This is a genomic window from Pseudonocardia ailaonensis, assembly GCF_039531635.1.
Lineage (GTDB): Bacteria > Actinomycetota > Actinomycetes > Mycobacteriales > Pseudonocardiaceae > Pseudonocardia > Pseudonocardia ailaonensis.
The window spans coordinates 114,953-345,638 of record NZ_BAAAQK010000009.1 but is presented as its reverse complement, the minus strand read 5'-3'; the positions used below and the strand labels follow the sequence as shown (position 1 = coordinate 345,638).

Sequence of the window (230,686 nt, the reverse complement as noted above, 5' to 3'; positions counted from 1 at the left end):
GCGGCCGAGAGACCTGGCTCGACGACGCCGCAGCAACCCCCCGACCTCGGGTGCGGGTGCTCACGCCGGGAACGATGGAGGAGCGATGCCGGGCGGTTTCCTGGGGGCGCGGCGGCGGCACGTCGACCTGCTGCGCACGGCGAGCGCGGCCTGTCGGGGCTGATCCTCGCCCTCACCACCCGTGGCCGTGACGGCCCCGGGCGTCCCCGCCCACCCGCGCCGCGACCGGCCGTGCCCCGAGCCCGGCCGCACCGTGTCGATCTGTGTCGGTCCAAGCCGGCCCGTCCTGATCCCCATGGGATCCGCACCGATCGAGCGCCCGCGGGTACCTCACCGAAGGAACCTCATGATCCCCGGATTCCGCCGTGCGCTGCTGCCGGCGTTGTTCACCACCGCCGCGCTCGCGCTCGCGGCCTGCGGCTCCTCGGCCGCACCCGCGGCCGACCCCGCCGGCACCCCGCAGGCCGGCGGCACCCTGCGGTTCGCCGTGTCGAGCGACCAGGGCTGCGTCGACCCGCAACAGGTCGGCAGCAACGACACCATCTACTCGCTGCGCCAGATCGTCGACTCCCTGACCGACCAGGACCCGAAGACCGGTGAGCTCAAGCCCTGGCTCGCCACCTCCTGGCAGAGCGCCCCGGAAGCGAAGAGCTACACCTTCACCCTCCGCCCCGGCGTGACGTTCTCCGACGGCACCCCGCTGGACGCGAACGCGGTGAAGGCCAACTTCGACCGGGTCCCGCAGATCGGAGCCCGCGGAACGCTGCCGAAGGGCTACCTCGCCGGCTACGCGGGAACCACGGTGCAGAGCCCGACGCAGTTCACGGTCTCGTTCCAGCAGCCCAACGTGCAGTTCCTGCAGGGCACCTCGACCCACAGCCTCGGCATCCTGTCGCTTGCGACCGTCGCGAAGTCGGACGACGACCGCTGCGCCTCGGTGATCGGCTCCGGGCCGTTCACGATCCAGAACTACGTCAAGAACGCGTCCCTGACCCTCGCCAAGCGCAAGGGCTACGACTGGGGATCCACGCTGTTCGCCCACCCCGGCGAGGCCTACCTCGACACCCTCGACTTCCGGGTGGTTCCCGAGTCGGGCGTGCGGGCAGGATCACTGCAGGCCGGCGAGGTCGACGCGATCGGCAACATCGGCCAGCAGGACGAGGCACCGCTGACCGGTGCGGGGGACCAGCTGCTCGCCCGGCCCAACCCGGGGATCGCCTTCGGTATCGCGTTCAACCAGAGCAAGCCGATCGTCTCCGATCCCGCTGTGCGGCAGGCGCTGTCGCTGTCGATCAACCGGCAGGAGATCGTCAAGGCCGTCTACACCTCGCAGACCAAGGTGGCGACGAGCATCCTGGCCTCGACCACACCCGCGTGGGCGGACCAGTCGTCCCTGGTCGCGTTCGACCTGGCCAAGGCGAAGTCCACACTGGACGCTGCAGGGTGGGCGCCCGGTCCGGACGGTATCCGGGCGAAGGACGTACAGCGCCTCACCGTCCCGCTGGGCTTCGCCAACAACGCGGGCAGCAACAAGCCGACGCTGGAGCTGATCCAGCAGCAGGCCAAGGCCGCCGGCATCGACGTCCAGGTCCAGGAGCTGCAGATCGCCCAGACGCCGCAGATCCAGGCCTCCGGTGACTTCAGCGCGCTGTGGGGCAACCTGACCCGCGCCGATCCCGACATCCTGCGCAGCTCGTACTCGGTCGCCGGCTCGAACTATTACCGGATCCCGCAGAGCCCGCTCGAGCCGCTCCTGGTGGCGCAGGCGGCCGAACCGGACACAGCGAAGCGGGCGCAGATCGTCGCGCAGGCCCAGCAGGTGTTGCTGCAGCAAGGTTTCTACGTGCCGGTCGTGGAGCTGACGACGGTGCTCGGCGTGGCCCCGAGCGTCCACGGCGTCACCTTCGACGCCTCCTCGCGCATCCAGCTCCACGACGCCTGGAAGTCGTCCTGATCGTCGGAACCGAAACAGCGGGTGACGCGTCCGCCACTGTTCACCCAGTCCCGCCGAACGCCTCGACCAGCAGGTCCGTACAGGAGCCTCCGGCGGGGAGCAGGAGTCGGACCGGGACGGTCAGGGGTGGGTCGGCGGGCCGGAGGGTGACCGAGCAGGTGGTGGCCTGCCAGGTGGTGCCGTGGATGGCGGTCCAGGCGGTGCCGCCGGCGCCGATCTCGAGGGCGGCATCGGCGACGGACGCGACGTCGCGCCCCCGGTGCGGGACCACGCCCGCGGCCGCCGTGTGGGCCAGGACGGCATCGTGCAGGACGGGGTCGCTGCGACGGGCGGGCAGGCGCAGACGCAGACCCTCGAGGGCTGCCGGCGGGATCGCGTCGAGCCGCGCAGCGGGATGGGCCGTGGGGACGACCAGTGAGATCGGGTCGTACCCCACGACGACCCCGTCGGGCCCGGCGCCGCGCACCAGGGCGGCGTCCAGGGCGCCGGAGGCGACCGCCGCGGCGTGTGCCCGCGCGTCCCCCTCGACCAGCACGAGCTCGCTCGGCGGCGCGATCGCCCGCAGCGCTGTCACGCCGTCCGCCAGCCGGCGCTCCAGCCCGGGGGTGCTCCCGATCCGCAGGGTGCGGCCGAGACCCCGCCCGAACGCCTCGGCCACGTCCCGGATCCGGTCGATCCCCGACAGCGCCGCCCGAACCTCGGCGAGCAGCCTGCGCCCCGCCGGGGTGAGTGCGACGCGGTGCGGCGACCGGTCAAGGAGCCGCAGCCCCAGCTCGCGTTCCAGCCGTCCGAGGTGCTGGCTCACCGCGGGCTGGACGAGCCCGAGCCTGGCGGCGGCCCGGCCGAAATGCAGCTCCTCGGCGACGGCCACGAACGAGCGCAGCTCCCGCAGCTCCACCCGACCTCCCACGATCATGCCTCGTGATCGCCCACAGCGTAGCCCGCTCTTGCCCGGGACCGGCGGCGCGCGATCGGCTGAGCGACATGAGGATCGGTGTGTCGGTACACGGCGGAGCCTCCCTGCCGAGGGTGCTGGAGGAGATCGAGGACGCGGCGGCGGCCGGGTTCGCGGGAGTGTGGCTGGGGGAGCTCACGCTCTGGGATCCGCTGACGGTGTTCGCGGCACTCGGTGAGCGCGCTCCGGGTGTCGAGCTCGGGACGGCGGTGATGGCGGTGCCCCCGCGCCATCCGCTGGCACTCGCCGCCCAGGTGCTCACCACCCAGGCCGCGACCGGCGGGCGGCTGTCTCTGGGGCTCGGGATGAGCCACCGGTTCGTCGTCGAGGAAGGGTACGGGCTGCCCTTCGACCGGCCGGTGCGGCGCGTCCGGGAGTTCCTCGACGTGCTCGACCCGGTCCTCGACGGCAGGGAGGCGCAGGTGCGGGGCGAGACGGTGGTCGGTGTCGGCGGGGTGGGTGCGCCCGGGGCGTCCCGGCCGCCCGTCCTGCTGGCCGCGCACGGCCCACGGATGCTCGCCCTCGCCGGGGAGCGGGCCGACGGGGTGATCACCTTGTGGACCCGGCCGGGGTTCCTCGCCGAGTACGTGGTTCCGGCGGTGACCGCGGCGGGGCGTGCGCCGCGGATCCTGGTGGGCGTCAACGCCTGTGTGACGGCGGACCCGGACGCCGCGCGTCGCGACGTCGCCGAGCGGTTGGCGGTGGCGTCGGGCCTGCCGAGCTACCGCGAGACGCTGGACCGCCAGGGAGCGACCGGGATCGAGGACACGATCCTGGCCGGCGACGAGGCGGTGGTCGCTGCCGAGGTCCGTCGGTTCGCCGAGGCCGGGGCCACCGATCTGGTGCTGTTCCCCTCCGGTCCGGAGGCCGACCGCGCCCGCACGCTCGAGGTGTTCGGGGACCTCGCCCGCGCGGGCGGCTGACCACGCGCTGTCCGGACGTTTCGCTCGTGCGGCCCAACGCCGTCCCGAGGATCGGAACCTGAGCGTTCATGTTCTTGACACCCGTTCGGGCCGCCGGGTTCAGTGGGGGAGTCCATCCGGAGCGGCTGAGAGACCCGGCTCGTCGACGCCGCAGCAACCCTGGTCAGCAGGGTGCTCCCGCCGGGACCGATGGGAGACGTCTGTGTCCAGCCCGACTCCGCTCGCGGGCGCGCTGTGGTGCGCCGGTTCGTGGTCGAAGCGGCGGCACGTGGACTTCTGCCGGACCGGGGCGTCGCTCTGTCGGTGACGGGTCAGTCCCCACCGTTCGTCCCGACACCCCGGAGCTCACGATGACCGTTCCCGTGCACCCCGCCCTGTCCCGCGACGGTCGCCTCACCGACATCGGCGATCGCCTGATCGAGTCCCTGGAAGCCCTCGTCGACCGGCACCGCTCGTCGCGGGCCGCGGCGGGGGAGGCGATCCCCAGCGAGCTGATCGCGGCCGAGGTCGCCCAGCACCTCGCCGTGGCCCGTTCGGCGTTGCAGCGCACCCCGCGCCTGGGCTGAGCTTCCCCGTCTTGCGCAGACCTGCGCTGAATCCCGAGACGACGACCCTGGAGCCGCCGTGTCCCCGCCGAGCCCCGACGCCCCGACCCCCGCACCAGGCGGTGGGACGGTCTGGCTGACCGGCCTGCCCAGTGCCGGCAAGTCCACGATCGCCCACGCCGCCGCGCCGGTGCTGCGGGAGCGGGGGCGCGCGTCGAGGTCCTCGACGGGGACGCGGTGCGGCCGCACCTGGCCGCGGCGCGCGGCTACTCGCGGGAGGACCGGGCGATCAATATCCGGCGGATCGGCTGGGTGGCGGAGCTGTTGGCGCGCAACGGCGTCGTGGTGCTGGTGTCGGCCATCGCCCCGTTCCGGGACGTCCGTGACGAGGTGCGGGCGGCGCACAACGCGGGCGGGAAGTCCTATGTGGAGGTCTTCGTGAGCACACCGGTCGCGGTGGCGTCCGAGCGGGACGTCAAGGGCCTCTACGCCCGCCAGCGCGCGGGGGAGATCAGCGGACTCACCGGGGTCGACGACCCCTACGAGGAGCCGCTGCGGCCGGACCTGGTCCTGCCCGCCCACGAGCAGCCGGTCGCCGCGTCGGTCGCCCTGCTCGTCGACCATCTGGAGGGGGCCGGCCTCGCCGGCTCCGCACGGAAGGAACACGTGTGACCACACCTTTGCTGCCGATCCCGCGCTGGACGGACGCGGCCGTCGCGATCGAGGCGCCCGGAGTCGGCGCCGGCAACTGGGTCGGCGCCCCCAGTGTCGTGCTGCACGAGGGGACGTACCACCTGGCCTACCGGCTGCGTGCGCCGCTCGGGCACGGGCGCGGCCTCGCCACGGTCCTGGCGCGATCGACGGACGGCGTGCACTTCACCGAGGTCGCCCGCGTGACCAAGGACCGGTTCGGCGCGGAGTCCTTGGAGCGTCCAGCGCTGGTCGTCACGCCGGAGGGCCGGTGGCGGCTCTACGTCTCGTGCGCCACGCCCGGCTCGAAGCACTGGTGGGTCGACGTGCTGGAGGCGGACTCGGTCGAGGACCTGGCCAGGGCTCCGGGCCGTACGGTGCTGCCCGGCGACGCGCGGCACGCGGTGAAGGACCCGGTCGTGGTGCGCGACAGCGTCGGCTGGCACCTCTGGGCGTCGGTGCACCCGCTCGACGTGCCCGGCCACGAGGACCGCATGACCACCGAGTACTACCGCAGCGCGGACGGTCTGACCTGGGAGCACGGTGGCACCGCCCTGATGCCGCGGGCCGGGCGCTGGGACTCCCGCGGGGTGCGGGTCAGCGCGGTCTTCCGCATCGACGGCCGTTGGGCCGCGACGTACGACGGCCGGGCGAGCGCCGCGGAGAACTGGGAGGAGCGGACGGGCCTGGCCTACGGCGGCGCCGACCCGGCGGATGCCTTCACGGCGCAGGGCCCCGCGCCCGTCGCACAGTCGCCCTTCGCCGGGCACGGGCTGCGCTACCTCGGCGTCGTCGGGCAGCCCGGGGGCGGGTACCGGCTCTACTACGAGGGGACCAGGGAGGACGGGGCGCACGAGCTGCGCACCGAGCTCCTGCTACCTCCCGTACGCACGACCGGGCGGCGCGCAGCCGCTGCCTCGTAGTGCCCGCAGACGGCGTAGTGCCCGCAGACGGCGTAGTGCCCGCAGACGGCGTAGTGCCCGCAGACAGCCGAGTGCCCGGAGACGGCCGAGCGCCCGCGAAGGGCCGGATGCCGGACTTCCTGCTGCTGGGGGCACCGAAATGCGGCACCTCGGCCCTGCACCACGCCCTCGCCGGGCATCCGGGGCTGTTCTTGTCCGAGCCCAAGGAACCGAAGTTCTTCCTCACCGACGGGCCGCCACAGGACAGCGGCGGCGGCCCGGGGGACGTCCCGACGTGGGGCGAGCACGTGTGGCGGCGGGCGGACTACGAGGCGCTCTTCGCCGCTGCCGACCCGGGCGCGCTCTGCGGCGAGTCGACCGTCTTCTATCTCTACGACCTCGAGGCCCAGCGGCGCATCCGGAGCGTGGTCCCACGGGCGCGCCTGATCGCGGTCCTTCGCGACCCCGTCGAGCGGGCACATTCGAACTGGGCACACCTGCGCGCCGCCGGTCTCGAGCCGGAAGCGGACTTCCTGCGTGCCCTGGACCGGGAGCCGGAACGGATCGCCGCCGGGTGGGCCCACTTCTGGCACTACGCCGCCCAGGGCCGCTACGGCGAACAGCTCGAGCATCTGTTCACGCTGTTCCCACGCGAGCAGATCCTGCTGCTGCGCTACCGCGAACTGCGCGACGAGCCCGTCCGTACCGCCGACCGGGTCTGCCGGTTCCTGGGAGTCGGGACCGGCCTGGTCACGGGCGTGCCGCGACGCAACGTGCGCCCGGACGTCACCGGTCGCTCAGGCGGGCCGAGCCCGGAGGAACGTGCTGCCGCGCTGCCCCGCTTCGCCGACGACGTGCCGCGGGTGGCCGCGGCCACCGGCTGGGACCTGGCGGACTGGATTCGATGAGCGGCCGCGACGATGGGTGAGCTGCTCCGGAGGTGGCGGGAGCATCTGCGCCGGATCCGCGCGGAGGAGGCGGCCGACGAGATCGCCGAGCTCGCCCTCGTCCGGCACGTCGAGGCGGCACTGGGACGGGCTGCCGCGCTGGCCGCCGCGCAGATCGCGGCCGCGACATGACGGGCGCGCCGCGCACTGTCCTGGTGATCTGCCTGGCCACCGGCTTCACCACCCTGATCGACCAGGCCATCCTCACCGTCGCGGTCCCCGCTCTGCGTTCGGACCTGGGCGCCTCGCCGAGTGAGATCCAGTGGATCCTCGCGATCTACTCGCTCGCCTTCGGACTCGCGCTCGTCCCGGCCGGCCGGCTCGGGGACGCGGTCGGCCGGGGGCGGCTCCTCGTCGGCGGGCTCGTGCTGTTCAGCGGGGCCGCCGTGCTCGGCGCGCTGGCCACCAGTCCCTGGGCCCTGGTGCTGGCCAGGCTGCTGCAGGGCATCGGGGCGGGCACGGCGAACCCGCAGGTCATCGGACTGATCCAGGATCAGTTCACGGGTGTGGCCAGGAACCGTGCCCTCGGTGCCTATGCGGCGGTGGCGTCCCTGTCGGGTGTGGTCGCTCCGGTGGTGGGAGGCCTGCTGCTCGCTGTCGCGGGCCCGGAGCGGGGCTGGCGCCTGGTCATGGCGGTGAACATCCCGTTCGGCCTGGTGACGGTCCTGCTGGCGGTCAGGCGCCTGACGATGCGCGGTGACCGTCGCGGACACCGCGTCGATCTCGATCTCGCCGGCATCGCGCTGCTCTCGCTCGTCACGATCGCGGTACTGCTGCCCGTGGTGGGGGCGGGCACGCCCGTCGTCTGGATCGTCGTGGGTATCGGGTCGCTCGGCGCTCTGGTGGTGTGGGAGCGTCGGCTGGGCCGCCGGGGTGGGACCCCGCTGGTCCTGCCCGCACTGGTCCGCTCGCGCGGGTTCGTGCTCGGCACGTTCGTCGCGATGTGTTGGTTCGGGTCGACGCTGGGCAGCAGCGTGGCGATCACGTTGTCGCTGCAGGCGTGGCTGGGACTCTCACCACTCGCCGCCGGCGCGTGCATGGTGCCGTCCGCCGTCGCGATGGGGTTGGCGTCTGCTCTGGGCTGGCGGGCAGTGGGGCGCTGGGGCCGGATGTCGGTGACGGCCGCGCTGGGTGCGCTCGCCGTGGTGCTGGCGGGGTCGGTGGCGGCCGTCCTGGTCCTGCCGGCCGGGGTGATGCCCGCCGTCCTCGCGGGCTCCCAACTGCTCGCCGGTGCGGCGGGCGGGCTGATCACCGCGCCGAACCAGGGCCTGACTCTCGCACTCGCCCCCTCCGGTGCCCATGGCCTCGCCGCCGGGTTCTTCCAGGTGTCCCAACGGATCTCGTCCACGATCTGCATCGCCGCCTGTACCGGGGCGGTGATCGCCGGCTCCGGAGCCGCAGCGGGCGGGCACCGCGCCGGGCTCGTCCTCGCGCTGGGCCTCGCCCTGGCGCTCGTGGTCGTCGCGCTCGTCGCGTCGGCCCTCGACCGGCGGCCGCTGGCCGCCCCGACGGAGGTTGTATGACCACCCTGTCCCTGGCCGTCGAACTCGACGGCGACGGCGCCCATCCCGCCGCCTGGCGGCACTCCGGGCGCCCGCCCGGTGCGGTGCTCGGCGCCGCGGCCCTTCGTCGAGCGGTGCACGGCGCCGAGCGCGCAGGGTTCACGCTCGCCACGTTCGCGGACACCCCCGTTCCGCCCAGCAGCGGGCTCGACGCCGCCGGCCGGATCGAGGCCGGCACCAGGGCCGCGTTCGTCGCCACCACCACGTCGCGGATCGGCTTGGCCCCGACGTTGCACGTCGCGACCACCGAGCCCTTCCACCTCGCCACCCAGCTCGCCGCGCTCGATCACGCGTCGAAGGGGCGGGCGGCCTGGGTGGTCGGCGTGGCGAACGACCCCGCCTCCGCGGCGACGGTCGGTGCGGCCCCGCTGGCTGCCGACGCGCTGCGCCGCGAGGTGGCGGACGTGATCGACACGGCCCGCGCGCTCTGGGACTCCTGGGAGGACGAGGCCGTGATCCGCGACGTCGCCACCGGCCGCTACCTCGACCCGGACCGGGTGCACCACGTCGACGCCGCCGGGGCCCGGTTCACGGTGAAGGGCCCGCTGATCACCCCGCGCCCGCCGCAGGGGCAGGTCGTGGTGCTGGCGCCCGCCGAGCTGGGGGGCGACGTGGATGTCGCGCTCGCCGGCGGTTCCGTCGACGAGATCGCCGCCCGGGCAGGGCAGGCACCGCGGGTCTTCGCGGAGGTCGAGGTCGTACTGGACGCCGATCGCCCGGCCGCCGCCCGGCTCGACGGCCTCGACGCCGACACCGGCTGGGAACCCACCGGGCACCTCCGCCATGTCGGGTCCGCAGAGTCGCTCGTCGACCTGGTGCGCCGGCTCTCCGGCGTGGTGGACGGGATCCGCTTCCACCCGGCCGTCCTCGCCGTCGACCTGCTGATCCTCGCTGACCGGGTGCTCCCCGCGCTCGCCGACCTGCGCCGCCCGCCGGGGGAGACCCTGCGCGCATCGCTGGGTCTGCCCCGGCCCGCCAACCGTTTCGCCGTCGCAGGAGGACAGTCGTGACCGGACCCCGTATCCACCTCGGTGTGTTCCTGACGGGCGTCGGCCCACAGCTCATCTGGGCGGACGAGCGCACCGCCCCGCACATGGCGATCGACACGTTCGTCGACGTGGCCCAGCTCCTCGAGCGCGGCCTGTTCGACGCCTTCTTCCTCGGCGAGGGCCTGCGCGTGCGGGAGAACCGCGGCCGGGTCTTCGATCTCGACGTCGCGGGCCGCCCGGATGCGATCACCCAGCTGTCCGCGCTGGCCGGCGCCACCGAGCGGATCGGGCTGGTCGCCACCCAGAACACCACCTACAACTACCCCGCGGACCTCGCCCGCCGGCTCGCGAGCCTCGACCTGCTCTCCGACGGCCGCGCCGGCTGGAACGTCGTGACCACCGACAACGCCTGGACCGGCGAGAACTTCCGCAACGGCGGCTGGCTGGCCCACGAGCGGCGCTACGAGCGGGCGGGACAGTTCGTCGACGCCGCGAAGGCGCTGTGGGCGGGCTGGGAGCCCGACTGGGAGGCCGCCGGTGAGGACGGGGCCAAGAGCTGGGCGAGGCCGGGCGCCATCGGCGCGGTCGAGTGGCACACGGACCTGGTCGAGCTCACCGCCACACCGACCGTGCCCGCGTCGCGCCAGGGACGACCGGTGCTGTTCCAGGCCGGGGACTCCGAGGGTGGCCGTGACCTCGCCGCCCGCCACGCCGACGTCGTCTTCTCCGCGCACACCGAGTTCGACGCGGCCGCCGCCTACGCCACGGACCTGCGCAGACGTCTCGCCCACTACGGCCGCGACGCGGACTCGCTGCGGATCCTGCCCGGCGCCGAGGTCATCCTCGGGGCCACCCCGGCAGAGGCCGAGGAGAAGGAACGCTGGGTGCGCGACCATCAGGTCAACGGCCCGCGGGCTCTCGCCTTCTTCGAGCAGTACTGGGGCCGCGACCTCTCCGCGTACGACCCGGATGGCCCGCTGCCGGACATCGAGCCGACGGAGGCGGAGCTCGATCCCTCCCGCGGCACCATCGCGATCGACCAGCGCAGCGGCAAGCTCGCCCAGATCGCCCGCTGGCGGGAGCGGGCCGAGGCGGAGAACCTCTCGATCCGGCAGCTCGCCCTCGCCGTCCGGCCGGGGCATCGGGCGTTCGTCGGCACCCCGGGCCAGGTCGCGGACGAGTGGGCGCGTTACGTCCGGGCCCGGGTCGTCGACGGCTTCAACCTGCTGCCGTACCTGGTCCCGGACTCGCTGACCGACGTCGTGGAACAGCTGGTGCCGGAGCTGCAGGAGCGTGGGGTGTACCGCACGGAGTACGAGGGCACCACCCTGCGCGAGCACCTGGAGCTGCCCCCGGTGTGGCCTGGGACGACCTGATGGCAGCGGTCCACGACTCCTGAGGTGGTGCGGGCGACGGTGACGCCGGGCGCCTGCGGCCTGCCAAACGCGCATGCCGTGGTGCTGGCTCTGCGCAGCATGCCTCGACATTCTCGCGACCCCTCCGGGGCTGACCGCGATGGAACAGGCTGCGACGCGATCCAACCCACTCTCACCAGGCGACCTCACGCTGGTCAGCCCGCGAGCCACGCGTGTCCGCCGACGCCCCCTTTGGTGATCGCCGACGCCGTCGGCGACAAGCCACGGAGGGCGTCGGCCATGACACCACCCATGACATGAAATCCCATCGACTCCTGCTTCTGAAGGGGCTGGAGGGGGACCTAACGGGAATGTTGTCGCAGGTGGGAGGTCTGTGAGGGTGATTGTGCGCGGTTTACACCCGAGCGGTCGCAGGTTCGAACCCTGCCGCGCCCACCGTCCCGAACAGGTAGAACACCCGAGTAAGCCTCACGGAGGTCTTGTCGTGGGATCAAACGTGGTGTGAATGCCCTGCTCACGTGCGTGCTCGAGCTCCACACCGCCCGCACCGCGGCGCTGAACCGCTACTACGACGAACCCGACCTTTGGCATACCCACACCTACTGCCCTGCCGAGCTCACCGAGAGCCAACGGGCGCTCATTGCGGCGACGACCGAGCCCGGTGCGCGGCCGAGGAGCAGATGCGGGACATCGTCGAGGTACGCCTGCGCGACTCAGCTCCGGCTTCCGTTGCGGTGCAACTCGATGTCGTTGTCTGCCGAACACGAGTCCGAGTCGATCCTGGTCGTAGCGGCGCACCTGGACCAGATGCAGGAGCTCCCGCGCGGTCTTCGCCGTGCGGTCGCGCACGTGCTGCGGGCTGCGGCACGGGAGATCCAGGCCGGCCGGCCACTCCCGATCGATGTCGTCCGCGCGGTGCGCGAGGTCCTCCTCGAGGTCGAGCAGCTCACAACCGGCCGGGCCGGCGAGCTGGAGGACGCGTAGGCGCGGCTCCGGAGCGGGTATACCAGCTGGCGAGGTCGGATCCGGACGCCGTGGGCGTTCGGGATGCGGCTCCCTCGAGGTCCCCCGTCAACAAAGGCACTTCGAGCGGGCGATCTGTCTGCGGATGCTTGCCGTCGGCGTTTGGAGCCGGCTGTGTCGCCGAGGGTCTATTGGCCAAGCCGCCCTGACCTTTCGTATGTGACCCGTCCTTCATTCTTTCACTCGGCTGCTGACAACACCACCTCGCCTTGCAGAGCCGATATTTACCGGTACCGCCATGTGGCGGATCGGTTCGAGCGCCTAAGGGACGCTGCGCGCGCCTGTTCGATCACCCTCATAGACGATTTTTCGGGCACTCCGGATGCTGTTGAGTTCTCACAGTCGGAACTGCTTCGAATCGTCCTGGCATCGCCGAGAGGCCGTGCGCGCAAAGGAATTGCAGGGGGTTGTCAATGTCGAACAGCGAGAAATCTGACTCGAATGGCTTCTGGGGGCGAGGACTCCGTCTACTGCTCTGCGCAGTCTTCGCGGTGGTCGCCCTCGCTGCGACGGCGCCGATGGCGAGTGCTGCGCCGGGCAGCGTTAGCCCGTCTGCTGCCGAGCAGAAACGCAACATCGACGAGTCGCTGAAGGTCATCATCTCGTCGAACCCCGGCGCGACTCGAGTCGACTCGAACACGGTGGAGCTCGCCAACGGCGTCGTCGTGAACATGGCATTCGATGAGCAGAAGGCGGCTGCACGCAAAGCGGGCAACACAGCCAAGACTCTGGCCGGCCCCGGTTGCTCGTACGGTTATCTGTGCATCTGGGACGACCCTGGATACCGCCTGTCGTTCTACTACTGTGGGTTCGTGAACATCGGCTCGCAGTACGGCTGGAGTGACCGACTCAGGGAAATCGAGAACAACCAGACCTCCGGAACTTGGTCCTACTTCTACAACTGGACCGGCAGTGCCTGGTCGTTCGTTTTCAGCGACAAGGCTTACGACTACACCGGGTACATCTCGAGCGGTAGCTCGCTGTCGGCGGCGAGGACCACCGACGCCATCACGGTCTGCTGATCGCCTGAACGACGACGGTGCGGCCCTGTGGCAGTTGCTCCGTGCCCCGGGGCCGCACCTCGCGCTCAGAGCTGTCCCTCGAACAGGACGTTCCCGACGTGGCCCCGAACGACGGCCGTGAGTTCGTCGAGGTGGGTCGTCGACGGAGGTAGGAGGGCTGCGAAGGTGCGGTTGCGGACGTGTGCGGCTACTCGGGAGCCGTCGGGGAGCACGAGGTCGACGCTGTCCGCCTCCGGCGGAAGTGTCCCCGCAACCAGAGGCTGCCCGTCCAGCGTGGGAGCTACTGGGAGCAGGTGCGGTCGGGAGTCGGCGGAAAGGGTGCCGAGACCAGTCAGGACCTGGGCGCGCTGCTCCTGGCTCAGGCAGCCGCTCACATCGTCCCCGGAGACGGTGAGGGTGAGTGCGTCGGCGCCCGAGCGTAGGGAAGCTCCCTCACTCGTCCCCGGTGGCAGGGCTTGGGTAGTGAACCCCTGGGACTGTCCTGCGCACGACTGCAGGGTCGCCGGGAGGCTCGGACCGGAGGGAACGGGCGCCGAGCTGAACGCGGCCGCTGGAGGCAGAGGTAGACGGTCGTCACCCGCGCCTGTGGTGACCGAGGCGACGGGAACGGGGGAGCGGAGAACGAACAAGCCACCGCTGCGATACGCGGGGCCGCTGAACGTGTCCCGCCCGGGTCCGGTGACCGTCAGAACCAGTGGGCCGTCGCCAGTCGCTGCTCCGGCAACAGTGCCATCCGCCGTGACCAGCAGGAGCGAGGCATCGGGGCTGGTATCGGCTGTGACCTTGGCCGGGCGCGACACCGTCGTCGAGGTCGGGGCGATCTCGCAGAGGACCGCCTCCTCGGACCCAAGCAGGAAGCCGGCCACTCGTGTGCTGCCCTCGTCGGATCGCAGGACGAGCGTCCAACGGTCGGCGCCGGGGATGTCGGGTCCGCTGCCCAAGGCGTCGTGGCAGCGCTCCGCGTCGGCCGAACCGTTTGGCAGCTGCGCCGCCGAGGACGCCGCGGCGCCGGCGGCCGGGCTGTCCTCGGAGCTGCTGGAGAGGAACCAAGCGGTGCCACCGGCCAGCGTGACGACCGCTGCTGCGGCCGCGATCATCGGTGTCCACCGCGCGCGGCGGCGCGGCGGCCGCATCTGGGCCTCGACGCGGTCCCAGATCCTGGCGCGGACGTCGTCGGGTAAGGGCCGCTCCGGTGGAAGGTTGAGATCGTTCATCGCGTCTTCTCCTGGCGTGCGCGCAAGGTGGTGAGCGCGTCCCGAAGTCGGGCGCGCCCGCGGGACAGATTCGAACGGATGGTGGCCTCACTGATTCCGAGCGCAGCGGCCGCGTCGGCTGTCGACAGCTCCGCGACCAGGCACAGCTCGACGGCCCGGCGCTGTGCCTCGGGTAGGGCGGCCAACGCCCTGCGGAGATCACCGCCCTCGGAGCGGTCACTGAGCCGGACCACGACTGCTTCCGCGGGGTCGTCGATCGGTGTCGGCGGTGGTATCCGCCGAAGTAGCTTGTCGCGGCGGCGGAGCCCGCGCATCTCGTCGCGTGCCAGGTTGCTCACGACGGCGAGTAGCCAGGGCAGTGCGCTGTCGTTCACCAGTGCCACCGCGCCGCGCCTACGCCACGCAAGCAGGAACGTCGCCGCGCTGAGGTCCTCGGCCTGATCCCAGCTCCCGCAGAGCCGGTAGGCCTGGTTCCAGACTCTCTGGGCGTGTCTGTGGAACATCTCGGCGAACGCGTCCTGGTCACCGTCAGCCGACAGATTCCATAGATCCCGATCCGACATGCTCCCGGTCGCCGCCGACACCTCGACAGCCTCGTTCGACCCACAGCCCCTCGCCGTCACCACCGCATCGTCCTCACAACGATCATGTGGCCGGCAGAGGCCCAGGCGTTGCAGCGTGACCACGGCGACAAGCGCTGATGAACGCTGGTCTCACCGCAGACCACGTATCGAGGCCTGCCTGGTGCAGGGCTTGAGCAAGCACGATCGGCCGGGCTGGCCGGCGTCGCGCAACCGCATGATCTGCCTGCACGACGCGCGACAGACCGCGGCAAACCCCGCGCAGCCGCTCTGAGGTGCACGTTCCTCAGCGCCTTCCGAGCTGGGGCGACGATGTGGCGCACTCGGCGCGGCGTGGATGATCTTGATCCCAGATGTGCTCCACGCGATCCACGAGCAGCTGCGCACCGGCCTCGTCGCCTGCGGTCTGTGCCAGTGAGTCTGCTGCTCGTCATCTAAGCTGGCGGGCGCACTCCGAGGCTGCGTGGGATCACTCGTGGTGCGAAGCTGCGGTGGCTGGAGGTGCTTGACCGCACCAGCGGGGGCGGCAGCGTGACAGTCGTTGCAGGTAGGGGCTGTGGTCGACGCCAACGACGAGTTGCACACCCGAGCGGTCGCAGGTTCGAACCCTGCCGCGTCCACCCTGTCCGGCCTGTGCATCTGCGGGTCCGTGTGGAGCCGGATACGACGTCGTCACCGACCTCCAACGGTGGGACATCTAGCTGTGGTCGTCCCGGTTCGCGACGGCCTCCCGGCCCAGCGTCGCGACGACGGTGTCCTCCTGGGGGAAGTGCACCCGGGCGGCGAGGACGTCCCGCAGGTGCCGTTCGAGGGGGTTGGTGCCGCTGAGCCCGGGGTTGCCGATCAGTGCCACTGCCTTCTCGACGGCGCCGATGGCCGCGCGGGTGGCCAGGGTCTTCGCCGACCAGGCGGTGTCGCGGGGGATCTCGCGGCCCGCGTCGGCCTGGGCCGCGAGGGCGGAGAGCAGCTCGCGAGCGCCGGTGAGGGCCACTGTGATCTCGCCGATCGCGTCCTGGATGCGGGGGAGCTCGGCGAGGGGGTGGCCGAGGTTGGTCGGGACCCGCTCCCGCACGAACCGCACGAGCCAGGTGCGGGCGGCCTCGGCCACGCCCAGGTAGATCGAGGGGATGCCGGTGCCGGGGCCGGGGTGTGCCTTCGGCCGGTCGTCGGCGGGGGCGAGCCCGGACACGGCGCTCCCGGCGACGGGGGTGCCGGTGAACACGACGTCGTCGCTGCGGGTGGCGCGCATCCCGAGCGAGGACCAGGTCGGCCGGATCTCGATGCCCGGCGCGGACGCGTCGACCGCGAACGTCCCGACGCGCGGCCGTGGCTCGTCGGTGGTGGCGAGCACGAGCATCCAGCGCAGGTGGGGCGCACCCGTCGAGTAGATCTTGTGCCCGGTCAGCCGCCACCCGTCGCCCTCGCGCACGGCGGTGGTCGCCGGGCGGCCGCCGCGGGACGGGGTGCCGAGTGCGGGCTCGACCTGCAGCGCGTTGAGCAGGGTCGGGCGCTCGCGGGACTCGGCGAGGATCCGGCCGTAGAACGCCGGGTCGAGGCGGGGAGCGCGGGCCTCCTGCTGGTGCAGCGCCAGGGTCATCGCGACGACGAGGGCGACGGCCGGATCGGCGCGGCCGAGGCGCCGCAGGAGCTCGTGCACGCCGTGGTGCCCGAGCCCGGGGCCGCCGTGCGTGCGGGAGACGGTGGCGGTGAGCAGGCCGGCCCCGTGCACGAGGGCGAGCGAGCGCGGGTCGATCTCGGCCCGCGCGTCGTTGCCCGCGGCCAGGTCCGCGAGCTCGGCGACGACGGCGTCGCACCGCTCCAGGAGATCCGTGCGGTCGAGCGCCGGTGCGCTCACGAGGCGTTCACCAGGCCGTCCCGCCGGGCTGCGTCCCCGGGCACGGCCGCGATCAGGGCCCGGGTGCGGGCGTGCTGCGGCCGGGCGAAGAGGGCTCCGGCCGGGCCGGACTCGATGACCCGGCCCCCGTCCATGACGACGACGTCGTCGCTCACCTGCCGGACGACGGCGAGATCGTGCGAGATGAAGACCATCGTGAGCCCGAGCTCCGTCTGCAGCCGCACGAGTAGCTCCAGGATCTGCGCCTGCACCGACACGTCCAGGGCGGACACCGCCTCGTCGAGCACCACGAGGTCCGGCGAGGTCGCCAGGGCGCGGGCGATGGCGACCCGTTGGAGCTGGCCGCCGGAGAGCTGGGCCGGTAGCCGGTCCAGGAACTCGTCCGGGAGCCCGACCTGGCCGAGCAGCTCCGCGCCCCGCTCCCGCCGGGAGACCTTGTCGCCGATGTCGAAGGCGCGCAACGGCTCGGCGAGGGTGCGGGCGATGGTGAACCGGGGATCCAGCGAGGTGTACGGGTTCTGGTAGACGACCTGGACGCGGCGGCGCAGCAGGCGCAGCGGCTCCCCGGCGAGGGCGGTGACGTCCTCGCCGTCGAGCCGGACCCGCCCGCTGTCCGCCGGCAGGAGCCGGGCGAGCAGGCGGGCCAGTGTGGACTTGCCCGACCCGGACTCGCCGACGACGCCGAGGGTGCGGCCGCGGTGCAGCCGCACGGACACGTCGTCGACGGCCTGCAGCCGGGTTCCCCGGGAGGCGAAGGCCTTGGACAGTCCGTCGGCCTCCAGCAGCGGCTCCCCGGTGGCCGGCGCCGGATCTCCGCCGAGGCGGCCCTGGTCGACCCGCGGCACCGCCGCGACCAGCCGCGTCGTGTAGTCCGAGGCGGGCGTGCGCAGCAGCCGGCCCGGCGCGCCGGACTCGGCGATCGCGCCCTGCTCGAGGACGACGATCCGGTCCGAGCGGTCCGCGGCCACCCCGAGGTCGTGGGTGATCAGCAGGACGGCGATGCCCAGCTCGGCGCGGAGCACGTCGATGTGGTCGAGGATCGTCTTCTGCACGGTGACGTCCAGGGCGCTGGTCGGCTCGTCGGCCACCAGCAGGTCGGGATGGTGCGCGAGCCCGGCCGCGATCAGCACGCGCTGCCGCATGCCGCCGGACAGCTCGTGGGGGTACTGGCGGGCGCGCCGCGCCGGTTCGGGCAGCCGGACCCGCTCGAGGAGCTCCTCCACCCGCTCACGCAGGGCGTCGCCGCGCGCCTGCGGATCGTGGAGCCGCACGGCGTCCCCGATCTGGTCGCCGATCCGTCGGGTCGGGTTGAGGCCCGCCGTGGGGTCCTGGGGGACGAACCCGATCCGCTTGCCGCGCACCGCCCGCCAGGCCCTCGGGGACAGCCCGGTGAGGTCCTGCCCGTCCAGGTCGATCCGCCCGCCCACCCGCGCCGACGCCGGGAGCAGGCCGAGGACGGCCCGCGCGCAGCTGGACTTGCCGGAGCCGGACTCGCCCACCAGCGAGACGAGCTCGCCCCGACCGACCGTGAAGTCGATGCCGCGCACCGCCTCGACCTCGCCGCCGCGGCGCCCGCGGTAGGCGATGCTCAGTCCCTCGACTCGCAGCAGGGAGGTCATTCGCGGGTTCCTTCCAGGTGCCGGGCGAGGCGGTTGGCCGCCAGGACCACGAGCGCGACCGTGAGGCCGGGGAACGTCGTCAGCCACCAGGCGGTGCCGAGGTAGTCCCGGCCGTCGGACACCAGGGCGCCCCACTCCGGGGCGGGTGGCTGGGCACCGAAGCCGAGGAACGACAGGGACGAGATCGACAGGATGGCCGACCCGAACTCCAAGGCGGACAAGGCCAGCACCGGCCCGGACGCGTTGGGCAGGACGTGCGCGGCCAGCACGTAGAACCGCCGCGAGCCGACGGAGTGCGCGGCCTCGACGAAGGTCTGGGCGCGGACCCTGAGCGTCTCGGCCCGCATGACGCGCGCGAACGCCGCCACGCTCGACACCCCGACCGCGATCGCGACCTGCAGCGTGCCGAAGCCCAGCGCGGTGACCACGGCGAGGGAGAGCAGCAGGCCGGGGATGGCCAGCATGACGTCGACGACCCGCATGACGACCGCGTCGAGCCGGCCGCCGACGAACCCCGCGACCAGCCCGAGCAGGCCGCCCGCGGCGAGCCCGACCAGGACCGCGAGCAGCGTCGCCCGCAGGGTCAGCGACGCGCCGTGCACCACCCGGGAGAAGGTGTCCCGGCCCAGGTGGTCCGTGCCGAACAGGTGCGCGGCGCTCGGGCCCTGCAACCGGTCCGCCGGCACGCCGGTGATCGGGTCCTGGTGGGCGAACAGGCCGGGCACGAACGCCCAGGAGATGACGACGACGAGCACGACGAGCGCCAGGACGAGCCCCGGCCTGCGCACCACGTCGAGCGCGCCGGTGCGCAGCCGGGAGCCCGCGTACCCCGGACCGGTGAGGACGGCGGTCACGGGCGCACCACCTCGGGCTCTGCGGCGGTGACATCGGCGGCGACCTCGATCGGCGCCGCTGCGGGCGGGGTGTCGCCCTCCCGGATCATCACCCGCGGATCCAGCAGCGGGTACACCAGGTCGACGGCGATGCTGATCACCACGAAGATCGCCGCGGCCAGCAGCACCACGCCCATCACGACCGGGATGTCCTGCGCCGCAACGGCCTGGAACGTCATGTTGCCGATGCCGTCCCGGGCGAACACCGCCTCCACGACCACCGAGCCCGCGAGCAGGTTGCCCACGATCACCCCGATCATCGTCAGCAGGGGCAGCGAGGCGTTGCGCAGCGCGCTGACCAGCACGATCCGCGCCTCCGACGCGCCGTGCGACCGGATGACCTCGGTGTAGGGCTCGCGCAGGGTGGAGAGCAGGCTCTTGGAGAGCACCTGCGCGATGTAGGCCGAGGTCGGGATCGCCAGCGTCACGGCCGGCAGCAGCAGCGCGCCGACGCTGTGCTGGTCGAACACGTCCACCCAGCCGAGCTGGAACGACACCACCTGGGTGAGCAGCAGGCCCGTCCAGAAGGTGGGCACGGACACCGCGACCGACGGCACGCCGAGCAGGGTCTGGCGCACCGACGGCCGGCGGGTGAAGGCCGCCGGGATCGCCAGGAGCAGGCCGCCGACCAGGGCGAGGCCGAACGCCACCCCGCCCAGGACCGCGGTGTGGCCCAGGGCCGCGGCCAGCATGCTGGTCACCTCGTCGCTGCGCTGGATCGAGGTCCCGAGATCCCCGGTCAGCGCCCGGCCCAGCGAGGTCACGTACTGCACGATCACCGGCTTGTCGAAGCCGTACTGGGCCTCGAGCGCCGCGACGGCCGCCGGGTCCGGGTTCGCGAACTCCGTGCCGCTGCCGGCGAGCATGATCCGCACGGGATCGCTCGGCAGCAGGTAGAGCACCACGAAGGCGATCGTGTACGCCGCCCAGAGGACCCCGACGCCCTGCAGGAGCCGGCGGAGGACGTACCCGGTGAGCCCCCGGTCCCGGCGGGACCTCACGCGCCCGACCAGGCGTCGTAGAAGTAGAGCTGCACGCCCGGGGCGAAGGCGACGTCGTGCAGCTTCGGCGACACGGCGTGGGCGACCTGCTGCTCGGTGAAGACGATCACCACGTGGTTGTCCAGGATGTAGCGCACGGCCTGGTCGACGGCTGTCTTCCGGGCGTTGGTGTCCGCGGCGGCGTCCGCGGAAGCCAGGTAGGTGTCGAGCTCGGAGGGCTTGAGGTGCAACGGGTTGCTGCCGCTCGAACGGAAGTGCATGTTGAGCGCCGCCGCGTCCGCCCGGGTGAAGCCGTAGGGGATGAAGTCGTAGTCACCGGTGCCCAGGGCGCCGAGCATCTCCGCCCTCGACACGATCTTGATCTGCAGGTCGACGCCGATGGCGCGCAGCTGCTGGGCCCGCAGCTCGTCCTGCGTGGGGGCGCCGGCCTGGCCGTTGACGACGGTGAGGGTCAGCTTCTTGCCGTCCTTGACCCGGATGCCGTCCGGGCCGGGGACCCAGCCTGCCTCGTCGAGGAGCTGCGCCGCCCGGGCCGGGTCGTGGCGCAGGGCGTCGGAGTGGTCCTGGTACAGCGGGGTCGTCGACGACAGGATGCTGGTCGCGAGGTTGTAGCTCGGCAGCAGGAGGGTGTCCTTGACCTGCTGGTTGTCGATGCCGAGCTGCACGGCCTCGCGCACCCGGACGTCCGACAGGTTCGGCGAGGAGTTGTTGGTCAGGTACTCCGAGACCGTGCCCGGGTTGTTCGAGACGAGCAGCTGGTAGCCGGCCTTGTCGATGGCGGGCTGGTCCTGGACGGGGATGTTGTTGATCGCGTCGAGCGAGCCGGAGCGCAGCCCGCCGGTGCGCTGGCCGGCCTCGGTGACCACCCGGAAGGTGATCTTGTCGAGGTAGGCGTCGCCGGTGTGGCGGGTGTTGGGCGACGGCCAGGCGTAGCCGGTGCGCTTGCTCAGCACGACCTGCTGGGCCGGGGTGAACTGGTCGAGCGTGAAGGGGCCGGAGCCGTAGAGGTCGCGGCCGAGGCAGCGCTGCGCCGGGTCGGTCCGGTAGGTGGCCGGGGCGAGCACGCCCATGTTCACCGTGGACAGCGCCTGCAGGAAGCTCGCGTTCGGCTGGCCGAAGGTCACCGTCGCGGTGTTCGCGCCGGTGACCGTGGTGCCCTGGTAGGTCGCGATGTAGGTGGAGGCGTTCACGGCCTTGCCGCCGAGGGCCTGGATGCCGTCGAGGAAGGTCTTGAACGCGGCGGCGTCGAACTTCTCGCCGTTGGAGAAGGTGACGTCCGAGCGGAACGTGAAGCGGAACTCGGTGGCGTTCGGGTTCACCTCCCACGCGGCGGCGAGCCAGGGCTTGATCTCGCCGGTCTTCGGGTCGGCGTCGACCACGGAGTCCGCGAACTGGCGGCCGATGTCGCGCGAGGCGGTCAGGTCGGTCTGGTTCGGGTCGACGCAGATCGGGTCCTGGCTGATGCCGAAGGTGATGGCGCCGCCGGCCCGGGGAGTACCCGCCGCCCCGCCGGCGGCGGGAGCGGCCGCACCCGAGGAACAGGCGGCGACGCCGAGGGTGACGGCGACGGCGGCCAGGGCGAGACGGGACGCCGCACGGAAGCGGTGCAGGGACACGGAGGTGCCTTTCTCAGGGGGTGGTGACGTGCCGGGCCGGTCGGCCGAGGACGTTCTCGCGCAGGGTCGTGCCGGCGTACTCCGTCTGGAAGAGGCCACGGCGGGCCAGCTCGGGGACCAGGCGGTCGGTCAGCAGGCGGTAGCCCTGGAAGTGCTGGGGGGACATGACGAAGCCGTCGGCGCTGCCGGCCTCGACGCGGGCCTCGATCTCGTCGGCGATCTCCGTGGCGGACCCGACCGGGGCCCAGTGCCCGGAGCCGGTGGCGTTGAACTCCAGGACGAGATCGCGCAGCGTGCGGTCGCCGCGCAGGGCCTTCGCGCGGTAGAGCTCGAAACGGGACCGCCTGCCCTGCACCGTCTCCGGGTCCGGGATGCGGTCCGCGGGGATGAGCGAGTCGGGATCGAGCCCGCTCAGGTCGGCCTCGCCGAAACCGGCCTTGGCGAAGTTGCGGACCTGTGCCGCGAAGTCCGTGGTGGCCTCGAGCTCGGCGAGCCGGCCTGCGACGTCGCGGGCCTGCTCGGACGACTCGCCGATGATCGCGTACATGCCGGGCAGGACCTTCACCGCGTCCGGGTCCCGGCCCGCGTCCGACACGTGGTCCTTGAAGCGGCGGTAGAAGTCGAGGCCCTCGTCGGGGTCGGGGTGCGCCGCGAAGATCGCGTCCGCGTAGCGGGCACCGAGGGCGAACCCGTCGGCGGACGACCCGGCCTGGAACAGGAACGGCCGGGTCTGCGGGGAGCGGTCGATGTTCAGCGGGCCGCGGATCGTGAAGTGCTCGGTGGCGACGTCCGTCTGCCGGACCGAACCGCGGCGGATCCGGGTCCCGGCCTCGCGGTCGGTGATCCGGGCGTCGGCGTCCCAGCTCTCCCACAGGGCGATCGCGGCGTCGAGGTAGTCGCGGGCGCGGGCGTACCGCTGCGCGTGCGGCACCGGGGACCGCCCGAAGTTCTCCTCGCCCCAGGCCGAGGTGACGACGTTCCACCCGGCCCGGCCGCCGGTCAGGTGGTCGATCGACGCCAGCTGGCGGGCCAGGTTGAAGGGCTCGGTCCAGGTGGTGGAGATCGTGGGCACGATCCCGATGTGCCGGGTGCGGGCGGCGAGCGCGGTGAGGAACGAGATCGGCTCGAAGCCGCCGCCGGGGGACTGGGCGTTGCTGGTCAGGCCGTCGGACATGAACAGCGTGTGGATCTTCGCGGCCTCCGCGCGCTGCGCGATGTCGGTGAAGAGGTCGAGATCGTAGAGCCGCTCGGCGTGGCTGTCCGGCAGCCGCCAGGCGGCGGAGTTCACACCGGTGCCGAGGATCTGCAGGGCGAGGGTGATTCCCATGGCGGGCCTCAGGTCCCGACCGGGACCGGGACGGCGGCATCGGGCACGGCAGCGGCGGGCGGGCTGGTGACGGCCTGCGGCGCGCGCCGGGCCAGCTCCTCGCGCAGCGGCGGCAGGAGGTACCTGCCGTAGTCCACGACGTCGTTCAGGTTGTCGTAGCCGCGGATCGAGACGATCGAGGCGCCGAGGTCGACGTAGTCGAGGATCGCGGCGACCACGGTCTCCGGGGTGCCGACCAGGGCGGTGGAGGCACCGGCCGCGTTGGTGGCCGCGGCCACCGGTGTCCACAGTGCCCGGTCGTGCAGCTCGCCCGCCGCGGCGGCGGCCAGCAGCCGCTGCGATCCGGCGTTCTCGGGCGGTGGCGGGGCGGGGTCCCCGGCCCGCTGGGCGCGCAGCGCACCGAGGATCGTGTGCGCCTTCTCCCAGGCCTGCTCCTCGGTGGGGGCGATGATCGGCCGGAAGGTGACCCAGATCCGGGGTGGGGCGGCCCGGCCCGCGGCGGTCGCGGCGGCGGTGATCGTGTCGATCTGCTCGGTGGTCTGGGCGAGCGGCTCGCCCCAGAGGCCGTAGATGTCCGCGAGCGCGCCGCCGATCCGGTGGGCCTGCACGGACGAGCCGCCGAACGAGATCGGCACCGTGCCGTGCACCGGCTTCAGCCCCGCGACGAAGTCCTCGAAGCGGTAGAAGCGGCCCTCGTGGCTCCACGGCTCGGCCTCGGTCCAGGCACGGCGCAGGATGCCGATGAACTCGGCGGTGCGCTCGTAGCGCTCGTCCTTGGTCAGGAAGTCGCCCTGGCGGGCCTGCTCGGCGGTGTTCCCGCCGCTGATCAGGTGGACCCGGGCGCGCCCCCGGCTGAGCTGGTCCAGGGTCGCGAGCGCCTGGGCGGCGGCGGTGGGGTGCAACAGGTTCGGCCGCAGCGCGACGATCAGGCCGATCCTCTCGGTGAGCTGGCTGAGCGCGTCGGCCACGCCGAGGGCGCTGAACCCGGCCGAACCGTAGGGCACCAGGGTGTGGTCGAACCCGGCCTCCTCCAGGGCGTCGGCGTAGCGGCGCAGGAAGTCCGGCTCGATGTCGTTGCCGGGGCGCGGGTACAGGTCCGAGGCGTCGCGCACGTGGACCTGGCTGACGAACTCGACGGGAGCGGGGCGGGTGGGGCCGGTCACGGCAGGGCCTTTCCGGGGTTGAGGATCGCGTGCGGGTCGAAGGCCGACCGGACGCGGTGGTGCAGCTCGAGCACGTCCGGGCCCAGCTCGTCGGCGAGCCAGCGGCGCTTGAGCGTGCCGACGCCGTGCTCGCCGGTGAGGGTGCCGCCGAGCCGCAGGGCGGTGGTGAAGACCTCGCCCGCCGCCGCCCACACCTCGTCGTCGAGCTCCCGGCCGTGGGGCAGGACGAGGATCGGATGCAGGTTGCCGTCGCCGGCGTGGGCCATCGTGGCGATCTCGATGCCGCTGCGCGCGGAGATCCCGGAGATCGCGGTGACGGCCTCGGCCATCCGGGACCGCGGCACGGCGACGTCCTCGATCAGGACCCGGCCGCGTCGCTCCAGCGCCGGCAGCGCGCCACGGCGGACCGCGAGCAGCCGTTCGGCCTCGGCGGGGTCGGCGGCCACGCGGACCTCGCCGAACCCGGCCAGGATCTCGTGCGCCCGGGCCATCTCGATCGCGGCGCCGGCGCCGTCGGTCTGCACGAGAAGGAAGGCGCCGCCCGGACCCCGGGGATCGATCGCGGAGAGGCAGGCGCCGTCGAGCAGCTCGAGCACCGCGGGCTGGATCCGCGCGGCGGTCAGGGCCGCGGCGGCCGCGGCCGCGGTGTCGACGTCCGGCAGGTACAGCGCCGCCGTCGCCACCTCGTCCGGTGCCGGGCGCAGCCGCAGGGTCGCCGCCACGATCACACCGAGGGTGCCCTCCGAGCCGACGAACAGGCTCGTCAGGTCGTAGCCGGCGACGCCCTTGACGGTGCGCCGCCCGGTCCGCACGATCCGGCCGTCCGCGAGGACCACCTCCAGGCCCAGCACCGAGTCCCGGGTCACGCCGTACTTCGCGCAGCGCAGGCCGCCGGCGTTCGTCGCGATGTTGCCGCCGATCGTGGAGATCGCGACGCTCGCGGGATCGGGGGCGTAGCGCAGCCCGTGCTCGCCGGCGGCGCGGTCGAGATCGGCGGTGATCACCCCCGCCTCGACGACGGCGACCTGGTCCGCCACCGAGATCTCGCGGATGCGGTCGAGGCGGGACAGGTCCAGCACGATCGTGCCGTCGCCGGCGGTGGCGCCGCCCGAGAGCCCGGTGCCGGCACCCCGGGTGACGACCGGGATCCGCTCGGCGTGGGCGTGGCGCAGGGTGTCGACGACGTCGTCGACGGACTCGGCGATCACGACCGCGCGTGGCCGACCACCCGGGTCCACCCCCGAGCGGTCGAGACGGCGGGCGTCGAGGACCGCGGGATCCTCGGTCCAGCCGCGCGGGAGGACGAGCGTCACGGCGTGCCCCCGGTGGCGGCCGGTCGGTCCGGGTCCGACGACCAGGCCGACCAGGAGCCGGCGAACAGCGCGGCCGGGATGCCGGCGACGGCCAGCGCCGCGATCTGGTGCGCGGCGGTCACACCGGACCCGCAGTAGACGCCGACCTCCGGTGCATCCTGGGCGCCCAGCGCGGCGAAGCGGGACCGCAGGGCGGCGGCGGACCGGAACCGGCCGTCGGCGTCGAGGTTCTCGCCGGTCGGAGCGCTGACCGCGCCGGGGACGTGCCCGGCGCGGGGGTCGACCGGCTCGACCTCGCCGCGGTAGCGCTCGCCGGCGCGGGCGTCGAGCAGCAGGCCCTTGACCGCGAGGTCGGCGGCGCCGTCGGCGTCGAGCACCGGGAGGGCTCCGCTCGTGAGCTCCACGTCGCCGGCCGGTGGGGCGGGGACCGGACCGGACTCGAGCGCACCGCCGGAGGCGGTCCAGGCGGCCAGGCCACCGTCGAGCAGCCGGACATCGGCGTGCCCGGCCCAGCGCAGCAGCCACCAGGCCCGGGCGGCGGCGAGACCACCGGAGGCGTCGTACGCCACGACCGGGCGGCCCGTGGTCAGGCCCCAGCGGCGGGCCGCGGCCTGCAGGTCCGCCGGCTCCGGGAGCGGGTGCCGCCCCGCCGTCGGATCGGTGTGGGCGCCCGCGAGCTCGGTGTCGAGGTCCACGTAGACCGCGCCCGGCAGGTGGCCCTCCGCGTGGTGCGCGCGGCCGTGCGGGTCGCCGAGCGCCCACCGGACGTCCAGCAGCAGGGGCGGACGGGGACCGGCGAGCTCGTCCGCCAGGGCGGCGGCCCCGACCAGCACCGCGGCCGACGGCAGGGTCGCGTGCAGGTCCTCGGCGGGCAGCGAGCCCGCCGCGGCGCCCTCGCGGACGGCCCGGTGGACCCGGGCGGTGACGGCGTCGTTGTGCGGGGTCGGGACGCCGTGCAGCCGACCCAGGAGCGAGATCTCGCCGTTGAGGAAGTCCGTCTCCACCGCGCCGCCGCGCTGCACGCTCTGCCAGGTGGACATGCCCGTGGCGGTGCGGCCGGGCAGCTCCTGACGGCGGAAGGTGCTCAGGTCCAGGCCGGTGTCCGACGTCGGGCTCACCGGCTCGACGCCCGCCGCGGCGTAGACGTCGAGCGCCTCGTCCCGCAGGAGCCGCACCGCCCGCTCCCGGTCGGGGCTCGCGGGGTACAGCGCGTCGAGGGCGTTCCCGATGATCATGAGGAGCTTGCCGGCCTTGCGGCGCGGGATGTCATCGACGACGGCGGTGAGGTGGCGCGCGGCGTTCAGGTCGGCGGCGATCGCGTCGAGCCGCTCGTCCCGGCCCTCGGGGAACCGGCCGATCGTGACCACGCCGACGGTCGGAGCCGCCGGGGACAGGACCTCGCCGGGAGTCAGGTACCCGGCGGGGGAGAGGATCACCGCGCCGTACACGGTCGCGAAGCGGCGCACCGCGATCCGCTCGCTGTCGAGCCCGTTCTGCAGGGTGACGACGGGCAGAACCTCGGCGGCGCTGTCCGGGCCGCCGGCCACGGGCTGCCAGGCCCACTCGGCCAGCGTCGGGTCCGTGTCCTGCGATTTCGAGGCCAGCACCAGGACGTCGCCGGGGCGCAGGTCGACCTCGTCCGGCCCGCCGGCCACGGCGACGTCGACGAGCCGTTCGCCCTCGGGGCGGACCTGGCGCAGCGGACCCGCCCGCAGCGCGTCGAGCTGGGCGCCACGAGCCACCAAGACGGTCTCGATGCCGGCGGTGTGGAGCTCGGCCGCGAGGGTGGCGCCGATCGCTCCGGCCCCGATGACGATGTACCGGGTGCTCATCGGGTGGCCACCAGCTGCGCGATCGCGGGGACGCCGAGGCGCAGCCGCTCGAGGAACAGGACGGTCAGCGCGGCGGCGGTGCGGTGCGTCTGGTCGTTCAGGGCGTCGTGCCGGCCCCCGATGATGCTGTGGAGCTCGACGCGGGGGAGGGTCCCGAACCAGATCCGGACGTCGGCGAGCGGGCTGATCTCGTCGTCGTCGCCGTGCAGACCCAGCACCGGCACCGGGATCAGGCCCTGGGCGCGGGCCACCCACGCGGGGTCGACGGGATCGGCGAGCGCTCCGCGGCGCACCGCGGCGTCGGCCGCGAGCCGGCCCTGGTGGGTGGGGCACCCGGTGCGGGCGGTCAGCTCGGACTCCCAGTCCGCGGGCACCGACCCGGAACCGAGGGTCAGCCCCGCGAGGACCAGCCCGTCCACCCGGTCGCCCAGCTCACCGGAGGCGACGAGCCCGGCTGCGAAGAGCGCCCCGGTGTCCGAGCCCACGAGCACCCGGGGAGCCGGGCCCGCGGTGCCGGCCTGTCCGGACGGCTCCTCGTCGAGGACCTCCCGCAGCTCGGCGAGGGCACGCGCGGTGTCGACGGTCGGGTCCGACACCGCCCGGACGCGGTAGCCGTCGGCGGCGATCCGCGTGCCGAAGCGCTGGTAGACCCCGGCGTGCTCACCCCGTCCCGGGACGACGATCAGGGTGCCCCGGGGCGCGATGCCCTCGGGCTCTGACCAGGAGGACGCGACGGGGACGGTTCCCGCGACAGTCACGCGAGATCACACCTCTCGGAAGGGCGCACGCTCCCGGGGTGGTCGGGGATGCCGGACCGCCGGGCCGCGCGCAGGGCGAGGCATGCGCCCGCTGGGCACATGCCCGACACAGGACATGCAGCTACTGCCAGGCGGCTCGCGCCGGGCGTTCAGAGGCCGCGACAGCTCGCGGAGTTGACCGTGCCGTGGTCGATCGTGCGGCGCTGCGTCAGCAGGGCTCCGGTCTCCGTGAGGGAGACGCACGGTGACGCCGCCTCACCCGGACGGAGTCCGGGGAGCACGTTATGCGGCGTTCGGGGCACGGCACCCACTCAAGCCGATGACGGCTCGTGTGTCCAACGACGAATAGAGATCACAATCGATAAGCACACGTGATCGGCGGTGCTAGCGTCTCCCGCATGACCGGGGTCCTCGACATCGTCGCGCTGCGCAGCCTCGTCGCGATCGCCGACCACGGGGGCTTCCATCGTGCGGCGACCGTCCTGCAGCTCTCGCAGTCCGCGGTCAGCCAGCACGTCCGGCGGCTGGAGAAGGTCGTCGGGTTTCCGCTGGTCCGGCGCGACGGGCGGGTGAGCCGGTTCACGTCCGAGGGCACCCTCCTGCTCGAGGACGCCCGCCGGGTGCTGGCCGCGCACGACCATGCCCTGGACCGGATCGGCGCGGGCCGCCCGCGACCGGCGCTGGTCCTGGGGTCGACCGAGCACGCGGCCGACGAGCTGCTGCCCCGCGTCACCCGGGCCCTGGGCGAGGTGACCGCCGGCTCGATGGTGCGCTATCGCTTCGACCGCAGCAGCATGCTCAACGAGGCCGTGGACCGCGGCGACCTCGACCTCGCCATGTACATCGGGGAGCGCCAGGGCTCGGACTCCCACCTCGTCGGCGCCCTCCCGCTGCGCTGGCTCGCCGCGCCGGGATGGACGCCCGCCGCGCCGGGCGACACCATCCCGCTCGTCGTGATCGACCAGCCCTGCACCATCCGCCGCCGCGCCCTGCAATCCCTCGCCGACTCCGGCTACCGCAGCACGGTCGTCGGCGAGGCCGCCTACCTCGCCGGCGTGCTCAACGCGGCCCGCGCGGGGTTGGGCGTGGCGCTGATCGCCGGGGACGGCACACCCGACGGGCTGGTCCCCCGGACCGACCTCCCCGCCGTCCAGCCCGAGAACCTCTATCTCCGTGGCCGTGCCGGCCTCGACGCGCGGTTGGTCGAGGCGGCCAAGGATGCGCTGGCCGAATCGCTGGTCGAGGCGAGGACATGACACCACTCGTGACACGAGATCCCGTTCGAACGTGCTCCCGGCGGGGCTACCGGCGGCCAACGAGTGCACGGAGGAGGTGCCCGCTCGATTCGTCGACGAGGCGAATCACGAGGGAGCGCGTACCTGGCGGCTGGTCGTCCTGTTCGGACACCTACTGGGCGGCGTAGCCACCGTCGACGAGGTGGTAGCTACCAGTGATGAACGACGCGGCATCCGATGCGAGGAAGGCGACGAGGTGGGCAACCTCCTCGGGGTCACCGAGCCGACCAAGGGGGTGTCGGCCGGCGATCGCTCTCCGCCCGGCCTCATCGAGGCTCGCCTCGAGCTGAGGCGTGAGCACGAACCCGGGGCCCACCGCTGTCACGCGGACTCCCTGCTCGGCGTACTCGAGTGCTGCGCTCCTCGTGAGGCCGACCAGTCCGTGCTTCGCGGAGACGTAGGCCGATGAACCGGAAATCGCGACAGAGCTGAGTACCGAGGCCATGTTGACGATGGCCCCGCCACCGTGCGCAGCAATTGCGGGAATCTGTGCACGCATTCCGTAGAACACGCCGGAGAGGTCGACATCGATCACCGAGCGCCAGCTCTCCAGCGGGTACTTGTCGAGGGCTGCCATGGCCCCACCGATGCCGGCGTTGTTGACGGCGATCCGCAACGGACCGAGCGCTTCGGCGGCGGCAACGATCGCCGTTGCTGCATCGGGCTCGGAGACGTCACCACCCATCGCTTCGCCTCGGCCGCCGCTCGCGCGGATCTCGTCGACCACCTGTGCCGCATGGTCTTCGCGGATGTCCTGGACGAGAACATGTGCGCCGTTGGCCGCGAGAACATGTGCCACGGATCGGCCGATGCCCGAACCGCCACCCGTCACGATCGCGGACCTGGCCGCCACGTCGTATGTTGCCATCTCGGTGTCCCTGCATGATCGAAGTAACTGACGGTGCCGACCGTGATCGGTGTGGTTCCGGCTAGAAGGACGTTGCGATGAGTGGCAACCCCGCGACGCCGTGACGTGTGATCGTGAGGCGGGAAATCTCCCACCTTTCCGTGGACCACGTCAGCTCGAACACGTACTCACCGCGGTAGAGGAGTGGGTCCCGGTGGTGTTCTGCTGTGAATGTGAAGAGGCCGAGGACGAAGGACTTGACGACCGCGGCCTCGTCGGAGCAGGTGGTCACCCGGATGTTGGTCACCCAGTGGTTGGAGTCCTCCCACTCCGAGAATCGTTCGCCGTATGCGGCGGCGATCTGGTCTCGGCCGCTCGACACTCCCCAGACCTGGTCCAGCACACCGTCGACCGTGTACAGCTCGGCCTGCCGGACCGGATCCAGGTCGTGGATGGTCGCGGCATAGGTGGCGGGCATCTCCGCGGCGAGACACCGTTTCCAGACGAGTTCCATGACTTCTCCTGATCTGTTCGAGCGGCGAGCGGGCGTGATCGAGGCCGGCAGGTCGCCGCAGCGCGTCGTCAACGAAGGGTGGAGCCGATGCCGCGCGCCACGATGTCGATGTCCTCGGCAGCCGTCCCACCGCTGACGCCGACCGCCCCGACGACGATCCCGCCGTGGGAGAGGACGTCGCCGCCGCCCAGGAACAGGAGATTGGGTTCGGTCGCGGCGATCATCGCGCCTCGAGCCGGCTCGACGCGGTCGGCCATCGCGGCGGTCGAGGTACCGAAGTTCAGAGCCGTCCACGCCTTCGAACGCGCCAGTGCGAAGGCCGAGGCGTACGCACCGTCCATCCGCATGGAGGCGGCGTGGGAGAACGTGCTGTCGAGCACGACGACGGCGATCGTGACGCCTCTGATCGCAGCGTGGTCGACGCACTCCTGGCAGACCCGGTTGGCAAAGGTCAGGAAGTCCACGGTCGGCGTGCCTTTCGTCGTGCATGGGTGCTGGGGCGGCCGGCCGAGCGATCGCTCGGCTCGGGTCCCCCACGTCGACGCCCGGGCGGGCACCACGTGGGGGACTGCCCTAGGAAGCCGGAGTCGGCAGCGCAGTGGTGAAGCCCGTGTACCCCTGCCTGGCGACGTCGTCGCAGTGCTGGCGGTAGACCCCCACGCCGGCGAGATAGGCCATGAAGACCCGGGGCTTGCCCGGCACGTTCGACCCCATGTACCAGGAGTCGGCGGTGGGGAAGAGGGTTCCGTTCGCGACCTCTTCCACATGGCGGACCCAGTCGTCCTGCGCTGCTTCCGAGGCCTCGATCGCGAGTGCCCCCTGTTCTCGCGTCCAGCGCACGCAGTCCGTGACCCAGTCGACGTGCTGCTCGATGGACACCATCATGTTCGACATCACGGACGGGCTGCCCGGCCCGGTGATCGTGAACATGTTCGGGAAGCCCGACACCGCGACTCCGAGGTACGCCCTCGGACCCTCGTTCCACTTCTCCGCCAGACGGGCTCCTGCCCGGCCCCGGATGTCGACCCTCGCGAGCGCCCCGGTCATCGCGTCGAAGCCGGTGGCGAAGACGATGGCGTCGACCGCGTACTCCGCGTCGGAGGTGCGCACGCCGTCCCGGGTGATCTCGACGATCGGTGTCCTGCGGATGTCGACGAGCCGGACGTTGTCCTTGTTGAAGGTCTCGTAGTAGCCCGTGTCGAGGCAGGGACGCTTCGTTCCGTAGGGAAAGCTCCGGGGGGACAGGAGCTCGGCGACCTCGGGATCCTTGACCGTCTCGCGGATCTTGGACCGCACGAACTCGGACGCGGTGTCGTTCGCGTCCCGGTTCGTCAGGGTGTCGGTGTAGGAGGCGAGAACGGCGACGAGGTTGCCCTCCGCCCAGGCCGCCTCGTAGCGCTCGGCTCGTTCCTCGTCCGAGACCTCGAGCGCCGACTTGGTCGGCAGGGCGATGGGGACCCCGAACCCGGATTCGCGCTGCGCCTGGCGAAAGGTCGTGTAGGAGGCCTTCTGCTCGACCACCTCGTCCTCGGTGAGCGGCCTGTTGCCGGCGGGCATGGAGAAGCAGGCGGTTCGCTGGAAGACGACGGTGTCGGAGGCCTGCGCCGCCATGATCGGGATGGATTGGATGCCCGAGGACCCGGTCCCGATCACGGCGATCCGCTTGCCGGTGAAGTCGACGCCCCCCTCGGGCCAGTGGGCGGTGTGGTAGGTCGGTCCCCGGAAGTTCTCGACGCCCGGAACCTCGGGACCCTTCGAGATGGACAGGCACCCGGTGGCGAACACGAGATACCGGCAGTCCACGGTCTCGCCGGCGTCGGTGGTCACCGTCCATCGATGCCGCTCGTCGCTCCAGACCGCGCTCTCCACCCTGGTGTCGAACGTGATGTCCCGGAGGAGGTCGAACCGCTCGGCGACGTGCTGTGCGTAGCGCTGGATCTCGGGCTGGGTCGGGTACTTCTCCGACCACGTCCAGTCCTGCTCGAGATCCTTGGAGAACGAGTAGGAGTAGGCGTAGCTCTCGACGTCGCACCGAGCGCCCGGGTAGCGGTTCCACCACCAGGTGCCGCCGACGCCGGATCCGGCCTCGAGGACGCGGGTCGAGAGTCCCAGCTCTCGGAACCGGTAGAGCTGGTAGAGGCCTGAGAAACCGGCGCCGACGACGACAGCGTCAACGGACGGGGAACCACTCATGACGACGTCTCCTGGTTCGGGCTGAGCGATCACTGGTGTCGAGCGGCAGAGCCGGACAGGACGCGGTCGACCTCGCCGACGACGTAGTCGAGGCCCTCCTGCTGTCCGGGGAGTACGTTGACCATCGAGAAGAACCCGTGCATCTGACCGAGGAACCGGCGGGACTCCACATGGACGCCGGCAGCGCGGAGCCGGTCGGCGTAGGCCTCGCCCTCCTGCCGGAGGGGATCGTGCTCGGCTGTCACGACGACGGCCGGCGGCAGACCGGTGAGATCCTCGGCGCGCAGGGGCGAAGCGTTCGTGCGGGTACGCAGTGCGGGGTCCGGCACGTAGTGATCCCAGAACCAGATCATCGCGTCCCTGCTGAGCATCAGCTGGTTGTCGGGATCTACGTAGGTGGCGGTGTTCGTGTCGCAGTCCGTGACCGGATAGACGAGGACCTGGAGGTCGATCCTCGGTCCGCCCTCGGCCGTGGCTCGCTGGGCGACCACCGCGGCCAGGTTCCCGCCGGCCGAGTCACCGGCGACGACGAGAGGGCCGTCGGCGAGGTTCTGCTCGGCCACCCACCGGAGAGCGGCCCAGGAGTCGTCCGCCGCGGCGGGGTAGCGATGCTCGGGAGCCAGCCGGTAGTCCACGAGGACGACGGTGCACCGCGTCCGGACGGCCAACAGCCGGCCGAGATGATCGAACTCGTCCGGTGAGCCGATGACCCACCCTCCACCGTGGAAGTAGACGATGACCCCGCGCGGCGCGTCGACCGACAAGATGCGGACCCCGAACTCGCCGCCGTCGGCGGTCGGGAGTCGCTCGTCGCTGCTGTTCAGCACCTGCGGACCCGGTCCGTACATCGCCTCCAGCTGCGCTCCGAGGCCTCGAGCCTCGGTGGGCGTCATCCGGTCGATCGGCTTGCCACCTTGCTCCGCGACTACGGACAGAAACTGGGACGTTGCGTCGTCCAATGCCATCGGTGGCTCCTTGATCGGCGTAGGGAAGGGACAGATTTCATGGTCGAGTGGCCGGGCGGCCGATTGCCGCCTGCAGCTGCATCCGCCGGAACTGCGAGTCGTCGTCCTCGCCGCGCCTCCCACCGACGAGGCTGCCCAGGACACAGCCCAGGAAGCCCAAGGGGATCGACACGAGAGTCGGGAACGCCAGGGGGAAGGGAGCGCCCGGTCCCTGCACCTGGGGACCGAGGATCACCAGGAGGACCGCGCTTCCGAGGCCGAGGCCGATCCCCCACAGCATTCCGGCACTGGTGAAACGCCTCCAGAACAGCAGGCACAGCAGCACGGGGACGTTCGCGCTCGCGGCCACGACGACGGCGATCGCGCCGAGCACGGCGACGTTCGTGTTGTGGGCTGCGAGCGAGATGACGATCGCGACGACCGAGATGACGAGCGAGGCGACGCGACCGGCCCATACCTGCTCGCGGTCCGACGCCCTCGACTTTCGAAGGATGACGCCGTACAGGTCGTGGGCGAGTGCCCCGGAACCGGTGATCACGAGGCCGGCCACCACCGCCAGGATGGTGGCGAACGCGACTGCGGCGATGATGGCGAACAGCAACGGTCCGCCGACGGCCTCGGCAACCTGGAGCGTCGTGAGGTTTCCGGCCTTGTCGGCCGCCGTGATGGCGTCCCGACCCAGCAGGGCGACTGCGCCGTAGCCGATGAACGGCGTCGCGATGAAGGCGAACCCGGCCAGTACCAGCGCCCAGTTCATGGAGCGCCGGGCCTCGACGCCGCTCGGCACCGTCAGGAACCGCACCAGGACGTGGGGCAGGGCCGCGGTACCGAGCCCGACCCCGAGAGCCACGGAGAGCAGGTCGAGCCCACTCGTCGCCCCGCCCGGCACGACGAAGAGATCGACGGGGCTCGCCGCCGAGGCAGCGCGCATCAGCTCGAGGACGTCGAAGTCGAAGCGTGCCAGTACGAGCACGACGAGCACTCCGACACACACGATCAGCAGGGCTGCCTTGACGATCTGGATCCAGCTGGTGGCAACCATCCCACCGAGGCTGATGTAGATCGTCATGAGGACGCCGACGACCGCCACCGCGACGCCGTAGTTGACACCGAGCAGGTAGCTGATGAGCACGCCGGCGGCCACCAGCTGCGCGATCATGTAGAACACCGTCACCAGGAGAGCGTTGACGGCCATCGCGGTTCGAACGGCACGACCGCCGAACCTGCTGGCCACGACATCGGCCATGGTGAACCGGCCGAGATTGCGCAGCGGCTCCGCGAACAGCGCGAGCAGGATGACGAGGGCGACGAACGGGCCCGCCACGTAGAAGAAGGCGGACACTCCCTTGAGCGCGAACATGCCGACGGTGCCCAGGATCGCACCGGTCGACACGAAGTCACCGACGATCGCGAAGCCGTTCTGCCAGCCGGTGAGCTGGCCGCCGGCGACGTAGTGCTCGCGGGCGCTGGTGTTGCGGCGCGCCGCCCAGAGCGTGATCCCGATCGTCAGCGCGACCACCAACGCGAACACCGTGTAGGTGAGGACGCTCCTCATGAGGACTCTCCCGTCCGGGCGATGATCTCCGCGGTGCGGGCGTCCCACCGGACGGCGTGGCGGTGGTACAGCCACGCGCAGAGTCCGACCGCGGGGAAGCTGAGCAGAATGAGCAGGAAGAGCCAGTTCAGCGGGCCGGCCACCGGTGCGTCGAGAACCGAGGTGAACCCGGCGAGTGCGGTGATGACCAGGAACCCGCCGAAACTCAGGAGGCAGACGGGTACGGCGAACCGAAGACGCGCCCTGGCCAGTGCGGCTGCGTGACTCTCGAGTTCGGGGGACGCCTCGACGCCCCGTGCCGTGGTGCCGGACGCACCGTGTGCATCGTCCATGATGCGCAACTCCAGATGAGGCATCCGGTCCTCGGAGGAGGACCGGCACGGATCCTTCCGGGCGGCCTGCCCGGGTCGGATGATCGGTGAGCGAAGGACACGGGCTCCGTGCCGGGCTCAGGGCTCCGCTCGGGCGGATCGTCCCGCGGCGTAGGCCTTCTCGAGGCTGAGGACATCGGCGCCCGGGCTCTCGAGAAGGGGGCGTGCGCTGAGATCGAGAACGGACACGGTGGAGTCGTCGAGGAGAACGGCCTCGCCGTCGGCGCTGCAACCCTCACTCATCAGCCACGCGACCGTCCGGGGGATGTAGGCCGGAACCGACTCCTCGCTCTGACCGGCGCCGGGCAGCAGAGCCTTCATCCTGGTCACCGTGCTCACCCCGCCCGGTGCGACGGCGTTGACACGAATTCCGAGGGGACGGCCCTCTACGGCGAGTGCCCTGGTCAGGAAGAGCACGGCACCCTTGGCCGCCAGGTAGTGCGGGTAGCGCACGGGTGAACTCTCGTAGGCCAGCATGGAGGTCGACACCGTCGTGACGATCGAGCCGCGGCCCTGGTCGCGGAAATGGGGCCACGCAGCGCGGACGATGTTCAGGGTGCCGTCGAAGTGGACGCGCAGCATCGCGGCCCAGTCGGAGTCGTCCGTCTCGGCGAACGTCTTGTTCGTCACGATGCCGGCGTTGCAGAGGATCCCGTCGATGCGGCCCTCGGCGTCGAGGATCCTGCCGACGAGGTCTGCGGCCTCTGCCGCCTCGGCAACGTCCGAGGCGTCGGCAGTGGCTCGACCGCCTCGAGCCCGAATCGCCTCGACGGCCTCGTCGGCCACTCCGGTGCTCCGACCGTCACCGTCGAGCGACGTGCCGAGGTCGTTGACGACGACGGTCGCTCCCGACCGCGCGAGGTACTCGGCGCAGGCGCGTCCACGACCTCGGCCGCCCCCGGTGACGAGGACGACCTTGCCGTCGAGGTCCGGCAGGTCCACCGACGATCCGGCTTCGGCGTTCACGCCACTGCCTCGGTGGGCTGACGGACCCACAGGCCCTCGAGTCCGCGGAGCATGTAGTTCGGCCTCCACCGAAGATCCTGGTCGGCGAGCTCGAGCTTCGGGAATCGGGTGCGGAGCGCCTGGAAGGCCGTCTGAAGCTCGAGACGGGTGAGGGACGCGCCGAGGCAGTAGTGCGCACCTGCCCCGAACCCGAGGTGGTTCGACGCCTTTCGCGTGATGTCGAGGCGGTCCGGGTCGTCGAAGACCCGCTCGTCACGGTTCGCGGAGGCGTAGATGATCATGACCGTGTCCGTGTGCTCGACCCGCACCCCTTCCAGCTCGCCGTCGAAGCCCGCACGCTTCTGGAGCATCTGGACCGAAGGAGTGAAGCGGAGAAGCTCCTCGATGCACTGGGGGAGAAGACTGTCGTCGGCGACCAGCGCGTCCCACTCGCTGCGCCAGTCCCCGAGCAGCTCGAGGAGGCCGTTCGCCAGCTGGTTCGTCGTGGTCTCGTGGCCCGCGAAGACGAACTGCGTGGCCGTCGCGGCGAGGTCCTCGTAGGTGAAGGGGAACTCGCTCGACTCGTGGGCGGCCCGCATCCGGGCCATCAGCGGGCTGTTGCGTTCCTGATCGGCGCTCTCCAGCGACCTCACGATGTAGGCGCGCAGGGCGAAGAGGCTCCGGTGCGCGTCGTAGAGGGACTCGGTGGTCCGCCAGTCCGAGCCGAAGAACGCGGCGATGTCCTCGGCACACTGCCGGATCAGCGACTTGTCCGCCTCGATATTGAGGAGCTCGCAGATCACGATCAACGGCAGCTGGTACGCGAGCGACGGGATCACGTCGAAGCCGGCGTCGCCGTCGACCTCGTCGAGCAGCTCCGCGACGATCACGCGCACACGCTCCGTCAGGTCGCTGACGGCCTTCGGTGTCAGTGCGGTGACGGCGATCCGGCGCAGATCGCGGTGGCGCTGCCCGTTCGTCGCGCCGACGCGCAGATCGTAGAACGAGCAGAACTCGGTGAGCAGGCGAACCCGTTCCTCGTCGGCGCCCGAGGTGGCCTCGATGAAGCGCTTGCCGTCGAGTGAGGTGAAGCCCTGCAAGGTCGTGGGCAGGGTGAGCACCCGCTTGGCCGAGTCGAACCGCGAAACCAGGACGACGTCCTTGTGACGGACGGCGGGGCCGAGGTCCCGCAGATCGCGATAGAGCGGGTACGGGTCGGCGACGGCATCGGGGTCGCCGCGAAGAAGGGCGTCGATACGCTCGGAGGTCGACGTTCCAGGCGTCATTGCCTCTCTCTCCTCGTGATGGGGCGTTGTCGCCTGCCAGACCTCGAGGGGTCCGACCGAGTCAGCTGGCGAATCCGGTATCCAGGATACTACTCGGCGACGGGGTGGGATGCCATCACTTGGGGGCGGCGAAGTCGGTCGACCGGCTGAGCTCCTCCCATCTCTCGTCCTCCTCGATCTGGCTCTGCCACGCCGCTCGTCCGGCCTCGTAGGCGTCGCTGCCTGCGAGGAGGCGCCTCGGTGGGTCGTCGAGGCCGGCGACGGTCAGGACCAGGCGCGCGACCTTGGCGGGATCGCCGTTGGCCGTCGTGTCCGCGTCGGCGAGGAGGTCGGACCACATCCCGACGGTGGGCCGGTACGGCTCGCTGATCGGAGGTGTCGCCATGGACGCGCCGGACAGATCGGTCCGCATGCCACCCGGCTCGATGGTGGTGACCTTGATGCCCAGCGGCTCCACCTCTGCCGCGAGTGCCGTCGAGAAGCCGCCCACCGCCCACTTGGCCGACTGGTAGGCGGTGAGCCCGGCGCTGCCGATGCGCCCGGCGATGGACGAGATCTGGATGATGTGGCCGGCGCCCTGCTTGCGCATGATCGGCACGGCAGCCTTGGTGACGTACACCGTGCCGAGGAAGTTCGTGTCGACCTGTCGCCGGAAGGCGTCGAGATCGGTGTCCTCGAGCGCGACGAGGTCGCCCTGGCCGGCGTTGTTGACGAGCACGTCCAGTCTCCCGAACACCTCGGTCGCCGAGGCGACGGCGACCGTCGCTGCCGCCGGATCCCGGACGTCGAGCCGTTCGACGTGAACCCGGTCGGGGTGTCGCCGGGCGATCTCGGCGAGGGTGTCCGGGTCGCGGGCCGTGGCGACGACGCTGTGTCCGTCGGCGAGCGCCTGCTGGACCAGGTGCCGACCGAGGCCGCGGGACGAACCGGTGACGAGGAAGACCTTGGTCACGACGTGCTCCTTGCCGTACTTAACGCACTCTGGATGCGTTATGGAACGTAGGTCAGCTCCGTCCCTTGAGTCAAGGGGCGTGCGTTACCGTCGTGATGTGTCTGTCACGCAACGTGCGCGGTCGGCGTCCGACAAGGCGCGACGCAGAGCCGACCTGCTTGCCGCCGCGCGGGGGATCGCCCTCGAGCGCAGCGTCAACGCCGTCACCCTCGCTGCGGTGACCGCCGCCGTCGGCCTGCACCCTTCGGCTGTCCGTCGCTACTTCGACTCGCGCGAAGAGATGTTGCTCGAGCTCGCGCGGGACGGCTGGGTGGACTGGCGGGCGAACCTGGCGCGGATCCTCGCGGGGCGCCGTGGGATGCCGGCGGACGACGTGGCCGAGGCGCTGTCCTCGTCGCTCTCCGAGCTTCCGCTCTTCTGCGATCTGTTGACGCATGTCGTCCTCAGTCTGGAGGGCGCGGTGCGCCTCGAGCGTGCCCGCGAGTACAAGGCGGTCGCGGCGGAGGCCTACGACGCGATGATCGATGCACTCGTCGCGTCCGCCTCGGGGGTCGATCGGCATGCCGCCCATGTGGCGATGAAGGCGGCCATGAGCAGTGGCGCGTTCCTCTTCCAGTTGGCCCGCCCCAAGGACACGCTGCGCGAGCTCTACGAGATGGAGCCGGGCCTCGCGCGGGACACGCTCGACCTCCGGGCCCAGCTGAACGAGGTTCTCGCGGCCGTCCTCCGTGGACTGGTCGAGAGCTGAGCCCGTACCCGAGAGGGCGGGTGTCCGGTCGCCGACGCGACCGTGGGCGGTGTCCGCGGGGCAAGAGCCTGTTGACACTCTGGGATGCAGTAGCCAGGATACCAAAGCGATTCGGCCGGACCGAAGCACGACGGCCGGCTGACGCGGTCGATGTCCGGTGATCGTTCGGAGGCAACAATGAAGTCGCGCGGTGCACTGCTGTGGAAGCCCGGCACCATGTCCGGTTGGTCGGTCGAAGACATCGAGGTGGGCTCCCCGAAATCGGGTGAGGCGATGGTCAAGCTGGCTGCGTCGGGGATCTGTCACAGCGACGACCACCTCGACACCGGTGACCTGCCGCTGTACTTCGAGGGTCCGATCATGGGTGGACACGAAGGTGCCGGCGTCGTCGTCGAGGTCGGTGAAGGCGTCACCGACCTCGAGGTCGGTGACCACATCATCCTGTCGTTCCTCCCGTCCTGCGGACGGTGCGCATACTGCGTCACCGGGCGCACCAGCCTCTGCGTCCTGAGCGCCGGATGCATGAGCGGCATGGCTCCCGACGGAACCAAGCGGGTGTTCGCCGGTGATGTCGGCGTCGGCTGCAACTCCTACCTCGGCACCTTCAGCCAGTACGTCACCGTGCCGACTGCGTCGATCGTCAAGGTCGACAAGGATCTCCCACTGGACAAGGCGTGCCTCATCGGCTGTGGCGTCTCGACGGGCTGGGGGTCCGCGGTCTACGCGGCGGACACCAAGCCGGGCGACACCGTCGTGGTCGTCGGTACCGGTGGTGTCGGCATGAGCGCCGTCCAAGGGGCTCGGATGGCGGGAGCGCGGCACATCATCGCGCTCGACACGGTCGAGTTCAAGCGTCAGGAGGCGCCCAAGTTCGGGGCGACCCACGTTGCCGGATCCTTCGAGGAGGCCCAGCGTATCCTCGACAACCTGCGTCCGGGTGACGTCGGTGCGGACCGGGTGATCGTGACGTGCAGTGTGGGTTACGGATCCCTGCTGAACCCTTCCCTCGACCTGACCCGCAAGGGCGGGACGTGCGTGTTCACGAACATGGCCCCGCTCGAGCAGCGAGACGTCGAGCTCGACCTGTTCAGCCTCTCGATGATGGGCAAGCGCCTGCAGGGCACGCTCTACGGCAACACCAACGCCCGTGTCGACATCCCGCGACTGGCGAACGCCTACATGGACGGCGTCCTGAAGCTCGACGAGATGATCACCCGGACCTACGGTCTCGACGAGATCAACACCGCGTTCAAGGACATGCGGGAGGGTCGGAACCTCCGCGGCGTGATCATGTACGACGGCTGACCGCCGCCGGAGATCGATCGACACAGCAGCCACCAAGATCGAGGGAGATCCGTTGACACTGCTGAGCACCGATCCGCACCACACCTCGGTGCGGTCCTACGACACGCTCTTCATCGGTGGCCGATGGGAGAAGCCCAGCACCGATCGCCGGATCGAGATCATCTCGCCGACCCTCGAAGAGGTGCTCGGCAGTGTTCCCGAGGCCGGTGTCGAGGACATCGACAAGGCCGTCGCCGCCGCGCGGCACGCGTTCGACCACGGGCCCTGGCCCAGGATGGCGCCTGCCGAGCGCGCGGGTTACCTCACCCGCATCAGTGAGGAGCTCACCAAGCGGGTGCCCGAGATGGCGGCGACGTTCACGGCGGAGCTCGGAGCCCCTTCGGCGCTGAGCACCGCCTTCAACGTCTGGGGCACCGTGGCCTGGAACGACGCCGCGACCCTCCATGAGCGCTTCGCCTGGGAGGAGGAGCGAGCCTGGGAGGGCGGAAGCGCTCGGGTCCGCAACGTTCCCGTGGGGGTCGTCGCCACGATCATCCCGTGGAACGGGCCGGTGGCCGCTGCGTCGCTCAAGCTCGCTCCTCCGTTGGCGGCCGGCTGCACGGTCGTGCTGAAGCTCGCGCCCGAGGGCCCCGGCAGTGCTCTCCTGCTCGCCGAGGCGATCGAGGCGGCCGGGCTCCCGGAGGGTGTCATCTCCATCGTCCCGGGTGGTCGCGAGGTAGGGGACCACCTCGTACGGCACCCCGGCATCGACCGGGTGGCGTTCACCGGGAGTACGGATGCGGGCAAGAAGGTCATGGCGGCGTGTGCCGACCGGATCACCCGCGTCGGGCTCGAGCTCGGGGGGAAGTCGGCGGGGATCATCCTGGACGACATGCCGCTCGACGACGCGCTGGCCACCATCATCGGAGGCGGGGTGGGACACTCGGGCCAGGTCTGCGCCGCGATCACCCGCGTACTGGTCTCGAGGGACCGTCTCGCCGAGTTCGAGGAGAAGGCCGCATCCCAGCTGTCCGCGATGACGGTGGGTGACCCGTTCGATCCCGCCACGGTGCTCGGTCCGCTCGCCGCGGAGCGGCAGCGCGATCGGGTGGAGGGTTACCTGCGACGAGGGCGCGACGAGGGCGCGCGGGTGGTGACCGGTGGCGGTCGACCTGCCCATCTCGATCGCGGCTGGTTCATCGAACCGACACTGTTCTCCGAGGTCGACAACACGATGGCGATCGCCCGAGAGGAGATCTTCGGACCGGTCCTCGTCGTGATTCCGTTCCGTGACGAGGACGAGGCGGTCGCCATCGCGAACGACTCGGACTACGGCCTGTCCGGTGCGGTCTACTCACAGGACGTGGACGCGGCGTTTCGTGTCGCCGGCCGGCTGCGGACCGGACAGGTCTCGATCAACTCGACCGCGCAATGCGTCGTGCAACCGTTCGGCGGATTCAAGCGGTCGGGCCTCGGTCGCGAAGGCGGTCTCGAGGGCTTCCACGAGTTCTTCGAGTCGCAGGTCATCCTAGGTCCCTGACGCGCGGCCGCGGCCTCCCGCCACCGGCGGGAGGCCGGCAGCCGCCGGTCGTGGGTGTCCGGCTCACTGCACGGCGCGGCCGACTGCGCCGCGCCGGATCTTCGCCTTTCCCCGGGGTTTCGGTCTGCAGCCATGCTGTCGTGGCTGGTCGGGGGGTGACCGAGAAGAACCCATTCACACTCACAGCGCCAATGGAGGTGCACTGTGTTCCATGCCCGAACGCATCGGCAAACGGTCGCGGCGCTGGTCGGCGGTCTCGCCATGGCCCTCGCTCTCACGGCGTGCGGAGGCTCCGGCGCCACGACCGGCTCCAGCGGCCCGACCGGAGACACGGCCGCTCTCGCGACCACGGCGAAAGCCGCCGCCGACAAGCTGCTCACCCGGCCCACCGAGCTCAAGCTCGGCCAGAAGATCTCCAAGCCCATTCCCACCGACAAGAAGCTCGTCACGGTGAACTGCGGGTTCGAGGCGTGCACGATTCTCGACGGCCTGACGGGTGACGCGGCGAAGTCCCTCGGGTGGGCCGTCGAGGAGATCCAGACCGACGGATCGGCGCAGCAGATCAGCAACGCGTGGCAGCAGGCGATCCGCGGAGGCGCGAGCGCCATCGTTCAAGCAGGTGCCGTCCGATCGCAGATCGAGCCGTACATCAAGCAGGCCCAGCAGGCCGGCATCCAGGTGATCCTGACCGCCACCGACGAAGCGGCCGGCAACGGCGTCCTCGCCGTGCTGCAGGACAAGCAGCAGAGCGCGGTCCAGGGCACGTACGCGGGAATCTGGGTCGCGAACGATGCGCTGCAGACGAACCAGCCCAGTGCGGACACCGTCTACGTCAACATCCCCGACTTCACGATCCTGCCCCCGATCGAGGCCGCCTACAAGCAGTCCCTGCTCCAGTACTGCCCGGGCTGCAAGGTGGACGAGCTGAACATCGGGATCAGCACGATCCAGCAGGCGCCCGATCTCGTCGTCTCGTACCTGCGCAGCCATCCGTCGGTGAAGTACGTCGTGTTCTCCGCCCGGAACATCTTCGACGCGGTGCCACCGGCGATGAAGGCGGCCGGACTGACGTCGGTCAAGACCGCCGACTCGGGAGCACCCGGCTCGACATCGCTCAACCAGCTGCGTTCGGGACTGACGTCGATGAACGTCGCCTACCCCGTGTACAACCTCGCGTACGCCACCGTCGACGTCCTGGCCCGGCACTTCGCCGGGGTGTCCGACAGCGAGCCGCCGGCTCCGTACGAGATCCCCGGCTGGGCGCTGACGAAGGACAACGCGCCGTCGGACAACGTGTTCCCCATCGTCGCGAACACGGTCGCCCAGTACAAGGCTCTCTGGGGAAAGTGAGGCCGCCCCGCGGGGCGCCGCGAAGGCGCCCCGCGGGATCGACCCGACGAGAACCCCACGTGATTTTCGAAGGAGAGAGCGGATGTCCGGATCTCGTGTGCTCGCGGTGAGCGGGCTCTCCAAGACCTTTCCGGGTGGCCGCGTGCTGCACGACGTCGCGCTCGACCTACGAGCAGGCGAGGTCCACGCGCTCGTGGGCCACAACGGCTCCGGGAAATCCACGTTGATCAAGATCCTCTCCGGCTACCACGACTGCGACCCGGGTGGCCGGGCGTGGTTGGGCGACGACGAGGTCCCGCTCCAGGCGCTGGGCCGACCGGATGAGTCGGGCCGGGCCCCGGTGGCCTTCGTCCACCAGGACACGAGCCTGATCCTCGAACTGAGCGCCATCGAGAACTTCGCCCTGCATCGTGGGTTCGGGAGGAGCAGCAGTCTCGCCGCGGCGTCCGACAAGCGCATCCGCGCCGAGACCGCTGCCGTGCTCGCCGAGCTCGCGCCGTCCGTCGATCCCGAGCTACCCGTCTCGAGGTCGGCGCCGGTGGACCGGACGATGATCGCGATCGCCATCGCGGTCGAGAGCCTCCCCCCGGAGGGGGGCGTCCTCGTCCTCGACGAACCGACCGCCTCCCTTCCGCACTCGGACGTCGTCAAGCTCCAGGCACTCATCAGGCAGCTGACGGCCAAGGGCCGCGCCATCCTGTACGTCTCCCATCGGCTCGAGGAGATCATCGAGCTGGGGGATCGTGTCACGGTCCTCCGCAACGGGGTGCGTGTGATCACGGACGACATCGCAGGTATGGGAAAGGCCGACCTCGTCCGGCACATGCTCGGTGACGAGGCGAAGCTGGCCGGCCGGCGTGCTCCGTCCGGCGAGATCGGGCGGTCGAGCAGCCCGCCGGCACTGGAGGTCAGGCAGCTGACCGGCAGCATTGCCTCGGAGGTGTCCTTCAGGCTGGGCCGGGGCGAGGTGCTCGGCGTCTGCGGGCTGCCGGGGTCGGGGGCCTCGGAGGTCTGCGCCCTGCTGACCGGGAACCGAGCCGGAGCACGGAGTGGATCGGTCAAGGTGTCCGGGGGAGCCTGGGTCCCGGCGACCTCCCGCCGGCTGGGGGAGTCGATCGCACTCGTGCCGGCAGACCGGGTGCACAAGTCGGCCATCGGGCCCATGACGATCCGGGAGAACCTGACCATCTCGAGCCTGAGGAGGTTCGGCAGGCTGCTGCTCCGTCGAAAGGCCGAGCGTCGGTTCACCGATCGGTGGCTGAACGTCCTCGGAGTGGTCGGACCCAAGGGCGACAACAGCATCCAGACCCTCAGTGGTGGCAACCAGCAGAAGGTGATGATCGGCCGGGTCCTCGGGAGGGACACCGACGTGCTGGTCGTGTCGGAGCCGACCGCCGGGGTCGACGTCGGTGCGAAGGCGGCGATCTACACGCTGCTCGACGAGCATGTGAGCCAGGGGCTGAGCGTCATCGTCGAGTCTTCCGACACCGATGATCTCGTGTCCCTGTGCGACCGGGTGTTGATCTTCCGTCGCGGGGTGGTCGCCGCCGAGCTCTCCGCGGACGAGATCAGCGAACAGAGGCTGATCAATGAGATGTGAGCACGCAGGCCCCGTGGGGCCCGCGAGCCGGGTCGCGTGCGACGCCGAGCCAACCGAGAGAGCAGTCCATGGATGACGAAGTGCTACTGCGCAAGAGCCCCGATCGCGACGGCGTCGACACGGGCGACGCCCCGCCGCCGGACACGGGCGTCCCGGAACCACCGCGGGCCCGGGGCTCCGTGAGCCGAGTCCTGAGCGTGACCAGGTACGGCGGGATCTACGTCCTGGTCGTCATGGTCGCCGTCTTCTCCCTGGTGTCTCCGGCGACCTTCCCGCAGGGGGCGACCTTCTGGCAGGTCCTGAACTCCAACGCGGTCCCGGCCCTCGCGGCGCTGACGCTCGTCGTCCCGCTGGCCGCGGGCGTGTTCGACATCTCGATCGCGAACACGATGAGCCTCAGCGGTGTGGTCTGCGCCTTCCTGCTGGTCCACGCCCACTGGAGCCCCCTCGCCGCCATCCTGGTCGCGCTGGGCAGCGCGCTCCTCATCGGCGTGGTGAACGCGCTGATCGTGGTGGTCGGGAAGGTCGAGTCGCTGGTCGGGACCCTGGCGTCGGGTTTCGTCGTGCAGGCCGTCGTCCTGTGGTGCACGAGCAGCCAGACGATCACCGGGCAGGAGCTCACGGGTTCCTTCCAGAACATCGTGTTCGACCAGCCGATCGGCCAGATGACGCTGCCCGTGCTCTACGCGCTCGCGGTCGGCCTCGTCATCTGGTATGTGCTGAGCATGACCCCGCTGGGCCGGCGGATCTATGCGACGGGCTTCAACCGGGAGGCCGCGCGGCTGGCAGGGGTCAAGACCGCCCGGATCCAGGCGTCGGCGCTCGTCGCGTCGGCGTTCCTGGCAGGACTGACCGGCATCGTGATCACGGCCCAGCTCGGGGCGGGCTCGCCGACCGGGGGGAACAGCTACCTCCTCCCGGCCTTCGCCGGTGTGTTCGTCGGTGCCACGCAGATCCGACCGGGACGCTTCAACGCGTGGGGGACGGTCCTGGCGGTGATCCTCTTGGGGACGCTGACGATCGGGCTCGCCCTCGCGACCGTCCCGCAGTGGGCCCAGCAGCTCGCCACCGGCCTCGTGCTGATCGCCGCGCTGGTGATCGCCGGGAAGGAACGGCGATCGGCTGGTCGCGGGGACAAGACCAAGCGCCTCCGGGCACACCGTGGTCGTGCCGCACCCCACAGGGTCGGCTGATCCCGAACGGACTCGGCGATAACGGCTCGGCCCCCGGCACCTGCGGTGCCGGGGGCCGAATCGTCTGTCTCAGAGCCCTGAGATGATCTTCGTCTCGAGGTGCTCGCCGATGCCCTCCGGACCGCCTTCACGCCCGAGGCCCGACTGCTTGAACCCGCCGGCGGGCTGAGTCAGGCACAGGCCCCAGCCGTTCACGGTGATCTGACCGGTGCGGACGGACCGGGCGACTCGCTCGGCCAGGACGGTGTCCGACGCGAAGACGGCGCCCGACAGTCCGTAGTCGGAGTCGTTCGCGATCGAGATCGCCTCCTCGACGGTGTCGAAGGGCTGGATGCAGAGCACCGGCCCGAACACCTCCTCACGGGCGATGCGCATGGCGCCCGTGACGTCGGTGAACAGGGTCGGCTCGTAGTACCAGCCGCGATCCAGGTGCGCCGGCCTCCGCCCACCGCAGGCGAGTCGTGCGCCTTCCGCCTGCCCGATCCGCACATAGCCCTCGACCCGGTCGCGCTGACGTTCCGCGGCGAGGGGCCCCAGGTCGGTGCCCTCGGCGAACGGGTCGCCGACCGTGAGGCCGTCGAGCATTCCCACCACGGCGTCGGCGATCTCGGCCTGCCGCCGCCGGGGCACGACGAGCCGGGTGAGAGCGGCACAGACCTGCCCGGTGTGCCCGATCCCGGCCTGGACGAGGGTGCTGAGGAAGTCGTCCAGGGCGAGGTCGTCGAGCACGATCCCGGCGGACTTCCCACCGAGCTCCAGGGTGACGCGGGCGACCCGGTCGGCGCACAGCGCCATCACCCGCTTGCCGGCGGCGGTGCTCCCGGTGAACGAGATCTTGTCGACCCCGGCATGCCGCACCAGGTGTTCACCGACCTCGCGTCCCGCCGGCAGGACGCTGACGACGCCCGGCGGAAGGTCGGCAGCCTCCAGGGCTTCGGCCAGCAGCATCATGCTGACCGGGCCCTCCGGCGCCGGCTTGACGATCACCGGGCAGCCGGCGGCGAGCGCGGGCGCCATCTTCAACGAGGCGGTCGTCACGGGGCCGTTCCAGGGCAGGATGATCCCGACGACGCCGACGGGCTCCCGGACCAGCCGCACGGTGGCGTCTCCGACGAGGCGCTCCTCCTCGAAGGCGAACGTCTCCAGCAGGCGGATGTTGTCGTCCCACAGGTTCAGCGCGCTCTCGTGGAAGGCTCGGCTGACGCCCAGCGGTGCACCGATCTCGGCGCTGAACGCGACACACATGTCGTCCAGGCGCTCGGCGATCGCCTCCCGCACCCGGCGCAGGGCGGAGATCCGCTCGGCGGCGGTGGTCCGGGGCCAGGGGCCCCGGTCGAAGGCCTCTCGCGCAGCGCTGACCGCGGCGTCGACGTCGGCCTCGGTCGCCTCCGGCACCCGGGCGAGCTCCAGCCCGGTCCCCGCGGCGATCGAGCCGATGACGCGCGTCGTGGCCGGGGGTACCCATGCCCCACCGATGAAGAGGCGGTCGAAGCTGCGCAGCGGGGGATAGGTCGGTACGGACGTGGTGGTGGTCATGGCCGGTCGTCCTCCGTCGTGGGGGTGGTGGTGATCGGCTCGCCCGGGACGTCGCCCAGGAGGTCGGCCGCTCTCTCGCCGATCATGAATGCGGTCAGGTTGGTGAGGCCGGTGGTGATCACCGGCATGATCGAGGCGTCGGCGACCCAGACCCCGTCCAGCCCGTGGACGCGCAGGCGCTGGTCCACGACGGCGCCGTCGTCCGGCGACGGCCCCATCCGGCAGGTTCCGGCTGCGTGGTATCCGGTGGACACGTTGGCGCGCAGCCAGTCGCGGAGGAGATCGTCGTCGGCGACGATCTCGGCCGCGGGGAACAGGACCTCCTCGACGTGCCGGGCCACCGGCTCGCTGGTGGCCACGGCGTGCCCGAGCCTGACGATCTCCATCAGCCGACTCATGTCGTCGGGTTCCGCCAGGAAGTTGAGGTGGATCTCCGGCCGGACGTCGGGATCGGCCGAGGTCACCGTGATCCATCCGGTCGACCGGGGCTTGGCCACCAGCCCACAGACGGACATCGCCTTGCTCTCACCGAGGTCGAGGTCGAGCAGCAGCGCACTCGGCTCGAACACCGGCGGGAAGAGCATGATGTCGTCCTTCTCGCCGACGGCCGCGGACGCGGTCTTGAGCGCGACCAGTGCCCCGTAGCGCCGGTCGGGAGCGTCGGACTTCAGCACGCTCACGACGAATGCCAGGGGATGGTCCTGCAGGTTCCGGCCGACGCCGTCGAGGACACAGACCGGATCGATGCCGAGCCTGGTCAGGGCCTCGGCAGGCCCGACGCCGGAGAGGGTCAGGATGTGCGGGGTGTTGATCGCACCCGCGGCGAGCACGACCCGGTCGGTGGGGATGACCTCAGTCCCGCCGGCCGTGGTGACCTCGACACCGCTCACCCGGCGCCCGTCGAACAGGAGACGCCGCACCGTGACACCGCTTCGGATGGTGAGGTTGGGGCGCTTGCGTGCCTCGTGGATGTAGGTGAAGAGGCCGTTGGCCTGTACCTCTCCGGCCTGGTTGCGGGGCAGCGATCCGACCCCCGTCGAGTCCGGGGCGTTGTGGTCGGGGCAGGCGGGGTAGCCGCGCGCGAGCAGCGACTCCTCCACCGCGACGACCGCTGTGGGCCACCGGGCCCGGTCGACCCGGGTGATGGCCACCGGGCCCACGGCGCTGTGGTGCGGGTCCGTCCCGAACTCCTCGTCCGCCTCGAGCCTGGCGTAGTAGGGGAGGACCGAGTCGTAGTCCCAGCGGTCGTTGCCGAGAGCGACCCATTTCGCGAAGTCCTCGCGAGTTCCCCGATGCGCGATCGAGGCGTTGACGTTCGACGAGCCACCGACGACCCGGCCTCGGGGATAGCCGAGCGTCCTCCTGCTCGTGGCGGGTTCCACGAAGTAGGCCTCGAGACCCCAGTCGTGGTCCTCGGCCAGGTCGTAGGGATTCCGGATGGACGGCGGCGCGGAGTCCCGGTCCGGGTAGTCGGGTCCCGCCTCGAGCAGGAGGACCTCGTGCTCGTCGTCCTCGCTCAGCCGGGCGGCCAGGGCGCTGCCGCTGCTGCCGCTGCCGATGATGACGGTGTTCAGGCCCACGTCGGGTCTCCTCGGTCACGAGCGGAGGTGCTCAGGGTGTGTCGTCGTCGGAATCCGGGTCGAGGAACACGGGCCGGAACAGGTCGGTCCGCGTCGAGGCGATGGCGGACGGGCCGTCGAAGGCCATGCGCCCGCCGTTCATGACGAATGCGTGGTCGGAGTAGCCGAGCGCCAGCGGTGCGTTCTGCTCGACCACGAGCAGCCCGACGCCTCGGTCGCGGAGCTCGAGAAGGGCCGCGACGAGCCGGTCGACCACGGCCGTGCTCAGGCCCAGCGAGAGCTCGTCGATCAGCAGGTATCGCGGGTCGAGCTGGATGCTGCGGGCAAGGGCCACCATCTGCTGTTCTCCGCCGCTCATCGTCCCGGCGCGCTGTCCCAGCCGTCGGCCCAGCTCGGGGAACAGCTCGAGCGGGTCCGGGGTGTCCGGGTGCCGCGTCCGCGGTCGGGTCAGCCTGAGCGTCTCGGCCACGGTCAGCTCCGCCATGAGCCCACGGCCCGACGGGACGAGCACCAGGCCACGGCGCGCGAGCTCGCTCGCCGGGCGGCGGCTCACGTCGGCCCCGTCCAGGGTGACGCTGCCCGCGCTGGGCGGACGGATCCCGACGATCGCGTTCAGGACCGACGACTTGCCGGCGCCGTTGGTCCCGACGAGCACGGACAGGGTCGCGGGCTCGATCCGGATGTCGATGCCGTGGACGGCCTCGAACTTGCCGTATGTCACGCGAATGCCGCGAGCGTCCACGCCGGCCGGCGCGGCCGCCACTTCGCCCGAGGGCTCCGAAGGGCGTTCGGTGACCTCGGGACGGGGAGTGGCGGACGAGTGGCCCGTGGCTGCGTGCGTGCGCCGCTGCAGCAGGTCCCGGAAGCCGTCGTCGCCTCGGCGAAAATCGTCGGCGACAGCGCCCTCCGCCATGACGATGACCCGGTCCGCGGCGATCGACACGAGCGAGGCGTCGTGTTCGACGATGAGATAGCCGACCTCGGGTGCGGCGTCGGCACTGGCGCGAAGGCGTCTCGCGAGCTGGTCGACCTCCGCTCGCGCCAGCCCGGCCGCGGGCTCGTCCAGCAACACCCAGCTCGGAGAGGCGACCGCGACCGCCGCGAGCTGGACGACCTTGGCCATGCCGAGCGACAGCTCGCCGATCTCGGTCTCGAGCCAGCGGGTCAGGCCGAACCGGCCGGCGACGTCGTCGATCGCGGCGTTCGACGCCCGGTCGTGCCGCCGACGGCGTCCGACTCGGAGGAGAGCCTCGGCGAGGCTGTAGCGACGGGTGCGGAAGGTCGCCACCCGCAGCGTCTCCCGGACGGTGAGCTCGGGGAACAGCTCGCCGTCCTGGAAGCCCCGCAACATCCCGAGCTCGGCCCGTTGCCAGGCCGACGCCGCGGTGATGTCCCGGCCGTCGAGCACGATCGTCCCGGCGGTCGGGCCGACCGTGCCGGACAGCATGTCGAGGAACGTGGTCTTCCCCGCGCCGTTCGCGCCGACGAGGGCGGTCACCTCGCCCGGACGGAGCGTGGCCGCGACGTCGTTCAGTGCGGTGACCCCGGAGTAGCGCTTGGTCAGTGCCTCACAGGTCAGTAGCCCCTTCATCGTGAACCCCCGCCGGCCAGGTCGACGTGATCGGCGCCTCGGCGCCGGCCCGCGATCGCAGACATCGCGCGCAGGCCACGCAGCACCACGTCCTGGAGGACGGGGGCGAGCCCACGGGGTGCGAACCACGCCGCGAGGAGCAGGACGAGCCCGATGACGATGTCGTTGTAGTTGGTCGTGGGGAGGACCTGTTGGTAGACGACGATCAGTGCGGCGCCGACGCTCGCGCCGAGCGGATGACCGCGGCCGCCGATGACGACCATCGCGAGCATCTGCACGGAGAGGCCGAACGTGAACTGGTCGGGCGACAGGTACCCGCCGACGATCGCGAAGAGCAGGCCGCCGACACCGGCGAAGAGCCCGGAGAGCGCGAATGCCCTCAGCCGCACCCTGACGGGGTCGACGGCGAGCGATGTCGCCATGCGGGCGTTCTGCCCCACGGCGCGCCAGCTGATGCCGACGACCGAGCCGCGGAGGAGCTGGTAGGTCAGGATCGCCAGCGCGAGTAGTCCCAGACAGATCAGGAGGAGGTGCTCGGGGTCGGCGAGGTCGAGCCCGAGGAGGGAGCCCGCGACGACGGCTCGACCGGCGGTGCCGCCGAAATAGGGCACGCTGCCGAGGACCAGCTCGACCGCCAGCACGAGTACCAGCGTGTAGACGGCGAGGGCGAACCCGGAGACGCGCAGTGCCGGTAGCCCGATCACCAGACCGGCCAACAGACCCGCTCCGCCGGCGGCCACGAACGCCAGGAACGCATGGTCCGCGACGAGCTCCTGCCCGGCGTAGGCCCCGACCGCCATCGCTGCGGCGGGGGCGACGGAGATCTGGCGCAACCAGCCCACCACGAAGTCGAGTCCGGTCGCCACGATCGCGTAGACCGCGAAGGTCGCGATCACCGTGGCCAGGTACGGCTGGCTCCGGGCTCCGAGGGCACAGACGAGCATCACGACGGCGACGACGGCGACGTAGCCCGTGCCGCGGATCGTCCCTCGATGTCGAATGGTCATCAGGCGTATCTCTCGGATCGGGCGATCATGAGACCGCGCGGGACGACGAACAGCATGACGACGAGGACCGCGAGCGCCACGACGTCGCGCCCGCTGAAGGTGAAGTAGCGGTCCAGGAAGGCGTTCACGATCCCGTACACGGCCGCGGCGACGGCGATCGCGCCGAAATGCTCGAAACCCGCGAGTGCGGCGATCGCGAACGTGGAGATGAGGACGACATCGATGCTGCCGGCCGCGACGTAGGCGGTCTGGAAGTAGAGCACGGCCGCCACGAAGGCGAGCCCCGTGCCGACGAACCACGACAGCAGCTGGAGCCGCCGCGTCCGGATCCCGGCGAGCTCGGCCGCGTCCCGGTTCGCCACCGTCGCCCGGAGCTGGATCCCCACCGTGGTGAAGCGTGCAGCCGCCCACAGGGCCGCGCCCACCGCGAGCACGGTGGCGAGCGAGCCGAGGTAGCTGAACGGGACGGTCTCGTCACCGACCCGGACACCGCCCGCCCCGAAGAGCTCGGGTAGCCGGTAGGGCTCCCGAGGGCCCCAGACGCCCACGGTGACGGCGCGGATGGCCAGGTAGACGCCGAAGCTCGCGATCACCGGTGCGAGCGCCCCTCGCGCGCTCCGCGACATCGCCAGGACGATGTAGCCGAAACCGACGCCGAGCAGACCGGTGATGACGAACCCGACCAGCAGACCGGCGGGGCCACTGAGGTGGTCCAGGACGTGCCACTGGATGTAGGCGTACACGCCGACCGCGCCCATCTCCCCGTGGGCGAAGTTCACCATGCGGGTGCCGCGGTGCACGACGGCGATGCCGAGAGCCATCATCCCGTAGATGCTGCCGATACAGATCCCGATGATCAGCGCAGTCACGAGCGACCTCCTTCCGAGATGTCGAGCGGACCGGCTCAGCTGACCGGGAGCGTGTCGCCGGCGAGCGTCACCTTGCCGCCGTCGACCCTCGTCAGGAGGAGTTTCCGGATGCCCAGGTGGTCGTCCGCGCTGAAGGCGACCGGCCCGGCCAGGGTGTCCGCGGTGCCGTCGGCCAGCCGCGCCGTCACGGTCGCGGCGTCGACCTTGTCGCCCGAGGCGCGCAGGGCCGAGAGCATGACCTCGGCCGCGGTGTAGCCGACCGCCGTGAACGAGCTCGAGGGATCGGCCTTGGTTCGCGATCTGATGTTCTCGGAGTAGCTCGCCCACTGTGCAGAGCTGCCGCTCAGGTCGACGCTCACCACACCGAACGCGCCCTGGGCGGCAGAGCCGGCGAGGGTGGCGAAACTCGACTCGCTGCTCGCCCCACCGGCGTAGAAGGGCGCCGTGAGGCCGACGTTGGCGGCGTTCTTGGTCATCGTGGCGAGATCGGTCACGATCGACTGCACGACGACGGCATCCGCACCCGTGGCCTTCACCTGCGACAGCACACCGGAGTAGTCGGCGGACCCTCCGGCCACCCGGATGACGGTCGTCGGCGCGAGCCCCGCCGCGGTCAGGGACTGTTGTGCTCCGGCGATGGTCTCGTCGCCGACCGGGCCGTCGGTGGCGAGCACCGCCACCCGCCTGGCGCCCTTCGACTCGACGGCATACCTCGTCATCGCCTGGTAGATCGCACGGGTGCCGGGCAACAGCGGGAAGAGATACGGGTTGACCGGCCGGTACCAGGTCTCCGAGTACGCCAGCGGCCCGACCATCGGCACCTTCAGCTGGGCCGCCTGCGGGACCAGCGACGCCGCGGCGTTGGTTCCGTAGGGCCCGATGATGCCGACCACGTCGTCCTGTTGGGCGAGCTTCTTGGCGCCTGCGATCGTCCGGGGGACCTCGAACCCGTCGTCGACCTTGTCCAGGACGACCTTGCGCCCGTTGATCCCGCCCTTGTCGTTGGCGGCCCCGATGGCGGCCTCGATCCCGGCGAGGTACTGGGCGGCGGTGGCCGCGGACGGCCCGGTCAGCGGGAGGACCGTTCCCACGCGGATGTCGCCTTGCGCGGTCGAGCTCCCGGAACCCCCACCGCCGCAGGCGGTGAGGGCGAGAGCCGCCGTGGCGGCGAGAACGAGAGTGCTGCGTAGACCGACCCGGCCGAGGAGCGGCGCGTTCCGTGTCATGTTGCCTCCTTTGGAAACCGAACGGAAACGATGTGCACCTCGGACCACACGTCAGCGGGAGATCCGGCGTTCGAGGTGACCTATCAGGGGCGAGAAGGGGTCGGCCCTTCTCAGGACGTGAGCATGTTGGTCTCGCCGCCGTCGACCACGAGGGTCTGAGCGGTGATCCACCGTGCTTCGTCGCTGACGAGGAAGAGGATCGCGTGGGCGACGTCCCAGGCGGTTCCTTCGCGGCGGAGCATGTTTCGGTCGCGTCGTCGCGCCCGTTGCTCCGCCCGCACCGTGTCGTCCTCGATCCGGCGCTCGACGAAGGGTGTCCACACCGCACCCGGGACGACGGCGTTCACCCGGACGCCGGCGGGACCGTGCTGGGCCGCCATCGTGATGGTCATGCCGAGGAGAGCGGCCTTGGACGTCGCGTACTGCAGACGCTCGACCCCGCGGATGGCCGCGGCGGAGGAGACGTTGACGATCGCCCCACCGGCCGACATGCGGGGGATGACGTGGCGCGGGAACAGCAGGTAGGGCCGGATGTTCGTGCGCATCGTCGCGTCCCACTCGGCAAGATCCACATCCACGGCCGAGGCGGCCTGCTCGCCGATGACGCCCACGTTGTTGACGAGCACGTCGATCTGCCCCGTCGGTCCGGCGGCGCGTTCCACCGCCGCACGGCACCCGAGGTCGTCGGTGGCGTCGGCGCCGACGGCGGCGGCGCCGCCACCCGACGCCCGGATCATCGCGACGGTCTCCTCGGCCGCGCTCGGGTCGCGGTCCACCACGGTGACGAAGGCTCCCTCCCTGGCGAGCAGGAGGGACGTGGCGCGTCCGTTGCCGATTCCGGGAGCGCTCGACCCGCCTCCGACGACGATGGCGTACCGACCCGCCAGCCTGTCGTGTCCGGGCCGGGTACTCGGATCAGTCATCGGGGGTCTCCCAGAGCGCGCGGCCGTAGGCCTCCCAGCCCGCGGTGCCCTCGACGAGCACGACGGCGGTCAGGGCGGTGCGGAGTGTCTCCACCGGCATCCCCAGGCTGCGGGCGCGGGCCAGGTGTCGTTGTCCACCGGGAACGAAGCCCGCTCGCGCCGAGACGAGCGCCAGGAAGAGCTCACGCAGCGCCGGGTCGCCCGTGGCGTCGGCGAAGAGGCTCTGGCGGGTGTCGAGATAGAGCTCCCCGAGAGCCGGTAGTCGCTTCACCAGGTCCCCGATGGCTTCCGGAACGGTGTCCTGGGTAGCGGCGAAGTGCTGGGACAGCCGCTCGTCCAATGGTCGTGTGTCGGCCTCGTCGGCGGGAGTCACGTGCACCTCCGAGAGCGCGGTCCGGCCGGCGATGGACCATCTCGATACGCCGAACGCCAGTACCGTCGCCTCGACGAGATCGTCGACGACCTGGGTCGAGACGCCGTACTCGGCAACGCGAGCCAACGCGGCCGAGGCCTGGCCGGGACGGCCGGCCACGATCGCGATCATCGCGTCGATCAGTGCGTCCAGGGGCGCCGGAAGTTGCGCGGCGAGGTCTGCCAGGCGATCCGGCCACCGCTCCGCGGTCGTCATCCTCTCCTCGGGCACGGGATGCTCATTTCTCCGGCGACGACGACGGGCGGTGCAGGACGACGGGGAAGGCGGAGAACCGGCGCGTCATCGTGTTCGGCCGGTAGACGGGAGGGTCGTCCGGGTCCACATGCGGGTCGAATCGAAGGACTTCGCGCAGCAGGCGGGTCAGGACCCCTGCCGGGAGATCGTCCCGCGACACGGACCCGTTCCCGGCGCCGACCGCCACCTGTCGTCCGAGACAGGTGTGGGCCCCGTCGCCGAAGGCCAGCCCGTAGGGCGGGGTCCGCGGTGGAAGCGTTCGGAAGGGGTCGTAGAGGTGGGCCGTCGGGCCGTAGACCGACTCGTCCCTCCCCGAGGCGTTGAGGTCGAGCAGGAGCTGTTCGCCCTTGGCGACCGTACGGCCGGTCGACAGCTCGATGTCGTCGAGCGCCATACGCATCAGCGCAGGCACGGTGGGATGCAGCCGCAGTGCCTCGCTCACCGCCCGCTGCAGGAATCCCAGATCTGCAGCTAGGCCCCGATGCTCGGGGTTCCCCTTGAAGTACTCCATCAGGTCCAGCAGCACGTGCGGTGCGAGATGGGAGGTGGTGTTGGCGGCCGCGTTGACGTAGAAGACGGCCTCCCGGCGAAGCTGGTCGGTGTCCATGTCGGGGAAGGTGCGAAGCAGCAGGGTCAGCAGGTCGTTCGTCGAGCCGGCTTCGTTCGTGGCGATCAGCCGGCGTCGACGTGCGAGGGCCGGCTGGAAGTACCGGACGTCGAACCGATCCCGGGCGGTCAGCGCTTCCTCGACCACTTCCGCGGCACCGGAGACCAGCCACTCGGCCGCGGCGGCGTCGCCGAACCGCTCCGCCATGACCCGAAGCTCGTCGATGTCCGCCGCGGAATCGGGGAGGTCAAGGCCGATGATCTTCGCAGTCACCTGCAGGAGAGCGCTGCGCATGACATCCATGATGTCGATCTTCGAGTCGCCGCCGTCCAGGGCCTCGAGGAGGTGGCGTCGAAGCGCCGGCACCGTGATCTCCAGCTCGTACTCCATCAGCTGGGAGCGCGAGAACATCACGACCTCGGCCCGGCGACGGGTCAGATGCTCCTCGGTGGGGAGCGACATCAACGAGCCGTCGAGGAGCGGTTTGCTGAACCGGCCGAACATCGAAGGCCAGAAACCGGAGGTGCGCATGACCTCCTGGACCTCGTGGTAGCGGCTGATCACCGTCATGTCGCCGTGATCGCCGATCGTCTGCCGGGCCGGCGGCCCGGTGCGTCCGTCCGACGTGTGTGCGCGCGTCTCGGTCATCGGTCGCCGCCCTCCACCTCGACCGAGATCGCGAGCTCCGGGCAGCTCGCCATCGCCGCCCTGGAGCCTTCGACCAGGTCCGGGGTGTTCTCGTCGCCGACGACGACCGCCTTGCCGGACGGATCCAGATCGAACACATCCGGGGCTATGCCCGCGCAGACCCCATGTCCCTGGCAGCGCTCTGTGTCGACGTCGACCTTCATTGCTCGTCCTCACGTAGCCCGTATCCGGTATCCCGGAGCCTAGAGGGTGGTCGGCTTCGAGGCAATGATGCAGCTAGATGCGGTGATCTGGCTGCTCGCGGCTCCGGGGTGCAGGGCCGGTGCGGCGCAAGGGTGGCAGGGCCTGACCGGTATCGCTACAGTATCCAGAATACGAGAGGCGTCTTCCAGGAGCCGACGTTCTCGGTCCACAGTGCGCAGAGGGCATCGCTGAGGTGTTGCCTCCACGCTTTCGGTGCGAGGTGCCGGCCTCGGAGCGCGCTTCTGTCCGTCTCGATACCCGCGAGGAACTCTGTTGTCGAACTCGGATCAGACCTGGAATGAGATCGTCGACTTCTCGAGGTCGCATGGTCTGCTTGCGATGCGCCTGTATCTCATCCATTCCGTGCCGCAGAACGGATTGCTGCCCGTCCTCGAGGCAAGGGCAGATCATGTTCTGTACCAACATGCGCTGGAAAGTCGCGGAATTCTCTTCGGTGCCGGTCCGCTCGCTGACGAGGCGGAGGAGTCCTGGGACGGCGAGGGTCTGTTCATCTATCGCGCAGCGGGGCTCGACGCAGCTGTTTCGACAGCCGCGGCCGACCCGATGCACCTCAGCGGAGCGAGGACGTTCCGAGTCAGGCCGTGGCTGCTCAATGAGGGATCGCTCAGTCTTCGAGTCGTCTATTCGAGCGGCCGCTCGGACATATCCTGAGCGCGATCTCGACCGCCGCGGGCCGTGACGGGAGTCACCTCACCTGTCGTCCCGGTCACTGCCCTTGAGACCGAACGGGCCGTCCGGTATCCTGGATACCGTGTTCAACGCTGCACGCCGGGCCATCGGCGACCTGATCGATGAGTCGCCGGACGACGAGCTGCACGTCGTGTGTCCGATGTTCCCCGGCCAACCTGATGACTTCCTCGCGTTGCTGGTGGAGGAGACCGGGAAGAGCAGGACGAGGCTGGTCCTCTACTGCGCCGATCTGAGTGGGAGGTACGAGTTCCTCCCGGAGCGGACTACACACGTCTCGCTCGTCACCATCGGTGGTCGCGTACCTCGCAGGCTTGCGCCGATCACGGACCACCTGACCGCGACGCTCGCCGAGGTGGCCCGGACCTTCGGGCGCGGGGAACGGCGCGTCGACGCCTTCGTCGCGCTCGTGGCTCCGCCCGACGACGACGGGTTCTGCTCGCTCGGTCCGGTCGTCAGCTACTCGCCGGCGGCAGCGGCGTCGGCGCGGCGCCGAATCATCATCACCAATCCGGAGATGCCGAGGTTCTCCGGTCATCGGGGCCTGCATCAGGATTCGTGCACGGTGCTCGAGGGGCCGGCCCGTCCATTGGGGGTCCTGCCGCCGAGGCCTCCGTCCGAAGCCGAGCTCCGAATCGGCAAGAGCGTCGCCGGTCTCATCTCGGACGGCGCCGTCCTGCAGCTCGGCATCGGCGGGATCCCCGAGAGCCTCATCGGGAACCTCATCGGGCAGCATTCGGGCCTGCGGCTTCATTCCGGGGCGATCCCGGAAGCAGCGATGGCGGCTTTTGACGCAGGCGTGTTCGACGACTCTCCCCGTCGGACGACGTCGCTGCTCGGGACCGCCGAGCTCTACGCCTACGCGGCGAGGCCCGAGAACGGAATCGAGATTCTTCCGGTCACCGAGACGCACGCCCCCGAGGTGCTCGCCGGCCTGGGGACCTTCTTCGCCGTCAACTCGTGCTTCGAGGTCGACCTCTTCGGACAGGTCAACGCCGAGTTCGCGGCGGGGGAGCGACGCGCTTCGGCGGGCGGGCAGGCGGACTTCGGGCACTGGGCCCATCTCTCGGCGGGGGCGAACATCATGGCTCTTCGCTCGGTCGACGGTTCGGGGGTGTCACGGATCGTCGCCCAACTCCCCGCTCCCCACGTCGTCACGACCAACCGCAGCGATCTCGACGCCGTGGTGACGGAGTTCGGCGTCGCCTGGCTCCGGGGGAGGACGGCGGGGGAGCGGGCCGAGGCGCTGGTCGATGTGGCGCACCCCGACCATCGGGACGAACTTCGAACGGCGTGGAGGAACTCGTGACAGACGCGAAGCTGGCCGGCAAGACGGCGATCGTGACCGGAGCGGCCAACGGGATGGGTCGTGCGGTGGCACTCGCCTACGCGGCTCAGGGGGCGAACGTGTTCGCCGTCGACATCGACGAGGACGCCCTGTCCGACCTCCCCCGGTCGGCGGCGTTCGCGACCTTCGTCGCCGCCGTCGACTCCGAGGCCGAGGTCCGAGGTGCCGTCGACAGCTGCGTGTCGCAGTTCGGCGGTATCGATGTCGTCTACAACAATGCCGGTGTCTACCTGCGCGGACGCGGCGACACGGTGACGCACGAACTGGAACTCGATGTCTGGAACCGGGTCATGAGCGTCAATCTCACGAGCGCGTTCCTCGTGTCCAAGTACGCCCTCCCGCACATGATGGGCGCCGGCGGCTCGATCATCAACATCGCCTCCGTCGGTGGGATGGTGGCGAGCGACTGCCATGCGTACTCGGCATCGAAAGGTGCGCTCATGGCTCTCACGAGGAGCCAGGCCAACAGCTACGGGCGCTACGGGATTCGTGTGAACGCCATCGCGCCGGGCGTCGTCGACACCGGGATGGCCGCACCGGTCACCGGGGACGCGGCGGTCGCCGATCGCTACCGGGCGTCCACGCCCCTGGGACGGTTCGCACGGACCGACGACATCGTCGGCCTCGCGATCTTCCTCGCCTCGGACGACTCCGCCTACATGACCGGGACCTCCCTCCCGGTGGACGGCGGGCTCGTCATCCGTCCGTGACCGCTCGAGCCGACAGACGGAAACCCAGCTTCACCGGCCCGTACCAGGGGTCGGTCACCCAACCGAAGGAGAACAGTGACCAGCACGAGTAGCCGGTACGCCTACGAGGTCAAGACCGAGACAGCCGGGCTCGACGAGAGCAGCCTCGAGGAGGCCCGGTCCCTGATCGGCGTCCCGCTGCGCCGTGACCACTTCCGCTGGAACGACACGGTCGCCCTCGACAGCATCCGCCAGTTCACCAAGGGCATCAGCGACGAGAACCCGCTGTATCTCGACCGCGACTACGCGGCGAAGACGAGGTTCGGTGGCATCACCGCCCCGCCCACCTACCTCTACTCGATCGACCGGGGGCACGTCGCGCCGCGCCTGCGCAGTGTCCAGTGGATCTACGCCGGCACCGACTGGGAGTGGTACAAGCCGCTCCACGAGGGTCTGCAGGTCACGTCGGAGGCTCAGCTCGTCGACGCGAACTGGGTCGAGGGCAAGATGGCCCGGTCCATGATCCTCCAGGAGGGCGAGGTGCTCTACCGCGACACGAGCGGTGAGCTCCTCGCGAAGGCGCGGACCAAGATCTTCCGGATCCCCCGGTCCAAGGCCAGTGGCGGTCTCTCGTACAAGACCCGCGAGCCGCACAAGTACTCGCCCGAGGACATGGAGGCGATCGAGCAGGCGATCGACGCCGAGATCGTCCGCGGGGCAGACACCCTCTACTGGGACGATGTCGTGCCCGGTGAGAAGCTCCAGCCCCTGGTCAAGGGCCCGTTCAACATGTCGGACATGATCATGTTCTACTGCGGCAGCGGTTGCTTCTACCTCGCCCACGAGATGGCGTTCCGCCACCGCCGGAAGCACCCCGCCGATGCCTACTCCGACCCGAAGACCGGGACCAAGGACCACCCGGCCCGTGGTCACACCGAGGAGTACATGGCCTCGGAGGTGGGGATGCCCGGCCGTTACGACAGCGGTCTGCAGCGGGTGTGCTGGCTCGGTCAGGTCGTGACGAACTGGATGAGCGACGACGGCGACCTGATCGAGCTCAAGACCCGGCTGCGCCGTCCCAACGTCTTCGGGGACACGCAGTGGTGCTCGGGCACCGTGACCGGCAAGCGTGAGACCTCGCAGGGGGCCCTCGTCGACGTCGAGCTGCAGGCGGTCAACCAGGTCGGCACCGTGACGACCGAAGGCACTGCGGTCGTGCGACTGCCGAAGCGAACCGCTCCCTGACCCGAGGTCGCGTCCACGACCCCGACCCGATGGAATGGATGCCATGTCACTGAAGGTCATGCCCGTGTACACGGGGCGGCTCGTCAACTCCGAACGGTCGATCCAGCAGTACCTGACCGGCTACGGGGAGAAGATCGACGTCCACTCCTACATCTGGATGATCGTGGGAGGCGAGGCGCCGATAGCCGTCGACCTCGGCGTCGGGAGCAGCGCGGTCGTGGACCGGCATCACGGTCGTCGGCTCGAGCAGGACCTGGCGCCGCGAGAAGCGCTGGAGGCGGCGGGCATCGACCCGGGCGAGGTCCGGCTGGTGATCCAGACGCACCTGCACTGGGACCACTGCCTCGGCGCCGAGCTGAACCTCTTCCCCAACGCCGAGGTCGCGGTCCAGGTGGACGAGATCAGGTACGCGAGCATGCCGATGGCCCCGCACGAGATCATGTACAACGCCAAGGTGATCAACGACGTCGCCGGTCGTGCTCGGGCTCGTGACGGCATCCGCCTCGTCGGTGGTGATTGGACGGCCGCCGAGGGGGTTCGGGTCCTGCACACGCCGGGGCACACCCCGGGGCTGCAGATCCCGGTCGTCGAGACGGCCGTCGGCACCGTTGCCATCGGTTCCGACAACGTGCCGCTGCAGTCCTCGATGAGGGGGGCGACGCCGGCCGACTGGATCCCGCCGGCCATCCATGGCGACCTGGAGCAGACCTACCGATCGATGGCCCGGCTCGCCGATCTGGCCGAGGTGATTCTCCCGTCCCACGACAGCGGCCCGATGGAGCACGGTCCGTACGGGTGATCCCTCGACCTGTGCCCGACCGCGGGGAGCGTTTCCCGCGGCTCGGGCGGGTCGGGGGCAGTGGGGCCGTTCAGGTGCGGCGGCCGCGCTCGGTCATCATCGCCGAGGCGCCCGCGAGGACGTGCTCGTAGACGAGGACGCCCGCTGCTGCCGCGTCCTGGTCCCTGAGCGCCTGAATGATCTTCCTGTGATCGTTCGCGGCGCGGGCCGGCCACTCCTCGATGACCTCGAAGGCCGAGTGGGGGATGGACGGGCTCAGCAACTGGAGGAGGGCGATGAGGCGAGGACTCTGTGCGGACACGTTGATGAGCCGGTGAAAGGACCAGTTGAGCTTCGAGGCCGCATCGAGGCGGCGTTCGGAGACTGCCGTGTCGATGTCATCCTGAATCGCGACGAGCTGGCCGAGCTGTTCCTCGGTCCGGCGCACCGCCGCCCGGGATGCGGCAAAGCGTGACAGTGCCGCGTTGAGCTCGTATCCGTCCTGGATCTCGTTCTCGTTGATGGCCTGGACGATGGCTGTGCCATTTCGAGAAGGCTTGACGATTCCTTCGTTGGCCAGCTGGTTGATCGCATCTCGGACCGGCATGCGGCTGACGCCGAGCCGCTCGGCCCATTCGCTCTGAACGACCTTGGTGTCGGCCGGAAGATCGCCGGTCAGGATCTTGTCGCGCAGGATTCCGGCAACCTGGTCCCGCAGGCTCCGCCGCTCCACGCGTGGAGCGCTGCTTTCTTCGTCGGTCAGGGCCATCAGTTGCAAACCTTCGGGAGTCGCCGGTGCAGATCCGTTGTCTGCGCCGCCGAGTGTAGACCAGCCGGGATGCGGTATTCGAGAGCCATTGACCCGTGTCAGGGGTGCGGCTACAGTATCCCGTATACATGGAGGTGTCATGGGTAAGGTGTCGTTGCTCGAGGGGCTTCGGGTGCTCGAGGTCGGGGCCGGGATCGCGGTGCCGTTCGCGGGGCGCAATCTCCGGCTGATGGGTGCCGAGGTCTGTCGTGTCCCGGTCCTGGACGAGCAGGCGGAGGATCGCCTCCCCGCGGCGCTGCGCGGCTGGTTGGACGACGGCAAGCGGAAGGGAGCCGGTCGTCCGGACGCCTCGGGGTTCGATCTCGTGATCGCCGACGGCCGCGCGGTCGACGCCGTCGGACCGGTGGACGGGGCCCTGGTGAGCGTGCTCGACATGCCTCCTCTGGCGTCGCTGCCGGACGGGTTGGCGGACTCGGCTGTCCTCTCGGCGATCGCCGGGGCGACATGGGCGATGGGGGAGGTCGGGCGTCCACCGCTCTCGATGCCTGCTCACACCGCCGCCTTCCTCGCCGGGGTCGTCTTCGCCGGGAACAGCCTGGGGCTCCTCCTCCGGGGTGAGAGCGGGCGCCATCACAGTTCGGGACTCCTGTCCATCGCCTCGTTCGTCGACCAGAACTCGACGAGCTATCTGCATTCCGGTATCGGCTGGCGGCGCGAGGGCCGGAGGGCGGCGGGAAGCGCCGGCATCTACCCGTACGGAATCTACGACTGTGCCGACGGCCAGGTCGCGCTCATCGCGCGATCGAAGCGCGACTGGCACGGCATCGCCGCTGCCCTGGGCGCGGGCGATGTGAGCCGGCGCTATCCGGACCCGTTCGAGATCGCGCAGTCACTGGCGGACGTCGTCGACGCGGAGCTGCGGCCGATCATTCAGCGCCTCAGCCGGGCAGAGATCCTCGAGACGGCCGAGCGCGACGGAGTGCTGGCGGTCCCGGTCGCGGATCTCGACGACGTGGAGTCCTACAACAACCTGGTCGATGAGCGGGAGTTCTGGGACTTCGGTGCCGAGTCGCGCTTCCCCGGCCTTCCGTTCCTGGTGAGTGCCTGATGAAGACGATGAACGATCTGCGGGTCCTCGACCTCGGCTGGGTGTGGGCAGGGCCGCTCGTCGGGGCAGCGATGGCGGCCTTGGGCGCCGAGGTGGTGAAGGTCGAGTCCGCCACCCGGCTCGACCCGTACCGGCTCCGCGGCGTGGAGCGCGAGGAGCACTGGGGGGAGAACAAGCGCGAGGCGTCGCCGTCCTTCCACAAGCTGAACCGGGGGAAGAAGAGCCTCGCTCTCAACCTCAAGCACCCTGACGCCCGCGGCGTTCTGTTGGCCCTCGTCGAGCAGGCCGACCTGCTCATCGAGAACTACAGCGCCGGAACGCTGGACCGCCTCGGAATCGGGTGGGAGGTGCTCCGGGGGGCCAATCCGTCCCTCGTCGCCCTCTCCCTGTCGGCAGGAGGTCAGCGGGGTCGGTGGAAGGACCTGCGTGCCTACGCACTCGTCACCACGGCGATGGCGGGCTACGAGTCCCTCGTCCGCTACCCGGACGAGCCCGCGCTCGGCGGCGCCACCTTCGGCATCGCCGATCCGAACATCTCGAGCTACGGAGTGATGGCGGCTCTCGCAGGGCTCTGGCGGGCACAGCGAACCGGGCAGGGTGCGTACATCGATCTCTCCGGCATCGAGAGCGTCGTGGGCGTCCTCGGAGCGGCCCTCCTCGAGGAGTCCGCGTCGGGCCCGGCCGAGGTGGTCCTCCAGGTCGGTGGGGACGACGAATGGGTCGTCTGTGTGCTCGGCGCCGGCCAGGAGGACGCCCTCGCCGCCGCCGTCGGCCACGTCCCGCTGGGTGAGAGCCGGGGCGCCGATCGTGGCGCCCTGGTCGAGTCGGTGCGAGCGTGGGCGAAGGACCGGCCTCGGGACGCGGTCGTCGTGGCGCTGGCCGACGCCGGCGTGACGGTCGCTCCCGTGCTGCGGGTCGACCGGGAACACGGGGCAGGTGGCGGGTCGCTGTCACGGAAGAAGGTGGTCCACCCCATCACGGGGGAGTCGAGTTTCCTGCCCTCGCCCTGGGGAGAGATCGGAGGTGGGCACCCGGCACCCCTGTTCGGGGGCGATACTCCGGCGGTGCTCCGCGACTGGCTCGACATGGACGACGGCGAGATCCGTAGGCTGGCCGACGCAGGGATCCTCGCGTGACGATGTCCCTCGAGCGCGCAGCGCTGGATGCGGCCGAGCGCGCGGGGCGGACGGCCGCGGACGCGCCTGCCGGAGTCACCCGAGCCGTACTGGACGCGTTCAGTGTCGCCGTGCCGGGCTCGGCGAGCCGGGTCGTGGGGCAGCTGACCGAGGCCCTCGAGGTGTCCGGCGCCGGTCCGTCGCCTGTGTGGTTCTCCGGAGGGGCCGCGCTTGCCGGCGACGCCGCGCTGCTCAACGGCGCTGCGATCCACGTCAACGACTTCGACGACACCCACGACGCCGCGATCGTGCACTGCATGTCGGTGATCCTTCCGGCCGCCTACGCCGGTTGGCGCGACGGGCGAACCGACACGCTCCTGTCCGCGGTGGCGGCCGGAACCGAGCTGGCCTGCAACCTTGCACTCGCCCGGCCCCATTACAGCGGCTGGCACTACACCACCCTGCTGGGAGCCATGGGAGCGGCGCTCGCCCATGCGACGGCGGCCGGCGCGCCGGACGAGGTCGTCGCCGATGCGGTCGGCAACGCCTACGTGCACCTCGGCGGCAACAAGCAGGTGGTTCTCGACGCGTCCGTCGCGAAGCGCCTGATGCCCGGGACGTCGGCGCGGGCGGGGGTACTGGCCTCGAGGCTCGCCCACGCCGGGATCGGTGGTGTCCGCGGATGGCTCGGGGGCGAGTACGGGCTTCTCACCCACTACTACGGGAGCGACCGCAACAAGGCGGAGGTGCACGGCGGTGAGCGCCCGCGGATCGACGAGCTCTCGCTGAAGCCCTATCCCGCCTGCCGGTTCACCCACGGCGCGATCGAGGCGGCACTGCTGCTGCGCGAGCGGCTCGGGGCCGAGACGGCGGCCGGGCTGGAGCGCGTCCGCGTGCGGTACCCGGCGACGGATCGCTTCGGGATCGTGGTGCGGCCCTTCGAATCACGGGGGGCGGCGGAGATGGACGCGCAGTTCAGCACGGCTTTCCTCGTCGCGTCCGCCCTCGTCCACGGCCGCATCGACTTCGAGAGCTACGGGCCGGGTCTGATCGACGACCCCACGGTCGTCGACCTGGCGGGTCGCGTCGACGTCGTCCAGGACGTCGAGGTCGACGACAGCGCGGCACTCGGGCCGATCGAGGTCGAGGGCTCAGGGGCGTCGATCACCGTGGAGACGGTGCTCGGGGCCGTCGGGCGGCCGCTCGGCGCCGAGCTGGCCCGGGCCAAGTTCGAGACCTGTCGGTCGCGGGCGGTGGCGCTCGGAACTGCGGCAGAACGGCTGCCCACCTACGACGAACTGGCCGACGCGCTGGAAACCGCGGACGGCACCACCCTCCGGAACCTGGTGGCGGGCAGGCCCCGCGTCGGAACGAACTCGTGAAGGACCATGCTGTGCTCGCCTCTTCGGTCACGTCGCTCCTCTCTCCCGCCTCGGTCGTCATCGTCGGGGCGTCGACATCGGGGGACAAGCCCGGAACCCGCCTTGTCAGAGCGCTCGCCGGCCGGTTCGCCGGTCCCCTCTACGGAGTGAACCCCCGCCGACTCGACGTCCCGGGTGTCGAGTGGGCCGCGACCATCGAGGACCTGCCGGTCGTGCCCGAACTCGCCTGTGTGGCGGTCGCCGCCGACGAGGCGGTCCGCGCGGTCGAGGCCCTCGGCAAACTCGGTACGCGCGCGGCAGTCGTGTACTCGTCCGGATTCTCCGAGGCGGGTGAGGAGGGAACGGCTCGTGAGCGGACCCTTCGCGAGGTGGCCGACCGGTACGGGATGGCGATCTGCGGACCCAACACCGCAGGCCTCCTCAACATCGGCAACGGTCTCGTCGGGACGTTCACCCACGCCCTGGAGACAGGCGAGCCGTCCCCGGGCAACGTGGCCGTCGTGACCCAGAGCGGGGCCGTCGGCGGCATGATCCTCAGCCACCTGGTCGAACGCCGGGTGGGCATCAGGTACTGGCTCTCGGTCGGCAACGGTGCCGTCCTCGACGTGGCGGACTATCTCGACGCGCTGGCTGAGGACCCGGACACGCACGTCATCGGCATGTTCGTGGAAGGCATCCGGGACGGACGGGGCTTCCTGCGGGCGGCCGACCGGTGCCGGGCCGCGGGCAAGCGGCTGATCCTCTTCAAGGCCGGCCGGACCGAGGACGGGGCCCGGTCGGCCGCCAGCCACACCGGACAGCTCGCCGGCAGCTCCGAGGTGTACGACGGAGTGCTGCGCCAACACGGGGTGACGGTCTGCCGTACCGTCCGGGACCTCCTCGACGCGCTCACCCTGGCCGCCACGGGAGCGGCGATGGGGGAGGGGCGGGCGCTCGTCCTCTCCGTGTCCGGAGCGGGATGCACCGTCCTCGCCGACGAGGTGTCCGGTTCCCGGCTGACCCTGGCGTCGCTCGCGCAGAGCACCACGTCTGCCATCTCCGAGCAGCTCCCGGGGTTCAGCCAGACCGGCAACCCGGTGGACCTGACCGGATCGGTCCTCATGGACCTGTCGCGCCTCGACGCGGTGATCCGGGCAGGGGAGAGCGACGAGGGCGTGGACCTGATCGTGATCACCTTCGCCACGAACAACACGACGGAGATCGCCGACGCCGTCGCCGCAGCATGGCGCCGGACGAAGCCGCTGCTGGTCGTGCTCCCGGTGGCGCCGACACTTGCACAGCCCATGCGAGAGGCACTGAGAGCCGGCGGAGTCCCCGTGTTCGAGGACATGGCGGACGCGGTGCGGGCCGCCGACGCCCTCTTCGCGACCCGGCGGAACGAGTCGCGGGATGCCGACGTCGCCCGCACGAGGACGGGAGCGGTCGAGAACGGTCGATGGGCCGGGGGGCAGGAAGCCCTGGCGCAGCTCGGATCGGCCGGGCTGCCGACCGTCGTCAGCGAGCGGTTCGCCTCGGCGGCCGGGGCCGGCGAGTTCGCGCTCGCCCGACCGGGCAACTACGTGGTCAAGGTCGACCACCCGGCGATCCTGCACAAGTCCGACATCGGGGGCGTCCGCGTGGGCGTGGCCTCCGCCGACGTCACGACCGTCTGCCTCCAGATCAGGGACTCGGCCCGAGCCGTCGTTGCGGACTTCGACGACGAGGGAGGATTCGTCGTCCAGGAGATCGCGGAGTCCGGTGCCGAGGTTCTCGTCGGAGTCACACAGGATCCCACGTTCGGCTCAGTGCTGACGGTGGGCGTGGGCGGCACACTCACCGAGCTCATGGGCGACGTCGCCTTCGCCGCGATGCCGGCGACGTCCGCCGACATCAGAGACATGATCGACTCGACCCGGCTCGGCGCCTACCTGAGCGACTACCGGGGCGGCTCTCGTGATCGAGACGCAGTCGAGTCGCTCATCGCAGACTTCCAGCGCTATGCCCTCGCGGAGAGCATCGACGAGGCGGAGCTGAACCCCGTGATCGTCAGAGCTGCCGGCGCCGGGTGCGTGGTCGTCGACGCAAGGATGCTCCTGCCCGAGTCGGAGCCGATCCAGCCCGCCCTCTCTGTCCGATAACCACAAACCTGTTGTCACACTTCGGTGAAGGGACACTGATGTCCACAACGGATCTGTCGCTGCGCGCACTCCTCGCCTACCAGACGCCGAACCGCTATGCCCAGACGTTGCACGACCGCGACCCCGAGAAGGTGGCCGAGCTCTTCACCCCGGACGCCTACCTGCACCAGGTGTGGGGTCCGGTCACGGGCAGGGCGGACATCGCGCGCAACTACCGGGACCGCTTCGCCGACTGGACGGACGCGACCCACTGGGTCGCCAACTCCGTCCTGACCTCGGTGTCCGAGGAAGAGGCCAAGGTCCGTGCCTTCGTGGTGGGACTCTTCTTCTTCGTGCCGGACAGCTCGAACGGCACGACTCTCTACCGCGGCGAGTACGACTTCACGCTCAGCTGGGTCGAGTCGGACTGGCAGATCAGCACGCTTTTCGTCAGCCGACACGGCCTGAACGGGATCGATCTCCAGGAGTCGGGGTACGCGCCGCCTCCGACGGACGGGCGCTGACGATCATCCGGTCAGGCTCCGTCGAATCGACGAGGCGAGGGCTCCGGGTGGACGGCCTCCGACACCGCCGCCGCCCCCGCTGATCAGGTCGTCGTCGGTGCCCTGGATCTCCCGCATCCGGTCGATCGTCGCGGCACCGACGAGGTGGTGCTCCCCGGACAGGCCACCGTTCGCCAGCGCGCCGTAAATCGTCGCGCGACCCCGCGCCGTGGCGTGGCCGTTCACCGCCGGGAACTCCGCTGCTCGCCATGCCGCGCTGTTCTCGTCGTCGCCCGCAGGGAGGTTGCCGATCGCGGCGAGCGCGGGGTGCAACCCGCCGCCGACGACCCGGGTCTCGGGGGCGACCACAGGCCGGCCGGTACCTGTCCCACGGACGAGTACCGGTCGACGTCGGCGCAGCGGCCCTGCTCGTGGTCCGGCACGCCGATCAGCACGTCCGCGCCGAGCGGCCCGGCGATCTCCGCGCGCAGGAACGCGCCGACGCTCCTCCCCGAGACCCGGCCGGCGAGGGTGATTCCGAAAAGAAATCGGGTATCGTGCAATTCACGCCACGCCGCTTTCGAGGGTCAGGAGTCCGATGGAGGTCCCGATCGCCGATGTCATGGCCGTGCACCAGATGTACGGACGGCAGAGCCATTCGATCGACTCCGGCCACGCCGCCGACTGGGCCGCCACTTTCACGGCCGACGGTGAGTTCCATTCGCCGAGCTATCCGGCCGCGTGCGGTACGGCCGAGCTCGTCGCATTCGCCGAGCGCTTCCATGCCGGTTCCGCGGCCGGGGAGGTGCTGCGCCACGTCGTCAGCACCGTCGACGTGGCGGCCGGGGAGGGGCCGGACGCCCTCAACGCGCTGGCCTACCTCCAGATCATCGGCACCCCTCCCGGTGCCGCGTCCCGGTTGCACCGCATCACCACGCTCGACGACGAGCTGGTCCGCACCCCCGCAGGCTGGCGGATCCGCCGCCGGACCGTCCTCCGGGACGCCTGAACCGGCCCGGGCGGTGCGGGCCTCGCGTACCTCCTTCAGACCTGCTCAGCCACGAAGACCGGGATGCGCCGCTGCGTCCGGTCCTGGTACTCCGCGTACTCGGGATAGGCGGCAACGGCGCGATCCCACCACTCGTCGCGCTCGGTCCCCTCGACGAGGCGGACCGTGAAGTCACGGGGCACCGGCCCGTCCTGGAGCACGATCGCCGGATGGTCGCGCAGGCTGTGGTACCACTCGGGATGCTTCGAGGCCCCGCCGTACGACGCGACCAGCGCGTAGCGTCCGTCCGCCTCGACCCGCATCAGCGCGATCTTGCGGACCTTCCCGGACCTGCGGCCCCGGTACGTCACCACGATGACGGGGAGCCCGGTGTCGCGCAGCGTGTGGCCGGCGGCGCCGGCGGACCGCTCGTAGGTCTCGACCTGATCCCGGACCCACGCCCGCGGGGTGGGCGCGTACTCGCCCTCGATCGGCATCGGTGCCGGTCCCGCTCAGTGCTGCTGGCGGAACTGGTGCAGGCCACCGTCGACGGGCAGCTCCACCCCCGTCACGAAGGACGCCCGCCGGGAACACAGCCACACGGCCACCTCGGCGACCTCCTCCGGCGTGCCGCTGCGGCCCATGGGGTGGTTCGAGACGCGCTGCGCGCCGTGTCCGGTGCTCGCGTGCGACTGCAGCATCGGCGTCATGATCGGGCCCGGCAGGATCGCGTTGATCCTGATCCCTGCCTTGACGTACTCGCCGGCGGCGGCTCGGCTCACCGCGAGGATCCCGCGCTTGCTCGTGCTGTAGGCGGCCATGTCCGGGATGGGGCTCGCCGCGGCCCCGGAGGACACGTTGACGATCGCCCCGCCCGCCTCGGAGGTCATGTACCGGACCTGGGAGCGCATGCAACGGAAGATCCCGTTGAGGTTGATGTCGATGACCCGGTTCCAGTCCTCGTCGGAGTACTCGCCGATCGGCACGTACGGGCCGTTGACGCCGACGCAGTTCACCGCGGCGGTGAGTGGCCCGAAGCGCTCCTGGGTGGCCGCGGCGAAGGCGTCGATCTCCGCGGCCGAGCCGACGTCCGTCGCCATGGCGAAACTCGCCACCCCGAGCTCGCCGACCAGCGTGGCGGTCTCGGCCGCGGACGCCTCGTTGATGTCCGCGACGGCGACGGCGGTGGCCCCCTCGGCGGCGAACAGCAACGCGGTGGCCCGCCCGATCCCCGACCCCCCACCGGTCACGACCGCGACGTGGCCCTTCGCCAATGGCTCGCTCATTGTCTGTAGTGCTCCGAATCGTTCGTCGACCGGGGACGGTCGGTTCAGGCGTGCTCGGACGTGAATTCCAGGATGCGTTCCCAGGCATCCTGACAGAATTCCGACCACTCGACGAAGGAGCGGTCGAAGAAGGAATGCGGGGCATTCTCGTAGACGTGCATCCGGTGGTCGACCCCGGCATCGGACAGGCGCTGACGGAATGCCCGGAAGTCCGCGACCGGCGTCAGCTCGTCCGCGCCGGCGACGAGCATCAGCAGCGGGCGGTGCAGCCTGTCCTCGACGTCCGTCAGGTGCCGGAGCGTGCCGTAGAAGCCGATGCAGCCGGCGAGGTCGATGTCGCCGGCGGCCAGGCGCCACGAGTGGCTGCCGCCGAAGCAGAACCCGACCGTGAACACCGGGCCCCCGTTCAGCGCGTGCAGGTGGTCGGCCGCCGCCCGCACGTCGGCCGCCACGTGCTCGGGCCGCACCTCGGCGACGGCACTCCGCCAGTCGAAGTCGTCCCCCCGGTCGCCCGTGCCGTGCGACCGGCCGAAGTAGTCGATCGCGGCCGTGGTGAAGCCGGCCTCGGCGAAGCGGACGGCCAGCTGCCGGTAGTAGCGGTGCAGGCCGCGCACGTCGGGCAGCAGGACGACGTTGCGGTTGCGGGGATCCTGCGGGATCGCCCGGTAGGCCGCGACGGTGTTGCCGTCGCCGGCGGCGAGGGTCAGCCGGCCGTGGGAGGCGACGGCGCCGACGGTCGGTGGCGGGGGCGGTCGGCTGTCGTCGTCGTGACACATGGTGTGGTCCCTGCCTGCGGGTCTCGGTCGGAGGTGGCGTCGAGGAGGCGGTGGTGGCCGGCGGTCAGCCTCGGGGGACCAGATCGTCGCCGTCGAGGAGCGCGAGAACCTGCCGGCGAAGGATCTTGCCGGTGTCGGTGCGCGGGAGCTCGGGCCAGACCAGCACCTGATCCGGTGTCTTGGAACCGCGCAGCCGGGCCCGGACGAAGTCCCGGACCTCCTGCGGGTCCACCGTCCGGCCCGCCTTGGCCACGACCGCCGCGACGAGCCGCTGGCCCCACTCCGGGTCCGGCACCCCGACGACGACGGCGTCGTCCACGTCGTCGCGGGCGAGGATGGTCTGTTCGATCTCGGCCGGGGCGATGTTCTCGCCGCCCCGGATGATGGTGTCGTCCGTGCGCCCGCCGACGAACAGGTAGCCGTCCGCGTCCAGGTGGCCCTCGTCGCGGGTGTCGAAGAACCCGTCGGGGTCGAGGACGGAGCCCAGGCCCGCGTACTCGCCGGACACCTGCTCACCCCGCACCCAGATGCGCCCCGGGACGCCGGCCGCCACGGCCGCCCCGGTGTCGTCGCGGATCGTCACCTCGACGCCGGGGACCGGCAGCCCGGCGGAGCCGAGCCGGGCGCGCACGGCCGGATCGTCGTCGGCGACCGCGGCGCGGTGCTCCGCGGGGCCGAGCACGGAGATCGTCGAGCTGGTCTCGGTGAGCCCGTAGGCGTTGACGAAGTCGACGTGCGGCCACGCCGCGAGCGCCTCCTCGATGACGCGTACGGGCATGCCGGCCCCGCCGTAGGCCAGCGAGCGCAGCCCGGGCAGCGACCGGTCACCCTCCGCGGCGACGATGCGGGCGAGCATCGTCGGGACGACCAGCGCGTGGGTGATCCCCTCGGCCCGGACCAGCGCCAGCCACTCGGTGCCGGTGAACTGCTCCAGTACGACCGCCCGCCGGCCCGCGTACAGGTTGCTGATCGCGTTCGCGACCGCGGCGATGTGGTAGGGCGGCACGCTCACGAGCGACGCCTCGTCCGGGCCGGCCGAGGCGAACTCGACCGTGCCCAGGACGTAGCTGGCCAGGTTGTGGTGGCGCAGCACCACGCCCTTCGGCTCGGACGTCGTCCCGCTCGTGTAGATGACCACGGCCGGGCGGTCCTCGTCCGGGGCGCCCTCGGGCCGGCTGCCCCCGCCGTCCCGCATGCTCGCGGCGAGCCACTCCGCGCTGGTGCGGACCGGCATCCCGATCCGCTCGAACAGCGGCGCGAACCGCGGGCCCGCGATGGCGATCGCGCGGGGGTGCCCGGCCAGCAGTGCCTCGAGCTGGTCGTCGCCGAGGCGGTAGTTCAGCGGGACCAGCGGGACCCCGGCACGGGCCGCGGCGAACAGGGCCGCCGGGAAGCAGGGCCCGTTGACGTCGAGATAGACCAGCTCCTCCGCGCCGGCCCGGTGGACGAGCGCCGCGCCGCCGGTGGCGAGGCCGTCGAGCTGCGCGACGGTGTAGCCGTCCCGGCGGCGCCCGAGGATCGGCCGGTCGCCGAACCCGGACAGTGCCATCTCGAGCAGGAGTGAGAGGTTCACCGGTTCTCCCCGGCTCCGGCGCCGCTGTTGCCGGCGCTCACGTGTGGTTCCCGGCGGGGCCGTCTCATCGGGCCGCCGCGAGTGCGGACGCGTCGCGGTGGCCCTGCGCGATGCGGGGCGCGTCGACGGCGAGGTCCATCCCGCCGAGGCCGTAGAACCCGATGCGGTCGAGCAGGCCGCCGTAGCGCGCCTCGGTCCTCCGGATCGCCTCGGACCAGGTGGGGGCCACGATGGCGAACTCCTCGAGCACGTCGTCGGTGATGCAGCCGACCATGCCGTCGATGTCGCCGGCCCGCACGAACGGCTTGAGCCGATCGGTCAGGTCGCCCCAGCCGTGCATCTCGAAGATCGGGCGGTACGAGCCGGTCGATCCGTAGAAGGCGAGCTGCGAGCGCACCGCCCGGTCCATCCTCTCGTCCCCGCCGACCACCGCGAACACCGACGAGGTGAGCGAGACGGACCCACGGGACCGCCCGGCCCGCTCCAGTCCCTCGTGCAGGGCGGGCAGGGCTCGCTCGGTCAGGTACGCCCGGGTGCTGAACGAGTGGACGTGCACCCCGTCCGCGAGCTCACCGGCGAGGCGGTACATGTACGGGCCGACCGCGGCGATGAAGATCGGGATGTCGGGATGCTCGATCGGGCCCGGCGAGTGCATCGGCGTGAGCAGGTCCAGGTCGTGGAAGCGGCCGTGGAAGTCCAGCGGGTGCTCCCCCTGGAACGCCCCCCAGATGTGGCGCAGGAGCAGGACGAGCTCGCGCATCCGCGGGCCCGGCCTGTCGACCGGGGTCCCGAACCGCCGCGCGTTGTGGGCGGCGACGGTGGTGCCCAACCCCAGCATGAAGCGGCCGCCGGACATGCGCTGCAGGTCCCAGGCCGTCGTCGCCGTCACCATCGGGGACCGGGTGAACGCCGTGGCGATACCGGTGCCCAGCCGCAGTGTGGTCGTCGCCGCGGCGGCGACCGCGAGCGGCAGGTACGCGTCGTGCGGCGTCTCCGTGGTCCACGCGGCGGAGAAGCCCTCCGCCTCCAGGACCGGTGCCTCGCGGGCGACCGTCGCGGCGTCGAGCCGGAACATGCTGTCGAGGTCGAAACTCACCATCGGGGTCCTCGTTCTCGGGCGGCGGGTGGTCAGCTCGCCGGGTCCGCGTACCAGCCGAACTGGCCCGCCAGGCGCGCCACGTCCTTGTCGGGGTAGCGCTCGGTCCAGCCGGCCCGGCTGACCTCCGGCACCCCGACCTTGAGCTTCAGCTCCGCGCGGACCTCGGCGAGCTTGAGCCCGGCCACCAGGACGTCGAAGATCGGGACGACCGGGTCCTCGAGGTGGGTGAGCCCGCCGTAGCTCGCGAAGGTGCTCAGGCCCGCGCTGCCGACGAGGATGCTCTCCGCGCCGATCTCGACCAGCTCCCGGGCGCACTCCGCGATCTCCTTGGCGACGGTGGCGGGCTCGGTGAAGCCCTGGGTGAAGACCTGCATCGTCGGGGTGCGGAGCTGGCGCAGCCCCACGTAGCGGGAGCCGAGGCCGATGTCGTTCATGAACTGGTCCATGAAGCCGGCCCACGGGTTGTCGGCGACGGTCACGATGCCGATCCGCCGGCCGTAGCCCATCGCGAGCCCGGCCGCGGCCTCCATCGGGCCGACGACCGGGATGTCCAGCAGGCTGCGCGCCTCGCCCACCCCGGTGTCGCCCGAGCACGCGACCATGACCGCGTCGGCGCCGTCGGCCTGCAGCTGCAGGAACTCGTTGATCACGTCGACCTTGTTGAGCAGCGTGGGGAAGGCGAGCGCGGTGTCGGTGGCACGCCGCATGTGCCGGACGTACCGGTGCATCAGCTCGGTGTCGTCCCGCTTGGCGGCACCGAAGGTCTGGTTGATCAGCTCCGTGTACGGCTCGGAACCCTTCTCGACGGTGACGTGGACGATGCCGATCTTCATGGAGCCTCCAGGCGGGCAGCGTCGTCGGAACGGCGGATGGTCGGACGGCGCGCAGGTCGTGACGGCCCGACGCTAGCAGATCTACCAATTGGTTGGTGAAACTTGGGATGGTGCGCCGGAGAAGGCCAGGTGCAGGCGTCCGGTCCGGGGTCGGGGCGGATCGCTCCACCCGTGGTCGAACCCATTGCGCGGCTGCCCGAGCCGTCGTTGGGCGACCCTGGACATCTGCCAACCATTTGGTGTAATTTCGGTGATCCGAGCGGTCAACGGCGACGCATCCCCTCGCTGCGGTCGACCGCCTGTCCACGGTCCCGTGCCGCCACCGCTCCCGCCGCGCATGTCAGGAAGGCCGGAAGAGTGACTCTCCTACCTGGTGACGAAGAGTTCAACGATGCCCTGTCGCGCTACGAGACCGAGAGGGAGCGCCGCACCTCCCGCGTGCGCTCCCGTCCCCTCGACCTGAACGCCCACGAGGAGCTCCGACCCGTCCTCGCGGATCCGCTCGCGACACACGGGTCGCGCGAGCCCCGGGTGATCCAGACGGGTGTCCTGGTCGTCGGCACCGGCTTCAGTGCGATGTTGCTGGCGATGGAGCTGATCGATCGCGGTGTCGACGACTTCCTGCTGGTCGACACGGCCACCGACTTCGGCGGCACCTGGTACTGGAACCGGTACCCGGGCGCGCAGTGCGACGTCCAGAGCTACATCTACCTGCCGCGCCTGGAGCAGACGGGGTACGTGCCGACCGAGGCCTACGCCCACCAGCCGGAGATCCACGCCTACGTGCAGCGCCTCGCCCGCGACCACGACCTCTACCGGCGGGCTCTGTTCGAGACCCGGGTCACCTCGCTGACCTGGGAGGAGGCGCAACCGGGCTGGGTGACACGCACGAACCGCGGGGACGTGATCCGGTCGCGGTACGCCTACGTGGCCACCGGTCCGCTGTCGCAGCCGAAGCTGCCGGAGATCGAGGGCATCGACACGTTCGGCGGCCGGATGCTCCACACCAGCCGGTGGGACTACGAGCTCACGGGCGGGGGGCCCGGGGGAGACCTCGACGGGCTCGCCGGCAAGAAGGTCGGCATCATCGGCACCGGCGCGACGTCCGTCCAGGTGGTGCCGCACCTGGCCCGGTCGGCGGGGCATCTCTACGTCTTCCAGCGGACCCCGTCGACGATCGCGCCGCGGGACAACCATCCGACGGACGAGAGCTGGGCCGCGGGCCTCGAGCCCGGCTGGCAGCAGCGCATGATCGAGAACTTCACCGACGTGACGTCGGGGATCGAGCGCGACTGCCAGATCCTCGACGGCTGGACGATCAGCTCGCTCGCGATCCTGCGCTCGGCGCAGCTCGACGAGGTGATGCGGCTGGACCACGACTACGCGTCGGGCGTCCGTGCTCGGGTCGACGAGGTCGTGTCGGACCCGGCCACCGCGGAGTCGCTCAAGGGCTGGTACCCCTACTTCTGCAAGCGGCCGTGCTTCCACGACGAGTACCTGGACGCGTTCAACCGGCCCAACGTGACCCTGGTGGACACCCGGGGCCAGGGTGTGTCGGGCGCGGACGAGTCGGGCCTGACCGCGCTGGGCGAGCACTACGACCTCGACGTCCTGGTCCTCGCGACCGGTTTCGAGGTCGGCGCCCCCTCGGAGTTCGAGCGCCGCGTCGGGATCAGCATCCTCGGCCGGGGCGGGCTGAGCCTGAGCGAGCACTGGTCGAAGGGCATGAAGTCGCTCTTCGGGCTGTACACCACGGAGTTCCCGGGGCTCGCGTTCGCGCCGGCCATCCAGGCACAGGCGTCGCTGCCGCCGAACATCCCGCACGCCCTCGCCGAGGCCGCCAAGCACGTCGCCGGTGTGATCGCGAAGGCCGAGCGCGACGGTGCGGGGACCTTCGAGGTGTCCGGCGACGCGCAGGCCGGCTGGGTCGAGGAGATCGTGTCGCGCAGCCCCGCCCGGCAGCGGGGCTCGCGCGGCAGCCTCGAGTACCAGGAGAAGTGCGTCCCCAGCTATCTCAACAACGAGGGCCGGCTCGCGGAGAAGCGCTGGGAGGACGCGAACTTCGGCGCTCCGCCGAAGGAGTACTTCGCGCGTCTGCACGACGACGCCGAGACCCAGCACAAGACATTCCAGTTCGGGCGCGAGGGGTAGCAATGTTGGTCGACACCCAGGAACAGGCGGATCTGCGTGCCGCCGTGCGAACGCTCGCACGGTCGTACGGTCACGAGTACTACCTCGAGGCCTCGCGTTCCGGTCGCAAGATGGACGAGCTGTGGCACGACCTCGGGAAGTACGGCTTCCTCGGGGTGCACCTGCCGGTCGAGTACGGCGGTGGCGGCGCCGGGATCACCGAGCTGGCGATCGTGTGCGAGGAGCTCGCCGCGGCCGGGACGCCGTCGCTGCTCATCATCGTGTCCGCCGCCATCTGCTCCGAGCTCATCGGCCGGTACGGGACGGCGGAGCAGAAGTCGGCCTGGGTCCCGAGGCTGGCGGCCGGCGAGGCCAAGATGGCCTTCTCGATCACCGAGCCGGACGCGGGCCTCAACACCCTCGCGATGACCACCACGGCGGTCCGCGACGGCGACGACTACGTGGTCAACGGGCGCAAGTACTACGCCTCGGGCGTGGACGAGGCCGACGCGGTGGTGGTCGTGGTCCGCACGGGCGCCGACGAGCACACCGGCCGGGCACGGCTGTCGCTGCTCCTCGTCGATCCGGACGCGCCGGGGCTCGAGCGCCAGCAGATCCCCACCGAGGTGGTCTCCACCGAGAAACAGTTCTCGCTGTTCTTCGACAACGTGCGCGTGCCCGCCGACCGGCTCCTCGGGACCGAGGGGGAGGGGCTGACCCAGGTGTTCAACGGGCTGAACCCCGAACGGATCCTGGCGGCCGCCCTGGAGAACGGCATCGCGACCTACGCGTTGGACAAGGCCAGCCGCTACGCGGTGGAGCGCAAGGTGTGGGGGGTGCCCATCGGTCAGCACCAGGGGATCGCGCACCCGCTGGCGAAGGCGAAGATCGAGGTGGAGCTCGCCCGGCTGATGACCAGCCAGGCGGCGGCGCTGCACGACGCCGGGCTCGACGCGGGCGCGGCCGCCAACATGGCGAAGTACGCGGCGGCCGAGGCGGCCCTCGGCGCGCTCGACCAGGCCATGCAGACCCACGGCGGCAACGGCCTGGCGACCGAGTACGGGCTCGCGACGCTGTGGGGCATCACGCGGCTGCAGCGCACCGCGCCGGTGAGCCGCGAGATGATCTTCAACTACGTGGCGCAGCGGATGCTCTCGCTCCCGAGGTCGTACTGAGATGGCGCTGACGGACCCGGAGATGGCGAGCGTCGACGAGACCGGCGAGGTCGTCCTCGTCACCGGGGCCGCGGGCGGTCTGGGGGAGGCCATCTCCGCGGCCTTCGTCGCGCGCGGGGCCCGGGTGGTCGTGTCCGACCTGGACGGCGAGGCCGCCGAACGTGTCGCGGTCTCGCTGCGCGAGCAGGGCGGCCGGGCGGAGTCCGTGCAGCTCGACGCGTCCTCGCGCACGGACGTGGAGTCCACCGTGGACAAGGTCGTCGCGGGCGAGGGCCGGCTCGACGTCGTCGTCTCCCTGGCGGGCGTCGTCCGCAACGACTTCACGACCGCCATCAGCGACGAGGACTTCCGGCTGGTGATGGCCACCCATGTCGACGGCACGCTCAACGCGATGCGGGCGGCCCTGCCGCACATGAAGGAACGCGGGTACGGCCGCCTGGTCAACATGAGCTCGGTCGCGGTCCGCGGCTCGCTCGGCGGCGGTAGCTATGCGGCCGCGAAGGGGGCGATCGAGGGCCTCACGCGGTCGGCGGCGATGGAGAGCGCCCGGTACGGCGTCACGGTCAACTGCGTCGCACCGGGGCTGGTCGACGCGGGCATGTTCCGCGCCATCCCCGAGGAGTTCCAGGAGAAGTTCGCCGGACGGGTCCCGATGAGACGGGTCGCCCGGCCGGACGAGATCGCCGCCGTCGTCGCGTTCTTCGCCTCCCGGGAGGCGAGCTACGTGACCGGCCAGTCGCTCTACGTCTGCGGAGGGTCCTCCCTTGGCTTCTAGGTGCCGCTTCGAGGTCGAGGACTCCATCGCGACCATCGTCATCGACAATCCCCCCGTCAACGCGCTGCATCCCGAGCTGTCGGACGAGATCGCCGAGATCCTGGCGGGCTTCGCCCGTGACGGCGGGATCCGGGTCGTGGTGCTGACCGGCACCGGCCGGCACTTCGTCAGCGGCGCCGACCTGCACTACGTCCGGACGATCGGCCGGCACGAGGCCGAGGCCTACGCGCTGCGCATCCAGGCCATGCAGGACTGCATCCGGACCCTGCACCAGCCCGTGATCGCCGCGATCAACGGCACGGTGCTGGGCGGGGGGCTCGAGCTCGCGATGGCCTGCGACCTGCGCATCGCCGAGGAGCAGGCCCGGTTCGGCCAGCCGGAGGTCACGCTGGGGCTGATCCCGGGGGCCGGCGGGACGCAGAACCTGCCGCGGCTGATCCCGCCGGGCCGCGCCAAGCGCATGCTGTTCACGGGGGAGCGGATCGCGGCCGACGAGGCGCTGCGCCTGGGCCTGGTCGACGAGGTCGTCGGGACGGGCGAGGCGCGCGAGGCGGCCACCGCGCTCGCCCGGAGGATCGCGGCCAATGCGCCGCTGGCCGTCGCCGCCGTCAAACGCGCCGTCGACCTCGGCACCCAGCCGAACCTGGTCGAGGGCCACCGGATCGAGGCCACGCTGTTCGGGCCGCTGGTGGAGACCGCGGACCTGGCGGAGGGGATCGAGGCGTTCTTCGCCAAACGCCCCCCGCAGTTCATGGGAAAGTGACACACCCGGCCGGCCGTCGCGCGCCGGCCGTCGACGAATCAGGTGCGGGTCCCGCTCGCGCACGAATCGATCAGAGGGAAGGCCGATGGCGCCGAACGCAGTCAAGGACGACAGGTCGCAGGCGGAGCTGGAGCTGGAGGCGCGCGTCCGCCGCACCGTCGACCTGCAGATCAAGCGGGGCGAGCAGCTCGGGATCCAGGTGGCGGTGTACCGGCACGGCCGGCAGATCGTCAGCGTCGCCGCCGGCGACGCCGGCTTCCGGGACGCGCCGCAGCCGATCCGCGAGGACTCCGTGTTCTCCAGCTTCTCGGTGACCAAGGGCGTCGGCGCCGCGGCGGTGCACATGCTGGCGGACCGCGGCGAGCTCGACGTGAACGACCCGGTGGCGAAGTACTGGCCCGGCTTCGCGAAGAACGGCAAGGGCGCCATCACGATCGCGGAGGCACTGAGCCACCAGGGTGGCCTTTACCGCATGCCGCGCCCGTTGACCACGGAGTTCTTCGCGGACTGGGACGCCGGGATCCGGTGGATCGAGGACCTGGAACCCGCCTGGACCCCGGGCACGAGGAGCGGCATGCACGCCCTGTCGTGGAGCTGGGTCTGCGGCGGGATCGTGGACCATGTGGTGGGCAAGCGGATCGACCGTTTCGTCCGGGAGGACATCGCCGAGCCTCTCGGCATCGCCGACGAGTTCCTGTTCGGCATCGGCGACCGCGCCGAGGGCCGGCTCACCCGGCTCCGGTCGGTCAAGGCGGAGGGCGCCGTCGCCGGGGGTGTGGCGGCCAAGCCCTTCCCGCCGGACCACCCGATCTTCGACGCGATGCCGCCGGACAGCGACGTCAACTTCAACGACGACCGGATCCGCCGCGCGGTCGCGCCGGGCGCGAACGGCCATTTCTCCGCCCGCGCGCTCGCCCGCTTCTACGGCGCGCTCGCGCACACCGGCGAGGTCGACGGGGCCCGGCTGCTGAGCGAGGCCTATCTGCCGCGGCTGCTCGAGGTGCAGGTCGAGGGCATCGACGCGGTGACCGAGGTGCCGCTGCGCAAGGGCGTCGGGTTCCTGCTGGGCGGGGTCGTCGAACAGGTCTACGGGCCGATCGGCCCGAACCACGAGTCGTTCGGGCACACCGGGAACGGCGGTGCGGTCGCGTTCGGGGACGCGTCGCGCGGGATCGGCGTCGCCCTCACCCTCAACCTGCTCAAGAGCGTGCCCAACCAGCTCAACCCGGCGATGGACATCTGCGAGCAGATCCGAGCCGGGGTCGACGCGCTGTGACGGAGTCCGGGGAGCCCGGGGGAACGGCCGGGGTCCTGGCCGGCGTCCGCGTCGTCGAGCTGGCGATGTGGGCGATGGGCCCGAGCGCGGGGGCCGTCCTCGCCGACTGGGGCGCCGCGGTCGTCAAGATCGAGCACCCCGAGACCGGCGACCCCATGCGGGGGCTCAACACCTTCCTCCCCAACGGCCGCAACTACATGTTCGAGCAGGTGTCGCGCGGGAAGCAGAGCCTGGCGATCGACCTGCGGTCGCCCGACGGCCTCGAGGCCGTCCAGCGGCTGATCACCGCGTGCGACGTGGTGCTCACGACCATGCGGCCGGCCTCGCTGGAGGCCATGGGGCTGGACGAGAAGAGCGTGCGCAAGCTGAACCCGTCCGTCGTGTTCGCCTCCGGCACGGGATACGGCTCGGTGGGCCCGGAGGCCGGCCGCGGCGGTTTCGACCTGAGCTCGTTCTGGTCCCGTTCCGGCATCTCGGCCACGCAGACGCCGCCGGGCCAGGCCTTCGCCAACCCGATGCCGTCGCGGGCGTTCGGCGACGTGCTGACCGGCATCTCGGCGGCCGGCGCGATCGCCGCGGCCCTGTACTCCCGGCAGCGGACCGGGGAGGGGGTCAAGGTCGAGTTCTCGCTGTTCGGCACCGCTGTGTGGGCGATGTCGGGTGCCATCCTCGACGCCGTGCGCGATCCGTCGGCGGCGGAGCAGCCGCCTCCCGCGGAGGCGAGCCGGGCCACCGCGAGCCCGGTGACGACGAGCTACCGCACCTCCGACGACCGCTACGTCGTGCTCGTGCTCCTGCCCGCGGACCCGCACTGGCCCAGCCTCTGCGAGGCGGTCGGGCGCCCGGACATGATCACGGACCCGCGCTACGCCACGAACGCGGAACGCGTGCGGCACAAGGAGGAGTGCATCGCCGAGCTCGAGGCGGTGTTCGCTCGGCGCACCGCGGCGGAGTGGAGCGAGCGGCTGAGCGCGATGACGGGCGTCTGGGACATCGTGCAGCGGCCGGCGGACCTGCTGCGGGACGCGCAGGTCGCGGCGGAGGGCTTCGTCGAGTCCCTCGACGACGGGGAGATGACGCTCGTGCGCAGCCCGGTCACGTTCGACGAGCGGCGGCCGCCCCTGCGCCGCGCCCCGCAGATCGGCGAGCACAGCGACGAGGTGCTCGCGTCCGTCGGCTACACCGACGAGGAGATCCTGGACCTGCGCATCAGCGGGGCCCTGCTGTGATCCCGCGCCGGCCCCCGCTGCTCGACGAGCTGAACGAGGCCTTCTGGACCGGCGGGGCGGCGGGGGAGCTCCGCATCCTGCGGTGCGGCGCCTGCGGCTTCTACCTGCACCCCCCGTATCCACAGTGTCCGGTGTGCGGCTCCAAGCAGGTCGCGCCCAGCGCGGTCTCCGGCCTCGGGAAGGTCCACTCCTACACCGAGAACGTGCACGCGTGGGTCGAGGGGGCGACGCCGTACACCATCGCGCTCGTCGACCTGCCCGAACAGGAAGGGCTGCGGGTGCTGAGCAACCTCCGGGCGCCGGATCCGTCGGACATCACGATCGGGGCTCCCGTCCGGGTCTACTTCGAGCAGCTGACCGACGAGGTCTGGCTGCCCCTGTTCGAGGTGGAGACATGAGCAGCATGAGCAGCTTCGAGCACGACACCGTCATCTCGGGCATCGGGCAGACACCGATCGGTCGCCGGCTCAGCAACGCGAGCCTGAACCTCACGCTCGACGCCTGCCGCGCCGCGGTGGCCGACGCCGGCCTCGAGCTGTCCGACATCGACGGCCTGTTCACCTGGCCGGGCGCGGTCAACTCGCCGATGCCCGGCTTCTCGGGGCCCGCCTCGGAGGTCGTGCAGGACGCGCTTCGGTTGCGCCTCAACGTCCGCCAGTCGGTGTACGAGGGTGGTGCCCAGCTGACGGCACTGATCAACGCGTGCCTGATGGTGGCGGCGGGTCTGTGCCGGCACGCGCTGGTCTACCGGACGACCACGGAGTCGTCCGCCCAGGGCGGCGGGCGCAGGCGCGGCACCAACGACGGGGGCGGGGACGACGCCGCCGCGGGCAACTTCGGCTGGTTGGCCCCGTTCGGCGTCATGTCGATCGTCAACAGCGCCGCGCTGATGGCCATGCGCCACTTCGAGACCCGCGGGACGAGCCGCGAGACGCTCGCCGCGGTCGCGACGACCCAGCGCCGACACGCCGCCATGAACCCGGAGGCGGTGCTGCGCTCGGCGATGACCCTGGACGACTACCTGGGCGCGAGGATGATCTCGACCCCGCTCGGGCTGTTCGACTGCGACCTCCCCGTCGACGGGGCGACCGCCTTCGTCGTGTCCCACCGCGACTACGCGCCGGACGTGCCCGGCGGAGCAGTGTTCGTCGAGGCGAGCGGCACCGCCTCGCGCGAGCGGCAGTCCTGGGAGCACATCGACGACGTCGCGGACATGTCGGCGAACGGTGCGGCCGCGCAGCTGTGGAGCCGCACGTCGCTGCGGCCCGAGGACGTCGACGTCGCGATGCTCTACGACGGCTTCTCGATCTTCGTCCCGATGTGGCTGGAGGCGTTCGGCTTCTGCAAGGTCGGCGGGGCGGCCGAGTTCATCGGGGACGGCAGCCCGCTGAGCCACGGGGGCCGGCTCCCGACCAACACCCACGGCGGGCAGCTGAGCGCCGGCCGGACCCACGGCTTCGGCCACATCCGCGAAGCCGTCGTCCAGCTGCGGGGCAGTGGGGGAGAGCGGCAGGTGCGGTCGCGGCCGCGCGTCGCGCTCGTCGCGAACGGCGGCGGGACCCGGGCGGCGTGCCTGCTGCTCCGCGCCGCGGACCATGAATGAACGTTCGTGTAGCGTGACCGGGGTGTCGAGCCCGGTGCCCGGACCGGGCACGCCGTCCACCCGGGAGGGACCGTGACAGGACTGGCCGGCAAGGTGGCCTTCATCAGCGGCATCGGCAGGGGACAGGGCCGTGGCCACGCCCTCCGCCTCGCGGAGGCCGGCGTCGCGATCATCGGCGTCGACATCGACCGTCCCGTGGCCACGGTGCCCTACGCGCTGTCCTCCGAGGACGACGTCGCGCAGACCGTGAAGGCCGTGGAGGCGGTGGGCGGCCGGATCCTCGCCCGCGCCGCCGACGTGCGCGACCTCGCGGCCCTCCGGCGCGTCGCCGACGAGGGGGTCTCCCTGTTCGGTCGCCTCGACATCGTCGTCGCCAACGCCGGCATCGCCGGCGCCGCGCCGACGCTGGAGATGGACGAGCAGACCTGGCAGGACATGATCGACGTCAACCTCACGGGGGTGTGGAAGACGGTGCGCGCCACCGTGCCCCACATCGTCGAGGGGGGCCGCGGCGGCTCGGTCGTCCTCACGAGCTCGCTGGCGGCCCTGCGCCCGCACGAGAACACCGCGCACTACAGCGCGGCGAAGGCCGGACTCGTCGGGCTGATGCGGGTGCTCGCCAAGGAGCTTGCGCCGGACGGGATCCGGGTCAACACGATCCACCCGACGACGGTCGCGACGGAGATGACGCTCAACGACACGGTCTACCGGCTGTTCCGGCCCGACCTGGAGAACCCCGGACGGGCCGACTTCGAGGAGGTCGCCCGGTCGATGAACCGCATGCAGGTGGCCGCCATCGAGGTCGAGGACGTGACGAACGTGCTCATGATGCTCGTCTCCGACACCGGGCGGTACATCACCGGGTCGACGCAGCTCCTCGACGCGGGCGGGGCGCTCTGAGGGCCGTTCCCCGGTGCCGGAGCACGGGCGCGGCCGTCACACGCAGAACCCGGCGTCGACCCGGTGCCGGGTGCCCGTGACGTACCGACCGTCGTCCGACACCAGGAAGAGGATCATCCGCGTGACGTCCACGGCCTCGACGAGCCTGACCGGCAGCTTGTTACGCGCGTTCTGCCCCACCTTCGGCACGGACGCCATGTACGGGCCGAAGAAGTCGTTCTCGACCATGGGGGTGGCGGCCCCCGACGGATGGACGGTGTTGACGCGGATCGAGTACTCGGCGAGCTCGATGGCGTAGCTCTCCATCAGCCCCACCACCCCGAACTTGGCGGCGACGTAGCCGTCGAACCCGCCGAACTCGGCGACGCCGGCGTCGAACGCCTCGCGCAACGCCCCCTGGTCCCGGACGTCGGCCTCGGTGAGCAGGCAGTGCCGCCCGGCCTTCTCGATCAGCCGGGCGGTCTCCTGCAGGTCCTCGGGCGTCGACATCGGGTAGGAGACCGTGTCGAGCTGGCGGCACAGGTCGACACCGATGATGTCGGCGCCCTCCTCCGCCAGCCCCACCGCGTGCGAACGGCCCTGCCCTCGGGCCACCCCGGTGATGAAGGCGACCTTGCCGTCGAGCTTGCCCATGCGCGGTGACTCCTCGGCTACTTGTCGAGCAACGGAGCGATGTCGGTGGGCTGGTTCGCCGCCAGGACCGGCGTCCCGCCGTTGTAGGCGTAGAAGAACCGGAAGCCGCTGGAGACCCGCGGCAGGATCTTGATCACCGAGGCGCTCGGCGTCCAGGGATGGATGATCCCGCCGAAGTCGAGGTCCTTGGCCTTGTTGAGGGCGTCGTAGATGCCCTTCGCATCGGTCGCCTTCGCGTCGCCGGCGACCTTGGCGATGGCGTACACGGCGAGCCAGGCGTTGACCGCCGGATCGCGGATGAAGCTCGTCGCCGCCGGCACGTCGGTGTTCCCGGCCGCCCGCTCGGCCGCCAGGTCCGACAGCAGCAGCTGCATGCCGGGGATCGTGGAGGCCTGGGAGACCGGCGGGTAGATCCCGCTGATGTAGACCTGCTTGGCCGTCGGGCCGAGGGACTCCAGGAACGACGGGCTGATCGCGGACCCGCTCACGACGAACTTGTTCTGGTACCCGAGCTGGACCATGCTCTTCATGATCGAACCGATGGCGCCCTCGCCGCCGTTCATCAGCACCACGTCCGGCTTGCCGCTCACCGTGGTCGAGGCGGCGGCCGACAGGTCGCCGGTGTTCGGGGTCCGCACCACGGAGGTGACGGTGCCGCCCGCGGCCTTCACGATGTCCTGGGCCACCGGCACGCTCGACGACGCCGACGGCTGGTCGCTGAACACCATGCCGACGTTCTTGCCCAGGCCGGCCGCGTACTGGGCCTGGCCGGCCGAGTCGATGATCGTCGACCCCTGGAAGAGGAAGCTGTACTTGTCGGTGCCCGCCGTGCCGGCGTCGAAGTTGCCCACCGACGGGATGCCGGCGGCTCCGAGGGCGCCGAGGACGTTGGCCTGTCCCGGGACGTTGAAGTCGCCGGCGGTGGCGACGACGCCGTCGGAGACGAACTGGCGGGCGCAGGCGGTGGCCTGGTTGGCGTCGAACTTGTCGTTGCAGTACATGATCTCGAGGGGGTGGCCGTCGACGCCGCCCTTGGCATTGATCGAGCGGGCGGCGGCCTGGGCTGCGGCCGGGACGTCGGGGTAGCTGATGACGGCCTTGTTCGGGGCCATCACGCCGATCTTGAGCGGGGTGCCGGTCGCGCCGCCGGCGGCGGCCCCGCCGGAGCCGGACGGGCTCGAGCAGGAGGCGGTGACCAGCACCGTCGCGGTCAGGGCGGCGACGGCGAGCGCGCGGCGCGCGGGACGGGATCTCATCGTGCTTCTCTCTGTTGATCGGTCGGGGGTGGGTGGTGCGTTCAGAGCCCGAGCGCGCGGCCGACGATCTCACGCATGATCTCGTTCGTGCCGCCGTAGATCCGCTGCACGCGGGCGTCCCGCCAGCGGGTGGCGATCTCGTACTCGGTCATGTAGCCGTAGCCGCCGTGCAGCTGCAGGCACGCGTCGACGACCTTCCACTCGAGCTCGGTCGCCCAGAACTTCGCGCCGGCGGCCTCGGCCGCGGCCAGCGAGCCCGCCGCGTGCCGGTCGATGCAGGAGTCCAGGTAGACCTGGCCCACACGCAGCTCCGTCGCCAGCTCGGCCAGAGTGAACCGGTTGGCCTGGAACGATCCCACCGGCCGGCCGAAGGCGCGGCGCTCCCGCACGTAGTCCAGCGTGATCTCCAGCGACCGCCGGGCGTTCGCCACCGCGGTGACGGCCATGGCGAGCCGCTCCTGAGCGAGGTTGCCCATCATGGCGTGCAGGCCGCGGCCCGCCTCGCCGAGCAGGTTCGAGAGCGGCACCTCGACGGACTCGAACACCAGCTCGGCGGTGTCCTGCGCCAGTCGGCCCAGCTTGTCGAGCTTGCGTCCGCGGGAGAAACCGGGCATCGGGCGCTCCACGACGAACAGCCCGAGCCCGGTCACCCCGGGCTCGTCGACCTGCGCGGCGACGACGACCAGGTCGGCCTGGATCCCGCTGGTGATGAACGTCTTGGCGCCGTCGAGGACGTAGTGCTCGCCGTCGCGCCGCGCCGTCGTGCGGATGCCGCGCAGGTCGGACCCGGCCTCGGGCTCGGACATCGCGATCGCGACCACCTGCTCGCCGCTGGTGATCCCGGGCAGCCACCGGGCCTTCTGCTCGTCGTTCGTCAGCTCGGTGAAGTAGGGGCCGACGATGTCGTTGGTCAGGGTGAAGGCGTCGGTGCCGATCCCGAGCAGCGCCACCTCCTCGTCGATCACCGCGTTGAACCGGAAGTCGTCGACGCCGACGCCGCCGTGCTCGACCGGCGCGGCGAAGGCCACGAACCCCTGAGCGGCCGCCAGCCGCCAGAAGTCTCGGTCGATGACGCCTGCCTCGAGCCACGTGTCGCGCCGGGGCAACGCCTCGCGGGTGAGGAAGGTGCGGAACGCGGAGCGGAACGCCTCGTGCTCGTCGGTGAACACGGTCCGCGGGGGGAGCGCGAGGGTCATGTCACAGCCGCTGGATCAGCGTGGCGGTGCCCAGCCCGCCGCCGCAGCACATCGTGACGAGGCCGAACTCCTTGTCCTCGTCCTCGAGTTCGTGCAGCAGGGTGGTGAGCAGCCGCGCGCCCGTCGAGCCGAGCGGGTGGCCCAGGGCCATGGCGCCGCCGCGCGGGTTGATGCGCTCCGGCTCCACGCCGAAGTCGTCCGCCCAGGCCTTGACGACGGGCGCGAACGCCTCGTTGATCTCGATGAAGTCGATGTCGCTGATCTTCATGCCGGTGCGGTCCAGGATCCGGCGGGTGGCGGGGATCGGGCCCTCCAGCATCTTGACCGGATCGCAGCCGACCGACGTGTGGTCGACGATCCGCGCCCGGGGGCGCAGGCCCAGCTGCTGTGCCTTCTCGGCGGAGGAGAGCAGGACCGCGGCCGCGCCGTCGGAGACCTGGGAGGACAGACCCGCGGTGATCACGCCGTCCTCCTTGAACACCGGGCGGAGCGCGGCCAGCGCCTCCATCGAGGTGTCCGGGCGGATGCCCTGGTCCTTCTCCACCACGCCCTGGGGCGTCTGCACGGGAACGATCTCGCGTTCGAACAGGCCCGAGTCGCTCGCTCGCGCGGCGTTGCGATGGGAGCGGACCGCGATCTCCTCGAGGGAGTCGCGGGACATGCCACGCTCCGCGGCGATCAGCTCGGCGCCGATCGCCTGACCCCGGACGTCGTGCTGGGCGTAGAACTTCGGTGTCCAGGGGTTGCCGTGGTCGGCGAAGACCTGGTCGCTGGCACCGAACCCGTTGAGCCCCATGTGCTCCACCCCCGACCCGATCACCACGTCGTGGATCCCGGACGCGATGAGCGCGGTACCGAACCCGACGGCCTGCTGACCCGAGCCGCACTGGATGTCGAGGGTGGTCGCGGACGCCTCGATCGGCAGCCCCTCCTGCAGCCAGGCGTTGCGGGCGATGTCGAAGCTCTGCGTCCCGAACTGCTGGACACACCCGGCGAGCACCATGTCGACCGCGGCCGGGTCGAGCCCGGCCTGTTCCAGCACTCCGACGTAGGTCAGGCCGAGCAGGTCGGCGGGATGGAGGTCGCGGTAGACCCCCTTCTGCCGGTGGCCGCGTCCGACGGGCGTCCGGACCGCGCCGAGGACGACGACGTCGCGGGTGGGCTGAGACATGACTGCTCCCTGTGTGCGTGTGACGTGGCTGATGGGGGCGGAGCCGGCCCTAGACGCCGTACCCGCCGTCGACGTCGAGGCTCTGTCCGGAGATGTAGCTGGCGCGGTCCGAGCCGAGGAAGACGACGGCGTCGGCGACCTCGGTCGCCCGGCCGAAGCGCTGCAAGGGGATCCGCTGCACGACCTTCTTCCGCGCGGCGTCGTCGAAGTCGCCGCGTTCGGTGAGCGCGGTCGCCAGGCCGTCGGCGAGGATCCCCGGGCCCACGCAGTTCGCGCGGACGCCGAACCGGCCCTCCTCGGCGGCCAGGGCCCGGACCACGCCCTCGACGCCGGCCTTCGGAGCCGAGGACAGCCCGTCGCGCGGGGGGTAGGACCGGACCGCGAACGTCGTGACGGCGGTGAGCGAGCCGCGCCGTTCCCGCAGATGGGGCAGGGCCAGGGTGGCCACGGTGAAGAAGCCGATGAGCTCCTGGTCGACGTGGCGGGCGAACACCTCCGGCTCCACGGTGCCGAGGTAGCGCTGCGGGGGATACGGTCCCGCGGCGTGGACGAGCGCGTCGACGCCGCCGAGGGTCTCGCTCACCGAGTTCACGAAGGCCGCGACGTCGTCGCGGGCGGCGAGGTCGACGGACTCGAGCAGGCACCGCCGCCCGATGGCGAGCACCTCGTCGCGCACCTTCTCCGCGGCAACCCGGTTCGAGCGATACGTGAAGGCGACGTCGTAGCCGATCCGGGCGAAACCGGTGCACACCTCGGCCCCGATCGCTCCCGATCCGCCGGTCACGAGGGCGACGCGCGCCTTGTCGGCGCTCCGGTCGCCGGTCACGGACTTCCGGCCCCTCGCCCGCACCGGCCGGCGGACGCGGAGGCGTGCCTCGACTCGTCGAGCGCACCTGCTGCACGGGTGAGCAAACCATCCTCCTGTGCTCCGGGGCCGCGTCGAGACGTTCCGCGCGACCGCCGCGAAATATTTAACCGAACGGTTGGCAGAAGTCAACCGTGGACCGAGCTGTCGGGCGACGCCGGGTGGCGGTGTCGTGGCGCCGGGTGCGGTCTCTTGACAGCATCCGGCGCAGCCGGGGGAGAATGCGTGTCCCAGGACTTCGACCTGCGGCGTCGTGCGGCAGACGATGGTGTCTGCATGGTCGTTCTGCGACGTCGGGAACGGCTCCGGCGGAGCGCGGGCCGCGTGCGTCTTGTCCTCGGGCGACAGGTGATTTAGGCTCAAAATCAACCGATCGATTGGTTGTTCAAGTGACCTCTGTGCCGATGTCCGACCTCCGCATCGCCGACGTGCTGGCCCGTGCGGTCCGTGAGGCCCCCGACCGGGCCGCGGTCGTGTTCCCGGACGAGTCGGTGACCTACCGGGAGCTCGCGGACCGTGTCGAGTCGATGGCGCGGGGCCTGATCGCGACCGGCGTGCGGCCCGGCAGCTCGGTGGCGACGTTCATGCCGAACTCCGTCGACCATCTCGTGGCCATCTTCGCGGCCACCGGCCTCGGCGCCCTGTGCGTGCCGCTCAACACCCGGTTCCGGCGGCGTGAGCTGTCCTACGTGCTGCGCGACTGCGGCGCGACGGTGGTCCTCACGACCCTCCTCGGCGCGGAGTTCAGCGACCTCCCCGCCCGGCTCGGCGAGGTGGTCGGGGAGGGCGACGCCCGAGCGGCGGCGTTCCCCGACCTGGGCCACGTCGTGATGGTCGGGCCTGGAACCAGGCCGGGGATCGTCGATGCCGAGCGGTTCGCCGAGCTCGCCGACACCGTCCCGGCCGAACGGGCCCGCGAGCTCGCCGCGGGGGTGACCCCGGACGACCGGGCGATCATGATCTACACCTCGGGTACCACGGCCAGCCCCAAGGGCGTTCCGCTGCGGGGTCGCCAGCTGACCGGCATCGGGTGCCAGATCGCCGGCCGGCTCGGCGCGCGCAGCGGCGACCGGCTCTGGGACGCGCTCCCGATGTTCCACTCCTCCGCGTTGCTGCCGCTGCTGGCGACCTTCAGCGTCGCCGGCACCTTCGTGTCGTCGGCGACCCCGGAGCCCGGCGTCTCCATGGAGCTGATCCGCCGGGAGCGGGCCACCCTCCTCTGGCCGGCCTTCACCCACATCTGGCAGGCGATCCTCGCCGATCCCGGGTTCGCCCCGGAGCACTTCCGCGTCGTGCGTGCGGTGCTGTGCATCGGGCCGGGGGACACCCTGCGCCATCTCGAGGCCAAGCTGCCGAACGCACCCCTGCTGTCCTGCTACGGGATCACCGAGGGCTCGGGGATCCCGGTCATGGTGGCGGTCACGGACGACGCGCACGTGCGTCTGGACACCGGTGGGCTGCCGTTCGACGGTGTCGAGGCGAAGGTGGTCGACACCTCGACCGGCGAGCCGGCCGCACCGGGGGTGGTCGGGGAGCTCGCGCTGCGCGGGGCGAACGTCTTCGACGGCTACTGGAACGACCCCGAGGGGACGGCGAAGGTTCTCGACGCCGACGGCTGGTTCTCCACCGGGGACCTCGCCGTCGGCGACGGCGAGGGTCGCGTCTCCTACCAGGGCCGGCTCAAGGACATGCTCAAGGTCGGCGGCGAGAACGTCGCGGCCCTCGAGATCGAGGCGCTGATCTCGACCCATCCGGCGGTGAAGACCGTCGCGGTCGTGGGTGCCCCGGACGACCGGCTGATGGAGGTGCCCGCGGCCTTCGTCGAGCTCAAACCCGGTGCGAGCGCCTCCGCGGAGGAGCTGCGGACGTTCTGCGTCGGTCAGCTCGCCAGCTTCAAGGTCCCCCGCTACGTACGGCTGGTCACCGAGTGGCCGATGTCCGCCACCAAGATCCGCAAGATCGACCTCGTCCGGCAGCTCGCGCTCGAGACCGGCGGGGACCAGGCCTGAACCGGCGGCACGCCGGTCTCCCGACACGACGTCACGCCGACGTCGTTCCGACAGGACGAGGAACCAGAAGTGAGCACTGACGCCGAGCAGAAGCCCGACGCCGACCGTCCCCCGCCCGCCGCCGGCCGCACCGTGATCGGATGCGTGGGGGCCGGCCAGATGGGTGCCGGCATCGCGGCCACGGCGGTGGTCAGTGGCCTCGGCGCCGTGCTGCGCGACGTCTCCGCAGCGAATCTGGAGACCGCCCGCGGGCGTGCGGTCCGGGCGGGCGGCCGAGCCGGCCTGGAGCCCGACGAGGTGCTCGCCCACTGGAGTGCGACGGCGGGCTGGGAGGGGTTCGAGGCCGCCGACGTGGTCATCGAGGCCGTCTTCGAGGAGCCGGGGCTCAAGCGCGAGACGCTCCGGGCCGTCAGCGAGGTCGTGGGCGCCGGGACCGTGATCGCCACGAACACCTCGGCGATCCCGATCGCGTCCCTGGCCGGCGCGGTCACCGACGACACCCGCTTCCTCGGGACGCATTTCTTCTCGCCGGTGGAGCGGATGCCGCTCGTGGAGCTGGTGCCGCACACCGGGACCGCGCCGCGGACCGTGGCGCGGGCCGCCGAGCTGGCCCGGACATTGGGCAAGACCCCGATCGTGGTGGCGGACGTGCCGGGCTTCTTCACCTCCCGCGTCTACGCGCGCTGGCTGATCGAGGCCACCCGGCTGCTCCTCGACGGCGTCGACCCGGCCCAGGTGGAGGAGGAGGCCGCCGAGATCGGGTTCCCCGTCGGCCCGCTCCGGGCGCACGACGAGGTCACCGTCGACCTGGTCGTCAGGGCGAGCCTGACCCAGGTCGGCCGCCCCGTCCTCGCCGGCCGGATCGACGTCGACGCCGTCGAGCGCGCCCTGCGGACGCTCATCGCGGCCGGGGTCGAGGGGCGCCGGCAGGGGGAGGGGTTCTACGCCTACGCCGACGGGCGGCGGACCGGGCCGAACCCGCGGATCCCGGAGCTGCTCGGGCTGACCCCCCGGCGGGTCATGTCGGGCGAGGCCGGCGAGCGGCTGCTGCTGGCGTTCGTCAGCGAGTCCCTTCTCTGCTGGGACGACGGGACGCTCTGCCATCCCGACGACGGCGACACCGCGTCCGTGCTGGGCATCGGCTTCCCCCCGGGTCTGGCCGGCCCGTTCCGGTACGCCGACGACATCGGCGCGGCGGCACTGGTCGAGCGGCTCGAGCGGCTCGGTTCGCCCGCGTTCCCGGTCGCCCGGTCGTTGCGCGCGCTCGTCGCCGACGGCGGGACCTATGCCGGGCAGCGCCGCCGCCCGACGCCGGGGGCGGTCCTGTGAGGACGGCTGTCGTCACGGGTGGGAGCAAGGGGATCGGCCTCGCCACCGCCCGCGCGCTCGTCGCCTCGGGCCACCGGACGATCATCACCGGACGCAGCGCGGCGAGCCTGGGGTCGGCACAGGAGGCGCTGGGGGGCGCGGGCCTCGTCGCGACGCTGCAGCTCGACGCCCGCGACCACGCCGCCGCTCGCGAGGCGCTCGCGGCCGCCGCGCCCGACGTCCTGGTCGCAAACGTCGGCGCGGGCTTCTCGGGCACGGCGCAGGACACCGGCCTGGCCGACTGGCAGTCCATCATGGATACCAACGTCACCACGGCGTTCACCGCGGTCAGCGCCGTCCTGGGCGGGATGCTGGACCGGGGATGGGGTCGGATCGTCACCGTGGGGTCGCTCGCCAGCCACCGGGGTCTGCGCTACGCGGCCGCCTACACGGCGTCGAAGCACGCATTGCTCGGCCTGACCCGCGCCGTCGCCGCCGACATCGAGGGCTCGGGCGTCACGGCCAACCTGGTGGCCCCGGCCTTCGTGCGCACCGACATGACGACGGAGAACGTCGACCGGATGGTCGCCGGTGGGCGGCGGACCGCGGCGGAGGCCGAGGAGCAGCTGGGTCGGGTGTCGACGTTGGGGCGCCTGCTCGAGCCCGAGGAGGTCGCCGTCGCCGTCCTCGACCTGGTCCGGGGCGACGCCAACGGAGAGCTGAGGATCCTCGGCGATCTCGCCCGGGTCTGACCCTTTGTCGGGCTCGTCGCACCGCTTCATTTCGTGATAACATCCGTTATTCAACCGACTGATTGATTGAAGATGAGTCGGAAGTCGTCCCTCGACGGGAGTGGCAGCGCGAGTGATGGAGCCTGACATGGTCGAGCCGGCCGGCCGGACGCTCCCGGATCACGTCGATCCGAGGCACGTGGTGCATTTCGACCCCGTGACGAGTGCCGAGATCACGGCGTTCCCACCGGCGGCGTTCGACGCCCTGCGGCGGCCGCACCCGGTGTTCTACAGCCCCCTGTACGGCGGCTTCTGGGTGATGACCCGCTACGAGGACATCGCCGAGGCGTTCAAGGACGATGCGCACTTCGGGCAGTGGAGCGCGGGGATCCCGCCCGTTCCCTATGCGCATGCGCAGATCCCGTTGGGTCTGGACCGCCCGGAGCACACGCCGTGGCGTCGCCTGCTGATGCCGTTCTTCACTCCCGGTCGCGCCAAGCTCCTCGAACCCGTGCTGCGCGTGGTGGCAAGGGACAAGGTCGCCTCCTTCGTCGAGCGCGGCGAGTGCGAGATCTACGCGGACTACGCGATTCCGCTGGCCGCGGCGGCCTTCGGTATCCAGATGGGGATGTCCGCCGACCTCTTTCCCGCGCTCAAGAGCCTCGCGCACGACGTCGCGTACGGTTCCGCGAAGGTTGCCAACGAGCGGGGTGTCGCGGAGGCGAGCGCATTCCGGCGGGCGGCGACGGACAAACTGGACGCCATTCTCTCCGACATCGTCCCGCAGCGACGCCGCAATCCCGGGAACGACCTCGTCAGCGCGCTGATCGAGGCGCGGCTGGAGGTGGCCGAAGGGGAATCCCGGCCACTGACGGACGCGGAGATCACCGGGGCCTGTGAGCTCCTGTTCCGGGCCGGCACCGACTCGACCGCCTCGATGATCTCCTACTGCTTCCTGCACCTCGCCGCGAATCCCGAGCAGCGGGCGCAGATCCTGGCGGGTCCGCACGAACAGCTCAGGGCCGTGAACGAGCTGATGCGGTACAACAGTTTCCACCTGGTTCCCCGGGTGGTGCGAAGCGACGTCCGGGTCGGCGAGGTCACCATGAAGAAGGACGATCTGGTCATCCTCGCCACGGGCGCGGCCGGCCGGGACCCCGAGGAGTTCGACGGTGCGGGCTCCGTCGACCTGCACCGGGCCCGCAACCAGCACCTGGCCTTCGGCGCGGGTGTGCACCGATGCCTCGGTGCACACCAGGCCCGGGTGGAGATCGTCGTCGCGGTGGAGGAGTTCCACCGACTGATCCCCGGGTACGGGCTCGACGTCGAGACGCCGATCTCCTATGTCGCGGCGACCTCGAAGGCGCGGCCGAACGCGGTGCCACTCGTCCTCGCGCACAGCTCCGTTGCGGCCGCGGGCTGACGAGCGGCCCGGTGCTCCCACCGCGGGCGGGCGGGTCGCAAACGATACACTATTCCCGGGTAAGGGCCCGATGATCGGCCCCGTGATTGACCAGCTGTTCGTTGTATTCGCGCCGTCAGGACGCATCGGGTCGAGGAGTGACACGTGACGAGAAGCGCACCGGCGGGAGGCGATTCGGGCCGGCGGGGTGCCATCAAGGTGCTGAGTGGTTCCGGTTCGTCGTCCACCAGGAAACGCAGCGCCAAGGGGCAACGCCGGGCCGAGCAGATCCTGGAGATCGCCCAGGGCATATTCCATGTCAAGGGCTTCTCGGCGACGTCGATGGACGACATCGCCAATGAGGTCGGCATCCTCAAGGGCAGCCTCTACTACTACATGGACACCAAGGAGGATCTCCTCTACCGGATCGCTCTCGCGGTGCACCAGGTCGTGGACGTCACCCTGGCGGAGGCGGCTGCGCGCACGGACCTCAGCCCGCTGGACCGCATCGTCGACTACGTCGAGAACCAGATCCTCTACAACACCTCGCACGTCACGCAGATGGCGGTCTACCACCACGAGTGGCGTCGGCTGACGGGCGATCACTATCGCGCCATCGCGCTGCGCCGCTCGCAGAACGAGGCCGTGGTGAAGTCGCTGTTCGAGGAGGCCCGGGCGATCGGCGAGGTGGACCCGGACCTCAACGTCTACCTGGCCATGGCCAACGTCTTCGCCGTCACCATCTGGCCCTACACCTGGTACCACGCCGACGGCCCGATCGAGCCCGAGGACCTCGCGCGCTTCTGCACGAACCTGCTGCGTCACGGGTTCGCCCTGCAGAGGCCGACGGACGGCTGACCTTCTCCCTGGGCTCCCGGACACCACCTGCGGCGACAGTGGTGTCCGGGAGCCTTGCCGTCTCCTCACCCGACCGGACAGACTCGCCTGTGGTCGCGGGTTCGCATCGGTGCGCCGGAGGCCTTGATTCAACCGACTATTTGATTGATACTGGCTCGCATGAGCGAGACCGTTGACGTCCTCGTACTGGGCACGGGGGCCGCCGGCCTGACGGCGGCGCTCGCCGCAGCCGCATCCGGCATGAGCGTGCGGGTGCTGGAGAAGTCGGACCGGGTCGGAGGAACCACGGCGATCTCCGGCGGCATGGTCTGGATCCCGAACCACAAGATCGAGTTCGACGGTCCGGCGCTGAACCGCGAGGATGCGCTGACCTACATGCACTCGCTCTCGCTGGGCTACATGGACGACGGCCTGGTGGAGGCCTTCGTCGACGCGGGCCCCGAGGTCATCGACTTCGTGGAGGAGCACACCGATCTGCGCTTCTACGTCGCCGAGGGCTTCCCGGACTACAACCCGGAGCATCCCGGCGGCCGGCCCGGCGGCGGCCGTTCGCTGAACACCGAGCCCTTCCCGTTCGACTCCCTCGGCGAGTGGAGCGAGCGGGTGCTGGCCTTCCCCGCAGGGCCCGTGGCGGTCGGTTTCGACGCCGAGACGCAGGTCAAGCTGGGTCAGCGGCCGTCGGTGCTGGGTCCCGAGCACGATCACCGGGTCATGGGTGCGGGGCTCGTCGGCGGGTTGCTCAAGGGATTGCTGGATCTCGGTGTCGAGCCGGAGCTGAACTCGCGGGCCCGATCGGTCGTGCTCGTGGACGGCCGCGTCGCCGGGGTGACGGTGACCGATCCGGCCGGGGACGAGGTCGAGGTACTGGCCCGGCGCGGGGTCATCATCGCCACGGGTGGCTTCGACTGGGACAAGGACCTGGTGCGCGCGTTCCTGCGCGGGCCGGTCGTCGGCTCCGTGGCCCCGCCGCTCAACGAGGGCGACGGGCTGAAGATGAGCATGCAGGCCGGCGCCCAGCTCGCCACGATGCAGGACGCGTGGTGGACCGCCGTCGTCAGCATGCCGGACGACGAGTTCCTCGGGCGCGAGCGCTTCCGCAGCGTCCGGCAGGAACGGACCCGGCCGGGGTGCATCATGGTCAACGCGGCGGGCCGGCGGTTCGTCAACGAGGCCACGGACTACCACTCGCTGGTCGGGGCCTTCCACCATCTCGACCCGAACACGTTCCGCTACCCGAACCTCACGGCGTGGATGGTCTTCGACGCCCGCCACTTCCGGGCCTACGGTTTCATGGGCGAGCTGATCGAGAACGATCCGACGTGGTTCGTCTCGTCCCCGACCCCGGAGGGTCTCGGCGCGGCCCTCGGCGTTCCCGCCGGGGTGCTGGCCGCGACCATCGACCGCTGGAACGAGCAGGTCGACGCGGGCCGGGACACGGACTTCCTCCGCGGCGACAGCGCGTACGACACCTGGTGGGGCGACGCGTCGCGCACCGGGATCGAACAGACACTGGGCCGGATCGACGAGGCACCGTTCTACGCGGTCCCGGTGGGCCCCGGCCTCCTCGGTACGAAGGGCGGTCCGCGGATCGATCCCCACGGCCGCGTGATCGGGCTCGACGGCACCCCTGTCCCCGGCCTGTTCGCCGCGGGGAACGCGGCCGGGAGCCCGTCCGGCATCGCCTACGCCGGGGCCGGCGCGACCATCGGGCCGGCCATGGTCTTCGGCTACCGCGCCGCGATGGCGCTGAGCGAACAGCCCCCCGCGGGCTGACCTCGCCGCACCGCACTTCTCCGGCCCCGGTTCCCCGGGCCGGAACGGGACCGAGAAGGAGGACGTCGTGGGACTGAAGCCCGGCGATCGGCTTCGAGCGCAGAACTCCAGCTGCGAGGTGATCGTGGTCAAGGGATCCGACGACGACTCGGCGCTGCTGTGCAGCGGGATCCCGATGCAGGCGGGTGAACCCCCGGCGGGCGCCGCCCAGCTGGCCGAGGGTGACGCCATCGCCCTGGGCAAGCGCTACTCGGCCGACGCCACGGGCGTCGAGGTCCTCTGCACGAAACCCGGCATCGGCTCGCTCACCCACGGTGGGAGCGCGCTGACGCCGAAGGCCGCACGCACCCTCCCGTCGTCGGACTGACCTCCGCGGCACCGCCGCGCCTCGGGCGCGGCGCTCGAACAGCTTTCACACGCACCGCAGTTCGCCGATCGACACGGCTCGATACGCGAGCGACATGCACGGGCGCATGGATCGTACGAATGGACGGTACAGTTGAACGAATATCTGCAGCTCGCGGTACTCGGCCTCGGCACCGGCGCGTTGTACTCGCTGCTCTCCTCGGGAATCCTGCTCATCTACCGGGCGTCGGGGGTGCTCAACTTCGCGCAGGGCGCGATCGCCATGGTCGGCGCCTACGTGTTCTACGAGCTCCACGTCGAGAACGGGATGAACTTCGCGCTGGCGGCGCTCATCAGCGTGGTGCTCTGCGGGCTCCTCGGCGGCGTCCTCTACCAGGTGGTGATGCGGCCCCTGCGACGCGCGGCGCCGATCACCCGGGTGATCGCGACGCTGGGTCTGCTGACGGTGCTCGTCGCCGGGGCCACGCTGTTGTACGCCGGCGCGGTGCTCGACGTGCCGAGCAGCCTGCCGACGCAGACGTTCGAGGTGTTCGGGCTCAACGTCCCGCAGGACCGGCTGTGGCTGCTGCTGATCGCCGCGGTGATCACCGTCGCCACGCACCTGGCCTCCAAGCACACCCGGTTCGGGCTCGTCACGCGCGGCGTGGCCGAGAACGAGACCTCCATCGCCGCCCTCGGTGAGTCGCCCGACAAGATCGCGACGATCAACTGGATGATCGGCGCCGCGCTGGCCGGTCTCGCGGGCACGCTCATCGCCCCGATCGTGGGGCTCACCGTGGACAGCCTGATCTGGCTCGTCGTCCCGGCCCTGGCCGCCGCTCTCTTCGGCCGGCTGGACTCCTTCCCGCTCGCCTTCCTCGGCGCGATCATCCTGGGTGTCGGCCAGGCCCTGCTCTCGAAGCAGCAGGCCTTCATCCCGGGCCTCACCGACCTGGTGCCGCTGGCGCTGATCCTGATCGCCATGGTCGTCTGGGGTCAGGCGACGCAGACCCGGGGCGTGATACTCGAGAAGCTGCCGTCTGTCGGGAGCGCGCGCAACCACACGCCGGTCCTTCTCGGCACCCTCGTCGTCATGATCGTCCTGGCCGCGGTCCTGCCCGAGAACTGGGCGATCGCGCTCGGCATCTCGGCGATGGCCGCCGTCGTCCTCCTGTCCGTGCTCGTCGTGACCGGCTACGGCGGGCAGGTGTCCCTCGCGCAGATGGCCATCGCCGGGGTCGGGGCACTCGTCGCCGGCCGGTTGGTGTCCAATCTCGAGGTCCCGTTCCCGCTGGCGATGCTCGTCGGTGTGGTCGCCGGGGCGCTGCTGGGGGGGATCTTCGGCCTTCCGTCGCTGCGGATGCGGGGGCCGAGCCTCGCGATCGTGACTCTCGCGCTGGGTGTCGCGGTGAACTCGGCGGTCTTCAAGAACAGCATGCTCTCCGGTCTGGAGAACGGCTTCCCCCTGAAGCCGCAGAGCTTCTTCGGGCTCACGATCGATCCGATCCTCAGCCCGCGGACCTACACCGTGTTCGTCGTGTGCTGGGTGATCCTGCTGCTCTGGCTGGTCGGCAACCTGCGGAAGAGCCCTGCCGGGCGCCGGATGCTCGCCGTCCGCGAGAACGAACGGGCCGCGGCGGCGCTCGGGATCAGCGTCAGTGCGGTCAAGCTCTACACCTTCGTCGTCGGATCGGTCATCGCGGCGATCGGCGGCGTCCTGTTCGCGTTCGCCACGACGAACGTCCAGGTCAGTACCGGATACGATCCCGTCTCCTCGGTCGCGATCCTGACCTTCGGCATCGTGGGCGGCGTCGGGGCCCTGCCCGGGCCCTTCCTCGGCGCCCAGCTCTACCCCGGCGGTCTGCCCGGCGGTGTCATCGCCGAGGCGATCGGCGGTTCGGAGGCACAGGGGTGGCTCGTGCTCATCGGCGGCATCGTCATGGTCTTCGTCCTCGTGACGCATCCGGAAGGCATCGCCGACCAGATGGCCAAGCCGTTCAAGGCACTGCGGCGCAACAGGTCCGGCGCCGAGGACGCGGAGGCCGGGGCCGCGGCGGCCGGTGAGGGCACCGAGAGGGCCGTCGTGGTCGAGGCGCAGACGGCCATGTCGGAGGGCGGACCGGAGCTGCTGCGGGTGTCGGACGTGCACGTCTCCTTCGGAGCGGTCCGCGCGGTCGCCGGGGCGAACCTGGAGGTCCGGCGCGGTGAGGTCCTCGGCCTGATCGGGCCCAACGGGTCCGGCAAGACGACGCTGACGGACGCCATCTCCGGCTTCAACAACGCCCGCGGGTCCATCTACCTCGACGACGAGGACATCAGCACGTACTCGCCGACCAGGCGGGCGCGGGCCGGGCTGGCGCGCTCCTTCCAGTCCCTCGACCTGTTCGACGAGATCACCGTGGAGGAGAACCTGCGGGCCGCCTCCGACACGTCGCGGTGGACCGCCTACTTCGGGGCCTGGCTGCCGCAGCGTTGGCGCCCCCTCTCGCCGGTCGCCGCCCGCGCGGTGCGGGAGCTCGACCTCGAGGAGGTGCTGGCCGAGAGCCCGAAGAACCTGTCCTACGGCCAGCGCCGGCTCACGGCGATCGCACGCACCCTCGCCTCCGGACCCTCCTTCGTCCTGCTGGACGAGCCGGCCGCGGGGCTGAGCGCACTGGAGACCGCCCACGTCAGCCAGCTCATCACCCGGATGGCGAAGGAGTGGAACGTGGGGGTGCTCGTCGTCGAGCACGACATGAGCCTCGTCATGGCCAGCTGCGACCGCATCGCGGTGCTGAACTTCGGCAAGGTGATCGCCCAGGGCAGCCCGATCGAGGTGCGGGCCAACGCCGAGGTCCGGGCCGCGTACCTCGGCGACGACTTCGCCATCGACGAGCTCGAGGCGGACCTGCTGCTGCAGGCCGAGACCGAGTCCTGAGCCCGTCCCGTGACCCCGACGAACGACGTTCGCCACCGCGCCGAACAAGTACCTTCCGTAGACGTCCCGCGCGGCGCCCGTGCGCCGGACGGCACGACGACCGATCGCGAGGAATCATGAGCTCCTGCGTACTCGAAGCGCGGGACGTGTCCGCCGGCTACGGAGCGGTACCGGTGATCACGTCCCTGAACCTCAAGGTCATGCCCGGCCAGATCGTCGCGCTCGTGGGGCCGAACGGTGCCGGGAAGTCGACGACCGTGCGGACCCTGGCAGGCGTGCTCAAACCGTCGACCGGCACGATCCACCTGGACGGGCGGGAGACGCGCGAGCCCCTGCACCGGCGGGCGCGCCGGGGGCTGGCGTACATGTCCGAGGAGCGTTCGGTCTTCATGAAGATGACCGTCGCGGAGAACCTCCGGATCGCGCGGGCGGACCCCGCTGCGGCCTTCGCGCTCTTCCCGGAGCTCGGCGAGATCAGGAACCGGTCCGTCGGGCTCTGCTCCGGCGGCGAGCAGCAGATGGTCGCGCTGGCCAGGGTCCTGGTGCGCCGGCAGTCCGTCATGCTCGTCGACGAGCTGTCGCTGGGCCTGGCCCCGCTGGTCGTCGACCGCCTGCTCGGCGCGGTGCGCAAGGCCGCCGACGGCGGTATCGGGGTCCTGCTGGTGGAGCAGCACATCCACAAGGCCGTGGCCGTCGCGGACCACGTGTACGTGCTCAAGCGTGGCTCGGTGGTGATGGACGGGCCCGCTGTCGACATGCGGGGCCGGATCGAGGAGATCGAGTCCGTCTACCTCAGCTGACGAGGACGGACCGAGACGAGGAGAGACGTATGGGCAAGCTCGACGGGAAGGTCGCCTTCATCACCGGCGCGGCCCGGGGGATGGGGCGTGCGGCCGCGGTGCGACTGGCCGAGGACGGCGCCGACATCGTCGCGGTCGACATCTGCGGGCAGATCGCGTCGGTGCCCTACCCACTGGCCACGGTCGACGATCTCAAGGAGACGGAGCGGCTCGTCGAGGCCCTGGGCCGGCGGATCGTCGCCCGGGCGGCGGACGTGCGGGACCGCGAGGGCCTGCAGGCCGCGTTCGACGAGGGCCGGGCCGAGCTCGGCCCGGTCGGGATCGTGATCGCGAACGCGGGTATCGCGCCGATGGCGGTCGAGGAGCACCCGGCCGCGTGGCAGGACAGCCTCGACGTCAACCTCACCGGCGTGTTCCACACCGTCGACGTGGCGGTGCCGTCGATGGTCGAGGCGGGCCACGGGGGCTCCATCGCCCTGGTCAGCTCGACCGGCGGCCTCGTCGGCGTCAACGGACCGGACCCGGGCGGGTTGAGCTACGGGGCGGCGAAGCACGCGGTGGTGGGCCTGATGCGCTCGTACGCGAACTTCCTCGCCCGGCACAGCATCCGCGTGAACACGGTCAACCCGACCGGGACGCGCACCACGATGGCGGTCAACGACGCGATGGCCGCGTTCTTCGCCAGGAGCGCCTCCTTCTCGGGGGAGAAGGCCAGGGCGTTGCCGGTGGACATGATCGAGCCGGAGGACGTCGCCAACGCCCTGGCGTGGCTGGTGTCCGACGATGCAAGGTACGTGACGGGTGTGGCGCTGCCGGTCGACGCCGGCTTCGTCAACAAGAAGTAGCACCGGACCGGTCGGGGTGCGTGCCATGACGATCGAGAGCGCAGGGAGGGAGTGCGGCACCGTGCGGGTTCCCTCCTACGCCGAGCTGCTGGCCAGGACCGACGCTCCGGCGGGATCGTCCTGGTACGTGTTCGGGCCGGACGACGAGCTGGGGACCGTCAACTTCGCCACCCCGGAGCGCGTGGCCGCGGCGGCCCGCGGCATCCGCAGGGGGGCGACGTTCAACCTCGACCTGCCCCTCGACATGTTCGCCGGGCAGGAGATGGGTGGCAGGTGCGCCCCCGAACAGGAGATCATCCGCCTCGGGCGCGACTACTGGGACGACCGGCTCGACCGGTTCTTCCCGCAGGGCACCACCCAGGTCGACGGGCTGCGGCATTGTCAGCACCGGGTGCACGGCCTGTACAACGGGTTTCCGGCCGCGGAGAACGTCCCGGGAAATCCGCGGATCGGCGTCGGGAAATGGGCCGAGCGAGCGGTCGCCGGGCGTGGCGTTCTGGTGGATCTGGCGTATCATTATGAAATGGTCGGCGAGCCGCTCGACGTGGGTGTCGGAACGGCCATACCGATCGAGGACGTCGTCGCGGCGGCCGACCGGCAGGGAGTGGACTTCCGCCCGGGTGACGTCCTGATGCTCCGCACCGGGTGGCTCCGGGGCTACCGGGAGGGGCGCGCGGTGCTCCGCGGGGCGCAGCCGGGTCTGCTCCAGTCGCACGAGACGCTGTCCTGGTTGTGGGACAACCAGATCGCCGCGGTCGTGGCGGACAACCCGGGGGTGGAGGTCATGCCTCCCGATCCGTCGTCGCCCTTCGCCGCGGAGTTCGGCGAGCCGCGGGACGCCAGGGAGGCCGTCCAGGCCGGGATGATGCATCCCCACCTCATCGCGCTGCTGGGCTTCCTGGTCGGGGAGCTGTGGGACCTGGAGGCGCTGGCGGCGGACTGTCGCGAGGACGGGATCTGGGAATCGTTCGTCACCATCAAGCCATTGCACCTCACCGGGGGGCTCGGTTCTCCGGCGAATGCCATGGCAATCAAATAAGAAGCGCGAGCCGTGCCGAACCGGACGCGGGCGAAACGCCGGAACTGACGTGGACGTCGGCCGTGGCCGAGGAAGGATCGCATTATGCCGCTCCAGCCGGAGATGAAGCTGATCTCGGTGGACGACCATCTCGTCGAGCACCCGATGGTCTGGCAGGACCGCCTGCCCGAGGCCTACAAGGAGGCCGGTCCGAAGATCGTCGAGACCGAGACGGGCCAGCAGCTGTGGCAGTACGAGGACCGGCGTTCGAGCAACATCGGCCTCAACGCCGTTGCCGGCAAGGACCCGAGTGAGTACGGTATCGACCCGCTCCGCTACGACGAGATGATCCCCGGCTGCTACCAGCCGGGGGAGCGGCTGAAGGACATGGACATCGACGGGGTGTACAGCGGGCTGTGCTTCCCGACGTTCCCGCGGTTCGCCGGGACGACGTTCAACGAGGGCAAGGACCGCAAGCTCTCCCTGCTGTGCGTGCAGGCCTACAACGACTTCATGCTCGACGAGTGGTCCGCGACCGCTCCGGACCGGCTGCCGGCGCTGTGCATCCTCCCGTTCTGGGACGTCGAGGCCGCGGCGGCGGAGGTGCGCCGGGTCGCGGGCAAGGGCGCCAAGGCGATCACCTTCCCGGAGAACCCGGTGCCGCTGGGCCTTCCCTCGTTCCACACGGACCACTGGGAGCCCGTGTGGAACGCGATCGAGGAGACCGACCTCCCCGTCTGCCTGCATTTCGGCACCTCGCGCGACATTCCGATCACGGCGCCGGACGCGCCGGAGGCGGCCTGGATCAGCCTCATGGGCACGAACTCCATGAAGGCGATGTCGGACCTCTGCTTCTCGCCCGTCTTCCACCGGCACCCGGGCCTGAAGGTGTCGCTGTCCGAGGGCGGCGTCGGGTGGATCCCGTACCTGCTCGAGCGGATGGACGCCACCTGGGAGCGGCACCGCTTCTACCAGAAGGTCAACCAGGAGGTGCGGCCCTCGGAGCTGTTCCGGCGCAACATCTGGGGCTGCTTCATCAGCGACGACATCGGCATCATCCTGCGGCACGAGATCGGCCTGGACCGGCTCACCTGGGAGTGCGACTACCCGCACTCGGACTCCAACTGGCCGAACAGCCGCAAGCTGCTGGAGGCCTCGTTCCTCGACGTCCCCGACCACGAGGTGCGGACCATTGTGGAGACCAACGCGGCGAAGCTCTTCAAGCTGGCGGTCTGACTCCGGTGCCCTACCGCACACCGGAGGATCTCGGCGTCCCCGTGCACGACCCGGTCGCCGACGAGCAGGACCTGCTCACCATCCCGGAGGCCGCGGCGCGCCTGCACGACGAGCTGGTCGAGGCCCGCGAGCGGCTCGCCGCGGCGCAGTCCTCGCCGGACCCGGTCTCCGTCGAGCGGGTGGACGCCCTGCGGGGGCGGGTCGAGGCGCTGGAGACGGGGTTGGAGCGCTACGACCGACTGCGCAGGGCGCGCGCCGTCCGCAGGTGAGGGCCGCCGCCGCGGGGCTCTTCCCGGATCCGGTCGTGCCGGTGCGGCGGTGGCCCGACCTCTTGACACTGCGATCGTCCTCACAATATTCTACCAACCATGTGGTCGAAAGATTCCGGCCGAGAACTCTGAAGGCAGCGGGCGCCGACACCCGGCACCGGCTGGTCCGTCCGATCCGGATCGGGAACACCTGACGAAGGTCGACGGACGAACGGCACGTCGAACGCGGGTCGGTGGACCTCCTCCACGGGAACCGGCCGGTGCGACGATCATCGCGACGGATCGATCCAGCCGCACCTCGCCGATCCCGGCCCGGTCGTGGCTGCTCGGGGAAGCCCGGGTCTCCTCCTCATCCTCCGACCGCCCGGCGTCGCCGTCGACGCCGGACGTCCGATCCGGAACCGGCCTGGCCGGCCCCGACATCCGTTCCGGCGCCGGGCAGGTCCGCAGCAGTGACGTTCGGTCAACGACGACAGGCGAGGAACGAGGGTCGACAGTGCACGACTTGGTCATTCGAAACGGTGAGGTCGTCGACGGCAGCGGGCGGGATCGCTACCACGCCGACATCGGCATCAGCGGTGGACGGATCACCGAGATCGGCCGGATCGCCCGCGGCGGGGCACGCGCGGAGCTCGACGCCGAGGGGCAGGTCGTCACCCCCGGGTTCATCGACGGGCACACCCATATGGACGCCCAGCTGTTCTGGGACCCGCTGGGTACCTGTTCCTGCTGGCACGGCGTCACCACGGTCGTCATGGGCAACTGCGGTTTCACCCTCGCGCCGGCACCGATCGAGCAGCGTTCCTACGTGCTGCGGAACCTCGAACGGTCCGAGGACATCCCCGCCGAGGTCATGGCCGCCGGGATCCCGGACTGGGGTTGGACGACCTTCCGGGAGTACCTCGACGTCCTGGACGGTCTCCCGAAGGGCATCAACTACCTCTCGCAGATCGGGCACTCCGCCCTGCGCACGTACGCGATGGGGGAGCGGGCCTTCACCGAGGCCGCCGGCGAGGACGACCTGCGGGCCATGGAGAGCGAGCTCGCGGACGCGCTGGCGGCGGGCGCGACCGGGCTGACGACGTCGCGATCGCCGAACCACCTGACGCCGGACGGCAAACCCGTCGCCTCGCGGATGGCGACCTGGGCGGAGGTCCAGCGGCTGGTCGGGACGCTCGGCAGCGCGGGGCACGGCATGTTCCAGCTCGCCCTGGAACCCGAGACCCGTTCCCCCGATCCCGACCTGCGGCGGGAGGCGAACCGGCGGCTGGCCGCGCTCGCGGTGGAGTCGGGCGTGCCGATGACGTTCGGGCTGTTCCCGGGGCCGGGCTGGCAGGACGTCATGGCGACGATCGAGGGCGCCACCGCGGCGGGTGGGCGGATGTTCGCCCAGACGCACTCCCGCGGGGCGTCGCACATCCTCACCTTCCGGTCCCGGCTGCACTTCGACGTGCTCCCGGAATGGGCACCGATCCGGGCGCTGCCGCTGGAGGAGCAGCGCAAGGCCTTCGAGGACCCGGAGACCCTGCGGCGCCTGGTCGCCGCGACGGAGGGCGAGGGCTACAACACCGCGGGCGGGCGGCCGACCTCGCCCGACTACGACCTGATGCACGTCGTGACCGAGCAGCTGCCGAACCCGACGGTGGCCGACATGGCGGCGGCGCAGGGGCTCCACCCGGTCGAGCTGATGGTGAAGCTCGCGCTCGAGACGAACTTCGAACAGCTCTTCGCCCAGTTCGTCAAGGAGGTGCGGCCCGCCAGCGAGGCGGAGCACCTGGAGCTGCTCCGGCACCCGAACACCGTGATGACGTTCTCGGACTCCGGTGCGCACGTCAGCCAGATGATGGACTCGTCGATCCACACTCATCTGCTCGCGTACTGGGTGCGGACCCGGGCCGCGTTCACTCTCGAGGAGGGTGTGCGGATGGTGTCGCACGTGCCGGCGCAGGCCTGGAACGTGCGGGACCGCGGGCTGCTCCGCGAGGGCTACATCGCCGATGTCAACGTCTTCGACCCGCAGCGCATCGCTCCCGACGTGCCGCTCCTCGTCGCGGACCTGCCGGCCGGCGGGAAGCGCCTGAAGCAGAAGTCGACCGGCATCTCGGCGACCGTCGTGGCAGGCGAGGTGTTCCTGCGCGACGGCGAGCACACCGGTGCCCTCCCCGGCCGGCTGCTGCGCTCCTCGCGGGGCGGCGTCTGCTGACGGAACCCGCACGGACCAGACCCTGCCAGCGCGAACGCACGATCGGTCGTAAGGAGCTCCCATGAAGGTCAACGACATCCGGGACGTGTTCAAGCCCGACGACGAGAACCACGAGCGGCGCGACCACGAGCGGCGGGCGGCCACGTTCCTGCCCGAGCCCGAGCTCCGTGAGCGCACGTACACGATCATCTCGGTCGACGACCACCTCATCGAGCCGATGGACATCTTCGACGGCCGGGTCGCGCAGAAGTTCGCCGAGGAGGTGCCGCGGGTCGTCGAGGACGGCAACGGCGGGCAGGCCTGGCTGTTCCAGGGCGAGATGCAGCACCGGCTCGGGATCTCGGCCGTGGCCGGGCGGCCGCTGGAGGAGTGCGCCTACGACCCGGATCGCTTCGAGTACATGCGGCCCGGCACCTACGACCCGGACGCCCGCATCCACGACATGGACCTCGACGGCATCTACGCCTCCGTCTGCTTCCCGTCCGGGCTCGTGGGCTTCGGCGGGCAGCACCTGCAGGTCGGCGTCGAACCGGAGCTCGCCAAGGCGCTGATGCTGGCGGTCAACGACTGGCATCTCGAAGCGTGGTCCGCCCGGCATCCGGACCGGCTGATCCCGATCCAGATCCCCTACCTGCTGGACGTCGAGTTCGCGGCCGCGGAGGTCCGGCGCAATGCCGAGCGGGGCTTCAAGGCCCTGACGTTCCCCGAGGCCCCGCACAAGCTCGGCCTGCCCTCCCTCCACACCGGACACTGGGACCCGCTCTTCGCGGCCTGCGACGAGACGGGCACGACCGTCTGTCTCCACGTCGGTTCGTCGTCCGACGCGCCCACCACCGCGCCCGACGCACCGATCGACACGACATCGGTGCTGTTCTTCGGGCAGGCCATGTTCACCGCGGTGGACTGGCTCTACTCGAAGATCGCGGTCCGCAACCCGGGGCTGAAGATCTGCTTCTCCGAGGGCGGCATCGCCTGGGTGCCCGGGGTCATCGACCGGCTCAACCACATCGAGCCCTACCAGCGGATCTTCGGCACGTGGAAGGGCCTCGACATGTCGCCCGCCGAGCTGTTCCACCGCAACTTCTGGTTCTGCGCGCTCGACGACCCGAGCACGATGGTGCTGCGGCACACCATCGGCGTGGACCGCATCATGGTCGAGGCGGACTATCCGCACCTCGACTCGAGCTGGCCGAACACCCAGGACAAGTTCGAACGGCATTTCCGCGGCCTGCCTGCCGACGAGGTCGACGCCATGACGTGGGGCAACGCGTCGGAGCTCTTCCGCCACGCGGTGCCGGCGTCCGTGCGCGCGGCCGTCGCCGCGGCGACGGTCCAGTCCTAGCCGGCCGTTGGCCGGGCGCCCCACACGCGTAGGAGAAGGGTCCATCGACATGCTCACTCATCTGATCGAAGGCGCGACGATCGTCGACGGCTCGGGCGCCGAGCCGGTGGTCGGCGACATCGGCATCCGGGACGGGCGGATCGTCGCGGTCGGCACGGTCGACGAGGAGGCCGAGGTTCGCATCGACGCCGGCGGGCTCATGGCCGCGCCGGGCTTCGTCGACCCGCACACGCACTACGACGCGCAGCTGTTCTGGGATCCCTACCTGACACCGTCGAGCCAGCACGGCGTGACCACAGTGATCGCCGGGAACTGCGGCTTCACGCTCGCCCCCGTCAAGGCCGACGACACCGACTACATCCGCCGGCTCATGGCGGGGGTGGAGGGGATGCCGCTGGCGGCGCTCGAGGCGGGGCTGCCGTGGACCTGGGAGTCGTTCTCGGAGTACCTCGAGCAGGTGGACCGGATCGGCCTGGTCGCCAATGCCGGGTTCATGGTCGGGCACACGGCCCTGCGGCGCTACGTCATGGGCACCGAGGCCGGTGGCCCGGCCGGCCCGGAGCACCGCGCGCGGATGGCCGCGCTGCTGCGCGAGTGCCTGGACGCCGGTGGGCTGGGCCTGTCCACGTCCCGGTCCTCGACCCATTCGGACGGTGACGGTGCGCCGGTCCCGTCGCGCAACGCGGATCCGGACGAGCTCCTGGAGCTGTGCCGGGTCCTGCGCCCCTACGACGGGACGATGCTCGAGGCCGTCGTCGAGGGTTGCCTCAGCTCCTTCGACGACTCCGAGATCGAGCTCTTCGCGGCGATGAGCACGGCCGCGGACAAGCCGCTGAACTGGAACAGCCTGCACGTCGACGGTGCGCGGTACGGCGAGACGCTGCGGCAGCTGGAGGCGTCGGACCACGCCGCGACGCTCGGCGGCCGGGTCGTCGCGGTCATGATGCCGACGATGCAGCCGATGAACGTCAACTTCCGGACGCACTGCGGACTGCACCTGCTCCCGGAGTGGCCGCAGACCATGAAGCTGCCCGTTCCCGAGCGAATGGTGGCGCTGCGCGATCCGGCCGTGCGGGCTCGCATGCTCCACAACGCCCACCACCGCGACGTCGGCGTGCTGTCGATGTTCACGGACTTCGCGAACTACACCATCGGCGACGTCTACTCCGAGGCCAACCGGCCGCTGCGGGGCAGGCGGATCGCCGACATCGCCGCCGAGCGTGGCCAGGAGGTCTTCGACACCCTGCTGGACATCGTCCTGGAGGACGAGCTCCGGACGATCCTGTGGCCGGAGCCCGCCTCCAACGACGACGAGAGCTGGGGCCGGCGCCGGGACCTGCTGACCGACGAGCGGGTGCTGCTCGGTGGCTCCGACGCCGGGGCCCACCTGGACCGCATGTGCGGTGCCGGCTACCCCACGGCGTTCCTCGGGGACTGCCTGCGCGGGCGCCGGCTGGTGCCGGTCGAGACCGCGGTCCACCTGATCACACAGGTGCCTGCCGCGCTGTTCGGCCTGCGGGACCGCGGCCTGATCGCGGCCGGCGGGGCCGCCGACCTGGTCCTGTTCGACCCCGCCACGGTCGGCTCGGGCGCCCCGACCATGGTCCAGGACCTGCCGGCCGACAGCGCCCGCCTGACGGCGGAGGCCGAAGGGGTGCACGCGGTCTTCGTGAACGGGGTCCGGACCGTCCGGGACGGCGCGCTCACCGGCGACCGCCCCGGGAAGGTGCTCCGCTCCGGTCGCGACACCACGCGGAGTGCCGCCACGGCCCAGTGAGGTTTCCTGCTCCACCTGCCATGAATCCCCGAGAGGACACGATGAGAATCGCAGCTCGTGCACAAAGAAGTGTCGTGGTTGCCGTCATTGCCGTTGCCGGACTGCTGGTCGCGGGCTGCTCGTCGGGGCAGGCCGCCACGGCGGGCGGGGCAGGGGTCAGCGGCGAGCCGGTCAAGATCGGCGTCATCGCCCCCGTCAACGCCTCGATCAGCTATCCGGACGTGCCGGCCGCGGCCAAGGCCGCCGCACGCTCGCTGAACGCCAAGGGCGGCATCAACGGGCGCCCGATCGAGATCGTCTACTGCAACGACAGGTTCGAGGCCAACCAGGCGGCGGCCTGTGCCCGCCAGCTCGTGGGGGAGGGCGTCGTCGCGACCGCCGGCAACTTCACCGCGGTCGGCCAGGCCAACGTGCTGGGCGTCTTCGGCGCGGCCGACATCGCCTCGGTCGGGGTCTTCGACGCCGGACCGGCCGGCACGGACGCGCACAGCTTCGTGTTCCAGGGCTCGGTCCCGCTCAACAACGCGGGTCAGGCGAAGTACGCCGCCCAGTCCGCCAAGCGGGTCGCGCTCGTGTTCAGCGAGCAGCAGTCGGCCACACCCGGGATCGCGCTGAGCCAGCGCATCATCGAGAGCGCGGGGGGCACGATCACCTCGATCGTCCGGACCCCGAACACCGGTGACCTGTCGCCGCAGGCGTCGGCGACGGTGGCGGGCAACCCGGACGCGGTCATCCTCAACGGTGCCCAGGCGGCCATCGGGATCGTCATGAAGAACATGGTCCAGCTGGGCTTCAAGGGCAAGTTCTTCGTCGGCGGCACGGCGATCGACGAGCCCTTCATGAAGACGCTGGGTCCGATCGCCGCCCAGGTGAACGTGTCGGCCGCATACCCGCCGGCTTCCCAGGCCGCCTCCATCCCGGGCCTGAAGCTGATGCTCGACGACATGGCGGCCGAGAAGGCCGCGGGGGACGCCGACGCACCGACCACGACGAACTTCGTCCGTGACCCGGCGATGACGGCCTGGCTGGCGGTCTACGCGATCGCGAAGGTCGCCAACGACAGCAAGGCCACGGACGCCAAGGGGATCTTCGCCGCCCTCAACTCGGCCAAGGACCTCGACTTCGGCGGCGCCATGGCCCCCTGGACGCCGAGCAAGTCGGTCGTCTCCCAACTGCCGCGCAACTCCAACCCGAACCGCTACTTCTTCGAGTGGGGCAACGGAGCCCCGACCCTGGAACCGGGTCAGCCGACCGAGGTCGGGACGCTGCTCGGCAAGTACCTCACGTAGCCGCCACCACCGAGAGGACGAACCATGACCCAGGCTCCCGAGCGCACGGCCCACGACGTCGACGAGGTCCTGAACGGGATCAAGATCATCGACTGCGACGCCCACTTCACCGAGCCGCACGACCTCTGGCTCTCCCGCACGCCGAAGTCCCGCCACTCCGAGATCCCGGTGATCAAGACCATCGACGGCGAGTCGCACTGGTACCTGGGCGACGAGCTCTGGGCGACGATGGGCGGCAACGTCATCGGCCACGGGAACGAGCGGGCGTACGGCCGGTACATCCTGCAGCCCTTCGACCGGGTGTCCTCGGCGGCGTGGTCGGTACCGGACCGGGTCGCGCTGCTCGACGAGCTGGGGATCCATGCCCAGATCTGCTACCCCAACGCGCTCGGCTTCTCGTCGAACCACATCTTCGCCATCGACGACATCGCGCAGCGCCTGTTCATCCTCCAGACCTACAACGACTTCCTGGCCGACATCCAGGAGGAGTCCGGCGGTCGGCTGCTGCCGCAGGCAGTGTTGCCGGTGTGGGACATGGACGCCACGGTCGCGGAGATGACCCGGCTCGCCGATCGGGGGATCACCGGCTACACGCTGTCCGACAAGCCGGAGATGCTCGGCCTGCCCGAGCTGCCGGACAAGTACTTCGTGCCCATGTTCGAGCTGGCGAACGACACGAAGGCCGTCATCAACTTCCACATCGGGTCCGGCAAGACCAAGGCGGAGCGCGAGGAGGCGAGGGCGACCCTGCTCTCGCCCGAGGGGGGTCCGGGCGCCGGGGCGGAGGCCAAGCCGGCGTCGGACGGGGTCGGCACGGGGTCGGCCTGGAAGAGCCTGTCGTCGAAGCAGCGGCACGTGGTCACGGCGGCGCTCGCCGAGATGAGCAACGTGCGGGCCGTGTGCAACCTCGTGGTCAGCGGCTTCTTCGACCGGTACCCGGACCTGAAGATCGTGTCCGCGGAGAGCGGGATCGGGTGGGTGCCCTTCATCCTGGAGGCGCTCGAGCACAACTTCAACGAGATGCTCGTCGACGAGTCCGGCCGGGACCTGCAGCGGCGGCCCACCGAGTACTTCCGGGACCACCTCTTCGTCACGTTCTGGTTCGAGTCCTCGGCGCCGCGATACCTGGTAGACAGCATCGGTGTGAACAACATCCTGGTCGAGACGGACATCCCGCACCCGTCGTGCCTGTATCCCGGAGTCCGCGAGCACTTCGCGAACGTGCTCGGGGACCAGAGCTTCGAGGTCCGCAAGCGCATCCTGCAGGACAACGCCGCCGAGCTCTACACGATCGACCTGGGGTCGTCGTGAGCACGGCGCACCCGGCCGACGCGCGGGCGGTGGTGGACTTCGACCACCACTCGCCGGCCTTCAACGCGGACCCGCACAGGGCGTGGCAGGAGCTGCGGGAGAAGTGCCCCGTCGCCTGGTCGGAGAACCACGGCGGCTTCTGGGTCGTCTCGGACTACGAGGGCAACCACGAGGTCCTGAAGAACACGGACGTCTTCACCACCGAGCGGTCGCCCGACGACCCGCACTACATGGCGGTGGCGATCCCCGGCCAGCCGAACCGGGAGACGATCCTCTACCCCATCGAGCTCGACCCGCCGAACCACGGTCCGGTGCGCCGGCTGCTGAACGAGCAGCTCTCGCCCGCGCAGTCGCGCCGGATGCTGCCGTCCATCGAGCGGGCGACGACGGAGACCATCGACGAGGTGATCGAGGCCGGCGCGTGCGACCTGCTGGAGGACATCGCCGGTCCGGTCCCCGCGCAGGTGACCCTGGACTGGCTCGGCTACCCGCAGGACCGGATCCGCAGGGCGGCCGAGCTGTTCCACTGGCTCTTCGGCTACCCGCCGTCGTCGGACGAGTGGAAACAGGCCGTCGCGAGCACGGAGGTCGAGGAGACACTCCAGGAGGTGTGCGCCGCACGCCGGACGGAGCCCCGCGACGACTACATCAGCTGGCTGCTCGCCCAGGAGATCGACGGCAGGCCGGTCGAGGAGGAGGTGATCGTCGGTCTGTGCTTCGTCCTGGTGGGCGGCGGCGTGGACACGACGACGTCGCTGACCGCGAGCGCGCTCGTGCACCTCGACCGCGACCGGGAGCTGCGACAGCGGCTCATCGACGACCCGGCCCTGCTGGTCCCCGCGACGGAGGAGTTCCTGCGGGTCTACCCGCCGCTGTCCTCGACGGCCCGGACCGTCCGGCAGGACACCGAGCTGCGGGGCTGCCCGGTGCGCACCGGGGACCGGGTGCTGGTCAGCCGGTACGGGGCCAACTACGACGAGAAGGCCTTCCCGAACCCCGAAGAGTTCGTCATCGACCGCTTCCCGAACAAGCACGTGTCGTTCGGCCTGGGGCCGCACCGCTGCGTGGGCGCGCACCTCGCCCGGTTGATCTTCCAGGAGACCATGAGGCAGATCCTGCGGCGGATGCCCGACTACTCGATCGACGAGTCCCGGCTCGTGCACTACGCGGACCGGGGCTTCGCCGACGGATGGCTCTCCCTGCCGGCGGTGTACACCCCCGGCCCCCGCGAGGGGAGCCCGTCATCAAGGTCCTAGTCAGCGCCGCGCTCTGCCAGGGACACACCCTGTGTCACCTGCAGGACCCGGACCTGTTCACGCTCGACGACAACGGCTACTCCGACGTCGGGGTACGCCAGGTCCCGCCCGGGAGCGAGCACCGGGCGCGCCGCGGCGCGGACGTCTGTCCCGAACGCGCCGTCACCCTCGACGAGAACGACGAAGGGAACCCGTGGTGAAGGCACAGGCGGCGGTCCTCTGGGAGGCCGGCCGGCCGTGGAGCGTCGAGGAGATCGACCTCGCCGCGCCCGGCCCGCACGACGTCCTGGTCCGCAACGAGGCGAGCGGGCTGTGTCACTCGGACCACCACATCCAGGCAGGGGACAGCCCCGCCGCGCTGCCCATCATCGGCGGCCACGAGGGCGCGGGCGTGGTCGAGGAGGTCGGCTCGGCGGTCACCGACTTCGCGCCCGGCGCCCACGTCGTCTACTCCTTCATCCCCTCGTGCGGCCGGTGCCGCTGGTGCTCGACCGGGCACCAGAACCTCTGCGACCTCGGCGCCTTCCTGATGCAGGGCGCGATGGGAGAGGGTCCCCGGGCGCAGACCCGCGGGCAGGGTCTCGGCGCGCTCTCGCTGATCGGAACCTTCGCGAACTACTCGCTGGCCAACGAGGCCTCGCTGGTGAAGGTGCCCGAGAGCCTGCCTTTCGCCCAGGCCGCGCTGCTGGGCTGCGGCGTCCCGACCGGCTGGGGCTCGGCGGTCCACGTCGGACAGGTCAAGCCCGGCGACGCGGTGGTGGTCGTCGGGGCCGGCGGGATCGGGATGAACGCGGTGCAGGGGGCCCGGCTGGCCGGGGCCGAGCACGTCGTCGTGGTCGACACGGCCTCGACCAAGCGGGACGCGGCGCCACTGTTCGGGGCGACCCACACCGCGGCGTCGATGGAGGAGGCCGTCTCCCTGCTCTCCGACCTCACCCGGGGGGTGATGGCGGACGTCGGCATCCTCACGGTCGGCAAGGTCGAGGGCGCGATGATCGCCCCGTTCCTGGAGCTGGTCTCCAAGAACGGCGTCGGCGTGCTCACCGGCGTCGGCCACGGGTCGGACGTCGCGCTCGACCTCAAGGTGTTCACGCTGTGGCAGAAACAGCTGCGCGGCAACATCTACGGCGGGTGCAACCCCTGGGCCGACATCCCCCGGCTGATCCGGCTGTACGAGTCGGGGCTCCTCAAGCTCGACGAGCTCGTCTCGGCGGTCTACCCGCTGGAGGAGATCAACCAGGGCTACGCGGACATGCTCGACGGCAAGAACATCCGCGGCGTCGTCGAGCACCGGCACTGACGGCACGGGGACGGCGATGACGACGACCCTGCCGGGCGAGCCGGTGACCCGCAGCTATCGCACGGTCAACCCGGCGACCGGCAAGGCGCTGCGGGACTTCCCGGCGCTCGACGACGGCGAGGCCGAGGACCTGCTCGCCCGCGCGCACGCGGCGTTCCTCGGGTGGCGGGACACCCCCGTCGCCGAGCGCGTGCGGCGGTTCCTGCACCTGGCCGAGCTGCTCGAGAGCACCGGCGACGAGCTCGCCGCGCTCGTCACGACGGAGATGGGCAAGCCGCTCGCCCAGTCGCAGGGCGAGGTCCGGGGCGCCGTCGCCATGGTCCGGTACTACACCGAGCACGGCGAGGAGCTGCTGGCCGACGAGGAGAGCGCGCCGGCCGGGTTCGGGCCTGCGGTGACCCGCCGCGAGCCGGTCGGGGTGGTGCTCGGCATCGAGCCCTGGAACGGCCCGGTCTACCAGGCCATGCGGGTGGCGGCACCCAACCTGATGCTCGGGAACACCGTGCTGCTCAAACCCGCCGAGCTCGCTGCCGGGTCGACCTCCTTCCTCGACCACCTCTTCGAGGAGGCGGGGTTCCCGCCCGGCGCGTTCCGAACGGCGCTGGTGACCCGATCCCAGGTCGGCACCTATATCGCGGACCCCCGGATCCGCGCCGTCACCCTCACCGGTTCGGACCGGGCGGGGTCGGCCGTCGGCGAGCAGGCCGGCCGGCACGTCAAGCCGGTGGTCCTGGAGCTCGGCGGTTCGGACGCCTTCGTCGTCCTCGACTCCGCCGACGTGCCGCGCGCCGCGTCCACCGCAGCGGCGTGCCGGCTCTACCTCGGCGGGCAGGTGTGCGCCTCGCCCAAACGCCTCATCGTCACGGACGCCGTGGCCGAGGAGTTCGTCGCGCTGTTCGTCGCGCAGTTCGCGCGGTACACCCTCGGGGACCCGTTCGACCCGGCGACGACCGTAGGCCCGTTGTCCAGCCAGGACGCCGTGGACCTCCTGCAGGGCCAGCTGCAGGACGCGATCGACAAGGGCGCCACCGTGCTGCTGGCGGGTGGCCGCGTCGAGGGTGCCGGCGCGTTCTTCGCGCCCGCGGTGCTCACCGACATCACCCCGGCGATGCGGCTGTTCGGCGAGGAGGCGTTCGGGCCCGTCGCGATGATCTACCGGGTGCCCGACGCCGCGGCCGCGGTCGAGCTGGCCAACGCGTCGCCGTACGGCCTCGGGGGGACCGTCTTCGGCGAGGACCTCGGCGAGGCCCGCGCGGTCGCGGCGCGGCTGGACACCGGCATGGTCGGGGTCAACGGCTTCCTGGGCGCCCCGGTCGAGATCCCCTTCGGCGGCACCAAGCGGTCCGGGGTGGGCCGCGAGCTCGGGCGCTCGGGCATGGACCCGTTCGCCAACATCAAGACCTACGGCTTCGCCCAGGACCACGTTCCGACGAGGAGAGATGACGCATGACGGCAGAGACGCGGAGCTGGGCCGGTCGGACGGCCGTGATCACCGGGGGTGCGCGGGGGATCGGGCTCGCGGTCGCGCGCCGCCTCAGCGAGGCCGGCGGGGCGGTGGTGATCGTCGACGTCGATCCCGACGTCGTCGCCAAGGCCACCGCGGACGTGCCCGCGCTGGTCGGGATCACCGGCGACGTGCGCGACCCGGAACGGATGGCGGGGATCGCCGAGGAGGTCCGCGGACGGTTCGGCGGGGTCGATCTGCTGCATGCCAACGCCGGTGTCACCCCGCGCGAGCCCGGTGAACGGCTGTGGGAGATCCCGGACGAGTCCTGGCAGTGGGTGTTCGGGGTCAACCTGTTCGGTGTGATCAACACGCTGCGGGCCTTCGTGCCGCTGGTGCTGGAGCGGGCCTCGTCCCAGGTGCTGGTCACGGCGTCCTACGCGGCGTACTTCGCGGCGCCGATCTCCCCGGAGTACTTCACCAGCAAGCCCGCGGTCGCGAGCCTGGCCGAGGCGCTCGACGCCCAGTTCCGCCGCGAGGGTCTGGACGTGGGGGTCACGACGCTGGTGCCGTCGCTCGTGACCACCGACCTCGGCCGGTGGCGCGAGGACAGGTGGTCGCCGGAGACGCTGCTCGGCAGCCTGCCCAACCCGCGGATGAGCCCCGAGGGCGTCGCCGACCAGGTGATCGAGGCCCTCGACCGGCGCCAGCGCTACGTCTTCACCCATCCCGAGTCCTTCGAGCTGGCGCGCAGCCGGTTCGCGGCCCTCGAGGAGGCGGTCGCGGAGGACCTGGCCCGGTTCGGTTCGTCGGAGTCGCGGGGGGCGAGCTAGGTGGGAACCGGGACGGCGACGGAGTACCGGCACTACATCGGCGGCGAGTGGGTCCGGCCCGAGGGCACCTACGCGGTCGTCAACCCCGCCACGGAGGCCGTCGTCGGTGAGGCACCGGACGCCACCGTCGACGAGGTCCAGGCAGCGGTCGCGGCGGCGCGGGCGGCGTTCGACGGGTGGTCGCAGACGTCCAAACGCGAGCGGTCGGCCCTGCTGCGGGCGGCGGCGGACCGGTGGCTGGAGAAGCACGACGAGCTGGTCCCGGTGATCCAGGCCGAGACCGGGACGGTGAGCGCGCTGGCCTCGGCGCTGCAGGTCCGCATGGCCGCCGCGCGCCTGCACGAGTACGCCGACCTCGCCCTCCTCGACTGGGACGATCCGCTGCCGCCGACCCCCGGTGCCCGGCCCGGCCACCGGGGCGGCGAGCTCCTGGGGGCGATCGCCGTCCGCCAGCCGGTGGGGGTGTGCGCGTGCATCACCCCCTACAACGTCCCGGTGCCCGGGGTCGCCGGCAAGGTGGGGCCGGCGCTGGCGATGGGCAACACGGTCGTCGTCAAGCCCGCGCCGCAGGACCCGCTCGGGACGATCGAGCTCGCCCGGGTCTTCGACGAGGTCGGGGCCCCACCCGGCGTCGTCAACGTGGTCACCGGGTCGCGGCCGGAGATCGGCGCGGCGATCGTCGCGTCGGCGGAGGTGGACATGGTGAGCTTCACCGGATCCTGCACGGTGGGGGAGCAGATCTACGCCGCGGGCGCACCGACGATGAAGCGCCTGCTGATGGAGCTCGGTGGCAAGGGGGCCGCGCTCGTGCTCCACGACGCCGACCTCGACACCGCGGCCGAGAGCATCTCCCGCACCTGGACCTTCCACTCCGGCCAGGCCTGCGTGGCCCCGACGCGGGTCGTCGTCGCGCGGGCCCGGTACGCCGAGCTGGTCGACCGCCTCGCCGCCATCGCGCGGGTGCTGCCGATCGGGGACCCCCTCGATCCCGGCACGGTCGTGGGGCCCGTCATCTCCGGGGCCCAACGCAGCCGCATCGAGTCCATGATCGGCGCGGGCGAGGAGGCCGGGGCGGCCGTGGTCGTCGACGGCCGCCGCCCCGACCACCTCGAGCGGGGCTTCTACGTCGGGCCGACGCTGCTCGCCGAGTGCACCAACGACATGTACCCGGTCCGCGAGGAGATCTTCGGCCCGGTGGTCGCCGTGGTGCCCTTCGACGACGAGGAGGAGGGCATCGCGATCGCCAACGACTCCAGCTACGGCCTCTACGACTACGTGTTCTCGACGGACACGCCCCGGGCCTACGCGATCGCCCGCCGGCTGCGCTGCGGCAACGTCGGCATCAACACGGCGGACCGCAACGCGCACACGCCGTTCGGCGGCTTCAAGCGCAGCGGTATCGGCCGGATGGACGGCAAGTACGGGATGGCGACCTACAGCGAGCTGCAGAGCATCGTGTGGCCCTCGCGCTGAGCGCGGGAGCGGGACGGGACCGGGGAGGACGACGGGTGACGAACGCAGTCGGCGGCGGCAGGTCGCAGGCGGAGCGGGAGCTGGAGGCGCGTGTCCGCCGCACCGTCGACCTGCAGATCGGGCGGGGCGAGCAGCTCGGGATCCAGGTGGCGGTGTACCGGCACGGCCGGCAGATCGTCGGTGTGGCGGCCGGCGACGCGGGTCTCGCCGAGCCGCGACCGGTGCGCGAGGACTCGGTGTTCTCGAGCTCCTCGGTGACCACGGGGGTCGCGGCGACGGCGGTCCACATCCTGGCCGACGCCGGTGACCTCGACCTCGACGACCCGGTGGCGAAGTACTGGCCCGGCTTCGCGAAGAACGGCAAGGAGGCCATCACGATTGCGGAGGCGTTGAGTCACCAGGGTGGGCTCTACCGGATGCCGCGCCCGTTGACGGCGGAGTTCTTCGCGGACTGGGATGCCGGGATCCGGTGGATCGAGGACCTGGAGCCGGCGTGGACGCCGGGTACGAGGAGCGGCATGCACGCCCTGTCGTGGGGCTGGGTCTGCGGCGGCATCGTGGACCACGTCACCGGCCAGCGCATCGACCGCTTCGTGCAGGACATGATCGCGACGCCGCTCGGTGTCGCGGACGAGTTCATGATCGGTATCGACGACCGGGTGGCCGATCGGCTCACCCGGCTGACGGTGGCGGAGGACGGCTCGGCGACGACACGGCTCCCGCCCGATCACCCGGTCCTCGACGCGATGCCGCCGGACAGCGACGTCGACTTCAACGACGACCGGATCCGCCGCGCGGTCGCGCCGGCCGCCAACGGCCACTTCAGTGCCCGCGCGCTCGCCCGGATGTACGGGGCGCTGGCCCACGGCGGCACGATCGGCGGCACGCGGCTGCTGAGCGACGGCTACTTGCCGCGGCTGCTGGAGGTCCGGGCCGAGGGTGTCGACGCGGTGACCGAGGTGCCGCTGCGCAAGGGTGTCGGGTTCCTGCTGGGCGGGGTGGTGGAGCAGGTGTACGGGCCGATCGGCCCGAACCACGAGTCGTTCGGGCACACCGGGAACGGGGGTGCGGTCGCCTTCGGGGACGCCTCGCGCGGGATCGGCGTCGCCGTCACCTGCAACCTGCTGACCACCGTGCCCGACCACCTCAACCCGGCGATGGAGATCTGCCAGCTGGTCCGCGCCGGCGTCGACCAGCTCTGACGCGCCCGGACGCCCGCCGCATCCCGAATCCGACTCACCGGCGACGGAGTGGTCAGGAGGCCGGGCCGCGGGTTGCTTCGCGGCGCAACCCGTCGACGAGCAGTGCCACCATCCGTTCGTTGGCCTCCCGGTCTCCCGACGAGCACAGCTGTTTGAGGGCCATCAGGAGCTCGCCCGGCTCGATGTCGCTCCGCACCCGGCCGGCCTCGCTCGCTGCCGTGAGCAACGTCCGAAGGGCAGGCTCGAAGCGCTCGCGGAAGTAGGACGGCAGGGCGCCGAACGCGGGGTCGCCGGAGTGGACGGCGGCCGCGAGGCCGCGCATGCCACCCAGGAAGCGGGTCAGCTCGTGCACCCAGCGGACCAGCGCGTCGAAGGGTTCGTGCGCGACGGCCAGGGTGGTGGCGGCGGCGGCGCAGGCGTCGACCTCGCGGCGGAACACCGCCGTGGCGAGGTCGGATCGCTCGGGGAAATGGCGGTAGAGGGTCGCCGGGCCGACCCCGGCCCGCGCCGCGATCTCCCGGACCGGCGCGTCGAGCCCGGACTCGGCGAAGATCTCGCGAGCGGCGGCGACCAACGCGTCGATGTTGCGCTGCGCGTCGGCCCGGACACGCCGGGCGGACCTCGGTGCAGGGACACCCATGCAGGTCCTCCCGGTTGCTAAGTGAGACGACGTTCCGTATCTTCGCTCTCATCTGAGAGAGCGTTCCGCTTACCGAGCATACGGGAATGAAGGTCGGGCATGCACTACCGGAACCTGGGCCGCACCGGAATCAAGGTCAGTCCCTACGCACTGGGAGCCATGATGTTCGGCTCCATCGGCAACCCGGACCACGAGGACGCGGTCCGCATCATCCACAAGGCCCTCGACGCGGGCATCAACCTCATCGACACCGCCGACGTGTACTCCCACGGGGAGTCCGAGGAGATCGTGGCGAAGGCGTTGGTCGGCCGCCGCGACGACGTCGTGCTGGCCACCAAGCTGTCGAACCCGATGGGCCCGGGCCCGAACCAGCGGGGCACGTCGCGGCGCTGGATCATGCGGGCGGTCGAGGACTCCCTGCGTCGGCTCGACACCGACTACATCGACCTCTACCAGATCCATCGGCCGGATCCGGAGGTCGACGTCGAGGAGACCCTGTCGGCCCTGACCGACCTGGTCCGGGCAGGCAAGGTTCGGGTGATCGGCTCGTCGACCATGCCGGCGTCGGACATCGTCGAGGCCCAGTGGGTGGCGCAGCGCAGCGGGCTGCACCGGTTCCGGACCGAACAGCCGACCTACTCGATCCTCAACCGGGGAATCGAGCGGGAGGTGCTGCCCGTCGCCGAGCGCTTCGGCATGGGGACCCTGGTCTGGAGCCCGCTCGCGCAGGGCATGCTGACCGGCCGCGTCCGCAGGGGCGCACCCACCGACCTGCGCCGCGCGACGTACTTCGGTCACCTCACCGACGAGCGTCGGGTCGACACCGTCGAGCGGGTCATCCCGATCGCGGAGCAGGCGGGTCTGTCGCTCACGCACCTCGCGATGGCGTTCGCGATCGCCCATCCCGGCGTCACCTCGGCGATCATCGGCCCCCGCACAATGGACCAGCTCGACGACCTGCTCGCGGGCAGCGAGGTCGTGTTGACCGACGAGATCCTCGATGCCGTCGATGCCGTCATCCCGCCGGGCACCGACGTCGGCGCCCTCGACATGGCGTACCACCCGCCGGCGATCCTGCGCGCCGACCTGCGCCGCCGCCCCGCCGCCGAGCGTCCCGCAGCCTGAACCGGAGGGTCGCCATGTCCACCGTCACGCCCACCCCGGACACCCGCGCTGCCGGTACCCCATACGCGCGGGGCGGCTGGGACGTCGCCGCCCGCGTCCTCACCGGGCTCGCGGCGCTCGCCACCGTCCTCATGCCGATCCTCGGCATCCCCGGCAACATCGTCATCTTCGCGTCGGTGCCGCTCGCCGTGGTGCTCGCGGGGCGCCGCTACGGCTGGTGGACGGCCGCGACCTACCTGGTCGTGACGTTCGTCGTGGCGAACGTGTTCGAGAACCTGAGCATCGCGACCGGGTTCCCGTTCGGCCACTACTCCTACCCGGGCACCAGCCCGCGGATCATCGACTTCCCGATCCAGGTCGCCGTGGCCTACTGCGCCCTCGGGATGATCTGCTGGCTGGTCGCGTCGACCCTGCTGGACGGAGCGGACCGGCGACTCGCGGATCGGAGCGCTCCCGGCAGGCGGGTCACCGTCGTCGCGCTACCCGCCCTCGCCGCCGCGCTGATGACGATGTTCGACCTGGGAAGCGACTCCGCCTCCTCGACCGTGCAGCACGCGTGGGTCTGGACGAACGGCGGCGGCGTCTACGGCGTGCCGTGGACCAACTACCTCGGGTGGTGGTTCGTCACCTACGTCTTCTACCAGATCTTCGCCCTGGTGCTCAGCCGCGGACGGACGGCCTCACGCCTGCCCGCGGGCGGTGAGCGGCGTGAGCCGCTCGCGCTCGCCGTGGCCGTCTACTTCATGCTGTGCGCCGTCACGATGATCCAGTTCTTCGGTGACGACCACCGCCTCGTGAGCGACGCCGCCGGACGGATCTGGAACACCGCCGACCTCTACGAGGGGTTGTTCAGCTTCAACCTCTTCGGACCGGTCGTCATGGTCATGCTGGCGGCCACCAAGCTCGCCTCGACGCCACCGTCTCCCGCGCCGAGGTAGCCGACGCGGACGGTCACCGCGCGGCTCCTGCGCCACCGAATGCCGTCCACCCGCCGTCGACGGGCAGGACGACGCCGGTGACGTACGCCGAGGTCGGGTGGGCGAGGAAGGCCGTTGCGTGAGCCACCTCCTCGGGCTCGCCGAGGCGCCCCACCGGGATCCGCCTCTGCAGCTGCTCGATGTCCAGTTCGCCTCGCGGCGCGAGGGCAGCGACCGGCGGGGTGTTGACGTAGCCCGGCGCGATCGCGTTGACGGTCACGCCGTGCCGGGCCCAGTCGCACGCCAGGGTGCGGGTGAACATGATGACCGCGGCCTTCGCGGCCGAGTAGGCGTGCATGGTCGGGAGACCGACCATGCCCGCCACGGAGGCGATGTTGATGATGCGACCGCCCGCGGCGGGCAGCATGAACCGTTCGCCGACCGTGAGACTGCAGCGCCGGGTTCCGTGGAGGGAGACGCCGATGACGCTGTCCCACAGCGCAGGATCCTGGTCCTCGAACGACGCCTGCGGTTCGGCGATGCCGGCGTTGTTGACCAGGACGTCGACCCGTCCACTCCAGTCCTGCACTCGGGCCACCAGGTCGTCGACGGCGCCCTCGTCCGTGACGTCGCAGCCCTGGGCCTCGGCCTCGGCCCCGTCCGCCCGCAGCTCGTCCTTCACCCGGACCGCGCGGCGCCGGGAGCGGTCGGCGACGAGGACCGCGAGACCGTCGCGAGCGAGGCGATGGGCGATTGCCCGTCCGATCCCGCTGCCGGCTCCTGTGACGATCGCCGTCCGGCGCCCGGAACCACGTGCCGTCGGCGCTCGCATCGTGCTAGCTCCGGCCGGTGGGCGCGGGGGAGGGGGTGTCGCCGGAGTGCTCGTCCGTCGTCGTCCGGTCGTCCTCGAAGGTGGTGGGCGTGCGGAGCAGGATGGAGGTCGCAACCGCCTCGAGCTGGCGGGACAGGGCAGGGCCGTTCGCGGTGAGCAGGTGCGGAATCCGAACCGTGTCCTCGACGGCCACCATGGCCGTTCGTACCAGGAGCATCGCCTCCTGGCGGTCGAGGTCCCGTCGGCAGCAGAGCAGCCGTTCGTGCCACTCGGCCACCAGGTCGTTGCGCAGCCGCTGGAGCCGGTCGCGGTCCGGGTCCGGCAGGTCCAGCCATTCGGTGACGACGACGGCGACGAGGTCCGGGTGGGCGAGCGCCACCGTGACGTACGCGTGGACCAGGCGTCGTAGCTGGCCTTCCGGATCCTCGGACGCGGCGGCTCGCAGTGCGTGACGCGCCTCGTACACGTTCCATTCGTGGAACCGCTCGACCAGCGCCACCAGTATCTCTGCCTTGGCCCCGAAGTGCCGGTAGATCGCGGGGCCCGCCATGCCCGCCTCCGCCGCGATGTCGTTGATCCCGACCGCGGAGTAGCCCAGCCGCTGGAACTGTCGCGCAGCGGCCTCGAGCAGCTGCTCGCGACGGGAGAGGAGCGGAGACCCGGCAGGTTCCGCCCTGTCCCCGTGGGCTCTGCGGGCATCCTCGACACGATCGGCATCGAAGGCGGCCGGCGCCGAGCCCAGTACGGAGTAACAGGCATTGACCAGCAGCCGTTCGAGGCGGAGCCGCGGCAACGACTGGACATGGTGGCCCGGGCTGGACAGCACCGCGATCAGTATCCATCCGGTCGACTCGGCACCGGCACCGTGGATGTCGAGCTGTCGGACGACTCGCTCGGCCATGCTCCTGAGGCGGGCTCGTAGCCCGGCCCGATCGTCGTCGGTGAGATAGCGCGACTCCCGCTGCCAGAGGACCGCGAAATGTCCGCTGTCCAGAGAGGCGGCAGCCAGACCGCGCAGGAGGGCCCGCTTCTCGTCGGACCGGCTCGCGCTCGCCCGCGCGGCGGTCTCGGCCTGTTCCAGCGCGTGCAGGTATCGCCACTGGCTGGTGTTCACGATCTCGGACAGCAGCTCCTGCTTGTTCCGGAAATGGCGGTACAACGCGCCGGCCGTGATTCCGGTCGCGGCGGCGATGTCGCCCATGCGCACCGCGTTGAAGCCGTCGGCCGCGAACAGGGCAGCGGCATTGCGGGCGATGACGTCCTTGCGATCGCGAGGGCGTCGCACCACATCGTGTTCCACAGCCTGGTCGGTGATGTCCATGCCCCTCGCGATCGTGGCGGCAGCGATGTGCCGCGGGTCCTGTCGTCCCAGGATCATGCCTGCAACTCCCGTCGACAGGGCCGCACACGTCCGTGAGCGGGTCGACGGCGGCAGCTCCTCCTCGTCGGCGTCGACGCTGGCCACCTGCTCATCCTGGCCCTCTTGACGTTAGCAGCTATTGACTTAAGGGCCAAGGACGGGGAACCATGCCCCCTGTCACGGCCTCCAGGCCGATCAACGAAGACGGATCTGAAGTATCGGAGGTTCACTTGCGCCCCTCGGCGTGGATGACGGAGGAGCGGCGGTCGTTGCACGCGCTGGCGGCACGGTTCGCGGCCCGCGAAGGTGCGCCTGCCGTCGATCGGTGGCGGGAGCAGCAGCACCTCGACCGGAGCTTCTGGACCGCTGCGGCGGAACACGGTCTGCTCTGCTGCGGTGTGCCCGAGGAGGACGGGGGTGGCGGCGGCAGCGTCCTCGACGACTTCGTGGTGCTGGACGCCTTCGTGCGCAGTGGCCTCTCCCCGGCCCCGATGCAGGTCCACAACGTCGTCGTCCCGCACTACATCGTGCGATACGGCTCTGTCGAGCAGCGGCGTCGCTGGCTCCCGGAGATGGCCGCCGGCCGGATGATCGGCGCGCTCGCGATGACGGAGCCCGACTCGGGATCGGACGTGCAGGCACTCCGCACCAGGGCCGTCCGTGACGGCGACGACTACCTGCTGACCGGGACGAAGACCTTCATCACCAACGGCGCCACCGCCGATCTCGTGCTGCTCGCCGCGACGACCGATCCGACTGCCCGCGGGCGGGGGATCTCGCTCTTCGTGGTGGAGACCGCGGACTGCCCCGGCTTCCGGGTGGGGCGGGTCCTCCACAAGATGGGCCAGCACGAGTCGGACACGGCCGAGCTCTTCCTCGACTCGGTCCGGGTGCCCGCGCGACACCGCCTCGGTGAGGAGGGGGCCGGCTTCGCGATGCTGATGGGCCAGCTTCCCCAGGAACGGTTGCTGGTGGCGGTCACCGCCACGGCGGCGATCGAGCGCGCGGTCGAGCTGACCACCCGGTACGTGAACGAGCGGTGCGCCTTCGGCAAGCCGCTCATCGCCCAGCAGCACGTGCGGTTCGAGATCGCGGACTGCACCACCCACGCCCGCGTGGCGCGTGCCTTCCTCGACGACTGCGTCGGGCGCCTCGACGCGGGGGAGCTCGACGACGTGACGGTCTCCATGGCGAAGATGTGGTTCAGCGACCTCGAGGGCATGGTCGTCGACCGGTGCCTGCAGCTCTTCGGTGGCTACGGCTACATGGACGAGTACCCCATCTCCCGGATGTACACGTCCGCCCGTGCGCAACGCATCTACGGCGGGACCAACGAGATCATGAAGGAGATCGTCGGGCGCAGCCTGGTCGACCCGCCCGCGGCGACGGCGGAGGCCCGATGATCCCGCCCGCGGCTCCGGACGCCAGGGTCCGCGTCGAGATGCCTGCCGACGGGGTGACCCGCATCCACCTGGCGCGCCCCGAGAAGCGCAATGCCCAGGACCCCGCCCTGCTCTACCAGCTCGACGCCGCTCTGGCGGCTGCGGCGGCCGATCCCGAGGTGCGCGTGATCGTGCTCGCGGCGGACGGCCCGGACTTCTCCTCCGGCCACGATCTCGCGGCCCCCTTCCGGCTTCCGGGGCCGCCGACCGCCACGATGGGGGGCGGGTTCGACGCGCCGGGGGTCGAGGGCCATCTGGCCTTCGAGTGCGAGGCCTTCCTCGGGCTGTGCCGGCGCTGGAGGGAGCTGCCGAAGCCGACCATCGCGCAGGTGCAGGGCCGGGTCATCGCCGGTGGCCTGATGCTGGTGTGGCCGATGGACCTGGTCGTCGCCGCCCGCGACGCCACCTTCGCCGACCCGGTGGCGGCGTTCGGGGTCAACGGCGCCGAGTACTTCGTGCACGCCTTCGAGCTCGGCGCCCGCCGGGCCAAGGAGCTGCTGTTCACCGGCGAACCGATCGGCGCCGACGAGGCCCGTGCGATGGGCATGGTCAACAGGGTCGTGGAGCCGGGACGACTCGAGGAGGAGACACTCGAGCTCGCCCGGCGCATCGCCCGGCGTTCGCCGTTCGGGCTGCGGCTGGCGAAGACGAGCGTCAACCGGTCCTCGGACGCGCAGGGGATGCAGCAGGCGATCGACGTGGCGTTCGCCCTCCACAACCTGGGCCACGCCAACAACCTGGCCCGGTTCGGGTCGATCGTCGACCCGTCAGGAACAGAACACGTGCGCGACGCCGGTCGGTCCCGGCTTCCGGCCGTCCACGGCAATGAGCACCAGAGAGCCCAGGAGGTCCTTGTGAGCGTGGAGGTTCCCTACTACTGGAAGGCACTGGACTGGGATGCCTTCATGGCCGACTATCCGCCGCCGCCGCTGTTCGAGCAGACGGTGGGGCTCTACGGGGACGAGCAGATCCGCGAGCTCCAGGACGAGCGGCTGCGGGCGCGCATGCGGGACGCGTGGCAGGTGCCCTTCTACCGGAAGCGCTGGGCCGCCGCGGGGCTGGACGAGGGCTCGGTCAGATCGATCGAGGATCTCCGGCACGTCCCCCTGTTCACCAGTGACGATCTCAAGGTCGCGATAGACGAGAGCCCCCCGTTCGGCGACCACCATCCGTTCGACCGCGAGACGATGCTGAACCACCTGCCGCTCAAGCTGCAGACGAGCGGAGGGACGACGGGGCTGCCGCGGCCCACGATGTTCGACATCACCGCGTGGGAGGTCCAGGCGGTGCAGGCCGCCCGCGCCTTCTGGGCGATGGGGGCCCGGCCGGGTGACGTCATCCAGATCCCGGTCACCACCTCGCTGTCCAACGGTCCCTGGTCGGTCACGACGGGGCTGCAGCACTGGCTCGGCGCCGTACCCGTGACGACCGGGTCCGGTCTGGTCACTCCGTCCGAGCGCCAGCTCGAGCTCGCGTCGGCCTACGGGACGAACGGCTGGCACGCGTTCGGCGAGTACCTCGGGCGGCTGGCCGAGGTGGCCGACGCCGTCGGGTTCGACCTGCATTCCCTGCCGACCCGCTACATCCAGGCGATGCTCGGGAACGACAGCACGGGGGAGCTGCGCAGGGCGCTCGAGAAGGCATGGGGGGCGCCGGTCTACGACATCTACGGGACGCACGAGATCGGCATGATCGCCTTCGAGTGCCGGGAGCAGAACGGGCGGCACGTCAGCGAGGACACCGTGTACCTCGAGACCGTCGACGTCGACGATCCGTCGCGGCCCGCGGACCCGGGTGGTCCGGGTGATCTCGTCGCGACTTCCCTGCACCGGAACGTGCCGCCGATCATCCGGTTCAACACCAAGGACGCCCTGGCGATCCTGCCGCGTGACCGGTGCGCCTGCGGGCTCGTGACGACCCGCCTCAGCGGCCTCACCGGCCGCAGCGACGAGATGGTGAAGCTGCGCGGCCAGAACGTGTTCCCCATGGCGTGCCAGGACCCGGTCCGCGCCGACCCGCGTACCAACGGTCAGTTCCTCTGCGTCCTGCACAGCGCCGGCACCGGGCTGGCGAGCAGGACCGAGATGACGATCCGCGTCGAGCGCGGCTCGTCGGAGGTCGACGCCGGCGCCCTGCGCCCGGATCTCGAGGCCGCGCTGAAGAATGCGCTCGGGGTACGGGTGGACGTCGAGGTCGTCGAGGCCGGCGAGCTCAGCCCGTACACCGGGCTCGGCGGCGAGGGCAAGATCCGGCGGTTGCTGGACCTGCGTGGCAAGTAGTGCAAGGAGAACGCGGCACGATTCCCCTTCCCTCCTGCGTGCAGGAGCCGTCACCCACTGTGAGGTCGAGGCATGACCGAGAATGAAGAGACCCTGACGGACGTTCCCGAGGACCGGCGGCGGTCGAGCCGTCGTTCGATGTTCATCGCTGCCATCTGTTTCGCGGCGATCTTCGCCGAAGGCTACGACATCGTCATCTACGGGTCGGTCGTCCCGTCGTTGCTGGAGTACAAGGAGTGGAATCTCGATGCTCCGGCCGTCGGCACCCTGGCCAGCCTGGCCCTCGCGGGCATGTTGGTCGGTGCCTCGCTGAGCGGACTGCTCACCGACACGTTCGGCCGGCGCAAGGTCCTCATCGCGTCCGTCGCCTTCTTCTCCCTCAGCATGGGGCTCTGTGCGATCGCGCCGAACCCCGAGCTGTTCGGCCTGTTCCGGTTCCTCGGCGGCCTCGCGCTCGGCGGTGTGCTCCCCGCCGCGATCACGTTGGGTGTGGAGTATGCGCCGAGGGCGCGACGCAACCTGTTCAACGGACTGGTCCAGAGCGGCTACGGCTTCGGGGGCGTGGTGTCCGCGCTGCTGGCGTTGGCCTTCATCGCCGACCACGGTTTCCGGCTGATGTTCTGGATCGGCACGATACCGCTGGTCACCGTGGTCCCGGTCGCCCTCGCGTTCCTTCCGGAGTCGATCGAGTGGCTGAACTCGAAGGGCCGGTTCGCGGACGCTCGCGCGATTGCAGCGAAGTACGGGCGCGCCTGGTCCGTCGACGAGGCGGAGCAGGCGTCGGGCGGGCGGGCGGAACGCACCGGAAACGCCTTCACCGTTCTGTTCGGCAAGCGCTACGCCCGCATCACCCTGTTGTTCGTCGGGGCGTACTTCATCGCCCTGCTGCTGTCCTACGGTCTGAACACCTGGCTGCCGCAGATCATGCGAGCGGCCGGCTACCCACTGGGGTCCGCGCTCACGTCGTTGGTCGTGCTCAGCAGTGGCGGTGTCTTCGGGATGTGGACGCTCTCCCGGGTCGCCGACCGGATCGGCGCACGTCTGGCGGCCTGTGGGGCGTTCGGCGTCGCCGTCGTCGCGCTCGTCGTCCTCAGCCTCAGCCCGACACCGGTGCTCTTCTACATCGCGTTGTTCGGCGCCGGGATCGGCTCCTGGGGCACGTCGGTCATCATCGGCGGCTACGTCACCGAGGTCATGCCCTCCGATCTCCGCGGCTCGATGCTCGGCATGGGGCTCGGGCTGGGGCGGCTCGGCGCGGTGGCCGGCCCCCAGGTCGGCGGCTGGGTCCTGGCATCCGGATGGCCCGTCGAATGGAACTTCTACGTCTTCGTCATCCCCGCTGCCGTCGGGCCGCTCCTGCTGCTCCTCATCCCTGCCGCTCTCGCGGCGAGCCGACGGCTCTCCACCGTGAGCCCGCAGCACGAGACGGATCCCCTCGCCTCCAGCTGACCGGCCCGGAGCCCCTTTCGAGACAGAAGGCGCCAGCATGATCGACGGACTCTACGGAATCAACATCGCAGTACGGGATCTCGACGAGGCGACCGCGCGGTTCGAGTCGCTGTTGGGATCTCCCGGCCAGGCAATGGGGGCGGACGACTTCGCGTTTCCCGGTCTGCGTGGGACGCGTTTCGCCGTGGGTGGGCTGTACATCCACCTGCTGGCCTCCACCCGGTCGGACACGGCGATCGCGCGATTCGTCGAGAAGAGGGGCGAGGGCGTCTTCCTGATCCAGCTCAGGACCCAGGACCTCGGCACCGTCCTGACGTCCTTGAAGGCCCGGGGAATCGGTCCGCTCCACGACCCGCCACAGGACACGTTCCTCGGCAGGGTGACCTTCATCCACCCCAAGGACCTCCACGGTGTCCAGATGGAACTCATCGAGACCCACTGATGTCCGGCCACGACGAGTACGGAGGAGAACAGATGCAATCGGACGACAGGGATCCAGTGGGCGTTGTCGGGTTCGTCGGGCTCGGCGACATGGGCGCCGGCATCGCCGCGAACTACGCCCGCAGCGGACTGGACCTCCTTGCGCACGACCTGCGCGCAGAGCTGGAACCCGAGGTCCGGGGTTGGGGTGGCGACTGGGCCGCGAGCACGGACGAGCTGCTCGGGCGGTCGCGCATCCTGTGCGTCTGCCTGGTCGACGACCGGCAGCTGCGCGGCTTCGTCGATCAGGCGCAGGTGTTCGCCGGGCTCGCGCCGGGATCCACTCTCGTCGTGCACAGCACCGTATCGCCGGAGCTCATGGGACAGCTCGCCGACGAGGCGGCGGGGCAGGGTGTCGAGGTCGTCGATGCGCCGATCTCGGGTTCGCACGCCCGCGCGGTCGCGGGCACGCTCTCGGTCATGGTGGGGGCGACGGCGACGACGTTCGAGCGGCTACGACCGCTGTGGGACGCGATGAGCGCTCACGCCTACCGCATCTCCGACACTCCTGGCTCGGGGCAGGTCGTCAAGCTGTGCAACAACATGATGACGATCGCGAACAACCTCGTCGCCCTCGAGGCGATCACGATCGCGGAGTCCTACGGTGTGGAGGAGTCGGCCTTCCTGGATGTGGTCAGGACCAGCAGCGGCAGCTCCTGGATCGTCGAGCACTGGGGCACGATCGACACCCTCCTCATGACCCATCCGCAGGCCGGACGTGGCGCGGACTTCCACCTCCTCGTCAAGGACATCCGGGACGCCGTCCGGATCGGCGCCGAGCGTGGTCGTGCGCCGGAGATCGCCGGGGCCGCGACCAGCGCCGCCCCGCGCGTGTTCGGTGAGCGCCTCGACGACCTCCGGAAGGCGGCGAGCGCGGGGCGACCGGCCTGACCGGCGTCTCTCGGTCGGGCTCCGCGCTCGGTGCGCCGGCCCGGCCGAGAGTTCCCGCAGGGGATCGGCCGCCTTCGGCCGAACGATGCGCTCATCCCCGCCGGTACACCGGAGACCGTTTCTGGAGGAAAGCGGCTCGCGCCTCCTGTGCGTCGTCGGTGAGCGCGGTGAGGACCTGCTGGCGGTTCTCGAACTCGACGCTGTCGCGCAACGACGCCGTCTGCAGCGCCGCCCACATCCCCACCTTGGTCATCTCCACCGAGAACGGCGGGTTCCGGAGGATCTCTTCGGCGACGCGGTAGGCCCGCTCGCGCAGTTCGTCCGCGGCGACGACGTCGGTCACGAGCCCCAGGCGGAGGGCTTCCCGGGCGTCGCAGGCACGACCGGTCAGCATGAGCTCGTGGGCGGGCCCGGCCCCGATCACCCGCGGCAGCAGCCAGGACACCCCGATGTCGCACCCGGAGTACCCGGCCCGGATGAACGACACCGCGAAGACGGCCTCGGCTGCGCACACCCGGATGTCGGCGGCCAGGGCCAGCGCCAGGCCGCCACCGGCCGCGGGGCCGTTGACCGCCGCGATCACCGGCTGCCGGAGCTCGTGCAGGCTCACCGCGAGCGCGGCGATGTCGCGCTGCCGTTCGAAGAGCTGAAGGGCCGAACCGGTGTAGCCGGGCTCGTCCTCGTCGCCGTAGCCGTGGAGGTCGAGACCCGCGCAGAAGCCGCGGCCGGCACCGGTGAGGACCACCACACGGCATGCCGGGTCGCGGGCGACCTCCGTGAGTCTCGCGTCCAGCTCGACGACGACCTCCCTGGTCAGGGCGTTGAGCCGGTCCGGGCGGTCGAGCACGAGCTCGATCACCCCGGGGAGGGGCCGGCGGACCGCGACGACAGACATTCTTCCCCCTAGCTAGCGTTCGATAAGTTCGTCTACCGTAGCCGTTCGGCGCTGCGGACGGCCGCGCCGGCAACGGGAATGGAGCAGCGGCGATGGAACGTGGTCTCTTCGAGACCGATCACGAGGACTTCCGCGGCAGCGTCCGGGAGTTCGTCGATCGCGAGGTCCGACCCCACCTCGAGGTGTGGGACACGAACCGGCTCATCGACCGCAGCGTGTGGATCGCCGCGGGGAAGCAGGGGGTCATCGGGCTCTCGGCCCCCGAGGACCACGGCGGTACCGGCGTCCGGGACTACCGGTTCCGGGCCGTCGTCGCCGAGGAGCTGGCCAGGGTCGGGGCCGGATCCCTCGCCTCGAGCTTCTCCCTCCAGGACGACATCGTCGTGCCGTACGTCGCGGCGCTGGGCACGGTCGAGCAGAAGGAGCGGTGGCTGCCCGGGATGGCGGCCGGCGAGCTCATCGGTGCGATCGCGATGACCGAACCGGGGACGGGCAGCGACCTGCGCGGGATCCGCACGACCGGGCGGAAGGTCGACGGCGGGTGGCTGGTGAACGGCGCGAAGACCTTCATCACCAGCGGTATCCATTCCGATCTCGTGGTCACCGTCGCCCGCACCGATCCCGACGGCGGCTCGAAGGGCTTCAGCCTGCTCGTCCTCGAACGCGGGATGGACGGGTTCGACCGCGGCCGCAAGCTCGACAAGATCGGCCTGCGCGCCCAGGACACGGCGGAACTGTCGTTCACGGACGTGTTCGTCCCCGACACCAACCTGCTGGGGTCCGTGGGTGGCGGCCTCGCCCAGCTGGCCACGCACCTCCCCCTGGAGCGGCTCTCGATCGCCGTGCAGGCGATCGCCGTCGCCGCGGTGGTCCTGGAGGCCACCGTGGAGTACACGCGGGAGCGCGAGGCCTTCGGCCGGCCCGTGGCCGACTTCCAGAACACCCGCTTCGTGCTCGCCGAGCTCGCCACCGAGCTCGACGTCACCACCGCCTACGTCGACAAGGCGATCATGGCCCACACCGCGTCCGACCTCACCGCCGTCGACGCGGCGAAGGCCAAGCTCTGGGCGACGGAGATGCAGGGCCGGCTCGTCGACCGCTGCCTGCAGCTCTTCGGCGGCTACGGCTACATGCTCGAGTACCCGGTGGCACGCGCCTACGTCGACGCGCGGATCGCCCGCATCTTCGGGGGTACGAGCGAGATCATGAAGCAGATCATCGGCCGCGACGTGGTGGGGCGTCGGTGAGCGGCCCACTGACGGGCCGGGTCGCCCTCGTCACGGGGGCCTCCCGCGGTGTGGGACGGGGGATAGCGCACAGGCTCGCGGCGGACGGGGCGGCCGTCGCCGTCCACTACCGCCGCGATGCGGACGCGGCCGCTGAGGTGGTCGCCGCGCTCAGCGCGTCCGGGACCGACGCCCGTGCGTACAGGGCCGCGATGGACGACGAGGCCGCGCTCGCGGAGATGGCCGAAGCGGTGCGGGACGATCTCGGGCCGGTGGAGATCCTGGTCAGCAACGCGGGCGCGGCGAGCCGGGGGCACGATGTCGCATCGACGTCGGCGGAGGAGTTCCGCCGGATGATGGCGGTACACGCCTTCGGGCCGATCACCCTGCTGCAGGCCGTGCTCCCGGACATGCGCCTGGCGGGTCGCGGCGACGTCGTGGCGATCTCCTCGACCGCCACGACGGCCGTGCCCGGCCGGTCGGCGCCCTACACCATGGCGAAGGCCGCGCTGGAGGCCTGCGTGATGACCCTGGCGCTGGAGGAACGTGCCCATGGGGTGCGCGCGAACGTCGTGGCGCCGGGCCTGGTGGCGACCGAGATGGGGGAGCGCCTGACGAAGGCGATCGTGGGCACCGGGATTGCCGACTACGCGACCGGGTCCCCGTTCGGCCGGGTCTGCACTCCCGTGGACGTCGCGGCCGCGGTGGCGTGGCTGGTCTCCCCGTCCGCGTCGTACGTCACCGGTCAGCGGATCGCCGTCGACGGCGGCGGTCCCGATCGGCCCCTGCTGTGACCGGGACGGTTCCGGCCGGGTCGTCGCTGGTCCTCGACTCGGTCTCGTACGACGTGCGCGACCACGTCGCGACGATCACCCTGTCCCGGCCCGAGCGGCTCAACGCCTTCACCGACGCGACCGAGTCGGACCTCGTCTCCTGCTTCGAGCAGGCCGCCGCCGACGACGAGGTCCGGGTCGTGGTGCTGACGGCCGAAGGCCGCGCCTTCTGCGCAGGAATGCACCTCGCCGAGGCAGCCACCGCGACCGAGGTGTTCGCCGGGTGGCGGACGAGCCCGACCGCCCCGCCGGGCACCGTGTTCGAGGGGGTTCCGGGGGAGGAACTCCCCGTCCGGCTCGACGGCGGGGGCCGGGTGGCGCTGAGCATGTGGGACTGTCCGAAGCCGGTGATCGCCGCCGTCAACGGTCCCGCCGTCGGCGTCGGCGCCACGATGCTGCTCCCGGCGGACATCCGGCTCGCCGCGGACACCGCCACGTTCGCGATGCCGTTCACCCGCCTCGGGCTCAGCCCCGAATCCTGCTCGTCGTGGTTCCTGCCCCGGCTGGTCGGCCCCCAGCAGGCCCTGGAATGGCTGCTGACGGGCCGCCGGTTCGGGGCCGCGGAGGCGCTCGCGGCCGGGCTCGTGCGGAGCCTCCATCCCCCGGACGAGCTGCTCGACGCGGCCCGCGTCCTCGCGGCCGAGATCGCCGCCGCCGCGCCGGTGTCGGTCGCTGTGACCCGGAGGCTGGTCTGGCGCATGCTGGCTGCCGCCCATCCGGTGCAGGCTCACCGGGCGGAGACCCTCGCGCTGAACCGCCGTGGCGTCGGGGCCGACGCCCGCGACGGCATTCCTGCATTTCTGGAGAAGCGTGCCGCGGTCTTCACCGACCGGGTCGGCGAGGTGCTCCCGTCGCTGACCGAGGGGCTTCCCGCAGAGCCGGAGCGTGGCCGGCCCGGCGCGGGCACATCATCTTGACATTCGCCGACCCGGCTGACTATAAAAGCCTTACTTAGCGATCGCTATGTAAGAACCACAAGGACGTGAGAGGGCGCCCCATGCCCGATGCCATTACCGCGACACCCGGGAGGGACCTCCGCCGGGCAGCGCTGCGCGGCGCGAACCTCGCGGGTGCGGATCTCAGCGGTGCGGATCTGGCCGGCGCGGATCTGTGCGGGGCGGACCTCGCCGAGGCCGACCTCCGCGAGGCGAACCTGTCCGGTGCCCGACTCTCCGGGGCGAACCTGTGCGGCGCCGACCTGGCGTGGGCGAACCTCCGGCGGGCCCGCCTCGACGACGCCGACCTGCGGGGCGTCGACCTCCATGGAGCGGTCCTGCGTCGTGCCGACCTCCGCGGCGCGGTTGCCCGGTGGAGCGGAGCGGATCTGACCGGCGCGGACCTCGGGGAGGCGAACCTGCTGGGGGCCGACCTGAGCGCGGCGAACCTCACCCGGGCCACCCTCCGGCACGCGAACCTCCTCGGGGCGATCTTCGATCGCGCCGACCTCACCGACGCGGATTTCTCGCACTCGCACGTGAGCTGGTCCACCATGTGGCGTGGCACGTCCGAGGGCTTCGACGACCTGGCGCGGACGGTGTCGTTCGCCGGCGCGAACCTGTCCAGGACGAACCTGTCGAGGGCGAGCCTGGTCGGGGCCCGCATGGTGAGCGTGACCTGGACCCAGGGCTGCGGGGCCTCGGCGGACCTCGGCGCCTGCCAGTTCGACGGGGCGACCCTCGTCGACGTCGACCTGGCGGGTGCGGACCTGGGCGGATCGAGCTGGCGGCGGGCGACGGTGCAGGGCGGGTCCTTCGACGACGCCTACCTGGTCGGGGCCAACCTCGCCCAGGCCCGGCTCGTCACGGTCGGACTCGGCGGCGCCGTCGTGGGGGACGTGATCACCGCCGGTGCCGAGATCGACCCGGACGAATGGGCGTCGGCGACGCAGCGCGGTCCCGGCGTCGAGAACCGGGCCGGATGGCCGGGCGGCACCGCGGTGGTGCGGTTCGCCGCAGCCGACCGGGGTCGAGCCGAGCGGGTCGCCGCCGACCTGCGGCGAGATCACGGGATCGAGTCCTGGCTGGTGGAGGGCGAGCTGGGACCACGCCACACCCGACACGTCCGGACCCGGGACCTCCTCCGGATGCACGACCTGTACGTGTCGGTGTCGAGCGCGGGCTCTCCCGACGACCTGGCAGCCGAGCGTCGCCTCGCGCTCACGGAACTGGCGCGGGAGTACCGGTGCGAGGTCCTCACCGTGGACATCGGCCAGGAGCCCCCGGCCCGGCTGTGGGCCGATGTCCTCGACGAGGTGCCCGGCGCCGCCCGTGCCCCTCGCTGACCCACGGACGCACACCGCGTCGGCCACCGGGTCGACCATTGTACCGACCATCGACGGAGGGAGAGGAATGGAGATCGACTGCAACCGCAACGTCTTCTCGGTCCTGGCCGAGCTTGCCACGCAGAGACCGGACGTCGAAGCGCTCAGCTTCTACGGTGCCCGCTGGACCTTCGGCGACCTCGAGACCGCGGCGCTGCGGATCGCCCGCGGGCTCCGGGCCCGCGGGGTCCGCGAGGGGGACACCGTCGGCGCCGTCCTGGGTAACACCCCGGAATCCGTGATGGTGTGCTTCGCGGCCGCGCGGCTGGGCGCGATCCTCGTGCCGATGAGCGAGGGGGCCACCACGCACGAGGTCGAGAAGCTCGTACGGGCGGCGCGCACGGACGTCCTTGTGGCCGCCACACCGGACCCGTCGGCCGCCGCCGCGGCCGCGGAACGGCTGGGCGTGCGGTGCTTCGTCGTCCTCGACCGGACGGCGGCGGACCCGCTCGCCGCCGTCGACGCCGTCGACGGCGGGACCGACGAGCTGCCCGCGCCCGTGCCGGCGGATCGGCCGTTCGTCGTCTGGTTCTCCTCGGGCACCACGGGTGAGCCGAAGGGCTCCGTCCAGACGCACGAGGGCTTCCTTCTCAACAACATCGGCAAGTGGATCCGGAAGGTCCCGATCGGGCCGGACGACGTCTCCCTCGTGTTCCTCCCGCTGGGCCACACGGGAGGCGGCATGGCCTGGGGGACGATTCTCCTCGGCGGGTCGGCGAAACTGCTGGCGAAGCCGTCGACGAGCGAGATCGTCGAGTCGCTCGAGAAGGGCGAGGGGAGCTACCTGATCGGGTCGGCGACCATCTTCCGGATGGTCGTCCGCCTCGGCCGCGAGCGCGGGCTGGAGTCCTTCCCGAGCGTCCGGAAGGTCATCGTCGGGGCCGCGCCCGTGTCGACGGAGCTGCTCGCCGAGCTCGCGGTGGCGTTCCCCGCGGCCGAGATCTTCCAGGGCTACGGCGCGTCGGAGGGCAACATCAGTGTCTGCTCCCTCAGCGAGACCCCGCACAAGAACCACACCGTCGGCGTGCCGTTCCCGGGTGTCGAGGTCCGGCTCCTCGGCGCGGACCGCCGACCGGTCCCGGTCGGGGAGATCGGCGAGGTCGAGATACGCGGCCCGGGCATCATCCGTCGCTACTTCCATCAGCCCGAGCCCGACGGCGAGCCGCCCTGGATCCCGCTCAACGATCTCGCGGCCTTCGACGAGGACGGCTATCTCCGCATCGCGGGCAGGCAGGGCGACATCATCATCAGTGGAGGCTTCAACGTGATGGCAATCGAGGTGGAGAGCGTGCTGCACCAGCATCCCGCCGTGGCTGCGTGCGCGGTCGTCGGCCGCGACGACGAGCGGCTGGGGGAGAAGGTCGTGGCCTTCGTGCTGCCCACCGAGGGGACCGACGCCGACGGTCTCGAGGCGGCGTTGGGCGCCTACTGCGCCGAGCGGCTCACCCGGTACAAGGTGCCCCGGGAGATCCGCGTGATCGACACGATGCCGCGCACGGCGCTCGGCAAGATCAGGAAGCACCTGCTGCCGGCATGAGCATCGAATCGACCCTCACGGAGACCGGACCCGCTGTCTCCCTGCGCCTCGAGGCCTATGCCGAGATGTACCGGATCCGCGTCTTCGAGCAGCGCGCCGCCCGGTACGCCATGAGCAACATGACCACCGGGCCGATCCACCTGGCCACCGGCCAGGAAGCGGTGTCGGTCGGGTTCGCCGCCTGCCGGCAGGAACAGGACTCGATGCTCTGCACCTACCGCGGGCACGGGCACGCGATCTCGTGGGGTGCCCCGCTCGCGGGCCTCATGAAGGAGATGCTCGGCCGCTCCGGTGGCGTGTGCGGGGGCAAGGGCGGTTCCCTGCACCTGACCTCCGCCGAACACGGCTTCCTCGGCTCGTACGCGATCATCGGCGCGCAGCTGCCGATCGCGAACGGGGTCGCCCTGTCGCACAGGCTCCGCGGCACGGGCGGCGTCGCCGTCTGCTTCTTCGGCGACGGCGGCACCAACATCGGGGCGTTCCACGAGGCACTCAACCTGGCGGCGGTGTGGAGCCTGCCGGTGGTGTTCGTGTGCGAGAACAACCTGTACATGGAATACACGACGACGACAGAGGTCACCGCCGTGAAGAACCCGGCGTTCGACCGCGCCGCGGCGAACGGCGTGCCCGCCGAGCTCATCGACGGGAACGACCTGGTCGCCGTGGAGCAGGCCGCCGGGCGGGCCTTCGACCGGGCCCGTGCGGGCGACGGTCCGACCCTGATCGAGGCTCTCACCTACCGGCACACGGGGCACGCCCACGGGGACCCGGCGAAGTACCGGCCCGCGGACGAGGTCGAGGCCTGGCTGGCCAGGGACCCGCTCCCGGCGTACCGCGCCCTCCTGACGGCAGGCGGGGTCGGCGAGGCGGACATCGCCTCGGCCGAGCGGGCGGTCGACGACGAGGTGTCGGCGGCCTGTGACGAGACCGAGGCGGACGCGATGGCCGATCCGGCCGTGATCCTGCGCGACCTGTGGGCGGATGGGAGCTCCGGATGGCGACACTGACCTATCGGAACGCGGCGGCGGCCGGCCTGCGGCAGGAGATGCTGCGTGACGAGTCGGTGATCCTGCTGGGAGAGGACGTCGCCAAGGCCGGCGGTGTGTTCAAGACCAGCCGCGGTCTCTACGACGAGTTCGGTGCGCAGCGTGTCTTCGACACTCCCATCGCGGAGCAGGCGATCCTCGGTGCGGCCCTCGGCGCCGCGATGACCGGCATGCGGCCTGTCGCGGAGATCATGTTCGCGGACTTCCTCGCCGTGTGCTGGGACTACGTCGTGAACGAGATTCCGAAGGCCCGGTACATGACCGCCGGCCAGTTCGGGGCACCGCTGGTGATCCGGGCGGCCAACGGCGCGGGGATCGGGTTCGGCCCCCAGCACTCCCAGGCCGTCGAGACCTGGGCGATGACGGTGCCCGGGCTCAAGATCGTGTCGCCCTCGACGCCCGCGGACATGAAGGGCCTGATGGCCGCGGCGATCCGGGACGACGACCCGGTCCTCGTCCTGGAGTCCAAGGCGCTCCTCGCCACCAAGGGCGAGGTGCCGGACGGTGAGCTCGTGATCCCGCTCGGGCAGGCCGCGGTCCGCCGCACGGGCCAGGACCTCACCATCGCGGCGCTCGGCTCGACGGTGCCGACCGCGCAGGCCGCTGCCGCGGAGCTCGCGGCACAGGACATCGACGCCACCGTCATCGACCTCCGGTCGGTCGTCCCCCTGGACGCCGGGACGGTGCTGGCCTCGGTCGCGGAGACCGGCAGGCTCGTCGTCGTCGAGGAGGCACCCGCCCAGCTCGGGTGGGGTGCGTCCGTCGCCTCGCTGGTGGGCGAGGAGGCGTTCGGCTCGCTTCGCGCACCGGTGCGCCGGGTGTGCACCGCCAACGTCCCGGTCCCCGGCTCGCGCCGGCTCGAGGAGCGCTATCTCCCCGAGGTCCACCACGTGGTCGACGCGGCCGTCGCCACCGTTTCGTACGTTCACCGTTCGTTCGTCGACAGCAAGGGGTGACCATGGAGATCGAGGTTCCGAACTCGTACGCGACCGGCTGGTACCAGATCGGCTGGTCCCGTGAGCTGGACGCCGGCGACGTCAAGCCGGTCAGGTACTTCGACCAGGATCTCGTCATGTTCCGCGGCGAGTCCGGCGCTGTGCGGGTGCTCAGTGCGCACTGCGCGCATCTCGGCGCGAACCTGGGCTACGGCGGCACGGTCGCGGGCGACGACATCATCTGCCCGTTCCACGGATGGCGCTGGAGCCATGAGGGCCAGAACGTCGACATCCCCTATGCCGACCGGACCCAGCGCAACCGCAAGCTCGCCTGCTCGGCGGTCCGGGAGACCCACGGCATCATCTGGATGTGGTACGACCAGGACCGCGGCGCGCCCGAGTGGGACCCGCCCTTCGTCCCTGAGTACGACAGCGGCGAGTTCTCGACCATCCGTATCGAGGAGGCCACCATGACGTGGCGGTCGCTGCGGCTGCGACCGCAGTGGGTGATCGAGAACGTCGTGGACGCCGTCCACCTCGAATGGGTCCACAAGTACAAGTACCCGTGCCGCATCGAGAGCTACGGGCCCGAGGGCACGATGTTCAGGTCCTCCCTCTCGATCCCGTTCCCCGACGACCCCGACAACCGGGTCATGGTGAGCTTCGACAACTCCGTCTGGGGGGTCGGCACCGTCGTCGTGCGCGGCCAGGGGCAGAAGGGCCGCTCGATCCACATCCAGTCGGCAACCCCGGTCGACTCCGAGCACAGCGACTTCTTCGCGGCGGCGGCGTTCCGGTCCGACGTCTCCGAGGACACCTCGACGGACACGGAGCTGAGCGAGGCCGCGCTGCGCAACGTCGACGTCCTGCGCGACAACCTCGAGGCGGACATCGTCATCTGGCAGCAGATGGAGTACATCCAGCGGCCCCCGCTCACCGCCTACGAGGCCAAGCCCTACTTCGCGATGCGTCGGTGGTCCCGTGAGTTCTATCCCGAGGTCAAGGCGGGCACGTGAGCGGACCGGGGGAGGATCTCGACGCGTATCGGGGGAGCCTGCGCGCCTGGCTCGCCGCCAACGTTCCGCGGAACTGGCGGTCGGAATGGGCACGGGCCGAGACGCAGGAGAACATCGGACTGCAGCGCCGCTGGCTCGCCACCCTGGTGGAGGCGGGCTACGCGGTCCCGCACTGGCCCGCCGAGTTCGGCGGCGGTGCCACGCTGATGGAACAGGCTGTCCTGCACCAGGAGTTCGCTCGCGCGAACGCGCCCGAGATCCTGGCCTTCAACGTGGCGCTGAACCAGATCGCGCGGACCCTGCTGGACCACGGCACGCCCGAGCAGTTGCAGCACCTCGGCGGAATGCTCCGTGGCGAGGTCTGGTGCCAGGGCTTCTCGGAGTCCGAGGCGGGATCGGACCTCCCGGCGCTCAGGATGCGCGCAGATCGCGACGGCGACTCGTTCGTCCTCAACGGACACAAGGTGTGGTCGAGCTACGCGCACCTGGCCCGCTGGGGGATGTTCCTCGCGCGGACCGACCCGGCGGCGCCGAAGCGGCGCGGTCTCAGCATCTTCCTGGTCGACATGACCTCCGCCGGCGTCGAGGTGCGCAACACCCGCAAGATCACGGGCGGGGCCGAGTTCAACGAGATCTTCCTCGACAACGTCCGGGTGAGCGAGTCGGCGGTGCTCGGCGGCGAGAACAACGGCTGGGCGGTGTCGGCATCGACGCTCAACTCCGAGCGCGGTACCGCGAACGTCGGACATTTCGAGCGGTTCGACGTGCTCCTGCAGAAGTACACGGCCGCCGTCGCGCGCGAAGGTCTCGACAGCGACGACGTCGTCGTCGAAGGGCTGGGTCGCGGCCTCGTCGAGAGCGAGGTGCTGCGTTCGCTCGGTATGCGGACCGTCGCCGAAGCCGCGGCCGGCCGGCCGGTGGGTCCGCAGGCGGCGATCCTGAAGCTCTACTTCGGGGACCTCATCCAGCGGGTCACGGCCGAGGCCGTGGCGACCCTGGGGCGCGAGACGCAGGTGGTCCACGAGGACGAGGTGCTCGACTCCTACACGTCCGGACACTGGATGCACGACCACCTGAACTCGTGGACCTGGACCATCGCGGGCGGCACGAGCCAGATCCAACGCAACCTGATCGGCGAGCGTGCGCTCGGGCTACCTCGTGAACCGGAGATCCGATGACCGTCACCCTGGAAGAGACCGAGCGCGCAGAGGTCCGAGAGGAGCTCCAGCTCTCGGTGCGGCGGCTGCTCCACCGGTGGGCCGGCCGTACGGACGTCAACGCGCTGCTCCGGACCGGCGACGCGGCCGAGGCCGGGCTGCCCCACGACCCGGCGCTCTGGCAGGACATGGCCGACCTCGGCCTGCTCGCGCTGCTCGTCCCCGACGACGACGGCGAGCCACCTGCCACGGCGGCGGAGGTCGCGGTCGTGCTCACCGAGCTCGGCCGCGGGCTCGTCCCGAGCCCGTACCTGTCGTCGGCGCTCCTGGTTCCGTCGGCGATCCTGCGTGGAGGGCGACGGGAGGTGGCGGAGCGATACCTGCCCGGGCTGACCACCGGGGCGGTCCTGGGCGCCGTCGCGTTCGGGGATGCCGGTCGCCCGCTGCCGACGACCGTCCGCAGGGAGGGCGACACGCTCGTGGTGGGCGGGACGGTCGACTTCGTGCTCGACCTCGGCAGCGCCTCGGTATGCCTCGTCGCCGGTGTGCTGGACGGCGCGGGCGTCGTGTTCGCGGTCGATCTCCCGGCCGACGGGGCCCGGGTCGAGGTCCGCCGGATGCACGACGTGACCCGCTCGGTCGGCCGGCTGGTGCTCGACGACGTCCGGGTGGACGCGTCCGCCGTGGTCGCGGACGGCGTCGACGCCGACGAGGTCGTCTCCCTCGTTCGTGAGCTCGGCGCGATCGGTCTGGCCGCGGACTCGCTCGGCGTCGCCGAGAGTGCGATGGAAGCCGCCGTCGCCTACGCGGGACAGCGACGGCAGTTCGGTCGTGCGATCGGCAGCTTCCAGGCCGTCAAGCACCTGTGTGTGGACATGTTCGTCTCGGTGGAGGCCGGCCGGGAGGCACTGAAGATCGCGATGGGGGCCGCGGACCGCGGCAGCGGGGCTGCGGACCTGGCGCACGCCGCGTCGGTGGCGAAGGCGCAGCTCGGTGAGCCGGCCGTGGCGGTCGCCCGGAGCTGCATCCAGGTGCACGGGGGGATCGGCTTCACCTGGGAAGCGGTGCCGCATCGCTACCTCAAGCGCCTGCTGCTCAACGACGCGCTGTTCGGCGACACCCGCTGGCACCGCCGCCGCGTGGCTCGGGCGGCCCTCGGCGCGGTCCCGGGCGGGGACGCCGCCGGGGACCCGCGGTCCTCTAGCATGGTCGCGGACGGCGTCGGCGGATCTCCGCGATGACCGCGGTTGCGCCGCGTCACCCGGACCGGGGCCGAGCGCGGAGCGGTTCGGGCCGCGCCCGGTCGGGCGGAGTGGACGGGCCCGGCGCGAGCACGAGACGAACGGAGCCGCTCATGCGCGACCCGGAACTCCAGGGGGTCGATCCGGTGGCCGCGCAGGACTGGCGCCGTTTCGAGCCCCTCAAGCTGCCGCCGGTGCTCAGACATGCGCTCGAGGCGTTCGCCGCGCACGGATACCACGGCACGAGCGTGCGGGACATCGCGAACCGGATGGGGCAGACCGTGCCCGCGATCTACTACTACTACCAGAACAAGCAGGCGATCCTGGTCGCCCTGCTGCACACGGCGATCGTCGAGGACATCGACCGGTGCCGGCGCGCCGTCGAGGAGGCCACGGGCGACGTCGTCGCCCAGCTCTCCAACTACGTCTACTGCCTCACGCTGTGCGTGACGTACCGCACCGAGCTGGCCCTGCTCGACTACGAGCGCAGGGCGCTGGAGCCGGAGAACCGGGAGCAGTACACGGATCTCCGGGACGAGCTGCAGCAGATCCTCGGCGACGTCGTCGAACAGGGGACGGACCAGGGCCGGTTCGACGTCCTCGACACGGCCGCCGCGGTCCGGGCCCTGATCGCCATGTGTGTCGGGATCACCGCCTGGTACCGGCCCGGAGGGCCCCTCACACCGCAGCAGGTCGGCGAACGCTACGTCGACCTGGCGCTGGGCATGCTGCGCTCCACCGACCGCGCGGCCGACGTGCTCACGGCGGTGCCCTGCAGCGGCGAGCGGTCGTGACGGTGAAGGACTTCGTCGGCTACGAGGTGGACGACCGGATCGCGGTCATCACCTTCGCGCGGCCCGAGAAGCGCAACGCCATGACGTTCGCCATGCTCGACGAGTACGAGGAGCGGGTACGTCAGGCGGGCCGGGACCCGGAGGTCCGGGCCGTGGTCGTGTTCGGCTCCGGTGGCTCGTTCTGTGCGGGCATCGATCTGGCCGACCTCGACGGCCGGACGCCGGAGGACCGCGCCCGCGACGACCGCACGCCCGAGGGCCTGGCTGCCTGGCCGCTGGTCGCCTGTCCCAAACCGACGGTGGCTGCGGTCGAGGGCTACGCCGTCGGCATGGGGGCGGAGATCAGCAGCCAGGCGGACGTCCGGATCGCCGGGGCCGGGGCGAAGTTCCTGTGGAACTTCGGGCAGCGTGGCCTCGTCGCCGACACCGGGGCGGGTACCTGGCTGCTGCCGCGCCTGCTCGGTCCGACGACGGCCCTGGACCTGCTCTACTCGGGCCGCATGGTCGACGCGGCCGAGGCCGCGCGACTCGGTTACGTGAGCGCGGTCGTGCCCGCCGAGGACCTCCTGGCCGAGGCGGTGGCCACCGCCCGCCGCCTGGCCGTCTCGTCGCCGTTCGCCAACGGCCGGACCAAGGAGCTCCTCTACCGCGGTCTGGGGCGCACCGTCGAGGACCACATGGTCGCCCACCGCACCACGGTGGTGGAGTGCCTCGGATCGGACGACCACCGTGAAGGTGTCGCGGCGTTCCTGGAGAAGCGTCCCGCTCGATTTTGAGCCCGCCACCGATTGCCCCGGGCGTCGTCGACGCCCGGGGCAATCGCGTTCACGGCCGTGTGGACGCGCCCATGCCCATCGCGCGGGTGATGTCGTCCGCGGTGATGTCCGCGGCCGAGCGGGTGAGGGTCGATCGGCCCTGGTCGAGGACGACGACCTGGTCCGCGACACCGTCGAGCAGTTCCTCGCCGCTCTCGCTGACGATCAGGATGGACAGCCCGTCGGCCTTGAGACCCGCCACGAGCGCGAGCACCTCGTCGACGATCACGGGCGCGAGCCCGGACGACGGCTCGTCCAGCAGCAGGACGGACGGGCGGTTCACGAGGGCCTGGGCGATCGCCAGCATCTGCTGCTGGCCACCGCTCAGCGAGCCGGCCGGCTGGGCCAGCTTCTCGGCCAGCGGAGGGAACCGGGTGCACATCTCGTCCATGAGCCGGCCGGCCTGCCGCCGCGGCGTGCGGCGTCCGAAGAACCCGAGCTGCAGGTTCTGCCGCACCGACAGGTCGCGGAAGACGCGTTTGCCCTCCTGCACGAACGACAGCCCCAGCCGCGCGCGTTCGTGGGCGGGCAGCTGCGTCACGTCCGTTCCTTCCAGGCGGACGGTGCCGCTGTGGGCGCGGAGCAGGCCGGCGATACCGGAGAGGGTCGTCGTCTTGCCGGCACCGTTGCGGCCCACGAGCGCCACCGTGGTGCCGCGGGGCACCGTGAGGCCGACCTCCCACACGGCGGTCAGGTCGCCGTAGGCGAGCCGGAGGGCCTCGACCTCGAGCATCACGTCCGTCGTCATCGGTCCGCCACCTCCGCCCGGGCCTCCGTTCGTGACTCCGGGCGTCCGCGTCGCCCGAGATAGCTGTTGATCACTTCGGGATGCTCGCGGATCACCTGTGGTGGTCCCGACGCGATCACCGAGCCGAGGGCCATGACGTGGACGTGATCGGCGAGACCCAGCACGAAATCCACGTTGTGCTCCACCAGGATCACCGTTCCGCCGGCGTCACGGGCCCGGCGGATCAGGCGCGCGAGCTCGGCCCGCCCGTCGTCGTCGAGGCCGGCCGCCGGCTCGTCGAGGAGGATCAGGCGCGGCTCGCCCGCCACGGCCCTGACAACCTCGAGCAGCCGGCGGGTGCCCAGCGGGAGGCTCTGGGCGTCGACGTCGGCGACGTCGGCCATACCGGCGAACGCCAGTGCTCCGCGAGCGGCGTCGAGATCCGCCCGCCTGCTGCGGCGGAACGACGGGAGGCGCAGGACGGCGGACAGCCCGCGCCCGCCGCGCTGCCCGAGCCGCCCGGACATGACGGTCTCGAGCGCGGTCATCGAGTGGGGGATGAGCGGCGTCTGGAAGGTCCGTCGGACGCCGGCGCGGGCGATCGCGTGCGGCGGCTCGCCGTCGATCCGGCGTTCCCCCAGCACGATGTCGCCCTCGTCGGTCCGCACGAAGCCGGACACGGCGTTGAGCAGCGTGGTCTTCCCGGCGCCGTTGGCCCCGAGCAGCGCCGTGATGCGGCCGGGGGAGGCCTCCAGCGTGACGCCGTCGAGGGCGCGGACCCCGCCGAACGACTTCGTCAGTCCGCGCACCCCGAGCAGCTCGCCGGGAATTGCGTGCTCGGCGAAGGCGGAGTCGTCCACGGCGTCCGCGACGACCGGCAGCCTTCCGTCGAGCCGCCTGGCCACCAGCGTGATCAGCCCCGAGATCCCCCCGGAGAACACCACCCCGATGACGAGCAGGAACAGCCCGTAGATGAGCACCGAGAACTGGGTGAAGGCCGAGGTCTGCAGTGGACCGAGCACTAGGAGCGCCGAGCCGATCGGGGCGCCGTAGATGCTCGCGGAACCCCCGACGACGGAGGCGGCCAGCAACACGATGGCCAGCTCCAGGGTGAAGGAGTCCGGGGAGATGAACCCGTTGAGGTAGGCGACGAGACACCCCGCCGCACCGGCGGGAAGGCTGCCGAGCAGGTAGGCGCTCGTCCGCACCCTGAAGGTCGAGAGCCCCAGCGACGACGCCAGGAGCGGGCTCTCGCGCAGGACGCGCAGCTCGTCGCCGAAGCGGGACAGCACGAGGTTGCGCGCGATCGCCAGCCACCCCACCGTCACGACGAGGACCACGGTGAGCAGCCCGGTGAACCCGAGCGGCCGGCCGAACAACGTCGGTCCGGTGGTGCTCGAGATCCCCAGGAGCCCCCCGGTCTGGTCGGCGAACAGCGAGACGACCTTCGGCACGAGCAGCACGAGGAAGAACGAGGTGAGGGCGAGCGACCAGTGGCTCAGGCGCATGCCCGGCACGCCGGACACCAGGCCGATCACGCCGGCGGCCAGCGTCGCCGCCACGAGGCCGAGGAGGAGGTCCTTCGACCCGTGGTTCGCCAGGATCGCCGAGACGTAGGCGCCGGCGGCGAACATGGCCACCTGCCCCAGTGCCAGCTCACCGGCGTACCCGAAGCTGAGGTTCAGTCCGCTGACGATCAGGGTGTACACGGCGATCAGGGCGATCTGGCGCTGGTCGTAGACACCGAGCATCGTCGGCGGCACGACGATCGCGACCAGGCCGACCGCGAGGGCGACCGCCCACCCGAAGCGTCGGTGGAGCGTCCGGATCCGGAACGTGGTCGAGCGGCGCATGTCAGACCGTCCTCTGTCGGCGGGCACCGAACAGGCCCGAGGGGCGCGCCAGGAGCAGCGCGACGAGCACGGCGAAGAGCAGGACCAGGGCCCAGTCACCGTTGAGGTAGCGCGCCCCGAGCGCCTGGACGAGCCCGACGGCCACGCCGCCGACGAGGCATCCCACGTGGCTCCCGAAGCCGCCCAGGCACAGGGCGACGAACGCGAGGATCAGCAGGTTGTTGCCGAGGGTGACACTGGCCGTCACCTGGGCGGCCACGAGCGGCCCCACCGCGCAGGCCAGGGCCCCGGCGAGGGCGAACGCGCGCCTGCGCACTGCCGTCACGTCGATGCCCCGCAGCTCGGCGGCGGTGGGGTCGATCGTGGTGGCGCGGTTGGCCAGCCCCCACCCCGTGGTGCGGGTCGCGATCTCGGCGCTCAGGCAGGCGACGACGGCCAGGATCAGCACGGTCAGGTCCAGGACACCGAGCCGGCCACCGGCGACGTCCAGGGTCGAGTCCGTTCCGGGGAAGGGGACCGCCTGCGGCGTGGTCCCCCAGATCACGTGCGCCACCCCCTCCAGGACGACTGCGAAGCCGACGGTGGTCACGAGCGCGGCCCGGCTCGTCGTGTTGCGCACGAACGGCCGGATGGCCACGCGCTCTTCGAGGACGCCGAGGAGGCCGCCCACCACGACGCAGGCCCCGAGCACGAGCAGCAGCGGCCACCCCTGGCGGAGACCCTCGAAGGCGAGGAACCCGCCCAGCATCGTGAACTGCGGCTGCGCGAAGTTGAACACGCCCGACGCGGCGAGCGGGATGTTGAAGGTCAGGGCGACGAGCGCGTACACCGCGCCCGCCCCCAGACCTGCCCAGAGGGTCGTCACAACGGAACTCCGATCAGCCTGCCGCTGCCGCGGGAAGGAGCATGGCGTTGCGCGGCCCCGGCGACGCGTTGCCGTAGTCGGAGCTGCTGAAGATCGGCTTCCGGCTGGTGGGGGAGAAACCGATCGTCGAGGAGAGGAACCAGCCCTTGACGTCGGACGCGGCGGAGACCTTCGTCAGCGCGGCCTTCATCTGGTCTGGATCGGTGGATCCCGCGGCGGTCGCGCCGGCGCGGGCGAGCAGGACACAGCCGTACGCCGAGGCGTAGGTCTCGGCGGCGTACTGCAGGTTGCCGCCCGACTCCGCGACCATCGCCTTCTGGAAGGCGACGAAGTCGGGGCTCGCGGTGGTCGGGGTACCGGTGATGTTCATCGCCGCGGTCCGGAGCACCACGCCCTGGTAGGCGGCCGGCGGGATCGAGGTGAAGTCGTTGCCGGCCATCGTCGCGCTCCCGACGACCGGGATGTTCCAGCCGAGCTTCTTCACCGAGGAGAGCATGACCGCGGCGGTCGGGCCGTACGCGTCGAGCAGGAGCACGTCCGGGTTGGCCGCCTTCAGCTTGGCGAGCTGTGCGGTGGCATCCGTCGCTGTGGGGTCGAGCTTCTCCGAGGCCAGGGGAATCCCTGCCTTGTCGAGTGCGGTCTGGAACCCGGCGAGGGTGCCGACCCCGCGCTCGTTGTTGTCGACCAGCGCTGCGGCCGAGCGGTAGCCGGCCTTCTTGACCTGGTCGACCGTTGCCGCGGCATTCTGGACCAGGCTGGTGGAGGCGCCGAAGAAGTACGGGTACTTCGAGCCGTCGTTCAGGGCGTCGCTGCCGGCCTGGGTGCAGCTGAGCAGCTTGTGCTGGTCGGCGATCGGCACCATCGCCAGCGCCTCCCCGCTGGTGGAACCGAGGAAGGCGAAGTCGTACGTGGTCCCCGAGGCGAGCTCGCGCTGCAGCACGCTGACCGCCTGGGTGGGCGTCCCGGCGTCGTCGACGTAGGTCACCTCGACCGTGCGGCCGGCGATGCCGCCCTCGCCGTTGACGACCTTCACCGCCGCGTCGATGGCGGTCTTGGCTCCCGCGCCGAAGGCGGCCACGGATCCGCTGAGGGGGGCCACGGCGAGGATCCGGAAGCTGCTCTGCCCGCCTCCCGCAGCACCGGCGCTGCTGCCGCAGGCAGCGAGCCCGAGGGTCAGGGCCGCGGCGACGACGGCGGCTCCGGTCCGCGCGAGGCGCGGAGTCGACTGAGACATCCATTGCTCCTTTGCAAAGCGATGTAAGGGGGTCTTGCCGGCCTGTAGTGGCCCCGCGAGGACCGACCGGGCAGGTCGCGGAGGCCCGGTCGGGCGGCCTCGGGCGACCGGCGCCGCGAGATTATCTAGCGATCGCTAGGTGGTCAATGTGCAGGCTGGGATCGTTGTCGTAGCGCCGTCCGGCCCCTTGACAGGGAGTCGGATCGCCGCAAAGACTATACTTAGCGATCGATCGGTAACATTTAGGTAAGCTACAGAGAAGGAGCCATGGCGGCAGTGGAAGGCCCCGCCGGCGGACGGGGAGTCGTGGAGATGACCGTGACGGCGCGTCGTGACGTCAGCGAGGGGGTGGTCGAGCTCGAGCTCGACGCGAGCGAGTCCGGCGGGTTTCTCGACTGGACGCCGGGGGCGCACATCGAGCTGGTGCTGCCGTCGGGTCTGGTCCGCCAGTACTCCCTGTGTGGCGACGATCTCCGACGCAACCGGGTGCGGATCGCGGTGTTGCGGGAGACACAGGGGCGTGGCGGCTCCCTGGAGGTTCATCGCACGCTGGCGGTGGGGACGACCGTCGGGGTCCGCGGACCCCGGAACCACTTCGAGCTCGTCGAGTCGGACGAGTACCTCTTCGTCGCCGGCGGCATCGGGATCACTCCGATCCTCGCCATGGTCCGGGAGGTCGGCCGGGCCGGCCGGCGCTGGCACCTGGTCTACGGCGGGCGCACCCGTCGGTCGATGGCGTACCTCGACGAGCTCGAGGACCTCGCCCGGCGATCCGGCGGTACCGGCGTCCTCACCGTCGTCCCCGAGGACGAGCTCGGATACCCCGACCTGTGCGGGCTGCTCTCGGGAGCTTCTCGGGACACCGTCCTCTACGCGTGCGGGCCCGAGGGTCTGCTGAGTGCTCTCGAGGCGCTGTCCGCGGAGCTCCTGGAGTCGGGGCGACTGCACCTCGAACGGTTCCAGGGCTCCGGTCAGGCCGCCCATCCCGCCGCCGACGGGGCCCTGGACGGGTTCGAGGTCGAGATCGCCTCGACCGGCCAGGTGCTGACGGTCGGGCCGGACGACTCGCTCCTCGATGTGGTGCGGGCCGTCGCTCCGGACGTTCCCTTCTCCTGTCGCGAAGGATGGTGCGGTGCCTGCGAGACGGTGGTCTTGGCGGGTCGCCCGTGCCATCGCGACGAGGTCCTGAACGACGACGAGCGGGAGAGGAGCGCGACGATGATGATCTGTGTCGGGCGTTCGCTCGATCCCCGGCTCGTCCTCGACCTGTAGTGCGGTCCTCGACCCCTGCGAGCCCTTGACGGCCCCAGGAGTACGCCGATGACGACTACTACTCATCGATCTCCACGTCAGCACAGTCACGCACACAAGAGGCCCCGGAATGATCAAGCTTGTCTTCTGTCTGACGCGACAGCCGTCCCTCACCCGCGCCGAGTTCGCCCGGTACTGGTGGGAGACCCACGCGCCGCTGGTGCGGGCCCACTCGGAGGCCCTGCGGATCCGCCGCTACACCCAGAGTCACACCGTCGACGATCCCCGGCTGCGGCCGGCACTCGCGGTGCGGAGCGCCGAGGGTGCCGACTACGACGGCGTGGCCGAGCTGTGGTGGGACAGCGTCGAGGACATCGCCGCGGCGCAGGCCACCAAGGAAGGGCGGGCAGCGGGCCGGACGCTGCTCGAGGACGAGCGCCGGTTCATCGACCTGCAGAGGTCACCGATCTTCTTCACCGAGGACCGCGGGGTCATCGATCCGACTACACCCCGCTGACGGCAGCGACAACAGCGCGAGAAAAGAGGTGCGTCCGACATGGAATCGCCACATCGTCCGGGGGCTTCCGCGTGACGGCCCGACCGTCTGTGGCGGCACGCTCGGGGCCTCCGCGTTCCCTGCGGGCCGCGTTCGACCACGTCGCCGTCGCGGCGCCCCGGATCCGGGACCTCCTGCCGCTCTACGGCGATCTTCTCGGCGGCCGCTTCGCCTTCGGCGGGGACAACCCGCGTGTCGGCTACCGGGCGCTGCACCTGCGGTACCCGGATGATCGGCGGGTCGAGCTGATGGAGCCGTTGCCGGGCAGCACGTTCTTCGACAGCTTTTTCGCCCGCACCCGCGGCGGCGGCGTGCACCACCTGACCTTCGTGGTGGCGGACATCCGCGTCGCGCTGCACGAGGTGGTGGCCGGCGGCTGGACCCCGACCGCGGTCTTCATCGACGACCCGGCCTGGCGCGAGGTCTTCCTGCACCCGCGGGAGACCGGGGGGACCCTCCTCCAGCTCCTGCAGAAGGAAGAGGGCCAGCCGGTGACCGCGGGCATGGAAGAGGTGCTCGCAGGCCGCGGACTGGCCGGGACGGGCACGATCAGCCCCTGACGGGGACTCCTGTGTGGAGAGAGAGGACCGGTCGTGGGACGGGTCGAGGGCAAGGTCGCATTCGTGACCGGCGCGGCACGAGGTCAGGGGCGCAGTCATGCCGTCCGGCTGGCGGAGGAAGGTGCGGACATCATCGCCGTCGACCTGTGTGCACAGATCGACGGTGTCCCGTACCCGATGTCCGTGCCCGAGGATCTCGACGAGACGGTCCGGCAGGTCGAGGCGCTGGACCGGCGGATCGTCGCCCGGGTCGCGGACGTCCGGGACGTCGCCGGCCTCGCCGGCGCGGTGGCGGACGGTCTCGCCGAGCTCGGCAGGCTGGACATCGTCTGTGCCAACGCCGGGATCCTGGGTCCGTACAGGGAGATCCGGGACGTCGGTGAGCGCGTCGCCCTCTTCGAACAGGTGGTGGACGTCAACCTGACAGGTGTCTTCCGCACCGTCGAGGTGGCCAAGCAGGCCTTGATCGACAGCGGGGGCGGGGGATCGGTCGTCATCACGAGCTCGCTCGCCGGACTCCGAGCGATCGGCGTGCGCGGCGGCTACACGGAGGCGAAGCACGGCCTCGTCGGCCTGGCGCGAACCTACGCCCGGGAGCTGGCCCCGCACATGATCCGGGTCAACAGCATCCATCCGACGAACGTCGCCACCCCGATGATCCTCAACGACGAGACCGCGCGTGCCTTCCTGTCGGGCATCGAGGCTCCGGGCGAGAAGGACGTCGAGCGGGCCCTGAGTTTCCTGAACCTGCTGCCGATCCCGTACGTCGAGGCGCGCGACATCAGCAACGCGGTGCTGTGGCTGGCCTCCGACGAAGCCCGCTACGTCACCGGGGTGGCGCTCCCCGTAGACGCCGGCGCAGCGATCAAGTAGAAGCAAGAGTCGATCACCACTAGCCGATCATGCCTCGAGGCACACAGCCCGGGGTCGTGCGGCGGGAGCGGAGCACGGATGCGTACGCGGTTCACGGAGCTGTTCGGGGTGGAGCACCCGGTGGTCCAGGGTGGGATGCAGTGGGTGGGGCGGGCGCCGCTCGTCGCGGCGGTGGCGAATGCGGGCGGGCTCGGGTTCATCACCGCGCTGACCCAGCCGACGCCGGAGGACCTGCGCGCGGAGATCCGTCGGGCCCGGGAGCTCACGGACTCCCCGTTCGGCGTGAACCTCACGATCCTGCCGACCATCACACCGCCGCCGTACCACGAGTACCGCCAGGTGATCATCGACGAGGGTGTGCCGTTCGTGGAGACGGCCGGCGCCAATCCTGTCGACCATCTCCCGCATTTCCACGACGCGGGGATCAAGGTGATCCACAAGTGCACGAGCGTGCGGCACGGGCTCAAGGCCCAGGCGCTGGGTGTGGACGCGTTGTCGATCGACGGCTTCGAGTGCGCGGGGCATCCCGGTGAGGACGACGTCCCCGGGCTGATCCTGATCCCGGCGGCGGCAGACGCGATCGAGATCCCGTTCATCGCCTCCGGCGGGTTCGGCGACGGCCGGGGGTTGGCCGCCGCGCTCGCGCTCGGGGCGGAGGGCATCAACATGGGCACCCGGTTCATGGCGACCGTGGAGTCCGGGATCCACCAGAACGTGAAGGACCGGCTGGTCGCGGCCTCGGAGCGGGACACGGACCTGATCTTCCGGCAGCTGCGCAACACCGCGCGGGTGGCGTCGAACGCGATCTCGCGCGAGGTCGTGGAGAAGCTGAATGCGGGGGCGAAGTTCGAGGACGTCCGGGACCTGGTGGCGGGCAAGCGCGGTGCCGTGGTCTACGAGACGGGGGACCTGGACCACGGCATCTGGTCGGCTGGCCTGGTGCAGGCGTTGATCACCGACATCCCCACCTGCGCGGAGCTGATCGGCCGGATCGTGCGGGACGCCGAGGAGATCATCACCGGCCGGCTCGCCGGCATCGTGCGGGCCGCCTGATCGTCGCGGCGCACAGGAGGCACGATGTCGGAGTGGCGCGTGACGGGCGCGACAGCATGCGTGCACCTCAGCCTTCGACACCGATCTCCAGGGAGCCGACCCGATGACGACCAGCACCGCTGAGCCTGCCCCGCTGCTGACGGGTGTGGAGGTCGAGTGGATCGCCTCCGGTCTCGGTGGCTCGGGCCCGGACGGCGAGCTGCTGGGCGTCGCCGAGGGCCCGGTCTGGTTCCCCGACCGGCAGGCGCTCAGTGTCAACGACAGCAGCACGTCGACCCGCCACGAGTGGACGGAGGCCACCGGACTCACGACGGTCGCCACCGACACCGGGGCCGCCAACGGCTCGACGAGGGACCGGCAGGGTCGGCTGCTGTCCTGCGAGCAGGCACGTCGGCGCGTGGTCAGGCACGAGCCCGACGGCTCCGTGACGGTCGTCGCCGACCGCTACCGGGGGCTCGCGCTGAACCGGCCCAACGACGTCGTCGTCCGCTCCGACGGCTCGATCTGGTTCACCGACCCCCTCACCTTCGGCGTGGACACCGAGCTGGACCACGCCGCCGTCTTCCGCGTGTCGCCCGACCTGTCCCGGATCAACCTCGTGGCCCGGGACTTCAACCTGCCCAACGGGCTCGCCTTCTCCCCGGACGAGCGCACGCTCTACATCAACGACACCAACCGCATGCACATCCGGGCCATGGAGGTCGAGTCCTGGAGCGTGGCCGGCTCGCGCCTGGACCCCGACACGGACCGGGTCGTGATCACCATGTCCGGAGGTCCGGGCCAGCCTGACGGGATGAGGCTCGACGCGGCGGGCAACATCTGGTGCACCGGCCCCGACGGGATCTGGGTCGTCGCGCCGGACGGCGCGCACCTCGCCACCCTCGACCTGGGCGGGAGGCTCGCCACCAACCTCTGTTTCGGCGGCCCGGACCTGCGGACCCTCTTCGTCACCACGTTCACGGAGGTGGGCCGGATCCGGGTCGGCATCCCCGGCCTCGACCCGGACCGTGAGGTCACGGCCCCCGACGGTCCGGTCTGGACCGCCGGCGGCAAGTCCTGACGAGGCTCAGATTCCGCGTCCCGCCCAGTGCAGGACCCGCTTCTCGGCGGCGGTGAGCAGCAGGAACAGCACCGTGGAGATCGTCATGAGCACAATCAGGCCGGCGAAGACGCCGTCGGTGTCGAACATCGAGCTGGCGTTCTTGACCATGTAGCCGAGGCCGGCCGTGGACGCCATGAACTCGCCGACGACGGCGCCGATCAGGGCGTAGGGGAGGCCCATCTTCAGTCCGGCGAACAACCATGCGGACAGGTAGGGCAGGGCGACCTTCCGGATGACGGCGACCCGGCCCGCCCCCATGAGGCGGACGATGGCGATGAGCTGACCGTCGATCGTCTTCGTGCCCTGGTAGACGTTGAAGAAGATCAGGAAGCCCACCAGCATCGCCGCCAGCATGATCTTGGGCAGCTGCCCGATGCCGAACCACAGCAGGAACAGGGGCGCCAGAGCGATCTTCGGGATGGAGTACAGGGCCAGGATGAAGGGCTCCAGCAGCGCGCCCAGCCGGCGTGTGACACCGAGCAGGACGCCGGCCAGCCCGCCGACGACCGTGCCGAGGGCGAACCCGAGCAGGGTGGTCGACAGCGTGACGCGGGTGCCCTCCCAGAGAAGCCCGCTGCGCGCCCAGTCGCCGACTCGGGCCGCGACCGAGAGCGGGTCGCTGACCCACCGTCCGAAGGTCGTCAGGTCCCCGACCACCTGCCAGACGACGAGGATGCCGGCGAGGATGGCCAGGCGGATCAGCGCGGTGGCGAGCGCGCCGCGGCCGTCACCGCCCGCACGCCTGCGTGACTCCTGCGGTGAGGACAACCGCGCCTCGGCGGCCTCGGCGGGCATCTCGCTCGTGGACGTCACTGCGCACCTCCGGTGGGCTGGTCGTGCCCGAGCGCGGACCACAGTCTCTGGAAGTAGTCCGCGTAGCGGGGGTGGGACTGCACGTCGACCACCCGCCTCGGCCGGTCGATCTCGATGGGCAGCTCGAGATCGACCCGGCCGGGCTGGCCGGCGATCACGACGACCCGGTCGGCGAGGGTGATCGCCTCGACGAGGTCGTGGGTCACGAACACGACGGAGGTCACCCGGCTGTCCTGCCACATCCGCAGGAGCTCCTCGTGCATCTGCAGGCGGAGCTGGGCGTCGAGGCTGGCGAACGGCTCGTCCATGAGCAGCACCGAGGGCGAGTAGGCGAGGACCCGGCCGATCGACACCCGCTTGCGCATCCCGCCGGACAGCTCGTAGGGGTACGAGTCCGCCGCGTGGTCGAGCCCGGTCATGGCCAGGATCTCCCGGACCCGCTCGGCCATCGCGGTCCGGGACCAGCCGCGGAGCTCCAGCGGGAGCCGGATGTTGTTCGCGGCGGTCCGCCAGGGGAGGAGCAGGTCTCGCTGGGTGATGTACCCGACCTCGTTGTTGAGCCCGCTCACGGCCCTGCCGCGAAAGGACACGACCCCGGTCGTCGCCTCGTCGAGCCCGGAGATCATGTTCAGCAGCGTGGACTTCCCGCCGCCGCTCGGCCCGACGACGCAGACGAACTCGCCCTCGCCGATGGTGAGGTCGAGGCCCGCCATCACCAGCCGGTCGCCGAACGCCTTCGAGACCCCGGCCAGCCGGATGAGGCCCTCGGTCCGGCGCGTGCTCCCGATCGTCGTCTCCGGTGTCGCCATCTCGGATCCTCTCCTGCTCAGAGGGAGCGGGCGGCGTCGACGAGCTGCGGCGCCAGCATCCGGTCCAGATCGATGTCGCCGCCCTTGGCCGAGCCGGACTCGGTGTACTCCCGGTAGGTGAAGGCGAGGTCCTCCGCGGTGGGGACCGGAGCGGTGAAGGCCGCCTTCTGGGACGTCCACACCTGGTCCCAGACCCTGCCGTCGAGCTCGGGGAAGCTCTTGCGGAGCACGGCCTTCGCCTCGTCCGGGTGGTCGCGGACGTACTCGGCCGCATCCAGGTAGCTCCGGACCATCCGGGACGTGACGTCCGGGTTGGCGTCCGCGTAGCCCGTGGTGATGCCGAGGCCGATCTGCATGTACGAGGACCCGTAACCGGGGAAGTCACCCGCGGGTCCGCTGAGCCAGCTCAGGCCGCTGCCCTGGCTCTCGGCGATCTCGGCGTACGGCGACGAGCCGATGAAGCCGTCGATGCTCTTCGCCTGCAGGGCGGCGGCATAGGTCGTCTGGTCGAGGTAGGTGAAGTTGATGCGGGCGCCCGCCTGCTCCGAGGTGTGCCTGAGCATCAGGGTGGGGGAGATGGCCGGGCTGATGGAGGCGATGGTGAGGCCGTCGAGGGCCTTGAGCCGCTGCTCCGGTGACGCGTTCGCCGGCAGACCGAGCCTCGCGGCCACGTCCACGCGGAGCGTGAGCGTGACGCTCGGCCCGGCGTAGGCCCTGAGCGGCATCACGAACCGGGCCTGCGAGGCCGCGGCGAACGCGTTCGCCGGCGTTCCGACGAACGCCTGGACATCGCCCGAGGCGACCGCGGCGACGGCGTTCTGCGCGCCCTGGGCGTTGATGATCTCGACGGACAGGCCCCGGCGCTCGAAGAACCCGCCGTCCCGGGCGATGAGCGAGAGCCCGTGGCCCACGCTGAAGGAGGCCAGCGCGATCCGGACCTTCGTGCTCCCGTCCTGTGACGCACCTCCTCCACCGCAGGCCGAGGCCAGCATGCCCGTCACGGCGAGGACGGCCAGTATCCATGCGCGCTTCATCGCGCTCCTTCCTTGCGGGGTGATCGTCCACGGTGGACCACCGGCGCCGGCCCGACGTCGCGGCAGGTGGTGCGGTCAGTCCCGGAACAACGTGGGGCCACCGGTGGCGATCCCGGCGATCCGGTACTCGGACATGGTGGTCAGGGAGAGCCGCCGGTGGCCCGAGCTGCGGCTCGTGGTGCAGTCCGCCAACACGGTCACGGCGTAGTCGCGGACCGCGGCCGACCTGGCGGTCGTCTCGACGCAGCTGTTGGTCGCGACCCCGGCGAGGGCCAGGTGCCGCACGCCCATGCTGCGCAGCAGGATCTCGAGCGAGGTCCCGTAGAAGGCGTCCCTCCGGTTGCCGTCGACGACCAGATCGCCGTCGGCGGGCTTCAGCCCGTCGACGATCGCTGCGTCCCAGGTTCCCGCGGTGAGCCCACCCCGGGCGACCAGCAGGCGCTGGACGTGCGGTTCCAGCGGTCCGTAGTCCGCGTATCCCGGCTGGAAGACCTGCCGGAAGTAGATCACCGGGGTGTGGGCGGCACGGGCGAACGCCACGACCTCGGCGCACCGTTCGATGATCTCGTCGATGTCCTGCAGCGCAGGGCCGAACGGCGCGTACATCACCCCGGCCGGCGCGCAGAAGCTGTTCTGCATGTTGACGAGGAGCAGGGCGTCGGCCGGGGTCGGGGAGCTCATGGGGCATCCTGCCGGGACGCCGGTGGTGACCCCGGTCCGTTCGCGGAGCGGCTCCGGCCCGATGCGCGGATCCGCCGGCGCACGGCGTCGACCGCGCCTCCGACACCCCCCGGGGCGAAGAGCACGATCAGGATGAACACGACGCCGAGCACGAACAGCGGCTCGGCCAGGACCCGGCCGGCCCATCCCGGCAGCCCGTCCAGGGCACCGGACGAGGACAGCGACGGCAGGCGCAGGGTGAGGATGCCGTACAGGAATCCACCCAGCGCCGCCCCCCAGAGCCGTCCGCGGCCGCCGATCACCACCATGACGATCATGGCGAGGCTGAACTCGACGGAGGCGCTGGCGGGGTTCGCGGCCCGGACCACGATGAGGTAGACCGTGCCGGCGATCGCGGCGAGGAAGGAGGAGAACGAGTAGGCGACGAGCTTGTACGCGAAGGGGTTGAGCCCCAGCATCTCGACGCGCTGCTCGTTCTCCCGGACCGCCAGCCACACCCGGCCGCACTGCGAGCGCGTGGCGACGAGCGCGATCACCGCCACGAGCACGAGCGTCGCGAGGGCGAGCCAGTAGAGCCACTTGACGTTGCGGGCCTGCAGGAGGATCGACGGGACCTGCTCGAAGGCCAGCGGTCGTCCCTCCTCCCCGCCGAAGACGCGGAACGGGTCGGTGACCAGCAGGGTGGAGAAGGCCTCGCAGAACGCGAGCGTCACCATCGCGAAGCCCAGCCCGCGGGCACGCAGGGACAGCGCGCCGATGCCCGCGCCCAGCGCGGTCGCGAGGACCACGGCGATCAGGGCGGCCGGCACGAACGGGACGCCGAGCTCCATCCCGATGTTGGTGGCGTACAGCGCCGCCGCGAAGACGGTGGCGTGGCCGGCGTTCAGCAGGCCGGTGTAGCCGAACACCACGTCGTAGGAGATCGCGACGCAGGCGAAGAGCAGCGCCGCGGCGAGGATGAGCTGCGTCCGGGAGCTCGAGAGGGCGCCGTCGAAGACGAACGGCACGGTGAGGCCACCGGTGAACGGGACGATCACCAGGACGAGCAGGACGACCGCCCCGATCACCGCACCGACGGGGATCCGCCTCCGGGTCCGCTGCGGCGCAGGCGGTTCGGCTCGCGTCCCGGCGGCCGGGCGGTGCTGTTCGGCGCGTGCTGTCGAGGTCACGTCGATGCCGCCTTTCGTCCGAGCAGACCCTGGGGCCGCACGAGGAGCGTGCCCACGAGCAGGACGACGATGGCCAGGTCGCCGAGCCCGGTGTTGGCGTAGAAGTTCGTGAACTGCTGGACGAGGGCGACGAGAACCGCGGCCACGGCGGTGCCCGGCACGGAGCCGAGGCCGCCGATGATCACGACGATGAACGAGAAGATCAGCATGTTCTGCCCGAGCGTCGGGGTGACCCCGTTGAAGAACACCGCCCCCAGCGCGCCGCCGAGGCAGGCCAGCGCGCCGCCGAGCGCGAACACCAGCGTGAAGCTCCGCCGGACGTCGATGCCGAGAGCCCGGACCATCTGCCGGTTCTCCGCGCCCGCCCGGATGATCAGGCCGTGCCGGGTGTAGCGCAAGAACCCGATCATGCCCAGGAAGACGACGGCCGCCACCACGATGATGACCAGCCTGCTGTTCGGGATCTGCGCGCCCCCCAGCGCGGAGGTCGCGGCGAGCCACTCCGGTTGCGGCAGCGAGCGGGGGGAGTAGGTGAAGAGGCCGGCCAGCAGGCCGTTGAGGGCGAAGCCGAGGCCGAGGGTCAGCAGGATCTGCGCGAGGTGGTCGCCGTAGCTGCGGGCGACGAGGACCTTCTCGATGACGAACCCGGCCAGCAGCCCCGCGGCCACGGCCACCACGACCGAGACCAGGAAGCGCAGCGCCAGGGAGTCGACCACGCCGAGGGAGTCCATGACGATCCAGGCCGCGTAGCCGCCGATCCCGAAGAACGCGCCGTGTGCGAGGTTCAGGACGTCCATCAGGCCGAAGATCAACGAGAGGCCGGAGGCGAGCAGGAAGTACAGCCCGCCCAGCCCGAGCGCGGTCACGAGGATGACGAGGAAGGCGTTCACCGGCTGGTCACCTCGGGCTGGTCGGCCGGGGTCTCGGCGACCGCGCCTGCCACCCCGAGATAGGTCCGGGTCAGCTCCTCGTCGGCGACGACGTCGGCCATCGGGCCGGCGAAGACGACGGTCCCGTGGTCGAGGATCACGGCGTCGGTGGCGAGCCGTTCCGCGACCCGGATGTTCTGGTCGACCAGGAGCACCGTGGTCTCCTGGGCCGCGCGCTCGAGGGCCTCCACGACGTGCCCGACGACGATCGGCGCCAGGCCCTTGCTGGGCTCGTCGACCAGCAGCAGCCGGTTGGGGTTGAGCATGGCGCGCGCGATGGCGACCATCTGCTGCTGTCCGCCGGACAGCGAGCCGGCCCGCTGCCGGGCCCGCCGCAACAGGTCGGGGAACAGGTCGTAGACCGAGGCCCGTCGCTGGGCGGCCTCCGGTGTGCGGGCCGCCAGCTCGAGGTTCTCCTCGACGGTCAGCTCGGCGAACACCTCGCGGTCCTCGGGAACGTAGCCGATGCCCTGCCGGACGCGGCGGTGGGTGGGCCGGCCGAGGAGCTCGGCGCCGTCCATCAGGACGGATCCCGTCGCGGGAACGAGGCCGAGCACCGACAGCATCGTCGTCGTCTTCCCGACGCCGTTGCGGCCGAGCAGGGCGGTCACGCGGTTCGGCCGGACGGTGAACGAGACACCCTGCAGGACATGGGCCTCCCCCCGGGTGACGTGGACGTCGCGGAGGACGAGGAGCGCGTCGTCGGGCGGGGTCACAGGTCGGGTCCCAGGTAGGCCGAGAGCACCCGGGCGTCCGTCATCACCTCGGACGGGCTGCCCGTCATCAGGATCCGGCCGTCCTGGAGCACCGAGATGCGGTCCGACACGTCGACCACGAAGTCCATCCGGTGCTCGACCATCACGACCGTCACGCCGGTCCGGTGCACGGACCGGATGACCTCGATCAGCGAGTCCACCTCGCCGTCGGACACCCCGGCGGTCGGCTCGTCGAGCAGCAGGACCTGCGGGGAGCCGCACAGCGCGACCGCGATCTCCAGCTTGCGCTTCTCCCCGTAGGGCAGGTCGGCGGCCCGGTCGCCGGCCCGGTGGGCGAGGTCCACCTCCGCGAGCCGGTGCCACGCGATCTCGTGGGCCCGGTCCCGGCGGCCGGGCGCCCTCAGCAGGTTCATGCTCCCGCCGAGCGAGGACTGGGCGGACAGCCGCGCGTTCTCGAGCACCGTCAGGCTGGGGAACAGGCTCGAGGTCTGGAAGGTCCGGCCGAGACCCAGCCGGATCCGCCTGTGCGACGGCAGGCCGGTGATGGCCCGGGAACCCAGGCTGATCGTGCCGGAGAGCGGCCGGTAGGTCCCCGAGACGAGGTTCACCAGGGTGCTCTTGCCCGCCCCGTTCGGCCCGATGATCGAGAGGAACTCCCCGCGGCGGACACGGAGGTCGACGGAGTCGATGATGGTGAACCCACCGACGCCCCACGTGACGGCGTCGAGCGCGAGCGCGAGGTCGTCCCCCGTGTCCGCGGGGACGGTGGTGGGAGCGGGCGAGGTCACGGCGTCAGGTCCGCGGCCGGGACCGTCTTCACGAGCTTCGCGGTCGGCTTGCCGTTCTCGGTGGTGAGGCTGACGACGAGCATGTCCTGGATGAGGGCGTGGTCGCCGGAGCGGATGGTCACCTTGCCCTTCGGGGCCTCGAACGAGTAGCCGTCCAGCGCCTTCTTCATCCCCTCGACGTCGTCGGCGCCGGCCACCGTGAGCGCGTGGACGATCATCTGGGCGCTGACGAAGCCGTTGAAGGTGGACTCGTCGGCGTTGGGGCTCTCCTTCAGGAGGCAGTCGTTCGTGGCCGTGCGGGTGTCCTGGCCGGCGAAGTCGTGCGCCACGAAGGTGATCTTGGGTGCGGCGGCACCGTAGATGCCCCAGCTGGACCGCTGGCCGAGCAGGGAGGCGATCGGGGTGGTGTCCGTGACGCCCTGCTGGAGCAGCGACTGCCAGACCGCGGCGGCGGTGTCGCCGTAGTAGACGACCACCAGCAGGTCCGGCTTGAGCGACGCGACCTTCTGCGCGTAGGGGGTGAACTCGCGGGCGTCCAGCGGGACGAGGACCGGCTCCACCTGGGCGTTCGGCAGGATCTTCTTGATGGAGGCGACGTATCCCTGGCCGAGGGCGTAGTCCTGGGCCAGGACCGCGACCTTCCCGGTGCCACCCGGCAGCACGCTGGTCAGCGCCATCGCCTCCTGGCTGGCCTGGCGGGTCGCGCGGAAGGTGTTGGCGTTGAGGCCGGTGAGCTTGTCGCTCCCGACCGCGCTCGCGATGTAGAGCACGCCCTGCTGCTGCGCGAACTGACCGAGCTGGGGCGCGATCCCCGAGTTGGCCGAGCCGGTCAGGATCGTGATCCCCTCGCCGACCATGCCGGTGGCCAGGGACTGGGCGGTGGCGGCGTCCCCGCCGTCGTCCTTGACGTCGAAGGTGACGGGGTGGCCGTTGACCGCGTTGGTCCCGTTCGTCGAGCACGCCAGGCCGGCCCGCAGGCCGTCCTGGACCTGCTTGCCGTAGTCGCTGAGAGGCCCGCTGAGCGAGGTGATGACACCGACGCGGACGGGCGAGGCGGTGTCGCCCGTGCCGGAGCCGCCGTTCGCACCGCCGCTGCCGCACGCCGCGAGGAGGGCGGCGAGCGAGGTCGCGGCGACAGTCACCCAGAGTCGCGATCTGCGCAGGGCTGACATGGTTTCTCCTTCGGTTCACACACCGTTGTGCGCCGGTGACGCGGTGTCTGGGTCGTGGTGATCGCCCGCGGATCCGGTCGTGGATGCCGCGGCGTTCGGGATCGGGAACGGGGGATCAGACAGGGAGCCGGTAGACCCGGCGTGCGGTCCCTGCGAGGACGGCGTCGCGCTCGCTGGGCGACAGGCCCGAGACGAGGGTCTTGGCGGCGTTCCAGAAGGTGACGTAGTCGTACGCCACCCGGTCCGGAGGGAAGTTGCTCTCGAGCATGCACCGATGCGGTCCGAACCGCTCCACCGCGGTGTCGAAGAACGGCCGCCAGGCCCTGGCCAGGGCCTTCGAGCGTGGCTCGCCGTCGGCGGGGGTGAGGTCGAGCCCCCACACCGGGATTCCGAAGCCACCGATCTTGAGGTTCACGTTGGGGCATCGCGCCAGGTCGGCGACGGCCGCCGACCACTCCGCGAAGACCTCCTCCCGCCGGTCCGCATAGGGTCCGACGCCCAGCGGGAACCCGAGGTGGTTCAGCACCACCGTCGTGTCCGGGAACGTGCGGGCGAGCGCGGCCAGCTCGCCGATCTGCGGATGGAAGAGCACGGCGTCGAACGAGAGTCCACGCGGAGCCAGCGCGGCATAGCCGCGGCGGAACGCCGCGGAGCCGAGCAGGCCGCGGGGCGGGCTCATGCTGACGGTGGACATGATCCCCGGATCGGCGTCCCAGTAGCTGCCCTGCCGGATGCCGCGGAACCGCGCCGGGGAGGCGTCGAGATGGGCGTCGAGGACGTCGCCGATCGCCGCTCCGGCGCCGAGGTCGGCGAATCCGACGATCGCCGCACACAGCTGCGTGCCGGTCCCCTCGGCGACGCTCTTCTCCGCGACGTCGTCGGCGAACTCGGTCTCCCCGACCGGCCGCAGGCCGGCCGGCCCCGTCGTCCGCAGCCGGTAGCGGCTCTCGACGTAGACGGTGGCGACGATCCGGTGTCCGCGCGCGGTGTCGCGGCCGAGGTCCTCGGCGAGATACCTGCTGCCGTGGAACTCGCCGAGGTGGTGGTGCGCGTCGACGACCGGCCACGACGGCTCGAGCGGCGCCTCCGTCGAGAGGTCGTTCATGAGCCGTTCCCGCTGTCTCGCATGTCGAGCTGTGCGCTGCGCGAGAGCCGGCCGGTGGCCGCCAGCAGCGCGGGTGCCATCTCGCGGAGCCGCTCCGGCGAGGCGCGGTGTCGTGGTGCCGAGATGCCGATGGCGGCGATGGCGTCGCCCGCGCCCCCGAACACCACGGCACCGATCGCCGAGACGTCCGAGCGGTACTCGCCGTCGTTGAGGGCGTAGCCCTGCTCGCGGATCTCCGCGATCTGGGCCCGGAACCGCTCCGGATCGGTGATGGTGCCCTCGGTGTAGCCGTGCAGCGGCCGGCGCAGCATCTCCTCGAGGACGTACGGGCTGGACGCGAGCAGCGCCTTGCCCGACGCGGAGACGTGGGCGGGCAGCCGCTCGCCCCGCCCGACGTACGACCGGACGGCCTGCGTGCTGTCGATCTTCTCGATCACCAGGACCGAGTCGCCCTCGAGGGCGAGCAGCTGGACGGACTCGTTGGTGACGGCCGAGAGCTCGCGCATCTCCGTCAGGGCGAGCGGCGCCAGGTCGACGACCGGAGCGCGTGAGCCGAGCGTGTAGGTGCGCAGCGTCAGGTACCAGCGGGTGATCTCGCCGCTCGAGTAGACGTAGCCGAGCGCCTCCAGGGTGCGCAGGGCACGCTGCACCGTGCTCTTGGCGATGTCCAGGTCGCGCGCCAGCGCGCTCACCCCGGCGCCGGGCGCCGCGGCCACGGCCTCGAGCACCCGGAACACGACGGTGACGGCCCGGGGGAGGGCCGAGTCGCCGTCGGCGCCGTTCGCGGACCGTTCGTTGTCCGTGTCGGGGGAGAGCTCCGTCTTGCGCATGCTCCTGGCCTTTCGCTGCCGTACGCGGGAGTCGGCTTCTCGTGCCGGCTCAGTCGTCGAAGAGGATGACCCCACGGAGGTTCTTGCCGTCGATCATGTCCTGGCACGCCTGGTTGATCTCGTCGAGCCGGTAGGTCGTGGTCACCAGCTCGTCGAGGAGCAGCTGACCGCTCTTGTAGAGCGCGACGAGCCTCGGGATGTCCACGCGCGGGTTGCAGCTGCCGTACATGCCGCCCCGGATCTGCTTCTCGAGCAGGACGAGGTTGCGGATGTTGAGCTGGGCGTCGAGCTGAGTCGGCGCGGTCACGTTGGTCAGGGCGAGCACCCCGCCCTTCGACGTGAGGTTCAGCAGCGTCTGCAGGGCGTTCGGATCGGCGACGCCCATGACCATGATGGTCCGGTCGGCGCCGACACCGCGGGTCAGCTCCCGGACGATCTGGTCGGCCTCGGCCAGGTCCGCGGCCTCGTGGGTGGCGCCGAAGGTGCTGATCGCGGCCTTGCGCTTCCACTCGACGGGATCCACCACGACGATGTTCGACGCGCCGGCGTGCCGGGCGCCCTGGACGGCGTTCATGCCGACCCCGCCGATCCCCACGACGACGACGGTGTCCCCGACCCGGACGTCGGCGACGTTGACCGCCGACCCCCAGCCCGTGGGCACGCCGCAGCCGAGGATCGCCAGCTTGTCGAGCGGGACGTCGCGGTCCACCGGGATCAGGCAGTCCGCCGGCACCACGACGTACGGGCTGAAGGTGCCGATGTAGGTCATCTGCGCGACCGGGGTGCCGTCGGGCGTGTGGACGCGGTGCGTGCCGTCGAGGGTCTTGCCGGTCTGCAGGCCGGCGCCCCGGTCGCAGAGGTTGGACCGGCCGATCCCGCACCACGTGCAGCGGCCGCAGGCGGGCATGAACGTGGTGACGACGTGGTCGCCGACCTGCACGCCGGTGGTGTCCGGTCCCACCTCGACGACGACCCCGGCGCCCTCGTGGCCACCGAGCAGCGGGGTGATGTCGACCGCGCTGTCGCCGGTCAGGTAGTGGTAGTCCGAGTGGCAGATGCCGGAGGCGGCCAGCTTGACGACGGCCTCGTTCTTCTTCGGTGCCCCGTACTCGATGTCCTCGACACTCCAGCGTGCCAGCGTGTCGGCCGTGCCGAACTCCCACAGCAACGCACCCCGGGTGCGCAGGTAGGTCGCTCCCTGCGGGGCGTCGGTGCGGGCGGCACCACTGTCGACGATGACGGACACGGCAACTCCTTCGTTCGGCCGGGAACCGCTGGACCGCGTGCGAGAGGGTCGAAGCCCTGTCCTCGGACGTCCGACGGGACCGTCCAGGAGCTCGCTCAAGCGTTTGGCACAGCGTGCCAGGAATTTAGAGTCGTCCGCGCAGCCCTGTCAACACCCGCCGCGCACCGGCTCCGGCGGCCGCCGGGCCCTGCCCGTTCTCGTCGTTGACAGGTGCGCCGCGATCCGCCTACTTTCTTGGCACGCCGTGTCAGCTGATGGCACAGCTCTCCAGGCTCGCTGGTCAGCGAGCTCCCGCAGCCCCGTCGATCCGCGTGAGCGGTGCTGCGTGGCCTCCTCCATCGATGAAGGGCGCACGATGCTCAGGCAAGACGTCAAGCTCATCTCCGTCGACGACCACCTCATCGAGCCGAAGCACCTGTGGACCGACCGGCTGCCGGCGAAGTACCAGGACGTGGGCCCGCGCGTCGTCGAGGACGACGAGGGCCACGAGGTCTGGCAGTTCGAAGGGCAGCTCTTCCCCCAGGTCGGCCTCAACGCCGTGGCGGGACTCGACGTCGAGGACTTCTCGACCGAACCGCGCCGGTTCGAGGACATGCGGCCCGGCTGCTACGAGCCCAACGCGCGACTCAAGGACATGGACCAGGACGGCGTCTGGGCCTCGCTCGCCTTCCCCTCCTTCAGCCGCTTCTGCGGCCAGCGCTTCCTCGAGGCGAAGGACAAGGACCTCGGCCTCGCCTGCGTGCAGGCCTACAACGACTTCATGCTCGACGAGTGGTCGGGGGCGGATCGTGAACGCCTGGTCCCGCTGGTCATCCTGCCGCTGTGGGACGCCGAGCTGGCGGCGGCCGAGGTCCGCCGGACGGCGGCGCGGGGCGCGAAGGCGATCGCCTTCTCCGAGGGGCCTGCCAAGCTCGGGCTCCCGTCCTTCCACTCCGGCGGCTGGGACCCGCTGTTCCGCGCCGCGGTCGAGACCGACATGCCGGTCTGCATGCACATCGGCTCGTCGTCGTCGATGATCACGACCTCCGCCGATGCCCCGTACGCGATGCACATCGGCCTCAACGGCCTCAACTCGATGATCGCGGCGGTCGACCTGCTCTGGTCGCCGGTACCCACGACCTTCCCGGACATCAAGCTGGTGCTCTCCGAGGGTGGCGCGGGCTGGGCCCCGTACATCATGGAGAAGATCAACTGGGCGTGGACCAAGCACCGGCACTACTGCGACCTGCCCGACACCCCGCCCGAGGAGGTCTGGTCGCGGAACTTCTTCCTCTGCTTCATCGAGGACGTCTTCGCCGTCGAACAGCGCGAGAAGATCGGCATCGACAACCTGATGTGGGAGGCCGACTACCCGCACTCCGACTGCGCGTGGCCGAACTCGCGCAACCGGCTCGAGGAGGTCCTCGAGGACGTCGACGACGACGACGCGGCGAAGATCGGGGAGCTCAACGCCCGGCGCGTCTTCAACCTCTGATGCGGTGCGCGATCGCGGGGATCGGTGCCTCGGCCCGATCGAAGCGGGCGACGGAGTCGATGAACGGGCTGGCGGTGACCGCCGCCCGTGAGGCGGTCGCCGACGCCGGCCTCGAGCCCGGCGACGTCGACTTCATCCTCGGCTACCAGGAGTCGGACTCGCCGGGGCCCCAGGAGCTGGCCACCTACCTCGGCCTCCGTGAGTGCGGGTTCTACGAGATCCTCAGCGGCGGGACGTCGACCGAGTCGCTCGTCTCCGGTGCCGTCGGTCTCATCGCCAGCGGCGCGGCCCGCAACGTCCTGATCTACCGGACGATGCTCGGGCGTTCGGGGAAGCGCATGGGCGGCGGCGCCGGCTGGACGGACGAGTCGTGGGAGACGCTGTTGCCCGGCGGCGCCTACCTGGTGCCGCACGGGATCTTCAACGCCGGCCAGCGCGTTGCGCTGCTCGCCGCGATGCACATGCACGACAACGGGATCGGCGAGGAGGCGCTCGCGGCGATCTGCGAGACGTTCTACGGCCACGCGCAGTCCAACCCGACGGCGCTGATGTACGGGCGCCCGCTCACCCGCGAGGCGTACTTCGCGTCGCCGTACATCGCCTCGCCCCTGCGGCTGCACGACTTCTGCGTCGAGAGCGACGAGGCGAACGCGATCCTCGTGCGGCCGGCCGCCGACGTCAGGGAGTCGGGCCGGCCGACGGTGCTCGTGCGCTCGGTGGTCCCGAAGCTGGCGACGGCACCGACCTTCCACTACAACGCCGACGACCCGACCGGTGTCGCCGGGGCGGCGTGCGCCGCCCGGCTGTACGAGCAGGCCGGTGTCCGGCCCTCGGACTTCGACGTCGCGGCGATCTACGACTGCTTCAGCTGGGTGGTGCTCCGGCAGCTGGAGGCCTACGGGCTGGTGCCGGCGGGCGGCGCCGAGGAGTTCGTCCGTGACGGCCAGCTCGGGCTCGGGGGCAGCCTCCCGACCAACACCGCGGGGGGAATGTTGAGCGAGGGATACACCCACGGCCTGAACAACGTGCTCGAGATCGTGCGCCAGCTCCGGGCCGACCACGCCGGCACCGGCCGCCAGGTCGAGGGCTGCGGGCTGGGTCTGGTGACCGGCTGGGCCGGACCGAGCGTCGCCAGCGGCATGGTCCTGGAGGCCGCGGCATGAGCGGGCGACCCCTGCTGGACGCCCCCGGGGCTCTCGGCGAGGTCGGGCCGGACGAGACCCGGGAGTTCCGGGCCCGGCTGGCCGCGGGCGACTTCTGCCTCCAGCGCTGCCACGGTTGCCGGACGGAGCACTTCCCGCCCGGTCCCGCCTGCTGGCGGTGCGGGCAGGTGGGGCTCGAGTGGCTGCCGGTCGAGGATCCCTCGGCCGTGGTGCGCTCGGCCGTCACCATCCACCGGTCGTTCATGGCCTTCGCCGACCAGGTCCCCTACGCGGTCGTGCTGGGCGAGCTGCGCGCCCACCCCGGGGTGCGGGTCATCGCCCGCCTCGCGGGGGAGGCCGTGCCGATCGGCTCCGGCGTGGAGCTCGTGTGGACGGGCGACCCGTCGCGGGCCGGCTACCACTGGGAGCCACGACCGTGACGCTCCCGGCGGTGACCGGCGTGACCCCCGACGACACGGCACGCGGGCTGGGCGTGGCGACGATCGCCGCGTCGCTCCGGGCCGTGACGGGCCGGGACGGCGTGATCGCGGCCGAGCGGTTGCCGCGCCGGAGCGGATCGGGTTGCGTGGTCGGCAGGGCCCGGACCGCCTCCAACCCACCGGGGGAGAACTCCGCCACGTGGCCCCTGGTCGGAGCCGCCCGCGCCGGTGACCTGCTGGTCCTGGCCGGTCCGGACGACTCGGTGGCGTTGTGGGGGCACCTCGCCTCGACCGCGGCGGCCGCGGCCGGGGTGACCGGGGTGCTGGTCGACGGCGGCGCCCGGGACGTCGGGGCGTGCCGGGAGATGGGCTTCTCGGTCTTCGCGCGGGCCGTGGTCACCCGTGACCCGGCCAAGCGGCGGCCGGGGGTCCTCGGGGAGCCGATCAGGATCGGCGAGGTCGTCGTGGGCGAGGGTGACGTCGTGGTGGCCGACGACGACGGCGTGGTGGTCGTCCCGGCCGGGCGCTGGCCCGAGGTACTGGCCGCGGCGACCGAGCGGGGCCGGGCCGAGGAACGAGACCTGGAGGCCCTGCAGGCCGGCCGGATCGACGAGGTCGTCGCCGCGAAGGCGGGACACCTGCCCGGGGGCTCGCAGCCGTGAGCCCGGCGGGGGGATCGGCGCGACGGAGCGCCGCGCACGAGAGTGAGAGGTCGCAGATGGACAGGTGGACGGTCGACCGTGGACCGACGGCGCAGGCGCTGCTGGAGGAACGCGCCGCCGCACGGCCGGACGAGGAGTTCCTCGAGGTCGCGGGCATGGGGCTCACCCCGCGCGTCGCGGTCGCGGAGAGCGCGGCGATCGCCGGTTTCCTGCGGGACCGCTGCGGCCTGGCCGCGGGGGCGCGGGTCGCCCTGCTCACGGAGAACTGCGTGGAGGCGGTGCTGACCCTGTTCGGGGTGTTCCGGGCCGGCTGCATCCTCGTGCCGATCAACTCGGCCTACAAGGGTGAGTTCCTGGCCCACGTCCTCGCGGACTCCGGTGCGGACGTCGTCGTGTGCCAGGCCGGGTTCGCGGACCGCATCGCGGAGGTGCTCCGCGACTCGGGCGCCCGGCCCACGGTCGTCGTGTTCGGCGACCCGGCCGGACGGCCGGCGGGACTTCCCGAGGACGTGGAGCTCGTCGACTGGGGAACGGTCGTCGGCGGGCCGCCCGCGGCGGAGCTGCCGGCGGTCACCAGCGGGGACACCGCGATCTGCCTCTACACGGGCGGGACCACCGGCCCGTCGAAGGGCTGCCTGCTCTCCCACAACGCGCTGGTGCACCACTCCGCGATCGTCGGCGAGGCGTACGCCCGCACGGCCGAGGACGTGTTCTGGACCCCGCTGCCGCTGTTCCACCTCAACGCGATCAAGTTCGGGGTGATCGGGGCGCTGCTCTGCGGGGGCCGGACGGTGATCGCGCGGAAGTTCTCGGTGTCGCGCTTCTGGAAGGAGCTCCACGCCTGCGGTGCGACCATCGCGAACCTGCTCGGCTCGATGGCGACGCTCGTCGCCCGCTCGGAGCACGACCCGCTCGACGACCACGTCCGGCTGGTCATCGCCGTCCCGATGCCCGAGCAGATCCGGGCCACCCTCGTCGAGAGGTTCGGCGTCGACACCTTCAGCGGGATGTACGGGATGACCGAGTGCTCCACGATCTCCCTCCTGCGACCGTCGCACGACCACCGCCCCGACACGGCCGGTCCCGTCAACGCGGCGGACTACGACGTCAGGGTCCTCGACGACCGGGGGGACGAGGTCGAGCCGGGGACACCCGGGGAGATCGTCGTCCGGCCCCGGCGCGCGAACCTCATGTTCTCCGGCTACTGGGCGCGGCCCGCGTCGACCGTCGCGGCGACCGCCGACCTGTGGTTCCGGACGGGGGACATCGGGAGCGTCGACGCCGACGGCTACCTCTCGTTCCTCGACCGCAAGGGCGACTACCTGCGGCGACGCGGCGAGAACATCTCCAGCCACGAGGTCGAGCGGGTCCTGATGAGGCACGACGGGATCGTCGACGTGGCGGTCCACGCCGTGCCCAGCGACCTGACCGAGGACGACGTGAAGGTCACCGCGGTGCGGTCCGACGCGGGCCTCTCCGAGGCGGACTTCTTCCGGTGGATGGTGTCGCGGCTGCCGTACTTCGCGCTGCCGACCGTGATCGAGTTCCGCGACGAGCTCCCGCGCAGCGCCGTCGGCCGGGTACTGAAGAGGGAGCTGCGCGAGCAGGGGATCACGGAGGGATCATGGCGGACCGACGAGGTGATGAAGGAGGTGACGAGGTCGTGAGCGCAACCGCGGTGGCGACGGACGTGGCCACGGAGCTGGGCGAGTGGGGATCGACCCTCACGTGGGCGGGGCTCCCGGAGCGGATCCGGGCCGACGTCCGCCTGACCTGGCTCGACACGCTCGGCAGCCTGTACCTCGGCCGGGACCATCCCGAGGTCCGGCAGCTGGCGGAGGCGCTCGGGGGCAGCGGCGACTCGCCCACCGTGCTGGGTCCCCGCCTCGGCGCCCGGGACGCGTGCCTGGTCAACGGCCTGGCCCTCGGCGTCGATCTCCTGGACGGCGGCAACGTGGCCTCGGGCGGTCACGTCGCGGGGTACATCATGCCGGCGGTGATCGCCGAGGCGGCCGCGCGCAACGACACCCTGGAGTCCGCCCTCGTCGGGTTCCTCACCGGGTACGAGATCGCCTGCCGGATCGGGTCCTCCCAGCGCCTGCGCCCCAGCCTGCACCCGAGCGGGACCTGGAACGTCATCGGCGCCGCGGTGGCCGTCGCCCGGATGCGCGGGGCGGGCCCGGCCGAGCTCGCGCGGACGATCGCCCTGGCCGCCAACCTGACGCTGACGACCTCGTGGGACGCGACGGTCCACGGCGCCACGGTCCGCGACGTGTATCACGGCATGCCGAGCCACCTCGGCACCCTCGCGGCGGACCTCGCCCTCGCCGGGTTCACCGGCGGGCCGCGCTCCGTCGAGGTCACCTTCGGCGAGCTCAGCTCGATCGCGCCCTTCGACCGCGAGGCCGCCACCCGCGGCCTGGGCGAGCGCTGGCTCCTCGACGAGACCTACACCAAGATCCACCCGACCTGCCGCAGCTTCCACGCCGCCCTCGACGCCGCCCTGCTGGCCTTCGCGGAGCTCCCGCCGGACATCGACCTCGACGGTGTCGAGGTGACGATCGGGACGGAGCCCTTCGCGTTCCAGCAGAACATCGCCGTCCACTCGGAGTCGGACCTCGCCGCCCGCGAGTCGCTGCCCGTCAGCGCGGCGCTCGCCCTGGTGACGGGCCGGCTGACCCCGCAGCAGTACCGGGACGGCGACTACCGGGCGGAGCGGGTGCTCGGGCTCGCCGAGCGCCTGACGGTCGTGTGCGAGCCGCGGGCGACGGAGCGGTCGCGGCCCGGCTGGGTCCGGGTCCAGGGCTCCGGCCTGGACGTGCACCGGACCGTCGACATCCCGGCCGGCAACCCGGGCAACCTGCTCCCGGCCGCCGTCGTGGTCGACAAGTTCCGCGGGCTCGCCGCCCCGCTGCTCGGCGACGAGCTGGAGACGACCGTGGCGGAGCTGCTCACGGGACCGGTCGACGCGCCCTGCCTGGACGTGCTGAAGGTGGATCGATGGAAGGCCTGACGGGACCGCGGGTGCCCGCCGTCCGGGGACTCGTGGACGGCACGTGGGTCGTCCCCGACGGGGACGTCTCGCACGTCGCCACCGACCCGTCCACGGGAGCGGCGCTGGCCGAGTTCGCCGAGTCGTCCCCGGCCCAGGTGGAGGCCGCCCTCGCGGCGGCGCGCCGGGCCTTCGACGACGACTCCCGTCCGGTGTGGACGCCGGCGGAGCGCGGGCGGGCGCTGCACGCGCTGGCGGACCGGATGGAGGCGTCGGCGGAGCTGGAGGCCCTGCTCGTCCACGACGTCGGGACGCCGGTCTCGCAGACCCGGGCCGGACAGGTCCGGCCCGCGGTGGACTGCCTGCGCTGGTTCGCCGAGGCCGCGACCCGTGGTCCGCTGGGCGGCCGGGAACGGCCGCTCCCGCCCTTCGCCGGCCCGGGCGGGCTGTCGACCAGCATGATCGTCCGGGAGCCGGTCGGGGTCGTCGCGGCCCTGACCGCCTACAACTACCCGCCGCTGCTGATCGCCCGGAAGCTCGGCGCGGCGATCGCCTCCGGCTGCACCACGGTCCTGCTCGCCTCGGTCCAGGGCCAGCTCGTCGCGAGCCACATCGTGGAGCTGCTGGCCGGGCTCGACCTGCCGGCCGGGGTGGTCAACGTCGTGATCGGCACCGCCGACGCGGGCCGGGCGCTCTCGTCGGACCCCCGGGTGGACCTGGTGAGCTTCACCGGTTCCGAGCAGGTCGGCGCGGCGATCCTCGCCCAGGGAGCGCCGACCCTCACGAAGACCGTGCTCGAGCTCGGCGGGAAGTCGCCCAACCTCGTCCTGCCCGACGCGCCGCTCGAGCGGCTGGTCGAGCCGGTACTGGCCCGCGTCCACTCGATGGCCGGTCAGGCGTGCGGGGCGAACACCCGGATCCTGGTCGACCGCGAGCGGTACGGCGAGTTCGTCGAGCTCGCGGCGAAGGCGCTGGACTCCGTCGTGGTCGGCCCGGCGGCCGACCCGTCGACGGTCGTCGGCCCGGTGATCAGCGCCGGGCACCGGCGCCGCGTCACCGGCTTCGTCGAGCGGAGCCTGGCGGCGGGCGCGAGCGTCCTCGCCGCGCGCGAGGTCGGGCCCGGCGTCCCGGCGGGCGGCCACTACGTCCCCGTGCAGCTGATCGAGGCACGTCCCGACAGCGAGATCGCGCAGGAGGAGATCTTCGGCCCGGTCGGCGTGGTGCTGCCCTACGACTCGGTCGACGACGCCGTGCGGCTCGCGAACGGCACCCGGTTCGCCCTCAACGCCAACATCTGGGGCCCCACCTCGCAGGCCCTCGGCCTCGCGCGCCGGCTCCGCTCCGGGAACGTCACCGTCAACGGCGGGGGCGGCATGCGCCAGGACGTCGGGTGGGGTGGGGGCGGTGCCTCCGGGCTGGGTCGCGAGGGCGGCGATCCCGGCCTCGCCGAGTACTTCGAGGACAAGCACGTGCAGTGGCTCGTGGACGGCTGACCCGCCCTCCCGCCCTGCCCGGCACACCGGACGCCGCATCCCGCCACCGCGGGCGCGGCGGCCTCATCCGTGATCACGGACCTGATCGATGGAGAAACCCGTGGAACCCGTACAGCTCCTGGACCCCGACGGCCGGCTGACCCCGGACCCGCGCTGGCCGTTGGAGATCACCCCCGACCTGTGCCGTGACCTGTACCGCCGGATGGTGCTCGCCCGCCGCTTCGACGACGAGGCGCTGGCCCTGCAGCGGCAGGGGGAGCTCGGGCTCTGGCTGCAGTCCCGCGGCCAGGAGGCGGCCCAGGTCGGCTCCGTCACCGCGTTGCGCCCCGACGACCACGTCTTCCCCAGCTACCGCGAGCAGGCCGCGGCGCTGTGCCGCGGCATCACGCCGGAGGAGCTGCTCGTGCAGTGGCGGGGGAACGCCCACAGCGGCTGGGATCCCGCCGCCTACCGGTTCCACGTCTACACACTCGTCCTGGCCGCCCAGCTGCCGCAGGCGACCGGCTACGCGATGGGTGTGCAGCGCGACGGCGCGGACGAGATCGTCGCCGTCTACTTCGGGGACGGCGCGTCGAGCCAGGGCGAGGCCTCCGAGGCGCTCAACTGGGCGGCGAGCGCGGGGGTGCCGCTGTTGTTCTTCTGCCAGAACAACCAGTGGGCGATCTCGACGCCGACCAGCACCCAGATGCGCGCCCCGCTGCACCAGCGCGCGGCCGGGTTCGGCCTCGACGCCCACCTCGTGGACGGCAACGACGTGCTCGCGGTGCACGCGGTGACCGCCGGCGTCGCCGAGCAGATCCGCGCGGGCGGCGGGCCCGCGCTGATCGAGGCGACGACCTACCGGATGGGCGGTCACAGCACGTCCGACGATCCGGGTCGGTACCGCTCGGACAGCGAGCTGGACAGCTGGCGGGCCCGCGACCCGATCGCCCGGATGGAGATCCTGCTCGACCGCGAGGGCTGGATCGACGAGGCCGGACGCGCCGCCCTCCGGCTGGAGTCGGACGACCTCGCGGCCGAGACCCGGCGGGTCTGCCGCGCGATCCCGAAGGGCGAGTTCAGTGCGCTCTTCGGCACCGTCCTGACCTCGGAACCACCTCATCTGACCGACCAGCGACAGCGGCACACCGCGCTCGTCGCGTCCTACCTGGACTGATCATCTCCAGCCGCCCCACCCCGGCGGCGATTCTCGGGAACGGGAGCCACCCATGCCCCTGCTCACCTTGTCCGCGGCCCTCAACTCCGGGCTGCGGCACGCCCTCGAACACGATCCCGGCGTCGTGGTGATGGGAGAGGACGTCGGCGGACTCGGCGGCGTCTTCCGGGTCACCGACGGCCTGCAGAAGGACTTCGGCGCCGACCGGGTCATCGACACCCCGCTGGCGGAGGCCGGCATCGTCGGCACGGCGATCGGGCTCGCCCTGCGGGGCTACCGGCCCGTCTGCGAGATCCAGTTCGACGGGTTCGTCTACCCGGCGTTTAGCCAGATCGTGTCGCAGCTGGCGAAGATGCGCGCCCGCACGGCGGGGCGGGTCGCGCTCCCGGTCGTGATCCGCATCCCGGTCGGCGGCGGCATCGGTGCCGTGGAGCACCACAGCGAGTCCAACGAGGCCTACTTCGCGCACACCGCCGGCCTGCGGGTCGTCTACTGCTCGGGATCGCAGGACGCGCACTGGATGCTGCGGCAGGCGGTGGAGTGCGGCGACCCGGTGATCTTCTACGAGCCCAAGCGGCGCTACTGGACCAAGGCCGAGGTCCACGACGACGAGCCGCTGCCGCTGGACCGGGCCCGCGTGGTGCGACCCGGGCGGGACGTGACGCTGCTGGCGTACGGCGGCACCGTGCAGACCTGTCTCGACGCCGCGACGGCCGCGGCCACCGAGGGCCGCGAGCTGGAGGTGATCGACCTCCGCTCGCTGGCCCCGCTGGACCTGGACACGATCGCGGAGTCGGTCGCGCGCACGGGGCGCTGCGTCGTCGTCCACGAGGCCCCGGTGTTCGGGGGGTTCGGTGCGGAGGTCGCCGGCGCCATCGGCGAGCGGTGCTTCGACCGGCTGGAGGCGCCGGTGCTGCGGGTCGGCGGCTACGACCTGCCGTACCCACCGGCGAAGTTCGAGGAGGAGTTCCTCCCGGACCTCGACCGGGTGCTCGACGCGGTGGACCGGAGCCTCGCATGGTGACGGCGACCGTGAACGGCGGCGAGTTCCGGCTGCCGGACGTGGGGGAGGGGCTCACCGAGGCCGAGATCGTCACCTGGCGGGTCGCCGTCGGGGACGTCGTGGAACACAACCAGGTCCTGGTCGAGATCGAGACCGCGAAGTCGCTGGTCGAGCTGCCCTCGCCGTTCGCCGGGACGGTCACCGCGCTGATGGCGCAGGAGGGGGCGACCGTCGCGGTCGGCGCGCCGATCATCCGGATCGGCGAGCCCGCCGACGAGCCGGAGGTTCCGCCGGAGCCCGTCGCCCCGGCCGCCGAGGCGGACGAGCGAGCTCCGGCGGTCCTGGTCGGCTACGGCCCGTCCGCTCCCGGGGAGGTCCGGCGGAGGCGGCGGTCTGCCGGGCGCGCTGCCGCGCCGGCCGCCCCGGCCGCGCCGGCGACACGCACCACGCCGCTGGTCAGGCGTCTGGCGAAGGATCTCGGGGTCGATCTGGCCGCGGTGCGGGGGACCGGACCCGGCGGCCGGATCGTCCGCGCCGACGTGACCGCCCACGCGGAGGCCGTTGCGCCCGCCGCAGCGGTGGACGCGGACCCGCGGACGACGAGGGTCCCCGTGCGCGGCGTGCGGAAGGCGACCGCGGCGGCGATGTCGGCGAGCGCCTTCACCGCGCCCCACGTCACGGAGTTCCTGACCGTCGACGTGACCCGCTCGATGAAGCTCGTCCAGCGGCTGAAGGCCGATCCCGCGTTCGAGGGCAGCAAGGTCACCTTGCTGCTGCTCGCCGCCCGTGCCCTCGCCGTGGCGGCCCGGGAGTTCCCCGACGTCAACGCGTCCTGGGACGACCGGGCCGCCGAGATCGTCCTCCACCACGACGTCAATCTCGGGATCGCCGCGGCGACACCGCGCGGGCTGCTGGTCCCGAACGTCAAGCAGGCGGGTGAGCTTTCGCTGCCGCGGCTCGCCGCGGCGCTGACCGCCCTCGTCGCCACCGCCCGGGACGGTCGCACCACCCCGGAGGACCTCGCCCGGGGAACCATCACCCTCACCAACATCGGAGTGTTCGGGGTCGACGCCGGCACCCCGATCCTCAACCCGGGAGAGGCGGCGATCCTCTGTCTCGGTGCCGTTCGGCGGACGCCGTGGGAGCACCGGGGCCGCGTCGCCCTGCGGTGGACCACACAGCTGGCGCTCTCCTTCGACCACCGCCTGGTCGACGGGGAGCTGGGCAGCCGGGTGCTGGCCCGCGTCGGCGCGGTCCTCCACGATCCGCGCCGTCAGCTCCTGCTGGTCTGACCGGGACGGTCGACGGGAGGCGGCCCGGGGTCGGGGTGACCCGGTCCTGAGCCTGATCTCTCGGCGGTGACGCCAGGCCTACGGCGTGACGCCGCCGCGGTCGGGAGCCCGCCGCGCGAGGGCGGGAGGCAGGTGCGCACGAAGAGCGGGTGGCCCGGCGGCCGACGGCCGGATCTCGACGAGGGTCGTGTCCGCGGTCGGCCCCTGGGCCAGCCGGGAGGTCCCGCGGTCCGCGGTGAGGACGTTCGGGTTCCCGTGCCGGTCCAGGGTCGGGTCGTTCTCGTCGGGGTCGTACCAGGCACCGGTGGGCAGGACGACGACCCCGGGACGGACACCGGCGTCGAGCCGGGCTCCCGCCAGGCAGGTGCCGCGGGCGCTGCGGATCTCGATGAGCGAGCCCTCGACGATCCCGCGGGTGGCGGCGTCGTGCGGGTTGATCCGGCATGCCTCGCGCCCGTGGATCTTCGACGCGGCGGCGACGGGTCCGGTGTCGAGCTGGCTGTGCAGTCGGGTGGCGGGCTGTGTCGAGAGTAGGTGCAGCTGTCCGGGCTCGGCGGCCCCCAGCCATTCCGCGGGTTCGAGCCAGACCGGATGTCCCGGACACTCGTCGTAGCCGTACGAGTCGACGGTCGCGGAGAAGATCTCGATTCGCCCGGACGGGGTGCGCAAGGGCTCCCCGTGCCGCAGACCGGCGAACGGGATCTCCGGAGGCGGGAGCGGCAGCCGCACCGAGCCCGCCGCCCAGAACTCCTCGAAGCCCGGCAGCTCGACGCCGGCGGCGCGGGCGGACTCGACCCCCTGCGCCCACAGGTGCCGCAGCCACCCCTCCTCGTCCCGGCCCTCGGTGAAGGCATCCTCGATGCCGAGCCGCGCGGCGACGTCGCGGAGGATGGCGTGGTCGCTCCGGGCCTCACCGACCGGAGGGACCGCCCGGTGCATCGCGACCAGGAACGGGTCCTTGCTGGAGGCACCGATGTCGTTGCGCTCCAACGTGGTCGTGGCGGGCAGCACGATGTCGGCGTGGCGTGCCGACGCCGTCCAGTACTGCTCGTGCGCGATCACCGTCTCGGGCCGCTGCCAGGCGTCGGAGAGCCGGCCGAGGTCCTGGTGGTGGTGGAAGGGGTTGCCACCCGCCCAGTAGACGAGCCGGACGTCCGGGTAGGTCCGGTGCCGGCCGTCGAACTCGTAGCCGGCGCCGGGCGCCAGGAGCATGTCGGCGATGCGGGCCACGGGGATCGCGTGGTCCGCGAGCGGATTGGGCGGCTTGCGGAGCGCCGGTACCGCGAACGGCTGCCGCGGCGTGCCGACACCGGAGATCGAGCCGACCCCGAACCCGAATCCGCCGCCCGGTAGCCCGATCTGGCCGAGCGCGGCCGCCAGCACGACGGTCATCCAGTAGGGCTGTTCGCCGTGGTCGGCACGCTGGAGCGACCATGACGTGCTGACGAAGGTGCGACCCGCGGCCATCCGCCGGGCCAGGGCCCGGATCTCCCCGGCGTCGAGCTCGGCGATCGACGCCGCCCACTCGGCGTCCTTGGGTACCCCGTCGTGCTTGCCGAGCAGGTACTCGCAGAAGACGTCCCAGCCGACGGTGTGCCGGTCGAGGAAACCGGTGTCGTGCAGGCCTTCCGAGACGAGGGTGTGGGTCAGACCGAGCATCAGCGCGGTGTCCGTGTTGGGCCGGACCGGCCACCAGGCGCAGTTCGGCCCGGTGGGCCCGTCCGACCGCACCGGATTGACCACGACGATCTCGGTGCCGGCCGCCACGACGGCGTCCAGCCCGGGCCCGCCGCGGTGGTCGCCGGTCCCGCCCGGTTCCACCTGCATGGTGTGCCGCGGGCACCCGCCGAACATCACCCACGTGTCGGTGTGGGCGGCGAGCGACTCCCAGGCGGTGCTCGGGCCGTTGTTCGCGTCGTACCCCAGGACGTGCGGCAGGATCTGCGTGCCCGCGGCGTGGCTGTAGCTCCCGACCGACGAGATGTACCCGCCGAGCAGCGCCAGCATCCGGTTGAGCTGGGTCTTGGCGTGGTGGAAGCGACCGGCGCTCGCCCAGCCGTACGAGCCGCCGAAGACCGCGCCGGGCCCGTACTCGTCGAGCACCCGCCGCACCTCGCCGGCGACCAGGTCGAGAGCATCGGGCCAGCTCACCTCGACGTACCCGTCCCGGCCGCGCCGGTACGCCCCGGTCCGCTCCCGCCCGTCGAGCCAACCGCGGCGCACCGCCGGTGCACGGACCCGGCTCGCGGAGTGCACCGACTCCGGGACCGAGTGCAGGAGCGCGGCGGGATCGCGGTCCGTGGTCGCGGCCGCCACGCCGACCACCCGGTCGCCCTCCACCAGGGCCTCGTAGGCACCCCAGTGGGATCCGTGCGGGACCCGGCGCGTACTCAACGCGCGGCTACTTCTTGAGGAGCAGGTCGGCCGGCAGCGACGGCGCCGTGTATCCGGCGTCCATCGTGTCGATGCCGCTGAGCCCGGCGACGGCCTGCTTGTTGAGCGCCAGGTCGGCGACCTGGTCCATCGTGAGCTCCTTGGTGGTCACCTTGTACTGGTGCAGCAGGTCGATGGACTGCTGGTACCACTTCTCGTCGATGGCGCCCAGGCCGGCGACCGAGGGCCAGATCAGCTGGTTCATCTGGTTCATCTGGTAGGTCTGGAAGCTGGCGTCGAGCGCGGTTCCCTGCTGGACGACGGTCTGCACGCACTTGGCGGCGTTGTCCCGGCAGTACGCCCAGCCCTTCATGGTGGCGGTGACGAACGCGGCGACCTTGTCCCGGTTGGCCTCGAGGAACGTCGTGTTGGCGAAGATGTTGTCCTCGGCCACGGAGGTGCCGTCGGAGGCGAACGAGTAGACGTTCAGCTCGCTCATCGGGATCCCGGCGGCGAGCACCTGCCCGAGCTCGTTGAAGGTGTACGCGGAGGCCAGGTCGACCGCGCCGGAGAGGAACTGGCTCATGTCGAAGCCCTGCTGGACCATCGTGACGTCCGTGTCCGGGTTGATCCCGTACTTCGCCATGGTCGCGTAGAGCTTCTGGTCACCGGCCCAGGAGCCGATCTTCTTGCCCTTCCAGTCGGCGGGCGAGTTGATGCCCGCGGACTTCCTGGACACCATCACGTAGCCCGGCCGGGCGGAGGTCTGCGCGACGGACCTGAGCGGGGAGCCCTGGTCGACGGCGCTGAGCACGGCGCCGAAGGGACCGGTGCCGATGTCGGCCTGCCCGGCGCCGACGACCTGTTCCGTGCTGACGTCCGGGCCCCCCGGCCTGATCGTGACCTCCAGGCCGGCTGCCTTGTAGTAGCCCTGCTCCTCCGCCGCGTAGAACCCGGCCCACTCGGCCTGGGTGACCCAGCCGAGGACCAGGTTGATCTTGGTGGTGCCCCCGCCGCCCGCGGCGGCCGGCGTGCTGCTCGATCCGGAGCCGCAGGCGGCGAGGGTGACGGCCGCGGTGAGGGCCGCCGCGGCGGCCAGCAGCCGCCGGCTGGAGATCTTCATGATCGTCCTTAGGGTGGGGAGGAACGGGTGGGGAGGAACGGTGCGGGGGACGGCTGCCCGTCAGCGGGCCGGCCGGCGGACGAGCAGCCGGTCCAGCCCGATGGCGAGCCAGAACAGCACGGCGCAGAAGGCGAACGCCGTGAACGCGGCACCCCACAGGTTGTCCACGCGCAGCTGGCGGGACGCGCTGCTGATGTAGGTGCCGAGCGTGTCGAGGCTGCCGCCGAAGTACTCGGCCAGCAGTGCCACGGTGAAGGACGTCGGGGCCGCGACCCGCAGCCCGCTCATCAGGTGCGGGAGCGCGGCGGGGAGGTGGAAGGACCACGCGACCTTGGTGCGGGGGGCCGCGATACTGCGGAACATCTCGTCGGTCCCGGCGTCGGCGGCCAGGAACCCGGTGAGGGCGAAGGTGAACATCAGCGGGCCGATGGTCAGCGCGACCACCACGACCCGCGGCAGCATCCCGAAGCCGAAGACCGCGTTGGCCAGCGGGATGATCGCCACGACCGGCATGGCCATCAGGGCCGACCCGTAGATCCGGGCGACGGAGCGGGGGATCCGCCGCCGCACGACGAGCGCGGCGAGCCCGATCCCCACCACCACCCCGGCCCCGAGGCCCAGCAGCGCCTCGATCGTGGTCCGCCAGCCGTTGCGCAGGTAGACGCCGGGCTTCTCGACGATCGCCTCGACCACCCTGGCGGGCGAGGGGAGCGTGAGCGCGCCGATCCCGAGCACCTGGATCGCCCCGGCCCAGATGCCGACCAGGATCGCGAGCAGGACGATCGTGCCCGGCACGGTGAGTGCCCGCGACGCGGGTCTCGCCGCGTAGCGCTCGCGGGTGGTCACAGCGCCCCCATGTGGGCGGCCAGGCTCGCCCGGACCCGGGTGACGGCGTCGAAGAACTCCGGGGTGGCGGTCGTGTCGGCGGTCCGCGCGGCGGGCAGGTCGAGGTCCACGATCTCGCCGATCCGGCCCGGGTTGCGGTCCATTACGACCACCCGGGTGGACATGAACACCGCCTCCGGCACCGAGTGCGTCACGAACAGCACGGTCTTGCCCGTCCGTGCCCACAGGTCGCGCACCTCGAGGTTCAGCCGGTCCCGGGTGATCTCGTCCAGCGCACCGAACGGCTCGTCCATCAGCACGATCCGGGGGTCGTACACGAGCGCGCGGGCGATCGCGACGCGCTGCGCCATCCCGCCGGAGATCTGGTGCGGGTACTTGCCGGCGGCGTCGGCCAGGCCGACCAGCTCCAGCTGGGCCATCGCCCGCTCCCGGCGCTCGGCACGGGAGGCTCCGGTGCGCTCCAGCGGCAGCTCGACGTTGCGCAGCACGCTGCGCCAGGCGAGCAGGTTCGGGCTCTGGAACACGATCCCGATGTCGCGGCGCTCGCGCGCCACCGCCGCCTCCCGGCCGTCGACGAGCACCACGCCCTCCGACGGGGAGGTGAGATCCCCGGCCAGGCGCAGCAGCGTCGACTTGCCGCAGCCGGAGGCGCCGACGAGCGACACGAACTCGCCGTCCGCCACCTTCAGGTCGAGGCCTGCCAGGACGGGCCCGGCTGCCGGGTCGAAGGTCTTGACCACGCCGGAGAACTCGATGGCGGTGCGCACCCCGGTGGTCCGCTCCGGGTCCTGGGTGAGGGTCATGATTCGGCTCCCGCCGGGAGGTGGGTGGTGCGCAGGGCGAGCCGGGCGGCCCACCGCACGAGCGCGGAGATCAGGTACACCAGCGCGACGCCACCCGCGGCCACCACCGCGGCGGCGCACCACATGGGTTCGGGCTGGTAGGTGTAGTACTGGGTGGCCGCGAGCACCACGGCCGCGATGCCGTCCTGGGTGCCCGACGGCAGCTCGGCCAGCACCGCGCCGAGGAAGGCCCAGGCGGCGACGGTCCGGATCGCCGCGCTGGTCTGGGTCAGCGCGGCCGGCAGCTCCAGCACGGTGAACTGGCGCCGGCGCGGGGCGCCGAAGCTGTCCAGCAGCTCTCGCTGGGCCACCGGGACCTCCCTGATCCCGCGGGCCACGGCGATCACGGCCGGGAAGAAGCCCGCCAGGGTTGCCATGATCGTCGCCGCCTCCCAGCCGGGGCCGAGCAGGATGACCAGCGGCGGCGCGAGCGCCACCAGCGGCAGGGCCCGGCTCAGGACGAGGATCGGCATCAGGCTCGGGCCGAACACCGGGCGCTTCGCGGTGAGCAGACCCAGCCCGATCCCGACGAGCAGCGCGCACCCGATGCCGACGACCGCGGCCTGCACCGTCACCCAGAGGTTGCCGAGCAGGAAGACGATCTCGATGTCCCCCTTGGAGGTCCGCGCGAAGAAGTACGCCAGCACCTCCCAGGTGTGCGGCAGCCGGGAGTCGTCGAGCCCGGCCACCAGCTTGACCAGCTCCCAGACCGCCGCGAGGGCCGCGGCCACCGCGACGCAGCCCGCGGCGACCCGCCATCCGTCGCGGCGCGGCCGGCGTCCCCCGGGGAGGCCGGGTGTGGGGTTCTCCCGCACCACCCCGTCCGGGGAGGTCCGTGCGGGGGCCCGCGTGTCCACGGTCATGCCCGCTCAGCCGGCCCGCTGGGCGACGGCGGCGGCCTCGAGCGAGTCCGCGTAGGCCTGGTAGCGCAGGGTCAGCCAGCGGTTCATCTGCGGCAGGGTGCCCTCCTGCCACGAGTAGCGGCCCCGACGGGCGAAGCGCGAGCGCTGCCCGTCCTGCATCCGCTTGTTCGTGGTGATGTCCTGGTTGTTGATCACGTCGTTGACCGCGTTCTGCATCTCGAACGCCCAGTCGAACCCGGGGGACTTCAGCGAGCTCTCCGGGAACAGCCACGCCATCCGCAGGGTCATCCGGCCCGCCGACTCCGGCGTGATCAGGAAGTAGAAGACCTGGTCCGGGCTGAACGCGAAGAACACCGTGGGCAGCACGGAGGCGAACATGATCCGGGTCCGCCGCGCCTCGTCGAGGCCCGGCAGGATCGGCAGCACGGCCCGGCCCGTCGGGTTGAAGCCGGCGTCGATGTAGCGGTAGTTCGTGGGGTGCATGATCTGGCCGTCGGTGTCGTCCCACTCGGTGAACTCGGCCATCGAGGCGGGCGCCACGTCGTGGTATCCCATGTGGACGAACGAGGTGTGGTAGGGCTCCAGGGCGTTCTCGTGCATGCCCTTCCAGTTCCACGGCTGGTCCGGGTACTCGAGGGGATTGATCGCCCGGAGGTGAGCGACGTCGTAGGCCTCCATCTCCGGGGCCAGCTTGGCCAGCGTCGGCGCCAGCGGGGCGGCGTCGGGGTCCATGTTCGCGAAGATCATCCCGTACCAGATCTCCACCTTCAGCTGCGGCAGCCGGGTCTCGGCGCGCAGCTCGGCGATCGGGCAGGTCCGGGTCATCTCCGGCGCGGCGACGAGCCGGCCGTCCAGGCCGTAGGCCCAGTAGTGGTAGCCGCAGCGGAACTGCTTGGCGTTGCCCTTCTCGCCGTCCTCGAGCACCGGGTAGGCGCGGTGCTGGCAGATCGCGGACATCACCCGGATCTCGCCGCCCTTGTCCCGCACCACGATCAGCGGCTCGTCGCCGACGGAGATCGTGACGTAGTCGCCCTCGGCCGGGACCTGGCTGACGTGGCCCAGGCACAGCCACTCGCGGGCGAAGATCGCCTCCTGCTCGAAGGCGTGGAACTCCTCGGAGGTGTAGACGCCGGCCGGCATGGTGCGTGCGGTGGTGAAGTCGCCGCCGAACTCGCGCAGACCGGCCAGGATGGCGCGGACCTCGGGGGTGAGCAGGCTCATCGGTTCGCGCTCCTTCTCAGACGTTGACGACGGTCGGGGCCTCGGAGTTGCGCACGACCACGCAGACGCAGTCCTCGCCGCCGGGGTTCTCCTCGAGGTGCACGAGCCCGCCGGGGATGACGGCGATCTCGCCGGGGCCGGCGACGAAGTCCTCGCGGCCCGCCGGGCCCTCGACCAGGAAGCGCATCGAGCCGGACACGATGCAGACGATCGTGGTCTGGCCGTCGTGGTGGTGCAGGCCGCCGCGCCGGCCGGCCGGCAGCACGCTGGTACCCATCCACATCCCGCCCGCGGAGGCCGCCGTCCCGCGGGCCAGCGCCCCGGAGGCACCGCCCGCGTCCGCGGCGTTGTCCGCCACCAGGGCGCCGGTGCCGACGACCCGGCACCCGCTGGGGAAGTCCTGCTGCTCAGCCGACGAGCTCATCGCCCGCACTCCCTTCGGACGTCGTGGTGGCGACGCCCTCGATCTCGATCAGGAACTCCGGCCGGACCAGGCGTGCGACGACCAGGAGGGTGTTGCCGGGCGGGTTGCCCTTCGGGTAGAGCTCCTCGAACAGGGGCACCCGGATCCGGTAGAACTCGGTGACGTGGTCCGGATCCACCAGGTAGGTGGTCATCTTCACCAGCTCACCGAAGGACGACCCGGCGGCTGCGAGCGTCTCGCCCAGCAGCCGGAACACCGTCCGCATCTGCAGCTCGAAGTCGCCCGCGCCGACCGAGCCGCCCTCGGGGTCGACCGACAGGACCCCGCTGACGTGCACCATCCGGGCACCCGGACCCGTGACCACCGCCGGGGAGTAGAGGCCGACGGTCTTGCCGGCCGTGCGCACCACTCGGTTCATCACGCCACCACCACTTCCGACGGGGCCACCGCGGGCACCCGGATCTCGTTGCGCAACAGGCCGATCCCGTCGATGCGGGCCTCGACGACGTCGCCGTGGCGGAGGAACTCGGCCGGGGTGCGGGCGAACCCGACCCCGCTCGGCGTGCCGGTCGCCAGCACGTCCCCCGGGCGCAGCGCGACGTACCGGGAGATCACCGCGATCTGCTCGGCGACGGTGAAGATCATGTCCCGGGTGTGCGCCCGCTGCTTCACCACGCCGTTCACCGCCAGCTCGATACCGGCCGCCGGGGGATAGCCCAGCTCGTCGGCCGTGACGATCCACGGCCCGACGGGCGTCGCGGCGTCGACGTTCTTGCCCAGGTGCCACTGCTTGTGCCGGTGCTGCACGTCCCGGGCGGTGACGTCGTTGACGACCGTGTAGCCGAACACGTGCCGGCCGGCGTCCTCGACCGGGATGTCCCGGCCGCCGAGCCCGATCACCACCCCGAGCTCGACCTCCCAGTCGAACTGCTCGGACACCCGCTCGTCGAGCTCCAGCACCGCACCGGGATCGGCCACGGCGGACGGGGTCTTGAAGAAGACGATCGGGTCGACCGGGACGTCGGCGACGAAGGTGTCGGCCGACTCGCGCTGGTGCTCGACGTAGTTGATGCCGGTGCACAGCAGGCCCCGACAGTCCGCGGTCAGCGGCGCCCGCAGCAGGACGTCGGCCAGGGGGAGGGTGCGGCCGTCCGGGGTGGGGAGCGCCCCGGCGACCAGGTCGGCGAGTGACTCGCGCACCGGCCGAACCACCGCGCGGACCTCGTCGACGAGCCCGGTCGCCCGTTCGTGCGCGTGGGTGAAGCAGGCGATCCTCATCATCGGCCGGCCCCGACCGTCGGCAGCTCCCACATCCGGGTCGCCAGCCAGCCCTCGTGGTACGGCGTGCGGAAGTCCATCGCCAGGCGCAGGTGCGCGAAGCGCCACTCTCCGTCGCGCCGCTCGAAGTCGTCGACGTACACCCCGGCCTGCCAGAAGGCGGTGTCCCGCCCCGCCGTGCAGGCCTGCAGGAGCTTCCAGCGGCCCACCGCACGGTCGCCGGACACGGTGATCGACTCGTTGGTGAGGAAATGCGCGGTGAAGCTCATCCGCGCGGCCGCGTCGACGAACGACGCGGCGATGGCCTCGCGGCCCACGATGCGCTCGCCGGCACCCGGAGCCTCGTCCACCCCGTCGGGGACACGCTCGGGCAGCGCCTCCCACACCGCGTCCTCCCAGAACAGGTCGGCGACCGCACCGCGCCGGCGGTCGTCGAGGCCCTGCATGTAGGCCGCCTTGAGGGTCCGCACCGCGGCCTGCGCCTCCAGCGCGTCGACCCGTGAGGCCAGCCCGGCGCTCATCGGGCGCCCTTCGGTTCGTGCAACATATATGAAAGATGACCCCCTTCGAGCAGCTCGTCCAGCCCTCAACCAGAGCCGAAACATGTGGTTACTCATCGGCAACATGGTGTCTGACATGGTGTTGTGACGCACCGTCACATCCGTTGGCGGCAGATGTCGCAACATATACGATGCGACGAAACCTGGTCGCCTCCCGAAGGAGCCCCGTGCCCGAGACGTTCACGACCGTCGTCCTGCACGACGTGCTCGACCCGCTCACCGGCGACCGCGCCGACGTCGCGCTCGACGTGCCCGGCCCTGGCCGTCCGTCCGGACTGGACGGTTCCGCGCTGTGGGTGCTGCCCGGCCTCTACGACGCGGACAACCACCTGCCGGTTCTCGATCTCGGGGTCCGGGAGGTCGACCGCTGGCGCGCGCTCGCGGGCGGGGCCACGGCGGTGAACACCGCCCTGCCCTGGCACCGGGTGCGCGAGTTCGACCTCGCCGCCCTGACCGCGTTCCTCGCCGGCACGGCGTTCCCGCGGATCCTGCCGATCCTCTCGGTGTCCGACTCGCCGTCGAGCGAAGGCTTCGCCGCCTGGCTCGCCGAGCACGGCGCGCAGATCCGTGAGACGTGGATGCCGACGATCAAGCTCTACTCGAACGACCCCTTCTTCCGCCCGAACCTCGAGGCGATCTGGGCGGCCGGGTGCCGAGCCGCGATCTACTTCTACGACGACGAGAGCTTCACCGCCGTGGCCGCCGAGCACGGCGGGCCCGTGCACTTCCGGCACGTCACGTCGCGGGCCATGGCCGAGCAGGTGGCAGCCCGTCCGGACTCGACCTGCCAGACCTCGCCGCACTTCCTGGTCGAGCTGGCCGAGGGACGTGCGGAGGAGCTGTTCGTGCTGCCGCCCGTCCCCGGCGGGGCGGCGCGCGAGAGCCTGCGCACCGTGGTGGGCGAGCGGGTGGACCTGATCGCCAGCGACCACAACGCCCCGGTGCACGGCAACAAGGGCCCGGGCCTGGAGATCGAGCAGTTCCTCCTGCCGGCCGTGCTGCGGCTGGTCCGCGACGAGGTCCTCGACCTGCCCACCGCGGTCGCGATGACCACCACCAGGGCCGCCGCCGTCTTCCGGCCGGCGGCGGGGATCCCGGTGTCGCGGCTGATCGTGGATCCCGCCGACACCGGGCCCGCTACGCTCTGGCCGGGCCAGGAGGCTCGCCGGGCGGCGTTCCTGGACGTCTCGCTCACCGGCACGGTCCTTGCCGTCGAGAGCGGCGGCCGGGGACGCTTCCTCTAGGAACCTCGTCACCGCACGCGAGCTCAGGGACACGTGCGGTTGCCATACTCGTACCGCGGCGGCACTCGCCACCCGCACAGGAAGGGGTCGCGTGAAGGCCAACGGGGTGATGCCCAGCCTGGGCTCGAGCACCGTGCGCACCGCACACCGGGACGTCACCGAGCGGCTGCGGGACGCGATCGTCTCGGGCGTGCTGCCGGCCGGGACCCGGCTCGTGCAGGCGGACCTGGCGGCGAACCTCGCCGTCAGCGTCACGCCCGTCCGCGAGGCACTGCGCGAGCTGGAGAGCCAGGGGCTGGTCGACTTCGACCCGTTCCGCGGCGCCACCGTCCACCAGGTGAGCCTCGCGGAGCTCGACGAGGTCTACGAGATCCGGCGGGCGCTGATCCCCATCGCCGCGCGCGAGCGGGTCCGGACGATCACGGACGAGGAGCTCGCCGAGGCCGAGACCGTGGTCAACCGGATGACGCTGCGGGTGAGCGACACCCGCTGGGTCGACGACAACCGGCTGCTGCACCGTCTGCTCGACGGCACGTCCGGGCAGGCGCACCTGCGGGCGATCATGCGCCGGCTCTCGGACATCTCGTCGCTCTACGTCGGGATCTCGGTCACCACCGATCCCGCCCGCCGCCGTCGTGCCCGGGACGACCACAAGGCACTCGTGAAGGCCTACCGGAAGCGGGACGCCGAACAGGTCACCCGGATCTCCCTGCGCCACATCGCCGACACCGCGGCGGTGGCCCGCACGGCCCTGGTGGCCGACCAGGCCTGACGTCGCGAGCCGGCTGAGCTGTCGGCTCGGACAGGGCTGTGGCGGCCCTCGACCGTCCGGCTCCGCGAGGATTCCTCTGAGTGGGACGGACGCGCCCCGGCCCCCCGGTCGGGCGGGCTAGCGTCGCCGTTCGACACAGCCGTCTCCCGGGAGGTTTCCGCGTGCCGCTCGATCCTCAGCTCCGCGTCCTGCTCGACGCCATGGCCGTCGCCGACCTCCCGCCCGTCACGGGTGGTGATCCCGTCGAGGCCCGTCGCCTGTACCGGGAGATGGCCCTGGCGCGGCGCGGTGCCGGGTACGTGCCCGAGGCCGTCGACGCCGTCGAGGACACCGTCGCCGACGGTGTCCTCGACCGCGTCTACACCCCCGGGGGCGACACGGGTGCCTCCGTCGTCCTGTTCCTGCACGGGGGTGGCTTCGTGATCGGGGACCTCGACACGCACGACCCGGTGTGCCGCCGGCTCGCCAACACGGTCGGCGCGGTGGTGGTCTCCGTGGACTACCGGCTCGCCCCGGAACATCCCTTCCCGGCCCCGTTCGACGACGCCGAGACGGTCCTGCGCTGGGCCGCCGCCCGGTACCCGCAGCGGCGGATCGCGGCGGCGGGGGACAGCGCGGGCGCCACGCTCGCCGCCGGCCTGTCCCTGCGCGCCCGGCAGGCGGACGTACCGCCACTGGCGGCGCAGCTGCTCTGGTACCCGGCGACCGATCCGATGGCGACGACGGGGTCGCGGCAGGAGAACGGGGACGGCTACTTCATGACCTCGGCGGACATCGCCTGGTTCCTGGAGCAGTTCCTGCCGGGCGGCCGCGACGCCGACGCACCCGAGGTGGACCTGCTGCGCAGCGACGTCACGGGTGTGGCCCCCGCCGTCGTCGCCACCGCCGAGTTCGATCCCCTGCGCGACGAGGGGGACGCGTTCGCCGACCACCTGCGCGCCGCCGGCGTCGCGGTGGTGCACGTGCCCGGGCCGGGGCTGATCCACGGCTACGTGGGCTTCGTCGAGATGGTGGACCAGGCGGACAAGATCATGCATCGGACGATCGAGGCGTTCGCCGAGATCCTCCACGGGTAGGCGACGGCGACCTCCCCGGCCTGTCACCCCCGGTCGAGCAGCTCCGCCAGGTGCAGGGCGGGCCGGGCGCGCAGGTCGGCGACCTGGGTGCGGCAGGAGAAGCCGTCGGCGAGGACGACGGCGTCGGGTGCGGCGTCGAGGGCCGGCAGCAGGTGCTGTCCGGCCACCGCGACGGAGACCTCGTAGTGGCCGATCTCGACCCCGAAGTTCCCGGCCAGCCCGCAGCATCCGGCCAGCGTGGTGACCTGCGCGCCGGTGCGGCGGAGCAAGGCCTCGTCGGCGTCGCGGCCGAGGACGGCGTGGTGGTGGCAGTGCGGCTGCGTGACCAGCCGGGTCCCGGACAGGTCGGGTGGGTTCCACCCGGCGGTCCCGGTCAGGAGCTCGGCCAGGGTGCGCGTCGCGCTCGCGACGAGGCGGGCGTCCTCGCCGAATCCCGTGCCGCCCAGGAGCTCGACCGCGTCGGAGCGGAGGACCGCGGTGCAGGAGGGCTCGATGCCGACGATCGGCAGGCCGGCTCGCGCGGCCGCCGCCAGCTCGGTCACGGTCCGGCCGAGGATCCGGCGCGCGGCGTCGAGCTGGCCGGTCGTGATCCAGGTCAGCCCGCAGCACGTCCCGGGAGCCGCGAGGCGGGGCTCGTACCCGGCTCCCCGCAACACCCGCACGGTCGCCTCGGCGACCGCGGGGGAGAAGGCGTCGGAGAAGGAGTCGACGAAGAGCAGGACCGGTGTCCCCCCGGTCCCGGCGGTGTCCCGCCGCCACGCCCGGTGGAAGGGGCGGGCCGCGAGCTCGGGCACCGAGCGCCGCCGGTCCACCCCCGCCAGCAGGAGGGACACCTGCCTGAGGCCGGGCACCCGGACGGCGGCGTTGGCCACCCGGGGCAGCCGGCCGGCGAGCCGGGCCCAGCGCGGCAGCCGACCGAGCGAGTAGTGCGCGCGGGGCCGCAGACGGCGGCGGTACCGCTGGTGCAGCGCCTCGGACTTGTAGGTGGCCATGTCGACCCCGGTCGGGCAGTCCGAGCGACAGCCCTTGCAGGACAGGCACAGGTCGAGGGCATCGCGCACCGCAGGCGCACGCCAGTCCAGCGCCCCGACGACGACGTCCTGGAGTACGCGGGCCCGGCCGCGGGTCGAGTCCTTCTCCTCCCGGGTGGCGAGGTAGGACGGGCACATCACGCCGCCGCCCGCGGGATGCTCCGCCCGGCACCTGCCCACCCCCGTGCAGCGATGGACCGCCCGGCCCAGGTCGCCGCCGTCGTGCTCGTAGGTGAACGCGAGCCCCTCGCGGTAGCCGGTCCCGACCGGCCGCACGTCGGCGTCCACCGGGTCCGGATCCACGAGCACGCCCGGGTTCAGCAGGTTCTCGGGATCGAACGCGCGCTTCACCGCGCCGAACAGGGCGATCGCCTCGGTCGAGTAGGTCAGGGCCAGCAGCTCGCCGCGGGCCCGCCCGTCGCCGTGCTCGCCGGAGACCGAACCGCCGAACTCGGCCACCACACCGGCTGCGGCGGTGAGGAACGCGCGCAGGACCCGCAGCCCGTCGGGGCGATCGAGCGGGAGGTCCAGCCGGACGTGCATGCAGCCGTCGCCGAAGTGCCCGTACGGGGCGGATGTCATCCCGAACTCGGCCACCAGCTCGTCGAACCGGGCGAGATAGGCGCCCAGGCGCTCGGGCGGCACCGCGGCGTCCTCGAAACCGGGCCAGGCCGGGCTGCCCGACGGGGCCCGCCCTGCCATCCCCGCCCCGTCCTCGCGGATCCGCCAGAGCCGAGCCTGCACCGTCGGGTCCTCGACGACCTCGGACTGCAGCCCGAGGTCGGCCGCGGCCAGGGCCCGGGCGCGGCCGACGACCTCGTCCCGGTCGTCCCCGGCGATCTCGACCAGCAGCCACGCGCCGCCCTTCGGCAGCGGCGGGACGGTGTGCTCGCCGCGGCGGCTGCGCAGCACGTCGACCAGGCGTTCGTCCATGCCCTCGCAGGCGGTCGGACCGAACGTGACGACGGTGGGCGCGGCCCGGCCCGCGGCCACGATGTCGGTGAACCCGATCGCGACGAGGACCCGATGGGCCGGGTCCGGCACCAGCCGGACCGTGGCCTCGGTGAGGACGGCGAGGGTGCCCTCCGAGCCGACGAGCGCCCGGCCGAGGTCGAACCGCTCCGGGAGCAGATGGTGCACCGCGTAGCCGCTGAGCTGCCGGCCGAACAGGTCGAACTCGGTCCGCGCGGCGGCCAGGTGCCGGCCCGCGGCCGCGCGCAGCGCCGCGAGCAGCCCCTCCGGCCCGTCGACGGTGGGGGTGCCGTGCGCGTCGTACCCCGTCCGCAGGGTGTCGCCGGAGGCGAGCAGGTGCGTCATCGCCAGCACGTTGTCCGAGGTCCGGCCGTACCCCAGCGCCCGGCTGCCGCACGCGTTGTTGCCGATCATCCCGCCGATCGTGGCGCGGGTGTGGCTGGAGGGGTCCGGCCCGAACCGCAGCCCGTGCGGGCGGACGGCGGCCTGCAGCGCCGCCTGCACCACACCGGGTTCCACCCGGGCCGTGCGACCGAGCGGGTCGACGTCGAGCACCCGGTGGAGGTGCCGGGAGAAGTCCAGCACGAGCCCGCGGCCGACGGCGTTGCCCGCCACGGACGTGCCGCCCCCGCGCGAGGTCACCGGCACCCCGTGCGCCCGCGCGAGGTGGAGCACGGACGCGATCTCGTCGACGTGCCGGGGACGCACCACGGCCAGCGGGGGGATCCGGTACAGCGAGGCGTCCGAGGCGTACATCGCCCTGGTCGCCGCGTCGTCACGGACCTCGATCCCGGCTCGCCGCAGCGTCTGGACGATGCTCACCCGACGCACGCTACGAGAGCCGCCGACCGCCGCCCGCGGGCGCGATCCGGTCAGTGGGATGGAGCCGTTGGCCCCGCCCGGACCCGCGCCTACCGTCCTGTCGGACAGCGAAGTTCCTCGGCGAAAGGCGGGTCCCGTGCTCGTTCGCTCACTCGGCTACCTGCGCTGGCGCAGCCCGGACGTCTCGGCCTGGACGTCGTTCGCCACGCGGATCCTGGGCATGATGCACGCGCGGACGGACGGCGACGGCAGCCAGTTCTTCCGCATGGACGACGAGCCGTACCGGCTCGCGGTCGTCCCGGCCGCCGAGGCCGGCATCGACGCCCTGGGCTTCCACGTCAGCGACTCCGCGAAGCTCGACGAGATCACCGTGCTGCTCGACCGCAGCGGCATCGCGTGGTCCGCCGGCACCGACGAGGAGTGCGCACGGCGACGCGTCGGCGAGTTCGTCCGGTGCACCGACCCGGCGGGGGTCCCCGTCGAGTTCTACTGTGCGCCGATCACCGACCACACCCGGTTGGTGACCCCGTACGTCGACGGTTTCGTCGCCGGCGCGCTGGGCCTCGGACACGTCGTGCTCACCACGACCGACATGGCCGCCTCGGCGGCGTTCTACCGCGACATCCTCGGCTTCCAGCTGCGCAACACCGCGACGCTGCCCAGCCCGAACGGGGCGCCCTCGCGCTCGGTGCAGTTCTACGGCTGCAACCCGCGCCACCACAGCGTGGCCCTGGTCGAGTTCCGGGACCCGGGCGTCCTGCGCCACTTCATGGTCGAGATGACGACGCTCGACGACGTGGGCGCCACCATCGACCGCTGCCAGGACGACGGTGTGACGATCCGGGAGACGCTCGGCCGCCACACCAACGACCTCATGGCATCCTTCTACGTCGCGGCCCCGGACGGCACGAACGTCGAGATCGGGTTCGGCGCCCAGCAGGTCGACTCGGCGACCTGGGCGGTGCACGAGATCACCGCGCCCAGCCTGTGGGGACACCGGCCGGTGCCCCCGCCGCCGACCGTGCCGGACCCGGTGGCCGGGTCGCGGTTCGACACCGCCGCCCCGAGCCGGAACTGAGGCCGACGATGACGGACGACGACATCTGGGACGTCGCCGCCGACGTCGTGGTGGTCGGCTCGGGCGCGGCCGGGTTCGCCGCCGCGTTCGCCGCCCAGCAGGAGGGCGCCTCGGTCCTGATGCTGGAGAAGGCCGGGTTCCTCGGCGGCACCACGGCGAAGTCCGGTGCGTACTTCTGGATCCCGAACAACCATCTCCTGCGCGAACGGGGCCTGGTCGACGACCGGGACCGGGCGCTGCGGCTGCTGGCCCGGCTGTCCTACCCGCAGGCCTACGCGCCGGACGCGGAACGACTGGGCCTGAGCGCGCTCGAGTACGACCTGCTGGCAGCCTTCTTCGACAACGCCGCACCCGCGCTGCAGGCGATGACCGACTGCGGGGCCTTCAAGCCCGGCCTCGACATGGAGATGCCGGACTACTGCGCCGACCTGCCCGAGGACGCCGTCCCGTACGGCCGGCACGTCTTCCCAGACGGCTGGCGCTCGCAGCAGGACATCATCGCCGGCCGCGCGGTCGACGACGGCGGCACGCGCGGCGAGTTCATGATCGCCGAGTTCGAGCGCCAGGCGCGGCTGCTCGGCATCGACATCCGGACCGACCACCGGGCCGTCCGGTTGATCACCGACCCCGACGGCTCGGACGAGGGCGCGGTGAGCGTCGCAGGGCTCGAGGTGCACCACCGCACGGGGACCGTCCTCGTCCGGGCGCGCCGGGCGGTGGTGTTCGCGTCCGGCGGGTTCGCCCACAACGCGGACATGCGCCGCCAGTTCCTGCGCGGCCCCGTGTTCGGCGGCTGCGCGGCCGAGTCCTCGACCGGCGACTTCGTGACGATCGCCGGGGAGGTCGGCGCCCAGCTCGGCAACATGGGCAACGCCTGGTGGTCCCAGATCGCGCTGGAGATGGCGCTCGCGCAGCCCTCCACGATCCGCGACGTCTTCATGCCTTATGGCGACAGCATGGTGCTGGTCAACCGTTTCGGCAGGCGCGTGGTCAACGAGAAGATGGTCTACAACGAGCGCTCGCAGATCCACTTCCACTGGGACGCGACGCATCGCGAGTACTCGAACCTGCTGCTCTTCCAGGTCTACGACGACGCGGTGGCGACCAACGAGTTCGACAACCCCTACCGCGTGCCGGTGCCGATGCCCGGCGAGTCCGTGCGCTACGTCGTCTCCGGCGAGACCCTCGAGGAGCTGGCCGACGCCCTGGACGCCCGGCTCGCGGAGCTGGCCGACCGCACGGGCGGGGTCCGGCTCGACGGCGACTTCGCCGAGCAGCTGCGGGCGACCATCACCCGGTTCGACACCCTCGCCGGGTCCGAGGTGGACCCGGACTTCGGGCGGGGAGACTCGCCGATCCAGCGGCACTGGATCGGGCCGGGGCGCCGGGAGGGCATGGCGAACCCGACCATGCACCCGTTCGCCGCCACCGGGCCCTACCACGCGATCATCCTGGGCGCCGGGATGCTCGACACCAAGGGCGGGCCCCGCATCGACGCGCAGGGGCGCGTCCTCGGGGTGCGGGGCGAGCCGATCCGCGGCCTGTACGGGGCGGGCAACTGCATCGCCTCCCCGTCCGCCCAGGCGTACTGGTCGGCCGGGGCGACGCTCGGTGTCGCGCTGACCTTCGGCCACATCGCCGGCCGGGCCGCCGCGGCCGAGCCGGTCAGGGCCTTCGGGGGCCTGTCGTGAGCACCCGGTAGGTCGGACGTCAGAGGGGCCGGCGGGCGGCCGCGAGGAGCGCGGACCCCGCGAACCCGGGCAGCCCGGCGCACAGCTCGACGTCCTTCCGGAAGATCGGGCTGGGCGCGAAGGGGCCGTCCTCGACCAGGACCCGCTGCGCGTGGAACCGCAGGGCGCGGCTGCTGCCGCTGCCCTCGGAGAGGCACTCGCCCAGGGTGGCCTTCCCGATGCCCGCCTCCTCGGCGAGCCGGAAGGCGTCGACGGCCAGCGAGAGCTGCGCGGCGAACAGCGCGTTGTTGATCAGCTTGACCGTTTGCCCGCTGCCGAGCGGGCCCGTCGACACGATCGTCGACCCGAACGTCTCGAACACCGGCCGGCATCGTGCGACCGACTCGTCGTCACCGCCGACCATCACGACCAGCGTGCCGAGCCGGGCCCGCTCCGCTCCGCCACTGACCGGGGCGTCGACGACGGTGCAGCCGCGGTCGAGCGCCGCGGCGCCCAGCTCGCGGCACAGCTCCGGCGACGTGGTGGAGTGCACGGCGATCACGGTCCCCGGCCGGACGCCGTCGAGGAGGCCGTCGCGACCGGCGACCACCTCGCGCACGTCGTCGTCGTCCCACACACAGACGCCGACGACGTCGCACGACGCCCCGAGCTCCGCCGCACCGGCCGCGATCCGTGCGCGCCCGGCGAACGGCCTGGTCGAGGCCTCCCGGCGGGCCCACACGGTCGTCGGGAACCCGGCCCCGAGGATCCGCTCCACCATCGGGGCGCCCTGGACGCCCACACCGACGAAACCGATGTCCATCCTGCCTCCGTCGCACCGTGGTGGCCGCGGGAGCCCGCGGCCACCACCGGGGTCGATCATGTCCGCAGCGGCTCGGGCGCACCCCGCAGGCGCAGCGGGAACCCGTCGTTCAGGTCGGTCCTCGACGGCATGTCCAGCACCCCGAGCGAGGCCACGTCGTCCTTCGTGCCGACCCTGCGCAGCTCGCGGCGGTGGGCGAGGTCGAACCGCCTGCCGCGGTGCAGGACCGACCTGTTGTCCCAGAGCACGACGTCGCCCGCGGCCCACCGGTGGACGTGGACGTTCTCCCGCTCGGTCGCCTGCTCGAGCAGGTCGCTCGCCAGTGCCCGCCCCTCGGGCACCGACAGGCCGGAGACCTGGCACAGCGGCTGACCGACCCACAGCACGTCCCGGCCCGATCCCGGGTGCCTGCGGATCAGCGGCCACTCGACGGGCGGGTAGAGCCCGTGCGTCTGCGGCGGGTCGATGATCCCGAGCCGGATCCGGTTGTACGCCGACCAGAACGCGCCCGTGCGGGCCGAGAGGAAGCCGCGCGTGCGCGCGTCGAGCCGGTCGTGGGCGGCGCGCAGGTCCGCGAACTCGGTCTCGCCGCCGAGCGCCGGCACCGCGACGGCCGCGAGCATCGAGTAGCGGAAGGGGTGATGGTAGTGGGAGCCGTCGCTGTGCCAGAACGCGTTGCCGATGTTCATGATCGTCTGGCGGTCCAGCCGCGCCGCGACGTCGCTGCGGGCGTCGACGTTCGAGATGTCCGTGACGACGTCGCTGCCCAGCCGGTTCGCGGCGAGCCGGTTGAAGTAGCGCTGCACCTCGCTGTCCAGCGGGCCGAAGCCGGACAGCCAGGCCGTCTGCTGCTCGGCCGAGATCCGCTGGTCACGGAGCACCAGGACCGCGTACCGGTCCACGGCGTCGACGACGGCGTCGTGCTCGGCCGCCGTCGGGGGACGGGTCAGGTCGAGGTCGAGGACCTCGGCCGCGAAGCGCTCACCGAGCGGCACCACACGCATGGCGGCGTCCTCAGGCCGAGCCGGCGTCGGTCGGGCGGGCACCGTTCATCGCGTCGATCTCGTCGAGCTCCAGCCGCGCCGTCTCCCGGCCGAAGCAGACCATCGCCCCGGAGACGACCGAGCAGACCCCGGCGAACACCATGACCGGGACCCAGCCGTAGCGACCGTCCGTCATCAGCGCGAGGGCGATCGCCGGGGCGAAGCCGGTGAGGGTGAGGCCGATCTGGGACCCCACCGCGAGCCCGGAGTAGCGCACCGTCACCGGGAACATCTCGGCGAAGGCCGCCGTCCAGATCCCGTTGCTCGCGAGGCAGGAGAAGACCAACCCGCCCAGGACGACCAGGACGATCTGCCCGTCGGTGATGGCCCAGAAGTAGAGGACGCCGGCCGGGACCGACCCGAAGGTGCACAGGGCCCACACCGGCCTGCGGCCGATCCGGTCGGCGAGCCAGCCGAAGAACACGCACGTCCCGATCTGCACCGCCTTGCACACCGCGATGACCAGCAGAATCGTCGTCACCGAGAGGGGCAGGCCCTTGGTCTGCGACACGTACGCCACCGAGAAGACGCTGAAGATCGACGTCGACACGGCGAACAACATGCCGGCGATCACGCGCACGAGCGCGGTCTTGTGCCAGCGGAGCAGCTCGACGATCGGCAGCCGCGGGCGTTCCGTCGCGGCCGTCCTCTGGAAGTCGGGGGACTCGGTGATGCGGGAACGCACGAAGAACGCGACGAGCAGCACGACGACGCTGACCAGGAACGGGATCCGCCAGCCCCAGGCCAGGAGGTCCTCGCGGGGCATCGCCGCGATGGGGACGAAGACCAGGGAGGCCAGGCCACCGCCGGCCGAGGCGCCCGCGACGGTGAAGCTGGCGAACAGGCCGCGGCGCCGCGACGGCGCCAGCTCGGTGCTCAGCGTGGCCGACCCGGACGCCTCGCCACCGGCGGACAGCCCCTGCAGCAGCCTCAGCAGTACCAGCAGGATCGGGGCGAGCACGCCGGCGTCCGCGTACGTCGGCAGCAGCCCGATGCAGAGCGTGCTGACCCCCATGCACAGCAGCGTCAGCACCAGCGTGCGCTTGCGCCCGATCCGGTCGCCGAGGTGGCCGAACACGACGCCGCCGAGGGGCCGCGCGAGGTAGGCGATCCCGAACGTCGCGAGGGCGGAGATCCCTCCTGCCGTGGAGTCGGCGGACGGGAAGAACAACGGCCCGAAGACGAGCGCGGCGGCCGAACCGTAGATGAAGAAGTCGTAGTACTCGAGCGCGGTCCCCGTGAACCCGGCGATCGCGGACCGCCGGGCCTCCTTCCCGGACCTCGTGGGCGCGGCGGTGATGTCGCTGCTGGTCGTCATGGTCACCTTCTCGTCGTCGAGATCAGTGTCGGATCAGTGTCGGATCAGTGCGTGAGCCGGCCGGGATGGGCCGTCTCGGCGGTGCCGATGTGCACCGCGGCGGTGAAGCCCGGATGGTCCGCCACGAGTGCGGCGACCTCGGCGCTGTCGGGGGGCAGGCCCGTCGTGCGCGCGGCGTGGGCGACCGCCCAGACCCGGGACTCCGCGGCGAGCGCGCGTCGCTCCGGGTCCGCGTAGTAGCGGCGTTCGAGCTCGGTGATGTCCCCGGCGCACCGCCACGCCGAGACGAACTCGTTCGTCTCGGCGAGCGTGAAGGCACACAGCAGGGCGAAGCCGATCCGCTCCCGGACGGGCACGATGCGCCGCCACCAGGGCAGGAAGTCCGCCAGCGCACCGGGTTTGAGCTCGTAGCGGCGGAACTGCACGGACCCGCTCACGAGAGCTCGACGATCACGCTCTTCGGCTCGGTGTAGGCGTCGAGCACCTGGGTGCCGTGCTCGCGCCCGAGGCCGGACTGCTTGTGGCCGCCGAACGGCAGCGGGCCGGCGCTCATCTGGCTGCCGCGGTTGATCCAGACCGAACCCGCGTCGAGGCGCGCGGCGGCGCGATGGGCCGTGGCGAGGTCGCGCGTCCAGACCGAGGCGGCCAGGCCGAACACGGTGTCGTTGCCGAGGTCGACGACCTCGTCGAGCTCGCGGAACCCCATGAGCACCGACACCGGCCCGAAGATCTCCTCCTGCGCGACCCGGGACTTGTTGTCCAGCCCCTCGATCAGCGTCGGCGCGACGTACAGGCCACCGCCCGCGATCGGCTCGGTGCCGGTCACGAGGGTGCCGCCGGCCTCGGTCGCCAGCCCGATGTAGCCGTTGACCCGCTCGTAGTGCCCGCGGAAGGCGAGCGGCCCCATCCGGGTCCCCGGGTGGAACGGGTCGCCGAGGCCCGCGCGGTAGGGCGCCATCGCGCCGACGAGCAGCTCGGTGAACTCGTCACGGACGGGCTCCTGGACGAAGATCCGCGAGCCGGCGACGCACGCCTGGCCGGAGCCCGCGCAGAAGGCAAGCGCGCAGATCGAGGCGGCCTTCTCCAGGTCGGCGTCGGCGAAGACGATGTAGGGCGTCTTGCCCCCGAGCTCGAGGGTGACCCGCTTGAGGTTGCTCGCCGACGTGGCGAGGACGTGCTTGCCGGTGGCGGTCGAGCCGGTGAACGCGACCTTGGCGACGTCGTCGTGCGACATCAGGTGCTGGCCGGTGACCTTGCCGTCGCCGGTGACCACGTTGACGACGCCCGCGGGCAGGTCGGTCCCGGCCAGGAGCTCGGCGAAGCGCAGCGTGCTCAGCGAGGTGTGCTCCGACGGCTTGCAGACGACCGTGTTGCCGGTCGCCAGCGCGGGGGCGATCTTGTACACCATCTGCAGCAGCGGCCCGTTCCAGCCGGCGATGGCGCCGACGACCCCGAGCGGCTGGCGCAGGACGTACTGGAACTGGGAGCTCGCCGACGGCGCGGTCTGGCCGTAGAGCTTCGTGGGCCAGCCCGCGTGGTTGCGGAACACCTCCACGCAGTGGTGGATCATCCACCGGGTCTGGGTGAGCGGGCAGCCCATCTCGAGCGACTCGAGGACGGCGAGCTCCTCGGCGTTCGCCTCGACCACGTCGGCGACCTGCAGGAGGAGCAGGGTGCGCTGGTAGGGCGCGATGTCGGCCCATGCGGGATCGGTGAACGCGCGACGGGCGGCGGCGACCGCGGCGTCGACGTCGGCGGCGTCGGCCGCGCTGACCGTGGCCAGCGGCTGCTCGGTCACCGGGTCGACGGTCGCGAAGGTCCTGCCGCTTCGCGCAGGCACCTCGATCCCGCCGATCTGCAGGCCCTTCGTTCCCGTCAGGTAGTCCGGGCGCGGGCGCGCGTCGGCGGGGACGGTCAGCGGTTCGATCACGGGTGTCCTCCTCGGGGCGCGGTCCGGGTCGACTCAACAACATCGTCCGCCGGACGACCACCGGCCCATGCCGGCTGTCGGGATGGTCGTCTCGCGGGTCACCCGCCCGGACCGTCCCGTTGACCGGGACCTGCGCCGCTGCGGGCCGCGAGGCGGTGCGAATACTGAGCCGCGTAGGCAACTCGACGTGGAGGGTGATCGACTCATGGCCGACCAGGACACTGCTGCCGATCGGATCGTCGTCATCTCGGCGGACACCCACGGTGGCGCCGAGCTCCGGGAGTACAAGGAGTACCTGCCGGCCCGCTGGCACGAGGAGTTCGACGCCTGGGCCGAGGGCTACGAGTCCCCGTGGGACGACCTCGTCAACGACACGAAGTTCAAGAACTGGGACAGCGAGCTGCGGCTCAAGCACCTCGACGCCGACGGCATCGCGGCGGAGGTGCTCATCCCGAACACCATCCCGCCGTTCTTCCCGACGATCCAGAACATCGTCAGCCTGCCGACGGAGCGCGACGACTACGAGCGTCGGATGGCCGGGCTGCGGGCGCACAACCGCTGGGCCGAGGCCTTCTGCAAGAAGGTGCCCGGCCGGCGTCGCGCGCTCTTCCAGATCTTCCCGAACGACGTCGACGACGCCATCGCCGAGGTCGAGTGGGCCGTCGGGACCGGCGTCGCGGCGGGCGTGCTCATGCCGGGCATCCCGCCGAACCACCCCGCCGGGGCGCTCTACGCCTCGCGGATGGACCCGCTGTGGGAGCGCTGCGCGGCGCTCGGCATCCCGGTCTGCCAGCACGAGGGCACCGGCATCCCGGACTACCCGGACCACCCGGCGAGCGCCGGCATCTCGTCCTACGAGCAGAGCTACTTCGCGCAGCGGAGCCTGTGGACGCTGATCCTCGGCGGGGTCTTCGAGCGCCACCCGGACCTGAGGTACGTCTTCACCGAGCAGGGCGTGAACTGGATCCCCCAGGCGCTCAACCGCCTGGACGCCACCATCACCGGCGCCAAGAAGCGGCCGTGGGCGGACATGTTCTTCCGCGGCGCGTACGAGGCCCTCAGCATGACGGCCTGGGAGTACTGGAAGCGCAACTGCTACGTCGGACACCCCCTGCGGCCGGTCGAGATCGAGGACTGCTTCGAGCTCGGCGTCGACCACATCATGTGGGGCTCGGACTACCCGCACACCGACGCGACCTCGCCGTACTCCCGCGAGGCGATCCGGCTGTCGCTGGCCGGCGTGGACGAGACGAACATCCGCAAGCTGCTCGGCGGCAACGCGGCGGGCCTGTTCGGCTTCGACCTGGAGGCGCTGGCACCGGTCGCCGCCCGGATCGGTCCGAGCCTCGAGGAGGTCCGCACGCCCCTGGCGCGGGAGGACTACCCGGACGCCGAGTGGTTCGAGATCCGGGCCGGGGTCCGCTCCACGATCCTCGGCTGACCGGCCCCGATGCGACCCACGGTCGGTCTCGCCGTCCGCACCCCCGGCGGCCCGGTGCAGCCCTGGTCCTTCGAGCGCCGCGACCTGCGGCCCGACGACGTCGCCGTCGCGGTCACGTACTGCGGGGTCTGCTACAGCGACGTCGAGGCGATCCACGGCGCGCGGGAGCCCGGCCTGCCGCTCGTGCCCGGCCACGAGTTCGTCGGCCGGGTGCGGGCGGTCGGCGACGCGGTCACCCGCTTCCGGGTCGGGGACGAGGTGGCGGTCGGGAACTGCGTCGACTCCTGCGGCGCGTGCGACGAGTGCCGGGCCGGTGCGGAGAACCACTGCTCCGACGGCGGCCCCACGCTGACGTACCTGGGCGTGGACCGGCGCGACGGCCGGCGCACCCAGGGCGGCTGGAGCACCGAGTACGTCGTGGCCGAGGCCTGGGTCCACCGGCTCCCCGACGGGCTCGACCCGGCGGCCTCGGCACCCCTGATGTGTGCCGGGATCACCTCGTGGGAAGCGTTGCGGCACTGGGAGGTCGGGCCGGGGAGCACCGTCGGGGTCGTCGGCATCGGCGGGCTCGGCCACCTCGGGGTGAAGTTCGCGAAGGCGCTCGGCGCCGAGGTCGTGGCCTTCACAGCCACACCGGACCGCGTCGCGGACATCACGGCACTCGGGGCCGACGAGGTGGTCGTCTCGTCCGATCCCGACGCGATGGCGGCGCAGGCCCGGCGCTTCGACTTCGTCCTCGACACCGCGTCCCGCCGCCACGACCTGTCGCCCTATCTGCGCGCCCTGCGCCTCCACGGCACGCTGTGCCTGCTGGGCATCCCCCCGACCGTGGAGGTCGAGACCCGCGCGCTGCGGGTGGGCCGGCACAGCCTGTCCGGTTCGGGGACCGGCAGCCCCGCCCGGGTGCGGGAGATGCTCGGCTTCTGCGCCGAGCACGGCATCACCGCCGACGTCGAGGTCCTGCCCTCGGCCGAGATCGCGACGGCCTTGGACCGTCTGGAAAGAGGAGACGTGAAGTACCGGATGGTCCTTGATCTCGGCGATCTCGGCGATCTCACGGTGGCGTCGTGACCGCCCCCCGACCGCCGCGCACCGGCGGCGAGCTGGTCGTCGACGCCCTCGTCGCCCACGGCGTCGATCGGGTGTTCTGCGTGCCGGGGGAGAGCTATCTCGCGGTCCTCGACGGGCTGTACGACGTCCGCCGGTCCGTCCAGGTCGTCACCTGCCGCCAGGAGGGCGGTGCGGCGATGATGGCGGAGGCGGACGGCAAGCTCACCGGCCGCCCGGGGATCTGCTTCGTCACGCGCGGGCCCGGCGCGACCAACGCCTCCGCGGGCGTCCACATCGCGGCGCAGGACTCGACCCCGATGATCCTCTTCATCGGGCAGGTCGGCCGGGGGGACGCGGAGCGGGAGGCCTTCCAGGAGATCGACTACCGGCGGATGTTCGCGCCGATGGCGAAGTGGGTCGGGCAGGTCGAGACCGCCGAGCGGGTGCCCGAGTACGTGGCGCGCGCCTTCGCCGTCGCACAGTCCGGGCGCCCGGGGCCGGTCGTGCTGGCCCTGCCCGAGGACATGCTCACGGACACCGTCGACGCCGTTCCCGCGCTACCGGTGGCGGAACCCATCGAGACGTACCCGTCCGCGGAGCAGATGGGCGCGCTCGGTGAGGCACTGGCCGGCGCGCGGCGTCCGCTGGTCGTCGTGGGTGGCTCACGCTGGGACGCCGACTCGGCCAAGGCCTTCGAGCGCTTCGTCGCGGCGTGGGACCTCCCGGTGGTCGCGGCGTTCCGTCAGCAGGACCGGCTGGACAACGCCCATCCCTGCTACGTCGGCAGCCTGGGTGTCGGGGGCGATCCGGCGCTCGCCGCGCGGGTCGCCGAGGCCGACCTCGTCCTCGTCGCCGGCGCGCGGCTCGACGAGATGAGCACGAACGGCTACCGCCTGCTCGCCCCGCCGGTGCCCGGCCGACAGCTGATCCACGTGCACGCCGGCGCCGAGGAGCTCGGCAAGGTCCACGCCCCCTCGCTCGCGGTCAACGCGTCGCCCGTCGGGTTCGCGAGCCTGCTGCACCTCGTCGAGCCCGCAGCCGCGGTGCCCTGGTCGGCGTGGCGGGCCGACTGCCGGGCGGCGTTCGACCGATGGCAGCAGCCCCCGTCCGGCACCGAACGCCTCGACCTGGCCCGCGTCGTGCGCGGCCTGGCCGAACGGCTGCCCGGCGACGCGGTGGTGACCAACGGCGCCGGCAACTTCTCGGGCTGGGTGCACCGCTTCCACACCTACCGCACGCTCGGCGCGCAGCTGGCCCCGGTCAGCGGCTCGATGGGGTACGGGCTGCCCGCCGCGGTGGCCGCGGCGCTGCGGCACCCGGAACGGGTCGTGGTGTGCGTGGCCGGCGACGGTGACTTCCTCATGCACGGCCAGGAGCTCGCGACCGCCGTGCTGTACGGGGCGAACCTCGTCGTGCTCGTCGCGGACAACGGCATGTACGGCACCATCCGGATGCACCAGGAGGCCCACCATCCCGGCCGGGTGATCGGGACGGACCTGAGGAGTCCCGACTTCGTCGCGCTCGCCCGCGCCTTCGGCGCCCACGCGGAGCGGGTGGAGACCACCGAGGAGTTCGACGGCGCCTTCGACCGCGCGCTCGCGTCCGGCGGTCCGGCGCTCCTGCACCTGCCGGTCTCGCCCGAGGCGCTGTCGCACACCCGGACGTTGAGCCAGGTGCGCGCGGCGGCGGGTGGCTGAGGCGATGGCCCTCCTGACCAGCGTCGACCCGTACCGCCCCGACGAGGTCGTGGTCGAGCGGCCCGACGCCACCCCTCGCGAGATCGAGCGGGCCGCCGCGTCCGCTGCCCGCGCCGGCCGGGCGTGGCGCCACACCACCGGACCGGAACGGGCGCGAGCCCTGCACGCCGCGGCCGCGGCGCTCGACGCCCGCCGGGACGAGTTCACCGCCCTGCTCGTCCGGGAGGTCGGCAAGCCGGTCGGCGAGGCCGCGGGGGAGGTGCGCCGCAGCGTCGACCTGCTCCACTACCACGCCACCACCGCGGTGCTCGCCGACGGCGAGCACCTCCCCGGCGGCGAGCCGGGCGCCCTCACCTACACGGTCCGGCGGCCCCTCGGCGCCGTCGCGCTGGTGACGCCGTGGAACTTCCCGCTGGCGATCCCGCTCTGGAAGGCCGCGCCCGCCCTCGCGGTCGGGAACGCGGTGCTGCTCAAGCCGTCGACCGCCGCGCTCGCGACCGCCACCGCACTCGTCGAGCTGCTGGGTGAGCACGTGCCCGACGGCACCGTCGCGCTCGTCGCGGGGGAGGGGGACGTGGTGCGGGCGCTGCTCCCGCACGTCGACGCGGTGAGCTTCACCGGCAGCACCGCCGTCGGCCGGATCGTCGTCCGGGCCGCCGCGGAGCTCGGGATCCCCTGCCAGGCCGAGATGGGTGGCAGCAACCCATCGGTCGTCCTCGCCGACGCCGACCTCGACGCGGCCGCGCGGTCGATCGCGGGCGCGGCGATGGCCTTCGCCGGGCAGAAGTGCACCGCGACCAGCCGGATCATCGTGGAACGGGCCGTCCTGGGCGGCCTCCGGGAGCGGCTCGTGGCCGCCGTGGAACAGCTCGGCGTCGGTGACCCCGCGTCGCCCGGTACCGCGGTCGGCCCCGTGATCAGCGACGCCGCCCGCTCCGGCGCGCTGGCCGCGCTCGCCCGCAGCGGCGGGCGGGTCCACACCGGCGGGGCAGCGCTGGACGACGGGTTCCTGCTGGCACCGACCCTCGTCGAGGTGGACGCCGGCGACGCGCTGCTGGCCGACGAGGTGTTCGCGCCGGTGGCCGCCGTCGTCTCCGCCCCGGACGCCGACGCGGCCTTCGACCTGGCCTCGGCGACCCCGTACGGCCTGGCCGCCAGCGTGTACACCCGCGACCTCGACGCCGCGCTCCGCTTCACCGAGCAGGTCGACACCGGCATGGTGCGGGTCAACTCGCCCACCACCGGCGCGGACTACTGGGCACCCTTCGGGGGCACGAAGGCCTCCTCGTACGGGCCGCACGAGCAGGGCGCCGCCGCGCGCGAGTTCTACACCCGCCCCCTCACGGTGACGCTCGGGGGCGGGTTCCGTCAGCGGTAGCCGTGGTAGCGGGAGATCCCCAGGGCCGCGGCACGGACCGCGGCGGAGAAGTTCGGCACGTCGAACTTCGCCCGCACCGAGGTGATCGAGATCGCCGCGATGCTCTCGCCGTGGGCGTCGAGCACCGGCGCGGCGACACAGCGCACACCCACCGTGCCCTCCTCGCGGTCGAAGGCCACCCCCATGCGGGCGATCTCCGCCAGCTGCCGGCGCAGCGCGTCCGGTGAGGTGATGGTCTGACCGGTCGCGGCGGGCAGCCCGGTGGCGATGACCCGCTCGACCGTCTCCTCGGGCGCGAACGCGAGCATCGCCTTCCCGAGCGAGCACTGGTGGGCGGCGATGCGCACCCCCACCTGCGAGGCCGGGCTGACCGTCTGGTGGCCGGCGAGCTTCGCCGCGCACACGACGTCGGTCCCCTCGAGGACGCCGAGGTGGATCGTCTGGTGCGTGCTGCTGTAGAGCTCGGCCATGTAGGGCGTCGCCTCACGGCGCAGCCGCGTCTGGGCCGGGACCAGGCCCCCCAGCTCGAACAGCCGCATGCCCAGCTGCAGACCAGAGTTGGTGCGCACCAGGGCACCCAGGTCCACGAGCGTCCGGGAGATCCGGTGGACCGTCGAGCGGGGAAGCTGGGTGCTGGCGCTGAGGTCGCTGATCGTCGCCCCGGCCCGGTTCGACGCCACGGCGTCGAGGATGCGGAAGGCCTTGCTGACCAGAGACGTGTCGTCGTGCAGAGCGTCCACGGCCGTGGCCGGGGCGCCGACGTCCGGCATCGGTCCGTCCTCGTCCGGACGTGCCGTGAGGGTCCCGTTGCCGCCGTAGGAGTCCATGTTGTCTTCCCGCTCCTCTTCCCGTCGTTGGGGTTCGAGACCTGCCGAGATGTTTCTACCTCGCGAGGCGGGCCAGGGTCGACGCCTCGAGGCCACCCGCGTCCAGGATCTCGCGGACCACCTCGGCCACGGGCGGCAGCTGCCGGGTCCCACCGGTGCCCGTGTTGCGGGCCAGACCGGTGCCCAGGTCGATCTCGAGCTCGTCGCCCGCGCCGACCAGTTCGGCGAGCGGGGCGCCGTAGGCCCAGGCCGGGAAGCCCTCGTTGATCGCGGTGCGCTGGAAGATCGCGTTGAAGCTGACCGCGAACACCGCGCCGATCCCGCGCCGCTGCAAGGCCTTGACCGCCTGCAGGTGGTAGTGCGCGTGGCCGCGGCCGAAGGAGGTGCCCGCGAGGAGCAGGTCCCCGGCCCCGATCCGGTCGGCGAAGTCCAGCCCGGACTCCTCGAAGAGGTGCTCCTCGGCGGCGGCCCAGTCCGCGGTGCGCCGGAAGTCGAAGCGGTTCGGCACGATCCGGTGGCAGCCGAAGCCGTCGCCGAGCTGCCAGACCCGGCCCCTAAGCGACGGCATGGGCACGGTCCTCCAGGTAGGGCTCGGGATCGGTGACCCGTCCGGCGAGCGCCGAGGCCGCGACGACGGCCGGGTCGGTGATGTAGATGTCCGCCTCGGGGCTGCCCATCCGGCCGCGGTTGTTCTCCACGGACGTCGTGACGCAGCGGTCGCCCGGCTCGAGCAGCAGCGGGGACTGGTTGCCCGCGAAGCAGGCACCGCAGCCGGGGGTGGTCACGGTGACGCCCGCGGTCAGCATGGTCTCGAGGTACCCGCGCCGGGCCGCCTCGGCCGCGACGAGCGACGAGATCGGCGTGACCACGAACCGCACCCCGGGGTGGACCGTGCGACCGCGGACGATGCGCGCCACCAGCTCGAGGTCGGCGATGCGGGCCGAGGAGCAGGACCCCACGTACGCCGCGGTGACCTCCAGCCCGTCGAGCTCCTCGACCGGGCGCGGCGGCGCGCCGTCGTCGGGGCCGCGGACCTGCCGCCGGACCTCCCCGAGGTCGACGACGACCTCCGCGGCGTACCCGGCGTCCGGCCGGGGGTGCACCGGCTCGTAGGCATACTTCGCGCGGTCCCGCACGTGATCCAGCAGCACGCGGTCCGGGGGGAACAGCATCGACAGCGCGCCGATGTTGTTGGCGACGTTGGCGATCCCGAGCCGCGTGTCGATCGACAGGTGCTCCACCGCGGGCCCGCCGAACTCGACGATCGTGCCCTCGGCGACCCCCGCGAGGACCTGCTGGAGGTGCTCGGTGACGTCCTTGGCCACGAAGCCCGGCGCCAGCTCCCCCTCCAGGCGCACCGACACGCACTCCGGCACGATCAGCCAGACGTCGCCGGTGGCGAGCGTGTTGTGCGTGCTCTCGTTCGTCGCGAGCGCCAGCGCGTTCATCGCGCCCATCGTCGCGGCCTGGGTGTCGCCGCCGGCGAACACCGCGCCCGGCAGCGCCCAGCCGTGCTCCGCCGGGATCTGGTGCGAGATCCCGTGGCGCCCGATGCCGAAGAAGTTCTCCGGAGGGATGCCCTGCGCGTCGAGGAAGGCACGCTTGCCCTGGTGCAGCGCGGGCATCCGCACCCGGTCCAGGTGGTCGAACGTCATGATCACGCGGGTGGGGTCCCAGACCCGGTGTACCCCGTCGGCCAGGAAGCCCAGGGGAGTGCCGTCGGTCAGGCACACCACGTCGACCGGGACGCGGACGGCCTCTCCGGGAGTGACCTCCCTGCCGCACCGCCGGGCCAGGATCTGCCCCGCCATCGTGCCCTTCACGGCAGGTACCGCCGCCACGCGCGGGCGCCGATCGTGTCGTCGATCTGCGCACGGACGGTGTCCCAGGAGCCCAGGGAGCGGTCGGTGCGCTCCGCCTTCAGCTCCACGAGCAGCCCGCGCACAGCCTCGTAGGCCACGCGGAAGGCGCTGCTGGAGTGCACCACGATCCGCGCCCCGTCCCGCTCCGAGGTGTCGAGCTGGTCCGGCGCCGCGGCGTCGGGGATGAAGGTGTTCAGCAGCGGCCGGTCGACCGCCGCGGCGACCCGCGCGACGTCCGACGGGTGCAGGGCCGCGGCGAACACGAGGTCGGCACCGGCCTCGGCGTAGGCGCCCAGCCGGTCGATCGCCTCGTCGAGGCCCCGGCCCGCCGCCAGCGCGTCGGTCCGGCCGATCACCAGCAGGTCCTCGTCGGACCGGGCGTCCACGGCCGCCTGCACGTTCGCGACGGCGGCCTCGAGCGGACGCAGCCGCTCGTCCGTGCCGAGGTGCTTGCCGCCGCCGAGGTCCAGGTCCTCGAGGTGGAAGGCGGCGATCCCGGCCCGCTCGAGCAGGCGGACGTGGTGGCGGATCCGGATCGGCGTGCCGCCGCCGTCGTCGAGGTCGGCGATCACGGGCAGGTCGACGGCACCGGCGATGGCGCCGGCGTGCGCGATGAGCTCGGTGACGGGGACGAGCCCGGTGTCGGGCAGCCCGTGGGCGACCGACGCGATTCCGTACCCGCCCACGTACACCGCCTCGAAGCCGAGCTGCTCGACGAGCTTCGCGGTGAGCACGTCCGCGGCACCGGGCGCGATGATCAGCCCCGGCTCACCGACGCGGGCCCGGAACTTCTCCCGAATGGCGGTCATTCTCGACCTTTCTGCACATGGGGACTACGGACGGGTGAGGAAGTCCAGTACCACCCGCTCGAAGTCCGCCTTCCGTTCGATCATCGCCCAGTGCCCGCAGCGCGGGAAGACGTGCAGCTCGGCGTTCGGCATGAGGCGGGCGGGCAGGATCGCGTGGTCCAGCGGCAGCACGCGGTCGTCGCGGCCCCACGTGATCAGCGTCGGCGCGGTGATGCGCGCGCTCTGCGCCCACAACGGCACCGGCGGGTTCGCCGGGGGCGTGCGGCGGTAGAGGAAGTCGTAGGTGCGCCGGCTCCACTCGATCGCCCCGGGCCGCTGCGACTGCTCCCACCGCCGCTCGAGGAGCTCGTCGGTGAGCAGCGCCTGGTCGAAGACCATCGTCTCCAGCCACGCCCGCAGCGTCTCGCGGCTGGGGGCGTCGTTGAAGTCCATCAGCCGCTTGATGCCCTCGCTGGGGCTGGGGCCGAACACGCTGAGCCCCACCCCGCCGGGGCCCATGAGCACCAGCCGGTCCACGCGTTCGGGGGCGAGCAGCGCGAGCTGCGCGGTGACCCCCGCGCCCATCGAGTTGCCCAGGAAGTGGGCCTTGCCGATCCCGAGCTCGTCGAGCAGGCCGAGGACCGCGGGCGCGGCGAGTGCGGGGTACGGGCGGTCCAGCTCGTCCGGGATGTAGCTGCCCCCGTAGCCGGGCATGTCGACGACGAGGCAGCGGAAGTGGGGGCCCAGGACGTCGAGGTTGTCGGCGAAGTTGGTCCATCCGGTGACGCCGGGGCCCGAGCCGTGCAGCAGGACCAGGGCCGGCCCGGCCCCGTGGTCGTGGTAGTGCAGGCCGGCCGCCGACATCCGGCTGGTCTGCTCGAACGTCGCGGTCATGTCGATCGTGGTCATCAGATCAGGGCCTCCGAGAGGGGACGGTCCATGGCGTGGTCGGCGAAGCTGGCCAGTGTGGGGCCGGGGACGTTGATGGCGTGGACGAGCCCGGCGTGCGCGTCGCGCCAGAGCCGCTGCAGGGGGTTGTCGTCGGTGCGCAGGGCACCGCCCCCGGAGCGGGCGAACAGCTCGTCGAGCGCGGCGACGGCGCGCCAGCTGCTGCGCACCTGGTCGCGGCGCGAGCGGACCCGCAGCTCCATCGGGACCGGCCTGCCCTCCGCGATCAGCGCGCCGACCTCGGCGAGATTGCCGAACAGCTGCGCCCGGCCCGCCGCGATGTCGGCCGCCGCGTGCCCGATGGCGGCGTTGGAGTGGGGGTCCTCGGCGTAGGGCTTCCCGCCGCGCGGCTGCGACCGCGCGCGCTGGCGCGTGAGCACGCAGTCCAGCGCGCCCTCGGCGATCCCGAGGATCGAGGCGGTGATGGCGTTCGGGAACACCGAGGAGAACGGGTAGCGGTACGTCGCGGGCAGGTGCTCCCGACCGCTCGGGTCGACGACGTCGGCGCTGTCCATCACCCGGTACCCCGGGACGAACGCGTCCTCGACGATGATGTCGTTGCTGCCGGTGCCGCTGAGCCCCACGACGTGCCAGCTGTCCTCGACGACCTGGTAGTCCTTGCGCGGCAGCAGCATGTGCAGGATCACCGGCGGGGTGACGCGGGTGCCGTCGGCCTCGGCGAGGAAGGCGCCGAGGAAGATCCAGTCGCAGTGGTCGCTGCCGGAGGAGAACTGCCACCGCCCGTCGAGGACGTAGCCGCCGTCCACCCGGCGGGCCACGCCGCCGGGCATGTAGGTCGAGCTGATCCAGGTATCCGGGTCGTCGCCCCAGACCTCCTCCTGCGCCTGCTCCGGCAGCAGGCCGAGCTCCCAGGGGTGCACCCCGACGATGCCGCTGACCCAGCCCGACGCGCCGCAGCAGGACGCGATGTCCATGACCGCCCGGAAGAAGACCTGCGGATCGACCTCGTAGCCGCCGTACCGCCTGGGCTGCAGCAGCCGGATGACCCCGGTGTCCTTGAGCGCCTTCGCGGTGGCGTCCGGCAGCCGGCACAGCCGCTCGGCCTCGTCGGCCTGCTCCGCCAGCATCTCCTTGGCTGCGGCGATCCTGTCCAGCACGTCGTGCTGCGTGTTCATGGACTCTCCTTCGGACGGGGTGGGACCAGGGTGACCAGGGCACGGCGGTGGACCGGGCCCCGCGTCCCGATCAGCGGTACGGGGTCTGGTCCTTCTCGGCCGGTCAGCGGACGTCGGCGGGGGAGCCGCCGAAGTACCCGGCGGTGAGGCGCTCCTCGTCCACGCCGGACGCGGGCCCGGAGTAGGTGAGGCTGCCGTGGTCGAGCATGAAGACCGTGTCGGCCAGGCCGAGGACCCGCCCGACGTACTGCTCGACGATCAGCAGCGCGACGTCCCCGCTCGCCAGCTCGCGGACGGCGGTGTAGATCTCGTCCACCACCCGGGGCGCGAGCCCCATCGAGACCTCGTCGAGCAGCACGACCCGCCACTCGGCCATGAAGGCGCGGGCCATCGCGAGCATCTGCTGCTCGCCGCCGGAGAGGCTGCCCGCCGCCTGTCGGCCACGTCGGCCCAGCACGGGGAAGGTGGCGACCGCCTTCTCGACCGCGTCGCCGACCGGGACCCAGGGCGGCGCCTGGATCCGCAGGTTCTCGTGCACGGTCAGGTTGCGGAAGATGCCGCGCCCCTCGGGAACCATGCACAGGCCGCGCCGGGCCCGTTCGTGGGGCGTGGCCCGGGTGACGTCGGTGCCGCCCAGGGTGACGGCGCCCGCACCCGGCCGGAGCAGGCCGGCGGCGGTGCGCATCACCGTCGTCTTGCCGGCACCGTTCGGGCCGAGCAGCGCGGCGATCGAGCCCGCCGGCAGGTCGAGGTCGAGGTCCCAGAGCACCGTGGCCTTGTCGTACCCGGCCCGCACGTCCTGCAGCGAGAGCGCGTTCGCGGTCGTCATGACACTCCCAACGCAGGTTCTTCGGAGGGCCCGGAGGCGGCCGACGCGTATCCCTCCACCGCCCCGTCGCCGAGATATGCGGCGCGCACGGCGGGCGAGGACAGGATCTCCCCGGGCGGGCCCTCGGCGATCAGCTTGCCGAAGTCGAGCACGTACAGGTACGAGCACAGGCGACTGACCAGTGCGATGTCGTGCTCGACGAGCAGCACCGCCACCTCGCGCTCGCGGACCACCCGCTCGATGACGTCCCCGAACCGCACGGTCTCGACGCGGTCCAGCCCCGCCGACGGCTCGTCGAGCAGCAACACGTGGAACGGCCCGGCCAGGCACCGGGCCAGCTCGACCAGCCGTCGTTGCCCGGTGGACAGCGACCCGACGACGCGGTCGGCGATCCCCCCGAGGTCGCACAGCTCGATCGCGGCCTCGGCCTCGGCGGCGATCCGGGCGCGGTCGCTGCGGGTGCCCACCACGTGGCGCAGCGGGTTGCCGCCGGCGAGTGCCCCTTCCACGCCGAGCGCGACGTTCTCCCGGACGGTGGCCGAGTCGAACAGCGCCATCTGCTGGAACGTGCGGCCGAGCCCGCGGCGCGCCCGCGGGCCCAGCCCGGCGCGACCGAGGTCGCGGCCGTCGAGCAGGACCCGTCCGGACGCCGGGCGGACCAGCCCGCAGCAGGCGTTGAACGTCGTCGTCTTGCCCGCGCCGTTGGGGCCGATGAGCCCGGTGACCCGGTGGGCGGGAACGGCCAGCGAGACACCGTCGACGGCGGTCAGCCCGCCGAAGCGCACCCGGACGTCCATGATCTCGACGGGTGTCCCGGCCGCCGGACGCCCGGTCCGGACCGCGGGCGCGGGCACCGGTGCGGCCGCCGGCTCGGCGTCCTCCGGGCGGGCGCGCTCGAAGCGCCGGACCCACTTCGGCGCCCCTCCGTGCCCACGCGTGGAGGCGAGGGCGAAGGTCGCGGCGCCCAGGCCGAACAGCAGGTTGAGGTAGTTCGCGGAGGCGGCGGCGTCCAGGTAGGACGGCACCAGACCGACGCCGACGGCGCCGAGCACCGCGTACCAGGGCGCGCGCCCCGGGTTGATCACGACGAGGGCGAAGATCGTGAGCGAGGGCAGCGGCCCGTAGGAGTCCGCGGTCACCGCCTGCTGTCCCGCCGCGCCGAGCACCCCGGCGAAGGCGGCGAGGAAGGCCGACAGGCAGAACACGAGCACCCGGGCCACGTTCACCGACACCCCGGTCGCCTCCAGCCCGCGGACGCTGTCGTTCAGCGCGCCGAGCAGCCGGCCGAGCCTGCTGTGGGTCACGGCGGTGACGAGCACGGCGACCACGACCACCAGGGCGAGTACGAGGTAGAAGTAGCCCGCGTCCGTCGCGAGCCAGCCGTCGCCCGGGCGGTCCACGGCGATCGTGGCGCCCTCGTTGCCGAACATCCAGGGCAGCGGGAAGACCAGGTACGTCACGACGACGGCGAACCCGAAGGTCGCCAGCGCCAGGTACAGGCCCGACAGCCGGATGGCGGGGATCGCCAGCAGCGCGCCGACCGGCACCGCCACCAGGGACGCCAGCAGCAGGGTCACCCCCCACGGCAGGTCGAACAGCGCGGTGAGCTGCACGAAGGCGCACGCCCCGATCGCCATGAACGTCACGTGGCCCAGCGACACCTGACCGGAGAGCCGGGTGAGCAGGCCCAGCGCCAGGAAGAGGATGACGTAGGCCAGGCTCAGCGTGAAGCCGCCCAGGTGGTAGCCCGCGTAGAGCGGTGCCGCCGCGACCACCACGACCAGGGCGAGCGCCGCGCCGGACTGGAAGCGCCCGGGCATCCGCCAGGCCGGCGCACGGGGCGGGGCCAGCAGCGTGCGGTGCCCGAGCACCCGCTTGGGCGAGAGCAGCAGGACGAGGAACAGGACGACGAACGGCAGGGCGCTGGGCAGGCCGCTGAGCGGCCCGTCCGGGAAGACCATCGTCGCCAGCGACGACGCCACGCCGATGGCCAGGCCGCCGAGGTAGGTGCGCGGCAGGCTGCTGAACGACCCGACCGCCGCCGCGCCGAAGGCCTGGACGACGAGCAGGGTGAGCGTCTCGGCGTCGAGCGGGACCAGCGGGGCGATCGCGACCCCGGAGGCCGCCGCGAAGGTGACCCCGATGCTCCAGCCCCAGCGCCGGGCCCCGACCGGGCTGCGGCCGGACAGGTCGAGCAGCCCGGGATCGTCGACCACCGCCCGCATGGCCAGGCCGGTGCGGGTCAGGGTGAACAGCAGGTACAGCGCGACGCTCGCGACCAGCACGAAGGCGACCATGATCAGTTGGGCGGTCGTGACGACCGTCGAGCCGATCACGATGCGCGTCTCGGGCAGGAACTGCGGGACGGTGCGCAGCTCGGCCCGCCCGTAGATGAGCGTGACCGATGCCTCCACGATCAGCACGACCCCGACGGTGGTCACGACCTGGACCGCGAGCGGCGCGCTCGGCAGCGTCCGGGTGAGCAGCTCGAGCAGGTAGCCCATCAGCGGTCCGGCCACGAGGACCGCGACCACCGCGGCGACGGGCCACGGGAGCTCGCAGGTGACGTACAGGGTGTAGAACACGAACGCCGAGACCGTCGCGAGCGCGCCGTGGGCGAAGTTGAAGACCCCGGAGGTCCGGTGGGTCAGGACCAGGCCGATGCCGGCCAGGCTGTAGACCGACCCCAGGACGATCCCGATGACGATGTAGGTCAGCATCGTCGGCTACTTCTGCTGGGCCAGGCGCGTGGTCAGCTCCTGCGGTGCGCACACCGTCAGCTGGTCGGCGGGCGCCCACTGGCCGTCCTTGATCTCGGTCAGGAACGAGCAGTTGGTCACCGTCGGCTTGTCCTTGACGATGGTCAGCGGCGGGATGAGCCCGCCCAGGTCGAAGCCCTGGGGCAGGGCGTAGAGGCCCGCGAGCACGGACTCGGGGGTGACCTGTTCGGAGCCCGACGCCTCGACGGCGGCCTTGAACAGCATCCCGTCGATGTACGCGGCGGAGTAGAAGGGCTGCACCTTGCCCTGGAGAGCCGGCGCGAGTGTCGCCACGGCCTGGGTGAAGGCGCGCCCGGGCTCCGTGCGCGCCGCGATCGCGTCGACGTAGAGCGGGTAGCGGTTGTCGACGTTCTTCAGACCCTGCGCCGCGGGGCTCGCCAGCACGTCGGCGGTGACGTTGCCGCCGCCGGAGACGAACCCCATCGGCGTGCCGAGCGTGCGGCACTGTTCGATCACCGGTCGCACCGGCACCTTGATGATCATCGAGTTCGCGCCCGCGGCCATGCTCGCCTGGCACTGCGGCGCGTAGCTCGGCGCGGTCGACGACACCTTCTGGTTGATCACCAGATCGACACCGACGGTCGCCGCGACCTGGTCCTGCAACGCACTCAGCGCCGCGCAGTTCGGGCTCTCGGCGCACACGTACGACGCGACCTTGGGCCCGAAGGTCTTCGCGACCTCGAGCTCGGCATAGGTCTGCGCGGAGGTGCTGGCGCCGGTCGGGAAGAACATCGGGGAGGTGTAGAAGGGCGGGGTCAGTGAGAATCCGCCGACCACCGGGATCTTCTTCTGTTCGACGTACTGCGACCAGGTCGGGCTGGGGACGCTGTTGTCCGAGACGATCGCGCTGACGTGGTCCTGCTCGACGAGCTCCTTGACCTTCGCCAGCGCCGTGGTGGCGTTGCCGGCGTCGTCCTCGATGATGAGCTTGACCTTCTTGCCCTTGATGCCGCCGGCGGCGTTCACCGAGTCGGCCCACATCTGGATGCCGTCGCGGGCCGGGCCGATCGTCGACGCCGTTCGGCCGGTGTAGCTGCCGATCGAACCGATCACGATCTCGTCCGAGCTCCCGGACGCGTTCGATCCGCATGCCGTGGCCGTCAGGGCAACGGCTGCGGCCACTGCGATGCCGGCGAACCGGCTGGTCCTCGTCGACCTCGCGGTCCTCATGTCTGGCACGCTCACCTGGACTCCAGTTCTCCGACGGTCCGATCCGGTCGACCGTGGGCTGCCGGGGGGTTGGCGTCGAAGACCGTAAGCGCGGTGGCGTGGCTCACCCGCCGGAGAATCCCGGTCACCGGTACGTCGTCCCGCGCCGGCGCGGGACAACGCCGGCGCACCGTACGCACTTGTACGCATTGGAGAGGGCCCGGCGGGCCGACAGAATGGACCGATCGAGATCGACGCCGCCCCGGATGCGAGGAAAGCGATGACCGATTCCGCACAGCCCACCGACTCCGGTCCCGCCGGTGGCGACACCGGGCCACGCCAGGGGGCCCCGATCATCGACGTCCTGATGCGAGGCCTGGTGGCGGCGCGCGACACCGTCGGACCCGACGTGGGGGTGGAGCCGGACAGCCTCTTCTGCGCCGGCCTCTACTACGACGGCCAGCACTACTGCCCCGTCCTGTACATCAACTAGAAGCCAACGGGCGCTGCGGAGGAATCTCATGACGGACTCGACCCAGCAGACCGGCAGCGGCACACCGGGACTCGGCTCGAGAGCAGAGGTGTTCGACGTCCTCATCCGGGGTCTCGAGATGGCGAGGCGGACCTCGCACGCGGCGGCGGACGACGAGGGACCCGTGACCGAGGGGCCGGTGGAACTGTTCTGCACCTACGCCTATGCCGAGGTGGGCACCCTTTTCTGCCCCCTCTTCTACTACCATGCGTGACGGAACGGCCGGGGCGATCGCCGTCGAATCCGTGCTCGCCGACGGCATTCCGTTCGGGAGCCACGCATTCATCGCCGGCGAGGTCGCATCGGTCTACACCGGACTCCTGGGTCTCGTCGCCGAGGAGTCGGCCGGCGCGAAGCACCTGCTGACCCGGCTCGACGAGATGCCGGGACTGCGGACCGGTCTCTTCCGGGACCCGCTCGTCAGACGAACCGTCGAGGACGGGGTCTGCCTGGTCGCCGAAGGCATGGACACCATCGACCCGGTGATGCTCGACGACCTGCTCACCGCCGCGGCCCTGGCCCTCGACGGGGCCGGGGAACGGACGCTGCTCGACGCGGACGGGCGCGGTGCCCTCCTCGGCCCGACCGCCGAGTTCGGCCACGTCTGGGCCGGCGACGAACGGGGCACGCTGCCCGGGCGGCGGTTCGTGGACGAGATCCACAAACGCGTCCCGCAGTTCCGTGTCCTGGCGGCCTCCCGACCGCAGGTCGAGGTCCTCACGAGGGGCGCCCGGCTCGCCTGCGAGATCGCGCCGGACCTGGCCACCAGCGCGCTGCGCCACGTCTTCATGGTGGTGCTCGGGGAGTTCGACGCCGAGGGACACACGTTCAACTCGTTCACCCTGCCCGGGCTGCCCGGCGTGCTGATCCTCTCGCCGGACGTCCTGGCCGACGACGCCGTGGCCGCCGAGGCCCTGGTCCACGAGGCGTTCCACCTCAAGTTCCTGGACATCGACTACATCCGCCCGCTGTTCGCCCCGGGGTTCCGGCAGGAGACCTCACCGCGGACCACCCCGGCGTGGCACGAGGACGAGCCCGGCGCCGGTGGCTGGCCGGTCGACAGGGTCCTCACCTCGATGCACGTCTATCTCGCGCTGTCGGTGTTCCTCGATGCCGCCGCGAGTGCCGGCGGGGTCGACCGGTGGGCGGACGCGGCGACCCGTGCGGACCGGTGCCGGTCGAGGAGCGCGTGGCTCCTCGACGCGGTTCAGCCGCATCTCGGCTGTCTGACGGGGTCGGGCAGGCAGTTCGTGGAGTCGATCGGTTCGATGCAGGTCGAGAGTGCGGGCCTCACGTCGCGGACCACGACGTAGCGGGCCGTCACCCCGCCCGTCGCTCGTGCACTGCACCTGCCCGGTCGGTTGTCGGGACGGGCGGTCCGGAGTGCTCGACCGTGGTGACGAAGGGCGAGGTCATCGCCCGCACGAGCGCCCCGTACCCGACCCCGAAGTCGATCTCGTCGCCGACGGCCAGCGCGTGGTCGCCGTGGTCGACGACGAGGTGGTCGCTGCTCATCCCGAGGACCTCGATGCCGGCGGGCGGCTGCAGGCCGGCGAGCTCCACGTCCTGCTGGCCCATCGCCAGGATGGCCTGGCGGACGGTGCCGCTGCCGGTGCGGGCCGGCGGCTCGCCGTAGGCGGCCTGGGCGCGGTCCCCCCAGGGCCGGGCCGGTTTCACCGCGACCTCGATGACCTCGGCGGTCAGGGTGAACGCGTCGGTGTGCAGGCCGGAGATCGGTGTCCGGTGGAGCGGATCGAGGCCGAGCAGGATCGCCTCGCCGAGCCGGAGCTCGTCGATCCTGCCGACCGCGCCGGTCGTCAGGGCCCAGCCGAGGTTGGCCGAGTTGCCCCCGGACACGACGTCGAGGGACATCCCGTGGCGGGCCTCGACGGCGTCGACCAGTCCGGTGAGGACGCCCATGTTGCGGTCGTCGGGCACGACCCCGTGCTGGCAGGCGAGGTTGCCGCCCAACCCGACGAGCCGCAGCGACGGATGACGCAGCACCGCCCGGGCGGCCTCGGGGACGTCGGCGGGCGCGATCCCCTCGCGGAGGTCGCCCAGCTCGACCATGAGCACGATCCCGTGCCTGCGGTTCCGGCCGGCCGCCGCGCGGTCCAGCGCGTCGAGGACGACGGACTCGGTGTTCAGGCTGACGTCGGCCACCCCGACGACGCACGCCGCCTGGCTGAGCATCGGTGACCGGATCAGCGTGCGCCGCGACGACGTGTCCGACGCGGCCAGCCGCGCGAGGTTCGGGACGCGGGAGTCGCCGAGGCCGCTCGCCCCCCCGCGGAGCATCGCCGCGCCGATCCCCGGGGAGCCGAGCGCGGCCTTGGTGATGCCCGTGACCCGGATGCCCACGGCCGAGAGCCGGTCGACCAGGGTCCGCGTGTTCTGTTCGATCTTGTGGAGATCGGCCCGTATCCGGGGCGTCGTCACCCCGTGGTGGTCGGGTCGCTGACCGGTGCGGTGTTCGCGAGTGCGGGGAAGGCCGCGAGGACCATGTCGACCAGGTCCGACGCGGGGCGCGTCAGGGGGTCGGTGACGGGGAGACCGAGGCTGCGGCCGTGCTCCGTGATCGCCGCGGCCAGCTCGTCCTCGGTCATCTCCTCGTGGTTGATCGTGACCCCGATGACCCGGGTGTCGGCGAAGGCCTCGATGAGGGCGATCTCGCCGGCCACCGTCGGCATCGCCACCATCGGGAAGTCTCCGAGCACGGTGCGCTTCGGCGCGTGCTGGACGATCACGGCGGCCGGGCGGCTGCCGCGCAGGATGTGCGCGGACGTCAGGTACGCGGGGTGGCTGAGCGCGCCCTGCCCCTCGACCACGATCACGTCCGGGTCCTCGCCCTCGAACGCGGCGACGACCTGGTTCTCGACCTCGCCCGAGCAGAACTGGGGGACCAGCGCGTCCAGCGCGACGCCGTACTTCCCGCCCTGGATCAGGGTCGTCTGGCCGGTGCCGACCATCACCGCCCTGATCCCGTGGGCGTTCAGCGCCTGGACCAGCAGGGTGGCGGTGGTGCGCTTCCCGATCGCCCCGTCCGTCCCCAGGACCGCGATCCGCGGGCAGGTCACGTCGGCGATCCGCCCGGAGAACAGGTGAAGGTCGCGTTTGGCCTTCGGCCGGCGGACGTCGGTGATGGTCACGCCGGCGATCATGGCCGCGGCGGCGAACTCGGCGTCGTCGTTGAGGAACTCGTGCAGGCCGTTGACGATGTGCATCCCGCGGGCGATGCCGTCGAGGAGCACGACGCGCTGGTCGTCCGAGAGCAGCCCGTCGGCGGGGGCGAGCCCGCAGATGAGGTAGTCGGGCACGTGACCGGCGTGCGCGATGGACTCCGCGAGCGACGCGAGCACGGGGATGCCGTTCGCGGTGCCGTCGAGGAGGCTCCCCGAGTCGGCCCCGGCCCGGGTGCTGTCGATGACGCTGAGGATCTCGTACTTCTCCGAGTGCCTGACCAGGCCGTTCGCGGTCTTGCCGTCCTGCTCGCCGAAGAGGGCCTCGCAGTAGACGATCGCCGTGGAGCCGACGGGGAGCGCGAACGACGCCGACGGCGCGGTCGACTCGCTCCGTTCGGGCGCACTGGAGAACGGGGTACCACCGATGAGCGACGACATGGAGATCCTCTGAGAAGTCTCAGAGAAGGCGACGGGTTCGTAGCGGGGCCGAGGAGCCCAACGGTCAGCGAGTGGTCTGCCCTGAGGGCCGGCAAGATTACCGGCGCGTTAACTCTAGCGGGTCCGACCCGGTTCGCGGGCCGCTGCGACCCTCCGCGGCCCGCTCAGCGCCCCGTGCCGGACGTGGGATGCGTCACCCGGACGGCGTCGACCGGTGCGGGGCCGGCGGTGTGCCGGCCCCGCACCGTGTCAGGGGATCTCGTCGTAGTACGTCGCGACGGGCGCCGGTGAGCTCGCCATGGTGTCGGTCGGCCGCAGGCGCCCGTCCGCGAAGCGGGCCTGCATCTCCTTCTCCACCTGCGCGGGATCGTCCGTGTCGAGCTCATAGATCACCAGGTAACGGCAGCCGCCGGCCACCTCGCCGTCGAACGCGCTCTTCTGGTCCGCGACCCGGAAGCGGCGGGCGGAGACGACCCCGGGGATCGCGGTGACGTCCGGGACGTGGATCCGGGAGTACCAGTCGTTGAACTCCACCTCCCGGTCCGGGGACACGACGTCGCTGAACACCGTGTGGATCATCGTCGACATCAGGCCACTCCCCACAGCTTCTGGAACATCGCATCGCTGCCGGCGACCACGGGCAGGGTGCCGTTGACCTTGACGTCCGTGTCGCCCACGTTGTCCTTGGTGACCACCCAGAACCGCGCGAGCTGCGAGGGTACCTGCGGCGCCCCGCTCACGTGGCGGACGATCGAGTCGAGCCCGGCCAGGTACGTCTCGACGAACGGCGAGGGCACCGAGGCGATCTGGTCGCCGGTCTTGATGTACTGCCAGGTGGTGTCGCCGCCGCCCTCACCCACGATCTTGACGTGATCCAGGCCGGCCGCCTTGAGCGCCGCCGGCAGGCCCGCCGCGAGGCTGTCGATCGACAGCGACACGTAGTTCACCTGCGGGTGCGCGCGCAGGTAGCCGACGATCAGCTGCGGCACGCCGTTGCCCAGCGCGGTCACCGGGATGTCCTGGGTCGCGGTCGGGCACGAGGCGCAGAGGTCCTTCATCCGGGCCAGGAACTCGTCCTGCATCTTCACCAGGTTCACGAAGGCCGGGACGTTGAAGTAGACCGAGTTCGCCTGCCCTCCCGAGTCGGCGACGATGTAGGCGGCCATCAGCTCCCCGGCGCCCTTCTGCTGGTCCGGGGTGCAGATCGCGTAGTCGATGCCGTTGCCGGGCTCGTTGGCCGAGCAGGCGCTGACCAGCCAGGTGCCGTTGGCCTTGAGCTGCGGCAGGTACCGCTCGTAGACGCTGCGGTCGATCGCGATGTAGATCGCGCCGTCGGCCTTGTCGCGGACGATCTGCTCGAAGGCCTTCTGCTGGGAGTCCGGGCTGCCGTCGGAGTTGATGACGTTCAGGGTCCAGCCCAGCTTCTCGGCGGAAGCCTTGAGCACCCCGGCGATCACGTTGCAGTCGGCGGCCGCGCAGCTGATGAAGTCGACGGTCTTGCCGGTGGGCACCGGCTTGCCGACCGGGGCGGTCACGTTGAGCTCGGTCGGGCGCGTGCTGTACTGCGCGACCGTGTCCTTGGCCCTCTGCACACCGGCCTTGTCGACCGGGCCGGAGGAGGCCGCTTGCTCCCCGGCGCCGCAGGCCGCGAGCGTCAGCGCGCTCAGGCCCGCCACCAGGGCGAACAGGATTCTCTTCATCGGGACTCCGTTGTTCTGGAGGAGGTCAGCCGCGGCGGACGCGGCGGCGTTGGAGACCGGTGGCGGCGAGCGCACCGATGAGGACCACGCCGGTGAACATCTGGGCGGCGTAGTTGGGGGCGGCGGACAGCGAGAGGCCGACCGTGCCCGCCCCGAGCATGACGACGGCGATCAAGGTGCCCCAGGCGTTGAACCGGCCGTTCTTGAGCTGGGTCGCCCCCACGAACACGGCGGCGAAGGCCGGCAGCAGGTACGCGGTGCCGGAGGTCGGCGACCCCGACGACAGCGACGACGCCAGGCACAGCCCGGCGAACCCGGCGATCGCCGAGGACACGAGCAGCGCGGTGAAGCGGATGCGAGCGACGTTGATCGTCGCCAGCCGGGCGGCGTCCGGGTTGAACCCGACCGCGTAGATCCGGCGGCCGGCCACGGTGTGCTCCAGCACGAACCACAGCACCGCGGCGAGGACGACGGCGTAGACCGCGGGCCCGGTGAACCCGGCGATCTGGACCTGGGCCAGCTGGGAGAACCCTCCGGCCAGCTGCACGCCGGAGATGATCTGGTCGTTGGTGAAGAAGATGATGAACGCCTGCACGAGCGATCCCGTGGCGAGCGTCCCGATGAAGGAGTCGATCTTCATCACGACCACGACGACGCCGTTGACCGCGCCGATGAGCAGCGCCGCGAGCATCCCCAGCACCATCGACAGCACCGGGTTCACCCCGCCGACCACGAAGTGCGCGGCGGTGACCCCGGACAGCGTCATCACGTAGGCGAAGGAGAGGTCGAAGGTGCGGGTGGCAAGCGGGACCACCAGCGCCAGTGCGGCCATCGCGGTGAGCGAGTAGCCGTTGGCGATCTGCTTGACCGTGGCCAGCGTGGGATAGCTGACGGGCAGGTAGATGCAGAACGCGATCACGATCAGCGCCAGGATGTAGACGGCGCCGATGTTCTGCGGCCCGAGCGCCGCCCAGCGCGGGGAGCGCCTCGGCGACGACGGCGCGGCGGCGGGCTCCGTCGCCGTGTCCTTCAGGGTGGTCATGACTGTTCCTCCATGGCACGGATGAGCTCGTGCTCGGTGATCTCGGTGCCCCGCAGCTCGCGGACGATCCGTCCGTCGGCGAGGACCAGCACCCGCGTGCACAGCGCGAGCAGGTCCCCGACGTCGGCGGAGGTGACGAGCAGGGCCAACCCCTCGCGGGCCCGCTCGGCGACCAGCTCGTAGATCGCCTGCCGCGCAGCCGGATCCACCCCCGCGGCCGGGTCGCACAGCAGCAGCACCGACGGGTCACGGGCCAGGCAGCGGGCGATCATCACCTTCTGCTGGTTGCCGCCGGAGAGCGTGGTGATCGCGGCGTCCGGCCCGGAAGCCTTGACCCGCACGGCCTCCATCCAGCGGGAGACCGTGCCCGCCTCGCGGCGGTGCGCGAGCGCCGGCCCGGCCCGCAGCCGGTCGAGCACCGAGACCGTCAGGTTCTCCGCCACCGACATCCCGGGGATGACGGCGTCGCGCAGCCGGTCGGAGGGGACGATCGGCAGGTCGAGCCGGGCCTTGGCGACGGGCGCCTCCGGCCCGTCGCCGAGGCGGACGGTGCCGGTGGCGCGCGGGATCGTGCCGGCCAGCGCGACCGCGAGCTCGGTGGCGCCCGACCCGGGAAGCCCTGCGACGCCGAGGATCTCGCCCTCGTGAAGGTCCAGCGAGACCCCGTCGAGGTAACGTCCGCGCAGGTCACGGGCGCTGAGCGCAAGGGGGTTCCCCTCGGCGGCCGGGAGCCCGGCGCGGTACCCGGCGTCGACCTCGTCGCCCGCCATCAGCGAGGCCAGCGTGCCCGGGCTCTCGCCCGCCGTCGGTCGCGTCGCGATCAGCCGGCCCCCGCGCAGCACGGTCACCCGGTCCGCGACGGCCAGCACCTCGTCGAGCCGATGGGAGACGTAGAGAATGCTGGTGCCCCTGTCCCGCACCCGCCGGACGATCTCCAGCAGGTGCGTGGCCTCCGCCGGGGGCAGCACGGCGGTCGGCTCGTCGAGCACCAGCAGTCCGGCCCCGCCCTCCCAGCCCGCGAGCGCCGCGGCGATCGCGACGATCGTGCGCTGGACCGGGGTGGCGGCGGACAGCGGCGCGCGGACGTCGAGGTCCACGGCGAAGTCCGCGAGGAGCTCGAGCGTGCGCTCGGTCTGCGCCCGCCAGCGAATGCGGCCGCCGGAGGTGAGGAACTCGCTGCGCAGCGCCAGGTTGTCCACCGCGGACAGCTCGAGGAACAGCCCGAGGTCCTGGTGCACGAACCGCAGCCGCTGGTGGTCGGCGATCGCGGTGTGCGTCAACGGTTCCCCGCACAGCCGGATCTCCGATCCGGGGTCAGGCTCGTGGTAGCCGGCAAGGACCTTGATCAGCGTGGACTTGCCCGAGCCGTTCTGGCCGACCAGGGCGTGGATCTCGCCGTCCCGGACCTCGAGGTCCACGCCGTCGAGCGCGGTCGTGCCGGGGAAGGTCTTGCCGAGCCCCCGGATGTCGAGCACGTGCATCGCGCCTCCTTCCTGAGGGCAGCACCGGATGGCGGGCGGTCCACGGGGACCGCCCGCCGGGGGAGCGGGGTCCGTCAGTAGACGATGACGCCGCGGAGGTTGTGTCCGGCGTGCATGTCGGCGAACGCCTGGTTGATGTCCTCGAGCGCGTAGGTGCGGGTGATCAGCTCGTCGAGCTTGAGCGTCCCGTCGCGGTAGAGGCGGGTGAGCAGCGGGATGTCCGCGCGGGCGTTGGTGTCGCCGTAGAGCGAGCCGTGCAGCCGCTTGCCGGACATGACGTAGTCGAAGAGATCGAGCTTCACGTCGTGCACGCCCATCGGCACCACACCCGTGAGCACCATCGTGCCGCCGCGGCGCAGCATCGACTGGGCGGGGTGCATGACCTCCGGCGGCACCACGCCCATCGTGATGATCACGCGGTCGGCACCCTGGCCGTTGGTCATGCCCGCGACCAGACCGGCGGCCTCGTCCCAGGTCGATGCCGTGTGCGTCGCCCCGAACAGGGGCGCCTGCGACCGCTTGAACTCGGCCGGGTCCACGGCGACGATCACGCGCGCGCCGCGGTGCTTCGCGCCCTGCACGGCGTTCATGCCGACGCCGCCGGTGCCGATGACGACGACGATGTCGCCGATCTCCATGTCCGCGGCGTACACGGCGGAACCCCAGCCCGTCGGCACGCCGCAGCCGAGCAGCGCGGCGGGCAGCAACGGGACGTCCGGGTCGATCTTCACCAGCGCATTGGTGGGCACGCAGACATACGGGGCGAAGGTGCCCAGGTAGGACATGCAGCCCACGCCCGTGCCGTCGGCGGTGAAGACGCGGTGCGTGCCGTCCGGCGAGGTGCCGCCGAGCACCCCGGCGCCGAGGTCGCAGAGCGTGGAGTAGCCCTTGACGCACATCGCGCAGTGCCCGCAGGAGGGCATGAACGACATGACGACGTGGTCGCCGGGCGCGAACTGCGTGACGTCCGGGCCCACCTCCTGGACCACGCCGGCGCCCTCGTGCCCGCCGAGCACCGGGGCCCAGCCGCCGAGGTCGACGTCGCCGGTGTCGAGGTGGTCGTCGGAGTGGCACAGCCCGGACGCGGTGAGCTTGATCCGCGCCTCGCCCGCCTTGGGCGGGTCGATGCGGATCTCCTCGACGCTCCAGCCCGACCGGGTCCCGGGCTTGTGCAGCAGGGCGCCCTTGGTCGTGATCGTGCCCGTCACTTGCCCACCGCCCCGGCGTCGATCGCGAACTGCGCGCCCGTGACGTACCGGGCCTCGTCCGAGGCCAGGTAGACCACGGCGTTGCTGATGTCCACCGGTTCCATCCAGGGCACCGGGAAGGTGTTGAGGGTCTGCGCGACCTCCGCCATGTCCTCCCGCCCAGGGTTCTCCAGGTCCGGCCGGAAGAACCCGTACGTCTGGGAGTTGAAGAACATCCCCGTGCCGACGGACGACGGGTTCACCGTGTTGGCCCTGATGCGGTGCTCGGCCAGCTCGACCGCGAGGGTCCGCATGAGCCCGACCACGCCGTGCTTCGAGGACACGTAGTGCCCGATGTTCGGCACGCCCTTGTTCGCGGCGAACGACGCCGTGAGGATCAGCGATCCACCGTTGCCCGCCTCGATCATCGCGGGGATCGCGGCCCGAACGGTGCGCCAGACCCCGGTGAGGTTGACGTCGAGCAGGTTCTGCCACTGCTCGTCGGACAGCTCCCAGACCCGCCCGAACGACGAGATGCCCGCGTTGGCGCAGACCACGTCGAGCCGGCCGAACTCGTCGATCCCGGCCCGGACCGCGGCGTTCAGCGCGTCCTGGTCCCGCACGTCGGCGACCGCGGTGATGATCCGGGCGTCGTGCGCCTCGACCAGCGCCTGGGTCTCCTTCAGGTCCTCGGCGGACGAGAGGGGGTACTCGACGCTGTCGATCGGACTGCAGGCGTCGACCGCGATGATGCTCGCGCCCTCCTCGGCGAGCCGGACCGCGTGGGAGCGGCCCTGCCCGCGGGCAGCGCCAGTGACCAGTGCGACCTTGCCCGCGACACGTCCACCTGTCATGGATGACCCTTTGTCTGTCTGCTCTACAAGACGTTCGTCGATCAGTGAAGACGCGTGAGTGTCGTCATGTCAGGCAGGCAGTGTCAAGGGGTTCTGTCTTGAATAGAGGAAAAAAGTCTTGAGGGTGATACAACTGGAGCGTGGCGGCGGCCGAACCGGCGCTATTCCACCATCCATCGTGCCGGCTACCGCTCGGCGGAAGGAGCGCTGTGTGTCGGAGCCCGGGCCGTCAGACTCGCGGGCATGCGTACCCAGGTCGCCATCGTCGGCGCCGGCCCGGCCGGACTGCTGCTCGCCCACCTGCTCGACCGGGCCGGCGTCGAGTCCGTGATCGTCGAGACCCGCTCGCGCGTGTACGTCGAGGCGCGGATCCGGGCCGGCATCCTGGAACGGTCCACGGTGGACCTGCTGCGCGAGGTCGGGCTGGGGGAGCGCCTCGACCGCGAGGGCGACCAGCACCGCGGCATCCATCTGCACTGGCCCGGCGAGCGGCACCACCTGGACTTCGTGGACCTGGTGGGGCGCGGCGTCACCGTGTACGGGCAGACCGAGGTGACGAAGGACCTGGGCCGCGCCCGGGACGCCGCGGGCCAGCAGGTCGTCTACGAGGTGGCCGACACGGCGCTGCACGACCTCGACACCGAGCACCCCTTCGTGACCTACACGACGGACGGCCGGTCCGAGCGGCTCGACGCGGAGGTGGTCGTGGGGTGCGACGGATCGTTCGGCCCGTCCCGCGCGGCCGTCCCGAACCCGGTGACGTGGGAGCGGACCTACCCGTACTCGTGGCTGGGGATCCTGGCGGACGTCGCGCCGTCGACGGACGAGCTGATCTACGCCTGGCACCCGGACGGCTTCGCCCTGCACTCGATGCGATCGGCCACCGTCTCCCGGCTCTACCTGCAGGTTCCCCACAGCACGGACGTCGCCGACTGGTCCGACGACCGCATCTGGTCGGCGCTGGACGCGCGCCTCGGCCTGGACGGGTGGACGCTGCGGCCCGGCCCGGTCACCGAGAAGTC

The 230,686-nt window shown here is 71.6% G+C and carries 210 protein-coding genes, 1 pseudogene and 2 riboswitches (2 of these 213 cut by a window edge); of the genes and pseudogenes, 112 read left to right on the top strand and 99 right to left on the bottom strand.

What is annotated here, in order from left to right:
* Positions 1–81, top strand: a riboswitch (SAM riboswitch); it begins 12 nt to the left of the window's first position.
* Positions 82–346: 265 nt separating this feature from the next.
* The gene (locus ABD324_RS17490) at positions 347–1,954 is read left to right on the top strand and encodes an ABC transporter substrate-binding protein (RefSeq protein WP_344417915.1); all 1,608 of its coding nucleotides are present in this window, start codon (positions 347–349) and stop codon (positions 1,952–1,954) included.
* Positions 1,955–1,994: 40 nt separating this feature from the next.
* Here the strand turns inward: ABD324_RS17490 and ABD324_RS17485 are convergent, their stop codons facing one another.
* Positions 1,995–2,870, bottom strand: coding sequence for a LysR family transcriptional regulator (locus tag ABD324_RS17485; protein ID WP_344417913.1), 876 nt, complete (start codon positions 2,868–2,870; stop codon positions 1,995–1,997).
* 68 nt (positions 2,871–2,938) lie between these two features.
* Between ABD324_RS17485 and ABD324_RS17480 the strand changes: the two genes are divergently transcribed.
* The 11 genes and pseudogenes from ABD324_RS17480 to ABD324_RS17430 all read left to right on the top strand — a co-directional run bounded on the left by ABD324_RS17480 (position 2,939) and on the right by ABD324_RS17430 (position 12,888).
* Positions 2,939–3,832 carry a TIGR03564 family F420-dependent LLM class oxidoreductase gene (locus tag ABD324_RS17480; RefSeq protein WP_344417911.1) on the top strand — a complete coding sequence of 298 codons (894 nt, stop codon included), beginning with the start codon at positions 2,939–2,941 and terminating at the stop codon, positions 3,830–3,832.
* 109 nt (positions 3,833–3,941) lie between these two features.
* Positions 3,942–4,028, top strand: a riboswitch (SAM riboswitch).
* 154 nt (positions 4,029–4,182) lie between these two features.
* On the top strand, positions 4,183–4,398 hold the full coding sequence (locus ABD324_RS17475; protein ID WP_344417909.1) for a hypothetical protein: 216 nt from the start codon (positions 4,183–4,185) through the stop codon (positions 4,396–4,398).
* 58 nt (positions 4,399–4,456) lie between these two features.
* Positions 4,457–5,049 (top strand): annotated as a pseudogene (gene cysC / locus ABD324_RS17470) (adenylyl-sulfate kinase).
* Positions 5,046–5,990 carry a glycoside hydrolase family protein gene (locus tag ABD324_RS17465; protein WP_344417905.1) on the top strand — a complete coding sequence of 315 codons (945 nt, stop codon included), beginning with the start codon at positions 5,046–5,048 and terminating at the stop codon, positions 5,988–5,990. Before cysC ends, ABD324_RS17465 begins: the two are co-directional and overlap by 4 nt.
* Positions 5,991–6,097: 107 nt before the next feature.
* On the top strand, positions 6,098–6,877 hold the full coding sequence (locus ABD324_RS17460) for a sulfotransferase family protein (protein ID WP_344417903.1): 780 nt from the start codon (positions 6,098–6,100) through the stop codon (positions 6,875–6,877).
* Positions 6,878–6,889: 12 nt separating this feature from the next.
* Positions 6,890–7,048 carry a hypothetical protein gene (locus tag ABD324_RS17455; protein ID WP_344417901.1) on the top strand — a complete coding sequence of 53 codons (159 nt, stop codon included), beginning with the start codon at positions 6,890–6,892 and terminating at the stop codon, positions 7,046–7,048.
* Positions 7,045–8,439, top strand: a complete 1,395-nt coding sequence (locus ABD324_RS17450; protein WP_344417899.1) for an MFS transporter — start codon at positions 7,045–7,047, stop codon at positions 8,437–8,439. Before ABD324_RS17455 ends, ABD324_RS17450 begins: the two co-directional genes overlap by 4 nt.
* Entirely contained in the window at positions 8,436–9,488 is a 1,053-nt protein-coding gene (locus ABD324_RS17445) for an LLM class flavin-dependent oxidoreductase (RefSeq protein WP_344417897.1), read from the top strand. Before ABD324_RS17450 ends, ABD324_RS17445 begins: the two co-directional genes overlap by 4 nt.
* Complete coding sequence (locus ABD324_RS17440) at positions 9,485–10,843, top strand: NtaA/DmoA family FMN-dependent monooxygenase (RefSeq protein ID WP_344417895.1); 1,359 nt, start codon at positions 9,485–9,487, stop codon at positions 10,841–10,843. Before ABD324_RS17445 ends, ABD324_RS17440 begins: the two co-directional genes overlap by 4 nt.
* A 744-nt stretch (positions 10,844–11,587) precedes the next feature.
* On the top strand, positions 11,588–11,827 hold the full coding sequence (locus ABD324_RS17435) for a hypothetical protein (protein WP_344417893.1): 240 nt from the start codon (positions 11,588–11,590) through the stop codon (positions 11,825–11,827).
* A 530-nt stretch (positions 11,828–12,357) separates the two neighbouring features.
* Complete coding sequence (locus ABD324_RS17430) at positions 12,358–12,888, top strand: hypothetical protein (RefSeq protein WP_344417891.1); 531 nt, start codon at positions 12,358–12,360, stop codon at positions 12,886–12,888.
* Positions 12,889–12,953: 65 nt separating this feature from the next.
* Here ABD324_RS17430 and ABD324_RS17425 read toward each other — a convergent pair whose 3' ends face one another.
* The 12 genes from ABD324_RS17425 to ABD324_RS17370 all read right to left on the bottom strand — a co-directional run bounded on the left by ABD324_RS17425 (position 12,954) and on the right by ABD324_RS17370 (position 28,060).
* Complete coding sequence (locus ABD324_RS17425; RefSeq protein WP_344417889.1) at positions 12,954–14,102, bottom strand: hypothetical protein; 1,149 nt, start codon at positions 14,100–14,102, stop codon at positions 12,954–12,956.
* A complete protein-coding gene (locus ABD324_RS17420) occupies positions 14,099–14,728 on the bottom strand; it encodes an RNA polymerase sigma factor (RefSeq protein WP_425565863.1) in 630 nt (209 codons plus the stop codon). The genes ABD324_RS17425 and ABD324_RS17420 overlap by 4 nt, the downstream gene beginning before the upstream one ends.
* 652 nt (positions 14,729–15,380) lie before the next feature.
* Positions 15,381–16,538: an acyl-CoA dehydrogenase family protein gene (locus ABD324_RS17415; protein ID WP_344417887.1), complete on the bottom strand. Its 1,158-nt coding sequence runs from the start codon at positions 16,536–16,538 to the stop codon at positions 15,381–15,383.
* The gene (locus ABD324_RS17410) at positions 16,535–18,157 is read right to left on the bottom strand and encodes a dipeptide ABC transporter ATP-binding protein (protein ID WP_344417885.1); all 1,623 of its coding nucleotides are present in this window, start codon (positions 18,155–18,157) and stop codon (positions 16,535–16,537) included. Before ABD324_RS17410 ends, ABD324_RS17415 begins: the two co-directional genes overlap by 4 nt.
* Positions 18,154–18,969, bottom strand: coding sequence for an ABC transporter permease (locus tag ABD324_RS17405; protein ID WP_344418281.1), 816 nt, complete (start codon positions 18,967–18,969; stop codon positions 18,154–18,156). The genes ABD324_RS17410 and ABD324_RS17405 overlap by 4 nt, the downstream gene beginning before the upstream one ends.
* Before the next feature lie 38 nt (positions 18,970–19,007).
* The gene (locus tag ABD324_RS17400; protein ID WP_344417883.1) at positions 19,008–20,051 is read right to left on the bottom strand and encodes an ABC transporter permease; all 1,044 of its coding nucleotides are present in this window, start codon (positions 20,049–20,051) and stop codon (positions 19,008–19,010) included.
* Complete coding sequence (locus ABD324_RS17395; protein WP_344417881.1) at positions 20,048–21,667, bottom strand: ABC transporter substrate-binding protein; 1,620 nt, start codon at positions 21,665–21,667, stop codon at positions 20,048–20,050. The genes ABD324_RS17400 and ABD324_RS17395 overlap by 4 nt, the downstream gene beginning before the upstream one ends.
* A gap of 13 nt (positions 21,668–21,680) precedes the next feature.
* A complete protein-coding gene (locus tag ABD324_RS17390) occupies positions 21,681–22,994 on the bottom strand; it encodes an NtaA/DmoA family FMN-dependent monooxygenase (RefSeq protein WP_344417879.1) in 1,314 nt (437 codons plus the stop codon).
* 8 nt (positions 22,995–23,002) lie between these two features.
* Positions 23,003–24,157, bottom strand: a complete 1,155-nt coding sequence (locus ABD324_RS17385; protein WP_344417877.1) for an LLM class flavin-dependent oxidoreductase — start codon at positions 24,155–24,157, stop codon at positions 23,003–23,005.
* Complete coding sequence (locus ABD324_RS17380; RefSeq protein ID WP_344417875.1) at positions 24,154–25,470, bottom strand: FAD-binding oxidoreductase; 1,317 nt, start codon at positions 25,468–25,470, stop codon at positions 24,154–24,156. The genes ABD324_RS17385 and ABD324_RS17380 overlap by 4 nt, the downstream gene beginning before the upstream one ends.
* Positions 25,467–27,302 (bottom strand): rhodanese-like domain-containing protein, encoded by a 1,836-nt coding sequence (locus tag ABD324_RS17375; RefSeq protein WP_344417873.1) that lies wholly within the window; start codon positions 27,300–27,302, stop codon positions 25,467–25,469. Before ABD324_RS17375 ends, ABD324_RS17380 begins: the two co-directional genes overlap by 4 nt.
* Positions 27,299–28,060, bottom strand: a complete 762-nt coding sequence (locus ABD324_RS17370; protein ID WP_344417871.1) for an alpha/beta hydrolase — start codon at positions 28,058–28,060, stop codon at positions 27,299–27,301. Before ABD324_RS17370 ends, ABD324_RS17375 begins: the two co-directional genes overlap by 4 nt.
* Positions 28,061–28,458: 398 nt before the next feature.
* Here ABD324_RS17370 and ABD324_RS17365 point away from each other — a divergent pair, with 398 nt between their 5' ends.
* On the top strand, positions 28,459–29,316 hold the full coding sequence (locus ABD324_RS17365) for a LysR family transcriptional regulator (protein WP_344417869.1): 858 nt from the start codon (positions 28,459–28,461) through the stop codon (positions 29,314–29,316).
* A gap of 151 nt (positions 29,317–29,467) precedes the next feature.
* Here ABD324_RS17365 and ABD324_RS17360 read toward each other — a convergent pair whose 3' ends face one another.
* The 10 genes from ABD324_RS17360 to ABD324_RS17315 all read right to left on the bottom strand — a co-directional run bounded on the left by ABD324_RS17360 (position 29,468) and on the right by ABD324_RS17315 (position 38,983).
* Positions 29,468–30,223 (bottom strand): SDR family NAD(P)-dependent oxidoreductase, encoded by a 756-nt coding sequence (locus tag ABD324_RS17360; protein ID WP_344417867.1) that lies wholly within the window; start codon positions 30,221–30,223, stop codon positions 29,468–29,470.
* Positions 30,224–30,284: 61 nt separating this feature from the next.
* Entirely contained in the window at positions 30,285–30,716 is a 432-nt protein-coding gene (locus ABD324_RS17355) for a nuclear transport factor 2 family protein (protein ID WP_344417865.1), read from the bottom strand.
* 68 nt (positions 30,717–30,784) lie between these two features.
* Positions 30,785–31,180 (bottom strand): heme-binding protein, encoded by a 396-nt coding sequence (locus ABD324_RS17350; RefSeq protein ID WP_344417863.1) that lies wholly within the window; start codon positions 31,178–31,180, stop codon positions 30,785–30,787.
* A 109-nt stretch (positions 31,181–31,289) separates the two neighbouring features.
* Positions 31,290–32,909 (bottom strand): flavin-containing monooxygenase, encoded by a 1,620-nt coding sequence (locus ABD324_RS17345; protein WP_344417861.1) that lies wholly within the window; start codon positions 32,907–32,909, stop codon positions 31,290–31,292.
* A gap of 29 nt (positions 32,910–32,938) precedes the next feature.
* Positions 32,939–33,874, bottom strand: a complete 936-nt coding sequence (locus ABD324_RS17340; RefSeq protein ID WP_344417859.1) for an alpha/beta hydrolase — start codon at positions 33,872–33,874, stop codon at positions 32,939–32,941.
* A gap of 37 nt (positions 33,875–33,911) precedes the next feature.
* On the bottom strand, positions 33,912–35,429 hold the full coding sequence (locus tag ABD324_RS17335) for a solute symporter family protein (protein ID WP_344417857.1): 1,518 nt from the start codon (positions 35,427–35,429) through the stop codon (positions 33,912–33,914).
* Positions 35,426–35,761, bottom strand: a complete 336-nt coding sequence (locus tag ABD324_RS17330; protein ID WP_344417855.1) for a DUF485 domain-containing protein — start codon at positions 35,759–35,761, stop codon at positions 35,426–35,428. The genes ABD324_RS17335 and ABD324_RS17330 overlap by 4 nt, the downstream gene beginning before the upstream one ends.
* A gap of 117 nt (positions 35,762–35,878) precedes the next feature.
* Complete coding sequence (locus ABD324_RS17325) at positions 35,879–36,766, bottom strand: SDR family NAD(P)-dependent oxidoreductase (protein WP_344417853.1); 888 nt, start codon at positions 36,764–36,766, stop codon at positions 35,879–35,881.
* Positions 36,763–38,031, bottom strand: a complete 1,269-nt coding sequence (locus ABD324_RS17320) for a cytochrome P450 (protein WP_344417851.1) — start codon at positions 38,029–38,031, stop codon at positions 36,763–36,765. The genes ABD324_RS17325 and ABD324_RS17320 overlap by 4 nt, the downstream gene beginning before the upstream one ends.
* Before the next feature lie 115 nt (positions 38,032–38,146).
* Entirely contained in the window at positions 38,147–38,983 is an 837-nt protein-coding gene (locus tag ABD324_RS17315) for an SDR family NAD(P)-dependent oxidoreductase (RefSeq protein ID WP_344417849.1), read from the bottom strand.
* Between the two features lie 40 nt (positions 38,984–39,023).
* On the opposite strand from ABD324_RS17315, the gene ABD324_RS17310 reads away from it, so the two are divergent.
* The 6 genes from ABD324_RS17310 to ABD324_RS17285 all read left to right on the top strand — a co-directional run bounded on the left by ABD324_RS17310 (position 39,024) and on the right by ABD324_RS17285 (position 46,698).
* A complete protein-coding gene (locus ABD324_RS17310; RefSeq protein ID WP_344417847.1) occupies positions 39,024–39,731 on the top strand; it encodes a TetR family transcriptional regulator in 708 nt (235 codons plus the stop codon).
* A 177-nt stretch (positions 39,732–39,908) separates the two neighbouring features.
* Entirely contained in the window at positions 39,909–41,036 is a 1,128-nt protein-coding gene (locus tag ABD324_RS17305; protein WP_344417845.1) for an NDMA-dependent alcohol dehydrogenase, read from the top strand.
* Between the two features lie 52 nt (positions 41,037–41,088).
* Entirely contained in the window at positions 41,089–42,555 is a 1,467-nt protein-coding gene (locus ABD324_RS17300; RefSeq protein ID WP_344417843.1) for an aldehyde dehydrogenase, read from the top strand.
* A gap of 261 nt (positions 42,556–42,816) precedes the next feature.
* Positions 42,817–43,905, top strand: coding sequence for a sugar ABC transporter substrate-binding protein (locus tag ABD324_RS17295; protein WP_344417841.1), 1,089 nt, complete (start codon positions 42,817–42,819; stop codon positions 43,903–43,905).
* An 82-nt stretch (positions 43,906–43,987) separates the two neighbouring features.
* Complete coding sequence (locus tag ABD324_RS17290) at positions 43,988–45,505, top strand: sugar ABC transporter ATP-binding protein (protein ID WP_344417839.1); 1,518 nt, start codon at positions 43,988–43,990, stop codon at positions 45,503–45,505.
* Positions 45,506–45,573: 68 nt separating this feature from the next.
* Complete coding sequence (locus tag ABD324_RS17285) at positions 45,574–46,698, top strand: ABC transporter permease (protein WP_344417837.1); 1,125 nt, start codon at positions 45,574–45,576, stop codon at positions 46,696–46,698.
* A gap of 69 nt (positions 46,699–46,767) precedes the next feature.
* Here ABD324_RS17285 and ABD324_RS17280 read toward each other — a convergent pair whose 3' ends face one another.
* The 10 genes from ABD324_RS17280 to ABD324_RS17235 form a co-directional block, all read right to left on the bottom strand.
* Entirely contained in the window at positions 46,768–48,234 is a 1,467-nt protein-coding gene (locus ABD324_RS17280) for an aldehyde dehydrogenase (RefSeq protein WP_344417835.1), read from the bottom strand.
* On the bottom strand, positions 48,231–49,814 hold the full coding sequence (locus tag ABD324_RS17275; protein ID WP_344417833.1) for a GMC family oxidoreductase: 1,584 nt from the start codon (positions 49,812–49,814) through the stop codon (positions 48,231–48,233). The genes ABD324_RS17280 and ABD324_RS17275 overlap by 4 nt, the downstream gene beginning before the upstream one ends.
* Before the next feature lie 31 nt (positions 49,815–49,845).
* Entirely contained in the window at positions 49,846–51,405 is a 1,560-nt protein-coding gene (locus ABD324_RS17270; RefSeq protein ID WP_344417830.1) for an ATP-binding cassette domain-containing protein, read from the bottom strand.
* A complete protein-coding gene (locus ABD324_RS17265) occupies positions 51,402–52,412 on the bottom strand; it encodes a branched-chain amino acid ABC transporter permease (RefSeq protein WP_344417828.1) in 1,011 nt (336 codons plus the stop codon). Before ABD324_RS17265 ends, ABD324_RS17270 begins: the two co-directional genes overlap by 4 nt.
* Positions 52,412–53,281 (bottom strand): branched-chain amino acid ABC transporter permease, encoded by an 870-nt coding sequence (locus ABD324_RS17260; RefSeq protein WP_344417826.1) that lies wholly within the window; start codon positions 53,279–53,281, stop codon positions 52,412–52,414. The genes ABD324_RS17265 and ABD324_RS17260 overlap by 1 nt, the downstream gene beginning before the upstream one ends.
* A 35-nt stretch (positions 53,282–53,316) precedes the next feature.
* Positions 53,317–54,507, bottom strand: a complete 1,191-nt coding sequence (locus ABD324_RS17255; RefSeq protein WP_344417824.1) for an ABC transporter substrate-binding protein — start codon at positions 54,505–54,507, stop codon at positions 53,317–53,319.
* A gap of 110 nt (positions 54,508–54,617) precedes the next feature.
* On the bottom strand, positions 54,618–55,430 hold the full coding sequence (locus tag ABD324_RS17250; RefSeq protein WP_344417822.1) for an SDR family NAD(P)-dependent oxidoreductase: 813 nt from the start codon (positions 55,428–55,430) through the stop codon (positions 54,618–54,620).
* Positions 55,423–56,073 (bottom strand): hypothetical protein, encoded by a 651-nt coding sequence (locus tag ABD324_RS17245; protein ID WP_344417820.1) that lies wholly within the window; start codon positions 56,071–56,073, stop codon positions 55,423–55,425. The genes ABD324_RS17250 and ABD324_RS17245 overlap by 8 nt, the downstream gene beginning before the upstream one ends.
* Positions 56,074–56,080: 7 nt before the next feature.
* Positions 56,081–57,352, bottom strand: coding sequence for a cytochrome P450 (locus ABD324_RS17240; protein ID WP_344417818.1), 1,272 nt, complete (start codon positions 57,350–57,352; stop codon positions 56,081–56,083).
* Positions 57,349–57,555: a ferredoxin gene (locus tag ABD324_RS17235; RefSeq protein ID WP_344417816.1), complete on the bottom strand. Its 207-nt coding sequence runs from the start codon at positions 57,553–57,555 to the stop codon at positions 57,349–57,351. Before ABD324_RS17235 ends, ABD324_RS17240 begins: the two co-directional genes overlap by 4 nt.
* Before the next feature lie 313 nt (positions 57,556–57,868).
* Here ABD324_RS17235 and ABD324_RS17230 point away from each other — a divergent pair, with 313 nt between their 5' ends.
* From ABD324_RS17230 to ABD324_RS17210, 5 genes are all read left to right on the top strand, one after another.
* On the top strand, positions 57,869–58,267 hold the full coding sequence (locus ABD324_RS17230; RefSeq protein WP_344417814.1) for a YciI family protein: 399 nt from the start codon (positions 57,869–57,871) through the stop codon (positions 58,265–58,267).
* A 100-nt stretch (positions 58,268–58,367) separates the two neighbouring features.
* Positions 58,368–59,612, top strand: coding sequence for an acetyl-CoA hydrolase/transferase C-terminal domain-containing protein (locus tag ABD324_RS17225; protein ID WP_344417812.1), 1,245 nt, complete (start codon positions 58,368–58,370; stop codon positions 59,610–59,612).
* Positions 59,609–60,361 carry an SDR family NAD(P)-dependent oxidoreductase gene (locus ABD324_RS17220; RefSeq protein WP_344417810.1) on the top strand — a complete coding sequence of 251 codons (753 nt, stop codon included), beginning with the start codon at positions 59,609–59,611 and terminating at the stop codon, positions 60,359–60,361. The genes ABD324_RS17225 and ABD324_RS17220 overlap by 4 nt, the downstream gene beginning before the upstream one ends.
* Before the next feature lie 75 nt (positions 60,362–60,436).
* A complete protein-coding gene (locus tag ABD324_RS17215; RefSeq protein WP_344417808.1) occupies positions 60,437–61,585 on the top strand; it encodes a MaoC family dehydratase in 1,149 nt (382 codons plus the stop codon).
* Positions 61,586–61,628: 43 nt separating this feature from the next.
* The gene (locus ABD324_RS17210; RefSeq protein WP_344417806.1) at positions 61,629–62,384 is read left to right on the top strand and encodes an N-acyl homoserine lactonase family protein; all 756 of its coding nucleotides are present in this window, start codon (positions 61,629–61,631) and stop codon (positions 62,382–62,384) included.
* A gap of 70 nt (positions 62,385–62,454) precedes the next feature.
* Here the strand turns inward: ABD324_RS17210 and ABD324_RS17205 are convergent, their stop codons facing one another.
* Complete coding sequence (locus ABD324_RS17205) at positions 62,455–63,132, bottom strand: GntR family transcriptional regulator (protein WP_344417804.1); 678 nt, start codon at positions 63,130–63,132, stop codon at positions 62,455–62,457.
* A 139-nt stretch (positions 63,133–63,271) separates the two neighbouring features.
* On the opposite strand from ABD324_RS17205, the gene ABD324_RS17200 reads away from it, so the two are divergent.
* From ABD324_RS17200 to ABD324_RS17180, 5 genes are read left to right on the top strand one after another with little or no spacing between them, the layout of a single operon-like run.
* On the top strand, positions 63,272–64,240 hold the full coding sequence (locus ABD324_RS17200) for a CoA transferase (RefSeq protein WP_344417802.1): 969 nt from the start codon (positions 63,272–63,274) through the stop codon (positions 64,238–64,240).
* Positions 64,240–65,376 carry a CaiB/BaiF CoA transferase family protein gene (locus ABD324_RS17195; protein WP_344417800.1) on the top strand — a complete coding sequence of 379 codons (1,137 nt, stop codon included), beginning with the start codon at positions 64,240–64,242 and terminating at the stop codon, positions 65,374–65,376. Before ABD324_RS17200 ends, ABD324_RS17195 begins: the two co-directional genes overlap by 1 nt.
* A gap of 2 nt (positions 65,377–65,378) precedes the next feature.
* Positions 65,379–66,737, top strand: a complete 1,359-nt coding sequence (locus tag ABD324_RS17190; RefSeq protein WP_344418279.1) for an MmgE/PrpD family protein — start codon at positions 65,379–65,381, stop codon at positions 66,735–66,737.
* Positions 66,734–68,854 (top strand): acetate--CoA ligase family protein, encoded by a 2,121-nt coding sequence (locus ABD324_RS17185; RefSeq protein ID WP_344417798.1) that lies wholly within the window; start codon positions 66,734–66,736, stop codon positions 68,852–68,854. The genes ABD324_RS17190 and ABD324_RS17185 overlap by 4 nt, the downstream gene beginning before the upstream one ends.
* A 38-nt stretch (positions 68,855–68,892) precedes the next feature.
* A complete protein-coding gene (locus ABD324_RS17180) occupies positions 68,893–69,357 on the top strand; it encodes a nuclear transport factor 2 family protein (RefSeq protein ID WP_344417796.1) in 465 nt (154 codons plus the stop codon).
* A gap of 3 nt (positions 69,358–69,360) precedes the next feature.
* Here the strand turns inward: ABD324_RS17180 and ABD324_RS17175 are convergent, their stop codons facing one another.
* Entirely contained in the window at positions 69,361–69,705 is a 345-nt protein-coding gene (locus tag ABD324_RS17175) for a serine hydrolase domain-containing protein (RefSeq protein ID WP_344417794.1), read from the bottom strand.
* A 229-nt stretch (positions 69,706–69,934) separates the two neighbouring features.
* On the opposite strand from ABD324_RS17175, the gene ABD324_RS17170 reads away from it, so the two are divergent.
* Entirely contained in the window at positions 69,935–70,345 is a 411-nt protein-coding gene (locus ABD324_RS17170) for a nuclear transport factor 2 family protein (protein WP_344417792.1), read from the top strand.
* A 35-nt stretch (positions 70,346–70,380) separates the two neighbouring features.
* Here the strand turns inward: ABD324_RS17170 and ABD324_RS17165 are convergent, their stop codons facing one another.
* From ABD324_RS17165 to ABD324_RS17140, 6 genes are all read right to left on the bottom strand, one after another.
* Positions 70,381–70,821, bottom strand: a complete 441-nt coding sequence (locus ABD324_RS17165) for a nitroreductase family deazaflavin-dependent oxidoreductase (RefSeq protein ID WP_344417790.1) — start codon at positions 70,819–70,821, stop codon at positions 70,381–70,383.
* Between the two features lie 15 nt (positions 70,822–70,836).
* Positions 70,837–71,610 carry an SDR family NAD(P)-dependent oxidoreductase gene (locus tag ABD324_RS17160; protein WP_344417788.1) on the bottom strand — a complete coding sequence of 258 codons (774 nt, stop codon included), beginning with the start codon at positions 71,608–71,610 and terminating at the stop codon, positions 70,837–70,839.
* Positions 71,611–71,654: 44 nt separating this feature from the next.
* Positions 71,655–72,386 carry a dienelactone hydrolase family protein gene (locus tag ABD324_RS17155; protein WP_344417786.1) on the bottom strand — a complete coding sequence of 244 codons (732 nt, stop codon included), beginning with the start codon at positions 72,384–72,386 and terminating at the stop codon, positions 71,655–71,657.
* Positions 72,387–72,450: 64 nt separating this feature from the next.
* On the bottom strand, positions 72,451–73,959 hold the full coding sequence (locus ABD324_RS17150; RefSeq protein ID WP_344417784.1) for a class I adenylate-forming enzyme family protein: 1,509 nt from the start codon (positions 73,957–73,959) through the stop codon (positions 72,451–72,453).
* A 64-nt stretch (positions 73,960–74,023) separates the two neighbouring features.
* A complete protein-coding gene (locus ABD324_RS17145; RefSeq protein WP_344417782.1) occupies positions 74,024–75,058 on the bottom strand; it encodes a TIGR03617 family F420-dependent LLM class oxidoreductase in 1,035 nt (344 codons plus the stop codon).
* A gap of 29 nt (positions 75,059–75,087) precedes the next feature.
* A complete protein-coding gene (locus tag ABD324_RS17140; RefSeq protein ID WP_344417780.1) occupies positions 75,088–75,891 on the bottom strand; it encodes an aspartate/glutamate racemase family protein in 804 nt (267 codons plus the stop codon).
* 357 nt (positions 75,892–76,248) lie between these two features.
* Here ABD324_RS17140 and ABD324_RS17135 point away from each other — a divergent pair, with 357 nt between their 5' ends.
* From ABD324_RS17135 to ABD324_RS17095, 9 genes are all read left to right on the top strand, one after another.
* Entirely contained in the window at positions 76,249–78,042 is a 1,794-nt protein-coding gene (locus tag ABD324_RS17135) for a flavin-containing monooxygenase (RefSeq protein WP_344417778.1), read from the top strand.
* A gap of 2 nt (positions 78,043–78,044) precedes the next feature.
* On the top strand, positions 78,045–79,196 hold the full coding sequence (locus ABD324_RS17130) for an acyl-CoA dehydrogenase family protein (RefSeq protein WP_344417776.1): 1,152 nt from the start codon (positions 78,045–78,047) through the stop codon (positions 79,194–79,196).
* A 1-nt stretch (position 79,197) separates the two neighbouring features.
* On the top strand, positions 79,198–79,971 hold the full coding sequence (locus tag ABD324_RS17125) for an SDR family NAD(P)-dependent oxidoreductase (RefSeq protein ID WP_344417774.1): 774 nt from the start codon (positions 79,198–79,200) through the stop codon (positions 79,969–79,971).
* Entirely contained in the window at positions 79,961–80,734 is a 774-nt protein-coding gene (locus ABD324_RS17120) for an enoyl-CoA hydratase/isomerase family protein (protein WP_344417772.1), read from the top strand. Before ABD324_RS17125 ends, ABD324_RS17120 begins: the two co-directional genes overlap by 11 nt.
* A gap of 85 nt (positions 80,735–80,819) precedes the next feature.
* Positions 80,820–82,010 carry a serine hydrolase domain-containing protein gene (locus tag ABD324_RS17115; protein ID WP_344417770.1) on the top strand — a complete coding sequence of 397 codons (1,191 nt, stop codon included), beginning with the start codon at positions 80,820–80,822 and terminating at the stop codon, positions 82,008–82,010.
* Complete coding sequence (locus ABD324_RS17110) at positions 82,007–83,239, top strand: CaiB/BaiF CoA transferase family protein (RefSeq protein ID WP_344417768.1); 1,233 nt, start codon at positions 82,007–82,009, stop codon at positions 83,237–83,239. The genes ABD324_RS17115 and ABD324_RS17110 overlap by 4 nt, the downstream gene beginning before the upstream one ends.
* Positions 83,236–83,637, top strand: a complete 402-nt coding sequence (locus tag ABD324_RS17105; RefSeq protein ID WP_344417766.1) for a Zn-ribbon domain-containing OB-fold protein — start codon at positions 83,236–83,238, stop codon at positions 83,635–83,637. Before ABD324_RS17110 ends, ABD324_RS17105 begins: the two co-directional genes overlap by 4 nt.
* Positions 83,634–84,842, top strand: a complete 1,209-nt coding sequence (locus ABD324_RS17100) for a thiolase family protein (RefSeq protein WP_344417764.1) — start codon at positions 83,634–83,636, stop codon at positions 84,840–84,842. The genes ABD324_RS17105 and ABD324_RS17100 overlap by 4 nt, the downstream gene beginning before the upstream one ends.
* A 72-nt stretch (positions 84,843–84,914) precedes the next feature.
* Positions 84,915–85,742 (top strand): mycofactocin-coupled SDR family oxidoreductase, encoded by an 828-nt coding sequence (locus ABD324_RS17095; protein ID WP_344417762.1) that lies wholly within the window; start codon positions 84,915–84,917, stop codon positions 85,740–85,742.
* Positions 85,743–85,778: 36 nt separating this feature from the next.
* Here ABD324_RS17095 and ABD324_RS17090 read toward each other — a convergent pair whose 3' ends face one another.
* From ABD324_RS17090 to ABD324_RS17070, 5 genes are read right to left on the bottom strand one after another with little or no spacing between them, the layout of a single operon-like run.
* Positions 85,779–86,375, bottom strand: a complete 597-nt coding sequence (locus ABD324_RS17090; protein WP_344417760.1) for an SDR family oxidoreductase — start codon at positions 86,373–86,375, stop codon at positions 85,779–85,781.
* A 17-nt stretch (positions 86,376–86,392) separates the two neighbouring features.
* Entirely contained in the window at positions 86,393–87,631 is a 1,239-nt protein-coding gene (locus tag ABD324_RS17085; RefSeq protein ID WP_344417758.1) for an ABC transporter substrate-binding protein, read from the bottom strand.
* A 41-nt stretch (positions 87,632–87,672) separates the two neighbouring features.
* Positions 87,673–88,827, bottom strand: coding sequence for an acyl-CoA dehydrogenase family protein (locus tag ABD324_RS17080; protein WP_344417756.1), 1,155 nt, complete (start codon positions 88,825–88,827; stop codon positions 87,673–87,675).
* A 1-nt stretch (position 88,828) separates the two neighbouring features.
* Positions 88,829–89,998, bottom strand: coding sequence for a thiolase family protein (locus tag ABD324_RS17075; protein WP_344417754.1), 1,170 nt, complete (start codon positions 89,996–89,998; stop codon positions 88,829–88,831).
* A 49-nt stretch (positions 89,999–90,047) separates the two neighbouring features.
* Positions 90,048–90,824, bottom strand: coding sequence for an SDR family NAD(P)-dependent oxidoreductase (locus ABD324_RS17070; RefSeq protein ID WP_344417752.1), 777 nt, complete (start codon positions 90,822–90,824; stop codon positions 90,048–90,050).
* Between the two features lie 443 nt (positions 90,825–91,267).
* Between ABD324_RS17070 and ABD324_RS17065 the strand changes: the two genes are divergently transcribed.
* The 25 genes from ABD324_RS17065 (at position 91,268) to ABD324_RS16945 (ending at position 121,804) form a co-directional block, all read left to right on the top strand.
* Positions 91,268–92,872: a class I adenylate-forming enzyme family protein gene (locus ABD324_RS17065; protein WP_344417750.1), complete on the top strand. Its 1,605-nt coding sequence runs from the start codon at positions 91,268–91,270 to the stop codon at positions 92,870–92,872.
* A gap of 69 nt (positions 92,873–92,941) precedes the next feature.
* Positions 92,942–94,201 carry a 3-hydroxyacyl-CoA dehydrogenase NAD-binding domain-containing protein gene (locus tag ABD324_RS17060; RefSeq protein ID WP_344417748.1) on the top strand — a complete coding sequence of 420 codons (1,260 nt, stop codon included), beginning with the start codon at positions 92,942–92,944 and terminating at the stop codon, positions 94,199–94,201.
* The gene (locus ABD324_RS17055) at positions 94,198–94,932 is read left to right on the top strand and encodes an SDR family NAD(P)-dependent oxidoreductase (RefSeq protein WP_344417746.1); all 735 of its coding nucleotides are present in this window, start codon (positions 94,198–94,200) and stop codon (positions 94,930–94,932) included. The genes ABD324_RS17060 and ABD324_RS17055 overlap by 4 nt, the downstream gene beginning before the upstream one ends.
* Positions 94,933–95,059: 127 nt before the next feature.
* The gene (locus ABD324_RS17050; protein WP_344417744.1) at positions 95,060–96,334 is read left to right on the top strand and encodes a cytochrome P450; all 1,275 of its coding nucleotides are present in this window, start codon (positions 95,060–95,062) and stop codon (positions 96,332–96,334) included.
* A 198-nt stretch (positions 96,335–96,532) separates the two neighbouring features.
* Positions 96,533–97,171 (top strand): TetR/AcrR family transcriptional regulator, encoded by a 639-nt coding sequence (locus tag ABD324_RS17045; protein WP_344417742.1) that lies wholly within the window; start codon positions 96,533–96,535, stop codon positions 97,169–97,171.
* A 159-nt stretch (positions 97,172–97,330) separates the two neighbouring features.
* Entirely contained in the window at positions 97,331–98,944 is a 1,614-nt protein-coding gene (locus ABD324_RS17040; protein WP_344417740.1) for an FAD-dependent oxidoreductase, read from the top strand.
* Positions 98,945–99,011: 67 nt separating this feature from the next.
* Positions 99,012–99,311 (top strand): hypothetical protein, encoded by a 300-nt coding sequence (locus ABD324_RS17035; RefSeq protein WP_344417738.1) that lies wholly within the window; start codon positions 99,012–99,014, stop codon positions 99,309–99,311.
* A 132-nt stretch (positions 99,312–99,443) separates the two neighbouring features.
* Positions 99,444–102,206: an ABC transporter permease subunit gene (locus tag ABD324_RS17030; protein WP_344417736.1), complete on the top strand. Its 2,763-nt coding sequence runs from the start codon at positions 99,444–99,446 to the stop codon at positions 102,204–102,206.
* A gap of 173 nt (positions 102,207–102,379) precedes the next feature.
* Positions 102,380–103,006: an ABC transporter ATP-binding protein gene (locus ABD324_RS17025; RefSeq protein WP_344417734.1), complete on the top strand. Its 627-nt coding sequence runs from the start codon at positions 102,380–102,382 to the stop codon at positions 103,004–103,006.
* 29 nt (positions 103,007–103,035) lie between these two features.
* Entirely contained in the window at positions 103,036–103,851 is an 816-nt protein-coding gene (locus ABD324_RS17020; protein ID WP_344417732.1) for a mycofactocin-coupled SDR family oxidoreductase, read from the top strand.
* A 25-nt stretch (positions 103,852–103,876) separates the two neighbouring features.
* Positions 103,877–104,890 carry a cyclase family protein gene (locus ABD324_RS17015; RefSeq protein ID WP_344417730.1) on the top strand — a complete coding sequence of 338 codons (1,014 nt, stop codon included), beginning with the start codon at positions 103,877–103,879 and terminating at the stop codon, positions 104,888–104,890.
* An 84-nt stretch (positions 104,891–104,974) separates the two neighbouring features.
* Positions 104,975–106,105, top strand: a complete 1,131-nt coding sequence (locus tag ABD324_RS17010) for an amidohydrolase family protein (RefSeq protein WP_344417728.1) — start codon at positions 104,975–104,977, stop codon at positions 106,103–106,105.
* Between the two features lie 5 nt (positions 106,106–106,110).
* Positions 106,111–106,374 carry a hypothetical protein gene (locus tag ABD324_RS17005; protein ID WP_344417726.1) on the top strand — a complete coding sequence of 88 codons (264 nt, stop codon included), beginning with the start codon at positions 106,111–106,113 and terminating at the stop codon, positions 106,372–106,374.
* Between the two features lie 505 nt (positions 106,375–106,879).
* Positions 106,880–108,577, top strand: coding sequence for an N-acyl-D-amino-acid deacylase family protein (locus ABD324_RS17000; RefSeq protein ID WP_344417724.1), 1,698 nt, complete (start codon positions 106,880–106,882; stop codon positions 108,575–108,577).
* A gap of 61 nt (positions 108,578–108,638) precedes the next feature.
* Entirely contained in the window at positions 108,639–109,919 is a 1,281-nt protein-coding gene (locus ABD324_RS16995) for an amidohydrolase family protein (protein ID WP_344417722.1), read from the top strand.
* 49 nt (positions 109,920–109,968) lie between these two features.
* Positions 109,969–111,696, top strand: a complete 1,728-nt coding sequence (locus ABD324_RS16990) for an N-acyl-D-amino-acid deacylase family protein (protein WP_344417720.1) — start codon at positions 109,969–109,971, stop codon at positions 111,694–111,696.
* Between the two features lie 74 nt (positions 111,697–111,770).
* Positions 111,771–112,985 carry an ABC transporter substrate-binding protein gene (locus ABD324_RS16985; RefSeq protein WP_344417718.1) on the top strand — a complete coding sequence of 405 codons (1,215 nt, stop codon included), beginning with the start codon at positions 111,771–111,773 and terminating at the stop codon, positions 112,983–112,985.
* 24 nt (positions 112,986–113,009) lie between these two features.
* On the top strand, positions 113,010–114,296 hold the full coding sequence (locus ABD324_RS16980; protein WP_344417716.1) for an amidohydrolase family protein: 1,287 nt from the start codon (positions 113,010–113,012) through the stop codon (positions 114,294–114,296).
* Positions 114,293–115,552 (top strand): cytochrome P450, encoded by a 1,260-nt coding sequence (locus ABD324_RS16975; RefSeq protein WP_344417714.1) that lies wholly within the window; start codon positions 114,293–114,295, stop codon positions 115,550–115,552. Before ABD324_RS16980 ends, ABD324_RS16975 begins: the two co-directional genes overlap by 4 nt.
* Positions 115,486–115,752 carry a ferredoxin gene (locus tag ABD324_RS16970; protein ID WP_344417712.1) on the top strand — a complete coding sequence of 89 codons (267 nt, stop codon included), beginning with the start codon at positions 115,486–115,488 and terminating at the stop codon, positions 115,750–115,752. The genes ABD324_RS16975 and ABD324_RS16970 overlap by 67 nt, the downstream gene beginning before the upstream one ends.
* Positions 115,749–116,852, top strand: coding sequence for an NDMA-dependent alcohol dehydrogenase (locus tag ABD324_RS16965; RefSeq protein WP_344417710.1), 1,104 nt, complete (start codon positions 115,749–115,751; stop codon positions 116,850–116,852). Before ABD324_RS16970 ends, ABD324_RS16965 begins: the two co-directional genes overlap by 4 nt.
* Before the next feature lie 16 nt (positions 116,853–116,868).
* A complete protein-coding gene (locus tag ABD324_RS16960; RefSeq protein ID WP_344417708.1) occupies positions 116,869–118,302 on the top strand; it encodes an aldehyde dehydrogenase family protein in 1,434 nt (477 codons plus the stop codon).
* The gene (locus ABD324_RS16955; protein ID WP_344417706.1) at positions 118,299–119,129 is read left to right on the top strand and encodes an SDR family NAD(P)-dependent oxidoreductase; all 831 of its coding nucleotides are present in this window, start codon (positions 118,299–118,301) and stop codon (positions 119,127–119,129) included. The genes ABD324_RS16960 and ABD324_RS16955 overlap by 4 nt, the downstream gene beginning before the upstream one ends.
* Positions 119,130–120,602: an aldehyde dehydrogenase family protein gene (locus ABD324_RS16950; protein ID WP_344417704.1), complete on the top strand. Its 1,473-nt coding sequence runs from the start codon at positions 119,130–119,132 to the stop codon at positions 120,600–120,602. It abuts the gene before it with no gap.
* Between the two features lie 35 nt (positions 120,603–120,637).
* Entirely contained in the window at positions 120,638–121,804 is a 1,167-nt protein-coding gene (locus tag ABD324_RS16945) for a serine hydrolase domain-containing protein (protein WP_344417702.1), read from the top strand.
* Between the two features lie 52 nt (positions 121,805–121,856).
* Here ABD324_RS16945 and ABD324_RS16940 read toward each other — a convergent pair whose 3' ends face one another.
* Positions 121,857–122,444 carry a TetR/AcrR family transcriptional regulator gene (locus tag ABD324_RS16940; protein ID WP_344417700.1) on the bottom strand — a complete coding sequence of 196 codons (588 nt, stop codon included), beginning with the start codon at positions 122,442–122,444 and terminating at the stop codon, positions 121,857–121,859.
* A gap of 99 nt (positions 122,445–122,543) precedes the next feature.
* Between ABD324_RS16940 and ABD324_RS16935 the strand changes: the two genes are divergently transcribed.
* Together ABD324_RS16935 and ABD324_RS16930 are read left to right on the top strand one after the other, a co-directional pair.
* Complete coding sequence (locus ABD324_RS16935; protein WP_344417698.1) at positions 122,544–123,569, top strand: aldo/keto reductase; 1,026 nt, start codon at positions 122,544–122,546, stop codon at positions 123,567–123,569.
* Between the two features lie 14 nt (positions 123,570–123,583).
* Positions 123,584–124,507, top strand: a complete 924-nt coding sequence (locus ABD324_RS16930) for a carotenoid biosynthesis protein (RefSeq protein WP_344417696.1) — start codon at positions 123,584–123,586, stop codon at positions 124,505–124,507.
* 13 nt (positions 124,508–124,520) lie between these two features.
* On the opposite strand, the gene ABD324_RS16925 is transcribed toward ABD324_RS16930, so the two are convergent.
* Both ABD324_RS16925 and ABD324_RS16920 read right to left on the bottom strand, forming a co-directional pair.
* Positions 124,521–125,318, bottom strand: a complete 798-nt coding sequence (locus ABD324_RS16925) for an SDR family NAD(P)-dependent oxidoreductase (RefSeq protein ID WP_344417694.1) — start codon at positions 125,316–125,318, stop codon at positions 124,521–124,523.
* A 4-nt stretch (positions 125,319–125,322) separates the two neighbouring features.
* Positions 125,323–126,783: a TetR family transcriptional regulator gene (locus ABD324_RS16920; RefSeq protein WP_344417692.1), complete on the bottom strand. Its 1,461-nt coding sequence runs from the start codon at positions 126,781–126,783 to the stop codon at positions 125,323–125,325.
* Between the two features lie 143 nt (positions 126,784–126,926).
* On the opposite strand from ABD324_RS16920, the gene ABD324_RS16915 reads away from it, so the two are divergent.
* The 5 genes from ABD324_RS16915 (at position 126,927) to ABD324_RS16895 (ending at position 133,219) form a co-directional block, all read left to right on the top strand.
* A complete protein-coding gene (locus ABD324_RS16915; protein ID WP_344417690.1) occupies positions 126,927–128,081 on the top strand; it encodes an acyl-CoA dehydrogenase family protein in 1,155 nt (384 codons plus the stop codon).
* Positions 128,078–130,399, top strand: coding sequence for an enoyl-CoA hydratase (locus ABD324_RS16910; protein ID WP_344417688.1), 2,322 nt, complete (start codon positions 128,078–128,080; stop codon positions 130,397–130,399). Before ABD324_RS16915 ends, ABD324_RS16910 begins: the two co-directional genes overlap by 4 nt.
* A 72-nt stretch (positions 130,400–130,471) precedes the next feature.
* Positions 130,472–131,848 carry an MFS transporter gene (locus ABD324_RS16905; RefSeq protein ID WP_344417686.1) on the top strand — a complete coding sequence of 459 codons (1,377 nt, stop codon included), beginning with the start codon at positions 130,472–130,474 and terminating at the stop codon, positions 131,846–131,848.
* Positions 131,849–131,885: 37 nt separating this feature from the next.
* Positions 131,886–132,290: a VOC family protein gene (locus ABD324_RS16900; protein WP_344417684.1), complete on the top strand. Its 405-nt coding sequence runs from the start codon at positions 131,886–131,888 to the stop codon at positions 132,288–132,290.
* A 56-nt stretch (positions 132,291–132,346) separates the two neighbouring features.
* Positions 132,347–133,219, top strand: coding sequence for an NAD(P)-dependent oxidoreductase (locus ABD324_RS16895; protein ID WP_344417682.1), 873 nt, complete (start codon positions 132,347–132,349; stop codon positions 133,217–133,219).
* A 91-nt stretch (positions 133,220–133,310) separates the two neighbouring features.
* Here ABD324_RS16895 and ABD324_RS16890 read toward each other — a convergent pair whose 3' ends face one another.
* A complete protein-coding gene (locus tag ABD324_RS16890; RefSeq protein ID WP_344417681.1) occupies positions 133,311–134,114 on the bottom strand; it encodes an enoyl-CoA hydratase/isomerase family protein in 804 nt (267 codons plus the stop codon).
* A 92-nt stretch (positions 134,115–134,206) separates the two neighbouring features.
* Here ABD324_RS16890 and ABD324_RS16885 point away from each other — a divergent pair, with 92 nt between their 5' ends.
* The 12 genes from ABD324_RS16885 (at position 134,207) to ABD324_RS16830 (ending at position 146,995) form a co-directional block, all read left to right on the top strand.
* Positions 134,207–135,361, top strand: a complete 1,155-nt coding sequence (locus ABD324_RS16885; RefSeq protein WP_344417680.1) for an acyl-CoA dehydrogenase family protein — start codon at positions 134,207–134,209, stop codon at positions 135,359–135,361.
* A complete protein-coding gene (locus ABD324_RS16880) occupies positions 135,358–136,134 on the top strand; it encodes an SDR family NAD(P)-dependent oxidoreductase (RefSeq protein WP_344417679.1) in 777 nt (258 codons plus the stop codon). The genes ABD324_RS16885 and ABD324_RS16880 overlap by 4 nt, the downstream gene beginning before the upstream one ends.
* A complete protein-coding gene (locus ABD324_RS16875) occupies positions 136,131–137,090 on the top strand; it encodes an enoyl-CoA hydratase-related protein (RefSeq protein WP_344417678.1) in 960 nt (319 codons plus the stop codon). The genes ABD324_RS16880 and ABD324_RS16875 overlap by 4 nt, the downstream gene beginning before the upstream one ends.
* An 80-nt stretch (positions 137,091–137,170) precedes the next feature.
* Positions 137,171–138,454: a pentapeptide repeat-containing protein gene (locus ABD324_RS16870; protein ID WP_344417676.1), complete on the top strand. Its 1,284-nt coding sequence runs from the start codon at positions 137,171–137,173 to the stop codon at positions 138,452–138,454.
* A gap of 67 nt (positions 138,455–138,521) precedes the next feature.
* Positions 138,522–140,030, top strand: a complete 1,509-nt coding sequence (locus tag ABD324_RS16865) for a class I adenylate-forming enzyme family protein (protein ID WP_344417674.1) — start codon at positions 138,522–138,524, stop codon at positions 140,028–140,030.
* A complete protein-coding gene (locus ABD324_RS16860) occupies positions 140,027–141,037 on the top strand; it encodes a thiamine pyrophosphate-dependent dehydrogenase E1 component subunit alpha (RefSeq protein ID WP_344417672.1) in 1,011 nt (336 codons plus the stop codon). The genes ABD324_RS16865 and ABD324_RS16860 overlap by 4 nt, the downstream gene beginning before the upstream one ends.
* Positions 141,025–142,032 carry an alpha-ketoacid dehydrogenase subunit beta gene (locus ABD324_RS16855; RefSeq protein WP_344417670.1) on the top strand — a complete coding sequence of 336 codons (1,008 nt, stop codon included), beginning with the start codon at positions 141,025–141,027 and terminating at the stop codon, positions 142,030–142,032. Before ABD324_RS16860 ends, ABD324_RS16855 begins: the two co-directional genes overlap by 13 nt.
* Before the next feature lie 2 nt (positions 142,033–142,034).
* Positions 142,035–143,027 carry a Rieske 2Fe-2S domain-containing protein gene (locus ABD324_RS16850; RefSeq protein WP_344417668.1) on the top strand — a complete coding sequence of 331 codons (993 nt, stop codon included), beginning with the start codon at positions 142,035–142,037 and terminating at the stop codon, positions 143,025–143,027.
* Entirely contained in the window at positions 143,024–144,205 is a 1,182-nt protein-coding gene (locus ABD324_RS16845) for an acyl-CoA dehydrogenase family protein (protein WP_344417666.1), read from the top strand. The genes ABD324_RS16850 and ABD324_RS16845 overlap by 4 nt, the downstream gene beginning before the upstream one ends.
* Positions 144,202–145,425 carry an acyl-CoA dehydrogenase family protein gene (locus ABD324_RS16840; protein ID WP_344417664.1) on the top strand — a complete coding sequence of 408 codons (1,224 nt, stop codon included), beginning with the start codon at positions 144,202–144,204 and terminating at the stop codon, positions 145,423–145,425. Before ABD324_RS16845 ends, ABD324_RS16840 begins: the two co-directional genes overlap by 4 nt.
* Positions 145,426–145,538: 113 nt before the next feature.
* Positions 145,539–146,219 (top strand): TetR/AcrR family transcriptional regulator, encoded by a 681-nt coding sequence (locus ABD324_RS16835; RefSeq protein ID WP_344417662.1) that lies wholly within the window; start codon positions 145,539–145,541, stop codon positions 146,217–146,219.
* Positions 146,216–146,995 (top strand): enoyl-CoA hydratase/isomerase family protein, encoded by a 780-nt coding sequence (locus ABD324_RS16830; protein WP_344417660.1) that lies wholly within the window; start codon positions 146,216–146,218, stop codon positions 146,993–146,995. The genes ABD324_RS16835 and ABD324_RS16830 overlap by 4 nt, the downstream gene beginning before the upstream one ends.
* Before the next feature lie 49 nt (positions 146,996–147,044).
* Here the strand turns inward: ABD324_RS16830 and ABD324_RS16825 are convergent, their stop codons facing one another.
* The 4 genes from ABD324_RS16825 to ABD324_RS16810 are packed head-to-tail and all read right to left on the bottom strand — an operon-like array spanning position 147,045 to position 151,713.
* Positions 147,045–147,782, bottom strand: a complete 738-nt coding sequence (locus tag ABD324_RS16825) for an ABC transporter ATP-binding protein (RefSeq protein WP_344417658.1) — start codon at positions 147,780–147,782, stop codon at positions 147,045–147,047.
* Positions 147,779–149,614, bottom strand: a complete 1,836-nt coding sequence (locus tag ABD324_RS16820) for a branched-chain amino acid ABC transporter ATP-binding protein/permease (protein ID WP_344417656.1) — start codon at positions 149,612–149,614, stop codon at positions 147,779–147,781. The genes ABD324_RS16825 and ABD324_RS16820 overlap by 4 nt, the downstream gene beginning before the upstream one ends.
* Position 149,615: 1 nt before the next feature.
* Positions 149,616–150,479, bottom strand: coding sequence for a branched-chain amino acid ABC transporter permease (locus ABD324_RS16815; protein ID WP_344417654.1), 864 nt, complete (start codon positions 150,477–150,479; stop codon positions 149,616–149,618).
* 13 nt (positions 150,480–150,492) lie between these two features.
* Positions 150,493–151,713, bottom strand: a complete 1,221-nt coding sequence (locus tag ABD324_RS16810; protein WP_344417652.1) for an ABC transporter substrate-binding protein — start codon at positions 151,711–151,713, stop codon at positions 150,493–150,495.
* Between the two features lie 267 nt (positions 151,714–151,980).
* Here ABD324_RS16810 and ABD324_RS16805 point away from each other — a divergent pair, with 267 nt between their 5' ends.
* The 6 genes from ABD324_RS16805 (at position 151,981) to ABD324_RS16780 (ending at position 157,066) form a co-directional block, all read left to right on the top strand.
* The gene (locus tag ABD324_RS16805; protein ID WP_344417650.1) at positions 151,981–152,985 is read left to right on the top strand and encodes a PDR/VanB family oxidoreductase; all 1,005 of its coding nucleotides are present in this window, start codon (positions 151,981–151,983) and stop codon (positions 152,983–152,985) included.
* 109 nt (positions 152,986–153,094) lie between these two features.
* Positions 153,095–153,481 (top strand): EthD domain-containing protein, encoded by a 387-nt coding sequence (locus tag ABD324_RS16800; protein ID WP_344417648.1) that lies wholly within the window; start codon positions 153,095–153,097, stop codon positions 153,479–153,481.
* A gap of 89 nt (positions 153,482–153,570) precedes the next feature.
* A complete protein-coding gene (locus ABD324_RS16795) occupies positions 153,571–154,080 on the top strand; it encodes a VOC family protein (RefSeq protein ID WP_344417646.1) in 510 nt (169 codons plus the stop codon).
* Positions 154,081–154,113: 33 nt separating this feature from the next.
* On the top strand, positions 154,114–154,953 hold the full coding sequence (locus ABD324_RS16790; protein WP_344417644.1) for a mycofactocin-coupled SDR family oxidoreductase: 840 nt from the start codon (positions 154,114–154,116) through the stop codon (positions 154,951–154,953).
* A gap of 78 nt (positions 154,954–155,031) precedes the next feature.
* Positions 155,032–156,006, top strand: a complete 975-nt coding sequence (locus ABD324_RS16785) for an NAD(P)H-dependent flavin oxidoreductase (RefSeq protein ID WP_344417642.1) — start codon at positions 155,032–155,034, stop codon at positions 156,004–156,006.
* A 103-nt stretch (positions 156,007–156,109) separates the two neighbouring features.
* Positions 156,110–157,066 (top strand): SMP-30/gluconolactonase/LRE family protein, encoded by a 957-nt coding sequence (locus ABD324_RS16780; protein ID WP_344417640.1) that lies wholly within the window; start codon positions 156,110–156,112, stop codon positions 157,064–157,066.
* A gap of 6 nt (positions 157,067–157,072) precedes the next feature.
* Here ABD324_RS16780 and ABD324_RS16775 read toward each other — a convergent pair whose 3' ends face one another.
* The 12 genes from ABD324_RS16775 to ABD324_RS16720 all read right to left on the bottom strand — a co-directional run bounded on the left by ABD324_RS16775 (position 157,073) and on the right by ABD324_RS16720 (position 168,400).
* Positions 157,073–157,921 (bottom strand): ABC transporter permease, encoded by an 849-nt coding sequence (locus ABD324_RS16775; RefSeq protein ID WP_344417638.1) that lies wholly within the window; start codon positions 157,919–157,921, stop codon positions 157,073–157,075.
* Positions 157,918–158,730, bottom strand: coding sequence for an ABC transporter ATP-binding protein (locus ABD324_RS16770; protein ID WP_344417636.1), 813 nt, complete (start codon positions 158,728–158,730; stop codon positions 157,918–157,920). The genes ABD324_RS16775 and ABD324_RS16770 overlap by 4 nt, the downstream gene beginning before the upstream one ends.
* Before the next feature lie 17 nt (positions 158,731–158,747).
* Positions 158,748–159,764: an ABC transporter substrate-binding protein gene (locus tag ABD324_RS16765; RefSeq protein WP_344417634.1), complete on the bottom strand. Its 1,017-nt coding sequence runs from the start codon at positions 159,762–159,764 to the stop codon at positions 158,748–158,750.
* A gap of 75 nt (positions 159,765–159,839) precedes the next feature.
* A complete protein-coding gene (locus ABD324_RS16760; protein WP_344417632.1) occupies positions 159,840–160,445 on the bottom strand; it encodes a cysteine hydrolase family protein in 606 nt (201 codons plus the stop codon).
* On the bottom strand, positions 160,442–161,614 hold the full coding sequence (locus ABD324_RS16755) for a branched-chain amino acid ABC transporter permease (protein ID WP_344417630.1): 1,173 nt from the start codon (positions 161,612–161,614) through the stop codon (positions 160,442–160,444). The genes ABD324_RS16760 and ABD324_RS16755 overlap by 4 nt, the downstream gene beginning before the upstream one ends.
* Positions 161,611–162,504, bottom strand: a complete 894-nt coding sequence (locus ABD324_RS16750) for a branched-chain amino acid ABC transporter permease (RefSeq protein ID WP_344417628.1) — start codon at positions 162,502–162,504, stop codon at positions 161,611–161,613. Before ABD324_RS16750 ends, ABD324_RS16755 begins: the two co-directional genes overlap by 4 nt.
* Positions 162,501–163,259: an ABC transporter ATP-binding protein gene (locus ABD324_RS16745; protein ID WP_344417626.1), complete on the bottom strand. Its 759-nt coding sequence runs from the start codon at positions 163,257–163,259 to the stop codon at positions 162,501–162,503. Before ABD324_RS16745 ends, ABD324_RS16750 begins: the two co-directional genes overlap by 4 nt.
* The gene (locus tag ABD324_RS16740; RefSeq protein WP_344417624.1) at positions 163,256–164,047 is read right to left on the bottom strand and encodes an ABC transporter ATP-binding protein; all 792 of its coding nucleotides are present in this window, start codon (positions 164,045–164,047) and stop codon (positions 163,256–163,258) included. The genes ABD324_RS16745 and ABD324_RS16740 overlap by 4 nt, the downstream gene beginning before the upstream one ends.
* A complete protein-coding gene (locus tag ABD324_RS16735; protein WP_344417622.1) occupies positions 164,044–165,219 on the bottom strand; it encodes an ABC transporter substrate-binding protein in 1,176 nt (391 codons plus the stop codon). Before ABD324_RS16735 ends, ABD324_RS16740 begins: the two co-directional genes overlap by 4 nt.
* Before the next feature lie 115 nt (positions 165,220–165,334).
* Positions 165,335–166,324, bottom strand: a complete 990-nt coding sequence (locus tag ABD324_RS16730; protein ID WP_344417620.1) for an amidohydrolase family protein — start codon at positions 166,322–166,324, stop codon at positions 165,335–165,337.
* Entirely contained in the window at positions 166,321–167,229 is a 909-nt protein-coding gene (locus ABD324_RS16725) for an IclR family transcriptional regulator (protein WP_344417618.1), read from the bottom strand. Before ABD324_RS16725 ends, ABD324_RS16730 begins: the two co-directional genes overlap by 4 nt.
* Positions 167,204–168,400, bottom strand: a complete 1,197-nt coding sequence (locus ABD324_RS16720) for an NDMA-dependent alcohol dehydrogenase (RefSeq protein ID WP_344417616.1) — start codon at positions 168,398–168,400, stop codon at positions 167,204–167,206. Before ABD324_RS16720 ends, ABD324_RS16725 begins: the two co-directional genes overlap by 26 nt.
* Before the next feature lie 355 nt (positions 168,401–168,755).
* Here ABD324_RS16720 and ABD324_RS16715 point away from each other — a divergent pair, with 355 nt between their 5' ends.
* From ABD324_RS16715 to ABD324_RS16670, 10 genes are all read left to right on the top strand, one after another.
* Positions 168,756–169,874 carry an amidohydrolase family protein gene (locus ABD324_RS16715; RefSeq protein ID WP_344417614.1) on the top strand — a complete coding sequence of 373 codons (1,119 nt, stop codon included), beginning with the start codon at positions 168,756–168,758 and terminating at the stop codon, positions 169,872–169,874.
* Between the two features lie 59 nt (positions 169,875–169,933).
* The gene (locus ABD324_RS16710; RefSeq protein WP_344417612.1) at positions 169,934–171,037 is read left to right on the top strand and encodes a thiolase C-terminal domain-containing protein; all 1,104 of its coding nucleotides are present in this window, start codon (positions 169,934–169,936) and stop codon (positions 171,035–171,037) included.
* Positions 171,034–171,456, top strand: a complete 423-nt coding sequence (locus ABD324_RS16705) for a Zn-ribbon domain-containing OB-fold protein (protein WP_344417610.1) — start codon at positions 171,034–171,036, stop codon at positions 171,454–171,456. The genes ABD324_RS16710 and ABD324_RS16705 overlap by 4 nt, the downstream gene beginning before the upstream one ends.
* A 20-nt stretch (positions 171,457–171,476) precedes the next feature.
* On the top strand, positions 171,477–172,118 hold the full coding sequence (locus tag ABD324_RS16700; protein ID WP_344417608.1) for an RraA family protein: 642 nt from the start codon (positions 171,477–171,479) through the stop codon (positions 172,116–172,118).
* Between the two features lie 56 nt (positions 172,119–172,174).
* Positions 172,175–173,785: an AMP-binding protein gene (locus ABD324_RS16695; protein WP_344417606.1), complete on the top strand. Its 1,611-nt coding sequence runs from the start codon at positions 172,175–172,177 to the stop codon at positions 173,783–173,785.
* Complete coding sequence (locus tag ABD324_RS16690) at positions 173,782–175,131, top strand: MmgE/PrpD family protein (RefSeq protein ID WP_344417604.1); 1,350 nt, start codon at positions 173,782–173,784, stop codon at positions 175,129–175,131. The genes ABD324_RS16695 and ABD324_RS16690 overlap by 4 nt, the downstream gene beginning before the upstream one ends.
* Positions 175,119–176,603 carry an aldehyde dehydrogenase family protein gene (locus ABD324_RS16685; RefSeq protein ID WP_344417602.1) on the top strand — a complete coding sequence of 495 codons (1,485 nt, stop codon included), beginning with the start codon at positions 175,119–175,121 and terminating at the stop codon, positions 176,601–176,603. The genes ABD324_RS16690 and ABD324_RS16685 overlap by 13 nt, the downstream gene beginning before the upstream one ends.
* A 100-nt stretch (positions 176,604–176,703) precedes the next feature.
* Positions 176,704–177,759: a thiamine pyrophosphate-dependent enzyme gene (locus ABD324_RS16680; protein ID WP_344417600.1), complete on the top strand. Its 1,056-nt coding sequence runs from the start codon at positions 176,704–176,706 to the stop codon at positions 177,757–177,759.
* Between the two features lie 52 nt (positions 177,760–177,811).
* Positions 177,812–178,783, top strand: a complete 972-nt coding sequence (locus tag ABD324_RS16675) for an alpha-ketoacid dehydrogenase subunit beta (RefSeq protein WP_344417598.1) — start codon at positions 177,812–177,814, stop codon at positions 178,781–178,783.
* Positions 178,777–180,054 carry a dihydrolipoamide acetyltransferase family protein gene (locus ABD324_RS16670; RefSeq protein WP_344417596.1) on the top strand — a complete coding sequence of 426 codons (1,278 nt, stop codon included), beginning with the start codon at positions 178,777–178,779 and terminating at the stop codon, positions 180,052–180,054. Before ABD324_RS16675 ends, ABD324_RS16670 begins: the two co-directional genes overlap by 7 nt.
* 78 nt (positions 180,055–180,132) lie before the next feature.
* Here ABD324_RS16670 and ABD324_RS16665 read toward each other — a convergent pair whose 3' ends face one another.
* Genes ABD324_RS16665 through ABD324_RS16620 form a run of 10 tightly spaced genes read right to left on the bottom strand, consistent with a single transcriptional unit; the run spans position 180,133 to position 189,545 of the window.
* Positions 180,133–182,448 carry a molybdopterin-dependent oxidoreductase gene (locus ABD324_RS16665; RefSeq protein ID WP_344417594.1) on the bottom strand — a complete coding sequence of 772 codons (2,316 nt, stop codon included), beginning with the start codon at positions 182,446–182,448 and terminating at the stop codon, positions 180,133–180,135.
* Positions 182,449–182,455: 7 nt separating this feature from the next.
* Positions 182,456–183,550 (bottom strand): ABC transporter substrate-binding protein, encoded by a 1,095-nt coding sequence (locus tag ABD324_RS16660; protein ID WP_344417592.1) that lies wholly within the window; start codon positions 183,548–183,550, stop codon positions 182,456–182,458.
* Positions 183,551–183,610: 60 nt separating this feature from the next.
* Positions 183,611–184,396, bottom strand: coding sequence for an ABC transporter permease (locus ABD324_RS16655; protein ID WP_344417590.1), 786 nt, complete (start codon positions 184,394–184,396; stop codon positions 183,611–183,613).
* Positions 184,393–185,199 carry an ABC transporter ATP-binding protein gene (locus tag ABD324_RS16650; protein ID WP_344417588.1) on the bottom strand — a complete coding sequence of 269 codons (807 nt, stop codon included), beginning with the start codon at positions 185,197–185,199 and terminating at the stop codon, positions 184,393–184,395. Before ABD324_RS16650 ends, ABD324_RS16655 begins: the two co-directional genes overlap by 4 nt.
* On the bottom strand, positions 185,196–186,101 hold the full coding sequence (locus tag ABD324_RS16645) for an ABC transporter permease (RefSeq protein ID WP_344417586.1): 906 nt from the start codon (positions 186,099–186,101) through the stop codon (positions 185,196–185,198). Before ABD324_RS16645 ends, ABD324_RS16650 begins: the two co-directional genes overlap by 4 nt.
* A gap of 6 nt (positions 186,102–186,107) precedes the next feature.
* Complete coding sequence (locus tag ABD324_RS16640) at positions 186,108–187,322, bottom strand: aromatic ring-hydroxylating oxygenase subunit alpha (protein WP_344417584.1); 1,215 nt, start codon at positions 187,320–187,322, stop codon at positions 186,108–186,110.
* A 16-nt stretch (positions 187,323–187,338) separates the two neighbouring features.
* Positions 187,339–187,746 (bottom strand): cupin domain-containing protein, encoded by a 408-nt coding sequence (locus tag ABD324_RS16635; protein ID WP_344417582.1) that lies wholly within the window; start codon positions 187,744–187,746, stop codon positions 187,339–187,341.
* On the bottom strand, positions 187,730–188,164 hold the full coding sequence (locus tag ABD324_RS16630) for a RidA family protein (protein WP_344417580.1): 435 nt from the start codon (positions 188,162–188,164) through the stop codon (positions 187,730–187,732). The genes ABD324_RS16635 and ABD324_RS16630 overlap by 17 nt, the downstream gene beginning before the upstream one ends.
* Positions 188,164–189,027 carry a fumarylacetoacetate hydrolase family protein gene (locus tag ABD324_RS16625; protein WP_344417578.1) on the bottom strand — a complete coding sequence of 288 codons (864 nt, stop codon included), beginning with the start codon at positions 189,025–189,027 and terminating at the stop codon, positions 188,164–188,166. Before ABD324_RS16625 ends, ABD324_RS16630 begins: the two co-directional genes overlap by 1 nt.
* A complete protein-coding gene (locus tag ABD324_RS16620; RefSeq protein WP_344417576.1) occupies positions 189,024–189,545 on the bottom strand; it encodes a nuclear transport factor 2 family protein in 522 nt (173 codons plus the stop codon). The genes ABD324_RS16625 and ABD324_RS16620 overlap by 4 nt, the downstream gene beginning before the upstream one ends.
* A gap of 206 nt (positions 189,546–189,751) precedes the next feature.
* On the opposite strand from ABD324_RS16620, the gene ABD324_RS16615 reads away from it, so the two are divergent.
* The 3 genes from ABD324_RS16615 (at position 189,752) to ABD324_RS16605 (ending at position 192,676) form a co-directional block, all read left to right on the top strand.
* The gene (locus tag ABD324_RS16615; protein ID WP_344417574.1) at positions 189,752–190,828 is read left to right on the top strand and encodes an amidohydrolase family protein; all 1,077 of its coding nucleotides are present in this window, start codon (positions 189,752–189,754) and stop codon (positions 190,826–190,828) included.
* 91 nt (positions 190,829–190,919) lie between these two features.
* Positions 190,920–191,600, top strand: a complete 681-nt coding sequence (locus ABD324_RS16610; protein ID WP_344417572.1) for a GntR family transcriptional regulator — start codon at positions 190,920–190,922, stop codon at positions 191,598–191,600.
* Positions 191,601–191,761: 161 nt separating this feature from the next.
* Positions 191,762–192,676, top strand: a complete 915-nt coding sequence (locus ABD324_RS16605) for an alpha/beta hydrolase (RefSeq protein WP_344417570.1) — start codon at positions 191,762–191,764, stop codon at positions 192,674–192,676.
* A gap of 23 nt (positions 192,677–192,699) precedes the next feature.
* On the opposite strand, the gene ABD324_RS16600 is transcribed toward ABD324_RS16605, so the two are convergent.
* Positions 192,700–195,501: an FAD-binding and (Fe-S)-binding domain-containing protein gene (locus tag ABD324_RS16600; protein ID WP_344417568.1), complete on the bottom strand. Its 2,802-nt coding sequence runs from the start codon at positions 195,499–195,501 to the stop codon at positions 192,700–192,702.
* 136 nt (positions 195,502–195,637) lie between these two features.
* On the opposite strand from ABD324_RS16600, the gene ABD324_RS16595 reads away from it, so the two are divergent.
* Together ABD324_RS16595 and ABD324_RS16590 are read left to right on the top strand one after the other, a co-directional pair.
* Positions 195,638–196,579 carry a VOC family protein gene (locus ABD324_RS16595; protein WP_344417566.1) on the top strand — a complete coding sequence of 314 codons (942 nt, stop codon included), beginning with the start codon at positions 195,638–195,640 and terminating at the stop codon, positions 196,577–196,579.
* A gap of 8 nt (positions 196,580–196,587) precedes the next feature.
* Complete coding sequence (locus tag ABD324_RS16590) at positions 196,588–198,270, top strand: FAD-dependent oxidoreductase (protein ID WP_344417564.1); 1,683 nt, start codon at positions 196,588–196,590, stop codon at positions 198,268–198,270.
* A gap of 19 nt (positions 198,271–198,289) precedes the next feature.
* On the opposite strand, the gene ABD324_RS16585 is transcribed toward ABD324_RS16590, so the two are convergent.
* From ABD324_RS16585 to ABD324_RS16565, 5 genes are read right to left on the bottom strand one after another with little or no spacing between them, the layout of a single operon-like run.
* The gene (locus ABD324_RS16585; RefSeq protein WP_344417562.1) at positions 198,290–199,072 is read right to left on the bottom strand and encodes an NAD(P)-dependent oxidoreductase; all 783 of its coding nucleotides are present in this window, start codon (positions 199,070–199,072) and stop codon (positions 198,290–198,292) included.
* 56 nt (positions 199,073–199,128) lie between these two features.
* Positions 199,129–200,076, bottom strand: coding sequence for a TauD/TfdA dioxygenase family protein (locus ABD324_RS16580; protein ID WP_344417560.1), 948 nt, complete (start codon positions 200,074–200,076; stop codon positions 199,129–199,131).
* Positions 200,077–200,086: 10 nt separating this feature from the next.
* Entirely contained in the window at positions 200,087–201,433 is a 1,347-nt protein-coding gene (locus ABD324_RS16575) for an MFS transporter (protein ID WP_344417558.1), read from the bottom strand.
* Positions 201,434–201,477: 44 nt separating this feature from the next.
* Positions 201,478–201,870: a hypothetical protein gene (locus ABD324_RS16570; protein ID WP_344417556.1), complete on the bottom strand. Its 393-nt coding sequence runs from the start codon at positions 201,868–201,870 to the stop codon at positions 201,478–201,480.
* Positions 201,867–203,363 carry an aldehyde dehydrogenase family protein gene (locus ABD324_RS16565; protein ID WP_344417554.1) on the bottom strand — a complete coding sequence of 499 codons (1,497 nt, stop codon included), beginning with the start codon at positions 203,361–203,363 and terminating at the stop codon, positions 201,867–201,869. The genes ABD324_RS16570 and ABD324_RS16565 overlap by 4 nt, the downstream gene beginning before the upstream one ends.
* Positions 203,364–203,568: 205 nt before the next feature.
* On the opposite strand from ABD324_RS16565, the gene ABD324_RS16560 reads away from it, so the two are divergent.
* Genes ABD324_RS16560 through ABD324_RS16545 form a run of 4 tightly spaced genes read left to right on the top strand, consistent with a single transcriptional unit; the run spans position 203,569 to position 208,929 of the window.
* Positions 203,569–204,804, top strand: a complete 1,236-nt coding sequence (locus ABD324_RS16560) for an amidohydrolase family protein (protein ID WP_344417552.1) — start codon at positions 203,569–203,571, stop codon at positions 204,802–204,804.
* A gap of 9 nt (positions 204,805–204,813) precedes the next feature.
* A complete protein-coding gene (locus ABD324_RS16555) occupies positions 204,814–205,875 on the top strand; it encodes an NAD(P)-dependent alcohol dehydrogenase (protein WP_344417550.1) in 1,062 nt (353 codons plus the stop codon).
* Positions 205,872–207,551, top strand: coding sequence for a thiamine pyrophosphate-binding protein (locus ABD324_RS16550; protein ID WP_344417548.1), 1,680 nt, complete (start codon positions 205,872–205,874; stop codon positions 207,549–207,551). Before ABD324_RS16555 ends, ABD324_RS16550 begins: the two co-directional genes overlap by 4 nt.
* Before the next feature lie 4 nt (positions 207,552–207,555).
* Complete coding sequence (locus ABD324_RS16545) at positions 207,556–208,929, top strand: aldehyde dehydrogenase family protein (protein ID WP_344417546.1); 1,374 nt, start codon at positions 207,556–207,558, stop codon at positions 208,927–208,929.
* Here the strand turns inward: ABD324_RS16545 and ABD324_RS16540 are convergent.
* The 9 genes from ABD324_RS16540 to ABD324_RS16500 all read right to left on the bottom strand — a co-directional run bounded on the left by ABD324_RS16540 (position 208,920) and on the right by ABD324_RS16500 (position 219,152).
* The gene (locus ABD324_RS16540) at positions 208,920–209,756 is read right to left on the bottom strand and encodes an IclR family transcriptional regulator (RefSeq protein WP_344417544.1); all 837 of its coding nucleotides are present in this window, start codon (positions 209,754–209,756) and stop codon (positions 208,920–208,922) included. The two genes, ABD324_RS16545 and ABD324_RS16540, sit on opposite strands and share 10 nt — an antisense overlap.
* A gap of 55 nt (positions 209,757–209,811) precedes the next feature.
* Positions 209,812–210,324 (bottom strand): 3-isopropylmalate dehydratase small subunit, encoded by a 513-nt coding sequence (locus ABD324_RS16535; protein WP_344417542.1) that lies wholly within the window; start codon positions 210,322–210,324, stop codon positions 209,812–209,814.
* Positions 210,311–211,579, bottom strand: a complete 1,269-nt coding sequence (locus ABD324_RS16530) for a 3-isopropylmalate dehydratase large subunit (RefSeq protein WP_344417540.1) — start codon at positions 211,577–211,579, stop codon at positions 210,311–210,313. Before ABD324_RS16530 ends, ABD324_RS16535 begins: the two co-directional genes overlap by 14 nt.
* Entirely contained in the window at positions 211,576–212,427 is an 852-nt protein-coding gene (locus ABD324_RS16525; protein WP_344417538.1) for an isocitrate lyase/PEP mutase family protein, read from the bottom strand. The genes ABD324_RS16530 and ABD324_RS16525 overlap by 4 nt, the downstream gene beginning before the upstream one ends.
* Before the next feature lie 24 nt (positions 212,428–212,451).
* Positions 212,452–213,315: an alpha/beta fold hydrolase gene (locus ABD324_RS16520; protein WP_344417536.1), complete on the bottom strand. Its 864-nt coding sequence runs from the start codon at positions 213,313–213,315 to the stop codon at positions 212,452–212,454.
* Entirely contained in the window at positions 213,315–214,490 is a 1,176-nt protein-coding gene (locus tag ABD324_RS16515) for an acyl-CoA dehydrogenase family protein (protein WP_344417534.1), read from the bottom strand. The genes ABD324_RS16520 and ABD324_RS16515 overlap by 1 nt, the downstream gene beginning before the upstream one ends.
* A gap of 103 nt (positions 214,491–214,593) precedes the next feature.
* Positions 214,594–215,319 carry an ABC transporter ATP-binding protein gene (locus tag ABD324_RS16510; RefSeq protein ID WP_344417532.1) on the bottom strand — a complete coding sequence of 242 codons (726 nt, stop codon included), beginning with the start codon at positions 215,317–215,319 and terminating at the stop codon, positions 214,594–214,596.
* Positions 215,316–218,039 carry an ABC transporter permease subunit gene (locus ABD324_RS16505; protein WP_344417530.1) on the bottom strand — a complete coding sequence of 908 codons (2,724 nt, stop codon included), beginning with the start codon at positions 218,037–218,039 and terminating at the stop codon, positions 215,316–215,318. Before ABD324_RS16505 ends, ABD324_RS16510 begins: the two co-directional genes overlap by 4 nt.
* 6 nt (positions 218,040–218,045) lie before the next feature.
* Entirely contained in the window at positions 218,046–219,152 is a 1,107-nt protein-coding gene (locus ABD324_RS16500) for an ABC transporter substrate-binding protein (protein WP_344417528.1), read from the bottom strand.
* A 376-nt stretch (positions 219,153–219,528) separates the two neighbouring features.
* Here ABD324_RS16500 and ABD324_RS16495 point away from each other — a divergent pair, with 376 nt between their 5' ends.
* Genes ABD324_RS16495 through ABD324_RS16485 form a run of 3 tightly spaced genes read left to right on the top strand, consistent with a single transcriptional unit; the run spans position 219,529 to position 221,093 of the window.
* Entirely contained in the window at positions 219,529–219,741 is a 213-nt protein-coding gene (locus ABD324_RS16495; RefSeq protein ID WP_344417526.1) for a hypothetical protein, read from the top strand.
* A 28-nt stretch (positions 219,742–219,769) separates the two neighbouring features.
* Positions 219,770–219,994 (top strand): hypothetical protein, encoded by a 225-nt coding sequence (locus ABD324_RS16490; protein WP_344417524.1) that lies wholly within the window; start codon positions 219,770–219,772, stop codon positions 219,992–219,994.
* Entirely contained in the window at positions 219,987–221,093 is a 1,107-nt protein-coding gene (locus ABD324_RS16485; RefSeq protein ID WP_344417522.1) for an aKG-HExxH-type peptide beta-hydroxylase, read from the top strand. Before ABD324_RS16490 ends, ABD324_RS16485 begins: the two co-directional genes overlap by 8 nt.
* Positions 221,094–221,100: 7 nt before the next feature.
* Here the strand turns inward: ABD324_RS16485 and ABD324_RS16480 are convergent, their stop codons facing one another.
* From ABD324_RS16480 to ABD324_RS16445, 8 genes are all read right to left on the bottom strand, one after another.
* Positions 221,101–222,219 carry an alanine/ornithine racemase family PLP-dependent enzyme gene (locus tag ABD324_RS16480; protein WP_344417520.1) on the bottom strand — a complete coding sequence of 373 codons (1,119 nt, stop codon included), beginning with the start codon at positions 222,217–222,219 and terminating at the stop codon, positions 221,101–221,103.
* Positions 222,216–223,400 (bottom strand): N-acetyltransferase DgcN family protein, encoded by a 1,185-nt coding sequence (locus ABD324_RS16475; protein WP_344417518.1) that lies wholly within the window; start codon positions 223,398–223,400, stop codon positions 222,216–222,218. Before ABD324_RS16475 ends, ABD324_RS16480 begins: the two co-directional genes overlap by 4 nt.
* Positions 223,401–223,649: 249 nt before the next feature.
* Entirely contained in the window at positions 223,650–223,988 is a 339-nt protein-coding gene (locus ABD324_RS16470; RefSeq protein ID WP_344417516.1) for a hypothetical protein, read from the bottom strand.
* Positions 223,988–225,100: a sugar ABC transporter substrate-binding protein gene (locus ABD324_RS16465; protein ID WP_344417514.1), complete on the bottom strand. Its 1,113-nt coding sequence runs from the start codon at positions 225,098–225,100 to the stop codon at positions 223,988–223,990. The genes ABD324_RS16470 and ABD324_RS16465 overlap by 1 nt, the downstream gene beginning before the upstream one ends.
* A 25-nt stretch (positions 225,101–225,125) precedes the next feature.
* The gene (locus tag ABD324_RS16460; RefSeq protein WP_344417512.1) at positions 225,126–226,142 is read right to left on the bottom strand and encodes an ABC transporter permease; all 1,017 of its coding nucleotides are present in this window, start codon (positions 226,140–226,142) and stop codon (positions 225,126–225,128) included.
* Positions 226,139–227,623: a sugar ABC transporter ATP-binding protein gene (locus tag ABD324_RS16455; protein WP_344417510.1), complete on the bottom strand. Its 1,485-nt coding sequence runs from the start codon at positions 227,621–227,623 to the stop codon at positions 226,139–226,141. The genes ABD324_RS16460 and ABD324_RS16455 overlap by 4 nt, the downstream gene beginning before the upstream one ends.
* 74 nt (positions 227,624–227,697) lie before the next feature.
* Positions 227,698–228,831: an NDMA-dependent alcohol dehydrogenase gene (locus ABD324_RS16450; protein ID WP_344417508.1), complete on the bottom strand. Its 1,134-nt coding sequence runs from the start codon at positions 228,829–228,831 to the stop codon at positions 227,698–227,700.
* Complete coding sequence (locus tag ABD324_RS16445) at positions 228,828–229,664, bottom strand: mycofactocin-coupled SDR family oxidoreductase (protein ID WP_344417506.1); 837 nt, start codon at positions 229,662–229,664, stop codon at positions 228,828–228,830. The genes ABD324_RS16450 and ABD324_RS16445 overlap by 4 nt, the downstream gene beginning before the upstream one ends.
* Positions 229,665–229,907: 243 nt before the next feature.
* On the opposite strand from ABD324_RS16445, the gene ABD324_RS16440 reads away from it, so the two are divergent.
* A protein-coding gene (locus ABD324_RS16440) for a 4-hydroxybenzoate 3-monooxygenase (protein ID WP_344417504.1) crosses the window boundary here: on the top strand, positions 229,908–230,686 show its 5' portion. The gene runs 382 nt beyond the window's last position; only the first 779 of its 1,161 coding nucleotides appear in the window; the start codon lies at positions 229,908–229,910; its stop codon lies beyond the right edge, outside the window.

Coding starts and splice junctions, on each gene's coding strand:
- ABD324_RS16520 (WP_344417536.1), bottom strand. CDS start 213,315: ATGACCACGATCGACATGACCGCGACGTTCGAGCAGACCAGCCGGATG.
- ABD324_RS16675 (WP_344417598.1), top strand. CDS start 177,812: ATGCCCCTGCTCACCTTGTCCGCGGCCCTCAACTCCGGGCTGCGGCAC.
- ABD324_RS16630 (WP_344417580.1), bottom strand. CDS start 188,164: ATGAACCGAGTGGTGCGCACGGCCGGCAAGACCGTCGGCCTCTACTCC.
- ABD324_RS16770 (WP_344417636.1), bottom strand. CDS start 158,730: ATGGCGACACCGGAGACGACGATCGGGAGCACGCGCCGGACCGAGGGC.
- ABD324_RS17235 (WP_344417816.1), bottom strand. CDS start 57,555: ATGAAGGTCGACGTCGACACAGAGCGCTGCCAGGGACATGGGGTCTGC.
- ABD324_RS17365 (WP_344417869.1), top strand. CDS start 28,459: ATGACCGGGGTCCTCGACATCGTCGCGCTGCGCAGCCTCGTCGCGATC.
- ABD324_RS16590 (WP_344417564.1), top strand. CDS start 196,588: ATGACGGACGACGACATCTGGGACGTCGCCGCCGACGTCGTGGTGGTC.
- ABD324_RS17480 (WP_344417911.1), top strand. CDS start 2,939: ATGAGGATCGGTGTGTCGGTACACGGCGGAGCCTCCCTGCCGAGGGTG.
- ABD324_RS16695 (WP_344417606.1), top strand. CDS start 172,175: ATGGACAGGTGGACGGTCGACCGTGGACCGACGGCGCAGGCGCTGCTG.
- ABD324_RS17305 (WP_344417845.1), top strand. CDS start 39,909: ATGAAGTCGCGCGGTGCACTGCTGTGGAAGCCCGGCACCATGTCCGGT.
- ABD324_RS17355 (WP_344417865.1), bottom strand. CDS start 30,716: ATGGAACTCGTCTGGAAACGGTGTCTCGCCGCGGAGATGCCCGCCACC.
- ABD324_RS17485 (WP_344417913.1), bottom strand. CDS start 2,870: ATGATCGTGGGAGGTCGGGTGGAGCTGCGGGAGCTGCGCTCGTTCGTG.
- ABD324_RS16860 (WP_344417672.1), top strand. CDS start 140,027: ATGAGCATCGAATCGACCCTCACGGAGACCGGACCCGCTGTCTCCCTG.
- ABD324_RS16640 (WP_344417584.1), bottom strand. CDS start 187,322: ATGAGCCTGCTCACCCCCGAGGTCCGCGCCATCCTGGCCGGTCTGCGC.
- ABD324_RS17190 (WP_344418279.1), top strand. CDS start 65,379: ATGTCCCTCGAGCGCGCAGCGCTGGATGCGGCCGAGCGCGCGGGGCGG.
- ABD324_RS16455 (WP_344417510.1), bottom strand. CDS start 227,623: ATGCACGTGCTCGACATCCGGGGGCTCGGCAAGACCTTCCCCGGCACG.
- ABD324_RS17200 (WP_344417802.1), top strand. CDS start 63,272: ATGGGTAAGGTGTCGTTGCTCGAGGGGCTTCGGGTGCTCGAGGTCGGG.
- ABD324_RS16705 (WP_344417610.1), top strand. CDS start 171,034: ATGAGCGGGCGACCCCTGCTGGACGCCCCCGGGGCTCTCGGCGAGGTC.
- ABD324_RS16560 (WP_344417552.1), top strand. CDS start 203,569: ATGGCCGACCAGGACACTGCTGCCGATCGGATCGTCGTCATCTCGGCG.
- ABD324_RS16930 (WP_344417696.1), top strand. CDS start 123,584: ATGTCCACCGTCACGCCCACCCCGGACACCCGCGCTGCCGGTACCCCA.
- ABD324_RS17290 (WP_344417839.1), top strand. CDS start 43,988: ATGTCCGGATCTCGTGTGCTCGCGGTGAGCGGGCTCTCCAAGACCTTT.
- ABD324_RS16900 (WP_344417684.1), top strand. CDS start 131,886: ATGATCGACGGACTCTACGGAATCAACATCGCAGTACGGGATCTCGAC.
- ABD324_RS16490 (WP_344417524.1), top strand. CDS start 219,770: ATGACGGACTCGACCCAGCAGACCGGCAGCGGCACACCGGGACTCGGC.
- ABD324_RS17330 (WP_344417855.1), bottom strand. CDS start 35,761: ATGGACGATGCACACGGTGCGTCCGGCACCACGGCACGGGGCGTCGAG.
- ABD324_RS16970 (WP_344417712.1), top strand. CDS start 115,486: ATGGCTCTCCCTGCCGGCGGTGTACACCCCCGGCCCCCGCGAGGGGAG.
- ABD324_RS16865 (WP_344417674.1), top strand. CDS start 138,522: ATGGAGATCGACTGCAACCGCAACGTCTTCTCGGTCCTGGCCGAGCTT.
- ABD324_RS16515 (WP_344417534.1), bottom strand. CDS start 214,490: ATGAACACGCAGCACGACGTGCTGGACAGGATCGCCGCAGCCAAGGAG.
- ABD324_RS17020 (WP_344417732.1), top strand. CDS start 103,036: ATGGGCAAGCTCGACGGGAAGGTCGCCTTCATCACCGGCGCGGCCCGG.
- ABD324_RS16840 (WP_344417664.1), top strand. CDS start 144,202: ATGACCGTCACCCTGGAAGAGACCGAGCGCGCAGAGGTCCGAGAGGAG.
- ABD324_RS17295 (WP_344417841.1), top strand. CDS start 42,817: ATGGCCCTCGCTCTCACGGCGTGCGGAGGCTCCGGCGCCACGACCGGC.
- ABD324_RS16800 (WP_344417648.1), top strand. CDS start 153,095: ATGATCAAGCTTGTCTTCTGTCTGACGCGACAGCCGTCCCTCACCCGC.
- ABD324_RS17255 (WP_344417824.1), bottom strand. CDS start 54,507: ATGACACGGAACGCGCCGCTCCTCGGCCGGGTCGGTCTACGCAGCACT.
- ABD324_RS17205 (WP_344417804.1), bottom strand. CDS start 63,132: ATGGCCCTGACCGACGAAGAAAGCAGCGCTCCACGCGTGGAGCGGCGG.
- ABD324_RS16445 (WP_344417506.1), bottom strand. CDS start 229,664: ATGACAGGTGGACGTGTCGCGGGCAAGGTCGCACTGGTCACTGGCGCT.
- ABD324_RS16915 (WP_344417690.1), top strand. CDS start 126,927: ATGACGGAGGAGCGGCGGTCGTTGCACGCGCTGGCGGCACGGTTCGCG.
- ABD324_RS16710 (WP_344417612.1), top strand. CDS start 169,934: ATGAACGGGCTGGCGGTGACCGCCGCCCGTGAGGCGGTCGCCGACGCC.
- ABD324_RS16785 (WP_344417642.1), top strand. CDS start 155,032: ATGCGTACGCGGTTCACGGAGCTGTTCGGGGTGGAGCACCCGGTGGTC.
- ABD324_RS16465 (WP_344417514.1), bottom strand. CDS start 225,100: ATGAAGAGAATCCTGTTCGCCCTGGTGGCGGGCCTGAGCGCGCTGACG.
- ABD324_RS16780 (WP_344417640.1), top strand. CDS start 156,110: ATGACGACCAGCACCGCTGAGCCTGCCCCGCTGCTGACGGGTGTGGAG.
- ABD324_RS17425 (WP_344417889.1), bottom strand. CDS start 14,102: ATGAACGATCTCAACCTTCCACCGGAGCGGCCCTTACCCGACGACGTC.
- ABD324_RS17410 (WP_344417885.1), bottom strand. CDS start 18,157: ATGACCTCCCTGCTGCGAGTCGAGGGACTGAGCATCGCCTACCGCGGG.
- ABD324_RS17075 (WP_344417754.1), bottom strand. CDS start 89,998: ATGTCTCAGCCCACCCGCGACGTCGTCGTCCTCGGCGCGGTCCGGACG.
- ABD324_RS16575 (WP_344417558.1), bottom strand. CDS start 201,433: ATGACGACCAGCAGCGACATCACCGCCGCGCCCACGAGGTCCGGGAAG.
- ABD324_RS16625 (WP_344417578.1), bottom strand. CDS start 189,027: ATGATGAGGATCGCCTGCTTCACCCACGCGCACGAACGGGCGACCGGG.
- ABD324_RS17375 (WP_344417873.1), bottom strand. CDS start 27,302: ATGAGCACCCGGTACATCGTCATCGGGGCCGGAGCGATCGGCGCCACC.
- ABD324_RS16620 (WP_344417576.1), bottom strand. CDS start 189,545: ATGAGCGCCGGGCTGGCCTCACGGGTCGACGCGCTGGAGGCGCAGGCC.
- ABD324_RS17240 (WP_344417818.1), bottom strand. CDS start 57,352: ATGACCGAGACGCGCGCACACACGTCGGACGGACGCACCGGGCCGCCG.
- ABD324_RS16870 (WP_344417676.1), top strand. CDS start 137,171: ATGCCCGATGCCATTACCGCGACACCCGGGAGGGACCTCCGCCGGGCA.
- ABD324_RS17285 (WP_344417837.1), top strand. CDS start 45,574: ATGGATGACGAAGTGCTACTGCGCAAGAGCCCCGATCGCGACGGCGTC.
- ABD324_RS17155 (WP_344417786.1), bottom strand. CDS start 72,386: ATGTGTCACGACGACGACAGCCGACCGCCCCCGCCACCGACCGTCGGC.
- ABD324_RS16585 (WP_344417562.1), bottom strand. CDS start 199,072: ATGGACATCGGTTTCGTCGGTGTGGGCGTCCAGGGCGCCCCGATGGTG.
- ABD324_RS16835 (WP_344417662.1), top strand. CDS start 145,539: ATGCGCGACCCGGAACTCCAGGGGGTCGATCCGGTGGCCGCGCAGGAC.
- ABD324_RS17450 (WP_344417899.1), top strand. CDS start 7,045: ATGACGGGCGCGCCGCGCACTGTCCTGGTGATCTGCCTGGCCACCGGC.
- ABD324_RS17250 (WP_344417822.1), bottom strand. CDS start 55,430: ATGACTGATCCGAGTACCCGGCCCGGACACGACAGGCTGGCGGGTCGG.
- ABD324_RS17170 (WP_344417792.1), top strand. CDS start 69,935: ATGGAGGTCCCGATCGCCGATGTCATGGCCGTGCACCAGATGTACGGA.
- ABD324_RS17115 (WP_344417770.1), top strand. CDS start 80,820: ATGGCGCCGAACGCAGTCAAGGACGACAGGTCGCAGGCGGAGCTGGAG.
- ABD324_RS16935 (WP_344417698.1), top strand. CDS start 122,544: ATGCACTACCGGAACCTGGGCCGCACCGGAATCAAGGTCAGTCCCTAC.
- ABD324_RS16960 (WP_344417708.1), top strand. CDS start 116,869: ATGACGACGACCCTGCCGGGCGAGCCGGTGACCCGCAGCTATCGCACG.
- ABD324_RS16635 (WP_344417582.1), bottom strand. CDS start 187,746: ATGAGCTCGTCGGCTGAGCAGCAGGACTTCCCCAGCGGGTGCCGGGTC.
- ABD324_RS16715 (WP_344417614.1), top strand. CDS start 168,756: ATGCTCAGGCAAGACGTCAAGCTCATCTCCGTCGACGACCACCTCATC.
- ABD324_RS16885 (WP_344417680.1), top strand. CDS start 134,207: ATGGAACGTGGTCTCTTCGAGACCGATCACGAGGACTTCCGCGGCAGC.
- ABD324_RS17320 (WP_344417851.1), bottom strand. CDS start 38,031: ATGACGCCTGGAACGTCGACCTCCGAGCGTATCGACGCCCTTCTTCGC.
- ABD324_RS16850 (WP_344417668.1), top strand. CDS start 142,035: ATGGAGATCGAGGTTCCGAACTCGTACGCGACCGGCTGGTACCAGATC.
- ABD324_RS16805 (WP_344417650.1), top strand. CDS start 151,981: ATGGCGGCAGTGGAAGGCCCCGCCGGCGGACGGGGAGTCGTGGAGATG.
- ABD324_RS16645 (WP_344417586.1), bottom strand. CDS start 186,101: ATGACCGTGGACACGCGGGCCCCCGCACGGACCTCCCCGGACGGGGTG.
- ABD324_RS16955 (WP_344417706.1), top strand. CDS start 118,299: ATGACGGCAGAGACGCGGAGCTGGGCCGGTCGGACGGCCGTGATCACC.
- ABD324_RS17335 (WP_344417857.1), bottom strand. CDS start 35,429: ATGAGGAGCGTCCTCACCTACACGGTGTTCGCGTTGGTGGTCGCGCTG.
- ABD324_RS17460 (WP_344417903.1), top strand. CDS start 6,098: ATGCCGGACTTCCTGCTGCTGGGGGCACCGAAATGCGGCACCTCGGCC.
- ABD324_RS16485 (WP_344417522.1), top strand. CDS start 219,987: ATGCGTGACGGAACGGCCGGGGCGATCGCCGTCGAATCCGTGCTCGCC.
- ABD324_RS16540 (WP_344417544.1), bottom strand. CDS start 209,756: ATGGACTCCTACGGCGGCAACGGGACCCTCACGGCACGTCCGGACGAG.
- ABD324_RS16995 (WP_344417722.1), top strand. CDS start 108,639: ATGAAGGTCAACGACATCCGGGACGTGTTCAAGCCCGACGACGAGAAC.
- ABD324_RS17210 (WP_344417806.1), top strand. CDS start 61,629: ATGTCACTGAAGGTCATGCCCGTGTACACGGGGCGGCTCGTCAACTCC.
- ABD324_RS17085 (WP_344417758.1), bottom strand. CDS start 87,631: ATGAGATCCCGTCCCGCGCGCCGCGCGCTCGCCGTCGCCGCCCTGACC.
- ABD324_RS17455 (WP_344417901.1), top strand. CDS start 6,890: ATGGGTGAGCTGCTCCGGAGGTGGCGGGAGCATCTGCGCCGGATCCGC.
- ABD324_RS16660 (WP_344417592.1), bottom strand. CDS start 183,550: ATGAAGATCTCCAGCCGGCGGCTGCTGGCCGCCGCGGCGGCCCTCACC.
- ABD324_RS16475 (WP_344417518.1), bottom strand. CDS start 223,400: ATGTCGTCGCTCATCGGTGGTACCCCGTTCTCCAGTGCGCCCGAACGG.
- ABD324_RS16910 (WP_344417688.1), top strand. CDS start 128,078: ATGATCCCGCCCGCGGCTCCGGACGCCAGGGTCCGCGTCGAGATGCCT.
- ABD324_RS16765 (WP_344417634.1), bottom strand. CDS start 159,764: ATGAAGCGCGCATGGATACTGGCCGTCCTCGCCGTGACGGGCATGCTG.
- ABD324_RS16925 (WP_344417694.1), bottom strand. CDS start 125,318: ATGCGAGCGCCGACGGCACGTGGTTCCGGGCGCCGGACGGCGATCGTC.
- ABD324_RS16650 (WP_344417588.1), bottom strand. CDS start 185,199: ATGACCCTCACCCAGGACCCGGAGCGGACCACCGGGGTGCGCACCGCC.
- ABD324_RS17100 (WP_344417764.1), top strand. CDS start 83,634: ATGAGCAGCATGAGCAGCTTCGAGCACGACACCGTCATCTCGGGCATC.
- ABD324_RS16810 (WP_344417652.1), bottom strand. CDS start 151,713: ATGTCTCAGTCGACTCCGCGCCTCGCGCGGACCGGAGCCGCCGTCGTC.
- ABD324_RS16735 (WP_344417622.1), bottom strand. CDS start 165,219: ATGTCAGCCCTGCGCAGATCGCGACTCTGGGTGACTGTCGCCGCGACC.
- ABD324_RS17140 (WP_344417780.1), bottom strand. CDS start 75,891: ATGAAGATCGGCATCGTCCACGTCACCGTCGAGAAGGGTTCCGAGCCG.
- ABD324_RS16730 (WP_344417620.1), bottom strand. CDS start 166,324: ATGAACGACCTCTCGACGGAGGCGCCGCTCGAGCCGTCGTGGCCGGTC.
- ABD324_RS17490 (WP_344417915.1), top strand. CDS start 347: ATGATCCCCGGATTCCGCCGTGCGCTGCTGCCGGCGTTGTTCACCACC.
- ABD324_RS16855 (WP_344417670.1), top strand. CDS start 141,025: ATGGCGACACTGACCTATCGGAACGCGGCGGCGGCCGGCCTGCGGCAG.
- ABD324_RS16580 (WP_344417560.1), bottom strand. CDS start 200,076: ATGCGTGTGGTGCCGCTCGGTGAGCGCTTCGCGGCCGAGGTCCTCGAC.
- ABD324_RS17360 (WP_344417867.1), bottom strand. CDS start 30,223: ATGGCAACATACGACGTGGCGGCCAGGTCCGCGATCGTGACGGGTGGC.
- ABD324_RS16905 (WP_344417686.1), top strand. CDS start 130,472: ATGACCGAGAATGAAGAGACCCTGACGGACGTTCCCGAGGACCGGCGG.
- ABD324_RS17160 (WP_344417788.1), bottom strand. CDS start 71,610: ATGAGCGAGCCATTGGCGAAGGGCCACGTCGCGGTCGTGACCGGTGGG.
- ABD324_RS16685 (WP_344417602.1), top strand. CDS start 175,119: ATGGAAGGCCTGACGGGACCGCGGGTGCCCGCCGTCCGGGGACTCGTG.
- ABD324_RS17195 (WP_344417800.1), top strand. CDS start 64,240: ATGAAGACGATGAACGATCTGCGGGTCCTCGACCTCGGCTGGGTGTGG.
- ABD324_RS16495 (WP_344417526.1), top strand. CDS start 219,529: ATGACCGATTCCGCACAGCCCACCGACTCCGGTCCCGCCGGTGGCGAC.
- ABD324_RS17435 (WP_344417893.1), top strand. CDS start 11,588: ATGTCGTTGTCTGCCGAACACGAGTCCGAGTCGATCCTGGTCGTAGCG.
- ABD324_RS16555 (WP_344417550.1), top strand. CDS start 204,814: ATGCGACCCACGGTCGGTCTCGCCGTCCGCACCCCCGGCGGCCCGGTG.
- ABD324_RS16510 (WP_344417532.1), bottom strand. CDS start 215,319: ATGACGACCGCGAACGCGCTCTCGCTGCAGGACGTGCGGGCCGGGTAC.
- ABD324_RS17445 (WP_344417897.1), top strand. CDS start 8,436: ATGACCACCCTGTCCCTGGCCGTCGAACTCGACGGCGACGGCGCCCAT.
- ABD324_RS16820 (WP_344417656.1), bottom strand. CDS start 149,614: ATGCGCCGCTCGACCACGTTCCGGATCCGGACGCTCCACCGACGCTTC.
- ABD324_RS16825 (WP_344417658.1), bottom strand. CDS start 147,782: ATGACGACGGACGTGATGCTCGAGGTCGAGGCCCTCCGGCTCGCCTAC.
- ABD324_RS16525 (WP_344417538.1), bottom strand. CDS start 212,427: ATGACCGCCATTCGGGAGAAGTTCCGGGCCCGCGTCGGTGAGCCGGGG.
- ABD324_RS17125 (WP_344417774.1), top strand. CDS start 79,198: ATGGCGCTGACGGACCCGGAGATGGCGAGCGTCGACGAGACCGGCGAG.
- ABD324_RS16470 (WP_344417516.1), bottom strand. CDS start 223,988: ATGTCGACGATGATCCACACGGTGTTCAGCGACGTCGTGTCCCCGGAC.
- ABD324_RS16535 (WP_344417542.1), bottom strand. CDS start 210,324: ATGCCGTCGCTTAGGGGCCGGGTCTGGCAGCTCGGCGACGGCTTCGGC.
- ABD324_RS17390 (WP_344417879.1), bottom strand. CDS start 22,994: ATGGGAATCACCCTCGCCCTGCAGATCCTCGGCACCGGTGTGAACTCC.
- ABD324_RS17310 (WP_344417847.1), top strand. CDS start 39,024: ATGGAACGTAGGTCAGCTCCGTCCCTTGAGTCAAGGGGCGTGCGTTAC.
- ABD324_RS17010 (WP_344417728.1), top strand. CDS start 104,975: ATGCCGCTCCAGCCGGAGATGAAGCTGATCTCGGTGGACGACCATCTC.
- ABD324_RS16545 (WP_344417546.1), top strand. CDS start 207,556: ATGGCCCTCCTGACCAGCGTCGACCCGTACCGCCCCGACGAGGTCGTG.
- ABD324_RS17065 (WP_344417750.1), top strand. CDS start 91,268: ATGTCCGACCTCCGCATCGCCGACGTGCTGGCCCGTGCGGTCCGTGAG.
- ABD324_RS17475 (WP_344417909.1), top strand. CDS start 4,183: ATGACCGTTCCCGTGCACCCCGCCCTGTCCCGCGACGGTCGCCTCACC.
- ABD324_RS16890 (WP_344417681.1), bottom strand. CDS start 134,114: ATGTCTGTCGTCGCGGTCCGCCGGCCCCTCCCCGGGGTGATCGAGCTC.
- ABD324_RS16990 (WP_344417720.1), top strand. CDS start 109,969: ATGCTCACTCATCTGATCGAAGGCGCGACGATCGTCGACGGCTCGGGC.
- ABD324_RS17090 (WP_344417760.1), bottom strand. CDS start 86,375: ATGGGCAAGCTCGACGGCAAGGTCGCCTTCATCACCGGGGTGGCCCGA.
- ABD324_RS17165 (WP_344417790.1), bottom strand. CDS start 70,821: ATGCCGATCGAGGGCGAGTACGCGCCCACCCCGCGGGCGTGGGTCCGG.
- ABD324_RS17015 (WP_344417730.1), top strand. CDS start 103,877: ATGACGATCGAGAGCGCAGGGAGGGAGTGCGGCACCGTGCGGGTTCCC.
- ABD324_RS17130 (WP_344417776.1), top strand. CDS start 78,045: ATGTTGGTCGACACCCAGGAACAGGCGGATCTGCGTGCCGCCGTGCGA.
- ABD324_RS17050 (WP_344417744.1), top strand. CDS start 95,060: ATGGTCGAGCCGGCCGGCCGGACGCTCCCGGATCACGTCGATCCGAGG.
- ABD324_RS17145 (WP_344417782.1), bottom strand. CDS start 75,058: ATGGTGAGTTTCGACCTCGACAGCATGTTCCGGCTCGACGCCGCGACG.
- ABD324_RS17265 (WP_344417828.1), bottom strand. CDS start 52,412: ATGACCATTCGACATCGAGGGACGATCCGCGGCACGGGCTACGTCGCC.
- ABD324_RS16980 (WP_344417716.1), top strand. CDS start 113,010: ATGACCCAGGCTCCCGAGCGCACGGCCCACGACGTCGACGAGGTCCTG.
- ABD324_RS17280 (WP_344417835.1), bottom strand. CDS start 48,234: ATGACCACCACCACGTCCGTACCGACCTATCCCCCGCTGCGCAGCTTC.
- ABD324_RS17345 (WP_344417861.1), bottom strand. CDS start 32,909: ATGAGTGGTTCCCCGTCCGTTGACGCTGTCGTCGTCGGCGCCGGTTTC.
- ABD324_RS17080 (WP_344417756.1), bottom strand. CDS start 88,827: ATGACCCTCGCGCTCCCCCCGCGGACCGTGTTCACCGACGAGCACGAG.
- ABD324_RS16670 (WP_344417596.1), top strand. CDS start 178,777: ATGGTGACGGCGACCGTGAACGGCGGCGAGTTCCGGCTGCCGGACGTG.
- ABD324_RS16460 (WP_344417512.1), bottom strand. CDS start 226,142: ATGACCACCCTGAAGGACACGGCGACGGAGCCCGCCGCCGCGCCGTCG.
- ABD324_RS17180 (WP_344417796.1), top strand. CDS start 68,893: ATGTCCACAACGGATCTGTCGCTGCGCGCACTCCTCGCCTACCAGACG.
- ABD324_RS17340 (WP_344417859.1), bottom strand. CDS start 33,874: ATGGCATTGGACGACGCAACGTCCCAGTTTCTGTCCGTAGTCGCGGAG.
- ABD324_RS16940 (WP_344417700.1), bottom strand. CDS start 122,444: ATGGGTGTCCCTGCACCGAGGTCCGCCCGGCGTGTCCGGGCCGACGCG.
- ABD324_RS17040 (WP_344417740.1), top strand. CDS start 97,331: ATGAGCGAGACCGTTGACGTCCTCGTACTGGGCACGGGGGCCGCCGGC.
- ABD324_RS16760 (WP_344417632.1), bottom strand. CDS start 160,445: ATGAGCTCCCCGACCCCGGCCGACGCCCTGCTCCTCGTCAACATGCAG.
- ABD324_RS16505 (WP_344417530.1), bottom strand. CDS start 218,039: ATGCTGACCTACATCGTCATCGGGATCGTCCTGGGGTCGGTCTACAGC.
- ABD324_RS17270 (WP_344417830.1), bottom strand. CDS start 51,405: ATGAAGGGGCTACTGACCTGTGAGGCACTGACCAAGCGCTACTCCGGG.